The sequence below is a fragment of the Wolbachia endosymbiont (group A) of Icerya purchasi genome, from assembly GCF_947251635.1.
Lineage (GTDB): Bacteria > Pseudomonadota > Alphaproteobacteria > Rickettsiales > Anaplasmataceae > Wolbachia > Wolbachia pipientis.
Map to the genome: position 1 here is coordinate 922170 of NZ_OX366357.1, position 230686 is coordinate 1152855.

At 35.0% G+C, this 230686-nt stretch carries 194 protein-coding genes, 8 tRNA genes and 36 pseudogenes (2 of these 238 only partly in view); 138 read left to right on the top strand and 100 right to left on the bottom strand.

Features of this window, described 5'->3' with window-relative positions; all coding sequences use genetic code 11:
* The 6 genes from OPR17_RS04880 to OPR17_RS04905 form a co-directional block, all read left to right on the top strand.
* A protein-coding gene (locus tag OPR17_RS04880; RefSeq protein ID WP_265021349.1) for a hypothetical protein crosses the window boundary here: on the top strand, window positions 1-393 show its 3' portion. 93 nt of this gene lie to the left of the window's left edge; 393 of the gene's 486 nt are visible here — the last part of the coding sequence; the start codon falls outside the window, past its left edge; the stop codon is at window positions 391-393.
* A gap of 95 nt (window positions 394-488) precedes the next feature.
* The gene (gene argS / locus OPR17_RS04885; RefSeq protein WP_265021350.1) at window positions 489-2195 is read left to right on the top strand and encodes an arginine--tRNA ligase; all 1707 of its coding nucleotides are present in this window, start codon (window positions 489-491) and stop codon (window positions 2193-2195) included.
* 94 nt (window positions 2196-2289) lie between these two features.
* Window positions 2290-2514: a hypothetical protein gene (locus OPR17_RS04890; protein WP_010962565.1), complete on the top strand. Its 225-nt coding sequence runs from the start codon at window positions 2290-2292 to the stop codon at window positions 2512-2514.
* Window positions 2495-2794 carry a type II toxin-antitoxin system RelE family toxin gene (locus OPR17_RS04895; protein ID WP_010962566.1) on the top strand — a complete coding sequence of 100 codons (300 nt, stop codon included), beginning with the start codon at window positions 2495-2497 and terminating at the stop codon, window positions 2792-2794. The genes OPR17_RS04890 and OPR17_RS04895 overlap by 20 nt, the downstream gene beginning before the upstream one ends.
* Window positions 2795-2956: 162 nt before the next feature.
* Complete coding sequence (locus tag OPR17_RS04900) at window positions 2957-3244, top strand: ankyrin repeat domain-containing protein (protein WP_265021351.1); 288 nt, start codon at window positions 2957-2959, stop codon at window positions 3242-3244.
* A complete protein-coding gene (locus tag OPR17_RS04905; protein ID WP_265021352.1) occupies window positions 3241-3540 on the top strand; it encodes an ankyrin repeat domain-containing protein in 300 nt (99 codons plus the stop codon). The genes OPR17_RS04900 and OPR17_RS04905 overlap by 4 nt, the downstream gene beginning before the upstream one ends.
* Here the strand turns inward: OPR17_RS04905 and OPR17_RS04910 are convergent.
* Window positions 3529-3669: a hypothetical protein gene (locus OPR17_RS04910; protein WP_265021353.1), complete on the bottom strand. Its 141-nt coding sequence runs from the start codon at window positions 3667-3669 to the stop codon at window positions 3529-3531. The genes OPR17_RS04905 and OPR17_RS04910 overlap by 12 nt on opposite strands.
* Before the next feature lie 320 nt (window positions 3670-3989).
* Here OPR17_RS04910 and OPR17_RS04915 point away from each other — a divergent pair, with 320 nt between their 5' ends.
* Together OPR17_RS04915 and OPR17_RS04920 are read left to right on the top strand one after the other, a co-directional pair.
* Window positions 3990-4133: a hypothetical protein gene (locus OPR17_RS04915; protein ID WP_265021354.1), complete on the top strand. Its 144-nt coding sequence runs from the start codon at window positions 3990-3992 to the stop codon at window positions 4131-4133.
* Window positions 4096-4982, top strand: a pseudogene (locus OPR17_RS04920) (IS982 family transposase). The gene OPR17_RS04915 and the pseudogene OPR17_RS04920 overlap by 38 nt, the downstream one beginning before the upstream one ends.
* Here the strand turns inward: OPR17_RS04920 and OPR17_RS04925 are convergent.
* A pseudogene (locus OPR17_RS04925) lies at window positions 4973-5059 on the bottom strand (biotin transporter BioY); the annotation flags it as partial. The pseudogenes OPR17_RS04920 and OPR17_RS04925 overlap by 10 nt on opposite strands.
* Window positions 5060-5144: 85 nt before the next feature.
* Between OPR17_RS04925 and OPR17_RS04930 the strand changes: the two are divergent.
* Both OPR17_RS04930 and dapF read left to right on the top strand, forming a co-directional pair.
* Window positions 5145-5732: a nitroreductase family protein gene (locus tag OPR17_RS04930; protein ID WP_265021355.1), complete on the top strand. Its 588-nt coding sequence runs from the start codon at window positions 5145-5147 to the stop codon at window positions 5730-5732.
* Window positions 5713-6501, top strand: coding sequence for a diaminopimelate epimerase (gene dapF / locus OPR17_RS04935; protein WP_265021356.1), 789 nt, complete (start codon window positions 5713-5715; stop codon window positions 6499-6501). The genes OPR17_RS04930 and dapF overlap by 20 nt, the downstream gene beginning before the upstream one ends.
* Before the next feature lie 8 nt (window positions 6502-6509).
* Here dapF and sucD read toward each other — a convergent pair whose 3' ends face one another.
* The 10 genes and pseudogenes from sucD to wmk (OPR17_RS04985) form a co-directional block, all read right to left on the bottom strand.
* A complete protein-coding gene (gene sucD, locus OPR17_RS04940) occupies window positions 6510-7385 on the bottom strand; it encodes a succinate--CoA ligase subunit alpha (RefSeq protein ID WP_265021357.1) in 876 nt (291 codons plus the stop codon).
* Between the two features lie 3 nt (window positions 7386-7388).
* Entirely contained in the window at window positions 7389-8540 is a 1152-nt protein-coding gene (sucC, locus tag OPR17_RS04945) for an ADP-forming succinate--CoA ligase subunit beta (RefSeq protein ID WP_265021358.1), read from the bottom strand.
* 37 nt (window positions 8541-8577) lie between these two features.
* The gene (gene rpsU, locus OPR17_RS04950) at window positions 8578-8778 is read right to left on the bottom strand and encodes a 30S ribosomal protein S21 (protein ID WP_265021359.1); all 201 of its coding nucleotides are present in this window, start codon (window positions 8776-8778) and stop codon (window positions 8578-8580) included.
* A 199-nt stretch (window positions 8779-8977) separates the two neighbouring features.
* Window positions 8978-9051, bottom strand: a tRNA-Pro gene (locus OPR17_RS04955).
* A 209-nt stretch (window positions 9052-9260) separates the two neighbouring features.
* Window positions 9261-9947, bottom strand: coding sequence for a 16S rRNA (uracil(1498)-N(3))-methyltransferase (locus tag OPR17_RS04960; protein WP_265021360.1), 687 nt, complete (start codon window positions 9945-9947; stop codon window positions 9261-9263).
* Between the two features lie 28 nt (window positions 9948-9975).
* A tRNA-Glu gene (locus tag OPR17_RS04965) sits at window positions 9976-10047 on the bottom strand.
* A 298-nt stretch (window positions 10048-10345) separates the two neighbouring features.
* Window positions 10346-11221, bottom strand: a pseudogene (locus OPR17_RS04970) (IS982 family transposase).
* 356 nt (window positions 11222-11577) lie between these two features.
* Window positions 11578-12600: an IS110 family RNA-guided transposase gene (locus OPR17_RS04975; RefSeq protein ID WP_265021361.1), complete on the bottom strand. Its 1023-nt coding sequence runs from the start codon at window positions 12598-12600 to the stop codon at window positions 11578-11580.
* 382 nt (window positions 12601-12982) lie between these two features.
* Complete coding sequence (gene wmk / locus OPR17_RS04980) at window positions 12983-13960, bottom strand: WO male-killing family protein Wmk (RefSeq protein ID WP_265021362.1); 978 nt, start codon at window positions 13958-13960, stop codon at window positions 12983-12985.
* A 47-nt stretch (window positions 13961-14007) separates the two neighbouring features.
* Window positions 14008-14805, bottom strand: coding sequence for a WO male-killing family protein Wmk (gene wmk, locus OPR17_RS04985; protein ID WP_458694351.1), 798 nt, complete (start codon window positions 14803-14805; stop codon window positions 14008-14010).
* On the opposite strand from wmk (OPR17_RS04985), the pseudogene OPR17_RS04990 reads away from it, so the two are divergent.
* The 11 genes and pseudogenes from OPR17_RS04990 to OPR17_RS05045 all read left to right on the top strand — a co-directional run.
* Window positions 14769-14852 (top strand): annotated as a pseudogene (locus OPR17_RS04990) (hypothetical protein); the annotation flags it as partial. The gene wmk (OPR17_RS04985) and the pseudogene OPR17_RS04990 overlap by 37 nt on opposite strands.
* A 12-nt stretch (window positions 14853-14864) precedes the next feature.
* Window positions 14865-15332, top strand: a complete 468-nt coding sequence (locus OPR17_RS04995) for a transient-receptor-potential channel family protein (RefSeq protein WP_265022175.1) — start codon at window positions 14865-14867, stop codon at window positions 15330-15332.
* A gap of 121 nt (window positions 15333-15453) precedes the next feature.
* On the top strand, window positions 15454-16203 hold the full coding sequence (locus tag OPR17_RS05000) for an NTP transferase domain-containing protein (protein WP_265021364.1): 750 nt from the start codon (window positions 15454-15456) through the stop codon (window positions 16201-16203).
* 124 nt (window positions 16204-16327) lie between these two features.
* Window positions 16328-17281 carry an NAD-dependent epimerase/dehydratase family protein gene (locus OPR17_RS05005; RefSeq protein WP_265021365.1) on the top strand — a complete coding sequence of 318 codons (954 nt, stop codon included), beginning with the start codon at window positions 16328-16330 and terminating at the stop codon, window positions 17279-17281.
* Window positions 17238-19565, top strand: coding sequence for a glycosyltransferase (locus OPR17_RS05010; RefSeq protein WP_265021366.1), 2328 nt, complete (start codon window positions 17238-17240; stop codon window positions 19563-19565). Before OPR17_RS05005 ends, OPR17_RS05010 begins: the two co-directional genes overlap by 44 nt.
* Complete coding sequence (locus tag OPR17_RS05015) at window positions 19526-21202, top strand: WG repeat-containing protein (RefSeq protein WP_265021367.1); 1677 nt, start codon at window positions 19526-19528, stop codon at window positions 21200-21202. Before OPR17_RS05010 ends, OPR17_RS05015 begins: the two co-directional genes overlap by 40 nt.
* Window positions 21203-21206: 4 nt before the next feature.
* Window positions 21207-22196, top strand: a complete 990-nt coding sequence (locus tag OPR17_RS05020) for a phytanoyl-CoA dioxygenase family protein (RefSeq protein ID WP_320109879.1) — start codon at window positions 21207-21209, stop codon at window positions 22194-22196.
* A pseudogene (locus OPR17_RS05030) lies at window positions 22197-23972 on the top strand (ABC transporter ATP-binding protein).
* Window position 23973: 1 nt separating this feature from the next.
* Window positions 23974-25023, top strand: coding sequence for a threonine aldolase family protein (locus tag OPR17_RS05035; protein ID WP_265022176.1), 1050 nt, complete (start codon window positions 23974-23976; stop codon window positions 25021-25023).
* Window positions 25020-26063: a threonine aldolase family protein gene (locus tag OPR17_RS05040; protein ID WP_320109849.1), complete on the top strand. Its 1044-nt coding sequence runs from the start codon at window positions 25020-25022 to the stop codon at window positions 26061-26063. The genes OPR17_RS05035 and OPR17_RS05040 overlap by 4 nt, the downstream gene beginning before the upstream one ends.
* 140 nt (window positions 26064-26203) lie before the next feature.
* The gene (locus OPR17_RS05045) at window positions 26204-27349 is read left to right on the top strand and encodes an MFS transporter (protein ID WP_265021372.1); all 1146 of its coding nucleotides are present in this window, start codon (window positions 26204-26206) and stop codon (window positions 27347-27349) included.
* Window positions 27350-27367: 18 nt separating this feature from the next.
* Here the strand turns inward: OPR17_RS05045 and OPR17_RS05050 are convergent, their stop codons facing one another.
* Together OPR17_RS05050 and OPR17_RS05055 are read right to left on the bottom strand one after the other, a co-directional pair.
* Window positions 27368-28675 carry a UDP-glucose dehydrogenase family protein gene (locus OPR17_RS05050; protein WP_265021373.1) on the bottom strand — a complete coding sequence of 436 codons (1308 nt, stop codon included), beginning with the start codon at window positions 28673-28675 and terminating at the stop codon, window positions 27368-27370.
* Window positions 28676-28722: 47 nt separating this feature from the next.
* Window positions 28723-29621 (bottom strand): annotated as a pseudogene (locus OPR17_RS05055) (DMT family transporter).
* Between the two features lie 408 nt (window positions 29622-30029).
* On the opposite strand from OPR17_RS05055, the gene OPR17_RS05060 reads away from it, so the two are divergent.
* The 7 genes from OPR17_RS05060 (at window position 30030) to OPR17_RS05090 (ending at window position 39368) form a co-directional block, all read left to right on the top strand.
* Window positions 30030-31502 (top strand): hypothetical protein, encoded by a 1473-nt coding sequence (locus tag OPR17_RS05060; RefSeq protein ID WP_265021374.1) that lies wholly within the window; start codon window positions 30030-30032, stop codon window positions 31500-31502.
* A 163-nt stretch (window positions 31503-31665) separates the two neighbouring features.
* A complete protein-coding gene (locus tag OPR17_RS05065; RefSeq protein WP_265021375.1) occupies window positions 31666-32037 on the top strand; it encodes a hypothetical protein in 372 nt (123 codons plus the stop codon).
* Complete coding sequence (locus OPR17_RS05070; protein ID WP_265021376.1) at window positions 32031-33593, top strand: PD-(D/E)XK nuclease domain-containing protein; 1563 nt, start codon at window positions 32031-32033, stop codon at window positions 33591-33593. Before OPR17_RS05065 ends, OPR17_RS05070 begins: the two co-directional genes overlap by 7 nt.
* Before the next feature lie 417 nt (window positions 33594-34010).
* Window positions 34011-34214, top strand: coding sequence for a hypothetical protein (locus OPR17_RS05075; protein WP_265021377.1), 204 nt, complete (start codon window positions 34011-34013; stop codon window positions 34212-34214).
* Window positions 34215-34323: 109 nt separating this feature from the next.
* The gene (locus tag OPR17_RS05080) at window positions 34324-34566 is read left to right on the top strand and encodes a methylated-DNA--[protein]-cysteine S-methyltransferase (RefSeq protein WP_265021378.1); all 243 of its coding nucleotides are present in this window, start codon (window positions 34324-34326) and stop codon (window positions 34564-34566) included.
* A gap of 370 nt (window positions 34567-34936) precedes the next feature.
* Window positions 34937-36280 (top strand): alanine/glycine:cation symporter family protein, encoded by a 1344-nt coding sequence (locus OPR17_RS05085; RefSeq protein WP_265021379.1) that lies wholly within the window; start codon window positions 34937-34939, stop codon window positions 36278-36280.
* A 346-nt stretch (window positions 36281-36626) separates the two neighbouring features.
* The gene (locus tag OPR17_RS05090) at window positions 36627-39368 is read left to right on the top strand and encodes a hypothetical protein (protein ID WP_265021380.1); all 2742 of its coding nucleotides are present in this window, start codon (window positions 36627-36629) and stop codon (window positions 39366-39368) included.
* Between the two features lie 38 nt (window positions 39369-39406).
* Here the strand turns inward: OPR17_RS05090 and OPR17_RS05095 are convergent.
* Both OPR17_RS05095 and OPR17_RS05100 read right to left on the bottom strand, forming a co-directional pair.
* Window positions 39407-39645, bottom strand: a pseudogene (locus OPR17_RS05095) (IS256 family transposase); the annotation flags it as partial.
* On the bottom strand, window positions 39623-40525 hold the full coding sequence (locus tag OPR17_RS05100) for an IS982 family transposase (protein WP_265021381.1): 903 nt from the start codon (window positions 40523-40525) through the stop codon (window positions 39623-39625). The pseudogene OPR17_RS05095 and the gene OPR17_RS05100, both read right to left, overlap by 23 nt.
* A 73-nt stretch (window positions 40526-40598) precedes the next feature.
* On the opposite strand from OPR17_RS05100, the pseudogene OPR17_RS05105 reads away from it, so the two are divergent.
* A pseudogene (locus OPR17_RS05105) lies at window positions 40599-40799 on the top strand (transposase); the annotation flags it as partial.
* A 381-nt stretch (window positions 40800-41180) separates the two neighbouring features.
* Here the strand turns inward: OPR17_RS05105 and OPR17_RS05110 are convergent.
* On the bottom strand, window positions 41181-43835 hold the full coding sequence (locus tag OPR17_RS05110) for a PD-(D/E)XK nuclease family protein (protein ID WP_265021382.1): 2655 nt from the start codon (window positions 43833-43835) through the stop codon (window positions 41181-41183).
* A gap of 100 nt (window positions 43836-43935) precedes the next feature.
* Between OPR17_RS05110 and OPR17_RS05115 the strand changes: the two genes are divergently transcribed.
* Window positions 43936-47007, top strand: coding sequence for a phosphoribosylformylglycinamidine synthase subunit PurL (locus OPR17_RS05115; RefSeq protein WP_265021383.1), 3072 nt, complete (start codon window positions 43936-43938; stop codon window positions 47005-47007).
* 1221 nt (window positions 47008-48228) lie between these two features.
* On the opposite strand, the gene OPR17_RS05120 is transcribed toward OPR17_RS05115, so the two are convergent.
* The 3 genes from OPR17_RS05120 to rpmG form a co-directional block, all read right to left on the bottom strand.
* Window positions 48229-49131: a transposase gene (locus tag OPR17_RS05120; RefSeq protein ID WP_265021314.1), complete on the bottom strand. Its 903-nt coding sequence runs from the start codon at window positions 49129-49131 to the stop codon at window positions 48229-48231.
* Window positions 49132-49365: 234 nt separating this feature from the next.
* The gene (locus OPR17_RS05125) at window positions 49366-49641 is read right to left on the bottom strand and encodes a helix-turn-helix domain-containing protein (protein WP_213863160.1); all 276 of its coding nucleotides are present in this window, start codon (window positions 49639-49641) and stop codon (window positions 49366-49368) included.
* A 25-nt stretch (window positions 49642-49666) separates the two neighbouring features.
* Window positions 49667-49867, bottom strand: a complete 201-nt coding sequence (rpmG, locus tag OPR17_RS05130; RefSeq protein ID WP_015589280.1) for a 50S ribosomal protein L33 — start codon at window positions 49865-49867, stop codon at window positions 49667-49669.
* A gap of 149 nt (window positions 49868-50016) precedes the next feature.
* On the opposite strand from rpmG, the gene OPR17_RS05135 reads away from it, so the two are divergent.
* The 5 genes and pseudogenes from OPR17_RS05135 (at window position 50017) to OPR17_RS05155 (ending at window position 56884) form a co-directional block, all read left to right on the top strand.
* The gene (locus tag OPR17_RS05135; RefSeq protein WP_265021384.1) at window positions 50017-51789 is read left to right on the top strand and encodes an Rne/Rng family ribonuclease; all 1773 of its coding nucleotides are present in this window, start codon (window positions 50017-50019) and stop codon (window positions 51787-51789) included.
* A gap of 87 nt (window positions 51790-51876) precedes the next feature.
* Window positions 51877-53799 carry a molecular chaperone DnaK gene (dnaK, locus tag OPR17_RS05140; RefSeq protein ID WP_265021385.1) on the top strand — a complete coding sequence of 641 codons (1923 nt, stop codon included), beginning with the start codon at window positions 51877-51879 and terminating at the stop codon, window positions 53797-53799.
* A gap of 70 nt (window positions 53800-53869) precedes the next feature.
* Window positions 53870-54154, top strand: coding sequence for a BolA family protein (locus tag OPR17_RS05145; RefSeq protein ID WP_077188332.1), 285 nt, complete (start codon window positions 53870-53872; stop codon window positions 54152-54154).
* Window positions 54155-54161: 7 nt separating this feature from the next.
* Window positions 54162-55395, top strand: a pseudogene (gene metC / locus OPR17_RS05150) (cystathionine beta-lyase).
* Window positions 55370-56884, top strand: a complete 1515-nt coding sequence (locus OPR17_RS05155) for a Mur ligase family protein (RefSeq protein ID WP_265022177.1) — start codon at window positions 55370-55372, stop codon at window positions 56882-56884. Before metC ends, OPR17_RS05155 begins: the two are co-directional and overlap by 26 nt.
* Before the next feature lie 216 nt (window positions 56885-57100).
* Here the strand turns inward: OPR17_RS05155 and OPR17_RS05160 are convergent, their stop codons facing one another.
* The 3 genes from OPR17_RS05160 to uvrA all read right to left on the bottom strand — a co-directional run bounded on the left by OPR17_RS05160 (window position 57101) and on the right by uvrA (window position 61409).
* On the bottom strand, window positions 57101-57859 hold the full coding sequence (locus OPR17_RS05160; RefSeq protein ID WP_265021387.1) for a ComF family protein: 759 nt from the start codon (window positions 57857-57859) through the stop codon (window positions 57101-57103).
* A gap of 391 nt (window positions 57860-58250) precedes the next feature.
* On the bottom strand, window positions 58251-58559 hold the full coding sequence (locus tag OPR17_RS05165) for a hypothetical protein (RefSeq protein ID WP_265021388.1): 309 nt from the start codon (window positions 58557-58559) through the stop codon (window positions 58251-58253).
* A 54-nt stretch (window positions 58560-58613) separates the two neighbouring features.
* Window positions 58614-61409 (bottom strand): excinuclease ABC subunit UvrA, encoded by a 2796-nt coding sequence (gene uvrA / locus OPR17_RS05170; protein WP_265021389.1) that lies wholly within the window; start codon window positions 61407-61409, stop codon window positions 58614-58616.
* Window positions 61410-61637: 228 nt separating this feature from the next.
* On the opposite strand from uvrA, the gene OPR17_RS05175 reads away from it, so the two are divergent.
* The gene (locus OPR17_RS05175; protein ID WP_265021314.1) at window positions 61638-62540 is read left to right on the top strand and encodes a transposase; all 903 of its coding nucleotides are present in this window, start codon (window positions 61638-61640) and stop codon (window positions 62538-62540) included.
* Between the two features lie 496 nt (window positions 62541-63036).
* Here OPR17_RS05175 and OPR17_RS05180 read toward each other — a convergent pair whose 3' ends face one another.
* Window positions 63037-63918, bottom strand: coding sequence for a zinc ABC transporter substrate-binding protein (locus OPR17_RS05180; protein WP_265021390.1), 882 nt, complete (start codon window positions 63916-63918; stop codon window positions 63037-63039).
* Here OPR17_RS05180 and OPR17_RS05185 point away from each other — a divergent pair.
* Together OPR17_RS05185 and ubiB are read left to right on the top strand one after the other, a co-directional pair.
* Window positions 63910-64650 carry a metal ABC transporter ATP-binding protein gene (locus tag OPR17_RS05185; RefSeq protein ID WP_265021391.1) on the top strand — a complete coding sequence of 247 codons (741 nt, stop codon included), beginning with the start codon at window positions 63910-63912 and terminating at the stop codon, window positions 64648-64650. The two genes, OPR17_RS05180 and OPR17_RS05185, sit on opposite strands and share 9 nt — an antisense overlap.
* Window positions 64647-66077, top strand: coding sequence for a 2-polyprenylphenol 6-hydroxylase (gene ubiB / locus OPR17_RS05190; protein WP_265021392.1), 1431 nt, complete (start codon window positions 64647-64649; stop codon window positions 66075-66077). Before OPR17_RS05185 ends, ubiB begins: the two co-directional genes overlap by 4 nt.
* Window positions 66078-66395: 318 nt before the next feature.
* On the opposite strand, the gene OPR17_RS05195 is transcribed toward ubiB, so the two are convergent.
* From OPR17_RS05195 to OPR17_RS05230, 8 genes are all read right to left on the bottom strand, one after another.
* Window positions 66396-67295: an IS982 family transposase gene (locus tag OPR17_RS05195; RefSeq protein WP_265021393.1), complete on the bottom strand. Its 900-nt coding sequence runs from the start codon at window positions 67293-67295 to the stop codon at window positions 66396-66398.
* Window positions 67258-67431, bottom strand: coding sequence for a hypothetical protein (locus OPR17_RS05200; protein ID WP_265021394.1), 174 nt, complete (start codon window positions 67429-67431; stop codon window positions 67258-67260). Before OPR17_RS05200 ends, OPR17_RS05195 begins: the two co-directional genes overlap by 38 nt.
* 190 nt (window positions 67432-67621) lie before the next feature.
* Entirely contained in the window at window positions 67622-68896 is a 1275-nt protein-coding gene (locus tag OPR17_RS05205) for a Na+/H+ antiporter NhaC family protein (RefSeq protein WP_265021395.1), read from the bottom strand.
* Window positions 68897-69200: 304 nt separating this feature from the next.
* Entirely contained in the window at window positions 69201-71660 is a 2460-nt protein-coding gene (gene lon, locus OPR17_RS05210) for an endopeptidase La (RefSeq protein ID WP_265021396.1), read from the bottom strand.
* 15 nt (window positions 71661-71675) lie between these two features.
* On the bottom strand, window positions 71676-72953 hold the full coding sequence (gene clpX / locus OPR17_RS05215) for an ATP-dependent Clp protease ATP-binding subunit ClpX (protein ID WP_265021397.1): 1278 nt from the start codon (window positions 72951-72953) through the stop codon (window positions 71676-71678).
* Window positions 72953-73579 carry an ATP-dependent Clp endopeptidase proteolytic subunit ClpP gene (gene clpP, locus OPR17_RS05220; protein WP_265021398.1) on the bottom strand — a complete coding sequence of 209 codons (627 nt, stop codon included), beginning with the start codon at window positions 73577-73579 and terminating at the stop codon, window positions 72953-72955. Before clpP ends, clpX begins: the two co-directional genes overlap by 1 nt.
* Window positions 73580-73590: 11 nt before the next feature.
* Window positions 73591-74925 (bottom strand): trigger factor, encoded by a 1335-nt coding sequence (gene tig, locus OPR17_RS05225; protein ID WP_265021399.1) that lies wholly within the window; start codon window positions 74923-74925, stop codon window positions 73591-73593.
* 158 nt (window positions 74926-75083) lie between these two features.
* Window positions 75084-75165: transfer RNA gene (locus tag OPR17_RS05230), tRNA-Leu, on the bottom strand.
* Window positions 75166-75305: 140 nt separating this feature from the next.
* Here OPR17_RS05230 and OPR17_RS05235 point away from each other — a divergent pair.
* Together OPR17_RS05235 and gshB are read left to right on the top strand one after the other, a co-directional pair.
* Complete coding sequence (locus tag OPR17_RS05235) at window positions 75306-75902, top strand: BON domain-containing protein (protein WP_006279461.1); 597 nt, start codon at window positions 75306-75308, stop codon at window positions 75900-75902.
* A gap of 60 nt (window positions 75903-75962) precedes the next feature.
* Complete coding sequence (gene gshB / locus OPR17_RS05240) at window positions 75963-76892, top strand: glutathione synthase (RefSeq protein ID WP_265021400.1); 930 nt, start codon at window positions 75963-75965, stop codon at window positions 76890-76892.
* Here the strand turns inward: gshB and murG are convergent.
* Window positions 76877-77908 carry an undecaprenyldiphospho-muramoylpentapeptide beta-N-acetylglucosaminyltransferase gene (gene murG, locus OPR17_RS05245; protein ID WP_265021401.1) on the bottom strand — a complete coding sequence of 344 codons (1032 nt, stop codon included), beginning with the start codon at window positions 77906-77908 and terminating at the stop codon, window positions 76877-76879. The genes gshB and murG overlap by 16 nt on opposite strands.
* A gap of 69 nt (window positions 77909-77977) precedes the next feature.
* Between murG and OPR17_RS05250 the strand changes: the two genes are divergently transcribed.
* Window positions 77978-78367: a hypothetical protein gene (locus OPR17_RS05250; protein WP_265021402.1), complete on the top strand. Its 390-nt coding sequence runs from the start codon at window positions 77978-77980 to the stop codon at window positions 78365-78367.
* A gap of 5 nt (window positions 78368-78372) precedes the next feature.
* Here OPR17_RS05250 and lpdA read toward each other — a convergent pair whose 3' ends face one another.
* Both lpdA and OPR17_RS05260 read right to left on the bottom strand, forming a co-directional pair.
* Window positions 78373-79746, bottom strand: coding sequence for a dihydrolipoyl dehydrogenase (gene lpdA / locus OPR17_RS05255; protein WP_265021403.1), 1374 nt, complete (start codon window positions 79744-79746; stop codon window positions 78373-78375).
* Between the two features lie 75 nt (window positions 79747-79821).
* A pseudogene (locus tag OPR17_RS05260) lies at window positions 79822-80172 on the bottom strand (transposase); the annotation flags it as partial.
* Between OPR17_RS05260 and OPR17_RS05265 the strand changes: the two are divergent.
* The 7 genes and pseudogenes from OPR17_RS05265 (at window position 80154) to OPR17_RS05305 (ending at window position 88342) form a co-directional block, all read left to right on the top strand.
* On the top strand, window positions 80154-80294 hold the full coding sequence (locus tag OPR17_RS05265) for a hypothetical protein (RefSeq protein WP_265021404.1): 141 nt from the start codon (window positions 80154-80156) through the stop codon (window positions 80292-80294). The pseudogene OPR17_RS05260 and the gene OPR17_RS05265 overlap by 19 nt on opposite strands.
* Window positions 80257-81182: pseudogene (locus OPR17_RS05270) on the top strand (IS982 family transposase). Before OPR17_RS05265 ends, OPR17_RS05270 begins: the two are co-directional and overlap by 38 nt.
* Window positions 81151-81408, top strand: a complete 258-nt coding sequence (locus tag OPR17_RS05275; RefSeq protein ID WP_265021405.1) for a hypothetical protein — start codon at window positions 81151-81153, stop codon at window positions 81406-81408. Before OPR17_RS05270 ends, OPR17_RS05275 begins: the two are co-directional and overlap by 32 nt.
* A gap of 60 nt (window positions 81409-81468) precedes the next feature.
* Window positions 81469-83208: a single-stranded-DNA-specific exonuclease RecJ gene (recJ, locus tag OPR17_RS05280; protein WP_265021406.1), complete on the top strand. Its 1740-nt coding sequence runs from the start codon at window positions 81469-81471 to the stop codon at window positions 83206-83208.
* Between the two features lie 118 nt (window positions 83209-83326).
* Window positions 83327-84420 (top strand): annotated as a pseudogene (locus OPR17_RS07650) (IS3 family transposase).
* 171 nt (window positions 84421-84591) lie between these two features.
* Window positions 84592-87168, top strand: coding sequence for a DNA polymerase I (polA, locus tag OPR17_RS05300; protein ID WP_265021409.1), 2577 nt, complete (start codon window positions 84592-84594; stop codon window positions 87166-87168).
* A 49-nt stretch (window positions 87169-87217) separates the two neighbouring features.
* The gene (locus OPR17_RS05305) at window positions 87218-88342 is read left to right on the top strand and encodes a hypothetical protein (protein WP_406828476.1); all 1125 of its coding nucleotides are present in this window, start codon (window positions 87218-87220) and stop codon (window positions 88340-88342) included.
* Window positions 88343-88362: 20 nt separating this feature from the next.
* Here OPR17_RS05305 and OPR17_RS05310 read toward each other — a convergent pair whose 3' ends face one another.
* From OPR17_RS05310 to grxC, 7 genes are all read right to left on the bottom strand, one after another.
* On the bottom strand, window positions 88363-89142 hold the full coding sequence (locus OPR17_RS05310; protein ID WP_265021411.1) for an exodeoxyribonuclease III: 780 nt from the start codon (window positions 89140-89142) through the stop codon (window positions 88363-88365).
* Window positions 89142-89849, bottom strand: a complete 708-nt coding sequence (locus tag OPR17_RS05315; protein WP_182319620.1) for a uroporphyrinogen-III synthase — start codon at window positions 89847-89849, stop codon at window positions 89142-89144. The genes OPR17_RS05310 and OPR17_RS05315 overlap by 1 nt, the downstream gene beginning before the upstream one ends.
* A gap of 18 nt (window positions 89850-89867) precedes the next feature.
* Window positions 89868-90749, bottom strand: coding sequence for an IS982 family transposase (locus tag OPR17_RS05320; protein ID WP_265021320.1), 882 nt, complete (start codon window positions 90747-90749; stop codon window positions 89868-89870).
* Between the two features lie 229 nt (window positions 90750-90978).
* Window positions 90979-91917: a thioredoxin-disulfide reductase gene (gene trxB, locus OPR17_RS05325; protein WP_265021412.1), complete on the bottom strand. Its 939-nt coding sequence runs from the start codon at window positions 91915-91917 to the stop codon at window positions 90979-90981.
* Window positions 91904-92503, bottom strand: coding sequence for a peroxiredoxin (locus OPR17_RS05330; RefSeq protein WP_012673206.1), 600 nt, complete (start codon window positions 92501-92503; stop codon window positions 91904-91906). The genes trxB and OPR17_RS05330 overlap by 14 nt, the downstream gene beginning before the upstream one ends.
* Window positions 92504-93359: 856 nt before the next feature.
* Window positions 93360-94232 carry a hypothetical protein gene (locus tag OPR17_RS05335; protein WP_265021413.1) on the bottom strand — a complete coding sequence of 291 codons (873 nt, stop codon included), beginning with the start codon at window positions 94230-94232 and terminating at the stop codon, window positions 93360-93362.
* 115 nt (window positions 94233-94347) lie between these two features.
* A complete protein-coding gene (grxC, locus tag OPR17_RS05340; RefSeq protein WP_007550037.1) occupies window positions 94348-94686 on the bottom strand; it encodes a glutaredoxin 3 in 339 nt (112 codons plus the stop codon).
* 68 nt (window positions 94687-94754) lie between these two features.
* On the opposite strand from grxC, the gene ribF reads away from it, so the two are divergent.
* From ribF to OPR17_RS05360, 4 genes are read left to right on the top strand one after another with little or no spacing between them, the layout of a single operon-like run.
* Entirely contained in the window at window positions 94755-95687 is a 933-nt protein-coding gene (gene ribF / locus OPR17_RS05345; RefSeq protein WP_265021414.1) for a riboflavin biosynthesis protein RibF, read from the top strand.
* Window positions 95684-96160 (top strand): signal peptidase II, encoded by a 477-nt coding sequence (gene lspA / locus OPR17_RS05350; RefSeq protein WP_265021415.1) that lies wholly within the window; start codon window positions 95684-95686, stop codon window positions 96158-96160. The genes ribF and lspA overlap by 4 nt, the downstream gene beginning before the upstream one ends.
* A gap of 29 nt (window positions 96161-96189) precedes the next feature.
* Entirely contained in the window at window positions 96190-97530 is a 1341-nt protein-coding gene (locus OPR17_RS05355) for a M16 family metallopeptidase (RefSeq protein WP_265021416.1), read from the top strand.
* Complete coding sequence (locus OPR17_RS05360; RefSeq protein WP_265021417.1) at window positions 97517-98827, top strand: M16 family metallopeptidase; 1311 nt, start codon at window positions 97517-97519, stop codon at window positions 98825-98827. The genes OPR17_RS05355 and OPR17_RS05360 overlap by 14 nt, the downstream gene beginning before the upstream one ends.
* Window positions 98828-98829: 2 nt before the next feature.
* Here OPR17_RS05360 and purN read toward each other — a convergent pair whose 3' ends face one another.
* Window positions 98830-99396 (bottom strand): phosphoribosylglycinamide formyltransferase, encoded by a 567-nt coding sequence (purN, locus tag OPR17_RS05365; protein WP_265021418.1) that lies wholly within the window; start codon window positions 99394-99396, stop codon window positions 98830-98832.
* Window positions 99397-99694: 298 nt separating this feature from the next.
* Between purN and OPR17_RS05370 the strand changes: the two genes are divergently transcribed.
* The gene (locus OPR17_RS05370) at window positions 99695-100111 is read left to right on the top strand and encodes a hypothetical protein (protein WP_265021419.1); all 417 of its coding nucleotides are present in this window, start codon (window positions 99695-99697) and stop codon (window positions 100109-100111) included.
* Here the strand turns inward: OPR17_RS05370 and OPR17_RS05375 are convergent.
* Window positions 100104-100634 carry a Na+/H+ antiporter subunit E gene (locus tag OPR17_RS05375; protein ID WP_265021420.1) on the bottom strand — a complete coding sequence of 177 codons (531 nt, stop codon included), beginning with the start codon at window positions 100632-100634 and terminating at the stop codon, window positions 100104-100106. The genes OPR17_RS05370 and OPR17_RS05375 overlap by 8 nt on opposite strands.
* A gap of 68 nt (window positions 100635-100702) precedes the next feature.
* On the opposite strand from OPR17_RS05375, the gene OPR17_RS05380 reads away from it, so the two are divergent.
* The 10 genes from OPR17_RS05380 to dapA all read left to right on the top strand — a co-directional run bounded on the left by OPR17_RS05380 (window position 100703) and on the right by dapA (window position 110341).
* Window positions 100703-101686 (top strand): ankyrin repeat domain-containing protein, encoded by a 984-nt coding sequence (locus OPR17_RS05380; RefSeq protein WP_265021421.1) that lies wholly within the window; start codon window positions 100703-100705, stop codon window positions 101684-101686.
* Window positions 101687-101806: 120 nt separating this feature from the next.
* The gene (gene smpB / locus OPR17_RS05385) at window positions 101807-102256 is read left to right on the top strand and encodes an SsrA-binding protein SmpB (RefSeq protein ID WP_182319477.1); all 450 of its coding nucleotides are present in this window, start codon (window positions 101807-101809) and stop codon (window positions 102254-102256) included.
* A 6-nt stretch (window positions 102257-102262) separates the two neighbouring features.
* Entirely contained in the window at window positions 102263-103054 is a 792-nt protein-coding gene (gene lgt / locus OPR17_RS05390) for a prolipoprotein diacylglyceryl transferase (protein WP_265021422.1), read from the top strand.
* Between the two features lie 690 nt (window positions 103055-103744).
* Window positions 103745-105490 (top strand): type I secretion system permease/ATPase, encoded by a 1746-nt coding sequence (locus OPR17_RS05395; protein ID WP_265021423.1) that lies wholly within the window; start codon window positions 103745-103747, stop codon window positions 105488-105490.
* 360 nt (window positions 105491-105850) lie between these two features.
* Window positions 105851-107290, top strand: coding sequence for a hypothetical protein (locus tag OPR17_RS05400; protein WP_265021424.1), 1440 nt, complete (start codon window positions 105851-105853; stop codon window positions 107288-107290).
* A 4-nt stretch (window positions 107291-107294) separates the two neighbouring features.
* Window positions 107295-107903: a hypothetical protein gene (locus OPR17_RS05405; protein WP_265021425.1), complete on the top strand. Its 609-nt coding sequence runs from the start codon at window positions 107295-107297 to the stop codon at window positions 107901-107903.
* Window positions 107904-107907: 4 nt separating this feature from the next.
* Entirely contained in the window at window positions 107908-108723 is an 816-nt protein-coding gene (locus tag OPR17_RS05410; protein WP_065094808.1) for a hypothetical protein, read from the top strand.
* A 13-nt stretch (window positions 108724-108736) separates the two neighbouring features.
* A tRNA-Arg gene (locus OPR17_RS05415) sits at window positions 108737-108810 on the top strand.
* A gap of 67 nt (window positions 108811-108877) precedes the next feature.
* On the top strand, window positions 108878-109360 hold the full coding sequence (gene ssb / locus OPR17_RS05420; RefSeq protein WP_064125083.1) for a single-stranded DNA-binding protein: 483 nt from the start codon (window positions 108878-108880) through the stop codon (window positions 109358-109360).
* 9 nt (window positions 109361-109369) lie between these two features.
* On the top strand, window positions 109370-110341 hold the full coding sequence (gene dapA / locus OPR17_RS05425) for a 4-hydroxy-tetrahydrodipicolinate synthase (RefSeq protein WP_265021426.1): 972 nt from the start codon (window positions 109370-109372) through the stop codon (window positions 110339-110341).
* Between the two features lie 340 nt (window positions 110342-110681).
* On the opposite strand, the gene ligA is transcribed toward dapA, so the two are convergent.
* Window positions 110682-112679: an NAD-dependent DNA ligase LigA gene (gene ligA / locus OPR17_RS05430; RefSeq protein ID WP_265021427.1), complete on the bottom strand. Its 1998-nt coding sequence runs from the start codon at window positions 112677-112679 to the stop codon at window positions 110682-110684.
* 214 nt (window positions 112680-112893) lie between these two features.
* Between ligA and gltX the strand changes: the two genes are divergently transcribed.
* The 7 genes and pseudogenes from gltX (at window position 112894) to OPR17_RS05465 (ending at window position 120576) form a co-directional block, all read left to right on the top strand.
* On the top strand, window positions 112894-114216 hold the full coding sequence (gene gltX, locus OPR17_RS05435; protein ID WP_265021428.1) for a glutamate--tRNA ligase: 1323 nt from the start codon (window positions 112894-112896) through the stop codon (window positions 114214-114216).
* A 298-nt stretch (window positions 114217-114514) separates the two neighbouring features.
* A pseudogene (locus tag OPR17_RS05440) lies at window positions 114515-115361 on the top strand (IS982 family transposase); the annotation flags it as partial.
* Window positions 115362-116001: 640 nt separating this feature from the next.
* Window positions 116002-116307, top strand: coding sequence for an integration host factor subunit alpha (locus OPR17_RS05445; protein ID WP_265022178.1), 306 nt, complete (start codon window positions 116002-116004; stop codon window positions 116305-116307).
* On the top strand, window positions 116307-116633 hold the full coding sequence (locus tag OPR17_RS05450) for a MerR family transcriptional regulator (RefSeq protein ID WP_264703410.1): 327 nt from the start codon (window positions 116307-116309) through the stop codon (window positions 116631-116633). Before OPR17_RS05445 ends, OPR17_RS05450 begins: the two co-directional genes overlap by 1 nt.
* A 53-nt stretch (window positions 116634-116686) precedes the next feature.
* Window positions 116687-117283 (top strand): murein hydrolase activator EnvC family protein, encoded by a 597-nt coding sequence (locus OPR17_RS05455; RefSeq protein WP_265022179.1) that lies wholly within the window; start codon window positions 116687-116689, stop codon window positions 117281-117283.
* 12 nt (window positions 117284-117295) lie between these two features.
* Complete coding sequence (gene leuS, locus OPR17_RS05460) at window positions 117296-119812, top strand: leucine--tRNA ligase (protein ID WP_265021429.1); 2517 nt, start codon at window positions 117296-117298, stop codon at window positions 119810-119812.
* Window positions 119813-119940: 128 nt separating this feature from the next.
* On the top strand, window positions 119941-120576 hold the full coding sequence (locus tag OPR17_RS05465; RefSeq protein WP_265021430.1) for a hypothetical protein: 636 nt from the start codon (window positions 119941-119943) through the stop codon (window positions 120574-120576).
* Window positions 120577-120891: 315 nt separating this feature from the next.
* Here the strand turns inward: OPR17_RS05465 and OPR17_RS05470 are convergent.
* Both OPR17_RS05470 and OPR17_RS05475 read right to left on the bottom strand, forming a co-directional pair.
* A pseudogene (locus OPR17_RS05470) lies at window positions 120892-121755 on the bottom strand (IS982 family transposase); the annotation flags it as partial.
* On the bottom strand, window positions 121718-121867 hold the full coding sequence (locus OPR17_RS05475; protein ID WP_265021431.1) for a hypothetical protein: 150 nt from the start codon (window positions 121865-121867) through the stop codon (window positions 121718-121720). The gene OPR17_RS05475 and the pseudogene OPR17_RS05470, both read right to left, overlap by 38 nt.
* Between OPR17_RS05475 and OPR17_RS05480 the strand changes: the two genes are divergently transcribed.
* Window positions 121860-122456 (top strand): transposase, encoded by a 597-nt coding sequence (locus tag OPR17_RS05480; RefSeq protein WP_265021432.1) that lies wholly within the window; start codon window positions 121860-121862, stop codon window positions 122454-122456. The genes OPR17_RS05475 and OPR17_RS05480 overlap by 8 nt on opposite strands.
* A gap of 305 nt (window positions 122457-122761) precedes the next feature.
* On the opposite strand, the gene OPR17_RS05485 is transcribed toward OPR17_RS05480, so the two are convergent.
* The 8 genes from OPR17_RS05485 to rpsD form a co-directional block, all read right to left on the bottom strand.
* Complete coding sequence (locus OPR17_RS05485; protein ID WP_265021433.1) at window positions 122762-123880, bottom strand: FtsW/RodA/SpoVE family cell cycle protein; 1119 nt, start codon at window positions 123878-123880, stop codon at window positions 122762-122764.
* Window positions 123877-124593, bottom strand: coding sequence for a bifunctional demethylmenaquinone methyltransferase/2-methoxy-6-polyprenyl-1,4-benzoquinol methylase UbiE (gene ubiE / locus OPR17_RS05490; protein ID WP_265021434.1), 717 nt, complete (start codon window positions 124591-124593; stop codon window positions 123877-123879). The genes OPR17_RS05485 and ubiE overlap by 4 nt, the downstream gene beginning before the upstream one ends.
* Window positions 124594-124646: 53 nt before the next feature.
* Window positions 124647-125510 (bottom strand): lipoyl synthase, encoded by an 864-nt coding sequence (gene lipA / locus OPR17_RS05495; RefSeq protein ID WP_265021435.1) that lies wholly within the window; start codon window positions 125508-125510, stop codon window positions 124647-124649.
* Window positions 125503-125817 carry a 50S ribosomal protein L28 gene (gene rpmB, locus OPR17_RS05500; protein ID WP_265021436.1) on the bottom strand — a complete coding sequence of 105 codons (315 nt, stop codon included), beginning with the start codon at window positions 125815-125817 and terminating at the stop codon, window positions 125503-125505. Before rpmB ends, lipA begins: the two co-directional genes overlap by 8 nt.
* A gap of 37 nt (window positions 125818-125854) precedes the next feature.
* Window positions 125855-126196 carry a DUF721 domain-containing protein gene (locus OPR17_RS05505; RefSeq protein WP_265021437.1) on the bottom strand — a complete coding sequence of 114 codons (342 nt, stop codon included), beginning with the start codon at window positions 126194-126196 and terminating at the stop codon, window positions 125855-125857.
* 787 nt (window positions 126197-126983) lie between these two features.
* The gene (gene iscX / locus OPR17_RS05510; RefSeq protein ID WP_265021438.1) at window positions 126984-127184 is read right to left on the bottom strand and encodes a Fe-S cluster assembly protein IscX; all 201 of its coding nucleotides are present in this window, start codon (window positions 127182-127184) and stop codon (window positions 126984-126986) included.
* 30 nt (window positions 127185-127214) lie between these two features.
* Window positions 127215-127301 (bottom strand) — tRNA-Leu (locus OPR17_RS05515).
* A gap of 9 nt (window positions 127302-127310) precedes the next feature.
* Window positions 127311-127925 (bottom strand): 30S ribosomal protein S4, encoded by a 615-nt coding sequence (gene rpsD, locus OPR17_RS05520; protein ID WP_265021439.1) that lies wholly within the window; start codon window positions 127923-127925, stop codon window positions 127311-127313.
* Window positions 127926-128038: 113 nt separating this feature from the next.
* Between rpsD and OPR17_RS05525 the strand changes: the two genes are divergently transcribed.
* On the top strand, window positions 128039-130159 hold the full coding sequence (locus tag OPR17_RS05525; protein WP_265021440.1) for a transketolase family protein: 2121 nt from the start codon (window positions 128039-128041) through the stop codon (window positions 130157-130159).
* A gap of 66 nt (window positions 130160-130225) precedes the next feature.
* Window positions 130226-130375 carry a hypothetical protein gene (locus OPR17_RS05530; protein ID WP_265021441.1) on the top strand — a complete coding sequence of 50 codons (150 nt, stop codon included), beginning with the start codon at window positions 130226-130228 and terminating at the stop codon, window positions 130373-130375.
* A gap of 541 nt (window positions 130376-130916) precedes the next feature.
* Here OPR17_RS05530 and OPR17_RS05535 read toward each other — a convergent pair.
* Window positions 130917-131763, bottom strand: a pseudogene (locus OPR17_RS05535) (IS982 family transposase); the annotation flags it as partial.
* Window positions 131764-132037: 274 nt separating this feature from the next.
* On the opposite strand from OPR17_RS05535, the gene OPR17_RS05540 reads away from it, so the two are divergent.
* From OPR17_RS05540 to OPR17_RS05580, 9 genes and pseudogenes are all read left to right on the top strand, one after another.
* Window positions 132038-133024: a tyrosine recombinase gene (locus OPR17_RS05540; RefSeq protein WP_265021442.1), complete on the top strand. Its 987-nt coding sequence runs from the start codon at window positions 132038-132040 to the stop codon at window positions 133022-133024.
* Between the two features lie 55 nt (window positions 133025-133079).
* Window positions 133080-133805, top strand: coding sequence for a lysophospholipid acyltransferase family protein (locus OPR17_RS05545; RefSeq protein WP_320109850.1), 726 nt, complete (start codon window positions 133080-133082; stop codon window positions 133803-133805).
* A 51-nt stretch (window positions 133806-133856) separates the two neighbouring features.
* Window positions 133857-134126, top strand: coding sequence for a 30S ribosomal protein S20 (gene rpsT, locus OPR17_RS05550; protein ID WP_010081981.1), 270 nt, complete (start codon window positions 133857-133859; stop codon window positions 134124-134126).
* Between the two features lie 80 nt (window positions 134127-134206).
* Window positions 134207-135457 carry a citrate synthase gene (locus OPR17_RS05555; RefSeq protein WP_265021444.1) on the top strand — a complete coding sequence of 417 codons (1251 nt, stop codon included), beginning with the start codon at window positions 134207-134209 and terminating at the stop codon, window positions 135455-135457.
* 370 nt (window positions 135458-135827) lie between these two features.
* Window positions 135828-136755: pseudogene (locus OPR17_RS05560) on the top strand (IS982 family transposase).
* Between the two features lie 26 nt (window positions 136756-136781).
* Window positions 136782-136967, top strand: a complete 186-nt coding sequence (locus tag OPR17_RS05565) for a hypothetical protein (protein WP_265021445.1) — start codon at window positions 136782-136784, stop codon at window positions 136965-136967.
* Window positions 136968-137509: 542 nt separating this feature from the next.
* On the top strand, window positions 137510-138934 hold the full coding sequence (gene gatB, locus OPR17_RS05570; protein WP_265021446.1) for an Asp-tRNA(Asn)/Glu-tRNA(Gln) amidotransferase subunit GatB: 1425 nt from the start codon (window positions 137510-137512) through the stop codon (window positions 138932-138934).
* Window positions 138935-139138: 204 nt separating this feature from the next.
* Window positions 139139-140278: a hypothetical protein gene (locus tag OPR17_RS05575; protein WP_265021447.1), complete on the top strand. Its 1140-nt coding sequence runs from the start codon at window positions 139139-139141 to the stop codon at window positions 140276-140278.
* The gene (locus OPR17_RS05580; protein WP_265021448.1) at window positions 140241-141146 is read left to right on the top strand and encodes an IS982 family transposase; all 906 of its coding nucleotides are present in this window, start codon (window positions 140241-140243) and stop codon (window positions 141144-141146) included. The genes OPR17_RS05575 and OPR17_RS05580 overlap by 38 nt, the downstream gene beginning before the upstream one ends.
* Here OPR17_RS05580 and OPR17_RS05585 read toward each other — a convergent pair.
* Together OPR17_RS05585 and OPR17_RS05590 are read right to left on the bottom strand one after the other, a co-directional pair.
* Window positions 141106-141495, bottom strand: a pseudogene (locus OPR17_RS05585) (ParB N-terminal domain-containing protein); the annotation flags it as partial. The gene OPR17_RS05580 and the pseudogene OPR17_RS05585 overlap by 41 nt on opposite strands.
* A gap of 113 nt (window positions 141496-141608) precedes the next feature.
* Window positions 141609-142096 (bottom strand): annotated as a pseudogene (locus OPR17_RS05590) (crossover junction endodeoxyribonuclease RuvC).
* A 564-nt stretch (window positions 142097-142660) separates the two neighbouring features.
* On the opposite strand from OPR17_RS05590, the gene OPR17_RS05595 reads away from it, so the two are divergent.
* The 8 genes and pseudogenes from OPR17_RS05595 to OPR17_RS05645 form a co-directional block, all read left to right on the top strand.
* Entirely contained in the window at window positions 142661-143155 is a 495-nt protein-coding gene (locus OPR17_RS05595; protein ID WP_265022180.1) for a sigma-70 family RNA polymerase sigma factor, read from the top strand.
* 93 nt (window positions 143156-143248) lie between these two features.
* Window positions 143249-144054 (top strand): annotated as a pseudogene (locus OPR17_RS05600) (ATP-binding protein).
* A gap of 21 nt (window positions 144055-144075) precedes the next feature.
* Window positions 144076-144874, top strand: a pseudogene (locus OPR17_RS05605) (AAA family ATPase).
* A gap of 37 nt (window positions 144875-144911) precedes the next feature.
* The gene (locus OPR17_RS05615; RefSeq protein WP_265021451.1) at window positions 144912-145412 is read left to right on the top strand and encodes a hypothetical protein; all 501 of its coding nucleotides are present in this window, start codon (window positions 144912-144914) and stop codon (window positions 145410-145412) included.
* A gap of 200 nt (window positions 145413-145612) precedes the next feature.
* Entirely contained in the window at window positions 145613-146647 is a 1035-nt protein-coding gene (locus tag OPR17_RS05620) for an AAA family ATPase (RefSeq protein ID WP_265021452.1), read from the top strand.
* Window positions 146648-146664: 17 nt separating this feature from the next.
* The gene (locus tag OPR17_RS05625; RefSeq protein ID WP_265021453.1) at window positions 146665-148704 is read left to right on the top strand and encodes an AAA family ATPase; all 2040 of its coding nucleotides are present in this window, start codon (window positions 146665-146667) and stop codon (window positions 148702-148704) included.
* 83 nt (window positions 148705-148787) lie between these two features.
* Window positions 148788-149471: pseudogene (locus OPR17_RS07325) on the top strand (hypothetical protein).
* Between the two features lie 16 nt (window positions 149472-149487).
* Window positions 149488-150063: pseudogene (locus tag OPR17_RS05645) on the top strand (DUF4815 domain-containing protein); the annotation flags it as partial.
* A gap of 240 nt (window positions 150064-150303) precedes the next feature.
* Here the strand turns inward: OPR17_RS05645 and OPR17_RS05650 are convergent.
* On the bottom strand, window positions 150304-151326 hold the full coding sequence (locus OPR17_RS05650; protein WP_265021361.1) for an IS110 family RNA-guided transposase: 1023 nt from the start codon (window positions 151324-151326) through the stop codon (window positions 150304-150306).
* Between the two features lie 989 nt (window positions 151327-152315).
* On the opposite strand from OPR17_RS05650, the gene ruvA reads away from it, so the two are divergent.
* Window positions 152316-152897, top strand: a complete 582-nt coding sequence (gene ruvA / locus OPR17_RS05655) for a Holliday junction branch migration protein RuvA (protein WP_265021457.1) — start codon at window positions 152316-152318, stop codon at window positions 152895-152897.
* Window positions 152894-153874, top strand: a complete 981-nt coding sequence (ruvB, locus tag OPR17_RS05660) for a Holliday junction branch migration DNA helicase RuvB (protein WP_264722939.1) — start codon at window positions 152894-152896, stop codon at window positions 153872-153874. Before ruvA ends, ruvB begins: the two co-directional genes overlap by 4 nt.
* Before the next feature lie 298 nt (window positions 153875-154172).
* Here ruvB and OPR17_RS05665 read toward each other — a convergent pair.
* The 8 genes and pseudogenes from OPR17_RS05665 to OPR17_RS05705 form a co-directional block, all read right to left on the bottom strand.
* Window positions 154173-155036, bottom strand: a pseudogene (locus OPR17_RS05665) (IS982 family transposase); the annotation flags it as partial.
* A gap of 86 nt (window positions 155037-155122) precedes the next feature.
* Window positions 155123-155503, bottom strand: a pseudogene (locus OPR17_RS05670) (dihydrofolate reductase); the annotation flags it as partial.
* Window positions 155500-156777 (bottom strand): dihydropteroate synthase, encoded by a 1278-nt coding sequence (folP, locus tag OPR17_RS05675; protein ID WP_265021458.1) that lies wholly within the window; start codon window positions 156775-156777, stop codon window positions 155500-155502. The gene folP and the pseudogene OPR17_RS05670, both read right to left, overlap by 4 nt.
* Complete coding sequence (locus tag OPR17_RS05680; RefSeq protein WP_265021459.1) at window positions 156777-157175, bottom strand: dihydroneopterin aldolase; 399 nt, start codon at window positions 157173-157175, stop codon at window positions 156777-156779. Before OPR17_RS05680 ends, folP begins: the two co-directional genes overlap by 1 nt.
* A 39-nt stretch (window positions 157176-157214) precedes the next feature.
* Window positions 157215-157870: pseudogene (locus OPR17_RS05690) on the bottom strand (CADD family putative folate metabolism protein).
* Window positions 157871-157948: 78 nt separating this feature from the next.
* Window positions 157949-158025, bottom strand: a tRNA-Ile gene (locus tag OPR17_RS05695).
* Window positions 158026-158067: 42 nt separating this feature from the next.
* Window positions 158068-158391 carry a thioredoxin gene (gene trxA, locus OPR17_RS05700; protein ID WP_065095178.1) on the bottom strand — a complete coding sequence of 108 codons (324 nt, stop codon included), beginning with the start codon at window positions 158389-158391 and terminating at the stop codon, window positions 158068-158070.
* A gap of 124 nt (window positions 158392-158515) precedes the next feature.
* Window positions 158516-159136: a ribonuclease D gene (locus OPR17_RS05705; RefSeq protein WP_265021462.1), complete on the bottom strand. Its 621-nt coding sequence runs from the start codon at window positions 159134-159136 to the stop codon at window positions 158516-158518.
* 172 nt (window positions 159137-159308) lie between these two features.
* On the opposite strand from OPR17_RS05705, the gene OPR17_RS05710 reads away from it, so the two are divergent.
* The 3 genes from OPR17_RS05710 to OPR17_RS05720 all read left to right on the top strand — a co-directional run bounded on the left by OPR17_RS05710 (window position 159309) and on the right by OPR17_RS05720 (window position 160926).
* Window positions 159309-159381: transfer RNA gene (locus OPR17_RS05710), tRNA-Gly, on the top strand.
* Between the two features lie 539 nt (window positions 159382-159920).
* Entirely contained in the window at window positions 159921-160058 is a 138-nt protein-coding gene (locus tag OPR17_RS05715; protein ID WP_265021463.1) for a hypothetical protein, read from the top strand.
* Window positions 160021-160926, top strand: coding sequence for an IS982 family transposase (locus tag OPR17_RS05720; protein WP_265021464.1), 906 nt, complete (start codon window positions 160021-160023; stop codon window positions 160924-160926). The genes OPR17_RS05715 and OPR17_RS05720 overlap by 38 nt, the downstream gene beginning before the upstream one ends.
* Before the next feature lie 230 nt (window positions 160927-161156).
* Here the strand turns inward: OPR17_RS05720 and OPR17_RS05725 are convergent, their stop codons facing one another.
* The 3 genes and pseudogenes from OPR17_RS05725 to OPR17_RS05735 all read right to left on the bottom strand — a co-directional run bounded on the left by OPR17_RS05725 (window position 161157) and on the right by OPR17_RS05735 (window position 165417).
* Window positions 161157-162008, bottom strand: coding sequence for a ParB/RepB/Spo0J family partition protein (locus OPR17_RS05725; RefSeq protein WP_265021465.1), 852 nt, complete (start codon window positions 162006-162008; stop codon window positions 161157-161159).
* Window positions 162005-162846: pseudogene (locus tag OPR17_RS05730) on the bottom strand (ParA family protein). Before OPR17_RS05730 ends, OPR17_RS05725 begins: the two are co-directional and overlap by 4 nt.
* Window positions 162847-162936: 90 nt before the next feature.
* Window positions 162937-165417 (bottom strand): ATP-binding protein, encoded by a 2481-nt coding sequence (locus OPR17_RS05735; protein ID WP_265021466.1) that lies wholly within the window; start codon window positions 165415-165417, stop codon window positions 162937-162939.
* Window positions 165418-165577: 160 nt separating this feature from the next.
* Here OPR17_RS05735 and hemF point away from each other — a divergent pair, with 160 nt between their 5' ends.
* From hemF to OPR17_RS05775, 5 genes and pseudogenes are all read left to right on the top strand, one after another.
* Window positions 165578-166402 (top strand): oxygen-dependent coproporphyrinogen oxidase, encoded by an 825-nt coding sequence (hemF, locus tag OPR17_RS05740; protein ID WP_265021467.1) that lies wholly within the window; start codon window positions 165578-165580, stop codon window positions 166400-166402.
* An 81-nt stretch (window positions 166403-166483) separates the two neighbouring features.
* Complete coding sequence (locus OPR17_RS05745; RefSeq protein WP_265021468.1) at window positions 166484-167578, top strand: ankyrin repeat domain-containing protein; 1095 nt, start codon at window positions 166484-166486, stop codon at window positions 167576-167578.
* Window positions 167541-168387, top strand: a pseudogene (locus OPR17_RS05750) (IS982 family transposase); the annotation flags it as partial. The gene OPR17_RS05745 and the pseudogene OPR17_RS05750, both read left to right, overlap by 38 nt.
* Window positions 168388-168644: 257 nt before the next feature.
* A pseudogene (locus OPR17_RS07485) lies at window positions 168645-172029 on the top strand (peptidase M2).
* A 351-nt stretch (window positions 172030-172380) separates the two neighbouring features.
* Complete coding sequence (locus OPR17_RS05775) at window positions 172381-172992, top strand: hypothetical protein (RefSeq protein ID WP_265021472.1); 612 nt, start codon at window positions 172381-172383, stop codon at window positions 172990-172992.
* A gap of 233 nt (window positions 172993-173225) precedes the next feature.
* Here OPR17_RS05775 and OPR17_RS05780 read toward each other — a convergent pair whose 3' ends face one another.
* Complete coding sequence (locus tag OPR17_RS05780; RefSeq protein WP_265021320.1) at window positions 173226-174107, bottom strand: IS982 family transposase; 882 nt, start codon at window positions 174105-174107, stop codon at window positions 173226-173228.
* Between the two features lie 322 nt (window positions 174108-174429).
* A complete protein-coding gene (gene putA, locus OPR17_RS05785) occupies window positions 174430-177570 on the bottom strand; it encodes a bifunctional proline dehydrogenase/L-glutamate gamma-semialdehyde dehydrogenase PutA (protein WP_265021473.1) in 3141 nt (1046 codons plus the stop codon).
* Window positions 177571-178086: 516 nt separating this feature from the next.
* Here putA and OPR17_RS05790 point away from each other — a divergent pair.
* A complete protein-coding gene (locus OPR17_RS05790; RefSeq protein ID WP_265021474.1) occupies window positions 178087-179235 on the top strand; it encodes an MFS transporter in 1149 nt (382 codons plus the stop codon).
* A gap of 165 nt (window positions 179236-179400) precedes the next feature.
* On the opposite strand, the gene acnA is transcribed toward OPR17_RS05790, so the two are convergent.
* The 3 genes from acnA to secB are packed head-to-tail and all read right to left on the bottom strand — an operon-like array spanning window position 179401 to window position 182831.
* A complete protein-coding gene (gene acnA / locus OPR17_RS05795) occupies window positions 179401-181986 on the bottom strand; it encodes an aconitate hydratase AcnA (protein ID WP_265021475.1) in 2586 nt (861 codons plus the stop codon).
* Window positions 181983-182288, bottom strand: a complete 306-nt coding sequence (locus OPR17_RS05800; RefSeq protein WP_265021476.1) for a hypothetical protein — start codon at window positions 182286-182288, stop codon at window positions 181983-181985. The genes acnA and OPR17_RS05800 overlap by 4 nt, the downstream gene beginning before the upstream one ends.
* 39 nt (window positions 182289-182327) lie before the next feature.
* Window positions 182328-182831, bottom strand: coding sequence for a protein-export chaperone SecB (secB, locus tag OPR17_RS05805; RefSeq protein WP_006279761.1), 504 nt, complete (start codon window positions 182829-182831; stop codon window positions 182328-182330).
* Between the two features lie 164 nt (window positions 182832-182995).
* Between secB and OPR17_RS05810 the strand changes: the two genes are divergently transcribed.
* The 6 genes and pseudogenes from OPR17_RS05810 (at window position 182996) to OPR17_RS05835 (ending at window position 187160) form a co-directional block, all read left to right on the top strand.
* Window positions 182996-183646: a Tim44/TimA family putative adaptor protein gene (locus tag OPR17_RS05810; protein WP_265021477.1), complete on the top strand. Its 651-nt coding sequence runs from the start codon at window positions 182996-182998 to the stop codon at window positions 183644-183646.
* A 17-nt stretch (window positions 183647-183663) separates the two neighbouring features.
* Window positions 183664-184359, top strand: a complete 696-nt coding sequence (gene dnaQ / locus OPR17_RS05815; protein ID WP_265021478.1) for a DNA polymerase III subunit epsilon — start codon at window positions 183664-183666, stop codon at window positions 184357-184359.
* 44 nt (window positions 184360-184403) lie between these two features.
* Entirely contained in the window at window positions 184404-185012 is a 609-nt protein-coding gene (locus tag OPR17_RS05820; RefSeq protein WP_320109851.1) for an SCO family protein, read from the top strand.
* A gap of 720 nt (window positions 185013-185732) precedes the next feature.
* Window positions 185733-185933, top strand: coding sequence for a hypothetical protein (locus OPR17_RS05825; RefSeq protein WP_265021480.1), 201 nt, complete (start codon window positions 185733-185735; stop codon window positions 185931-185933).
* Window positions 185896-186779 (top strand): annotated as a pseudogene (locus tag OPR17_RS05830) (IS982 family transposase). The gene OPR17_RS05825 and the pseudogene OPR17_RS05830 overlap by 38 nt, the downstream one beginning before the upstream one ends.
* A gap of 54 nt (window positions 186780-186833) precedes the next feature.
* Entirely contained in the window at window positions 186834-187160 is a 327-nt protein-coding gene (locus OPR17_RS05835) for a PDDEXK family nuclease (protein ID WP_265022181.1), read from the top strand.
* A 423-nt stretch (window positions 187161-187583) separates the two neighbouring features.
* Here OPR17_RS05835 and pdxH read toward each other — a convergent pair whose 3' ends face one another.
* Genes pdxH through OPR17_RS05850 form a run of 3 tightly spaced genes read right to left on the bottom strand, consistent with a single transcriptional unit; the run spans window position 187584 to window position 189109 of the window.
* The gene (pdxH, locus tag OPR17_RS05840) at window positions 187584-188177 is read right to left on the bottom strand and encodes a pyridoxamine 5'-phosphate oxidase (RefSeq protein ID WP_406828700.1); all 594 of its coding nucleotides are present in this window, start codon (window positions 188175-188177) and stop codon (window positions 187584-187586) included.
* Between the two features lie 16 nt (window positions 188178-188193).
* On the bottom strand, window positions 188194-189000 hold the full coding sequence (gene mutM, locus OPR17_RS05845; RefSeq protein ID WP_265021482.1) for a bifunctional DNA-formamidopyrimidine glycosylase/DNA-(apurinic or apyrimidinic site) lyase: 807 nt from the start codon (window positions 188998-189000) through the stop codon (window positions 188194-188196).
* Window positions 188966-189109 (bottom strand): hypothetical protein, encoded by a 144-nt coding sequence (locus tag OPR17_RS05850; RefSeq protein ID WP_187296969.1) that lies wholly within the window; start codon window positions 189107-189109, stop codon window positions 188966-188968. The genes mutM and OPR17_RS05850 overlap by 35 nt, the downstream gene beginning before the upstream one ends.
* A gap of 19 nt (window positions 189110-189128) precedes the next feature.
* Here OPR17_RS05850 and OPR17_RS05855 point away from each other — a divergent pair.
* A tRNA-Thr gene (locus tag OPR17_RS05855) sits at window positions 189129-189201 on the top strand.
* A 46-nt stretch (window positions 189202-189247) separates the two neighbouring features.
* On the opposite strand, the gene OPR17_RS05860 is transcribed toward OPR17_RS05855, so the two are convergent.
* Together OPR17_RS05860 and OPR17_RS05865 are read right to left on the bottom strand one after the other, a co-directional pair.
* Window positions 189248-190774 (bottom strand): acyl-CoA carboxylase subunit beta, encoded by a 1527-nt coding sequence (locus OPR17_RS05860; protein WP_265021483.1) that lies wholly within the window; start codon window positions 190772-190774, stop codon window positions 189248-189250.
* 116 nt (window positions 190775-190890) lie between these two features.
* Window positions 190891-191433, bottom strand: a complete 543-nt coding sequence (locus OPR17_RS05865) for a hypothetical protein (RefSeq protein WP_265021484.1) — start codon at window positions 191431-191433, stop codon at window positions 190891-190893.
* 26 nt (window positions 191434-191459) lie between these two features.
* On the opposite strand from OPR17_RS05865, the gene OPR17_RS05870 reads away from it, so the two are divergent.
* Window positions 191460-192383, top strand: a complete 924-nt coding sequence (locus OPR17_RS05870; protein ID WP_265021485.1) for an IS982 family transposase — start codon at window positions 191460-191462, stop codon at window positions 192381-192383.
* 52 nt (window positions 192384-192435) lie between these two features.
* Here OPR17_RS05870 and alaS read toward each other — a convergent pair whose 3' ends face one another.
* Window positions 192436-195069 (bottom strand): alanine--tRNA ligase, encoded by a 2634-nt coding sequence (gene alaS / locus OPR17_RS05875; protein ID WP_265021486.1) that lies wholly within the window; start codon window positions 195067-195069, stop codon window positions 192436-192438.
* Between the two features lie 165 nt (window positions 195070-195234).
* On the opposite strand from alaS, the gene OPR17_RS05880 reads away from it, so the two are divergent.
* The 4 genes from OPR17_RS05880 (at window position 195235) to fmt (ending at window position 197281) form a co-directional block, all read left to right on the top strand.
* On the top strand, window positions 195235-195678 hold the full coding sequence (locus OPR17_RS05880; protein ID WP_010962890.1) for a PAS domain-containing protein: 444 nt from the start codon (window positions 195235-195237) through the stop codon (window positions 195676-195678).
* A 98-nt stretch (window positions 195679-195776) separates the two neighbouring features.
* Window positions 195777-195983, top strand: a complete 207-nt coding sequence (rpmI, locus tag OPR17_RS05885) for a 50S ribosomal protein L35 (RefSeq protein WP_007548610.1) — start codon at window positions 195777-195779, stop codon at window positions 195981-195983.
* A gap of 20 nt (window positions 195984-196003) precedes the next feature.
* Window positions 196004-196369, top strand: a complete 366-nt coding sequence (gene rplT / locus OPR17_RS05890) for a 50S ribosomal protein L20 (RefSeq protein ID WP_265021487.1) — start codon at window positions 196004-196006, stop codon at window positions 196367-196369.
* A gap of 12 nt (window positions 196370-196381) precedes the next feature.
* Window positions 196382-197281: a methionyl-tRNA formyltransferase gene (gene fmt, locus OPR17_RS05895; protein ID WP_265021488.1), complete on the top strand. Its 900-nt coding sequence runs from the start codon at window positions 196382-196384 to the stop codon at window positions 197279-197281.
* Window positions 197282-197368: 87 nt separating this feature from the next.
* On the opposite strand, the pseudogene OPR17_RS07490 reads toward fmt, so the two are convergent.
* A pseudogene (locus OPR17_RS07490) lies at window positions 197369-197524 on the bottom strand (WPE palindromic element domain-containing protein); the annotation flags it as partial.
* On the opposite strand from OPR17_RS07490, the gene OPR17_RS07655 reads away from it, so the two are divergent.
* From OPR17_RS07655 to OPR17_RS05965, 13 genes and pseudogenes are all read left to right on the top strand, one after another.
* Window positions 197475-197627 (top strand): hypothetical protein, encoded by a 153-nt coding sequence (locus tag OPR17_RS07655; RefSeq protein WP_265022195.1) that lies wholly within the window; start codon window positions 197475-197477, stop codon window positions 197625-197627. The pseudogene OPR17_RS07490 and the gene OPR17_RS07655 overlap by 50 nt on opposite strands.
* Before the next feature lie 30 nt (window positions 197628-197657).
* A complete protein-coding gene (gene purH, locus OPR17_RS05910) occupies window positions 197658-199169 on the top strand; it encodes a bifunctional phosphoribosylaminoimidazolecarboxamide formyltransferase/IMP cyclohydrolase (protein WP_265021489.1) in 1512 nt (503 codons plus the stop codon).
* Window positions 199170-199271: 102 nt separating this feature from the next.
* The gene (locus tag OPR17_RS05915) at window positions 199272-199412 is read left to right on the top strand and encodes a hypothetical protein (RefSeq protein WP_265021490.1); all 141 of its coding nucleotides are present in this window, start codon (window positions 199272-199274) and stop codon (window positions 199410-199412) included.
* A 66-nt stretch (window positions 199413-199478) separates the two neighbouring features.
* Window positions 199479-200342, top strand: a pseudogene (locus tag OPR17_RS05920) (IS982 family transposase); the annotation flags it as partial.
* A 108-nt stretch (window positions 200343-200450) separates the two neighbouring features.
* Window positions 200451-200825: a hypothetical protein gene (locus tag OPR17_RS05925; RefSeq protein ID WP_265022182.1), complete on the top strand. Its 375-nt coding sequence runs from the start codon at window positions 200451-200453 to the stop codon at window positions 200823-200825.
* 203 nt (window positions 200826-201028) lie between these two features.
* Entirely contained in the window at window positions 201029-201592 is a 564-nt protein-coding gene (locus tag OPR17_RS05930) for an ankyrin repeat domain-containing protein (protein ID WP_265021491.1), read from the top strand.
* A gap of 189 nt (window positions 201593-201781) precedes the next feature.
* Window positions 201782-202033 (top strand): hypothetical protein, encoded by a 252-nt coding sequence (locus OPR17_RS05935; protein WP_265021492.1) that lies wholly within the window; start codon window positions 201782-201784, stop codon window positions 202031-202033.
* Window positions 201942-202995: pseudogene (locus OPR17_RS05940) on the top strand (recombinase family protein). The gene OPR17_RS05935 and the pseudogene OPR17_RS05940 overlap by 92 nt, the downstream one beginning before the upstream one ends.
* Window positions 202996-203056: 61 nt before the next feature.
* The gene (locus OPR17_RS05945; RefSeq protein ID WP_265021494.1) at window positions 203057-203287 is read left to right on the top strand and encodes a hypothetical protein; all 231 of its coding nucleotides are present in this window, start codon (window positions 203057-203059) and stop codon (window positions 203285-203287) included.
* A gap of 19 nt (window positions 203288-203306) precedes the next feature.
* A complete protein-coding gene (locus OPR17_RS05950; RefSeq protein ID WP_265021495.1) occupies window positions 203307-203540 on the top strand; it encodes a hypothetical protein in 234 nt (77 codons plus the stop codon).
* Between the two features lie 223 nt (window positions 203541-203763).
* The gene (locus OPR17_RS05955) at window positions 203764-204864 is read left to right on the top strand and encodes a recombinase family protein (RefSeq protein ID WP_265021496.1); all 1101 of its coding nucleotides are present in this window, start codon (window positions 203764-203766) and stop codon (window positions 204862-204864) included.
* Window positions 204865-204866: 2 nt separating this feature from the next.
* Window positions 204867-205433, top strand: coding sequence for a hypothetical protein (locus OPR17_RS05960; RefSeq protein ID WP_265021497.1), 567 nt, complete (start codon window positions 204867-204869; stop codon window positions 205431-205433).
* Window positions 205381-206067, top strand: coding sequence for a hypothetical protein (locus OPR17_RS05965; protein WP_265021498.1), 687 nt, complete (start codon window positions 205381-205383; stop codon window positions 206065-206067). The genes OPR17_RS05960 and OPR17_RS05965 overlap by 53 nt, the downstream gene beginning before the upstream one ends.
* On the opposite strand, the gene OPR17_RS05970 is transcribed toward OPR17_RS05965, so the two are convergent.
* Window positions 206064-206906 carry an IS982 family transposase gene (locus tag OPR17_RS05970; protein WP_265021499.1) on the bottom strand — a complete coding sequence of 281 codons (843 nt, stop codon included), beginning with the start codon at window positions 206904-206906 and terminating at the stop codon, window positions 206064-206066. The two genes, OPR17_RS05965 and OPR17_RS05970, sit on opposite strands and share 4 nt — an antisense overlap.
* 690 nt (window positions 206907-207596) lie before the next feature.
* Between OPR17_RS05970 and fsa the strand changes: the two genes are divergently transcribed.
* Both fsa and OPR17_RS05980 read left to right on the top strand, forming a co-directional pair.
* Window positions 207597-208238: a fructose-6-phosphate aldolase gene (gene fsa, locus OPR17_RS05975; RefSeq protein ID WP_155968460.1), complete on the top strand. Its 642-nt coding sequence runs from the start codon at window positions 207597-207599 to the stop codon at window positions 208236-208238.
* A 337-nt stretch (window positions 208239-208575) separates the two neighbouring features.
* On the top strand, window positions 208576-209640 hold the full coding sequence (locus OPR17_RS05980; RefSeq protein ID WP_265021500.1) for an ankyrin repeat domain-containing protein: 1065 nt from the start codon (window positions 208576-208578) through the stop codon (window positions 209638-209640).
* On the opposite strand, the pseudogene OPR17_RS05985 reads toward OPR17_RS05980, so the two are convergent.
* The 3 genes and pseudogenes from OPR17_RS05985 to OPR17_RS07660 form a co-directional block, all read right to left on the bottom strand.
* Window positions 209581-210441: pseudogene (locus OPR17_RS05985) on the bottom strand (IS256 family transposase). The gene OPR17_RS05980 and the pseudogene OPR17_RS05985 overlap by 60 nt on opposite strands.
* 65 nt (window positions 210442-210506) lie before the next feature.
* Complete coding sequence (locus OPR17_RS05990; RefSeq protein ID WP_265021288.1) at window positions 210507-210803, bottom strand: transposase; 297 nt, start codon at window positions 210801-210803, stop codon at window positions 210507-210509.
* A gap of 73 nt (window positions 210804-210876) precedes the next feature.
* Window positions 210877-211888 (bottom strand): annotated as a pseudogene (locus OPR17_RS07660) (IS3 family transposase); the annotation flags it as partial.
* 136 nt (window positions 211889-212024) lie between these two features.
* Between OPR17_RS07660 and OPR17_RS06010 the strand changes: the two are divergent.
* Window positions 212025-212732 carry a pyridoxine 5'-phosphate synthase gene (locus OPR17_RS06010; RefSeq protein WP_265021501.1) on the top strand — a complete coding sequence of 236 codons (708 nt, stop codon included), beginning with the start codon at window positions 212025-212027 and terminating at the stop codon, window positions 212730-212732.
* On the opposite strand, the gene OPR17_RS06015 is transcribed toward OPR17_RS06010, so the two are convergent.
* From OPR17_RS06015 to rplM, 3 genes are all read right to left on the bottom strand, one after another.
* On the bottom strand, window positions 212725-213036 hold the full coding sequence (locus OPR17_RS06015) for an HU family DNA-binding protein (RefSeq protein WP_265021502.1): 312 nt from the start codon (window positions 213034-213036) through the stop codon (window positions 212725-212727). The genes OPR17_RS06010 and OPR17_RS06015 overlap by 8 nt on opposite strands.
* 145 nt (window positions 213037-213181) lie before the next feature.
* The gene (rpsI, locus tag OPR17_RS06020; RefSeq protein ID WP_265021503.1) at window positions 213182-213637 is read right to left on the bottom strand and encodes a 30S ribosomal protein S9; all 456 of its coding nucleotides are present in this window, start codon (window positions 213635-213637) and stop codon (window positions 213182-213184) included.
* 10 nt (window positions 213638-213647) lie between these two features.
* Window positions 213648-214106: a 50S ribosomal protein L13 gene (rplM, locus tag OPR17_RS06025; RefSeq protein ID WP_265022183.1), complete on the bottom strand. Its 459-nt coding sequence runs from the start codon at window positions 214104-214106 to the stop codon at window positions 213648-213650.
* A 129-nt stretch (window positions 214107-214235) separates the two neighbouring features.
* Here rplM and OPR17_RS06030 point away from each other — a divergent pair, with 129 nt between their 5' ends.
* From OPR17_RS06030 to OPR17_RS06055, 6 genes are all read left to right on the top strand, one after another.
* Window positions 214236-215459 carry a TolC family protein gene (locus OPR17_RS06030; protein ID WP_265021504.1) on the top strand — a complete coding sequence of 408 codons (1224 nt, stop codon included), beginning with the start codon at window positions 214236-214238 and terminating at the stop codon, window positions 215457-215459.
* A 19-nt stretch (window positions 215460-215478) separates the two neighbouring features.
* Window positions 215479-216054, top strand: coding sequence for a PopZ family protein (locus tag OPR17_RS06035; RefSeq protein WP_265021505.1), 576 nt, complete (start codon window positions 215479-215481; stop codon window positions 216052-216054).
* A gap of 76 nt (window positions 216055-216130) precedes the next feature.
* Window positions 216131-216709, top strand: a complete 579-nt coding sequence (locus OPR17_RS06040; RefSeq protein WP_265021506.1) for an RlmE family RNA methyltransferase — start codon at window positions 216131-216133, stop codon at window positions 216707-216709.
* Between the two features lie 659 nt (window positions 216710-217368).
* Complete coding sequence (locus OPR17_RS06045) at window positions 217369-217497, top strand: hypothetical protein (protein ID WP_265021507.1); 129 nt, start codon at window positions 217369-217371, stop codon at window positions 217495-217497.
* An 85-nt stretch (window positions 217498-217582) separates the two neighbouring features.
* Window positions 217583-219694 (top strand): ankyrin repeat domain-containing protein, encoded by a 2112-nt coding sequence (locus tag OPR17_RS06050; protein WP_265021508.1) that lies wholly within the window; start codon window positions 217583-217585, stop codon window positions 219692-219694.
* A gap of 136 nt (window positions 219695-219830) precedes the next feature.
* Window positions 219831-220730, top strand: coding sequence for an IS982 family transposase (locus tag OPR17_RS06055; RefSeq protein ID WP_265021509.1), 900 nt, complete (start codon window positions 219831-219833; stop codon window positions 220728-220730).
* 91 nt (window positions 220731-220821) lie between these two features.
* Here the strand turns inward: OPR17_RS06055 and OPR17_RS06060 are convergent, their stop codons facing one another.
* The 4 genes and pseudogenes from OPR17_RS06060 to OPR17_RS06075 form a co-directional block, all read right to left on the bottom strand.
* Window positions 220822-221187, bottom strand: a complete 366-nt coding sequence (locus tag OPR17_RS06060) for a group II intron maturase-specific domain-containing protein (RefSeq protein WP_265021510.1) — start codon at window positions 221185-221187, stop codon at window positions 220822-220824.
* Window positions 221188-221249: 62 nt separating this feature from the next.
* The gene (locus tag OPR17_RS06065) at window positions 221250-221822 is read right to left on the bottom strand and encodes a reverse transcriptase domain-containing protein (protein ID WP_265022184.1); all 573 of its coding nucleotides are present in this window, start codon (window positions 221820-221822) and stop codon (window positions 221250-221252) included.
* 240 nt (window positions 221823-222062) lie between these two features.
* Window positions 222063-222926, bottom strand: a pseudogene (locus OPR17_RS06070) (IS982 family transposase); the annotation flags it as partial.
* A complete protein-coding gene (locus OPR17_RS06075) occupies window positions 222889-223080 on the bottom strand; it encodes a hypothetical protein (RefSeq protein WP_265021511.1) in 192 nt (63 codons plus the stop codon). The pseudogene OPR17_RS06070 and the gene OPR17_RS06075, both read right to left, overlap by 38 nt.
* Here OPR17_RS06075 and OPR17_RS06080 point away from each other — a divergent pair.
* The 3 genes and pseudogenes from OPR17_RS06080 to OPR17_RS06090 form a co-directional block, all read left to right on the top strand.
* A pseudogene (locus tag OPR17_RS06080) lies at window positions 223079-223585 on the top strand (transposase); the annotation flags it as partial. The gene OPR17_RS06075 and the pseudogene OPR17_RS06080 sit on opposite strands and share 2 nt — an antisense overlap.
* A 440-nt stretch (window positions 223586-224025) precedes the next feature.
* Window positions 224026-224553 (top strand): c-type cytochrome, encoded by a 528-nt coding sequence (locus OPR17_RS06085; RefSeq protein ID WP_265021512.1) that lies wholly within the window; start codon window positions 224026-224028, stop codon window positions 224551-224553.
* 1 nt (window position 224554) lies between these two features.
* The gene (locus tag OPR17_RS06090) at window positions 224555-225316 is read left to right on the top strand and encodes an alpha/beta hydrolase (RefSeq protein WP_012673268.1); all 762 of its coding nucleotides are present in this window, start codon (window positions 224555-224557) and stop codon (window positions 225314-225316) included.
* Window positions 225317-225491: 175 nt separating this feature from the next.
* Here the strand turns inward: OPR17_RS06090 and trpS are convergent, their stop codons facing one another.
* The 7 genes from trpS to carB form a co-directional block, all read right to left on the bottom strand.
* A complete protein-coding gene (trpS, locus tag OPR17_RS06095) occupies window positions 225492-226490 on the bottom strand; it encodes a tryptophan--tRNA ligase (protein WP_265021513.1) in 999 nt (332 codons plus the stop codon).
* 17 nt (window positions 226491-226507) lie between these two features.
* Complete coding sequence (locus tag OPR17_RS06100; RefSeq protein ID WP_265021514.1) at window positions 226508-227077, bottom strand: nucleotide exchange factor GrpE; 570 nt, start codon at window positions 227075-227077, stop codon at window positions 226508-226510.
* A 61-nt stretch (window positions 227078-227138) separates the two neighbouring features.
* A complete protein-coding gene (locus tag OPR17_RS06105) occupies window positions 227139-228125 on the bottom strand; it encodes a polyprenyl synthetase family protein (RefSeq protein ID WP_265021515.1) in 987 nt (328 codons plus the stop codon).
* 10 nt (window positions 228126-228135) lie between these two features.
* Window positions 228136-228456, bottom strand: a complete 321-nt coding sequence (gene rpsP, locus OPR17_RS06110) for a 30S ribosomal protein S16 (RefSeq protein WP_006279266.1) — start codon at window positions 228454-228456, stop codon at window positions 228136-228138.
* 62 nt (window positions 228457-228518) lie between these two features.
* Entirely contained in the window at window positions 228519-229421 is a 903-nt protein-coding gene (locus tag OPR17_RS06115) for an IS982 family transposase (protein WP_265021516.1), read from the bottom strand.
* Window positions 229384-229557, bottom strand: coding sequence for a hypothetical protein (locus OPR17_RS06120; RefSeq protein ID WP_265021517.1), 174 nt, complete (start codon window positions 229555-229557; stop codon window positions 229384-229386). The genes OPR17_RS06115 and OPR17_RS06120 overlap by 38 nt, the downstream gene beginning before the upstream one ends.
* Window positions 229558-230469: 912 nt before the next feature.
* A protein-coding gene (gene carB, locus OPR17_RS06125; protein ID WP_265021518.1) for a carbamoyl-phosphate synthase large subunit crosses the window boundary here: on the bottom strand, window positions 230470-230686 show its end. It continues 3239 nt past the right edge of the window; only the last 217 of its 3456 coding nucleotides appear in the window; its start codon lies off the right edge, out of view; the stop codon is at window positions 230470-230472.

The window sequence follows — 230686 nt, forward strand, 5'->3', positions numbered from 1 at the left end:
AAAATTAATTTGTTCACAAAGTTGGATGATTGTAAAGTCAATAAGAGTAAGTTGATTTATGATAAATGTGGTAAAGATCTTAAGTGTAAGATTGATGATAAGACTATGAATGAACTAAAAGAAAATATTAAGAATGAACTGGAGAAAGGTCTTAAGTGTGAAATTGATGATAAGACTAAGAATGAACTGAAAGAAAATATTAAGAATGAACTAAAGAAAGATCTTAAGTGTGAGATTGATGATGAGACTAAGAATGAATTAGAAGAAAATATTAAGAATGAACTAAAGAAAGAGAAAGAGCCCGATGATGTTGAAGAGCTTGATGCTGGTAATGATGGTTACAGCGAAGGTATTGCTTTCTCTTACCATGGTTACGGCAACGACTTAATATAAACTCTGATCTAGGAAGATAAAATAGTTAAGATAAACCTTCAACTAGTCCCACTTATTCGCTATATTGTTGGAGGTTTTCATAGTTTTTCTAGTTGATGAACATTTTCAAGCAGGTTTCCTCTCTAATTTCCAGCAAATTAAACGAGTTGAAGCAAAGGGGTATTATAAATACAAATACAACAAACTTTATCGTAGAACCCCCAAGTAACAGAGCACATGGAGACATTTACACAAACGTTGCCATGGTGCTTGCAAAGCATGAAAAGAAGAATCCCATTGAAATTGCAGAGGTTTTAGCCAAAGAATTTGAACTTTTTGATGAAGTTGCAAAAGTGGAAATAGCAGGCCCTGGTTTCATCAACATGCACTTAAAAATAGAAGTGTGGCATGGAATTTTAAAACAAATAAATGAGCTAAAAACAGAGTTTGGCACCCTAGATATAGGAAACAATCAGGCGATCAATGTTGAGTTTGTATCCGCAAATCCAACCGGTCCACTGCATATTGGTCATGCAAGAGGGGCAGTATTTGGTGACGTTCTGGCAAATTTATTGAAAAAAGTTGGTTATAAAGTTACTAAGGAATACTATATTAATGATGCTGGAGCGCAGATAGATATACTAATAAAGTCAGTATATTTGCGGTATAAGGAAGCTCTGGGAGAAAAAATCAGTATAGAAAAAGGTTTATACCCAGGTGAATATTTAAAACCAATAGGGGAGGGGCTAGCTAAAAAATATGGCAAGGAATTTCTAAAAAAGCAAGATAATCAAATAATTAGGGAATATACTTTAAGTTTTATCTTAGAACTCATAAAGGAAGACATGAACTTGCTTGGAGTAAATCATGATGTTTTTACTTCAGAGTATGAGCTACAAAAAAGTGGCAAAATTGAAGAGAGTATAAAGATATTGTCTGACAAGGGTCTAGTGTATGAAGGGTACCTGGAGAAACCAAAAGGCAAAGAAAGCGAAAATTGGACTTCCAGAAAAGAGATGCTATTTCGCTCTACAAAATTTGGTGATGACGTTGACCGTGCATTGAAGAAAGAGGACGGCAGTTGGACTTATTTTGCCTCGGATATCGCTTACCATTTTGATAAGATATCGCGTGGTTTTAACAATATGATCGTAGAGCTTGGTAGTGACCACGGCGGTTATGTCAAAAGACTCAAAGCAGTCGTCTCTGCGCTCAGTGATGATCAAGCAAAAATAGAGGTAAAACTGCATAATATTGTGAATTTTTTCGAGAACGGCAAACCTGTTAAGATGTCCAAAAGATCAGGAAACTTCCTAACAGCAAGAGATGTAGTGGAAGAAGTTGGCAGGGACATAACTCGTTTTATAATGCTAACACGCAAGAATGATATGGTCTTGGACTTTGATTTTGCTAAAGTTAAAGAACAGTCAAAAGATAATCCTATTTTTTATGTGCAATATGCGCATGCTCGTGCTCATTCGTTAATGCGTAATGCTCCAAAAGAGCTCCCAACAGCAGATCCTTCACTTTTAAGGACAGGTGGGGAGCTCTTCCTCATAAAAACCTTAGCAAAGTGGCCAGATGTGGTAGAAATTGCAGCAAGGCTTTGTGAGCCACACAGAATTACTTTCTACTTACTTGAAGTTGCAGAAGCGTTTCACGTTTTGTGGGGGTATGGCAAGAGTGATTTAAACATGCGTTTCATACTGGAAGACAACTTAAACCTCACCGCTGCAAGAATGTTTCTCGTGCAGGCCTTAGCACACGTCATCGCTTCTGGACTTTCTATCTTCAATATAGAGCCTTTGGAAGAGATGAGTTGATTTTTTTATGCAAGATTGTTTTTTCAACGAATAGAGAAGTTGACAAAATTAAGTAAAAATGTTATAGTTTATAGTAGTATTTTCTGGTTAATATATGGCTCACAGTCAAAAAAAGCTCAATGTTAATGTAAGTTTTGACAGTAAATTGGCTCAGTATCTTACAGAAATGGCAGAGACTCAAAATAAAACTATTCCTGAAGTTTTAGTAGATTTAGTGGAAGAAGAGTTCGAAGAAGATGTAGAGCTATCCAAAATAGCTGACGATCGCCTCTCTGAAGGTGAAGAAGAAGTAGAGGATGATGAAAACATCTGGAAATAAAACTTACACTATAAAATTCTTAAAAAATGTTATTGAAAAAGAAATTCCAGCTCTTCCGGCAAAGATTAAATTAATGGTTCAGGAGGCCATAAAGAAACGCCTGACAGTTGATCCTTTTAATCTAGGAAAGCCTTTATGTCATAGCTTTAGAGGGCAATATAGGATAAGGGTTAGCAACTACCGTATAATTTACATCATAAATCATTCAGAACGTAAAGTGCTTATTACTGCAGTGGGGTATAGAAAAAACATTTACAAACACAGAAGATTACACAATTAAAAATATAAGAAAGATCTCACCGCTGTAACTCGTCCAAGCCTTAGCACACGTCATTGCTTCTGGACTTTCTATCTTTAATGTAGAGCCGTTAGAAGAAATGAGTTGATTTTTTTTTGTTACAATATGTAATGATCAAAATATTATTCAAAGTAGGGTAAAGTTATGACGATCAGTTTTAGGGAGTATTCAACTGTATTTACTGAAGTTGCGGAACAGACAGATTTAAATGGAAATAACATAATTAAAAGAATAAAAGGGCAGTTTAAATCACGCCAAAGTGACTATGAGGAGTGGCAAGCAGCCAATTTTCATGTGGACTTCTTATTTCAATCTATTCTTTGTCAAGGTAACGAAGAAGATAAACACACGTTATTACATTTAGCTGCTCACACAGGCCGTATCAAGATAATCAAAGCTCTAATAAACAAGGTGCAGATGTTAATGCAGTGAGTCAAAATCATAAAAATACTCCTTTGCATGTGGCTATTGGCGAGATAGATGTAATAAATGCTCTATTAGACAAGGGTGCAAAGGTTAATGCAGTGAATAAATTGGGAGATACTCCTTTGCATATAGCTGTTAAGGATGGCAATGTAAATTTAGTAAAGGCTCTATTAGATAAGGGTGCAAATTTTTTATTAAAGAATAAAGATGGCAAGACTCCAAAAGACTTAGCTATAGATGATAGAATAAAAAAGCTTCTGAAAGAATACATCAGCAACCCAAAAAGGTATTTACGCCGGTAGTGCAACCGCATTATTAGGCACTGCAGCAGTAGCACTTTTTGCAACCGGAACAGTTGCAATTGAGTTAATACCTATAGTGATAGCGGTAGCCACAGTCGCAATAGCAGCACTAGCAGTTGGTGGTATCACATATATGATGTTAAAACCTAGTACTGAAATGGATGAAGTGGAAGAAGAACAAGGCTTGGTAAATAAATGGGAAGTAAGGAGCCAACACTGGTCTCCATCCAAAAGGGTGTCATCCTAGTGCCCAGACTACTTGGATCCAGAAAAGTTTACTTGCTTACAAGCAAACTGATTTGGTGAGTATAAAAGTATAGCTAACGCAAGCTCTACGTCATACCGTCACGGTATCTTTAGATCCAGCTAACAAGCAGCAGGATACTTAACTGTCATACCGCGATTCATTCGCGGTATCTTTTAGCCGCTAACACGTAGCGGGATGACGATTGTCAGGCCAGCACCCTATAAACGCGAATTCTGGATTAAAGGAGAATAGAAAAGGCAGAAAACAGGGTAAACTCAGCAATTATAAAAAAATAGATGAGGTTACCCATGGAAGACATAACAAAACTGTTTTGTTTGGTCGATGATTTTTGCAGAGATATAGAGAAAATTTTGCAGGCAAACTACTGCCAAATGGTAAAAAACCCACAAGAACAACGGAAATTGAGCACTCTGAAATCATGACAATAATCCTGCTATATCAACAATCTCCGTGTAAAAATTTCAAAACTTTCTATCTACATTACCTAACGTTGCTCTACAAATCAGAGTTTCCAAAGTTGCCTTCATATACCAGGTTTGTTGCTCTAAAGCCTAGGGTTTTGTGGCATTTAGCAATGTTGTTGCATTGGCTTTGTGGACAGTCAGAAAACACTGGAATTTCATATATAGACACAACTCCCATTGCAGTTTGTCATGCAAAAAGAATATCCAAAAACAAAGTTTTTGCTGGAATTGCAAAATTAAGCAAGAGTACTTACGGCTGGTTTTTTGGTTTCAAATTACATATGGTAATCAATGAAAATGGTGAAATTCATGCACTTACGCTAACAAAAGGCAATGTTGATGATAGGATACCTGTGCCAAATTTGACGGAAAAATTAACCGGCCTTTTGTTTGGTGACAAAGGTTATATTGCAAAAGAGCTTTTTCAGAAGCTGTTTGACCGAGGTTTGAAACTTGTTACCAAGGTGAAAAAAGGTATGAAAAATACATTAATTTCGCTAAATGAGAAGATTTTACTGAGAAAAAGGTCTATCATTGAGACTGTTTTTGGTTACCTAAAAAATAGACTAGAAATTGAACACACTCGCCATAGATCCCCTGTTGATTTCTTGGTTCATATCTTTTCTACTCTCATCTCCTATTCCATCAAATCCAAAAAGCCTTCTATTTCCTATACTTCCTTCCTTAATCCAGAATTTGCGTTTATTTGAGCCATCAAGAATAAAAGTAAAACGCAAGACAATATTTCAGCCAGTGTTGATCTACTGCTAGATTGTGTTATAAACATACCTTCCCAATAAAAATAACTTATTGAATGTAATATATGTGTATAAGAGGTTTTGCAATTTAAATTTTGCTTATATTGTGCTACAATGAATTATTTATGCACTATTAAATTAAAAATGATGAGTAAACAAGATCTATTATCGTTGATGAAAGCAAGACACAGCGGACGTTCATACGATCCTACAAGAGCAATATCTCAGGAAGACATGGATATTTTAATGGAAGCTGTAAGGCTAACTCCCTCATGTTTTGGTGATGAACCCTGGAGATACGTAATATGCAACAAACAGAACAATCAAAGCGCATGGGAAAAGCTGCTAAATTGTCTTGATGAATCTAATCAAAAATGGGCAAAAGATGCACAAGTGTTAATCATATCTTTCAGTGCTAAAAATTTCCGCAAATCTGGTAAAGGAGAAAATCTTTGGGCTAATCACGACACTGGTGCAGCGAATTATGGACTTATGTTACAAGCTGCAGCTATGAACTTAATGGCCCATCAAATGGGTGGATTTGATAGAGATAAAATAGTAGAAAGATTCAACATATCCGATGATTTTAATGTAATGTCAGTGATAGCGGTTGGTTACGAAGAAGAGGGCGCTGAAACAAGTAAGAAAAAAAGGAGACCAATAGAAGAAATATTTTTTTATGATGAGTGGCCAAGGTCCTGAAAATTTTATCAAAATGCACGGCACTGGTAACAACTTCGTTATCATAGACTCACGTTCAACAAACAATTTAGACTGGAACCATAGACAAATTGCTGATCAAAGCAGTTGTGATCAAGTGATAATTATAACAATGTCTAATGCTGCAGACTGCTTTATGCATATCTATAATGCTGATGGTAGCAAAGCTGAAATGTGCGGAAATGCAGCACGTTGCGTTGGATATTTGCTAATGTCAAAAAAAGGTACTGAGTATATCACTATTGAGCTGGTAAACAAACGCATTTTAGAGTGTTTTAAAGTGGGTGATAAATCAATAAAGGTCAATATGGGTAAACCACTGCTTAAATGGCATGAAATTCCTCTTTCTTGTGAATGCGATCCCCTTTATCTACCTATAGAGCTTGAAATGCTGAAAGAGCCAGTTGCAGTAAATATTGGTAATCCTCACATAGTTTTTTTTGTTGATAACGTAAATGAAATACCATTGCAAAGTTTAGGACCAAAGCTGGAAAATCACGAATTATTTCCTCAGAAAATTAATATTAGTATTGCACAAGTTGAAAAGTCTGGAGAAATAGCTTTAAGAGTTTGGGAAAGAGGTACAGGCATTACTGCATCATGCGGTAGTGCAGCTTGTGCAACGCTTGTTGCATCCACACTACGTGGATATCTGGCTACCCAACAGACTTCAGTAAATTTACCAGGAGGAAAGTTATTAATCGAATGGGCAAATAACGTATTCATGACCGGTGATATAGGGTTTTTGTAACCCTAATTCTAGTGATGCATTACTTCCAAAACTTTTTTACCAATCACCGCAGGAGTCTCTGCAATTGTAATTCCAGCGCTTCGCATAACTTCTAGTTTTGCACCAGCACTTCCACCGCTGGAAGAGATGATTGCTCCAGCGTGTCCCATACGTCTTCCTGAAGGTGCCGTTTGGCCTGCTACAAAACCAATGATTGGCTTTTTAGTTTTTTCTGTTTTCACAAAATGTGATACATCTTCTTCTTCATTTCCACCTATTTCACCAATAACTACAATACCATGAGTATCGTTATCTTTTAAAAAGAGCTCCATACAGTCGACAAATGTCATACCATGAACTGGATCTCCCCCAATTCCGATACACGTGCATTGACCAAGACCAACAGCAGTTGTTTGTGCTACTGCTTCGTAAGTTAAAGTTCCAGAGCGAGACATAATTCCTATGTGTCCACGCTTATGAATATGGCCAGGCATAATTCCTATTTTGCATTCTTCAGGTGTAATAATTCCCGGACAGTTGGGACCAATCAATCGACTTTTTGAATCAACAAGCGCGCGCTTAACTTTCACCATATCAAGTATAGGAATGCCCTCTGTAATACAAACTATCAATTCTATTTTTGCATCTATTGCTTCAAGTATTGCAGCAGCAGCAAATTTAGCAGGTACATATATAACTGTAGCATTTGCACCGGTTTTTTCTTTGGCTTCTGCCACAGTATTAAAAACTGGTAAACTAAGGTGAGTGCTACCACCCTTTCCAGGAGTTACACCGCCAACCATTTTCGTCCCGTAGTCAATAGCTTGCTCTGAATGAAACGTACCTTGTGCACCAGTAAAACCCTGGCATATTAATCTTGTATCTTTATTTACTAAAACGGACATGCTTTATTTTACCTCTTTTACTATCTTTTGCGCAGCATCACCCAGTTCATCTGCAGCAATAATATTTAATCCTGACTCTTCTAAGATTTTTTTTCCTTCCTCAAAATTAGTACCTGATAACCTAACCACTAAAGGAACTTTAATACTCATTTCTTTTGCAGCCGCAACAATTCCACTTGCGATAATATCGCAACGCATTATACCACCAAATATATTAACCAAAATTCCTCTTACGTTGCTATCAGACAATATGATTTTAAATGCTTCAGTTACAGTTTCTTTACTCGCTCCACCACCAACATCCAAAAAGTTAGCAGGCTCTGCTCCGTAGTATTTTATTATATCCATTGTTGCCATAGCAAGACCTGCACCATTTACCATGCAACCAATACTGCCATCCATTTTGATGTAACTGAGCCCATACTTTGAAGCCTCTATCTCTTCTTTCACTTCTTCATCATAATCACGAAGTTCCATAATTTCTGGGTGACGATATAAAGCATTATCATCGAAATTAATTTTCGCATCGAGCGCAGTAAAATCTCCAGAATTTGTTTCAACCAGTGGATTAATTTCAATTTGGCTCGCGTCAGTTGCAATAAACGCATCATATATTTTCTTTGCAATGTTCGATATCTTTTCTATTTGTTCTGGACTCAAATGAAAACTGCTGCTTAACTTGCTGCTATCAAAACTTGTAGCAGAATCAATATCAAATTTCACAATTTTTGCAGGAGAATTTTTTGCCACTTCTTCGATGTCCATTCCACCTTCTGAGGAAAATATGAATATTGGCCTACTGAGCTTCGGGTCGATTACCAGGCTTAAATAATACTCTTTCTTAATGCTTGAGCCTTCTTCAACGTACACTTTTCTTACTTGCTGCCCGCTTGGACCTGTTTGATGAGTAACTAAAGTCATACCAATCATGTCCTTTACAAACTGTTGAGCTTCTTCAGCTGACTTTGCTAGCTTTACGCCACCGGCTTTACCCCTACCACCTGCATGAATTTGAGCTTTAACTACAAACACTTCAGATTTTAATTGACTTACTTGAGTCTTTACTTCTTCCGCGGATGTAGCAACAAAACCTTTTGGCACTGGGACATTAAATTTATGCAAAACTTCTTTCGCTTGATATTCGTGAATATTCATAAAATAACCAATGATAAACTATTAACTTGAGTACAAACTACCAACCATAACGCTGCCTTCTGCACTCTTGTTGGTATCTCTTTTTTTTAGCTTCAGCTTTCTTTTTAGCTCTTTTTTCTGATTTTTTTTCATGATATTGTTTTTTCATTTTCAACCCTCTTCCTTCCTTTTGAGTTGTTTTTTTCAATACTGGAAGAGCTCTGTCTACATCACCATAATGGACTGATACTTCTATCAAACTCTATACCTCCTTCGGTAATCATTTCAAAATCTATTTATAAATTAGAAAATTAACATTGTCAATTATTTTATAAACTTGAGCGTTAAAATGTAACATGCCATAATTTATATAGTAAATAATGTCATTCCAGTGTCAGCTACTTGCTTACTGATGGAGATTGCTCTTATGTTACAGCGTTCTTACAATTATACTAACATCGGGGCGGAGAGATTTGAACTCCCGACCCTTTGGTCCCAAACCAAATGCGCTACCAGGCTGCGCTACGCCCCGACTTCTTTATTCAGAGTATCAATAACTCAGGCAAAATGCAAGGTTCATTTGTTTACTTTAGAAAAAATATAATATGAGATTTAATATTATATTAGAATATGTTTTTTATTAGCTCCTCTTTAACAACAGACTGCTTCGTAGAAAGTCTACAGAGTTTTTGTGCGCGCAACACTGAACCAGATTTCTTTATCTTAGCCATATTTAAAAATCTAGCTACACCAATTGGTGAAAGTGAGTGCAGCAACCACAGCGGTATCGACCCTTAAAATTCTTTTTCCTAGACTCAATTTTTGACAAAACTTATCGGCAAGATCAAGTTCATAAGATGAAAAACCACCTTCAGGGCCAACAATAATAGCAACATTTTTCTTACCTTTCAGCACTTTATCAGCTTTACCTGTTTCATCACATAAAACAAAATTTTTACTCTGGGAATCAGGTAACTCACAAAAGTTAATAGGAGGCAAAATCTCTGGTATACTTATCCTACCGGATTGTTCCGCAGCTTCGATTGCCTGTAATTTTGCTCTACTTAGGTTAATATTTTTTACCACTGTACGTTCCGTTGAAATAAATTGAATGCAGGTTACTCCCATTTCAGTTGCCTGTCTTACTATGTTGTTCAAAGCAGCACTTTTTACCATGGCACAATACAGGTATAAATTTTCCTCATATTGCTGTTGTTTAGTGCATTCTTTGGGTGTAACTTCTGTCAATTTACGCGGTATATTAACTACTTCTCCTAACCATTCTCCATCTTTTCCATTAAAAAGAGAGAGATTATCATACTTCTTAAGCTGCATTACATTGCAAATATAGTGACTTTGTTGTGGATTAAGTGCTAAACTCACGCCTTGTGATAAAGCTTCTTCAACATAGAGCCTAATTTTTCCCATTCAAAACTTTAATTATATTCTACTTGAGTGACTCTTACGGGATTTGAACCCGTGTTACCACCGTGAAAGGGTGGTGTCCTAACCACTAGACGAAAGAGTCAACTTGAATCTAACTAGGTTATATCGATTACATATATAAAGTCAATTCAATTATTTTGAATCACATAATTAGAGGGATATATCAGTAATCTTATATCGACAGCCTCCTATTACTCCATGCTCAATACTCACTGAACCCATCTCAGATTTAGGAGCTAATTCTAATTGTTGTTCAACTTTTGTATCGGAATCATAGCCAGAATCGTAGCCAGAATCTCTACGCTCATATTTCTGCCTTATTTCTTCTACACTAAAGCCAGCCTTGGTCTTAATTTTTTGATCATTAGTCTGTTGCTGACTTATCGACTTATTAACGCAAATTCTGGATTAAGGAAGGAAGTATAGGAAATAGAAGGCTTTTTGGATTTGATGGAATAGGAGATGAGAGTAGAAAAGATATGAACCAAGAAATCAACAGGGGATCTATGGCGAGTGTGTTCAATTTCTAGTCTATTTTTTAGGTAACATAGACCTTTTTCTCAGTAAAATCTTCTCATTTAGCGAAATTAATGTATTTTTCATACCTTTTTTCACCTTGGTAACAAGTTTCAAACCTCGGTCAAACAGCTTCTGAAAAAGCTCTTTTGCAATATAACCTTTGTCACCAAACAAAAGGCCGGTTAATTTTTCCGTCAAATTTGGCACAGGTATCCTATCATCAACATTGCCTTTTGTTAGCGTAAGTGCATGAATTTCACCATTTTCATTGATTACCATATGTAATTTGAAACCAAAAAACCAGCCGTAAGTACTCTTGCTTAATTTTGCAATTCCAGCAAAAACTTTGTTTTTGGATATTCTTTTTGCATGACAAACTGCAATGGGAGTTGTGTCTATATATGAAATTCCAGTGTTTTCTGACTGTCCACAAAGCCAATGCAACAACATTGCTAAATGCCACAAAACCCTAGGCTTTAGAGCAACAAACCTGGTATATGAAGGCAACTTTGGAAACTCTGATTTGTAGAGCAACGTTAGGTAATGTAGATAGAAAGTTTTGAAATTTTTACACGGAGATTGTTGATATAGCAGGATTATTGTCATGATTTCAGAGTGCTCAATTTCCGTTGTTCTTGTGGGTTTTTTACCATTTGGCAGTAGTTTGCCTGCAAAATTTTCTCTATATCTCTGCAAAAATCATCGACCAAACAAAACAGTTTTGTTATATCTTCCATGGGTAACCTCATCTATTTTTTTATAACTGCTGAGTTTACCCTGTTTTCTGCCTTTTCTATTCTCCTTTAATCCAGAATTCGCGTTAGTACCAAACCTTCTATACTAACGGCAAGAGATACCGTCTCGCCAGTCAACAAGAAAATTATAAAAATTGAATCTTAAGCTGCATTGTAAAATCAAAAAGTACTTCCAACTGTGTAGCGGTATAGTTAATGTATATATTGATAAGTAAATTTCTGTTGTTTTGTATGTATAAAACTAATTTACTTATCAATATATACACTAACCAACTACATTCAATAAATTTGTATAAGATAATATTTTACATAAGATAAAATGGAAGCATTTTTTGATTTTAAAGCACTAAACCTTCAGTCAACATCCTAGCTCTGTAGTTCTTGATATGATTTGGATCAAAAGCACTTTTGGATGTCAGAATACCGAAAATGATATGGAGTAACTTACGCATTGCAGCACCAACGATGGCCATATTATGCTTACCCTTTTCCTTTAATCTTTGGCAAAAACTCATAATGATAGGATTGTGATTCTTAGCTACTATGGCAGGAAAGAACAGAGCCTTGCGTAGTGTTCGTGAACCTGATTTACTTAATCTGGGCTTGGCATGTACAGATGAACCTGACGTTATATTTTGTGATATAGTTCCTGCATATGCTGCCAATTGCCTGGCATTTATAAAATCCTTTATGTCAGGAATTTCCGCTAAAATAGCTATTGCTGATTCCTCTCCTATTCCTGGAATAGTCAGTAGAAGTTGAAAATTTTCCAACAACTCTTTGTGTTGCTTTAATAATTCACGTATGGAGTTTTTTATTGTTTCTATTTTTTGCTCTATGTTCATTGCAAGGTCTTCCCAAGCATTTGCAACTTCTTTAGGCAGTCTCTCTTTTTTTTCTAAGTGGTTATTTACTAATGTCAATTCATCTTTTAACGCAGCCGAGCAACGATAAAGATGTTTTAATTTTTTCTTTTCGGGAGAAGGTGGTGCCCAGCGAGTTGGTTCCTGCCTTTGGCAATAATCTGCAATAATTTCTGCATCGGTCTGATCATTCTTTTGTCGTACAAGCTTACTCCTCGCATAAGATTTTATGCAATAAGGATTTACAACACTAACAAAATATCCAGCATTGTGAAGAAATTCAGCCAAAGCTTCACCATAACAACCAGTAGCTTCCATACAGGCTTTTACTTCTTCTACATTATGTTTTTGTAGAAAGTCCTGCAAACCTTGAAACCCAGAATCCTCGTTTTTAAAATTCCTTTTCCTAGTTTCACGTTTTCCTTTTTTGCTTATGAATGAAAGAAAAACATCAAAGCGATCTTTTGATATGTCTATTCCTAAAAAGTTGTTGATCATATATAACCCCATACGTTACCATTAAAAATGAAAAGTAAGGCTTACCTTGTGAATACAGAATTAGAACCATTTAGGTTTTTCTACGATACCGTCCAGCCTATACTTTTGAGAAGGGAACTCTTATCTCTTGCACAGATTTTATATCTAAGCCAAATGCTAGAGTTTTTCCCTTCTCCATCTAATGCTTAAGCTTAAAACATTAAATGCTTTTTACAAGATACAAGCCAAATGAAATGATAGAGGACAACCAGAAATTAATAGATAAACTTTGCGATTTCATATCTTAATTTATACCAAGCAAAATTCAACTGAGCCAAAAAAGTTGGTTAGCAAATTCTACTGGTTAAATCATTAACTAACTTTACTTATATCTTAAACACATTCAATTTTCACACTCATCAGCAGTTAGGCCACTTGCTCGCACAATAATATCAATAGCAATACCTGCCTTAACTAGATCTTTTGCAATCTTTATTTTCTCTGCTTTTTTAACTTTTTCCTTGCCGCTTTTCATATCTTCAGATAGAGATTTAACTAACGCATCTAATGATTCTTGTTCTCTGTACTCGTCTATTAAACTCAATAGCCTATTTTCTTCTTTGCTTTCTCTTGTTTTAGGCAGCAGAACTTTAATATTCACTGATAATCCTTCTGCTATTTGATATAATTTGTCAAATGATATGGCAGTGTATCCTATTTCATACTCGTATATTTCCTTGAGTGTTAAACCAACTTTGTTTGCTAAATCTTTCTGAGTATACCTTTTTATCAATCTCCATTCTCTTATTCTTTGCCCTACTCTGTAGTATATAGAATCAGTGCAGACTTCTTTCTCTGTATTATCATACTCGTAAATAGATAAGCCGGTTGCTTGGGAAATTATGTCAACTGAAACTCCTTCTTGCACTAGATTCTTTGCTACTTCTATTTTCGCTTCTTCTTGGCTAATTTTCTCGCTAATATATACGAACCTTACTAATGGATACAGCTTCTTGCGTAACTCCTGATCCTTAATTTCTCTATGTATTTTTGTTAGATAGACTATTTCTTTATCCTCATCTTCATACCAACTGTTTTCTCTTAGTACTGTTGGTCCTGGAAGTAGATCTATAACATTAACTGACAATGCTCCTGCTATTATATACGATTCTTTGATTGTAATAACCTTGCACCCTAGTTCAAAGTTATGTATTTCCTTATGTGTTAAACCAATTTTTCTTGCTAATTTTGCCTGAGTATACCCTTGTACTATCCTACAACCTTCTATTTTTTTCCCTAGCTCGTAGCTTACTGAGCCAATATGCTCTGAATTATCATAGATAAATCCTCTAAAAGCTGTTTTTCCTACAGAAGCAAACATATATTCTATCACAAAAAAAATCCACTATTGGCTAAGTTTTTATGAAATCACAAAAATTTCTCAATCATATAATTTGATAAGCCTGTCGTTTGCAAGATAATATCAACAGAAATTCCTTCTTTCACTAAATTCCTTGCAACTTCAATCTTCTTTTCCTCTCTGACCTTTTCTCTACAAACATGTATACCTTCAAATAAAGACTTGATTAGCATATCGCGTAATTCCCGACTCTCAATCTTTTTGTATTCTTCTATCAAGTTTGATAGCTTTTCTTCCGCTTCACTATCCTCATCTGATTCGGGAAGTAGATCTATGATACTGATTGATAATACCTTTGCTATTTCATCTAACATTTCAAGTGAGACAGCAGCTCGCCCTTGTTCATATTCGTATATTCCTTGATTTGTTATGCCAACTTTATTCGCTAAATCTTTTTGTGTATATCCTCGTATCAATCTCCACTCTTTTATCCTTTGCCCTACTTTGTATGGAACCGGAATTTTGTTCTCCTCATACTCACCAATAGATAAGTTAGTTGTTCGAGAGATAACATGAGCAGAAACTCCTACTTTCATCAAACCCCTTGCTACTTCTATTTTTACCGCTTTTCTGCTTCTTTCCTCGCTCAAACGAATAAATTTGGTTAATAAATAAAATATCTCACGTAATTCTTTATCCTTATACCCCTTTACTAAATTTAATATTTCTTCATCTTCAAAATATCTTTTTTCATTTGGTAGTGTCTCTCCACAAACTAGACCTTTAACATTTACTGATAATGCTTCTGCTATGGCATATAACTTCTTAATTGGAATTTTACGGTTCCCTTTCTCATATTGCAGTATTACCCAGTACTTTATTACACACTGCTGCTTCCAAAGGTCATAAAGAAATTATTGAAGCTTTGTTACAACGTGTAAGCCACAATAAATTGAGTGATTTTATTAATGCTAAAACAATAGTTAAAGGCACTGCATCGTTGCATGTTGCTACTGAAAATAGCTTTTTTGAAGCTGTAAAGTCTTTGTTGAAACATGGTGCAATTTATAACATCAAGAATAAGGAAGGTAAAATACCACTTGATCTTTCTCGAGACCAGAATATTACTAACCTATTGAAATTAGTAGAAGAGCTGTTTGAGAATGCAAAAAATGGTAATGTTGAAATTATCAGTAAGCTGAAAGCAATAAAACCTGATGAGCGCATAGCTGTAACAAATGCTCGTAATGATCAAGACAAGTCATTAGTCCAGGTTGCAGTAATCAATAAACACTCAAACCTTGCGAGTAGATTATTAGAAATATTAAAAAGTCCAGATCAGAGTTTACAAGATGTCAGCGTAGAAAATCGAGTAAAGAGTTTAAAGTTATAGCTCTCTTAAATGAAACTCTAATGAGGGTGCCAAGATCTAGAAAATATACAAAAATTACAGTGGGCTTTACATCTTACTAATTATGAATTAACTTACTACCTAATCAATTCCTGAGTTATGTATGAGTAACATTTTGATAATATTAGCAGCAGGAAAGAGCAGTAGAATGAATTCTGAATATTCAAAAGCGTTGCACCAAGTGGGAAATCTTACTCTTTTAGAACATATAATTTCTAATGCAAAATCGCTGAGTCTAAAAAGCTTATCAATTGTTGTTAACAACTCCCTTCTAAAAGATTTAGAAAACTTTGATACCCTAAAAAGTATAATCGATCAATACAATATAAAACTAATAATGCAAGAAGATATTACAGGTACTGGCACTGCAGTTAAAATTGCTCTAGAAAATCTGGAGGAGTTATCTGATCAAGACATAGTTTTAATACAGTATGGAGACACTCCTTTTATATCTAGCGATACAGTTATGAAAATGACTGATTGTTTAAAGTATAATAATTTAGTTCTTCTTGGATTCAATAGTCAAGATGAACAATATGGAAGATTAGTAATTGATAATTACGGAAATGTTCAAAAAATCCTAAAAAATGGAGATAAAATGCTTCTTGCAAACTCTGGAATAATGGCTTTATATGCTAAAGATCTCTTTACCTTAGTAAAAGAAATAAAATTTAATAATTCGACTAATGAATATTGTCTTAATGATATAGTGCCCATTGCAGCAACCAATAACTTGAGTGTAGGTTATGTAGTTTCTGATGAAAGAGAAGCAATGGGAGTAAATAATAAAGAGGATTTGATTAAAGCCGAACACTATTTTCAAGAAAGAAGGCAGCCAACTTTTATTTCATAACTACATTTTTTTATTCATTAATTTAAGTTGACATTTGTTTTATACTGGTTTTATAATACCTTTTGATTCTTACTTGTAAGATAATTGGTACGACAAATTTTCCTAATTGTAGTAGAGGGTATACATGGGGATATTAATAACAGGTGCTGCAGGTTTGATAGGGTCGACCTTGGTGAAAAAGTTAGAAAACCAAGGTCATGAAGTAATAAGCTGCGATATTAGGTTTCGCGATAATCCACTCAGTTTTTTTTTAGAAGATGTAGTACCACTACTTGCTAAGTGTACAGGAATTATTCATCTGGCTGCAATTTCTCGAGTTATACATGGTGAACTTTATCCTCAACTGTGTCAAAAAATTAATGTTGATGGTACAATGCAGTTTTTAGGGTTATGTAATTCACTTCCAAATAAACCGTGGTTTATATATGCAAGTAGTAGGGAAGTCTATGGAGAGCAGAAGGAACTGCCGGTTACAGAATCTGCTAGTATCAATCCAATAAATAATTATGCCAAAGGTAAAGCATTTATTGAGAAGCAAATAACAAGTTTAAAAGATTTTAATGTAGCAATATTACGCTTTTCAAATGTATACGGTGGTTTACTAGATCATAACAGTAGAGTAATTCCCGCACTCTGTATTAATGCATTAAGAGGTGATCCAATTAAAATAGAAGGTAAAGAATGCGTTTTTGATTTTACCTACTTGGATGATGTTATAGAGGGTATATGCTTAACTGTTAAATATTTACAAAGTGAAAAATCTTCTCTTCCTGCTATTCATCTTACTACTAATAGCCCATGTACTTTAGAAAACTTAGCAAAAACAATATTAAAAGTCACAAAAAGTGATTCTAGAATTGATTTTTATCCTCCAAGAAATTTTGATGTAACTAAGTTCCATGGTGATTTTACTAGGGCTAAAGAGCTGCTTGGTTGGTCTCCAAAGCATTCATTAGAAGTAGGATTAAGCAATTTTATAAAAAGTCTACAAAACAATATACAAGAGTATCCTAACAATATAGATATGGTAATATATGAAAATATTAAAAGTTATTCATGGTTACCCTCCTTATTATAGTGCTGGTTCAGAGGTTTACAGCCAAACTCTTGCTCATGAACTAGCAAATAACAATGAGGTACAAGTATTTACTAGGTATGAAAATAGCTTTTTACCTGATTTTTATTACACTACAGTCCTAGATCGTAGTGATTCTCGAATCTTACTGCATTTAATTAATATACCCACAGCTAAATATCGTTACAAATTTATCAATGAAGAAGTAGATATACAATTTAAAAGAGTAATAGATAACTTTCAGCCAGATCTTATACATTTTGGTCATCTTAATCATCTATCAATTACTTTACCAGAAATTGCTTTTAAAGAAAATATACCTACAATTTTTACGCTACATGACTTTTGGTTAATGTGTCCAAGAGGAAGGTTTATTCAACGCAATTCTGAAGATTTGTTACGGCTTTGTGATGGACAAAAGGATCAAAAATGTGCAACTCAATGTTACAAGGGATATTTTACAGGAGATAAAGAATTCCTGAATTTAGACATAAATTATTGGGAACAATGGGTTGCAACTAGAATGAAGCACACAAGGAAAATAATAGACTATATAGATTACTTTATTTCCCCATCGAAATTCTTGATGGATAAATTTACTCAGGATTTTAATGTTCCGATAAACAAAATTTCTTATCTTGATTATGGTTTTGATCTCAATCGTCTTAAGAATAGAAATAGAGCACAAGAAAAAGAGTTTATTTTCGGTTATATTGGTACTCATACTCCCGAAAAAGGTGTTGATCTATTATTGAAAGCTTTTTCTCACTTATCATCTAAAGTAAAACTTAGAATTTGGGGAGCAGCAAGAGAAGAAACTAAAGCTTTAAAAGCGATTGCCAATCAGTTTTCACCTGTTGTTAAAGAAAGAATAGAGTGGATGGGAAGTTATGATAATAAGAATATAGTTACTGACGTATTTAATAAAGTTGATGCAATAGTCGTTCCTTCAATTTGGGGTGAAAATTCACCGTTAGTAATACATGAAGCACAGCAACTTAGAATACCAGTTATAACAGCCGATTATGGTGGCATGGCAGAATATGTAAGAGATGGACTATTGTTTAAGCACAGAGATGCAAGTAGTTTATCAGAAAAAATGCAAGTCCTATCTACAAATCAGGAGTTATACAATAAACTTACCCAAAAAGGCTATCCTTATACTGAAAATGGAAATATACCTTCTATAAGTGAGCATACTGAAAAACTTAACAAGATTTACCGTAATGCTATTAAAAAGAAAGGCAAGTCAGTAGCTTTGAAACCTGGTCCTTGGAGAATTACTTTTGATACTAATCCAGATTACTGCAATTTTGCTTGTATAATGTGTGAATGTTTTTCACCATACAGCAAAGTTAAAGAAGAAAAGAAAGCTAAAGGAATAAAACCTAAGATACTGTCGATAGAAACTATCAGAAAAGTAATTAAGGAAGCAGCTGGCACACCTTTAAGGGAAATCATTCCTTCTACTATGGGTGAACCTTTAATGTACAAAAGCTTTGATGAAATAATCAATTTGTGCCATGAGTTCAGCCTTAAGCTTAACCTCACAACCAATGGTTCTTTTCCTATTAAAGGAGCTAGAAAATGGGCTGAACTATTGGTACCAATTTTATCTGATGTTAAGATTTCCTGGAATGGGGCAACTAAAGAAACTCATGAAAGAATCATGAAAGGTTCAAAATGGGAAGTAGTGACAGAAAACTTAAAAACTTTCCTTGAAGTTAGAGATAAATACTTTAGCGATACAGGTGAAAGGTGTACCGTTACTTTACAATTAACATTTTTGGAAAGTAATTTACATGAACTCTATGACATAGTTAAGATGGCCATAAAAAACGGCATAGATAGAGTTAAAGGACATCATCTTTGGGCACATTTTGAGGAAATTAAGGATCTATCTATGAGAAGAGATGAGTTAGCAATTAGTAGATGGAACACGGAGGTGAGAAGGTTATACGAACTTAGAGATAATATGCTATTGCCAAATGGTAAAAAGATAAAATTAGAAAATTTCACAATCCTTTCTCAAGAAGGTATTAAGGATTTGGCTCCAGGTGGTCAATGCCCATTTTTAGGTAAAGAAGCATGGATAAACAATGAAGGAAAGTTTAGTCCTTGCTGTGCTCCAGATGAACTCCGTAAGACATTAGGAAATTTTGGTAATGTTAATGAGGTTAAACTCGAGGAAATATGGCAGAGTAGTGAGTACCTAAGCTTACAAAAGAATTATTTAAATTACAAATTATGCAAAACATGCAACATGAGAAAACCTTTGATCAATTAATCAAAGATAATCTTAAATCTATTAAAATTTCACCGTGTGAGAGTTTTCACGAATTACTAGGAAATCCTTTGTATGAAAGTAGGTTTATAAAGGTTGGTAAATTTCATGAGCCCGGTCTTGCACCGGTTTATGATCAGACAGGTGCTTATCATATCAATGTGAGAGGAGAAGCAGTTTATCATCATAGATTTCTAAAAACTTTTGGATTCTACTTTAATAGAGCGGCCGTAGAAGATGATACAGGGTGTTACCATATTGATTCATCTGGATGTAGAGTATACAAACAGTCGTATCAATGGATTGGAAATTATCAGGAAGATGCTTGTGTAGTTAGAAGACATGATAAATGTTTTCATATTAATTTAAATGGCAACAGGATTTATCAGGAGGAATATGATTATGTTGGAGATTTTAAGGATGGTATCGCTGTAGTCTATAAGGATGGCAAAGCTACACATATTAATCATCATGGAAAGTTAGTACATAATAAATGGTATAAAAAACTTAATGTTTTTCATAAAGGGTATTCTATTGCAGAAGATCAACATGGTTGGTTTCATATAGATATTAATGGTGATCCTGTTTACCAGCAGAGATTTAAAATGGTAGAAGCATTCTATAATGGGATGGCAAAAGTTGAAACTTTTGAAGGTGTGTTAGGACAAATCGATATTACCGGAAATGTAAAGTTTAATATTTTTGATTTAGGTAAAGAATCTCAAGTGCATAGGATTTCTGCAGAACTTTCAGCCTTTTGGAAAACGTACCTAACAAACGTTGCTATTGAACTTGATTTGTTAAATATTTTACCTGCAACTATGCCGGTTTTATCTAAAAAGTTAAACATTATCGTACCAAATCTAGAAAGGCTGTTAAGGGCGTTATGGGAAATAGGGTTTATTGATTACGATAAGGACAAGGACTTATGGCAACTATCATCAAAAGGTAAGTGCTTTAAGGAAATACCGTTTTTGTCTAAAGCTGCAACAATGTGGGTGAGAGTTGCAGCTGAAAAGAATTGGTTAAAGATTGCCGATATACTAAAACAGAAGTCAATCTCTTCATTTGAATCTTTTAAGGAAAGAGAAGCATCAGAAGATAAGAAAATAGCGTTTTACCAAGCATTGCTAGGATATTCTAGGTTTGATACTAAAGAGTTTAATTCTAGAATTAATATAGATGATGCTAAGAATATATTGCTATTTGGTGTACATTCTTTATTTCTTGCTTATTCTGGTATACACAATAAAGGTTCCATAGGCCTATATAACGAACATAAAGTGCCAAGACAGTTAGTAGAAAATTTAAAAGTCAAACTTATAACTCAGAAAGAACTATCAGCTACAAATTATGAATTAGGTGTCTTTTGCCGCTTTCTGCAGCATTATGATGATGATAAAGTATTATCTTATTTAAAATTGGTCAAAGGAATATCTCGTATTTTATTGATAGAAACTATTTTAGATTACCGCTCTCCAACTGGAGGCTCTGTAGATATTAATGTAATGGTTGAAACAGGAGGTAAACTAAGAACATTAAGCGATTGGGAACAAATACTCAAACAAGTAAAAGGATTCAAAATTTTTGCTGTTGTGCCTTTAACAGATTACTTATCAGTCATTGATGTCAGGTATTAATCATATGGAAATACTACAAGAAAATGGTTTTTTTATTATCAAAAATCTGGTTCCTTTAAAGCTAATAACTCAGTCTTTAAGTGATATAACAAATAAGATATCAGAGCTATCCCAAGAACTAAGTGTTTCAACTTCTGACTACTTAAACTGTACCGGCAGATGGGGCACGTCATCTCAAGTAACTAGAATTATCTCTCAAGCATTAGATGAAATTATTAAAAATTACCTTGAAAAGTCACTTCAGTGTCAGATACTGCAGAAAAAATCAAATGTTATATGTAAAACTGCTGATTTAATAGATGCAGTTCCCTTCCATCAAGACATCTCCTATAGTTTCAATGATCCTTACCACTTTTCTGTTTGGTTAGCTTTGAATAATGTAAGTGAAACTTCAGGTGCACTGCAAATTATAGAAAACAGTCATAAATGGGAAATACAGCCTTTAGTTGATTTTTGGTACCCATATTTTTTTGATCAGTACTCAAATAATCGGGAAAATTACAAAATTAAGTCACTACCTATTTCAGCAGGAGATGCGATAGTTTTTGATTCACGGTTATGGCATGGTAGTGATAAGAATACAGATGCTAAAGATAGATTTGCTTATGTAACAAGGTGGATTGTAAAAGATCAAGATCTTCCCTATGTGCCAAAACCTCAGCCTTCAGTTTTTGGTATACTCAATTGTGGTGAGTTAACAGAATCTATACTGAGAGAATGCTTGTCATTATTTTGCTACCAGGAAAATATAAAAGTAAAAAACATGGAAGAACTTATCAAGAGCTGGTTAGCCTTTATTACAGACACAACTACAAATATTTCTGAGATCGACACTACTGAGGCTAAGCGAGATTTATATAAGCTACTTATTCTGAATCAAGCATCAGCACTACATGATGCTGGAGACATCTCAGGAAAAATATACAAAAATTTATGGTTTTCACTACTTGTATTTCTCAATAAAAAAGTCAACGTAGTGGAGCTAGCATTGTAAATGAACAGAAGTAGAGTTGATAGCTTCAAATGTGTATTGATGTTCATCCTGAATATAGTATCTAAATTCAAACTTAATGTACTTATAATGTCTTTAGTTGCCCTGGTGGTAGCTGTTGATTTGTCTTTTAGAAAGTATTTAGTAAAAAATATTCTAGATACAGCTGTAAAATATCAGGAAGGTAATGTAATTGAAAATCTTTTATTACCTGTAAGCGCTTATCTTGGTATGGCATTACTTATCACTACTGCTTTTAGATTCTATGGCTATTTTGTTGACATTCGAATGTTTACCTTAATGCGTCAAAAAATAGCTGATATGTCTTTTTGTAGGCTACTCCAATAAGACCATTCCTATTATCAGAACAATTTATCCGGAAGTTTAGTACATAAGGCCAGTAACTTAATGGATAGTGTGATAGAGTTAATAAGATTGCTTATAGATTGTTTTTTCGGTTACAGCATAGCATTAGTCTTAGCTATTTATACCTTATCATTAGTAAACATAAAATTTGCAATCGCTACATTCACTTGGGTAAGCATTTTTATTTTAGTATCGATTTTCAGCTTTCGTGTACTTACTGAACTAGCTGATAATTACTCTAAACAAAATTCACAAGTAATAGCTAGTATAGCAGATAGTATTTTAAATGTTATATCAGTAAGGCTATTTTCTCAGCAAGCACATGAGAGACACAAATTTTTTCAAATATGCAAGAAAAGAACTATTGCAGAGAGAAAATTACAATGGGCATACTTTTGTCTTTGGTTTATATATGGCTATTCATTTGATGTACTCCAAGCAGTAAACTTGTACTTTTTAATTTATGATTATCAATTGAACAAAATTGCAATAGGAGATATTGCTCTTGTACTTGGAATTAATATATCGATTATAGAGTTTCTTAACCATCTAACTAGGAATCTTACCCAATTTTCTACTCATTTCGGCAAAGTTTCAGATGCATTGCCAATCTTGACTACTGTACCAGAAATTCAAGATAAGAAAAATGCTAAAGAATTAAATTTATTAAGTGGAAGAATAACGTTTAATAATGTTTCTTTTTCTTATGAAGGTCAGGAGCCATTATTTCAAGATTTCTCAGTTACCATTAATCCTTGCGAAAAGGTAGGTCTAGTTGGTTATTCTGGAGGTGGTAAATCTACTTTTATAAACTTAATTCTAAGGCTATTTGATGTTAAAAAAGGTAATATACAGATTGATAATCAAATAGTATCAGAAGTTACACAGAGTTCTTTGAGGCAACAAATATCTGTAATACCTCAAGACCCATTGTTATTTCATGATACTATTTTAGCAAACATCATATATGGTAAACTTCAATCTACTATAGAAGAAATAATGAGAGCTGCAAAGCTGGCTGGTATTCACGATTTTATTATGACTCTACCAGATCAATATGGAACTACAGTTGGAGAAAAAGGCATCAAGCTATCTGGAGGAGAAAGACAAAGGATAATAATAGCAAGGGCATTTTTAAAAAACGCTCCAATATTATTTCTTGATGAACCAACTAGTCAGTTAGATTCTATAACAGAAAAAACAATTCAAATGAGTTTATTTAAACTGATGCAAAATAAAACTACGATTACTATAGCACACCGTATTTCCACACTTTTACACATGGACCGAATTCTAGTATTTAACAAAGGAAAAATTGTCCAAGATGGTAAACATGCTGAACTAGTTTCTAAACACGGTCTTTATAAAGAACTTTGGAATGCTCAAATTGGTTGTTTGAATGGCAAAAAATAAGATGGAAAAAATTATCGATCTGAGAAGTGACACTACAACTCTGCAGAGCTCCAACGTTATACATGCAATAAGTAATGCAACTGTTGGAGATTTTGCTTATGGTGAAGACAAAAGCTGTAATGACTTATCAGAATATTGCAAACAATTATTCAAAGTAGAAGAAGCATTATTTGTAACCAGCGGTATGCTTGCAAATAGATTAGCCATTGCCAGTCAAACAAGTCCTGGTGATGAACTAATAACTCATTATAGTTATCACGTTAATTTTTTCGATAGCGCAGGCAATGCAAAAGTAAATAATATCGTATTTAATTGTATTAGAAATAATAGCGGAATCTTAGATGTTGATGAAGTAGAATATGCTATTAATTCTAAGCCGAGGTATAAAATTTTTGCTCAGGTGAGTCTTATTTCTATAGAAAATAGTATAAATGGGTTTAATGGTAAAATTTATCCTTTTGAAAAACAAGTCGAGTTATATCACTTTTTAAAAGCTCACAATATAAATCTTCATTTAGACGGTGCAAGAATATTTAATGCCCATATCGAAACAAATATTGCTTTAGCAGATTATGCTAAATATGTGGATACAATGAGCTTTTCTTTTACTAAAGGACTTGGCGCTCCTTTTGGTTCAATGCTTATGGGTAAAAGAGAGATAATTGAAAGGGCTAAAAAGCTACAGGTTTGGCTAGGTAGTGGTTATCATCAGATAGGGTATTGTGCTAATGCAGCAAAGTATGTACTACAGAACAATATTTCTAGGCTTAAAGAAGACAATAAACTCGCCAAACTGTTTGCAGACAAGATTAAGGAAATTCCACACATAAAACTGGTACTACCTTATCCAGAAACTAATATAGTAAGCTTTAGTATAAAAGCACTAAATGTAACTAATGAGGTTTTCTTGAGTAAGTGCCAAGCTTGTGGTTTATTGCTTTTTCCTTGGCTAGAGTCTCATATAAGAGCAGTTACCCACCTTGGCACAAAGGAAACAGACATCATGAAAGCTGCTGAAATTATGAAGGAGGTTGTGTTAAATTTAATATGAGAATAAAAATAGATTTCTTTAGCGATTCAAACACTGACCCTTCAGCTAAAATGAGGGAAGCAATGGCTAAAGCAAAAGTTGGAAACGAAGCTGCATGTGAAGATCCAACTGTGAACGAATTAGTGGCAACCGCATGTAAAATATTAGGTAAACCTGCAGGAATCTTTTTGATTTCAGGAACGATGTCCAATGTAATTGCTTATAAAGTACACATTCAAAGACCTGGTGATTACTTGCTGCTTGATGAAACTTCACATCCTCTCATAGTACAATCTGGCTTGATCGCAGCCCAGGCACATGCCACTCCTTTGCCCATCAAAGGTACAAGAGGAATATTTACTGGAGAACAAATTGTTGAGTTTATTACTCGTCCTAGTTTAAGAAATATTCCGAGAGTTGGGCTTGTTTCTATCGAACAAACGACAAATTTTGGTGGTGGAGCTGTGTGGCCTTTAGAATATATTCAAGAGATCTCAAGTCTCTGCAAAGAGAATGACGTATTCACTCATTTAGATGGAGCAAGACTGTTCAACGCTTGTGCTTATACTAAAATATCTCCAAAAGAGTATGCAAGTTATTTTGATTCGGTATTTATTGATTTTAGTAAAGGATTAGGTGCTCCAATGGGCGCAATATTGCTTGGAAGTGAAGAGTTTATTGAAAAAGCTTGGTACTATAAGTTTCAAATTGGCGGAGGTATGCACCAAGCTGGCATTATTTCAGCTGCATGTTTATATGCTTTACATAATAATATAAATTCTTTAGAAGAAGATCATAAAAAAATGCAGCACCTTATAGAAGGCTTAGGCTCTATAGATCAAGTTATAATTGATATCAACCTATACAAAACTAATATAGCGTATTTCTCATTACGTAATAATTGTATATCTACTCAAGAGTTAATAAACGTACTAGTTACAAATTATGGAATTAGAATGGCTAACATCAAAGGTAAAATCAGAGCTATAACACATAGAGATATAAGCTATGAAGATATTAATACTACTGTATCTGCTATAAGAAAGATACTAAGTAAGTAATTTTCTGCACTAATTGTTTGCAAACTTCTTGTCAAACAATATTATACCAATATAGTATTATGCTAGCATCTGCATAGAGCTATTTGGGAATAGGTGTGAACTTTGTCTTCTTTCAATATTTACTATTCTTCTGTGGATATATGCTGCTTTATTTATCAAGACAAAGTATACCAATTGCTCTACCACTGTTAATAGATACTTACCATATAAAATTAAGCTATTTTTTTGCCTGCTTTTCTTTTTTTTATGGAGTATCAAAATTCGTTAATGGAATAGTCATGGACTCCAAAAATAATCCACTATTTATGTTTGGGCTATGCAATATTGCAACTGGATTATTAACCATTGGCATAACTTTATCATATAATAATCTAACTTTATTACTGTTAACATTAATATTATTAGCTTGGATGCAAGGGTTAGGTTGGCCAGCCATTACCAAGTTTATGGTTATAAACTCTAGCATCTCTTCAATTGCATCATCATGGGGAGTCATGAGTGCATCTCAGCAACTTGGTTCTTGTGTTACTTTGATTATATTACCAAGCATAATTAAAATTTATGATGCAAAAAGTGCATTTTTGTACTCTGGTCTCTTATGCTTACTTTTTGGAACTTATATAATATTAAAAGCATATTACAAAGAAAGTGCCAACTTTACTACCTATTATAAGGTGCAGAAATCTCAGATAGGTATCAAAGTGAAAAGTTCTATATGGTTTCTATGTTGTGCTACTTTTTGTGCTTATATTATAAAAATGGGAATCTTCTTTTGGTTTCCTATAATTTTAAAGGATAAGTTACAAATTTCTCTTGTGCAATCCTCACTAATAACAGGCGTATATGATTTAGGTGGAATCCTTGGAACTCTAATCACAGGAAGAATTAGTGATATGTACTTCTTTCAAAATAGAAGCTTGCTGGCATCACTTTATATGTTGGGTATAGCACTCACTTTTATTGCAATGAACTTTGGTCAAAATATAATTCTTATGAACCTTGGTGCAATCTTATCAGGATTTTTTATATTTGGAGTACAAGTACTGACAGGTGTTATAGCTGTAGAAATTGCTTCACAAAATAATGTATGTGCAATTGTAAGCTTAACAGGATTATTTGGGTATATTGCAAGTTCAATATTTTCATGCGTGCTCTTAGGAGTACTTGTTAAGCACTGTGGTAACAGTATTATGTTTTCATTTTTTTCCATTTGCTCTGTTGTTGCACTCGTTTGCTTTTCCATACTATCAAGCAAAGATCTTAAAAAACTAAGTAAAGCGGTGTAAAAAAAAATTTCTCAACAGTTAAACTTTGTAGATAGATTTTTTACCCAAGGAATAAACATGGTAACCATATCTTAGCAATAGCTCGCTATCTAATAAATTACGGAAATCAAAAACATTAGGTGCGGCCATAATACTCTTTAAACTTGCAAAATCTTGATTTTTAAATTCTTTCCACTCCGTTAACAATAACAAGGCTTCCGCGTCCCTTGCAGCCCCTATAGCATTGTCCACGTATTCTATATCCTTTAGAACTTGCCTAGCATTATCCATCCCCATTGGGTCATATGCAGTGATTTTAGCCTTATTATTCACTAACAATTGTGCAATATCTATAGCTGGGCTATTTCTGACATCATCAGTACCAGACTTAAAAGTTAGCCCCCATATCGCTATTTTTTTATTTTGGACTCCATTTAATAAATATTCTACCTTTTTAGCAATGTTTGTTATATGATTATAGTTAGATTCCTTAACTGAATTTAAAATTTGTAGCTTGACATTATGATCTTCAGCAAGCCTTATTAAGGCCGATAAATCTTTAGGAAAACATGATCCTCCAAATCCTGGACCAGCTTTGAGAAATTCCTTACCTATTCTATGGTCCATTCCCATACTGTTAGCTAAAAGGTCAATGTCTGCTCCTAATAGCTCACATAAACCTGCCATCTCATTGATAAAAGCAACCTTTGTTGCTAGAAAAGCATTAGAAGCATATTTAATCATTTCAGCAGTAACTGTATCAGTGACTATTAACGGAATATTCTTATCTATAAATGATCTATATATAACTTCTAGTTTTGCCCTAGCTAGCTTAGTTTTTACTCCTATTATTATCCTATCTGGGTATAAAAAATCTGATACTGCATAGCCTTGCTTGAGAAACTCTGGATTAACCCCCAAATCAAAGTTATAGCCCTTATTAGATAAATAATTATATATATTTTCTGCAGTACCAGGAGGAACAGTTGACTTTATCACTATTAAGCAATCTTGATTAACTCTGTCAGAAACTTCACTTACTGCATTATATACATTCTTTAAATTTGCATTTCCTAGAGAGTCTGATGGAGTATCTACAGTTACAAATACTACTTCTGTATTGGGATTTATTTGAGAATACGAATCGAAAAATCTTATCCTTTGTGACTTTATATTATTCTCTAAATAATCTGCTAATCCAGCTTCATATAGAGGAACTTTCCCTGATTTCAAAAGTTCAATCTTCTCAGTATTTATGTCAATGCAATCAACTTTATGGCCCTGCTCCGATAACATTGTACCAGATACTAAGCCTACATACCCTACCCCTATAATAGTTATGTGCATTTTATTATCACCTTAAAAATATAGCTTAGCATCTAAAATAAATACCATTAACAATTATAAACTTTTGTTGTTACATTATTTTGCTTAATTGCCTTACCTTCCGAATAAATTATAAATAAGGTTGAAGGTATTAATATCAAAGTACCATATAAAGCACTTTTATCAGGTAATTCATTAAATATAACGTATGTTACTATTGTAGAAATTATTAGCTCTATGTATCTATAAGGTGCAAGTGCAGTAGCATCAGTAAGAGTAAAAGCTTTTAACATAAAGAGCAAAATTAGATTTGAATTAATTCCCAAAATCAGCAGTAATACTAATTCCAACAAGGAAGGCACATGCCAACAAAATAACAAAGGTGGAGTAGAAAAAATAGTTGTTGTTAGAGCTGAATAAAATAACATACTTATTACTGACTCTTTTATTACAAGTTTCTTATTAAGTATGTCTAATATAGCAAAGATCAATGCAGATACAATGAAAATAAGATTTTAGGATTAAAGTCTTCACTATGAGCTTTGGTAGTAATAGAAATACCAACAAAGCCAATAACAGTTACTATCCATCTTTGCCAAATTATATTTTCGTTTAGTAAAGGTATTGCAAGAAGTATAACAAATAATGGTATAGAAAAACTTATAATCGTTGCAGTTACTATGGGGAAAACAGTCAACCCGTAAGTCCATAAGGTCATTCCACAAAACAACAATCCACCCCTGGTTATTTGAGTAGATATTTGACTTGTTTTAAAAGTTTCTATTCCATAGTAAAACATAAAAGGTACAAGGGTAATAGTGGTAAACAGAAAGCGGAAAAAAATTATTTCAAAACTCTGAAGATGTAAACTTAGATATTTTGATATAGTATCATTAGCTACACTACTAAATAAGCTAAGTATAAACCAGATAACCCCAAACAAATAAGCTCTCAGTCTATAATCCATAAAGCTTCTGATTTAATAGATACGATGTACTCATATAATTTTACTACAAAACTAATAATATAAAAGTTTTCTGATGTATGGTCCCAGAATGTGATCGTGAGGGTTAATTATAAATAATTCGGGAAATTTCGTCTCTTTAGACATATTAAGAGCTATGTAACGAACGTTTATATTTGTGAGTAATAGTAAGGCTCAAGGTAAGGAAAATGCTAGTGAGGTAAAGTAGAATAACGTTGATTTGATAATTTAAGCTCATTCCCTCTTGCTACATCTCTCTTTAATATCTCCTCTTTTGCAGCAAGTCTATACTTACTGCTTAAATTTAGGTGCACACTAATTTTTCGATTTATATATTATTCTAATGCTTGTATAATACCTTCATTGAATATTTGATTTTGAGGTAATTAGATGCCGAAAAGTAAAACTAAACGTGGAACGGAAGATTTGAAGGGTAATGCAGGCCCAAGCAAAAGATCTCGTCTCAGTTCTGATCCTAAAAAAAATAAAGAGATTATCTCTAGCAAAGTAATAAGTAAGCTGAAGGATGTTGTTAAAGGTGATAGAACTTCAGCTATTGAGGAATGGGTCAAGGCTCACCCTGTAACAGTAGAGGGTCTAACCGTTGAGCAATCGGACCTCTTATGTAATGCGTTTCGTGATGAATCTTGTTGGTCAGGTGCGACACTAGATGTTGCTAAATTTGTAGGAGAATTAGCTAAATCAGGTGTGTTGAATCCATTTGCTATATATAAAATAGCATGTATTGAGTGTGTAGAGAGTGAAATTAAGCAATTATTTGACAAGGCGTTAGAGTCTTTTAGATCTGACTTATCTCATAAAGGCGCATGTGAGGAAGATAGGAATTTAGCTTGCAGTGATGAGCTTGCAAGAGTTGAATTGTTAAGTTCCATGGGAAGACGTGATCCTGTTTTCAATTTCTGGATTGATCAAGAATCAGGTAACCTTAGAGAAAATATAGACGCAGAAGATGGATTTAATAAGGCTGTAGATTTCAAGTGGAGTAAGGGAGTGGAACACTTCTATAATCGCCTGTGTTCTGAAGAAAAATTAGTGAAAGAAGGGCGAGAAAAATTGCTAGTTTCTGCTATTGCAAAATTATCTCCATTGCAATCTAGCTATAAACTTGCTGCTACCTTAAATTCCATTCTAGGTAAAGTCATAAGCGCAAAAGTAGATCATAAGTCACTACTCGGGCTACCGAATAAGAAAGATAGGGGTGTGATCTATCGTCCTCTTAGTTGCTTAGTAGAGCACGATTTTCTTTACACAACTAAGTATGTTATCCAGTACTTGAGCGAGGGATGTTCAAGATCTGAAGTAGAGAAAATGCTTTCACCTAGAGGATATGCACATCTTCTCTCATCGCTTTCATTTGTTGTAGTTTCTAAAGATTATGACTTGGATAACAGGAATGAAGCAAGGTCAGCTATTAGCAGTCTTTGGGAATCTAGTGTATTTAACCAAAATAAAATAAATGTTGTCGATCCTTTTAAAGATAGGATTACTTTTGTTGCAATGGAAAATGCAATTTCAAATTTGATTGTAGATCAGGAGAACAGTAAGGATACTCAAAGTGCTGGCGATGGTGAAAAAGTTGATTTGGTCTTGAGCATTTTAAAGCTTGCTAAAGATTGTTGTTCAGACAAAAGCTTTGAATCATTAAAAAAGAGGATAGCAAATAGTTTAGACAAAACAAGGGATTCTAAGATAATAGGTGCAACTAGCTCCTCTAATTTAATAGAAGAGTTGTGCAAATCGGCAAAAAGCTTGAGTTTATCCTCTGCTAGTTCTGAAGGTCCTCAATCTACGTTAGTGGGTACTAGTGCTAGTATTTCTCCTGCTGCAGTCGTTAACAAATAGGAGTGTTTATGCATGGTAATGGTGAAGATCATGAATTAGTTAGAGATTTATTAATTGGAAATTGTACTGAATTCAGTAGGAAGTTTGGGATTTTTTAAACAATTGTCCATCTTTTTTGCATTCTGCCAATAAGCACGGCTTTTTTCCTGCATTCTTCTTTGGCATGTTTGCTACTGCACATGATTCTAGTATTGCAGATCCAAATGATGAAAGAATTTATTTTCGTTTTGACGGTTGTGGAAATCTGAAAGTTGCAGTTCTTACTAATGAAGAAGATAGAAGAATAGTAAGGTGTTATATTATTGCTGATAATGAGAACAGCCCTGGATCAAGGTTTAGCGAAGAAGAGAAGCGGTGGGTAGCAGAGAATCAGCTACAAAACTTACAGGATCTAGAATGGGAAGAGTATAAAATATTTCGGTTTGGAGAAGAATGTAGGTTTATTCATGAAATAGATAGATTTCCTCAACGTGATGAACCTGGAGCTCCAATTTTCATGAAATTAACCCAGTTAGAGAACAAGGTGAATTGTTAGACCTGATGAATGAGTTGGCAAATGATGATGCAGGAGAAGTGCGTACTAATGTTAAAAGAATTTTGGAATATGTTATTGATATCCATGATGAACATGAAGATAGCTTAGTGTTTCGTGCAGAGTCTGATTACCACGGTTTTCCGTGTGGTTTTTTAGTAAATTTTAGATACCGAGCTGTGGCTGATTTCTACCCAGAGCTACTTATAGGAAAAGGTTATGCAGATGTTGTTTTGCTTGTTCGTGGTGTTGATCAGGCAAATGATTCGGTTCCAATTATAATTGAGTTGAAGGTTGGTGATGAGGAAGGGTTAGAGCAAGCTAAAGATTATGCTAAAAGTTGTTCTGTGTCGTCTTTGCCTATTCATACCTCATCACCAAGTGCTGTTTGTGTAGCGTTAAATTTTCAATTGCGTGGAGGTGCAGGTCTCCGAACTTCTGTGCACCCCTTTTCAGAAGGTGGTCTTTCCTTAATACCTGGTTTACTACATCCTCATGGAAATGGAGTTAGGGGAAATGTAATACGTTTTTTACAACCCATAGCCTCAGAGTTCACTCAATCAGCTCATTGTGACACTTTTTCCTGCATGTCATCGTTTGCCTTTGGAAATGTTTTATCTACAAGGAGGGACTTAGAAGCAGATAATGGGCGAGAAGTAAGGGTTACCAAGTATCTATTTAACCACTCTGAGGAAGAGAAAATGAAACGTATAAGTGGTAGGGGAGATGCAGCAAACATTGTAAGGCATGCGTTAACTTTAGCTCTGTTTGTGTCAAATATTGGGTTTGTTGTTCTTCACATTTTTCGTTATTTAAGGTCGCAGACTTTACCAGATAAAGCATTAGACCTGTCATTATTACCTCAAGCAGAAGATAATGCTAAGGTGCGTGAAGTACTTTGTGAGATAAATGTCCAGAGTCATCTGCAAGTGCTTTCTGCAAAGAAATTCGAATCACTACGTGCTTACTCACGTTCTCATAGAGAAGATTATTTTGAGGGTAGGTTCTCAGAACAAATTGGTAATGTTAGGAACTTACATCAATTTGCAGATCAATTGATGAGTGCTGAGCCTAATTTTGGTAATGATGGTAATGTGAATGGTGAGTACAGGGCTAGGTATGAAGTTTTATTTAATGAGATTTCTCGTCTGTTGTCTCCGTTATTAAATGGAAACCGTCTACTCGTGAACAATGAAGCTAAATTTCAGGCTTTGTTGCGTGGGATATTTCAAAGTTGCGATAATCCTGCCAAGGTAATTATTGAGTTCCAGCTACAGAGAGGAAGGAAAATAGACCTAGTATTATCAAAATCTGCGGAAAATGATGATACTCATCCAATTGGAATAGAGTTGAAGTATGCTAACACCGCAGAACAAGTTGAGCGAAAAATGGTGGAAGCAAATCGACAGTTAAGTGAATACGAATTTTGTGGAGGATGTAAGCGTATTACTGGGGGAGATGCGATGGTTTTGTTATACGCTATATTAAATGCTGTAGGACAAGAGCAGAATCTGATATTGATTGGTGGGCTTCGTAGAGCATCTGGGTTTTCTAGATGACTTGTAACTAATAAATGTACCAAAGATAAGGTTGTTTATGGGTAAAATTATGCATTAAGCTAGAGTGCGTTTGAGTAAGGTTGGAGAGAAAGTAAGGTCTTTTAGCAAGAAAATTTGATTTATGTTTTCTTAAGCTCAAGTTCAACTTAGAAAGTTTGTATAATTTTTTGTCAGAGTTTTTTTTATTCTCTTTTTACTGTAGGTTCACTCTACTTTGTCTTCTGTATTTTTAAGCAGATTAATTATTAACTCATTAGAGTATATTACTAAAAATCTAAACAATATAGTTATTTCTAGCTCTCAAAATCAAGAGACGTGAGAAGTTTTTTCTTTGGGATCCATTGTTATCGCATAGCATTTGAACTCTTTATTTTAGTATAAATCAATTTAAACTATATCAGTACTCATTTCTTAAGTATGGCTAAATATCAGATTATAACACCTAGAGAAAATAAAGAATCTATCGATGTTTTATACGGGTACCACTCTACTATCTTTGGAAAAGTGCTTATTGGAGTGACTGCACAAAGCATCTGTCATATTTCTTTTTGCGACACCAAAACTTCAGCTATTGAGGTAATTAAAAAAAGAATGGCCACAAGCCTGCTTAAAAGAGGATAGGCTCACAACAGAGAAAATTGTACACAATATCTTTGACACACAACTTCCTGAGAAGCCATTCTCTTTACTTGTTAGAGGAACAGATTTTCAAATTAAAGTTTGGCAAGCATTGATTTCAATCCCAACAGGTACAACGATAAGCTATGCCAATATTGCTCACATTATTAGCAAACCAAAAGCTATACGTGCTACTGCAAATGCAATTGCAAATAATCCGATTTCTCTCCTCATACCTTGCCATCGTGTTATTTGTAAATCTGGAAAAATTCATAAGTACCGCTGGGGAGTAGAGCGTAAAAAGGCTATTCTTGATTATGAATTTACCTTTACAAGACATAATATCAATCAATAAACTAATCTTTCCGTAGGAGAGTTTATTGATTAAGTTATAGTAGCTTAAAGAGAATATTTCCCTTTTTTAGGATATAGAGATTTTCTGGAAATTGTCTTCTTGAATTCCATGGTATTTTGTTTAACATTGACGCATGAGTCTGGAATCTCGTTTACTTTTTTGTTCACTATATGAGGAACTTGAGCCTACAAGTATAATGGTTTCACATAAAAAATTTAGATACAAGTGTCACGCACTGGGATGACAAGAAGAGGGCTACTTGGATGACAGAAAGGAGTGCTTGGATGACAGAAACGAAGTTATACATAGAAAATAGGTTAGGTATTTTCAGTTTTTGTTGTATACTTAAATAAAGATCTCACTTTTACAGATGGATACAGTAAAGTTTGTTTTATTACTGCCAACAATATTACTCATGCTAATTGCTGGTGTTTACCTATCGGTTAAACTAAAATGGCTACAGATATTTAGATTACCATACGCCTTTTCACTCCTTGGAGCTAAAAAAGGAGAAAATAAATTTTCTTCTATAGCCGCTCTGTTTACAATTTTAGGGGGAAATTTAGGAGTAGGAAATATTTCAGGAACTGCTGTTGCTCTAAAAACCGGAGGACCGGGCTCTATTTTATGGATGGCAATAATTATTGTTATCACTTCTGTGATAAAATATGTCACTTGTTATCTAAGTATAAAAACTAGAAAGGAAAAGAACGAACGGTTTATAGGTGGCCCTGTAGCCTACATGACTGATGCGTTTAACTCTAGAAAGGCCACAATTGTCTTTCTAGTGATCATGATGATGGTTTCAATAACAGTTGGTAACCTTGTTCAGGTAAATTCTCTATCAATACCACTTAATATGATAGATGTACCTGTAGTTGTTGGTGGCATTGTAATGGCCATAATATTTTTTGTTGTTGCAACTCTCAGCTTAAAAAAAATTAAAATTTTTATATCGGCTATGATACCGATAATGACGGTAAGTTACCTCATACTTTGCGGTATCATATTATTTAAATTTAGTGAAAATATCCTTCCTTCTCTAAAGTTAATAACAAGCAATTTTTTGACAGCTAGTAGCTTTAACTCTGGTTTATCTTTAGGTTTAATTTTAGAAATGTTGACTATTATTCAAGTCGGAACTTTGCGAGGTATTTTTGCAACAGATATAGGGCTTGGCCTTGAAGGAATCGTACATTCTTCAATTGTTCCTAAGAAAAATAATAATAAATTTATTATTGAGCAGAGTCTAATTACGATAATATCGCCTTTTATAGTTGCGTCTATAGTGTTTATTACAACAATGGTACTGCTTGTCACAGATTCTTGGGTCACTGATTTAGAGAGCACTAACATGTGCATATTTGCTTTTAGAAAGGCAATGAATTGGCCTTATATTGACTATTTAATTATGGCCATAATGTTTTGTTTTGCTTTTACTACTATTTTTACTTGGTTTTTTTGCTCAAAACAGACAATACGCTATGTGTCTATGGATAATAAATACACTAAAATCTGGATTGTAATTTTTACCATGATCATTCCGCTTGGTGCGATAGGTAAAGTCCGGTTGCTATGGGATATTGCTGATATCTCGATTGCTGCTTTGTTGTTTATCAACATACTCGCTATACTCAAGCTAACCTCTCAAGATCCAGAAGTGTTTACTATGAGTAGCAGATATTTGAAGTTGCAAAAACAGAGCTATAGCTAAAGCAATTTAGGCTATGCAGCTGTTGTGATATAAGAGTGATTTCCGCCAAGAAGGATGTCATCCCAGTGCCCAGACACTGGGATCCAGGAATCTTGATTGGCACTAAGTTAGTGAGCATAAAAGTAGCTAATCTTATGTTAAAACACAACATTTTTGATGGGGTTCGTGAAAGGCTGGATTCCAGACTGGAATGACAACTTAAATCGTTTGATGTTACCATAAAATAGCTTGTGTCATCACATTAGTAACACAACCTTCCTTAATAAAAATTCAACCAATGCTTGTGATAATTATATTAGCTAGTATTAGCTAGAACTAAAGGCAGAGGGTTATTAGTGAGGGGTATATGAACACTAACGATACACAACAAGAACACATTTATAATGAGCGCATTCAAGAAATTTTTCCTTTATTTGATAAAATAAAAAAGGAAGACGACCCAATTTATAATGCTAGAGTTGATTTTAACACAGTAAAGTTTTTAACAAAACACGCCAACTGGAATTGGGACGAAGAAGAAAACAAAGATAAAGCATATGGAGTTATTCTTCAGAAATGCGACAAGACAAAGAAAGCTGGACAAGAGCTTGAAAGTGAAGTTAAAGAAAGGTTGAAAGAGTATGTTGATGATGTTGCAGGAGTTTCAATATACGGTAATCACGCAAGTATTACGCTGGGAGATAACAAAAAAGAGTTTAAAATCAGCGAATTTTTAAATAGTGATTTTTGTGAGAAGAATGAAATCTCGGGATTTTCAACATTGCATAGTGATGGAAAGAGCGGAATGCATGGTTTTGTTGCCGAGGAAGAAGGGAAAAAAATAAGACATTATGTCGTAACTGATGGTTCATATGAAATGACTTTAAAGTGGTATGCGGAGGGGAAGGAATGTAAGATCAAAATTAAGATTGATGCTAACGGTGTAGACCTTGTTAAAGGTGATGATTTTTCTCTAGAACGGTTAGAAGTAAACAGAGATGTAAAAATAGGTGGTTTATTCTTGCATGAAATACAATTCAGGGAGAAAGGACAAGGAAAAGCGAATGAGATGCAACATAATAAAGACAGTAACGAGCTATCATCTGAAACTACAACAAGAATTGATGTTAATAGAGGTGTTAGCGTTCAAGCTACTGATATAACTCAAAAAAAAGAAGACCACCATTCACATTTTGGACTACAATCTAACAGCAGAAGGCAGTCTTACGATAGCGGAATTGGAAAAGATTTTGACGATAAAATTAATTCTCAGGAGGCTAAAGAAAAGCGTGAGCTTAGACAAGCAGCACGAGAAGCAAATTCGGGAGGTCAAGTTTATAACCTACAATCGCTTTTTGAGGAGAATCCTCAGAACAAAAAAACTCCTCCGCCACTTCCACCTAGAACTAGTTCACTACCACCTGAAAAAGGTGTTTTCGATGAGCAAGGGGGAGCCAAATCTGGAAGCCAAAAACCAGATGATTTGCGCGAAAATGAGCAAACACCTAATAATCAGCAAAAAGGTGCAACTTCTGATTCTTCAGATAGTTCTACTTTCACCAAGTCTGTAAGCCAAGATAATAGGCAAGAAGATGAACGGTATGACAATCCTACATTTGGACATGCTGTACCTGGAAGCCAAAAACCAGATAGAAGTGAGCAAATACCTAATAATCAGCAACAACCTGAAATCCCGCAACAAGAAGGAAAGAGTGAACAGGAGCCTAAAGGAGGGAAGTTAAATTACAAAAAAGGTGAATTGTCTAGTGAACCTGAAGCTGACGGAAAAAGTGAATTAAGCTCTAACACAGCTGATGTAGCACAAAAAAGATTCTTAGAGGACGTTTTAGAAAAAATAAAAGAAGACAAACCAATATACAAATGGTTAAAGGGTAAAATTGAAGGTAAAGAAGATAATCAAAATCTGGATGCACTAGAGGGAAAACTATCTAAAAAATATGGTAAAGGTAATATTATAGAAAAAAGAGAGAACGATGACGGCAAACCTCTATCTCCAGTTAGCACTGAGAGAAATAAGGAGAGTTTGATAGATGTTGAACAAGGTAGTGACACTCGATCACAGAAAAGCTCTCGCAGGAGTGGACAGGAGCCTGAAGAAGAAAGGTTAAATTACCAAAACGTACGTGAAGCATTAGGAAGTTGGAAGGAAAAACGGCTAAAGAAATACGGAATTAACGAAGATGTTAAAGAGACTAGTTTTAATACACCAGAGAAAATTCAGTCTGAATTGCAAAAAGACGATTTAGCAGATGTAAAAACAGTAGAAGGTCCAACTGTTAGTGTCTCTGCTTCAATACCAAATAGTATAAGTGATTCAGGCTATATATCTCCAACTAATGGTGATAGTAAATCTCAAACAGATTTAAAACAGGTAGGAAGGAAATTAGAAGAACATATTAATCTAACTCCATTTGAAGAACTTAAAAATACATTAGGTCAAGAAAATCTCGGGTTAAAACCGTCTGATCAGAGTCAGATTAGCGAAGAAACTAAAAAACGCTTGAGAGAAGTTGGGTTGCTAAAAGACAGCTCAACAGATGTAAAAACAAACGATTCGGGCTATTCATCTCCAACTCATGCCAATCATGAACAATCTCAAGTAAATCCTGAACAGTTAAAGAAGAGCTTAGAAAACATTGAACCAAAAGAAATCGGAGATACGAGTGAGTTAAAAGGAGCATTGGGAAACCCGGATAAAGGGTTAAGAGAACCGGCACAACAGGCTACTAAAGAAAATATTCCTAAAGATTCATTCTCAGAAAACATTTTAGAAAAGATAGGAGAAGGTAAACAATATGACCCTATACGTAAGTGGTTAGAAAAAACAGTGGCAGAACGAGAAAATAATGACACTAATCCAACTGTAGATAAAAATAGCGAACTATATAAATTACTAGAGAAAGATGAAGCACAACTGAAAGCTGGAGTAATAGAAGAAGAAAGAGGAGATACTTTAACAGAACACACTGATGGTTATGATCGCAATAGAATTGCATTAGCTAACAGAAATAAAAGACCACTAGATTGGGCTAAACAGGTTGCTGAGTCACAACAAAAAAAAGATACTAATAAAGGTATTTCAATATAAATTGGGGAATGTTCAAAAAAGTGTGTCAAACCGCATTTTTAGTTCAACTCAATTTTCAATCTATTAGGAAAGAAAATGTCGAGCTTAGACATAGTTAATGCCCAATTAGGCAAAGCCATAGTCCATTTTTGCTCTACCTTTTTATAGCACAATACACCTGTTTATACAAGCTGGTAAATGAGCCCTTAGTTTTAGTAAATTTTCTAATCTGTCTATGCAGTCCCTCAATAGGATTGGTAGTATAAATTAGCCTTCTAACTGGACCAGAATACTTGAAACGCGAATTCTGGATTAAGGAAGGAAGTATAGGAAATAGAAGGCTTTTTGGATTTGATGGAATAGGAGATGAGAGTAGAAAAGATATGAACCAAGAAATCAACAGGGGATCTATGGCGAGTGTGTTCAATTTCTAGTCTATTTTTTAGGTAACCAAAAACAGTCTCAATGATAGACCTTTTTCTCAGTAAAATCTTCTCATTTAGCGAAATTAATGTATTTTTCATACCTTTTTTCACCTTGGTAACAAGTTTCAAACCTCGGTCAAACAGCTTCTGAAAAAGCTCTTTTGCAATATAACCTTTGTCACCAAACAAAAGGCCGGTTAATTTTTCCGTCAAATTTGGCACAGGTATCCTATCATCAACATTGCCTTTTGTTAGCGTAAGTGCATGAATTTCACCATTTTCATTGATTACCATATGTAATTTGAAACCAAAAAACCAGCCGTAAGTACTCTTGCTTAATTTTGCAATTCCAGCAAAAACTTTGTTTTTGGATATTCTTTTTGCATGACAAACTGCAATGGGAGTTGTGTCTATATATGAAATTCCAGTGTTTTCTGACTGTCCACAAAGCCAATGCAACAACATTGCTAAATGCCACAAAACCCTAGGCTTTAGAGCAACAAACCTGGTATATGAAGGCAACTTTGGAAACTCTGATTTGTAGAGCAACGTTAGGTAATGTAGATAGAAAGTTTTGAAATTTTTACACGGAGATTGTTGATATAGCAGGATTATTGTCATGATTTCAGAGTGCTCAATTTCCGTTGTTCTTGTGGGTTTTTTACCATTTGGCAGTAGTTTGCCTGCAAAATTTTTCTCTATATCTCTGCAAAAATCATCGACCAAACAAAACAGTTTTGTTATGTCTTCCATGGGTAACCTCATCTATTTTTTTATAATTGCTGAGTTTACCCTGTTTTCTGCCTTTTCTATTCTCCTTTAATCCAGAATTCGCGTGAGAAAAAGGTCTATCATTGAGACTGTTTTTGGTTACCTAAAAAATAGACTAGAAATTGAACACACTCGCCATAGATCCCCTGTTGATTTCTTGGTTCATATCTTTTCTACTCTCATCTCCTATTCCATCAAATCCAAAAAGCCTTCTATTTCCTATACTTCCTTCCTTAATCCAGAATTCGCGTTATGACGTAGGACTGCTGTCATTCCAGTGCTCCTTTTTTTGTCATCCCAGTCTGGGATCTATTTTGCATGTAACTCCAATTGTGTTTTGGCATAAAACGCGACGCGTATTAGACTTGTTTGCAAGCAAAGCTTGCTAGATCCGAGTGTCACGCACTGGGATGACAAGAAGAGGGCACTGGGATCCAGGAATTTTATTAAGTTGGTAAGCATAAAAGTAGCCGTTTTATGTTAAAATACAACATTTTGATGATTATGAAAAGGCTGGATTCCAGTGTCTGGGCACTGGAATGACACCATCATAAAGTGAATCTGGATCCAAGTAGTCTGAGCACTGGGATGACACCATTATAGAGTGAACCAGTGTCAGCTACTTACATGACACCATTTACAACCACTCTCCTACCCTTTCTAGCTGTTTATAGCTGTTAAATCTCAGGAATTTATCAAAATATGGAGAGGCAATAAAGGGTGTGGAATTACTTAAATAATTAGATAAAAAACCAGGCAGATCATTTTTTAATTCTTGCATTTTGTATCTATAATTTTGTATAGAAATAACTTTTATTTTATCATAATCAAGTTTCCAATAAGCAAGTTCTGAGACTTCTCTTTTTGTTATATGTTCTACCGCTAAGGCTTGTAAAATTAATTGCGGAAAAAATCCCGACATCACTTCTTCATTGGAAGGTGGTGAACCAAGTTTATAGTCTATAATTACTACTTGCCCACTTGGTAGATACTCAACTCTATCACATCTTGCTATCAGTGAAATTTCTTGTGGCCTATTTGTCATCCAAGCAGTTTCATACTGATCACAAGAACCAGTGTCACGCGCTGGAATATGAAATATCGGACAGGTAAAACTCTTTTCTAGCTCAATATGGTTGCTTCGAGTCTCATCAAATTCGATAAAAGATTGAATTATCTTTTGTAGTCTTACCCACCACATATTTGAAAAATTAAACTGACTAGTCGAAAATGCTTCTCGTGCAATGCTCATCAGCGACTTTTTGTTGCGTGAATATCTTGCAAGAATGTTGTGTACCATAGTGCCAAATTCCAATATCGATGGCTTAAAATTCAAGTCTCTTAATTGTTTAAGGCCCAGTATATATTCAACGTAAAATGAATAAGGATTACGAATTAGCTTTTCTATTGCACTGCAAGACATCACCTGCATTTTTTCTTTTCTAACTTCGGTTTGAGGTTTTGGCATAGGCTGAGTACATGGAACAGTACATTCAGGCGTATTTAATATCCTTAGCCAATCACGATACGGCTGCTTCCCCTCCTTGAGCAGAATTTCCAAACGCTGCAATAGAATTGGTTTTCTATGGCTTAGCGATCTTGTAATATAAACCTTACTTGCACAAAACAAATTGTGTAAAGTATAAAAAAAATACCCCTGCTCTTCTTGCACGGAAGGAAGATTAAATTTTTCTCTCGTAAATGCATTCAAAAGCGGACTTTGAAAGCTTGGCGCTTCATTAAATCCAGCAAGTATTACAACTTTGTTGTGATATAAGCTGAATTTATTCAAGTCACTTGCTACAGAGAAAAACTCTTTCTCTAAAAATAAGGTCAGAATTTGGCTATATAACTCTAAGGAGCATTTAATTCCTACACCCTCACATGCATTTGAGAAATTACAGGTAAAATTACCTATTTCACTATTTAGCTCTGAAAAATTTATACCAGATAATATATTAATACACTGCAAATGAGTTGCTACCACATCGAAAATAGAGCAATTTATAGAACGAAGTAAAGGATTAAATATAACCTCTAACTTACTGATAATAAGTAATATATCTTCTTTGTATTTTAGCTTTTTATGGGCATTGATAGCATTTATAATATCGCTCAGGCCATTTGTACTAAAGTTGCGTAATACCTCTATTTCAAATTCAGATAAAATCCGAGTGTACTCTTCTTGAGTGTAACCAAAAGTCACTAGCCTATGCTTAAGGAGCGAAAGTAATGACACACTGCTCCAATTTGAGGTCAAAACTTCGATACTATAAAGCAGAAGCGTTATATAAGGGTAATTTTCCGGCATGGCACTGTGTTGCCTTGATAAACATGCTATACGAGTTGCAAGTAATTTATCAAAGACGACCAAAGAAACATTTTCATAACCTTCATTTTCTATAATTAATGATGTCACTTGTGCTTCTTCCTCTCTGGAATCACAAGTGATGACTTCAATATTGCCAACATGTCCACTACTAACTTTGCTTAGATCGGCAGTTGTATCAAAGACATAGTCAGTTATTTCATTCTCTATAGTGTTCAAGCAGCTAACATCCCTTCTATCCACTTTTAAATAATCGAGCAGATCTTTCAGACAATATTGATAGTGTTTTTTATCAAGCAATTTCCAGTCTTTCTCTTTAATTTTCAAATTCAGGTTAGGCAAAATTATTTTTCCAAATGGCAGATCATATATAGCCTTAATTAACGACTTATCCTTTCCAATTCCAACAAAGATTATATGTTGGTCTTTTTGTAAAGAGGTTATCATATTGTTTATGTAATCACTCTTATGTTCTAATATATCCACTACTCCTAAATCTTTTAAAATTTCACTCCATGTTTCAATAAGTAAATTTATGAAACTTTCTATTTTTTTTGAATGTTCATCAAACTCTGCCATTTGGGTATACTGAATTTTATCAAGCAATGATGGCAGGCTATAAGCTAAATCAATTGGAAAATTATCATTATTTTTTCTATTCCACTCCAATATGAATTGAATGAGTAGCAGCGTCCTTTTTGTTGGCTTGATAACTTTGACTCTATCAAGATTTAATATTAAATCCTCCTCATCGATGTTCTCTAGCGAAACTATCTCTGGCAAAATTATGCATTTTTTAGCGTTATAATTCTTGAATGCACTCAGCAGCGCTATCACATCCCTCTTGCAAGGAAGTATGATCTTTACTTCAGGGATTTTTTCTCTTTCATATTCAGAAAATATATGCTGAACCAGCACATCGAAAAGGGATTCATCCACATTAACGGTAAAAACTCTTCCCACTAACAGTAACAATTAATACAATACTTTTATTGTATAGAAATTATTCAAAATATAAACGTGCTTATATGCTATTATATATTAAAATCTTTTATAACATTACATGACAAACATCAGAATAGAAGTTTTAAATAAATGTGAGCAAGTTGGCTGCAGATGGTTAGTCAACGTTTACTCGATTTATATACACAAAGAATTACCACCAAAATTATATGAAGAAATTTGTGGGCTATTTTATAATAAAGTCATACAAGACTGCCGTTATTATTCCTACAACGAAAACCTTGAAGAAATTCAATATGACTTCATAGAACCACAAGCAAAGTGGGGCTTGGAAATAAGCTTTTTACCTGGCATGACCGATAATGTAGGCAACACAGCGAAACAAATTGTTAGAGAATATTTAATAAACAAAGGCTATATCGACCAGTCTGTCATCCCAGCCCCTTCTTTTGTCATCCCAGTGCTTGACACTGGGATCCAGAAAGAGAAAACGCAGATTCCAGCGTCACGCGCTGGAATGACACCAATTGAGATTAAGGCAAGAAGTTCAAAATTGATTTTGGGTAAAGGAAGCATGCCAACCGAAGATTATATAAAGCAAGAATTCAACCCTATCACTGAGTATTGCACACTTATCTATAAAGAAAATAATAACTATAGCTGGAAATATTATGGTAAATATAAGTCATTAAATACCCACTCCGGTGTCATTCCAGCGCGTGACCAGGAAAAAAAAGAATGGATTCCAGTGTCAAGCACTGGGATGACAGAAGAGAGCACTGGAGTGATATCAAGTAGTAATGGAGCTAAATCTGTTGATTTAAATGTAAGTGACCAAGAACTTGAGAAAATCAGCAGAGATGGAATCGATGGTAATGGCACTTTAGGGCTCTCTCTGGCAGCAATGAAAGCTATAAAGGATTACTTTAAAAAACTTAATAGAAATCCATATGATATTGAACTTGAGTCCCTAGCACAAACTTGGTCTGAACATTGTAAGCACAATATCTTTTGCTCTCCCATTGATGAAATAAAAGATGGCCTATACGCACATTATATTAAGCGTGCAACGCGTGAGATAAATTCTGACATATGCGTGTCAGTTTTCTCCGACAATGCCGGAGGAATAATTTTTAATGACGATTACTTAATCGTAGATAAAGTTGAAACTCACAATAGCCCTTCAGCTCTTGATCCATTTGGTGGAGCAATGACCGGAGTGCTTGGAGTTAATCGTGATATAGTGGGTTTCGGGAAAGGCGCAGAGCCTATAATGAATACCTATTACTTTTGCTTTGCCAAAGAAGCAAAAGGCAAATTTTATAGGGATAAAGAGCGCACTGATGAGATCTTACCGCCAAAATATATAATGAAAGAAGTGATTCACGGTGTTAATGTTGCTGGTAATTGCTCTGGTATTCCAACACAACTTGGATCGGTATATTTTGATGATAGATTTTGTGGAAAGCCGTTAGTCTTTGTTGGCAGTGTCGGAATTATTCCGCGCAGTATAAATAATGTACCTTCATACATCAAAGGGCCTAAAAACAGCGATAAAATCGTAATTATTGGTGGAAGAGTTGGAAGGGACGGAATTCACGGTGCAACGTTTTCCTCAGAGGCTTTGTCGGGAAACAGCCCTTCAACAATTGTGCAAATTGGTGACCCTATAACACAAAAAAAATTATCCAATGCCGCCTTGGAAGCAAGAGATCTTGGTCTTTATAATGCAATAACGGATAACGGAGCAGGCGGTCTATCATCGTCTATTGGTGAAATGGGAAAAGATGGATTTGAAGTTGATTTGAGCAGGGTTCTCCTTAAAAACGATGGTATGGCTCCGTGGGAAATATGGATATCAGAATCACAAGAGAGAATGACCTTAGCAGTGCCAGAAGAAAATCTCCCTATGTTTAAGCAAATCATGAAAAAACATGATGTGGAGGTTTGTGTGATTGGAGAGTTTAACGAAAGTGGTAAAGCTGTTGTTAAATGTCCTAAAGGGAAAGTAATAATGGATATCGGAACTGAATTTCTGCATGATGGTAATCCTAAAATGCATTTACAGACAAAGCCGTGGACTGGAGAGTGGATTCCAGTGTCAGCTACTTGCATGACATCAAGCCAAGAAGTCGAACTAAAAGAAATGCTGAGCAGACCAAACATATGCAGCAAAGAGTTCATAGTGGTGCAATATGATCATGAAGTTCAAGGGTCATCAGTGCTAAAACCATTGCAGGGCAAGGGAAGAGTGTGCAGCGAAGCTATTGTTTCAAGGCCAATCCTTTCTTCAAATAAAGGTGTTGTGAAATCACAGGGGTTTGGCTCAAGTTATGGAGAAATTGACACTTACCATATGGCAGCATGTGCGATTGACACTGCCATACGCAACTACGTAGCTGCAGGAGGAAATATAAATCATCTAGCGTTGCTCGACAATTTTTGTTGGTGTGATGCTTATAATCCAGAAAGGTTGTGGCAACTAAAGAGAGCTACAGAGGCTTGTTACGACTTTGCAACTGCATTTAAAACACCATTCATATCCGGAAAAGATAGTATGTTTAACGACTTTAAGGGATATGATGAAAATGGCGAGAAAGTGATGATATCTGCACCACCTTCATTATTCATCTCAGCAATTGGAATTATAGAAGATATTGAAAATGCGGTATCGCTTGATGTAAAAATGCCAGGAGACTTAATATACGTGCTTGGAGAAACACTTGATGAACTTGGTAGATCTGAATATCAGTTATATAGTGGAATAGGTAATAACAACGTACCAAAAGTTGATGCAAAGAGCGCTAGGAAGTTGTATGAGCGTTACAACCAGGCAATAAAAGATGGCATAATTGCCTCTGCAATTGCACCAAACTTAGGCGGATTAGTTATTGCTCTGGCAAAATCGCTAATTGCAGGAGATCTCGGTGCTGAAATCGATCTTTCACTAGTGCCAATAGGAAAAATACAAAATACAGACATAATAAACAAGATAATAATGTTTTCTGAATCGCAAAGTAGAATTTTGGTTACTATTGCACCACACAATCAGAAGAGGTTTGAAGAATTGTTTGAAGGTGCAGTTTATTCATGTATTGGCAAAGTAACAGAGAAAAAGGTGCTAAACATAAAGGATGTTTTAAAAGTAGATCTGAAAGATGTGGCATGCTAATATAAAATATTTTTCTTATTATGCTAAATAACTCTTTTACTATATGTAATGTTTATTTAGAATGAATGTATGTTATTAATTTTGGGTAGGTAATTATGTCTATTTTATCGATACTCCTGTTTATCAGTCTTTCTTTACTCAACACTTCAAATAAATTGATGATATGTGCTGCCTTATTTGTGGGAGCTGCTTTAGTTGTAAATTCAATAGTTGAATTTTATGGCAAAAGTAAAGCTACGTACAGTTTAATAGTGTGTACAGTGCTATGTTGTGTTTTTAAATTGCAAAGTTTTAGTTTGATGATATTGATTTCATATACTGCAATTTTAGTCTCTCTTCTCTCAAGCATAATTATTTTTGAAAAATTGAAGTCCAAGTTGAATTTTCATATGGCAAATTTCATTACTTTAATTATAGCATCAGTGGTTGATAGTGCCGTTGTATGTGTTGGATTACTATACAAATTTTCTGCATGCCTATCAATATATACTAGAGACTTAATTTTTAAGTTTTCTTATGCGTCAGTATTGAGCATCTGTTTGTTTGTAGGAATGTATTTATTTTGCTTGGCAAACAAGAAGTATTTTAAGATTTCCACATAACCTGTTTTCTGATATAGCTAAACTGACTTTGGGTCCTAGGGGTGTATTTGGTGCGTAACAACAGTTTAGAATTTATAGGTAGCCTAAACCCACAACTGTACAAACATTATGATTTGAGCCTATCATGGGGGTGTCATTCCAGTCTGGAATCCAGAAACTTTGCTTATAACTGAGCTGATGAGCTAAAGGTAGTTGTCTTACGCTAAAACAAACGTTTTTAATTAAGTTGCATAGAACCAGTGTTGGGCACTGGCCCACTGGTGGGAATTGCTCCTAAACTACAACGTTCGTACAGCTATGTGCTTGACACTGGGATGACATCATAGGGGTGCTGGGCATAAGTGTTGAAAGTATCAAAAATAACGTGATATGAGATGATCAACGGCATGTAAATTACCTCCCGACAGTAAAACAATCGAACGTATAAAAGAGTCATTTAGATCCAATGTGAATTGCAGTAATGCTATTTTGAACCCATGTAGATTATTTTTGATTTTATAAACAAGAAATAACAAAGCCGTAATAATAATCATGTAAATATACACCTTCATGCCATTCATAGTATGGCTTAAAAAGTGCTTATATCCAAGATTTTGCTTTATAAATTTAAAGAACACTTCTATATCCATCTGCGCCTATATAGCTCTGTTACTTCATAAGCTGGCATTTCAAACAAGTTTGTCAAAAACCATATTTCATCTCCAATTTTATTTCTGATTTTTATTAGCCGTAGATCATGCTTTTCTGCCACTTTACCTCGTGCACGATAAAGATTAACTATTATATCTTCTAAAATCTCTGATCCATCCGATTTTTGTTCTCTTATAACTTTGTTCCTGCTTATAACATCATGTTTTCTTCCTACTTTAACTCTTGTGATAAATTTGTACTCCTTTTCATCAAATTCGGCAAAAGTTCCAACTTTTCTGATTCCTCTATCAAATAATAAAATATCCTCTTTTTCAACTTTAGCTTCATTAATTGCTCTCACTAATGCCATATCTTCACTACTTTCTTCTTGTCCTTTACAAAATCTTATACTTGTCGGCAATTGATCCTTTAATCCTACACTCACTTTAACTTGACTGTCGTTACTTTTACCGCCTATTTTTAGCCCATCTTTTATGAGATATCCCGATAAATTTATGATCGTCGAATCAAACTTATGTAAGTTATTTGATGTTTTTTGGGGTAATAGCTTTTTAATCTTGCTCATCAAATCAATATATACTCCCTTAAAATATTCTGGATTTATAACTTTTAACCTTTTTGACAAATCACTGTATGTTACTGTACTTTTATCGCTATTCTTATCCATTATACACCTGTCTATTACCATTTCTAGCGCTCTTAGGCTTGTTTTTTGCCCCATTAATATTAACTTCATTAGACCTTTAAATATAATCTTGCCCAACAATTTAGTATTACATTTATCTACTTCACTTAATTTTCCTAGCCTTTCTAAATCCTCATCTTTTATTAAATTTAGTACTCTTTCTATTTGATCCATTATTGCCTCCATTTTCTTGCAATAATAGTTCTTTATGTCTTTTTTGTGTTACTTTCAACACTTATGGGGTGCTGGCCTACTTAACCGTCATCCCACTACTTGTTAGCGGGATCTAGAGATACCGCGAATGAATCGCGGTATGACGGGCATGACGATAAGGTTTATACCTTGTCATCCCAGTGCTTGACACCGGGATTGATTTATCTTGTCTACCTTATTTTGCCACTCCGCTGAACGGATACCATATTATGCAGGTTTAGAATTATGCTTTATTCTTACGTTTATGTCTTGGCCCAATACAATCAATAAGTTAAGCAAGTATTCTAAGGAGAACCCTTCGATTTTTGACCTATTGATTTGAGATACTTTAGGTTGATCAATCTTTAGAGCGTTTGCTGCTTTTTTCTGTGTTGTGTACTTCTTACTTATTAATTGTGCAATGATCTTTATTAATTTCAGTTTTGTATCTTTTACATCTCCCAACTCTACTATTATAGGATAACTTAATTGTAAATTTTGCATAATAATAAAATCCCTTATAAAAAAATTACTTTAGTTTTTCTTCTTTAAATAACACATGCCTTCTGACTACAGGGTCATACTTCCTAAACTCCAGTTTTTTGGTGAGCTTTTTTGGATTACGCTTTTTTACATAAAAATAACCTGTTGATTTTTCTTCACCAGTTTTTGTTGTCTTGATTGCAGTGCTAACTAACTTAACGAGCAAAGAAGCATTTTTTTTCGCCATACTTATAATGATATAATAAATTCTATGCGAGTTTATTACGCAAAACACTAAAAGTCAACCGAATAATGCAGATCGTAAAATTCTTGACAATCAACAGTGCATTAAGTAGCATGAAGTTAACTTCAGAATGAAAAGCAAACGGTAAATAAGTGGCAAATAATGGTAAAAGGTTATTATTGATAGAAAATTCCACCTGTTCTAATGAGGTAAGAGTTGCCTTGTCAGTTAATAATAAGGTTGTAGAATTTGAACAAGAATTTAAGGAAAAAAAACAATTAAGAGGTAATATATACGTTGCTTATATAAAGCGTATAGAGCCTTCTTTGCAAGCCGTATTTATCGAATATGGAAAAAATAAGCAAGGTTTTTTGTCTTTTTCCGAGATATCTCTAGATTACTTCAATATTCCAGAAAAAGAAAAGGAAACTATCTTTGAGAGCTACTCAAATGACGATTACACAGAAAAAGGGAACGATACCATAGCAAATGTCTCTTCAGATTCTGCAGCTAGTAAGAATGTCAACGAATCAGGTAGTGGTTTTGTAAGAGAGGTACCTTTATATAAAAAATACAAATTACAAGATGTTATTTCAGTAAATCAAAAAGTATTGGTTCAGCTAACTAAAGAGGAACGAGGCAATAAAGGAGCTTCATTTACAACATACATAACTTTAGTGGGTAGATACTGTGTTTTCATGCCAAATTCCATGAGTAAAGGTGGAGTGTCTCGCAGAATTGAAGATGCTAATGTCAGAAAGCAGTTAAAGGATATACTAAATTTAATAAACTTGCCAAAAAGATCAGGTTTAATAGTAAGAACTGTTGGTTCAGGAAAAAGTAAGAAAGAAATTGAGCAAGATTACAATTACTTATCCTCATTATGGCAGAGCATTCAAAAAAATGCCTTCTCTGTAAATGCTCCATCATTAATTTACAACGAAGCAGATGTAATTATGAGATCTGTTCGTGATTTTTGTAGCGATGGTATAGAAGTTATAGTGTCTGGAAAGGAAGCTTTTGAAGCAGTTAAGCAATATGCTAATAATGCACTAAAAGGTAGTAAGTTGCGCTATAGATTGTATAGAGGTTATGTTCCGATCTTTACTTACTACGGGATCGAAGATCAGATTTCTGAGTTATATAGCAATAGAGTAGAGTTGCCATCTGGTGGGTCTTTGATAATCACTTTAACTGAGGCGTTTGTTTCAATAGACGTAAATTCAGGAAAGATGACAGGAGAAGATAGTATAGAAGAAACAGCTTATAGAACCAACATGGAAGCAGTACCTGAAATATCAAGACAGGTGAATCTTAGAGGCCTATCAGGATTAATAGTAGTCGATTTTATTGATATGTTGAAATATCAGTATTGCAGAGCTGTTGAGTCTGCTATAAGGCAAGCGTTTAAAGATGATAAAGCTAAGGTTCAATTTAGCTACATAAATGACTTTGGTTTAATGGTATTTTCAAGACAAAGAATTAAACCAAACATACAAGAAATTAATACTACAGAGTGTTTACACTGCAAAGGTACTGGAAGAGTAAAATCAAACGAAGTAATTGTTGCATCGATACTAAGGGACTTACAACATATTGCTAATAAGAATCGAAATAACTCTTTTGATTTAGTAGCGCGCAGTGCAGTTATAGCGCACATTTTTAATAACAAACGCAATACAGTTTCTACAATCGAAAAAGAGTTTAATATTACATTGAACGTTAGTATTGATAACAGTTTAGATGTAAATACATTTGTTTTAAAACAAGGAGATGATGTTAATTTAAACGATTATAAGCCATTGCAGAACTCTGGATACCAAATTGGGGATAGCAGCAATGAAGAAGCTGATAATTCAAATAAACTACGAGGCAATTTTTGGTTGACTAAGTGGCTTTCGCGCCTTTTAAGTTCTAATAACTAACTAGAAATCCTAAGTTGGGCTTGTAATTAATGAGTCCTATACTTATATATTCTTATATCAGATAATATTTACAATGGGGTACTCATTATGGGAAGAGCAATAGGTATAGATCTCGGAACAACAAATTCTTGTGTTGCAATAATGCAGGGCAAAGACACAAAGGTAATAGAGAATAAAGAAGGAGCAAGAACTACTCCGTCTATAGTCGCATTCACTTCGTCAGGAGAAAAATTGATTGGTGCTCCAGCAAAAAGGCAAGCAACCACCAATGCAAGTAATACCTTTTTTGCTACTAAGAGATTAATAGGCCGTCAATACGGTGATTCTGAAATGAAAAATCTAAACGTGCCGTATAAAGTGTTTGCAGCAAAAAATGGTGATGCATGGGTTAAAACCACTGATAATAAAGAATACTCTCCTAGTCAAATTGGTGCATTTATATTACAAAACATGAAAGAAGCAGCAGAAGCTTATCTTGGAGAGGAAGTAAAAGATGCTGTGATAACAGTGCCAGCATACTTCAACGACTCTCAACGTCAAGCAACAAAAGATGCAGGAAAAATCGCCGGATTAAATGTACTCAGAATAGTAAATGAACCGACTGCCGCAGCGCTTGCTTATGGTCTTGATAAAAAACATGGACACACAATAGTGGTGTATGATCTTGGTGGTGGTACATTTGATGTTTCAATACTTGAAATAGGTGAAGGGGTTTTTGAAGTAAAGGCTACAAATGGTGACACTCATCTTGGAGGTGAAGACTTTGATAATGGAGTAATGAGTTATTTACTAGATAAATTCAAGAAAAGTAATGGCATTGATTTGAAAAATGATCCAATGGCTATGCAAAGAATCAAAGAAGCTGCTGAAAAAGCGAAAATTGAATTATCAAGTGCAATGGAAACGGAAATAAATCTACCGTTTATTACAGCTGATGCAAGTGGTCCAAAACACTTAAATATGAAATTAACGAGAGCAAAACTTGAAAGCTTAGTGAATGATTTAATCGAAAGAACTATGGCTCCTTGTAAAAAAGCTCTTGAGGATGCTGGTTTATCTGCTAGTCAAATTGGCGAAGTGGTTCTTGTTGGTGGCATGACTCGTATGCCAAAAGTCATAGAGAAAGTTAAAGAATTCTTTAGCAAAGATCCACATAGAGGAGTTAACCCTGATGAAGTTGTAGCAATTGGAGCTGCAATACAGGCGGGGATCATTCAAGGTGATGTAAGAGATGTGTTACTACTTGATGTGACCCCACTTTCTCTTGGTATTGAAACTCTAGGAGGATTATTCACTCCACTTATTGAGCGTAATACTACAATTCCTACTAAAAAATCTCAGGTGTTTTCAACTGCAGAAGATAACCAAACAGCTGTTACAATTAAGGTGCATCAGGGTGAAAGAAAACTGGCAGTTGATAATAAGCTACTCGGTCAGTTTACTTTGGAAGGGATACCTCCTGCTCCGCGCGGAAGGCCACAAATTGAAGTGACATTTGATATAGATGCAAATGGAATAGCACACGTTTCTGCAAAAGATAAAGCTACTGGAAAAGAGCAAAAAATACGCATTCAATCTTCAGGTGGTTTATCTGATGATGAAATAAATCGCATGGTAAAAGAAGCTGAAGAAAAAGCACAAGAAGATGAAAAGCGCAAAAAGTTTATTGAAGTGAAGAATCAAGCGGATAGCTTAGTCCATTCTACAGAAAAGTCTCTGACAGAGTATGGTGATAAAGTTTCACCAGAAGATAGATCTCCTATTGAAAATGCAGTTAACGAATTAAAAGAAGTTAGTAAATCTGATAACATTGATGACGCTGATTCAATACAGCAGAAAGTCACTAATCTTTCTCAATTATCTATGAAACTTGGAGAAGCTATGTATCAAACATCTCAACAAAATAGTGCTGAAAATGGCTTTTCATCAGAAGGAAATCCAAATGATAAAGAGGAAAAAGTAGTAGATTCTGATTATCAAGACATAGATAATAAAGAAGAGAATAAGTAATTGCGATTGTCATCCAAGTAGCTGATACTGGGATGACAAGATGAGCATATTGTTGCTTAAAGAAACCATTATGGATATTATTAAAACAATAGAAGAAAAGATACGCGATTCGATAGATGTAATTGATATCAACATTATCGATGAATCAGCAAAGCATGCTGATCATTATTTTGCTTCATCTTCAACATTACCTTCGCACATTAAATTAATATTAATATCTGACGGCTTTATTGGAATGAGCGTTCTAAAAAGACACAAGTTGATTTATGAGTTATTGAAGGGTGAGATAGAGCTAATACATGCAATTTCTCTTCACTTGTACACGCAAGATGAGTACAATTTAAAAAATAAATAATAAAAATGTGAAGGAAGAGTCTATATTAGTTAAAGCAGGAAGAAAATTTAATGACTATAAAGGTTCCATGAACCCGCCAGTTTATCATTCTTCTACCATATTATTTCCTACTTACAAGGACTACTTAAATGCAGCAAATGGAGAAAGTATATACGATGTAATCAACGATGGTGTTGCAAGGGATTATAGCTACAGTAATGTTGGTACTCCTACTGTTCATTATCTTTCAAATGCACTGGCTGAAATTGAAGGGAGTGGACAAGCGCTTATTTATCCTTCCGGACTATTTGCACTTACTTTTGCTATTCTAACTTTCGCTAAAGCAGGCTCGCACGTTTTAATTCAAGATAATAGTTATTATAGGCTTAGGAGGTTTGCAGAAAATGAGCTACCAAAAAGAGGAACAGAAGTAACTTTTTATGATCCAACACAGGATATAACTGATTTAATTCAGAGTAATACTTCATTGATAATGATCGAGACTCCTGGTTCTGTAACGTTTGAGATTTCAAATATAGAGCATATAGTAAAAGTTGCTAAGGAACATAAAATTGTGACCGTTTGTGACAATTCATGGGCCACTCCTTTGTTATTTAAGCCGCTTGATCATGGAGTTGATGTTGCACTATATGCGGTGACAAAGTATCTAGCCGGTCACTCAGATTTAGTGATGGGAGCTATGGTTGCTGAAGGTGAAACTTTTAAATTGCTTTATGAGAGCCATAAAAATTATGGGGTAACCATTCAATCGCACGACTGCTATCTTGCACATAGGGGACTAAGAACACTGCACACACGTATGAAAAGGCACCAAAATACAGCAATGGAAGTGGCAAAGTGGCTAGAAAAACATTTAAAAATCAAAAAAGTTTTGTACCCAGCACTTCCCTCCCATCCTCAACACGAATTATGGAAAAGTTACTTCAAAGGAGCAAGTAGCGTATTCAGTATAATACTGGATAGAGAATATTCATGTGAAGAACTAAGCTGCATGGTTGATCATATGAAAATTTTTAGTATTGGTGCTTCTTGGGGAGGGTGCGACAGTTTGATATTACCAATAGATCGTAGATCTATGTCAAGATCTGTAATGAATTCAGATTATGGTGGAAGTTTCATGCGGATATTTTGTGGACTAGAAGATTCTGAGGATTTGATCTCTGATTTAAATGCTGCACTAGCAAGACTGCCATGTTTGAATATCAAAGCTGGCAGATGAAACTGAGAGAATTACTGCATAACATTATTGATGTTAACTTTGATATTGAAATCAAGGGCGTTACATGTAATCCCAAGAGAGTCAAGGAAGGTTATCTTTTCGTTTGTATGTCTGATTACCTTTCGGTGTCATTCCAGCGCGTGACGCTGGAATCTAGAAAACCAGCATGTATCCAGATTTTTCCTATTGGATCCCAGCATCACGCACACGACTGTGTAGACGTTGTGATACAAGGAACCAAGAAAGATGTCATCCCAGTGCTTGACTACTTGGATCCAGAAAATTTAATTGTAAATGAACACACTAAGCAATTGTATAATAAAAACTGGATTCCAGTGTCACGCACTGGAATGACAGATACTTCGAGCTTTGCAGTGCTTGAACACCCAAACCCTCAAGAAATATACAGCGAAATAGTCAGCAGGTTTTATCAATTCAAACAGCCCAAATATGTTGCTGCTGTAACTGGTACAAATGGTAAAACTTCAGTAGTAGAATTTTGCCGCCAGATCTGGCAAAACTCTGGCTATAATGCTGCGTCTATTGGAACACTTGGAACATGCATCAATAATGGCAGACAAGGTAATAGCAACAGCCTTACCACTCCAGGTGCAGAAGACCTTTACGCAACATTGCGTGGTATAAGTGTAGAACACTTAGTGTTGGAATCATCAAGTCATGGGATTGATCAATACAGAATCCATGGATTAAAGTTGAGTGCTGCAGCTTTTACTAATTTCTCGCAAGATCATTTAGATTACCATAAAAATCTTGGTGAATATTTAGAAACTAAAAAAAGGCTGTTTTACGAGGTATTACCAGAAGGAAAAACAGCGATTTTAAATTCGGATATAGATGAATACGGCGCATTGCTTAAAATAGCTGAAAAACGCAGCAATAAAGTTGTGACTTATGGAAAAAAAGGCTCTGATATTACTTTATTAGAGCAAACATCAACCCCTAATGGTCAACATCTTACAGTAAAAATTGATAACCAAATTTACAATACATTTTTCCCAGTTTTAGGAAAATTTCAAGCATATAATCTGCTATGTGCAATTGGTATATCTGGATTAAATTACAGAGAAATATGCGTAGAAAAACTCGTTTCTCCACCAGGAAGAATGGAAAAAGTGAAACCTTTTGCATTTGTGGATTACGCACACACTCCAAGTGCGCTTAAACAAGCCCTATTATCTTTAAAATGGCACTTCAATAAAAAAATAATTCTAGTTTTTGGTTGTGGTGGAAATCGTGATCAAACGAAACGTTCAGAAATGGGCAAAATAGCACAAATGTATGCAGATAAAGTAATAATTACAGATGATAATCCGCGTGATGAAGATCCGGCAAAAATTCGCCACGATATTTTGCTACATTGCCCTGATGCACTGGAGATAGGAGGTAGGAGAGAAGCTATAGAGAAAGGCGTAGATATTGCCTATAACGAGGGTATGATTCTGCTAGTTGCAGGAAAGGGAAATGAGAAATTTCAAATTATAGGCAACTAAACTTTTGAATTTAGTGATGTTGAAGTTATTAAAAATCACGTTTTAACCTGCTGATTTTCGCAATGGGCTTACCTCCGCTAATGTGCGAATATTGAAGCAAAAGTGATGTCATCCCAGTGCTTGACACTGGGATGACACCCTCCTTGGCAAACAATGTTCGTACAGCTATGTGCGTGACGCTGGCGTTGGAATCTAGAAAAAAATAGATCCAAGTAGTCAAGCTACTTGGATGACACTGACTGCTAATTTTTTTATGCAAGAGGTCCAATCATTTACCGTTCTTGCAAGTGATAGCACTCTCACTTCTTTTGCACCGGAGTTTAAAATTTCCTGAGAGCAAGATCTTACAGTTGCTCCGGTTGTTACCACATCATCAACTAATATCACGATTTTATTTTTGATAATTTTCTTGTTGCTTGTTTTAAAAGCCTTCTTTAAGTTTTTTTCACGCTGTTTAAGTGAAAGACCAGCTTGAGGCGCAGTATGGCGAAGGCGTTTTATTGCAAATGGCGTATAGGATAAATTGGACAACTTACTCAATTCTTTTGCAAGCAGTGCTGCTTGATTATATTTACGTTTAAACAAGCGCATTTTATGTAACGGTATAGGAATTATGACCTCTGCGTTCTGAAATGTGTCCTGATTAGCTTGGTGTATCCACTTTGCATAGATTTTTACGTAATTCAAATTATCAAAAAATTTGAAATTTATAATCATGTTTCTACTATGTTGATCATAAGCAAAAACTGATCTTAATACTTTAAACGGTGGAGGATTGATGATGCACTTACCACACGTATAAATATTGTCTGAGATTACTACGCCACAAACATTGCAGTAATGCTTAGTTAGAAAATTGATTTTTTTGTTGCATTCACTACACAGATTAAGATTTTCATCAATGATACATTCGCAACTTACGCATACGCTTGGAAATATGAGATTTGTAGCTTTTTTTAGTAAGAGAAGGTTCACAACTCATTAAATATATTATAAAATAATTTATATAGTATAGCTAAAGTAACTTAAGCTTACACTCTTTCACTTTTTATTCCATTTCAATATAGTTCATGCTGCTGAAAAGCAGAACTTATAACTCAGTTTGTGGTATACCATTGACTGAAGTAGTCTTTGAATTATCCTTAGATAAAAATTGATGTTTTTCTGGCTTCTGTACTTCACTCAACTTACTTTGCACTTTGTCACAAGCCCACGCAAGTGGCGTTATGATTGACGCGGCAGTCCAAATGATAGCAGCGCAAGCATAACTTACATCTTATCAAATACTCTAGCTACTGCACTAGCACAATCTTGCCCCATTTCTAAAAATATGTTTGAATAATTAACGAATGATTTTGTATCCGTTTTAAAACAATAGTCCCCTGTTATTTTTGACAATAACTTGACTGGAAAGTATGACAAACATGCCACTATCAAAGATAAAGGTTGCAATGTGGCCCACGTATTCACATTTATCATTATCTTGATAATACTTGTTATAATCGTCTTTACTCTCAACTTCACAAATTACATCTTTTACAGGCCCTAATACATTATCAACATAATGCACAGATTTATAGAAACTATCTTCTGGAACTAGTGTGTAATTTTTTGCTCTCTTAGCAGGTACGATTCCATATTCAACGTACCTTCTAAAGTATCGATATACTGACATTACCCTCTCCAAATCATAAATATGCAACATAGTCAATAATGATTAAGAAATAGTTTATAATAAATATGTTTTAAGATACCTGCCTGTAACACTTTCTGGAATTTTCACCACTTCTTCTGGAGTTCCAGTAGCAATCACTTCTCCGCCTTTTATTCCGCCCTCTGGTCCGATGTCTATTATATAATCTGCAGTTTTTATAACGTGCAAATTGTGCTCGATAACTATAACAGTGTTTCCCAGATCGACTAATCTATGGAGTATTTTTAGTAAGTTATTTATATCTTCAAAGTGTAATCCAGTTGTTGGCTCATCAAGAATATACAATGTTCTTCCGGTAAATCGTTTTGATAGCTCCTTGGACAGCTTTATTCGTTGTGCTTCACCCCCAGACAACGTTGTTGACGACTGTCCGAGTTTTATATAGCCAAGCCCCACTTCCTGCAAAGAAATCAACTTTTCTTTTACCATTGGAAGGTTTTCAAAAAAATCACAAGCTTGATCTATCGTCATATCAAGGACATCAGAGATTGATTTTTCTTTATAAGTAACTTCCAATGTTTCCCGATTATACCTTCGCCCTTTACATTGCTCACACTTCACATAAACGTCCGGTAGAAAATGCATCTCTATCTTTAAGTGCCCATCACCTTTACAAGCCTCACACCTTCCCCCTCTGGTATTGAATGAAAACCGGCCTATATTATATCCCCTTGCTTTTGACTCCGAAAGACCTGCAAACCAATTTCTTATATGAGTGAACATACCAACATATGTTGCTGGATTTGATGCTGGAGTTCTACCAATTGGCGACTGATCAACTTCTATAATTTTATCTACGTATTCAAGACCTTCTATCTTATCGCATTGACCATACCTTGCAGACGAATGATGTATCTTATGTGCTGAATATTTATATAACGTTTCTATGACTAAACTTGATTTTCCCCCTCCTGATATTCCAGTAACACAAATAAGATTCCCTATAGGAAATTTAACGTTCACATTTTTTAAGTTATTTTCACATGCATTTATTACTTTTATGAACTGAGTTGCTTGCTTTCTTCTCCTTGGAATTAAAATTTTTTTCTCTCCACTCAAATATTGCCCTGTTATGCTCTCTGAATTTCTTTGCACCTGGTCTGGTGTTCCTTCTGCAACAGCTTTTCCACCATTTACGCCAGCTCCAGGACCAATATCAATCGCATAATCAGCAGCCATTATTGTATCTTCATCATGCTCAACAACGATTACAGTGTTACCCATGTCTCTCAAGTTTTTCAGTGTAGCAATTAACCGATCATTATCGCATTGATGAAGGCCGATCGAGGGTTCATCAAGCACATACAGCACTCCTGTTAAACCAGAGCCAATTTGCGAAGCAAGTCTGATCCTCTGGCTCTCACCGCCAGAGAGAGTGCTAGATTCTCGATCGAGCGTTAGGTAATTCAACCCTACATTCTTTAAAAATGCTAGTCTCTTGATTATTTCATTTAATATTTTACTTGAGATTTGCTTCTGTTGTTCTGTGAGCTTGTCTGGCAAATTTTCAAACCATTTAAGGGATTTATCGATGCTGAGCCCTGATATTTCACCTATATGTTTGCTATCAATTTTTACTGTAAGCGCTTCTTTTTTCAATCTATAGCCAGTACATTCTCTGCAGTGAGTGACAGAGCAACATCGCTCAACAAGTGTTTCATCATAATCCATCTGGTTCTCCAAGATACTGATCAAACCTTGAAATTTATTAGAGCCAAAGAGTATCATATCTTTTACTTCTTGATCTATGTTCTTCCACGGAATATCAAGGTTAAATTTGTAGTTTTCAGCCAGTGATAGAATTGCACTTTTTAGAAATCCATAACCTGTGTGCACTTGACGGAACATTGATCCCACTGGCTTTAAAGCACCCTCAGATATTGAAAGAGTTTCATCCGGTACTATTAGCTTTATATCAACACTTAGTTTTTTACCAAGCCCATTACACGAACCACATGCACCGTAAGGGCTGTTAAAAGAAAATAATCTTGGTTCTATTTCCTCAAGAGTGAAACCAGACTCGGGGCATGCAAAATTCTCTGAAAAAGTCAGAATTTGACCATTTTTATACTCGGAATTATGGTTGTCAGGTAGGTTTGCTATTTCTACATACATTAGACCATTACCAAGTTTTAGTGCGGATTCTATACTACTTGGCAGTCGATTTCCTATATCGCCCAATATTGATATTCTATCTGCAACCACAAAAACGTCGTGTTTCTTGTTCTTATCGAGTTTAGGCAAGTCATCTACATTGTACACTTCACCATCTATTTTGAACCTTACGTAACCTTGTCTTTTAATTTCCAATATCTCTTTAAGATGTTCTCCCTTTCTACCACGCACAACAGGGGCAAGTATATATATCTTAGTTTCTAAAGGTAACGCAATTATAGTATCTGCAATTTGAGACACCGTTTGTTTTGTTATTGGTAATCCAGTTGCAGGTGAATAAGGAACTCCTATTCGTGCATATACTAAGCGCAAGTAATCGTAAATTTCGGTAACAGTTCCAACTGTTGACCTTGGATTTTTTGAGATCGATTTCTGGTTGATAGATATTGCAGGAGAGAGACCTGTAATCGACTCAACATCTGGTTTATCCTGAATGTTGAGAAATTGACGCGCGTAAGCTGACAGGCTTTCAACGTACCGGCGTTGGCCTTCTGCATAAATCGTATCAAATGCGAGGCTAGACTTGCCAGAACCACTTAGCCCAGTTATAACAACTAGCTTATTTTTCGGTATATTGACGTCTACACCTTGCAGATTATGTTCCCTTGCGCCCTTAACTCTGATAAAATCGTCCATATTATACCATATAGCGTATTAACCATTATAGCCTCAAAATACGTGAATTTATAGTGATATATTGATTTTTTCAACTGTCACGGAAAATTAGGCAGCGTTTGATAAATCGTCATTCCGCTACTTGTTAGCGGCTGAGATACCGCGACGGTATGACGGTTAAGTAGGCCAGCACCCCATAAGTGTTGAAAGTAACACAAAAAAGACATAAAGAACTATTATTGCAAGAAAATGGAGGCAATAATGGATCAAATAGAAAGAGTACTAAATTTAATAAAAGATGAGGATTTAGAAAGGCTAGGAAAATTAAGTGAAGTAGATAAATGTAATACTAAATTGTTGGGCAAGATTATATTTAAAGGTCTAATGAAGTTAATATTAATGGGGCAAAAAACAAGCCTAAGAGCGCTAGAAATGGTAATAGACAGGTGTATAATGGATAAGAATAGCGATAAAAGTACAGTAACATACAGTGATTTGTCAAAAAGGTTAAAAGTTATAAATCCAGAATATTTTAAGGGAGTATATATTGATTTGATGAGCAAGATTAAAAAGCTATTACCCCAAAAAACATCAAATAACTTACATAAGTTTGATTCGACGATCATAAATTTATCGGGATATCTCATAAAAGATGGGCTAAAAATAGGCGGTAAAAGTAACGACAGTCAAGTTAAAGTGAGTGTAGGATTAAAGGATCAATTGCCGACAAGTATAAGATTTTGTAAAGGACAAGAAGAAAGTAGTGAAGATATGGCATTAGTGAGAGCAATTAATGAAGCTAAAGTTGAAAAAGAGGATATTTTATTATTTGATAGAGGAATCAGAAAAGTTGGAACTTTTGCCGAATTTGATGAAAAGGAGTACAAATTTATCACAAGAGTTAAAGTAGGAAGAAAACATGATGTTATAAGCAGGAACAAAGTTATAAGAGAACAAAAATCGGATGGATCAGAGATTTTAGAAGATATAATAGTTAATCTTTATCGTGCACGAGGTAAAGTGGCAGAAAAGCATGATCTACGGCTAATAAAAATCAGAAATAAAATTGGAGATGAAATATGGTTTTTGACAAACTTGTTTGAAATGCCAGCTTATGAAGTAACAGAGCTATATAGGCGCAGATGGATATAGAAGTGTTCTTTAAATTTATAAAGCAAAATCTTGGATATAAGCACTTTTTAAGCCATACTATGAATGGCATGAAGGTGTATATTTACATGATTATTATTACGGCTTTGTTATTTCTTGTTTATAAAATCAAAAATAATCTACATGGGTTCAAAATAGCATTACTGCAATTCACATTGGATCTAAATGACTCTTTTATACGTTCGATTGTTTTACTGTCGGGAGGTAATTTACATGCCGTTGATCATCTCATATCACGTTATTTTTGATACTTTCAACACTTATGCCCAGCACCCCTACAATGTCATCCCAGTGCTTGACACTGGGATCCAGGAAGTTTATTAAGTTAGCAAGCATAAAAGTAGCCGTTTTATGTTAAAATACAACGTTTTGATAATTATGAAAAAGCTGGATTCCAGACTGGAATGACACCATTTGTTGTAAACTCACTTCTTCTTGATTTGCAGAACAATAAAACAGTAAGCTAAAAGGGAACTTATTACTCAACAAAACAAGACTTAAAATTTTGTGCAATGCTATTGATTATAGCTAGATATGCATCTTTTCCAGGCTCTATGTCTGATCCAATAGGATCAAGAACTACCATTTTTGCGTCATTAGAAAGGGCGTTAGGCTTTATGCTATCTTCCTGTGAATGAGCAAATATACATTTAACGTTTTCTTCCTTCATTATCTTTTTTAGCTTCATTAAACTCTTCATACCTATGTAAGAATCCTCTTCTAGAGAAAGAATGGCACTTGGGTGATTTAAACCAAAATATTTTTCAAAATATTGATAAGCATCGTGAGTGACGATATATTTTTGATTTTTAAAATCATTCAGTTCTTTCATGATTTCTTTTACTTCTCGGTCTATTTTTTTTATAGCTTTTGTTGCATTAGAGTTGTATCGATGGGAATTTTCTTTATCTATGTTAGACAATGTTGCACTTACAGAAAGTATCATGCTCTTTGCATTTTCGGGACTCAGCCAAATGTGTAAATCTTTTTCATCTTTAATGTGAGTAATTTTTCTAGAAAATGAATGTGGCCGAGTAGGAAGTAGGTTGATTGCCTTTGACAATTGCACTAGTTCTTTATTATTTTTGGCGAAAATTTGAACAAACGTCTCTAAGTTATCGTCAACATAAAATATAACGTCACTTGATTCTAAATTACTCGCATCAGATGGCTTTAATATATAATTATGCGCAGATGTTGCATAGCCAAGCAATTCCGGTTCTAAAATCCCTTCTGTAATAGAAGCTACAAGTGAGTGGATAGGTTTGATTGTAGCTACAACTTTTAAATTGGATGAAAAGGCGATATTATAGTATAGTGTAAATGAAAGTAATAGAAAAAAAGTCAGTAAATGTCTCATATAAACGTTGAGAAGAAGTTAAATTTTGTCAATAAATTGAATAATGTCAATAATCGTGTTCTAAAAATAGAAAATCTTGCTCTCACATATGATGGTAAAAGAATCCTTGACAATATCAATATGTTCATAGAAAGAGGAGACATAATTACAATACTTGGTCCAAATGGTGGAGGTAAAACCTCTTTAGTGAAAGCAATTGCTGGCATAAATAAAAGCTGTACCGGTAATATCGTATTTGCTGACAACATAAAAATTGGCTATATGCCGCAAAATTTTAGTATTAGTAATTTGATGCCAATAACAGTTGAATATTTTCTTTTAAATAGCTCCTTGAAAAGACTAAAGAAAAATCAATCCATTATTACAGAAACGATAGAGTTGGCTGGTATCGGTAACATTTTGAAAAATCAAGTATTAGAAATTTCTGCAGGGCAAACACAATTATTACTGCTTGCACGTTGTTTAATTGCAGAGCCTGACTTGATCATTCTAGATGAGCCAGTTAGTGCAATGGATATTAATGCACGGGCTAAGTTCTATGATATTATAAGCAAAATAGCAAAAAACCGATTAGTGTCGATTCTTATGACTTCTCATGATCTTAACTCTGCTCTACCATGCTCAGATTACATAATTTGTATAAATAATACTGTCTACTGCCAAGGTAAGCCTGGTGAGATTATGAAGGATAAAACCCTAAATGAAATATTTAGCAGTTACGCAGCGAAATGATTCAAAATATTTTGCGTCTTCTGCACATAACTACAGTGCTGACGCGTTACAATATATTACCTTATTTACTTCCACCATCAAAGAAATCAATAAATAAGATACAAGGCCATAAACTAAAGCGTGCTCTTGAAAAATTAGGTCCGGTGTTCATTAAGTTTGGGCAGTCTATCTCATCACGTACTGATGTTTTAAATGAGGATATAACAAATAACTTGTTATTGATATGTGATAGATTGCCATCGTTTTCACATAAAATAGCAGTTAAAACTATAGAAAGTGAGTTTAATTGTAAATTGAGCGACATTTTTTCAAGCTTTTCTGAAAAGCCAATTGCAGCAGCATCGATTTCTCAGGTGCATAGAGCGGTTACAACTGAGGGTAAAGAAGTTGCTGTGAAGGTTTTAAGGCCAAATATTGAGAAAACATTCTCAAGGGATATAAAGATGCTTTCTTGGCTTGCGGAAATTGCAGAAAAATTTAGCGAACAATCAAAAAGGCTGAAGCCGATTGAATTAGTCAAAACTTTTGCTGAAATTTGCCGATTAGAGTTAGATCTACGTTTTGAAGCTGCTCACTCTTCGGAACTAAAGGAAAACACAAAAAATGACAGAGGTTTTTACGTACCTGAAGTAGATTGGAATAGAACTTCGAAAAAGGTTTTAACATTAGAATGGATAGAAGCAACGCCAATATACGAAATTGAAAAACTGAATAATCATAAGCAAATAGCTATCAACCTTATAGAATCGTTTTGTAATCAGGTATACAGGGATTGTTTTTTTCATGCTGATATGCATCCTGGAAATCTAATGGTTGATAGTAATAACAATATTATTGCCCTGGATTGTGGAATCATGGGTAGAATAGATCGTGAGACATGCTATTACGTTATAGAGATACTCAAAGGCTTTTTAAATCGGGATTATGATCACGTTGCAAAAATGCATTTTAGGGCTGGTTATGTTTCATCACAGCATAGAAATTTTGTCACAGCTTGCAGGGCAATAGGTGAACCCATTATTGGGCAGCCTATACAGAAGATTTCATTTGCTAGTTTACTTGCTCAGCTATTAAAAATAACTGGTGATTTTGATATGAAAGTTCAAACACAATTGTTATTGCTGCAGAAAACTATGATTTTACTGGAAGGGACATGTAGAAAGATCTACTCAGAAATCAATATGTGGAAAGTAGTTGAAGCGTGGATAAGCAGTCAACATGAAAATAAAATAGGGTATAGGGAAAAAATTAGAAGTTCTTATCCCATAAAAACAATCCAAGGAATATTTAGCCTTATAGAAAAATTGAACCTAATAGCTGATAAAAAATTAGAAAACATCCAAATTAAAAATAAATCAAATGGAAAAGTCTATTTTTTGCTGTGGTCTGTAATTATAATTCTAATTGTTAAATTTTTAATTTCTTAAACTGTGGGAAAAAACTGCGTCAAATCCAATTTTTATTCAACTTAATTTTTAATCTGCAGGAGCCGAGTTGAGAATGTCCAATTTTCCACTTTCTTTATGTATCTGTTCAGCAGAGTGGCAAAATAAGGTAGACGAGAAAAGACAACTATAGGAACAAATGGGTGTCATGCCAGTGCGTGACACTGGCCTCTTGTTTCAATGTTAAACAAAACACCATAGAATTCAAAAAGACAATTCCTAGAAAATTTCTACATCCAAAAAAGGCATAAGTTATGTTAATGCTGTTTGAATGAGATGATATAAAGATAAGCCAAATTTTTACAAAGAAAACATTTCAAACGCAAATTCTGGATTAAGGAAGGAAGTATAGGAAATAGAAGGCTTTTTGGATTTGATGGAATAGGAGATGAGAGTAGAAAAGATATGAACCAAGAAATCAACAGGGGATCTATGGCGAGTGTGTTCAATTTCTAGTCTATTTTTTAGGTAACCAAAAACAGTCTCAATGATAGACCTTTTTCTCAGTAAAATCTTCTCATTTAGCGAAATTAATGTATTTTTCATACCTTTTTTCACCTTGGTAACAAGTTTCAAACCTCGGTCAAACAGCTTCTGAAAAAGCTCTTTTGCAATATAACCTTTGTCACCAAACAAAAGGCCGGTTAATTTTTCCGTCAAATTTGGCACAGGTATCCTATCATCAACATTGCCTTTTGTTAGCGTAAGTGCATGAATTTCACCATTTTCATTGATTACCATATGTAATTTGAAACCAAAAAACCAGCCGTAAGTACTCTTGCTTAATTTTGCAATTCCAGCAAAAACTTTGTTTTTGGATATTCTTTTTGCATGACAAACTGCAATGGGAGTTGTGTCTATATATGAAATTCCAGTGTTTTCTGACTGTCCACAAAGCCAATGCAACAACATTGCTAAATGCCACAAAACCCTAGGCTTTAGAGCAACAAACCTGGTATATGAAGGCAACTTTGGAAACTCTGATTTGTAGAGCAACGTTAGGTAATGTAGATAGAAAGTTTTGAAATTTTTACACGGAGATTGTTGATATAGCAGGATTATTGTCATGATTTCAGAGTGCTCAATTTCCGTTGTTCTTGTGGGTTTTTTACCATTTGGCAGTAGTTTGCCTGCAAAATTTTTCTCTATATCTCTGCAAAAATCATCGACCAAACAAAACAGTTTTGTTATGTCTTCCATGGGTAACCTCATCTATTTTTTTATAATTGCTGAGTTTACCCTGTTTTCTGCCTTTTCTATTCTCCTTTAATCCAGAATTCGCGTTATTAGTATTTTGTAGGTTTATGATAAAGAGCAGAGATATTATAGAGCACATCCACACCAAAATTGACAAATTTACGTGTATCACCAGCGCATTATCAAAAATATATTGTGCAAAAGGAACAAGAGAGGAGATAAAAGGCAATCGTAGAAAAATAACAATTATCGACAACAATCCAGAGCAAGCAAGGGCACATACTGCTAAGAATATCCATCTTTTACAAAGTGAAGTATTGTCTTGTATGTTAAGCACAATCTTTTTTCTCAATTTTGTTCAATACAATATATAACACTGCAATAATACCTAAAACATAGCAATAGTATACGTGTGGTACGACTGCCAAAGGTGAAACTCCAGCAATAGTGCTAGCCAAAAGCAATTGAGCGCCATACGGTATTAATCCCTGAAATACACAAGAAAATATGCTTAGCCATGCTGCACTATAGTGAGGCGGTATTTCATATTTCTTAGCAATATCTCTAGCAATTTCACCACTAAAAATTATAGCGATGGTATTATTTGCAAGTAAAATATCAAATATACTGACTATTTTTGCAATAAATAACTGCGCTGTTTTTTGTCCACCACGTTGTATCATAACCCAAGATGAAAGTTTATCTGCAAACTCCTTAGAATTTTTACCTACCAGTCCTGAAAGCCCGCCAACCATCAATGACAGTAGCATAATTTCATGCATACTCATAAACCCCTTAGTGATGTTTTGGCTTAAAAACAATAAACCATAATTGTTGTTATTTATAAATCCAATGATTCCAGCAAAAGTTACGCTTAAAACCAATGCCGTAAATACATTGATTCCAAAGTTTGCAAGCAATATAAGTATGATGTAAGGAGTCACAAGCAATAAAGAGTACTCCTTAACTGCAATAGCAGCACTATTGTTTGAGCTATAAAATAATATAATTATTGTGAATATAGAAGCAATTAGTGCCACTTTTGCATTCAGTTTTAATTTTTTCTTTATATCAGCCTTTTGAGACATCACAGATGCAATTGTAGTATCAGAGATAATAGATAAATTGTCACCAAACATTGCTCCTCCTACAACGGTTGCCACTCCTAAGGAAGGAGAAATCCCAGCTTGTGTCAGTTCAACTGTAATAGGAGCAATTGTTGCAATGGTGCCCATTGATGTACCAATAGCAGTGGAGATGAAAGCTGCTACAAAAAATAATCCTATGAGTAAAAATCGTGTTGATATAAATGAAAGAGCCAAATTAACTGTGGCATCAGCACTACCGATTGCTTTAGTTACTTCACTGAATGCACCTGCAAGTAAAAAAATTATGCACATAGTGATAATATTACGATCTCTTACCCCATCTAGAAAGGCATACATTTTTTCTTCAGTATTGCCCTTGTATAAAACCCAACCCAGAGCTATGGCAGGAACAATGGCTACCAGTGGAGATAACTGATAAAAAGCATTTGACACGCCAAGAATAGTAAAATATATACCACTTCCTACAAAAAGAAATAAGAACAGTAAAATAGGCAAAAAATTTGCAAGATAAAACGTACCTCAGCTCTGATAAACGCAAATCAACTATGATATAATTTATATTATTATAAACCACAGTTAGCACCTTGACCAATGTTTTTCTAGAAAGCAATCTACCAGAAAAGGTTTTCATGAAAAGGACTATTATAATATATCATCCACTTGAATAAAACTGGGAGATAGAATAAGTAAAAAATATGAATGACATAACAACAAAGCAGGTTATATCCTTATGGAATGCACAAATTGGTGGATTTTTGCCGGATAAAAGAGAAATGGAGATTGATAATATTTTTTTAATCTAATGCTTCAATGTTTCCGACATAGGAAAAGTATCATCTTTACTTTCTATAGAGGAAGGCACACTATTTTGATTATCATCACCATCAATTGGAGTAGTAGGGTGCATTAAAGCAACTTTCATAACTTCATCAATATTCTTAGCAAAAACTACGTTGATCCCCTCTTTGATGCTTGCCGGAATCTCTTGCATATCTTTCTCATTTTCACTTGGTATAATCACAGTTTTGATTGATCCTCTGAGCGCTGCAAGCAATTTTTCTCTTAAGCCCCCAATAGCTAAAACTCTACCACGCAATGTCACTTCGCCTGTCATAGCAACATTTTTGTTAACTGGTATATTCGTCATAAGAGAAACAATAGACGTACATACCGCGCCGCCAGCAGAAGGGCCATCTTTTGGTACCGCACCCTCAGGTACATGCAAATGTATATCATTATTTTGGAATTTTTCGGGCTTTATACCAAAAAACAAACAATTTGATCGAATATAACTATACGCAGCTTTTATAGATTCTTGCATAACCTCTCCAAGCTTTCCTGTGTATTTTATTTCTCCCTTGCCCGGAATTAGGACTGATTCTATCATCAAAATATCACCACCTGTTTCAGTATAGGCGAGCCCAGTTACTATTCCTACTAAACTCTCATTTTCCGCAATGCCAAAGGTATATTTACGTACCCCTAAATAATCTTGTAAATTGTCAACTCCTACGGATATTTTCTTATTTTTATCGGTCAATATTTCTTTAACTGCCTTTCTCATGAGCTTTGCAAGCTCCCTTTCCATACTCCGCACACCACTTTCACGTGTATATAAACGTATCAACTCGTATAACGCCTCATTAGTTATGTCCCATTCCTTCTGATACAAACCATGCTCCTTCTTTAACTTCGGAATAAGGTGGTGTGTAGCAATACTGATTTTTTCATTTTCAGTATACCCGGACAATTGTATAATTTCCATCCTATCACGCAAAGGATGTGGTAAATTTAAGCTGTTTGCCGTAGCTACAAACATTACACTTGAAAGATCAAACTCAACTTCCAAGTAATGATCCGTAAAGTGTTTATTGTGCTCAGTATCTAAAACCTCAAGTAATGCAGATGCAGGATCGCCACGCGAATCAGAACCCATCTTATCTATTTCATCAAGCAGAAAAAGCGGGTTGCATGAATTAACTTTTTTCATGTGTTGAATGATTTTACCAGGCATTGAGCCAATATAAGTTTTCCTATGCCCTCGTATCTCAGACTCATCACGCACACCACCAAGAGCTATGCGAACAAAATCTCTTCCTACTGCTCTTGCCATAGACTTAGCTAAAGAAGTTTTACCAACACCTGGCGGTCCAACTAAGCAAAGTATAGGACCTTTTATCTCTTTTACTCTTTTTAATACCGCTAAAAATTCTATTATTCTATCTTTTACTTTCTCTATGCCATAATGATTTTCATCTAAGATTTTTTTAGCTGCATTTAAGTTAATTTTTGCATCTTTGTACTTTCCCCACGGCAAATCAAGTAACCAATGCAAGTAACTAGATATAACTGTAGCCTCAGGAGAAATGGGATTCATTTTCTTGTATCTCTTCAAATCAGTTATAGCTTTCTCTCTTGCTTCCTGAGAAAGCTTTGTTTCATTTATCTTTTTTTTAAATTCATTGAGTATATTCCCTTCATCACCATTCTCAAATTCACCTAATTCTTTCTGTATAGCTTTCAATTGCTCGTTAAGGTAGTAAACTTTCTGAGTGCTTTCAACTTGCGATTTAATTGTCTTATATAAACGGTTTTGTGCGTTCAAAATACTCATTTCTCTCTCAATAAAAGCAAAAGCTTTTTTTAAACGCTCTTCTGGGTCATAAGCCTCAAGTATACTTTGTTTATCTGATACTTTTATATTTAAATGTGAAGCTACCGTGTCTACAAGTTGATCAACTTCTTTGATTTGATCAATGGAGTTAATGGCAACCTCGGGCTGATTTTTCTTGTTTAGCTTACACCAGCTATCGAACGCGTCTACAACAGACCGCCTTAAAGCCTCTAAATCAATATTGCCTTCATCTTCTTCATATTCATAATGACTGTCTAACTCTACCCTGGCTTGTAATAAAGTATGAGAGCTAATATATTCTACAACCCTTCCCCTTCTTATCCCCCGGATTATAACTTTTACTGCATTGTCAGGTAATTTTATTAACGGTTGTACAATGCTTGCTAACACACCTACTTCATAAAGATCTTCAGGCTCTGGATTATCAACAGAGCCATCTTTCTGTGCTACAAGAAAAATCTCATTTTGGTGATTACTACTACTTATTGCATACTCTAGTGCATTAACAGATTTTTCTCTGCCTATGAATAAAGGCACCATTATATTTGGAAAAATTACTACATCTCTTAAAGGTAATACTGACAATGCAGCAAAACCAGAGCTCACAGTACATTCAATGTTCACAATATATGCCTCAAATTAATCATTAACCGTTATAACATTGCCATTATTATTATGATTAACCGTTGCTTTTCCTAACTCTACCATTTTCTTAGTGATTACTATAGTGCTACCTTCAAAGCCTCCATTTCCGGCTGTATACATAATGTCAAGCAAAAGTGACTCTAAAATAGCACGTAACATTCTTGCGCCTGTTTTATAGCTTATAGCCTTTTTAGCAATAGCTGATATCGCTTCATCTGAAAACTCAAGGTTTACTTTGCTAAACGCAAGCAATGCTTTGTATTGTTTTATTAGCGCATTTCTTGGTTCTGTCAAAACATGTATTAAATCTTCATGATCCAGCTCATCTAAAACAGCAGTTATTGGAACCCGCCCTACAAATTCGGGTATTAAACCGAATTTGATTAAATCTTCAGGTTGAACATCATGTAAAGCATTTTTTTTCTTTTGCTCTTTAGACTGACTTATATCTGCTCCAAAGCCAACTGACGTTCCCTTTTTTCTCGCTTCAATAATTTTATTGAGGCCTTCAAAAGCTCCTCCACAAATAAACAGTATATTACTAGTATCTACTTGTATAAACTCTTGTTGTGGGTGTTTTCGCCCTCCTTGTGGGGGAACATAAGCAACTGTACCCTCCATAATCTTAAGCAGAGCTTGCTGGACCCCTTCACCTGAAACGTCACGGGTTATTGAAGTGCTTTCAGATTTTCTTGTGATCTTGTCTATTTCATCTATAAACACTATACCACGCTGTGCTTTTGCAATGTCATAATTTGCAGCTTGTAATAAACGCGACAACACGCTTTCTACATCATCACCCACATAACCTGCCTCAGTTAAAGTTGTCGCATCAGCCATAGCAAATGGCACATCTGAAACTTTAGCAAGTGTTTTGGCTAGCAAAGTCTTACCAGAACCAGTGGGACCAATAAGCATTATATTTGACTTCTCGATTTCAATATCACTTATAGCATGAAATTGTACCATGGATTGACAATGGTTATACATAGCTACAGATAAAACGTGTTGCGCGTGTTCTTGACCTACAACATGCTTGCTGAGAAAGTTTTTTATATCCTCAGGTTTCTTTAGTAATAGCTTCATATCAGATATACGATCTGAATTAAAAGATCTATCTTTCTTTTGACTTATTGCTTTATGGGATAATTCTATGCACTCATTACAAATAAACACCTTTAAACCATCCGAAGAGTTAGTAATCAATTTATCTACTTCATCTTGCGCCTTGTTGCAAAAAGAACAGTAGTGTAAATCATTATTGTTATCCATTAAACCACCTTTTGTTTAACTTTAATATTTTCAATTTCAATATCTGTACGCTCAGCTATCACCCTGTCAATTAAGCCAATTTTCCTTGCTTCTTCAGGATCCATGAATTTATCTCTTTCCATCATTCCTTCAATTTTCTTCAGTGAATTTCCAGTATGTTTTTCATAAATTTGATTTAGTTTTTTCTTAACCCGCAAAATTTCATTAGCATGTATTTCTATATCAGTTGCTTGACCATGATAACCACCAGATGGCTGATGTATCATAATTCTTGAATGAGGTAGAGAGTAGCGCTTACCTTTTGTACCAGCTGCAAGCAATAAAGAACCCATAGACGCAGCTTGACCTATACATAAAGTTGAAACGTCTGGGTTTATATACTGCATTGTATCGTAGATCGACAAACCAGCAGTTACAACACCACCTGGTGAGTTGATGTACATACAAATGTCTTTATCGGGATTTTCCGATTCTAAAAATAAAAGCTGTGCTACTATTACACTGGCCATATTGTCTTCAATAGGACCTGTTACAAAAATTATTCTTTCTTTCACTAGTCTTGAATATATGTCATAAGCGCGCTCACCGCGACTAGTTTGTTCAACTACAATTGGTATAAGAGTCATACCTTTTCCTATTAAATATTATCAAATAATTCCTTTGATTCTTTCACAGAAACAATCTGCTCTTCTTTACTAACTTTTTCTATTATATAATCTGTCACTTTATACTCAAGCGCTTGCCCTCTAACTAATTCTTGAAATTGTTTATTTGATTCAAAATGCTTAAGTACTCTGTCAAATTGCACATCTTTACTGACATATTGATTTACAATAACACTCAAAACATCATTTTGAGTTAATGATATTTTATGTTCTGCACTAAATTTCATAAATAACATAGCAAGCTTTACACGTTTTTCAGCTTCTTTACGAGAATCATTTTGAGCACCCAATTCTCCTTCCATTCTTTGTTGCTCCTGTTTTACTATGTCTGTGGGTAAATCAAAACTATAATTAGCATCCAAATAATCAAACAGCTCCTTTTTAATTAAGAGATTTCTCATTTCGGTGCACTGATCACCAATCATTTTTTTTGCATGATTTATTAGCAAAGAATAATCTTTAAACCCAATACTCTTAGCTATTTCATCATCATTTTCAAAATCTTTGGCAATTTGAATCTCATTAACTCGCACAGAAAAATCAGCTTCCTGTCCTGCAAGGGAAATGGCTTGGTAATTTTCAGGAAATTTCAACTTAAAGTTCTTTGTTTCTCCCTTTTTCATACCAGTTAATTGATCTTCAAAACCATTAATAAATGTGCCAGACCCTAAATTAACGGCAAAATTTTTGCTACTTCCACCTTGAAAGAGCTTATTCCTAATCCGCCCTTCAAAATCAATTATCAATTTATCCCCATCTTTCGCTTGATAAGAAGCATCATCAACAGAGGCGAAATTGGGGAACTTTGTTTTAATAGAATCAATAAATTCTTTTATATCTTCCTCTTCAATCTTTGCTTCAATTTTCTTTAAGTTTATTTTGTCAAGATCTATCATCGGTACTTCAGGCATCGACTCAAAAGATAGCTTGTATACAAAATTGCCCTCCTCATTTTCTTTGCCCAGATCTGGTAATGATATAACATCAACCTTAGGATAAATGTGAGACTTGACTTCAATTTTTTTCATCAAATCACTTGAGCAATAATTAATTGTATTATTTATCACATATTCCAAAGCTTCGTTTTTATAATTTGCAACAACAAGGTCATAGGGCATCTTTCCAGCCCTAAACCCAGGTGATTTTGCATTTTCTGCTATCTCTTGCAACCTGGAATTTACCTTTTGTTTTATATAATCACTACCAACTGTGATTTCATACTCATACTTTAGTTTATCTATACTAAGCTCTTTGTAGGTATATACGCTACTTACTTCGACTGTATTTTGAGGTATATTATTAGACATCATAATTCATTTATTAACATTTTAATTCATATCTTAATAGAGTCATTTTACCAGAATTTAAGTTAAACACAATCCTTAAGAACAGGTTTTTATACAAACAAAAGTGTATTTAGTGATTATAAATTTTCCCTTAAAACCTAAGTTACATGACTTTAAAGTGCGGATAGAGGGACTTGAACCCCCACGAGCAAGCTCACCAGGACCTAAACCTGGCACGTCTACCAATTCCGCCATATCCGCAAGAAATTTTCAGTACCCTATTATAGGTATTCCATTAAAAATATTCAAGGTTTAAAGTCTTACTTAATTTATGGTATTTACACAATCAAAAAAGCTTATTAACATTTCTTAATGAAAGCTCTAAACCCTGAAAATCAATAATGAGATTAATAACAAGCTTCTTACTCGCAATTTTTTTGATTACACAAAGTGGTTGCACAACCCTTATAATAGGTGGTGTGGTGGCTACAGCGACAGCAACAGCAATAACAATGCAGGACAAATCCTTGGGAAATATCATTGATGATACGACTATGGTCATCAGAATTAATAAGGGGCTCTTAAAACATGGGCTATTTTCATCCATAAAGGTTAAAGTAAGTGAAGGAAGAGTATTGCTCATTGGAAGTGTTGACACTCCTGAAAAACAACTTACAGCAGAAAAAATAGCTTGGCAGCAAAAAGAAATTAAAGAAGTGATAAATGAAATAAGAGTAATACCAATTCAAATGGCTTCCATGCTAGACACCACTGTAGATGGCATGATAACAGCGGAAATAAGAACAAGACTCCTGGGAAAAAGAAATATTAAGTCAATTAATTATAGCGTTAATACGGTTGATAGAGTTGTTTATTTGATGGGTATAGCCCAAAATAAAGCGGAATTAAAAGCTGTAATAGCAATTGCAAGAAAAGTAAAGGGAGTAAAACAAGTTGTAAGTTATGTACGATATAGGTACAGTAAGTTACGCCATTAGGCAAAAATCGCTTTCAAATTATAACATTTGTACAATTGTGACAATAGGTAGAGAACATAAATGAAAGTTGCCTTTCAGATGGATGAAAATATAAATTTTGAAACTGACACTACATTCGTGCTAATAAAGGAAGCACAAAGGAGGAAGCACGAAGTTTTTGTCTATGCTCCTAACAATTTAGCACTAAAGCTAAACCATCCAATTGCTCTGGCTCAGAAAGTCAGCGTTGATGATTTTAGTTTTATCTCTAAAGAGGATGTAGCAATCAACTTGAATGAAATGGACATCATATTTATCAGACAGGATCCACCCTTTGATATGCGTTATATTACAACAACATATATCTTAGAAAAAACCAGCGCATTGGTAATTAACAATCCAACAGAAATAAGAAATTGTCCTGAAAAATTGATAACTTCATTATTTCCAGAGCTAATTCCGCCAACTTTGATTACTGAAAATATATCAATGATTAGAGATTTCTACTACAACTATCAAGATATTATTCTGAAGCCATTGTATAGTTATGGAGGAAACGATGTGATAAGAATACAAGATGAGAATAGTATTCATGTAGTAGTGGATCTCATGATAGCAAAATACGAATGCCCTGTGATTGCACAATCATTTTGTAAAAACATAGATAAAGATAAAAGAATATTGCTACTTTATGGCCAACCAATTGGTGTAATGAAACGAATTCCAAAAATCAGTGGAGAGATCAGAACAAACATGCGACTTGGAGCAAGTTTTGAGCCCGCTCAAATGAACGATAGAAACAATGAAATATGTAACAAAATTGGTCCTGAATTAAAGAAAAGAGGGCTAATATTTGTTGGCATTGATATTATAGATGACTTCCTGCTCGAAATTAACACAACTTCACCCACGGGAGTAGTTCATATCAATAAATTGTATAATATATCGCTAGAAAAGGATCTTTGGGACGTGTTTGAAGAAAAAGCAAGCAGCCATCAACTAAACCTGTGAACAATCACCTTAACAAACTCAGTAGTCCCATTCTTTATCCCTGTTTTTTCTGTACTATTGTTCATATCACGCAATTTTTGAGAATTATTTAATAGATCAAATAGTACCTCTGTTAGATTTTTTTTTGCTTCACTATTCTGCTCAACTATTATAGCTGCTCTCGAGTCTTCAATATATTTTGCGTTATAAAATTGGTGATTATCTTTTGAGTAAGGGTAAGGAATATATATAGCAGAACGCCTAGCAAGAGTGATCTCTGCTATTGAAGTTGCTCCTGCTCTGCTAATTACCAAGTGAGCATTGGCCAGTCTATTCTCCATATCATCAAAAAATTCACTCAATTCACAATGGATCTTTTCACTTTTGTATAGACTCTTGACCTTGTTTACATTTTTCTTCGTACATTGCTGCGTCACTCTAATTTTCTTTTTCATTTTAATAGGTAAATCACAAATTACGCTGCTTACTACATCATCAAAAAAATTTGCACCTTGGCTGCCTGCTATGACCAATATATTTAGGATTTTCTCAGTGCTAGAATGGCTCTGTGCTTTTATATCAACAAAATTTCCTGTAAAAATACATTTATTGCCCTCTGCATATTTAGTCTCCGGAAAGCTGGTTGCAATTAATTTTGCACTCTTGAAAAAGAATCTATTTACTCTCCCTAAAACTGTGTTTTGTTCATGTAAAATTATAGGTATAGAAAGAACTCTTGCTGCAAGAAGAGTTGGAAAAGAAGCATAGCTACCAAAACCAATGACCGATTTTGGTTTTAATTTTCTTACTTGATACAGTGCTAACATAGAGCTGTATATCAAGAAAAGGAAAAACTTAAATTTGTTGCTGCTTGGTCTACGTAATGGTAAGGTGTAGCTTTCTATGTCGGTATTTTTATTTGTTTTTTTATCAGTGAATAATATGCAATTGTATCCTTGTGTCTTTAGTGCTTTTGCTAAAGCTATGGCCGGAAAGATATGCCCACCTGTGCCACCTGTTGCTAAAATAATATCCATCTGTAAATAATAAATCCTAGATTGTTAACTGTTATTTAACAATTTGCACGTAGAATTTTATTAAGCCTTATGATAGTTGAGTTAAAAATGCCTAAAAGTAATAGTAAAAAAGAACCTAATGAGAAAAATAAACCTCAAGAACAAAGAGAAGGCAGAAGCGGAGGTTTTTTAGAACTGCTAAAAAATATAATAAAAATTCTTTTCAATTCGGTCGTTGACCTACCTGAGCACAAGCAGCATAATAAAATGAAAAGCACTAATCTACAACAAGGTTTGGATACTAAAGGAAAAGGCCCAGAAGATCTTCATCCAAAGGCAAAGCTTGAAGTCAAAGAAGCAGCTAAGGGATTGAAAGAAGAGTTACAGAATTCTGATGCTGGTAATCAATCTATTGAAATTAAAGTGCCTAATCAAACTACTACCCAAGACATTGACAACTCTAAAACGATGGAACGTTAGTTCAACTATTTAACATCTGCAGCAAGCACTGATTCATGTATCATCTCTGAAATGGTTGGATGAGGAAAAATCGTAGATTTTATGTCGAAGTCTGTTCCTTCTAGTTGCTTTGCAAGAGCAAAATTGCTAATTAACTCCGTTACTTCTGCACCTATCATGTGGCCACCCAGAATTTCTCCGGTTTTTTTATCTATAATCGTTTTCACTAACCCTTCAGTTTCACTGAGTGCAACAGACTTACCATTAAAGTTAGAGTGAAATTTTCCTATTTTTATATCATACCCACCTTTTATTGCCTGTTCCTCAGTGAGGCCGATGCTCGCTATTTGTGGATGAGAATAAGTGCAATTTGGTATGCATTCTTTTTTTAACGCATGAGCATTTTTACCAGCAATCTTTTCAATGCAGATCACGGCTTCATGGCTCGCTTTATGTGCTAAACATGGTGGGCCAGCTACATCACCTATTGCATACACATTTGATTCACTAGTTTCATACCATTCATTCGTTTCAATAAAGCCAGAAAGGCTTAATTTAATTTTTGTATTTTCTAAACCTATATTTTCAATATTTGCTTGAATTCCAACCGCAACAATCACCCTCTCAAATTCTTTGCTCTCACCACTACTTAGTAGCACTTGAGCAGAGTCTTTACTTTTAGTAAGAGCTTTTACGCTACTGCTTGTATATATTTCTATCCCCTGTTTTGTGAATATTTCTTGTGCTAAATCTGAAATATCCTTATCCTCCAGCGGCAAAATAGTGCTCTTTATCTCTATGATTGTTACATCAACCCCCAAAGTACTATAAAAACTTGCAAATTCTATTCCAATTGCACCAGACCCTATAATTAGTAGCGATTTTGGTAATCTCTCTGGAGTCATAGCGTGCTGCGCATTCCATATTAAATCTCCATCTGCCTCTATTCCAGGCAGATTCCGTGCCCTCACGCCTGTTGCTAAAATGATATGCTTGGAAACAATTTCTTGTTCTTCCTTATCGCTAACGACTTTTATAGTACTATTGCCTGCAAGTTTACCAAAACCTTGATGAACTTTGATATTATTTTTTTTCATCAAATATGCAACACCACTTGACAATTTATCAACAACGTTTCTTGAATATTTCACTATTGATTGTATATCAAAACTCGCTTCCTTTACTTCTATACCAAACTCTTTTGATCTTTTTATTAGCCTATAAACCTCAGATGCTCTAAGCAGTGATTTTGTTGGTATACATCCCCAATTTAAGCATATACCGCCTAAATTTTTTTCTTTTTCCACAATTGCAGTTTTAAACCCAAGCTGTGCCGCCCTAATTGCCGCTATATAACCACCAGGACCGCTACCTATAACCGTAATATCATACTCATTCATCAGTTTTCTTCGTATTCAAAAAGATTATATATAACAGATGGAACCCATACAATCAATGGTCTGTCATCTACCGTCTTAAGAGTCAAGATAAAAGTTGTTATTTTTTATCATGGCATTTAAACAAACGATAATTTTTCTCATGACAGCAACTAATGCAACCTTAGCAGCTTTGCCAGAATCAACCAAACGCTGATAAAACGCTTTCATTTTTCTGTTGTGGCGCATAGCAACAAGAGCTGACATGTATAGTGCTTTCCTTGCATAAAACCTGCCTCCTTTGATTTGAGCTTTGCCAACTTTTCTTCCACTTTCACTAGTTTTAGGTGCAACTCCAACCAAGCATGCAATTTCTCTATTCTCTAATCTACCAAGCTCAGGCACCTCTGTCAGTAGAACGCTCGCCGTCTTTGATCCAATACCTTTATAACGCGAATTCTGGATTAAAGGAGAATAGAAAAGGCAGAAAACAGGGTAAACTCAGCAGTTATAAAAAAATAGATGAGGTTACCCATGGAAGATATAACAAAACTGTTTTGTTTGGTCGATGATTTTTGCAGAGATATAGAGAAAATTTTGCAGGCAAACTACTGCCAAATGGTAAAAAACCCACAAGAACAACGGAAATTGAGCACTCTGAAATCATGACAATAATCCTGCTATATCAACAATCTCCGTGTAAAAATTTCAAAACTTTCTATCTACATTACCTAACGTTGCTCTACAAATCAGAGTTTCCAAAGTTGCCTTCATATACCAGGTTTGTTGCTCTAAAGCCTAGGGTTTTGTGGCATTTAGCAATGTTGTTGCATTGGCTTTGTGGACAGTCAGAAAACACTGGAATTTCATATATAGACACAACTCCCATTGCAGTTTGTCATGCAAAAAGAATATCCAAAAACAAAGTTTTTGCTGGAATTGCAAAATTAAGCAAGAGTACTTACGGCTGGTTTTTTGGTTTCAAATTACATATGGTAATCAATGAAAATGGTGAAATTCATGCACTTACGCTAACAAAAGGCAATGTTGATGATAGGATACCTGTGCCAAATTTGACGGAAAAATTAACCGGCCTTTTGTTTGGTGACAAAGGTTATATTGCAAAAGAGCTTTTTCAGAAGCTGTTTGACCGAGGTTTGAAACTTGTTACCAAGGTGAAAAAAGGTATGAAAAATACATTAATTTCGCTAAATGAGAAGATTTTACTGAGAAAAAGGTCTATCATTGAGACTGTTTTTGGTTACCTAAAAAATAGACTAGAAATTGAACACACTCGCCATAGATCCCCTGTTGATTTCTTGGTTCATATCTTTTCTACTCTCATCTCCTATTCCATCAAATCCAAAAAGCCTTCTATTTCCTATACTTCCTTCCTTAATCCAGAATTCGCGTTTATGGGGCACTGGGATGACACCATTCTTTTTCCTGGATCCAAATAGTCAAGGCACTGGAATGACAGAAAAAGGAGGCACTGGAATGACAGAAAAAGGAGGCACTGGAACGACAAAGTGGAGTGTCTGCTTCTGTCATCCTATGATAGCTAAAAAGACCTGGTCACGCGCTGGAATGACACCGAAGGGGCTACTGCCCTCTTGGATGGAGACCAGTGTCAGCTACTTAGATGATACCTTTTTTCTACTTAGTTTAGGTTATGCAGAAGTCTAATACAATTATAGAACAAGCTTAAAAATTCTGGTAAAGTAGTTTTATTTACAAAGAAAGAATATGCTACTTGAAATTGAAAAGCGCAGCATAACAAATGCATTGTGGAAGTTGCAAGAAGCAGATCAAAGGCAAATCTTAACTCTTACACAGAGATTTGAGTTACCAGAAATATTAGCAAGAATATTGGTTACTCGTGGTGTTAACATAGAAAATGCAAGCGACTTCTTATATCCACTAATCAGATCGCTATTACCAGATCCCTTTCACCTTCTTGATATGGATAAAGCTGTTTCTCGTATAATACGGGCAATAAAAAATGATGAAAACCTTGCAATATTTGGTGACTATGATGTTGATGGTGCAACGTCGTCAGCATTGATTAACAGGTACCTGAGAGCAATCGATGTACACTCTATAATCTACATTCCAGATCGTGTTGATGAGGGCTATGGATTAAACACAGATGCTTTATTACAACTTAAAAAGAATGGAATTGATTTATGTATTTCCGTTGATTGTGGTACGCTTGCATATCAACCAATAGAAGATGCAAAGGCTTTTGGTCTTGATATTATAGTTGTTGACCATCACCTTGGTACGGAAAAATTACCAAGCGCCGTAGCAGTTGTGAATCCAAATCGCCTTGATGAGAGCTCTCCTTATAATAACCTAGCAGCAGTTGGAGTGTCATTCCTGCTAATTGTTGCTCTTAATAAAAGCCTACGTGAGCAAGGATTTTTTACCAACAAAAAAGAACCAGATTTATTTGATCTATTGGATTTGGTTGCCCTGGGAACTGTCTGTGATGTTATGCAGATCACAGGCCTCAATAGAGCACTTGTCTCACAAGGATTAAAAGTTATGTCAACAAGAAAAAACGTTGGCTTGCGTGTTTTATTTGATGCTTTGGGAATCCTTGAAAAACCAAGTGTTTCTCAATTAGGGTTTAGTATTGGGCCATGCATAAATGCTGGAGGAAGAATTGGAGAAGCATCGCTTGGTGCAAGGTTGCTTTCCACCGATGATGATGAAGAGGCACATTCAATCGCGCTAAAATTAATAGATTTGAATAATGCAAGAAAAGTGTTAGAAAATGAGGCTCTCTTGGAAGCTACAGCACAAGCGGAAAAGTCTGCCCAATCAGGTGCGAATTTTATAATGATAAGTGGCAATTGGCACCAGGGAGTAATTGGTATAATTGCATCAAGGCTAAAGGAGCAGTTTCACTTGCCAACAGTAGTGATATCTTTAAATAATGGAATAGGAAAAGCAAGCTGTAGATCAATTTTGGGAGTTGATATCGGTGCTGCAGTCCTTTCCGCAAAGTTTATAAATTTGATTATTGAAGGTGGTGGCCATAGTATGGCGGCAGGATTTTCAATTAAAGAAGACAAAATAAATGATTTGCATGATTTTTTTACTGAAAGATTTTCAAATTCTATAAATGAGAAAACTTTAAAAGCTGATAGTATAGTAACTGCTAAAGCAATAAACTTGTCTTTATGGAATCAATTGCAACGCTTAGGACCATTTGGAGTTGGAAATCCTGAACCAAGGTTTATCATTCAGGGAGCAAAGATAAGAAAGCCTGAAGTTATAGGAGTTGACCATATAAAATGTTTTATTGCTGATGATAATGTTATGGTAAGAGCTATTGCATTTCGTTCTGCAAATACTCATCTTGGCTCTGCTATCATGCAGGGTAATGTTAAAGCTATTTTGGGTAAAATCTCTATGAATTACTGGAATGGCAATGAATTTGTACAATTTTTAATAGAAGATGTATTGACCATTAGTTGAGTGTATCTGTTCAGCAGAGTGGCAAAATAGGTAGACAAGATAAACTGACCTTACCCAGAAAAAGTGGAGAGAAAGAAAAGAGTTTTTTTGGGTAAAATAAAATTTTGGAGGATTAGAAATGGTAAGAGAATATACAGCAGAATTCAAATTGGAAGCTGTTAAACTGGCAAATGAACAAAGAAAGGCAGGTCAAACAATTACAAAAACAGCAAAGGATTTGGGAATAAAGGGTGGTTTATTAGGAAAATGGATAAAGAAACACAACGAAAAAAGTCGGCAGCAGAAGCATTTCCAGGTAGAGGTAACATGGCTCCTTACGACAAAGAGAGGTTTGATTTACAAAGAGAGTTAGCAAGAGTAACAAGGGAAAGAGACATTTAAAAAAAAGCCCTGGCCAGTCAAAAAGAGTAAAATATTTTTTTATATAGTAACTGCTATAAAGTACAGGAATTATGTAGGATTTTCTGCTAGTGGCTACTATAAGTGGACCACAAGGAAAATAAGCAGTAGAGAATCAGCAAATAAAGAGCTACTCGCAGCTATTCAAAAAATATATCAAGTTTCTAAATGTAGATATGGAGCTCCTAAAATTCATGCTGAATTGAAGGCTTTGGGTAAAAGTTGCAATTTAAAAACGGTGCAAAGTATTATGCAGAAAAATGACATCAGGGCTATACTGAGAAGAAAGTTTAAAATTAAAAAACAACAAACAGATAATAGAGCTGTAGCTCCCAATATACTAGATCAAAACTTTATTGTTGATCAACCAAATAAAGTATGGGATTACTTACATCAAAACCAAGGAGGGATGGCTATATTTGGCAGCAATAATTCTCACGTATGGTAGTTAATGAGTAGTGCAATAAATAAACAATTGGTTATGAACTCTTTATTAATGGCCATTAATAGGCGTAAACCTGTTAAAAATCTACTGCTGCACAGTGACCAAGGTTCACAATATACTGCGCAAGGGTATCAATATCTCTTAGCTGTAAACAATATAGATGAGTAACAAAGGCTGTTGTTACGACAATTCTGTTGCAGAAAGCTTCTTTAGCTCATTGAAAAGAGAAATACTTATTGATACTTCACAACACTCTGCTCAACAAACTAGAACTGCAATATTTGAATACTTAGAAATTTTTTATAACAAACAACGTCACTATTAACTATTGCATTCCAGAACAATTTGATGCATCATTCTTTTTGTAAAAAACATTCCAAACTTTCTCTCCACTTTTTCTGGGTAAGGTCATATGTGTACATCCCCATCATGAATGCTATTTTCGGTAAAATCTCTTACAACGCTCAAAAGCAGAAAAACAAAAACTTGATTTTCTCAGCTAAATAGTGGACCATCAAAAGCACGCATAAATATCTACAATGAAAGAAAAAACTTTCACAATCATCGATGGCTATGGTTTTCTTTTCAGAGCTTACTATGTACTACCTCACTTAATTACCACAACAGGAATGCCAATAGGTGGTGTATATGGCTTTCTGAATATGATTCTTAAGTACATTGCCCATTCGGACTACTTAATTATAGCACTTGATGCAGGGAAAAAGAATTTTAGGCACAATTTATATTCTGAATACAAAGCAAACAGAGTAACGCCTCCTGAGGATCTCACTTCACAGTTTGCAATATTGAGAGAAGCGGTAGAAGCTTTTAACTTCAGCTATGAAGAAATTGAAGGTTATGAAGCAGATGACATAATCGCAACACTAGCTGCAAAATACGCCAACCACCAAGACTTTAAAGTGGTAGTCGTTTCATCAGATAAAGATTTGTTTCAACTCTTGAACCACAATGTTTTAATATTCGACCCCATTAAAAATATATACATAGATGAAAAACGAGTAGTAGAAAAATTTGGTGTAAACTCACACAAGCTTCTTGATTTATTTTCTCTAACTGGTGATGCATCTGATAACATTCCAGGCGTTCCAGGAATAGGCCCAAAAACTGCCACTAAATTATTAGATGAATTTGATTCATTGAATAATATTATAGAGAACATTGATAACATCGAGCAAACGAGGATTCGTAATATTCTTACCGAACATAAGGAAAAAGCACTAATTTCAAGAGAACTTTTATCACTATGCGAAAAAGTAGACCTTCAACATGATATTGCAAAATATGAAGTCCATTCTCCAAACATGGAGAAATTGTTATCCTTTTTAAAGAAGTATGAATTCAATTCCTTGATAGGGAAAGTGGAAAAGCTTTTTTCCTATAGTGGGTCTAGCACAGAAGAAAAAATAGAGTATAGTAGTGAAGAGTTAGAGAAATTTTTAGAGCACTGTAGATATGAAGGCAAAATTGCAATTCATTACCACCTTGAAAACAATGTATTAAGTCTATCTTATAGCGAAAGTAATATTTTTTATATAGAGCAAGACAGCATACAAGATGCACTCATTATAATTAACTTAACTTTGCTCTCAAATGGAGTGCTTAAAATAATACATAACATTAAAGAAATCAGGAAAATCTTCCCTACAGTAGAGAAGATGCTAGATTCAGTTGATGATTTGATGATAATGTCGTATAGCTTGGATACAGGAAAACACGATCACAGTATTCCAAACATAGTTGCGCATAATTTGAGTGAAAATGCAGAAATTTTCTCGGCAAAAACTTTAATAGCAATTCATGAAAAGCTAAAGCAAAGGTTATTTCAGGAAAAATTGTTCACAATTTACGAGCGCTTCGATAAGCCACTTATGAAAGTAATATTTGATATGGAGAAAAATGGGATATTACTGAACATACAAAAATTACAGGAGCTGTCCGATAAATTTCAGCAGGTAATTGCCGTGCTTGAAGATGAGATATATAATTTGGTAGGAGAAAGATTTAATATTGCTTCGCCAAAACAATTAAGTGATGTTTTATTCAACAAAATGGGGCTTAATAAAAAGAAAAGGTCAAAAAAATCTGGATCGTATAGCACCAATTATGAAGTTCTAGAGGCACTCGAAGAAGAAGGGGTAGAAATCGCAAGTAAAATCTTAAATTGGCGACATTTAAGTAAATTAAAAGGCACCTACACTGATGCATTAATAAAGCAAGTTGATTCACTTGATGGTAGAATACACACAAGCTTTTCAACGACTGCAACTGCAACTGGAAGGCTGAGCTCCAGCAATCCTAATTTACAGAATATTCCTATCAGAAGCGAAGAGGGAAATCTTATCAGACAAGCATTTATTGCGCCAAAAGGGCATAAGATAATTTCTGCTGACTATTCGCAAATAGAATTAAGACTCCTGGCACACGTTGCAAACGTTGCAGCATTTAAAGAAGCTTTTGCAAACGGACAAGATATTCATGAGATCACCGCAAGGCAAGTTTTTGGAGTGCAAGAAATAGATGAGCAATTAAGACGCAAAGCAAAATCCATCAATTTTGGAATTATATATGGCATTAGCCCATTTGGTCTTGCAAAGCGGCTTGGAATTACCATTGCGGAAGCTGCTGAATACATTAATTACTATTTTTCCTGTTACCCAGAAATAAAGGCCTATATGGAAAAAGCAGTGTCTATCGCAAGATTGCATGGTTATGTAGAAACTTTGTTTGGCAGGAGATGCTTTGTAAGAGACATAAACAATACAATTCCTTATATAAGACAATTTGCAGAAAGGGCAGCAATAAACGCACCACTGCAAGGAACCGCTGCTGATATAATAAAACGTGCGACAATTCAGCTTTTTGACCAATTGAAAGTAGGTAAAATAATCCTCCAGGTTCACGATGAACTACTGGTTGAAGTAGAGGACGAAAAGGTACAAGAAACAGCAAAACTTATGAAAGATATAATGGAAAATGCAATAGAAATTTCTGTACCACTTGAAGTAGAAATAAAAGTTGGCGACAACTGGGGTCTAAATTCCCTTAATTATGACTTAAACATCGTGAATTCTAGGAGTATAAATCATTTGAACTAATACGGAAAATATGTTAGAATAGAACATAGCAAATGCAAATAGGTCAGCCATGACAGGCCCACAAGTAAAAAGTTCAAAACCTCCAAAGTTACCTACTCAGGTAACTAACAAAGATGAGAAAGTTTTTAAATTTGAAAAAGAGAAACATCAGTTAATCTATCGTACTTTCCTAGATATTTTTAAAAATCCAGAAAAACTAGAAGAGCAAACGAAACAGGAAATAGAAAAGAAGAAACAGAAATTGAAAGAAAAACAAAAATTACAGAGTGATCTGAAGTCATTAAAGGAACGGTTACCTCGATTACAGGATGAAAATGAAAAGAAAATTTTTACTTTTATATCAAAAAATCATGAAGGTATATTCAAGAATATTAATCAAGAAGATATAAAGTTACTAAGTGAAGAAAATTTTCTTCAGTTTTTAGTTTCCGTATCTAAAAAAATTAAAAAAGAAAATTTAGCTAATGAAGAGAATTTAGAAAATGGTAAAATAAAGCAAGTAGTAAATGATTGCATAGCTGATATACGTAAAACAGAAGCTAAAGATTCACTAATAAAGCTTCTCGGGTGGCCGTTTGGAATAAAGGTAGATCCTAAAAATATTTCCAGCTCTTTTATGAATGGGGTAAAAGAAAAAATACCATTCTTAGGTAAAGATGAAAAAGAAGAGGATGAACCACCACTCAGTGATGAAGAGATGGTAACAACGTTCTTACGTAAGATCTTTCTTCCTATTCTTTTTTCCATTGCTTCAATATCAATTTTTGGTCCTACTACACTTGCGGTAGTTGTTGCTGCTATTGGTGCAATATTTGCTATAAAAGGAGGAGTGGGAGTTCTTTTTTCAAATAACAAAAAAGGTACTTTGTATGACCCTAACTCACAAGATAAAAATGATACAGAAAAGAGAGAAAAACTGAATGGAAAAATTCTCGAGGGCATTGATGATATTTTAAAAACCCCAGTTACAGAAGTTGAGAAAGGCACCTCTGTTTCTGAACAAATTTCCCAAGGAAAAGAAAAGAGTGAACAACAGCCTGTTCCTGAGCAAATTTCCCAGGTAGGAAACGAAAAAAGTGAGCAGCACGATCAATCTTGGACAGGAAAGGAAAACAAACGAAGGGAAAAACCACAGAGCAGCAAAGGTAAGACTACTCAGGTTTGCCAAAAGTGAATTGTGTAAGAGATCTGCTATTATTCTATAGCACATACAACAGGAGTATGGTCAGACGGATTTTCTAGCTTACGCAATCTATCATCTATGTAGCATATTTCCAATTTATCTACAGCTTGTGGTGATAACAGCATATAATCTATTCGCATTCCTTGATTATTTCTGAGTGAATTGCCTTGATAATGCCACCAAGTGAATTGTTGCAAGTTTGGGTGAGATATTCTAAACGCATCTTTAAACCCAAGATTCAAGATCGCTCTTAATTTCTCACGTTCTCTTATATGAAAGCACACTTGGCCATTCAATAAGTTTGAATCAAAGACATCAATTTCATCAGGTGCAACATTATAATCGCCAGCTATAATAGTTAACTCTTCATTCTTTAACAAAGTGCTCATCCTTTCATATAGATTATCAAAAAACTTGAGTTTATATTCAAATGCTTGAGAGTCCGGGCTTTGACCGTTTGGAACGTATACACTTCCCACCCTTACCTTCTGATTATTGTGCTTTATTATGCACTCTATATAACGCGCTTCTTGATAACCTTCTACGATATCAATCTTAAACTTCTCCAGTATCGGATATTTAGATAAAACACAAACGCCATTTCTTGCAACTTGTCCATAGACAGCACATTCATATCCCAGCTTCTCTATCTCTGCATAAGGAAATTGCTCTTCCATACATTTTATCTCTTGCAGCAAAATTATATCTATCTGACTATCAACTATAAAACTACAAAGTTGGTTAACTCTTTTACGTATGGAGTTTACATTCCAAGTTGCAATCTTTAGCATCAACAATCCTTATTAATTATATCAATTAAACTCTCTCCAGTAGGCAACCTCGATGTTATAATTTTTTTCCATTTGATTAACTTTAAACTATCAGCAATGTTTTTACTCATGGTATATGCAACTGCATTATTCATCACATGAGATAGCCCACTTTTTAGAACTAATGAACAAAATATCCTTGCTGTCTGTGAGGAAAAAAAAGCAACACTATCAATTTTACCATCCAATAGTAAATTTTTACACCTATTAGTTAGATTCCTTTTTATAATTGTTTTATAGAGTACAACTTCTCTTACGTTAAAATCTTCTTCAGATAATCTCTTTTTTAGGTCACATGATACTTCTTGTCCCCTTATATACAAGAACTTTATTGCGTTTGAATAATGAGCTTTTATGAATGATATCAGACCATCAACGTTGCTGTCTGCTGAGATTATATCAGAAAATCCCAAATTTTTTGCAGCCTGCATGGTTGAATTACCAACTGTAATAATCGGAAAGTCATCCTCTTTGCATATTTGACTAAAAGCCTTTACACTGTTTTTACTTGTAGATATCACAACGTCAAATTCGTACGCAGATATATCAGGATTTAAGTACTTTATTGTGAATACTGGTTCTATAAAAACTTTGTATCCATACTTTCTCAATATATTTCTTGTATTGAACGAGTCCAATAAAGGCCTTGTTAATAAAATAGACTTCATTCTGATTTATTTCACTACTTACGCAAATTCTGGATTAAGGAAGGAAGTATAGGAAATAGAAGGCTTTTTGGATTTGATGGAATAGGAGATGAGAGTAGAAAAGATATGAACCAAGAAATCAACAGGGGATCTATGGCGAGTGTGTTCAATTTCTAGTCTATTTTTTAGGTAACCAAAAACAGTCTCAATGATAGACCTTTTTCTCAGTAAAATCTTCTCATTTAGCGAAATTAATGTATTTTTCATACCTTTTTTCACCTTGGTAACAAGTTTCAAACCTCGGTCAAACAGCTTCTGAAAAAGCTCTTTTGCAATATAACCTTTGTCACCAAACAAAAGGCCGGTTAATTTTTCCGTCAAATTTGGCACAGGTATCCTATCATCAACATTGCCTTTTGTTAGCGTAAGTGCATGAATTTCACCATTTTCATTGATTACCATATGTAATTTGAAACCAAAAAACCAGCCGTAAGTACTCTTGCTTAATTTTGCAATTCCAGCAAAAACTTTGTTTTTGGATATTCTTTTTGCATGACAAACTGCAATGGGAGTTGTGTCTATATATGAAATTCCAGTGTTTTCTGACTGTCCACAAAGCCAATGCAACAACATTGCTAAATGCCACAAAACCCTAGGCTTTAGAGCAACAAACCTGGTATATGAAGGCAACTTTGGAAACTCTGATTTGTAGAGCAACGTTAGGTAGTGTAGATAGAAAGTTTTGAAATTTTTACACGGAGATTGTTGATATAGCAGGATTATTGTCATGATTTCAGAGTGCTCAATTTCCGTTGTTCTTGTGGGTTTTTTACCATTTGGCAGTAGTTTGCCTGCAAAATTTTTCTCTATATCTCTGCAAAAATCATCGACCAAACAAAACAGTTTTGTTATATCTTCCATGGGTAACCTCATCTATTTTTTTATAATTGCTGAGTTTACCCTGTTTTCTGCCTTTTCTATTCTCCTTTAATCCAGAATTCGCGTATCTAGAGTTCTCTGATATCTGTAACCATTAGTATTTGTCCTATTCTCTCCATAAAGCATATTAAACCCATCTAATAATTTACTAACATAATTATGTAAAAGAAAAGGAAAATTGCAAGCAATTTATCTAAAATCCTAGAATTAACTACGACTCCAAAAACTTTTCTGCATCAAGCGCAGCCATGCATCCTGTTCCTGCTGCAACTACTGCCTGACGATATACCTTATCTTGAACATCACCTGCAGCAAATACTCCTGCTTTACTAGTTAAAGTTGTTCCAGGTTTTGTAATGATGTAACCCTGTTCATCCATTTCAACAAAGCCTTTAAAAACACCCGTATTTGGTGCGTGTCCGATTGCAATAAACACTCCATCCACTTTTAATTCTTGAGCTTCCGTTGATTTAACTATAATACCAGTAACCTTTTTCGGATTTTCTTCTCCAAGAATCTGCTCTACGGTATGGTTCCACATTACTTTTATTTTATCATTTTTAAAGAGCCTATCTTGCATTACTTTTTCCGCTCTCAATTTATCACGCCTGTGTATTAATATCACTTCTTTGGCAAATCGAGTTAAAAATATCGCCTCTTCAACAGCAGTGTTTCCACCACCAACCACAGCTACAACTTTATTCCTAAAAAATGCACCATCACAAGTTGCACAAGCTGAAACTCCGTAACCTTGAAATTCCTTTTCACTCTCCAAACCAAGCCATTTTGCTTGCGCACCAGATGCAATTATAATTGCATCTGAATAGTAGTCATTAGTATTACCAGAAGATCTAAATCTATACTCATTAAAATCCTCAAGTTGTTCAACGCTTTTTATCTCATCATCTATTATTTTTGCTCCAACCTTTTGTGCATGCAACCTCATTTGCTCCATTAGTTCTGGACCCTGTATTGAAACAAAACCAGGATAGTTTTCAACATCTGTAGTAATTGTAAGCTGACCACCAGGCTGCATTCCCGTTATTACAATCGGCTCTAAGTTTGCACGTGCTGCATATATAGCGGCAGCATAACCCGCTGCCCCAGATCCAATAATAAGAACTTTTGTACTAAATTTATAATTCTTCACTGTATGAGTTTAGATAATCAGCTACTCCTTCATCGCTTGCCTGCATTGCTGGCTTACCTTTCTTCCACCCTGCTGGACATACTTCACCATGCTCCTCATTATGTTTAATTGCATCAACGATTCTAACGAATTCATCGATATTACGCCCTAAAGGCAAATCATTTATCGATTGATGACGTACAATAAATTTATCATCAATAACGAAAGTTGCTCTCAGCGCAATTGAGTCATCATATAAGACCCCATAGTCTCTTGAAATAGACTTTTTGATATCAGACACTAAAGTGTAGCTAATCTCTCCAATACCACCATCATTAACTGGAGTGTTTCGCCATTTATAATGTGAAAATTTTGAATCTACACTTATTCCTATCACTTCAACACCACGCTTTGCAAACTCATTTATTCTATTATTGAGCGATATCAATTCAGTTGGGCAAACAAAAGTAAAATCAAGTGGATAGAAAAAAAGGACAGCATACTTATTTTTTATGCGCTTACTCAGACAGAAATCATCAACAATTTCTCCGTCAGAGAGAACAGATGAAGCAGTAAAATCGATAGCAGATTTTGTTACAAGATTCATAATTAACCTATTCTTTTAAAATAACTTCAATTTTACATCTTGATAAACTTATATGCAAGTTTTCTTTGGTTTTAGTCCTATAAAAACTTCCTAAAATAGCTCTTCTTTTTTACCGATAAGATACAATCCAGGTTGGAATACTGAGTTGGTGAGTATAAAATTCTACGTCATGCCACCGCGAACCGTCATACCGCGATTCATTCGCGGTATCTAGAGATCCCGCTAACAAGTAGCGGGATGACGGTTGTCGTTTAGCTATAAATGTTAAAAAATTTACCAAACGAAAAAAAGGCAAAAGAAGCCCCGTGGTTGGCTAATTACTTACATTATACTTTCAAGTATGGCGTTTTTTTATTCTAAACGTTTAATAACCGCGATTCAGTTGCTTTTAAGCCGCAACTAATCTAAATTATAAACATTAAGAAATTTACCAAACAGAAAAAAAGGCAAAAGAAACCCTAGGGTAGCTAGTTATTCACTATCCATTTTTTAAGTTGGCGTTTTTTTATGTTTTAAATGCTTTATAAGCGCATTTTAGCTTATATTAGGTAAAAACCTAGAATTTTATAAAGACATAAGGTGCACATAGTGCAAAAAATTAAACATGGGACGCCAGATACGTGAGTTTTTTGTCATTTGATCTGTACAGAGAAGATAAATAAATAGCTTCAGTTTCATGATAAGGGGGCTAGCGGAGTTTGTCAAGGAAGTTTTTCGTTTCTATAGCTACTTGAATAACGGCTACAATGTTCATACAGCTATGTACATAGCGCTGGAACCCAAAAAAAGAACCAAGTAGCCTTGGCTACTTGGATGACAAAAGGTAATACAAGAAATCTATTGGCTCTCGTATATCTTAGTGAAACTTAACAAGTTTATCTATAGTTTTAGCGATGATTCTTGGAGTATCCGGAGAAACTGCTGAGCTCAGCCTATTTAACCGCTCTATAGCGAACTCGCTATTCTCATTTGCTATGAAATCACATAAAATATTTTCTATATCCTTAGTAACACTTTCATGCTTTCTCAGAGGATGATTATGTGGATACCTACTGATGGTTTTGATACTGGAATACTCAACAAAAGCTTGATCCTTAAAAGCAAGTTGTCTCAATTTCTCTTTGAATTTTCCTTCTTCCTCTTTTGCTAAAAGGCGAGACTTTATCAGTGATTTTATAATCAAATTTATAGCTTGATGTATTTCAGAATGCACTATAACTTTAATGGTATTTTCTTCTACTATACAATCATAAATATTTTTTTCGCTCTGTAACGACTCTATTAATTTCTTGCTACTTTGTGAATTCAATTCCAAATTCTCCTCACTCATAGGAGTTATTATGAAGGTGTTCTTACTCACTCTGATGTTAAATTGTGGAGAGCCTTCAGAAAAGGAAAATGCTACATCCTTAAATTCAAGTGCATGATTGTATGCAGCAAAAAGGGTGTGTGCTATAACACTGCTGGGCACCTTCATTCCATGTTTACTCAGGTGGTTCAATACATTTTCAACCTCATGATATGTAAAGTCTGTATCTTTTAGCAATTCAACAACTTCTATGCCGTTGTGTTGTTTATACTCTATTCTCACTTCTTCTGTAAAAAGTGTTTTAGCTGCTATATGTTTATCAAGCACTGTGAAAATCTTGATGAAATTCTCTAAATCTTGTTTGTTAACTAATTCGATACTAATTAAGTTTCTGCTAATAATTGAAATATTTTTTGTCATTTTTTCCCACTAAAAAAACTCACTGAATGAATTGTATTTTTAATTCATTAAGAATTGTTTAAAGTGAGCATACTAGTTTTCATTTACGTATTACACGACAAAACAAGATAAAAAGTTACATAAAATCATCATGTGGTATAACACACTCTCCACATTCATCATTGCTGTTTGTGTAGGTTGTGACATCAGTGTGATTGTCATTATTATTTAGCATATCATCCAACTTTCCTTCTTTTTCAAGATCCATCAATTTGTCACACCCCCCAATGTGCTTATCGTTGATAAAAATCTGTGGAACTGTTCTAACGTTATACTTTGATTTTATGTCGTTAAATAGATCTGAGTTTTTGAGCACATCAATTTCTTCATACTTCACACCTTTTTTATCTAGTAAATCCTTTGCCCTTATGCAGTATGGACAGCCCTTCTTTACATATATCACAACATTTTTCACAATTTATCTCCGTAGCTTACTAAAATATAGTTATTATATATAAGAAACATGTAAAAACATCAAATTGTATGAAAATTATTTATAATTGTGAGCAAGGGATAGAAAATAATATAGCACTAACCTTCGGAAATTTCGATGGCATTCATTTAGGACACGAGTTTGCAATTTCTACTCTAAAGAAGGTAGCACAAGAAAGAGGATTACCCTCTGCAGTTTTAACTTTTGAGCCTCACCCATCAACTGTTTTATTTGGTAGAAACAATTTTAGGTTAATAGACCAAGAACAAAAAAAGGAACTAATCAGCAGCTATGGTATAGATTACTTATATATTATTAATTTTAGTAGAGGTTTTTCTGAGATTAGCTGCGATGACTTTATCAGTGAGATTTTAATAGATAAATATGGCGCTAAACACATAATTGTCGGAAAAAATTGCACTTTTGGTTATAAACGATTGGGTAATATATTAACTCTAGAGAAATATTCTGAAACATATGGATACTCTTTGACTAAGTTAGAGCCATTAATAATTGACGGCAAAATTTGCTCTTCTTCTTCAATAAGGGAGTATGTACAAAGGGGCGAAATAGAAATTGCTAATAAATTGCTCGGCAGGCCTTATCAAGCTTCTGGTGTTGTGACAAAAGGTGCATGTAGAGGTAGAGAAATAGGATTTCCAACCATAAATATTCCTATAGAAGATTGCATGATAAAACCTAAGTTTGGCACATATTACGCTAGAGTGACTTTTTCTGATAGTAATCCAAATTGGTTATATGGAGTAGTCAATATTGGTATGAGACCTACATTTAAGGATCTGAAAAAGCCTATAATAGAAATGCACATATTCGATTTTGATGAAGACGTATATAGTCATAAAGTCAATATACAACTTTTAAAATTCATAAGGTCAGAAAAAAAATTCCATAGTATTGAGGAGTTAACAAAACAGATAAATTATGATATACTTAAAGTTTATAGGTTAAAGGCAAATTTATGAAAAAGTTATGCTTAGTTGTTATATTAATTATAGTATTGATTGACCAAACGAGCAAATTGTACATAAACTCATTGATTGATGAAGGAGAATCAATTGAGATCGCTAGTTTTATAAAACTAGTTGAAGTTTGGAATTTAGGTATTAGTTTTGGAATGTGTAGCGCTTTACCACATGGCGGTTTCTTTTTTTCAGCATTTTCAATACTAATAATTGGTATACTTGCATATTTGATATACAAGTCTGACGATCAGTCAACTTACCTTGGTTTTTCTCTGATGATTGGTGGAGCAATCGGAAACGTAGTTGATAGGATCTATTGGGGAGCTGTATATGATTTCATATATTTTCATATTGATGATTGGTATTGGCCAGCCTTTAATTTAGCAGATTTATCTATAGTTTGTGGAATGTTTACATTGTTATATAAGTGGTATATATACGATATGCTTATTTCTAAACAAAATGAGGAATAAAATAATTGTTTTTATATTAGGTCGAAATAATGCTTCATAAGTTTTTTAGTTTTCTTATACTACCTGTACTTTTTTTTACTTACCCAATTTCTTCGAATGCTTTAAACATAGAGCACAACATAAAATATACTAAACTCAGTAACGGACTAGATGTTTATGTTGTTTCTAATCATCGGATTCCAGCCGTTTTACATGCAGTAATATACAAAGTTGGGGGAATGGATGATCCAATCGGCAAAGCAGGATTGGCTCACTACTTTGAACATTTAATGTTTGAAACTACAGGAAAGTTCACAGATATAGAAGCCACTATGAGTAGCATTGGGGCTCAATTTAACGCGTTTACCACTAAAGAATATACCTGTTATTATGAGTTGGTTCCCAAAAAAGATTTACCACTTACAATGGAAGTTGAAGCAGATAGAATGGGAAACTTTAATGTTACTCAAGACAAAATAGATAGAGAAAAAAACATTGTACTGGAAGAAAGAAAAATGAGATTTGATAACCAACCTCATAACTTGTTGTGGGAAGAAATGGATAGTGCATTTTACCGTAATGGCTATGGTAGATCTGTTATTGGCTGGGAGAGCGATATCAAAACTTACAATCAGGATGACATAGTGAGGTTTCACGATAGTTATTATCACCCTGGTAATGCAATATTGCTGATTGTGGGTGATGTGGAGTTTGATGAAGTAGTGAAATTAGCAGAAGAAAAATATGGCGAAATTAAAGCTAAGCCTGTAATGAGAAATTACCCAAATCAGGATCCAGTGCATAATGCAGGTCTATCGGTGACCTTAGAGAGCACTGAAGTAAAAGAACCAGTTTTATATTTTCGTTATCGTGTTCCCTTATTTGAGCACATAAATGAAGCTTCTGCTGCTCATTTAGCGGTTGACATTTTAGGTGGCGGCAAGTCCAGCAAGTTATACAAAGATTTAGTTCTAGACAAAGACGTAGCGGTGTCTGTATTTGCTGAGTATGACAGCTTAACTTTTAGTGATGGCTACATTAATATTCAGGTCATTCCAAAAAGTGGCGTTAATTTAGATATTGTTGAAAGAGAGTTAGATAATGCTATTAATAACTTCATGTCTAAAGGAATAACGGATGAGGAGTTGCAAAGCTCAAAATATAGGTATAAGGCAGCACAATTTGATAATCTATCTAGCTTAGACAATATAGCATTTTTCTATGGCTCACGCTTAGCACTTGGTATTCCACTTGATGAAATAGATATTACGTACAGCAAAGTAAATGATGTTAATCTAGAGGATGTAAATAATAAAATCCGTGTTATTTTTTCTGCTAATAAGTTAATTGGCCGTTTATTACCAAAAGGAGATGATAATGAGAATAAGTAAATTTGTACTTCTATTTTTTTTCTGCCTAAGCTTTAATTTACAAGCAAGTGGTAACTTAAATATAGAGGAGATCACCACCAGTAAAGGGTTTAAGTTTCTATTTGTTGAAAACTGTGATTTACCAAAAGTTTCACTAAATATATCGTTTAAAGATGCAGGTTATGCATATGAAAATGTAGAAAAACAAGGGCTTGCTTGGTTTACTTCTCTTATAGTTCAAGAAGGGGCAGGGAAAAATGATGCCAAAGATTTTGCGAAAAAGCTTGAAGATAAAGGGATTAGTCTACGTTTTAGTGCTGGTTTAGAAACGTTTGGAGTTTCGTTGGATACTCTGTCTGAGAATTTAGAAGAAGGTGTTTCACTACTTAGCGACGCTATAACGCGTCCTAAAGTTGACTCTGAAGGGTTGAATAGAGTTTTCGAAAAAGCCAAAGTTGATTTTAATAATCTTGAAAAAAATCCTTTTTTTGTTGCTGGAAAAGAATTGGAAACGTTGTTATTTAAAAAGCATCCTTACTCAAAAAGTGAATATGGAACTCTTGATACTATAACAAATATTACTAGAGACGATGTTTTAACATACATAAAGCGTAATTTTGCTAAAGATAACATAATTATCAGTGTTGCTGGTTGTGCAAAAAAAGAAGAAATTATTACGCTATTAGATAAATATTTATCTAAATTGCCATCAAAAAGATCGAAAGTTAGAAAAATACCTGTAAAAAATGATTTTGGCCCTGCAGAGAATAAAAACATTTTTATGGATATACCACAAAGTGTGATACTTTTTGCTCAAAAAGGTATAGCTTATGAAGATCTTAATTATTATAACGCTAGTGTCTTGATTAATGCACTTGGTGGCATGGGATTGAATTCAATATTAATGAAAGAACTGAGGCAAAACTTGGGTATTACTTATGGTGTTTATGCAAGTATTATTCCCAATAAACATGGGAACGTTATAGCTGGAAGTATTAATACTGATAGTGCTACTGCCAGTCAATCAATATCAGCAATAAAAGATACGCTGAGCAAGGTTCGAAAAGAAGGAATTGATGAGCAGTTGTTTCGGGATACAAAAATTAGTATGGTAAATTCCTATGTTTTCTCTATGTTTAACAATAACAGCATAGTTGCAAAACTAAATGATATTCAGACAAACAGCCGCGATATTAACCATATGAATGATTTTGTAAGCTATATTAATGATGTTAAATTGGAAGAAGTGAACAAGTTAGCAAGTTCTTTACTGGATCCTGAAAATTTATTTTTTGTTGAAGTTGGGAGAAACACTTAAGGTCAATAATTAATATTTTCTGCTATTGATCTTACTGCTTCTACATAACACTTATGCTCCTCAGCTAGAATGCGTTCTGAGAGGCTTTGAATATCATCAGCTAGTAACACTGGCACAGCAACTTGAGCAATTATGGCTCCAGCATCAACTTCAGGAGTGACATAATGTACAGTACAACCTGTAATTTTTACACCTGCTTTTAGAGCTTGCTCTTGAGCGTTTAGGCCTTTAAAAGACGGAAGTAAAGAGGGATGAATATTTATAACCTTGTTATGCCATTTACTCAGAAAATCAGCTTTGAGAATTCTCATAAATCCTGCAAGGCAAATTAAATCAACCTTCTGTTGAACAAGTATTTTGTGAATTTTATCAGCATCAAGCGGTTTATCTTTAACAATAAACGCTGAGATTCCTGCTTGCTCTGCTATTTTCAGACCAGCAGCTTCGCTATTATTTGTGATAACACATGCAACTTCTGCGGAAAAATTCTGATCTTGACATGCTTCTATTAAGGCCTGCATATTCGACCCCCTACCTGAAATTAGTATTCCGAGCTTTATCTTTTTCATTGTAGCACAGTTAATTTAAAATTTAGTTAATACTAACAAAATAGCTCAAAAGGAAAACGTATTTTATATCAAAGAAGGCAGACTAAACTCTTTATATAAGTTGGCCTCTAATTTTGGGTTTTGTTGGACAACACAAAAATAACGCCCATGCACCAGCTTACACTAGCTTTAATGTTTAGATATTGTACTATTTTTGTACAATATACTACTATAAGTATATATTTTTGTAATCGCGTTATTATTTATTTAACAAAGTATTAGTATAATTTATTACACTGAATTAAATGGAGAAATTTCAATGAGTAAATTACCGAACAATGCAAAAATAGGTAAATCTCAGGTTACTCAGTGGAAGGTAATAAAAAATTGTGAATATGCTGATAATTGCTTGTCAAAAATAGTAACTTTATACGTTATTAGAATAACTCAGCTATCAGATTTTTATACGAGTGACGAACCTGAAATTAACACTGTTTTAGCAAGAATAAGCGTGACAAGTGAAAATGTATTTTTAAACAAGGCTACTACTATTGAAGTTATGGAAGGTATTTTTCCGTATAAATTCAACAGCAAGAAGAGAAATAACATATTAAGGTTAGAAGATTTGTATAACTATTTATGTTCTATTGTTAACAATAGCCTTCCAAAAGAAATGCTTGAAAGTCTTGTAAGGGAATATAAGGATGCTGTTAGCTTATTTAAAGCAATTACTTAGTTGAACGTAATATTTTTAAGATTTTACTTTCTATTTCAGAAATGCCACTTTCAAGATCTTTATCTATCAAATACATGGTAGAGAAATATGTTTTCTGCTTACTTTCAACATTGATAGTTAAAGTTCCGGGAGTGATTGTGACTGAATTGGCAAATAACGCAATGCTTTCATCATTATGCCCTTTGCATTTTCTTAGGATAATGATTGGCTCAAGCTTAGATTTGAGTTGTAGCACCTTTTTTGTTACATAAACACTTGATAAAATGATTTGGTACATTAACCATGGTATATAACTTACTAACTTATAAAACGACAGTCTACTCGTACCATTTAAAATCTGGCTAAGAGCTCTTTCAGCGTTTATCAACCTTCTAAAGATAAACAATGTGAATATAGAGGAAAACACTCCACAAAAAATAAAAAACGGCTCAAAATAACCAGACAATACAGTCCATAGAACAAATAAAGTCATAAACGACAGAGAAAAAAACTTGATTTCCTTCCTAAAGTTGAGGTTTTTCATAGTCTGTAATATAACTTAAATGACTCTTTAAGGAAAGATAATAACGAATATTTAGGTTCTTGACTTCTATGTTAAAAGATATAACAATTAGGTTATGTATTTTGAGTGAGGAAGTTATGGAATATGACAAATTTATGGAAATATTAAAAAAAATAAATGACCTTTCAGATTTGAGCAAGGACAATATAGTTGAAAAAATAAAAGCTAAGTTACAAGAAGAAGATCCAGATTTATGTCAAGAGTGGGAAAAGAGTAAACCTGACAACGATAGTGGGTCTGGCATAAATTACATATTTACTATATCTCGTGGTCAAAATTCTCAGGAAGTCAAATTGTTACATCTTGCTTCTTATTGGAACTGTGCAAATGTAGCAAAAGCTCTGATTGAAAAAGGGGCAGATATTAATGCAGAACATGATAATAAAATTACTCCTTTACATTTTGCTGTTGAAAAGAACCACGAAAATGTAGTAAACACTCTAATTGGAAAAGGAGCAGAGGTTAATGCAAACAATGGTGATAGACGTACTCCTTTACATCTTGCTGCTGAAAATGGCAAAATAAAAGTGGTGGAAGTTCTGCTACACACTGAAGCAGACCCTTCATTAAAAGATGTTGATGGAAAAACGCCAAGAGACCTCACTAAAGATCAAGGTATAATTCAGCTTTTAGAGGAAGCGGAAAAAAAGCAAACGTTAAAAAATGAGAATAAAAAAACGCCAAAGGATCTTACTGAAAATAAAGATGTAATGCAGCTTCCAGAGAAAAAGGAAGAAAAACAAATTGGAAAAAATGCAATTATGAAAGAAAAAGAACAGTCTGCAAAAAATGCAATTGTAAAAGGTGTTGTTGTGTGTTTTGTAACTGCAGTGATAGTTGGTGTTGCACTTGCATTTGCTACTGCCCTATCTGTACCAGCAATAATTGGGCTAGCTGCAGGATCTGCGCTCATAGTTGGTGCTGGTCAATATATAATGTCAAAGCCTAAAACTAAAATGAAAGAAGTAAAGCAGGAACTTGTGTCTAGAGAGACAGAAAAAGCACTTACTTGATTTTTGTTATCCTGTTGCTATCAGACTAGCCTGGCACCTTATATTTATTGGGATAACTGTTTTATTATCAATTAAGTCAAAAACTCTGTAATATATTGAAGCTTAAAGATCTCTTTAGATATGGAAGTTATTGCAGAAAATAGGAAAGCAAGGTTTGAATATTTCATTTTAGAAGAATTTGAAGCGGGTATGGTCTTATTAAGCAGTGAAGTTAAATCGCTAAGAGAAAGAAAAGTAAATATTTCCGACGCCTACGTTGTTGAAAAGAATAGCGAAGTATGGCTGCACAATATGCATATTGCAGAATATAAAGCTGCGAACCGAAAAAATCATAAACCAAAAAGGGAACGTAAATTACTCTTGCATAAAAAGGAGATAAATAAACTAATTGGTCAAATCAAGACTGCTGGGATAACTGTTGTGCCGCTTTCGGTCTATTTTAACGATAAAGGATTGGCAAAAACTAAAATTGCCATTGTAAAAGGAAAAAAACTCTACGATAAGAGAGCAACTATAAAACAGAGAGAGTGGGATCGTGAAAAAAGTAGATTGTCTAAAAATAATTTATAGCAAAATATGTCTTTAAATCCAGTAATTTTCAGCATCGGTCCTGTTTCTATATATTGGTATTCTTTAGCATATGTTTTAGGTATAGTGTTTGCATATTGGTATTTACATAAGCTAGATGACCAAAAAATATTTACTAAGAATTTTTACGATTCGTTATTAACAGCCACTATTGTAGGTATTATCCTTGGAGGTAGACTTGGCTACGTATTGATATATGATCCAGTTCTTTATATAAGCAACCCTATCGAGATATTGAAGACCTGGGAAGGAGGGATGTCATTTCATGGCGGTGCTATAGGAGTTTTGCTTGCAGTAATAATCTCCTGCAGAAGACATAACATTCCTATATTTTATGCACTGGACCTAGTTTCTTGCGGAGTTTCCATAGGTTTATTTTTAGGTCGCATAGGCAATTTTATAAACGGAGAGTTATTTGGCAGAGTTACAACTATGCCATGGGGTATGGTATTTCCAGAGAGTGGTGATAATTTGCTGCGTCATCCAAGCCAGCTTTATGAGGCACTTTTTGAAGGACTGCTACTTTTTGCAGTTGCAAATTCACTGTTTTTCTTAACTAGAATAAGACTGTATCACGGTGCGTTAACTGGTATTGCAGTTATGTGGTATGGAATAGCACGTTTTTTCGTTGAGTTTTTTCGCGAACCAGACTATCAAATTGGCTATTTGTGGCTTGATTTAACTATGGGGCAGTTGCTTTCTATACCTATGGTTTTGCTAGGAATGCTTGTATATCTAGGCGCATTAAATTTAAAATTTAATACGAAATCTGTCACATAGAGAAAAGGTGAGTTCAATAGAAAAATGTAGCCAGAAGCCCCACATTATGCACAATTGTACGAATTTTCTGCGTTGCAGTAGAATGAATCGGTGGGCTTTGTTGCATCGCTAGCTATGATGGATTAAAGATAAAAAAGGTGGAGAATATCAGTAGCTTATTATTCTGGTATTTACAACAAGAACGGTCAGTGAATACCTAAATTTGAGTAAAAGAAATTTCACTATCACTCACTAATCCGGCTAAAATTCAAGAATTTCAATGCTTTAGCTATTTTCAATAGAATTAAATTTATTAATATAAATAACAAATTACTATTCTTAAATTTGATCAGATTGATTGCAAAAAAACAAGATTTTCAATAAGTTGCTTATAATCCTAATTATAGTTAGCCTTTCATAAGTAGCGATGCAACAAAGCCATCCCAGTGTCAGCTACTTTCATGACACCATTTGCTGTGCAGTTTACCTTCAAAAATGAATGTTCGTACAGCTATAGAATGAATCGCGGTATGACGTAGCTTCGCTATAGGCAACGAAGGAAATATCAACTATACTTCTTTTTACCATTGTTTATATTTCCTATTCACATATATTAATATTTTACTCACTTAAAGTAAGCTAACTACCGTTATTAATATTTTTGTAATAAAAATTGTATATGGTGCATGTAATCAAATTAAGAGGAAGATTGTGGAAATTACGCCATCAATAAAAAAAGAATTGAAGCAAAGTACTCTATATATTTGCCTAGAAAAATGCAAAAGTGCATTTTGGTTTATCTTTTGGTTTAGTGCGGGAATCAATTTATTAATGTTATTCCTACCACTTTATACCTCTCAAGTGCTTGATCGGGTGATATCGAGCGAAAGTGTATCAACACTAACTATGCTGACAATTATCACTTTATCTGCATTTGCATGTTCTGCAATGCTTGAAACTTGTCGATATTTAGCCATGGCGAAAATAGGTGATTGGATCGATAAAACTGCAACACCAGATTTGATAGTAAGGTCAATTAGATTAACATCAGTGCAGAGCTCAACTTCAAGTGGTGAAGCAATACGAGATCTCGGAGTGATAAAAAATTTCATTACAGGAAATGGCATATTCTCACTGTTTGATACTCCATGGTCGTTAATTTACCTTGTTGTGATTTTCATGATACATACCTCCACGGGGTTCATAGCTATTACTGGAATCATCATATTAGTCTCTATGGCAATATGGAATGAACTTGCCACTAAACGAATATTACAAGAAACCAACGAAGAAACTATACGGAATATCAATGCTATAGATGTTGCAACAAGAAATGCAGAAGTGGTTGAAGCTATGGGCATGTCAGAATTCATAGTCTCTGATTGGTGTAAACGAAATGATCAGAACCGAGCAATGCAAATTAAAGCACAAAATCGCTCTAATGTAATTACTGGAATCACTAAATTTTTGCGCTCAACTCTGCAAATATCAGTGATTGGAACAGGTGCATTACTTGCAACCACAGCTCATAAGACTGCCGGTAGCATCATCGCTGCTTCAATTTTAATGGGTAGAGTATTAGCACCATTTGATGCTGCGGTTCATACTTGGAAGTTTTTAAATCATGCTAGAATGTCATATGGAAGGCTACAAAGACTTATATTAACATCGCCAAAAAGAGAGCAAACGATGGCTCTACCAGAACCTGAAGGAAAATTGGAATTTGATAGAGTATTTTTTACTCCTTATGGAAGCAATAAGCCGACAGTAAAAGGAATATCATTTGTAATAGAACCAGGGGACGTAGTTGGTGTGATTGGTGCAAGTGCTTCTGGTAAATCCACTATCGCAAAATTAACTGTTGGTGTATGGAAGCCAATATCTGGTGTAGTTAGACTAGATGGCGCTGATGTATATACTTGGAATCGAGAAAATTTTGGTAATTATGTTGGCTACTTACCTCAGGATATTGAGTTATTTAACACTAGTGTCAAAGCTAATATTGCTCGCATGAGGCCAGATCCAAATCCTGAAGAAATAATCAAAGCAGCAAAAATTGCAGGGATACATGAACTAATACTAAGCTTACCAAATGGATATGATACAACAATAGGAGGTCCTGGAGGGGTAACGCTCTCTGGCGGCCAAAAACAGCTTCTTGGACTTGCCAGAGCTTTTTACGGTCACACAAAACTTTTAGTACTTGATGAACCAAACGCTAACTTAGATAGCAATGGAGAGGCATGCTTAATTAATGCAATTGGCATTGCAAGAAAACAAAATACTACTACTGTTATCATCACTCACAAGCTACCGTTATTGTCCGTAGTTGATAAGGTGATCCTCATGTCAGATGGTGTCATTTACGCTATGGGACCAAAAGATGAGATTTTGAGCAAATTAGTTGCTCCATCATCAAGTACCACAGAAGATGAGCGCTCTTCAGCAAACGGTTAGTTTACTTACAATAAATTCTGTATCTGAAATAACAACTGTTCCAGAAAAATATATATTTCTTTACCATTAGAAATAATATTACAAGAATAGTAAATCGATTAATAACTCTTATTAATTAAAGTCAATCGGCAGATATAGCTAAAGTGGGTTAGGTTTACCTACAATTTGAAAAACAACAAACTCTTCTTAATGAATTTTCTTAATTTGTTATCTAAATAACTTAATATTAGTGGTAATTTTATAAAAAATTATAATATAAATAATGTTGCTGCGAAAATTTATAACAATATTTCCCTCTAACGTTTAATGAATTTCAATAAATTGCCTTTTTAATTCTAGATAAGTATATGCTTTGTTAATATGTTTAGTTCAAAATCCAAAAGTAAGTTTATGCTTTCTATTGGAGAAGAAGGCATAATGTTACTATATTTTAAAAATAATACTTTAAATAAAAGGTATTTTGTTAAGGGCAAAAACGATAAAGCAGTTTCCGATTTAATTTCATGTCTTTCGTCAGATAAAAAAGCACCTTTATACCTGGTGCTTAATCATGCAGATCAAAATTACTCGCTACAGTTTATTACAAGGGCAAACAAGATTAGTGCCTATCTATCAGCAAAAACAAAGATGGAGCATTTTTCTCGTAATAATGACATAAGTTCAGTTTTTTTGGTTGAGAAGCCAAACAAATTCAATCAAAACTGGTGCTATCTTCTTGTTTCATCAGAAGCAAAGCATTTAGTAGAATATTGGTTGAATGTGTTTATTGAGATAGGCTCCAACTTTAAGGGAATATTAATGTTTCCTATAGAAATAAGTAATATAACAAAAAAGATTCTACATAAAGATCCTAATAATTGGAAAATTATAGTTGCAGCAACTAAAACGGGAGGCTATAGACAAGTGGTTCTTAAAGAGAATAAAATGGTATTTACGCGTTTAACATCATTTACTAATGATAATTTACCAGGAATTATCTCTGGTGGAATATATCAGGAAGTGCAAGATACTATTCGATCCTTAACTAAGTTTGGGTTTGAAAAAAATAACCCTATCGACCTTTTTATCATAGTGTCAGAAGATATTAAAGCTAGTTTATCAGTCATAAATTTTTCAGAGAACAGTGTGAACATATTAACTCCATATGAGTTAGGCAAACTATTAGGAGCAGAACTAGCTATAAGTGAAAAAGATAACTTTTGCGATACCATAATTTTGTTTCATAGCTTTAAGAATAAATTAGCAGCTATTTTTAATACAAAGGAAACTAAAGAATTTTATCTATTCAATTACCTTTATTTAAACTCTCCTCGAATTTTTCTATACTTCGCCCTGGTTTTAGTTATAATAAATACCCTTTGTTTGCTAAATTTGTATTCAAATTTCAATGTCGCTGATAATTTATCAGCAAAGCAGAACACCTTAAATAACCAATTAACAAAACTTAGCCAAAGCTATAATGTAAAAAAAATAGATGAAATTTATGATTTTATTAATATCAATAATATTTTATCAAAAATAGAATACTCTCCTCTTACACAAGTTAAGTATGTAGAAAAGTTAAAAATACCAGGTATAGAGCTTCGATCATTTGAATGGAATTATAATGAGGCAAAAAGTTATATTACCACAACTTTAAAGTTTAATTTTCAATCCGGTAAAAATATTTCTCATCAATACGAGAAACTACGAAAAAATTTAAACGATAATTTTCGTACCTATGACATTAATATTTCTAGCTTACCTGCTGCTAAAGAGCAAAATCTATCTATTGATGTTGAAATAGGAGAGGCAATGTAGATTAATGACTATCTCTCAATTAAAAAGAAAAGCTACAATTCAGTTTATATCGTATTTGTTATTATCTGTTGGATTAATAGGGTTATTAACATATGTTGTTATCTATAACGAAAAGATTTATAATAAAAACCAAATTGCGATTGATAAAATACGTTCTATTAATTTACAGATTACTGGAATTCAAAAAAAGGAAGTTGTTCTAAATAAAAACCTAGATTTATGGAAAAAAATTTCTTCTTCAAATTTACACAGTAGCAGATACATTGCAAATTTAAATTTCGAGCTTAGCAAGTTATATAAAAAGTACTATATATTAGAACCTGAAATATCAATTTCTATACCCGAAGAAGTTGAGCTCCACAACAAAAGTGAACGCACAAAAGTAATAAAAAGTGAAGTGGTCCTAAATTTAAGCTCAATCAGCGATAAGCATATTTTTTTATTTCTACAGTCTATTCCAAATCTGCCCGGTTATGTTATGATCAAATCTCTTATTTTAAATAAGCAGAGAAATATTGATGCTGCAACTATGAATCAGATTTTGAATGGTAATATGATAGAGATAGTGAGAGCTAATATAGTCTTTGATTGGTATGCTATATTAAGTAGATAAGGTGATGAACATAAAGCTGTTTTTTATTTTTACGCTACTCATTTCCAATGTTAATGCATATTGCAGTTGTGAAGATATCATAGAAAGCATAGAAATTTGTAAGGAGTATTCTTGCCGACAATATATTGGCAATGAAGATTTTATTGAGCATAAAATATTAGGATTAAATAGTGGAAATTTATGCGTATATATAGAAAAACAAGGTAATGATGAAATGGTTTGTCATCATTCTCAGTATGGAATGATGATAGAAAAAAGATATTTTGAAAGTATTCTTAAAGTTGGCAATCAAGAAATCGACGATTTTATTGATATAGCAAATTTGCGTGCAAAAGAGTGTTTCTTTATCAACAATCAAAAACTAAGCTATACAGATCGGGACGATATAATAAGAGAAGCAGTGGAAAGTGACTTTGACGTTTTGTCACAATATAGTAACGTAAAAAGCATTTTTTTTGATGAAGAGCCAGTTAATAGAATGGTCAATGAAATGGAAAAGTTCAATTTACGATCTTCAAGAGCTGTAAAAGAGGAGGTATCAGATAATTTCAACTGTAAGGTAGTGAGTTTAGACTCAATTTTATATCTTTCTCCCGATACATGGAAAATATGGGTAAATGGAAAACTGTTTATAAATACTAAGGATTTAAAAGTGCACTCAGTCACTGAAAATTATGTAACTTTTGTATGGACCGTAGATCAAAAAGCAATAAAAAAGCATGCGAATGATTCTCAAAATGTATATTTTGGATATGGGAGTATTATGTTTACGCTTTATCCAAAACAAAAATTTGACTTGGATGGCTTATCTATTAAATAACTTAAATATATATGCGCTTGTAGCTCAGTTGGATAGAGCGTTGCCCTCCGGAGGCAAAGGCCGTGGGTTCGAATCCCTCCAAGCGCACTTTTAATTAAATTTGACAATAGTACTTTCATATAAGATAATAAAGGGATTTATTTAGAACATAATTATGTCTGGTGGTACCATAAACAAAGTCATACTAGTTGGTAATTTAGGAAAAGATCCTGAAATTAGGACTACACAAAATGGAAAAGAAATGGCAAGTTTTTCAATAGCCACATCTGAAAGTTGGACTGACAAACTTTCCGGTATGCGCTCTGAAAAGACAGAGTGGCATAATATCGTAATTTTTAGTGAAGGATTAGTAAAAATCGTCAAAGATTTTGCACGTAAAGGCAGTAAAGTTTATGTTGAAGGTTCTTTGAGAACTAGAAAATGGACTGACCAAAACGGTAGTGAAAGATACACAACAGAGGTGGTTCTATATAATTTTAATAGCGCTCTTACTCTCTTGGATTCACGAAATAGTGCGCCAAATCCTGATTACAAGCCAAGTGAATACAAACAAGGTGAAACAGAACAAAAAGATAAACACGAAAGTTTTGACAACGATATAAAAGATGAACTACTCGACGATGAAATACCATTTTAACAATTTAAATTGAAATCTACATTTTTATGGACTGCTTGTGTTACTCCTTTTAATTGCAATGGGGATAGCATAGATTATAGCAGTTTGCAGCGTTTACTGACAATGCAAGTTAAAGCTGAAAATGGCGTAGTGTTGCTAGGTAGCACAGGTGAGAGCCTATCGCTTACTGATTCTGAAAAGCGTACATTAGTTGAATTCGTATGTAAGCTAAAATTAAATACGAAAATTATAATTGGCGTACCAGGAGTGAATCTATATCAGACTCTTGAATGGCTTGATTTTTGCAAGGGTATGCCTATTCACGGCTATCTAATGACAACTCCCATTTATGCAAAGCCCGGAATTATGGGGCAGACTTTATGGTTTGAAAAGCTACTTAAAAAAGCACATGTGCCGGCTATGTTTTACAATATTCCATCGAGAGCAGGAGTGAGTCTTCACGCTGAAACTGTACGCAACTTATCCAGTCACGAAAAATTTTGGGCTATCAAAGATTCAAGTGGCACTGTTGATACTTTAACTCAGTATAAGAAAGTTGCACCAAATATCGAGGTCTTTTGCGGAGATGATAATATGACATCTGATATGGCCGCTTATGGTGCGGCTGGCCTGGTTTCCGTTGCTGCCAATGTTTGGCCACGCATAGCGCATGAATACGTTAAGCAATGTCTGAACGACGAACTCTCTTCACTGTCATTCCAGCGCGTGACGCTGGAATCCAGAAGGAAACCTGTTCAAATGACAGGAAATGACATGAAAAGTTCAACAGATATCTGGCAACAGGCTTGCGAAGCGTTATTTACTGCCAGCAACCCAATACCTACTAAAGCACTTTTGCATGATATTGGTCTTATAGAACATCAAACTGTCCGCCTACCGCTCAGCACAGAAGACTTGCCGTCTGTTGATGAGATAAAAAAAGCAACCGAAATAATTCTAAATTTGGAGAAAGTTAATCATTGTTGTCATCCTATGGCTTGACCCACAACTGTACGAACACTGCAATATGGTACGATATCACATATAGCTAACCCAAGAAAGGTTTTTCTACGTCATACCGCGATTTATTCGCGGTATCTCGGCATAGATTCCGCTAACTAGTAGCGGAATGACGAATTTGTCGTTTTTCAAATTGTCGGTAAATCTAAGTCAGTTTAGCTATAGTAAACGATGTCATGAAAGTAGCTTGACACTGGTTCCTTTATGACGGTGTCATCCCAGTGCTTGAATTCCAGTGTCAGCTACTTGCATGACACCATTTGTTGTAAACTCACTTTTACTCTATGGTCTTGCCGCTATCCTGAACGGATACATCCAAGTATCATTTGAACACTCCCAAACTTATCACTTTATGCCACTGGTCTTCATCTAAAATTTCTACACCTAATTCCACTGCCTTTTTATATTTGGATCCTGGTTTTTCTCCTGCAATTAGGTAGTCAGTTTTAGCAGAAAGATGTGAGCTGACCTTTGCTCCCAGAGTTTTGGCTCTTACTTTTGCCTCCCCTCTACTCATGGCAAGTAGCTTACCAGTAAACACTATAATTTTATTATTTAAAACAGAGTCACTAGAGTTGGAGCTCGCAGGAAGAATTTGAAGACAAGCAGTAAGATCATTTAACATTTTGATGTTATGTTCCTTAGAAAAAAATGATTCCAAAGATTCAGCCACTTTTTTTCCTATGCCGTCTATACTGACTAGCTCAGTATTATCTGATGACAGTTCAATCATCGAATTATACCAATTATCATAAGAAACATAATAATCTGCAAGCAATTCTGCTGCAACTTGGCCAATAAATCTAATACCTAAAGAAAATATAAACCTATCTAGAGTTATTACCCTTCTGCTTTGTATAGAATTTAACAAATTAGCTATTGATTTCTTGCCCCAACCAGACTGTTCTTCCAGATTAAATTCATCCAATTTTTCTTCTAAAGTAAAAATATCATGGATTTGTTTTATCAGACCAAGGTCGTAAAAAAACTCTATCTGCTTATCACCAAGGCCAACAATGTCAAATGCATCTTTCGATACAAAATGCTTTAGTTTTTCTATTATTTGAGCTTTACAGGCAAATTCCTCAGGACATCTTACTGCCGCCTCTCCCTCAACCTGACGTACTTTACTACCACATTCAGGGCATACTTCAGGAAATACAAATTCAGGTGTATTTGGAAGACGAGAATCTCTGCTTACTTCAATGATCTGGGGAATTACATCTCCTGCCCTTTTGATTGTTACAATATCTCCCTCTCTTATGTCTTTACGTTTTATCTCATCTTGGTTATGCAGACTTGCTCTACTAACTAGCACCCCACCAATATTGACTGGCGCTAAATCTGCAACTGGAGTTAAAACTCCTGTTCTACCCACCTGTATAAATATCTTATTTAACTTTGTTTTTGCATAAACCGCAGAAAACTTGTATGCAAGTGCTGAGCGCGGTGCTTTGTGAGTATTCCCTAGACGATTTTGTAGTACCAAATCATTTACTTTATAGACTATTCCATCAATATCATAATCCAAGTTATAGCGACAATTATAAATCTCGTTATAGAACTTCAGCATTCCATCCAAACTACTCGTTAAGGACTGATGCTCATTTACGCAAAAACCAAGTGCCTCAAGCTTATTTAGTATTTCACTTTGACTTTTCTCTGTTCCACCAATCAAAGAATAAGCAAAATATCTAAGTGGTCTACTTGCTGTAATGTTTGCATCCAATTGCTTCAGAGAACCAGCAGCTGCATTTCGAGGATTGGCAAATTCATCGTTTTCATTTAACTTTAAAAAGTCGCTGTTACTGATGTATATTTCACCTCTTACTTCTAGTCTTCCTTGCACACCTTGCAAAAACTTAGGAAAGCCTTTTATTGTTGCAACATTGTGAGTGACATCTTCTCCTACAAAACCGTCGCCTCGAGTTGCAGCTTTAACAAATCTTCCATCCTCATAAATTGCAGAAAACGACAACCCATCAATTTTTGGCTCACATAATATCTCTATTTTGTCCTCAATTAAAAACCTCTTTATTTTAGACAAAAATTTCTCTACACCTTGTTCATCATAAGCATTCTCAAGGGAAAGCATAGGTTCTTGATGTTCCACCTTAGAAAACCTCTCATCAGGTGAAGCACCAACACTATCTTGTGTTGCATAAGCTTCTGGAAGTTGTGCCTCTATTTCAGCTAACTTTTTCTTCAGTTCATCATATTCAGCATCACTTATTTCTGGCTTATTTTTTTGGTGATACAAAACATTATGATAATTTATTTGATCTTGCAGTTTTTCTCTCATCTTTTTTAAGTTAGTCATGATACCAATATAATGCTACATTAGCCTTTGTCGTCAAGTTGTGAATTTTCTTGAATTTATCATATGGTCTTAATCCATCAAATATCAAAGGTGCCACAATGCTATAGCCATACTTATTCTTCTCTTGCTCAATTGTATTAGCAGATCTCACTTGCTTTAGCCATATGTTTATATAAAATTAAAATAAATTAGAGTAAACAATATTGCTATTTAAATGCTAACAAGATTCGCTCCAAGCCCAACTGGCTACCTCCACGTAGGAAACGTACGAACTGCTTTGGTTTGTTGGATGTACACACGCAATCAAAATGGAAAATTTTTACTCCGTTTTGATGATACTGACCTTCAGCGTTCAGATGTCAAATATATAAATAATATCATAGAAGACCTAAAATGGATTGGCATAGATTGGGATGCAAGTTTCAAGCAATCAGAGCGCTTTGAGCGTTACAATGAGGTGTTTTTGCAGTTAATAAAAGAAGGGCATATTTATGCATGCTATGAAACAAGAGAAGAGTTAGACATTAAACGAAAATTGCAGTTAAAACAAGGACTTCCCCCGGTATATGACAGAAGCGCATTACTTCTAACTGAGCAAGAGAAAATTCGTTATGAGCAAGAAGGACGAAGACCACATTTTAGATTTAAATTGGATAGAAATGAAGTTGTAAAATGGAATGATGAAGTTAAAGGTGAAATAAATATTGCAACCAGTAGCGTCAGCGACCCTGTGGTAAAAAGAGAAGATGGAATTTACACATACATGTTACCTTCTGCTATCGATGATGTTGACTTTAATGTAACTCATATTGTACGCGGGGAAGATCATGTAACTAATACCGCAGTTCAGATCCAAATGATTAAAGCATTAAAAGCGAAAATCCCTACATTTGCTCACCTTTCTCTACTACATTTTGGTGATAGCAAGATATCGAAACGGAAAGGCGGGCTGGATATCAAGTCCATAAGAGAAGATGAAATTGAACCAATGGCGCTAACTAGCTATTTAGTGAAGCTCGGAACATCTGATCCGATAGAAGCTTATGTTGACATACAGTCTTTAATTGACTCATTTGACATTAAAAAATTTAGCTCAGCATCTGTACAATTCAGCTTGAGTGAAATATATAAGCTAAATAGCAAAGTTCTGCAACAAATGCCATTTGAAATGGTGCAAGACCGTTTAAATCAAATTGGAGTGGACTCCTCAGAGTTTTGGTATTTTATAAGGAACAATATAGAAAGGTTTTCTGAGGTGGCCAAGTGGTGGAAAATATGCAAATCTGATATAGAGCCTGTGATTCTTGATAAGGAGCTTATAAAAATTGCGTTCAATGCATTGCCCCAAGGTGATTGTAATGAAAACACGTTGTCAGAATGGGTCAAAACTATTCGACAAACAGTGGATATAAAGGCAAAAAACCTATTTACGCAGTTGCGTTCAGCTTTAACAGGAACAGAAACAGGACCAGAGCTCGCTAAACTATTAATTTTTATCGGCAAAGAAAATATCATTGCAAGGTTAAAAGAAAAGTGAAAACTAAAGAATTATAGCTAATGCAATCCCTACGTCATACCGCGATTCATTCGCGGTATCCCTTAGCCGCTAACAAGCAGCGGGATGACGATTGTCATGGTGTCACTCCAGCACCCCTATGATGTCATCCAAGTAGCCGACACTGGTTTCCATCCAAGACGGTGTCATTCCAGTGCTTGACACTGGAATCCAGACTTTAATTGTTATACTTGTAACGCGAATTCTGGATTAAAGGAGAATAGAAAAGGCAGAAAACAGGGTAAACTCAGCAATTATAAAAAAATAGATGAGGTTACCCATGGAAGATATAACAAAACTGTTTTGTTTGGTCGATGATTTTTGCAGAGATATAGAGAAAAATTTTGCAGGCAAACTACTGCCAAATGGTAAAAAACCCACAAGAACAACGGAAATTGAGCACTCTGAAATCATGACAATAATCCTGCTATATCAACAATCTCCGTGTAAAAATTTCAAAACTTTCTATCTACATTACCTAACGTTGCTCTACAAATCAGAGTTTCCAAAGTTGCCTTCATATACCAGGTTTGTTGCTCTAAAGCCTAGGGTTTTGTGGCATTTAGCAATGTTGTTGCATTGGCTTTGTGGACAGTCAGAAAACACTGGAATTTCATATATAGACACAACTCCCATTGCAGTTTGTCATGCAAAAAGAATATCCAAAAACAAAGTTTTTGCTGGAATTGCAAAATTAAGCAAGAGTACTTACGGCTGGTTTTTTGGTTTCAAATTACATATGGTAATCAATGAAAATGGTGAAATTCATGCACTTACGCTAACAAAAGACAATGTTGATGATAGGATACCTGTGCCAAATTTGACGGAAAAATTAACCGGCCTTTTGTTTGGTGACAAAGGTTATATTGCAAAAGAGCTTTTTCAGAAGCTGTTTGACCGAGGTTTGAAACTTGTTACCAAGGTGAAAAAAGGTATGAAAAATACATTAATTTCGCTAAATGAGAAGATTTTACTGAGAAAAAGGTCTATGTTACCTAAAAAATAGACTAGAAATTGAACACACTCGCCATAGATCCCCTGTTGATTTCTTGGTTCATATCTTTTCTACTCTCATCTCCTATTCCATCAAATCCAAAAAGCCTTCTATTTCCTATACTTCCTTCCTTAATCCAGAATTCGCGTTAACAGTGCTAAAATTAAGAGATATCTGGATAACTTCAGTGGTAGGTGCTATTACTTTTGGAACATTTTTAGCACTTAATACCTTGTGGGCTCCAAGGTTACTGAGCAATTCAGAACTCGATGCAATGGAGTCAGGTGTAGCAACTGCAATACTATGGCTTGGTCTTGCAGTTGGTGCTCCAATTGCAGATCGAATCTCAATCCTATTTAAAAATAGAAGGCATGTAATTTCTGCTTTTGCTTTATTGCAAGGCGCCTCAATTATTATTTTACTATGCAGCCATTTAACAGTCCACGTTGTGTACTTTTGTATGTTAATGTTCGGGTTTTTTGCGGGAGGACATATGCTTAATTTTACTGTTGGCAGCGAGATTGTGAAACGAAAATATATTAGTACATCATCATCCATTATCAATGGGTTTATGTTTGTTGTCAGCGGAATTGTAGTGTCAATGTTAGCACTTTTTACAGATCATAAAATGGCGCTTTTTGCGATATTTGCAATGTTGGCAGTTGCTAGTATTTTAAATTATGCTACAAAAGAGACATACCCTAAAAAATAAAGTAGCTGAACCTTAAGTCAGTTGCTATATTGTGTTTACATATTGCAATACTTACTCAATTATGGATCATGTTATAACAAAAGACACAGCAGTAACTAAGGCAACAATAGCTGAAAATATAAACCAAGAAATAGGATTATCAAAGGAAGACTCTGCTTCGATAATAGATGATATATTGGACGAAATAAAGACGAGCTTGGCAAAGGATGGAATAGTGAAAATATCGTCATTTGGAACATTCTTGGTCAAAAAAAAGAAGGAAAGGCCAGGAAATATACCAAATACATCGGAGAAAGTGATGATTCAGGCAAGAAATTCAGTTTCTTTTAGGCCTTCAAAAATTATAAAAAAATCAATCAATAATTAATGAACAAGGAAAAATTATTTTATACGATTGGGGAAGTAGCTGAAGAGCTACATTTGGAACAGCATGTTTTGAGATTTTGGGAAGGTCAATTTCATCAAATTAAGCCTACAAAGCGTAAAGGAAGAAGGCTATATGATCGTAAGTGTATAGAGGCCATAAAGAAAGTAAAATACATGCTATATGATAAAGGATATACAATAAAAGGAGTGCAAAAAGAATTTGGTAATGATATAAAAGTCACAAAGAATTTGTTGCAAGAACTTACCGATTTAAGAGACTATTTAACTAGTAGAATAAATAACGAGGAAAGTAATAAGCAGACGTGAAACACTACGTCTCGCTAAAGTTTTGGAGTTTTGTGAAAATCGATATATCTAAAATGTGGCATACAGCCTCATTTCTTATGTTATTAGCAATATTAATAGGCTGTGGCCTGCAAAAACCTGCACCTGTGCTGCTTAAAGGCGAAGAATTTTACGGAAAAAGAGATCTGGAATATACAAGAGAGTACCATTTAATTAGGGAGCCTTCAGTGCAAAAAGAAAGTAGAAAAGCCATCATAAATAGGATATACAGAGATAACAATAATGCACAAGACATGGAGGTAAATTGTAAATTTGTAATACCAGTTAAAGGTTCAGCTACCTCTTCTGATGAAACGTGTAAGGATGGCATAAAAATTGCTGCTCAAAATGGAACGAATGTAGTTGCCTCTGCACCCGGCAAAGTGATATATGTAGGCAAAGGGTTGAGATGGTATGGAAATTTAATTATAGTGGAACACAAAGATAATTACATGACTGTGTACTCCTATTTAAAAAGCATACATGTTGAAATTGGTGATAAAGTAAAGCAAGGTCAAGTAATTGGATCTGCAGGTAAATCGAGCACACAAGATAAAGATCCGCAGATGTGTTTCACAATACGACATAACGGCCAAGCGGTTGATCCTTTGGCGCACACAAACTGTGATTAAATTTGGATTTATATGAAATATGATTTTAAAAATGTTGAAAAATTTTATCAAAATAAATGGGATTTGTCTGTAAGCAAGAGTAGTAAACAAGAGAAATGTTACGTATTGGAGATGTTTCCATATCCATCTGGTAAAATTCATATGGGGCACTTACGTAACTATGCAATAGGGGATGTGATAGCGCGTTACAAGAGAGCTCGTGGATTTGAGGTTTTGCATCCAATTGGCTGGGATGCGTTTGGATTACCAGCTGAGAATGCAGCAAGGGATAACAATATTAGCCCCGAAACATGGACAAAAGAGAATATAGATAATATGCGTACACAGTTGAAATCTATAGGTCTTTCTTATAATTGGGAGCGTGAACTCTCCACATGTGAGCCTGATTATTACAAACACGAACAAAAATTTTTCCTGGATTTTTTAAAGCATGGGCTTGCCTATCGAAAAGAATCATGGGTTAACTGGGATCCAGTGGACCAAACAGTGCTTGCAAATGAACAGGTGGTTGATGGAAAAGGATGGCGATCAGGTGCAGTTGTTGAAAAACGTAAGTTGTCCCAATGGTTTTTAAAGATTACTGATTTCGTTGAAGATTTACTCAAGTGCCTGCAAAGTTTGAAAAATTGGCCAGAAAAAGTCAAAACAATGCAGGAGCGTTGGATAGGAAAATCTGAAGGAGCAACTATAGAGTTTGAAGTAGTTGGCCTGAATAAGAAATTAAAAGTTTTTACAACTTATCCTCATACTTTGTTTGGGGCTTCTTTTTGTGCAGTGGCAGCAGAGCATCCTATTGTGCAGGATTTAAAGAATGGTTCTTCTGTTGTCATCCCAGTGCTTGACACTGGGATCCAAGAAATAAAATCGAAAAGAGAGAACGATGAAAAAATAGGAGTTTACACCGGATTAAACGTCAAACATCCATTTCTTGATAAGGAATTGCCGCTTTACATAGCGAATTTTGTGTTGATGGAATATGGGGAAGGCGCGATTTTTGGTTGCCCTGCACATGATCAGCGTGACTTTGAATTTGCACAGAAATATAATTTGCCGATAATTCCTGTTATTTCTTCAGCCCACTTGGGTGTCATTCCAGCGCGTGACCATAATTCTTACAATGGATCCCAGTGTCAAGCTACTCAGATGACAAAGGAGGCGTATACTGGAGACGGGACAATGTTTAACTCCGAATTCTTAAACGGATTAATGGTTAGTGAAGCAAAGGAAGCCATAGTTAAAAAATTTGAAGAAAAAAAAATAGGCAAAAAAACAATAAACTATCGTTTGCACGATTGGGGAGTTTCAAGGCAGCGTTATTGGGGATGCCCTATACCTATCATATATTGCAAAGACTGTGGAACTGTTCCAGTGCCAGAAAAAGACCTTCCTGTAGTTCTACCAATAGATGTAGAATTTACAAGTGGTGGCAATCCGCTGGATAATCACCCAACTTGGAAATTTGTTGATTGTCCAAAGTGCGGAAAGCAAGCAGAACGTGAAACTGATACGTTTGACACCTTTTTTGAATCCTCTTGGTATTTTGCTGCATTCTGTAGTGAAGATAAATTGATAGACAAAGATGCATGTAATCGTTTTATGCCTGTTGATTATTATATAGGTGGGATAGAGCATGCAATTCTGCATTTGCTTTACTCACGATTTTTCTGCCGTGCTTTAACCAAATGTGGCTATTTTGATATTAAAGAGCCTTTCTCTGCTTTAATCACTCAAGGAATGGTCTGCCATGCAACTTATAAAGACGAAAATGGTAAGTGGCTATTTCCCGAAGAAGCAAAAGAGTTGATTGCACAAGGAGCTAAGGTTCAAATTGGAAAAGTCGAGAAAATGAGCAAGTCGAAAAAGAACACAGTTGATCCAAATTTTATCATAGAAAAGTATGGTGCTGATACTGCTCGCTTGTTTGTGTTGTCCGACACTCCTCCGGAGAAAGATATGGAATGGTCCGATGATGGCGTGGAAGGTTGTTCTCGTTATGTAAATAAATTGTGGCGTATGGTCATGCAGCTAAGACCTGTAAATATACACTATGATAATGAAAGTGTTACGGGTGGACTTCTAGAGTACAGAAAAAAAATTCATAAACTCTTACACGGACTTACAGATGACTTGGAAAACTGCAGATTAAACTGTGTAGTGGCAAAATTTCGTGAGATGACGAATTTAATAGCTGAAATAGACGTAAAAACTGGAAAATCTCTTATTGATGAAGGTATATGTATATTAATCAGAGTAATCGAACCATTCATACCACATCTAGCTGAAAGCCTATGGCAAGGAATAGGAGGTCAACCTTGGCCAAAAGCTGATGAATCATTATTAGTTGACGATACGGTAACTATAGCAGTGCAAATCAATGGAAAATTACGTACAACAATCAAGGTGGCAATTAACTTACCTCAAGAAGAATTGAAGAAAATAGCGATAGACTCTGTGTCCAGTAAGATCGATCAAAGCAAAGTTCGCACTGTATATGCTGTACCAAATAAGATAGTAAATATAGTTATATAAAAGACCTGAGTAGTACGTTTTATATAATCTGATTTTATGGCTATACTTTTTTTGACATGTAGTTATATCTTTTTTAATATAAAGGATATATACTTATGCATTATATATTTTTTTGTATGAGGAGTTATATGAAAATAAAGAGATTGTGCGTTTTGGCTGTGTTGCTTACTTCATCTCTAGCAGGTGCAGCTAGTAATAGTGCAAGTAAGTCAGAAGATAAGTACTATGCAGGTTTAAACTTTGGTGCTGGTTGGGGTGGTGGCTTTAAAATGAAACCTGGTGTTGTTCTTGGTTACCATTATGACCAAAACTCTAAATTTGAACTTGAGGTTCTCAGTAATATTAAGTCATTAAAGAGCATAGGAGCTAGCTTATTGGCAAACTACCGCTTCTATCCTGACCTTGATATTGATCCCGTTAAACTATATGTCAGCGGAGGTTTAGGAGGATATCTCCAAATAACACCTTTTGGCTTTGGTGTTAGTGATACAGTTGATGGTGATGGCAATAGTTCACAAGAAGAAAAAGAAAAGGAAGAAGAAACACAAGGTGCTCCAGAATCAGGTGGTGAAGCTGCTGGTTCATCTGTAGTAGATAAAATACTGAGTTCTATTTCCTATAAACTAAAGTTAGGTGTTGATTATGAAATTACTCCACAGATAGTTGGTGCAGTTGGTGTTACTGCAGGCGGGCAACTGAGTGGTATAAAAGAATTGCAAATACCAGATGCAACTCTGGAGGTAGGAATACGTTATAATTTTTAATGCTGCTACTTAGTTCATAAAGGTAGAGACAATGTTGAGGATGAAATAAACAGCATTAAAAAAATCCGGAAATATATGAGATACTTTTCGAATACGGTTTTGAACGCTAACTATAGATTATAAAAATAACAAGAAAAAGGGTAAACATACTGTAATTGCTGTTGAATGATGGAGTCCATTATTTTAGCACGAAGTAACGAATTCAGTAGAATAAGTTCTTCAAAAATAATTTAAACTTTTATTAGTAGGAGCAGTCTCATGGAATATTATAGCGATCTCACTAAAAGAAACTTTTATAAACGCGAATTCTGGATTAAGGAAGGAAGTATAGGAAATAGAAGGCTTTTTGGATTTGATGGAATAGGAGATGAGAGTAGAAAAGATATGAACCAAGAAATCAACAGGGGATCTATGGCGAGTGTGTTCAATTTCTAGTCTATTTTTTAGGTAACCAAAAACAGTCTCAATGATAGACCTTTTTCTCAGTAAAATCTTCTCATTTAGCGAAATTAATGTATTTTTCATACCTTTTTTCACCTTGGTAACAAGTTTCAAACCTCGGTCAAACAGCTTCTGAAAAAGCTCTTTTGCAATATAACCTTTGTCACCAAACAAAAGGCCGGTTAATTTTTCCGTCAAATTTGGCACAGGTATCCTATCATCAACATTGCCTTTTGTTAGCGTAAGTGCATGAATTTCACCATTTTCATTGATTACCATATGTAATTTGAAACCAAAAAACCAGCCGTAAGTACTCTTGCTTAATTTTGCAATTCCAGCAAAAACTTTGTTTTTGGATATTCTTTTTGCATGACAAACTGCAATGGGAGTTGTGTCTATATATGAAATTCCAGTGTTTTCTGACTGTCCACAAAGCCAATGCAACAACATTGCTAAATGCCACAAAACCCTAGGCTTTAGAGCAACAAACCTGGTATATGAAGGCAACTTTGGAAACTCTGATTTGTAGAGCAACGTTAGGTAATGTAGATAGAAAGTTTTGAAATTTTTACACGGAGATTGTTGATATAGCAGGATTATTGTCATGATTTCAGAGTGCTCAATTTCCGTTGTTCTTGTGGGTTTTTTACCATTTGGCAGTAGTTTGCCTGCAAAATTTTTCTCTATATCTCTGCAAAAATCATCGACCAAACAAAACAGTTTTGTTATATCTTCCATGGGTAACCTCATCTATTTTTTTATAATTGCTGAGTTTACCCTGTTTTCTGCCTTTTCTATTCTCCTTTAATCCAGAATATTTTAAGGGAGTATATATTGATTTGATGAGCAAGATTAAAAAGCTATTACCCCAAAAAACATCAAATAACTTACATAAGTTTGATTCGACGATCATAAATTTATCGGGATATCTCATAAAAGATGGGCTAAAAATAGGCGGTAAAAGTAACGACAGTCAAGTTAAAGTGAGTGTAGGATTAAAGGATCAATTGCCGACAAGTATAAGATTTTGTAAAGGACAAGAAGAAAGTAGTGAAGATATGGCATTAGTGAGAGCAATTAATGAAGCTAAAGTTGAAAAAGAGGATATTTTATTATTTGATAGAGGAATCAGAAAAGTTGGAACTTTTGCCGAATTTGATGAAAAGGAGTACAAATTTATCACAAGAGTTAAAGTAGGAAGAAAACATGATGTTATAAGCAGGAACAAAGTTATAAGAGAACAAAAATCGGATGGATCAGAGATTTTAGAAGATATAATAGTTAATCTTTATCGTGCACGAGGTAAAGTGGCAGAAAAGCATGATCTACGGCTAATAAAAATCAGAAATAAAATTGGAGATGAAATATGGTTTTTGACAAACTTGTTTGAAATGCCAGCTTATGAAGTAACAGAGCTATATAGGCGCAGATGGATATAGAAGTGTTCTTTAAATTTATAAAGCAAAATCTTGGATATAAGCACTTTTTAAGCCATACTATGAATGGCATGAAGGTGTATATTTACATGATTATTATTACGGCTTTGTTATTTCTTGTTTATAAAATCAAAAATAATCTACATGGGTTCAAAATAGCATTACTGCAATTCACATTGGATCTAAATGACTCTTTTATACGTTCGATTGTTTTACTGTCGGGAGGTAATTTACATGCCGTTGATCATCTCATATCACGTTATTTTTGATACTTTCAACACTTATGGGGAAAGGGGAAAGGTATGGCATTAGTCTACAGCATGTCTTCCAAGCATAACACGCTCACGAAACTTTAATGCGATAGCTTGGTTTCTACTGAAAGACAGCATTATGCCAAGTGCGATGCTCGAAGATAAAAGAGAAGAACCACCATAGCTAAGTAACGGCAGGGTTATGCCGGTGGTTGGAAAAACACTCAATGTTACCCCTATGTTTATTATGAATTGTGTGATGAATTGAATTGAGATACCGAGAATCACCAACAGATTAAATAATTCATTTTCCCTGTATGCAATGTAAAGCAAGCGGGCGGAAATGATACCAAATAACATCAATGTGGCTAAGCACGTAATCAAACCAAATTCTTCTGCTAAAACAGAAAACACAAAATCTGTATGACAATCAGGAAGAGAGGCTTTTACGCTACCTTCACCAGGTCCAACTCCAGTTAATTGACCTCTTTTGAATGCTTCTAATGATTTTGTGACTTGAAAGTTATCGCGCTGCGTAAAAAAGACAAAATTGTAAATCCTTTGCTTTATATGTGGGAGGCATAAGTAAGCTATTGTAGTTCCAGTTGTGGCCATTCCTATTATGCATAGAAAGTATAAAAATGGTATACATGCAATAAACATTTGACCAATAAAAGAATATGTTAAAAGCATGGACATACTGAAATCAGGTTGCAAAAGTAACAACACAAAAACTAACAGAAATATTATGATTGATATGCGCATTTTAAACCTCATTTCGCTGGCCAAGATACTAGCTATAACAACAGAAAAAAATGGCCTTACGAACTCAGATGGTTGAACAGAAATTTTGACAATATGTAACCATCGTTTCGCACCTTTTACCTCTATACCAAGTATTATCGCAATTGCTACTAGAATAGTAAATAAAATGAAACCTGCGAACGAGAGGTTAAGTATAGTTCTTGTGTTGAGAAAAGAAAATGTCACCAAGGTAATTAGTGACAGGACTATATAAATTGTATGGCGCCGTATAAAATAATCCTGTGGTAGAGGAAGACGCTGCGCAATTACAGGGCTTGCTGAATAAACAAGAATGAAGCTTATAGTGAGCAAAAAAAACACTGGAAGGATGAGATAATAATCCAGCGTTCTATACCAGAGTTTAATATTCATTTTGTTCCAATGTGTAATGCCACTATTCCATAGCTCATATTATAAAACTCAACATTCTTAAAGCCTACCTCTTCAATTTCCATTTTAAAATCAGCCTGAGTTGGAAACTCTCTAATGCTCTTCACTAAATATTCATAAGAACTCTTGTCTTTAGCAACTATGCTGCCAATTTTAGGAATTACTTTAAATGAATATAAGTCATAAAGTTTGGTAAATATCTCATTTTGATAGTGCATAGGGGCAAATTCTAAGCAGATAAATTTCCCATGTGGTTTTAGTACTCTGTATGCCTCATTTAAAGCCTTCTTGCGGTCAGAAACATTTCGAATGCCAAAAGCTATTGTGCAATAATCAAATTCGGAGTCTTCAAATGGTAAACTTTCTGCACTTGCACATACCCAATCAAAATTAATTTGGTTTGAATTTATAGCTTTATCACGTCCTCTGCTTAGCATATTTTGATTTATATCGCACACTGTAACCTTAGCACTTGGCTCTTTTCTTACTATTCTTATTGCTATATCTCCAGTTCCTCCAGCAACATCTAAAACCTTAGAGTTTTTTGTAAAATGCACACTATTTACCATTTTATCTTTCCACAATCTGTGCATTCCGAGGCTCATTATATCATTCATGGTGTCGTAGCGACTTGCCACGGAATCGAATACCTCTTTAACTAATTGTGATTTCTTCTCGATTTTTATAGTATACATTACGTAAAAACTCCTTTATAATTAGTAAAAATTAATTTGAATTAACACAAATGTCAACGATAAGCCTTAAGCCTGTTAAAATCTTCTTCAGCGTGGTATGATGACCGAGTTAGTGGGCTTGATGCAACCACTAAGAAACCTTTGGAGTAAGCAATGTATTTATAATGCTCAAACTCTTCTGGGGTAACATACCTATCAAGTTTTGCATGTTTTGGAGTTGGTTGTAGATATTGACCAATTGTAATAAAATCAACCTCAGCACTGCGCAAATCGTCCATAACCTGAAGTATTTCCTCTTTTGTTTCTCCAAGACCAACCATAAGCCCCGACTTTGTGAAAACTTTAGGATTAATCTGCTTTACCATCTTCAGCAAATATAGTGAATGAAAATAGCGAGCTCGTGGTCTTATTTTTGCATACAATCTCGGCACTGTTTCAATATTGTGGTTATAGACATCAGGTGATGCAACAGCAATTGCTTCAAATGCTCCTTTCTTATTTAAAAAATCAGGAGTTAAAATCTCTATTGTTGTTTCTGAAGTTATCTTTCTAATTTCTTCTATGCACTGTATAAACTGATTTGCGCCACCATCTGGTAAATCATCACGATCAACAGAAGTAATAACAACATGCTTCAAGTTCAACTTTTTTATCGCTTTTGCTGAATTTTCTGGCTCATGAGGGTCTAACTTATCAGGAATGCCAGTTGCAACGTTGCAAAATGCACAAGCACGAGTGCAAACAGAACCGAGAATCATCACAGTAGCGTGACGTTTATTCCAACATTCACCAATATTTGGACATGCAGCTTCTTCACATACCGTATGTAAGTTATGCAGTTTAACGATGTTTAAGGTTTCATTGAATACTTCACCGGTCGGAGCTTTTGCTCTGAGCCATGGAGGCTTACTATGCATCTGAAAGGGCTAACTCTACCTCTTGCTTTACTAAAACTTTTTTCAACCTTCTTTTTATCTTCTGTGCTTTCTCACTTAGTTTAATCGTTCTTGTGTTGAGCAAAAAAGCATCCAAATCACCTTTGTAATCTATAGTTCTCAAAGTTCTTGTTGCCACACGAAATCTAAACTTTTTATTCAATATATCACTTGTCAACGTAACCTTATGTAAATTTAAAAGAAAGGTACGCTTTGTTTTACGATTCGAATGTGATACCTTATTACCAAAAGATTTTTTTCTATTTGTTAATTCACAAACTCTACTCACTTCAATATACCAAATTATTCTATGTACTTAGATTACCTTATATAGTCAAATAGTCAATACTCTCTTGCTTAATTTTTATACCATATACTGCTTTATAACCAAAAAATATCGTAATTTTTTCTATTATAAGAGAAATCATATGCTGAATTTCCAATGCTTTACTGCCATTTGTTACTACCAGATGCAACACACCCGAATTTATATTCTGTGCATATGAGATCTTTTTCGGTTTTGTACACTCTGCTATTTCTTTCCCTACTATATTTCGCCAGTTTAAAATCAGACGTATTTCATTTTTACTAATCTTATTTTTCATGCATTTTAATGCATAGTTTTCAATTATAGACTTTATTTTTTTTGGAACGCTGTGTTTGAGCATTTTTCTGTTTTGTTTCTAGTATAACTAAATAAGTAAGGTTTACCACTACATTGGATTTCTTAAAGCCCTGTCATTCCAGTGCGTACTGCACAAACATTGTAATTTGAGTCCACCAGGGAGGATGTCATCCCAGTGCTCAGACACATAGCTGTACGAACATTCATTTTTGAAGGTAAATTGCACAGCAAATGGTGTCATTCCAGTCTGGAATCCAGAAATTTTGCTTATAACTGAGCTGATGAGCTAAAGGTAGTTGTCTTACGCTAAAATAAACGTTTTTAATTAAGTTGAATAGAAGCTGGATCTCAGAGTGTCTGGGCACTGGGATGACACCCCACTGGTGGGAATTGCTCCCAAACTACAACGTTCGTACAGTTGTGTGCTCAGACACTGGGATCCAGAAAAATTGATTGTGCACTATACAACATTTTCGATCAAAAGCTGGATGCCAGTGTCAAGCACTGGCATGACACCATTTGCTGTGTTTAACAAAAATAAATGTTCGTACAGCTATGTGTCTGAGCACTGGGATGACAACCTTCTAACTGCTTTACAAACCTCTAGCCTCACACCATAAAAGCAGTATTTTTATGTAAAATTTATCTCAACGTAGCACTTGTCAAGTAAGTCGTTCCATTCAAAAATTTTTGTTTTGCCTCATAATTAACCTTATAGCTGTTTTAATTGTAATTGGTTAAATTATTATTAACTTGCCAGGCTAGATCCAAAAAATAGCATAATCAATATGCAAATTGTAATAGAAATCACGTTTGCGTATGGTTTATTGCTATGCGGTTAATCTTTCCTCAATCCAAGCTGCTTGAATAGCTTCGAGTATTTTTTCGTTACAGCGTTTTTCATCATCATCAAATTCCTCTAAACTCAAGACCTTTTTTTTAAGCTCAGTGAATCTGACATTAATTATATTCTCATCTGGAAATTTTTCCTCCAGAGCTTCTACAATATCTTCTATATCAAGCCATTGCATACTTTTTTGTATTTGTCTGCTAAGTTAAATTGGTGCCCATGGGGAGACTTGAACTCCCAAGGTCGCAAAACCCACGGATTTTAAGTCCGCTGCGTCTACCGATTCCGCCACACGGGCTTTTTTTATCTATCTAGAGTAAAACTCTACTACTAAATTGACTTCCATGTCTGCTGAATAAGGAACCTCAGAATATTGAGGTGACCTCAAATACTTCACTGAATGCTCTTTACTATCTGCTTCTAAATAATCCGGAGCCTTGCGCTCTTGTTTTTGTTCAGCCTCTACTACTACAGGGATTTTTGCTGCCCTTTCTCTTATTTTTATTATATCACCTGGCTTCACTCGATAACTCGATATGTTAACCACCTTATCATTAACTGTAACGTGCTTATGAGATATGAGCTGCTTTGCTGAGTAAATTGTTGGAACAAGACCAGAGTGGTATAAAACAGAACTTAATCTCGATTCTAAGATACCGATAAAATTATCAGCCATATAACCCTTTCTGTTATAAGCATCTAAAAATGTACGTCTGAGCTGCTTACTTGAAATCGCATAGTAAAACTTAAATTTCTTATGCGCAGCAAACTGCTTACCAAAGTCGGATAACTTCTTGAATCCAAGAATACCATGTTGACCTGGAGGGTATTTCCTTTTGTTTACTGGGTCTTTAGCTCTACTCCATAAATTTACACCAAGTCTACGGCTAATCCTATACTTTCTAGTGATAACAGTTGTCATATAAAAACTCTCACGATTTAACTTTAGATTATTAAGGATTTTAGCACTCAGTGTCAACTTGTTTTTGCTGATATAATCTTTTATACTTCATTTTTAAGTTTTTCTATTAACACATGAATCATTCACATTTAAAATCTATGGCAAACGCCATCCGTTTTTTATCAATTGATGCAGTACAAAAAGCAAACTCTGGACACCCAGGTATGTCACTTGGCATGGCAGATGTTGCAACTGTTTTGTTTGCTAAATATCTGAATCATAATCCTGATGATTCTAAATGGTTCAATAGAGATCGCTTTGTTTTATCAAACGGTCATGGGTCAATGTTACTATACTCAATATTATATTTGACAGGTTATATTAGCATAGATGAGCTAAAAAACTTCAGGCAAATGGGATCCAAGACCCCAGGTCATCCAGAGTTCGGCTTGACTTCCGGGGTAGAGGCAACAACAGGCCCGCTCGGTCAGGGGTTTGCCGCTGCTGTTGGCATGGCACTTGCTGAATCAATCCTTAAAAAGCAATTCAGAATCAATCACTACACTTACGTGATGCTAGGGGATGGCTGTCTTATGGAAGGAATAAGCCATGAGGTAGCATCACTTGCTGGGCATCTTAAATTGAATAAGCTCATAGCTCTTTTTGATGATAATGATATCTCTATAGATGGCGCTACTTGCCTTTCCTGCTCTGATGATGTAGAGAAACGCTTCTTAGCGTATGGATGGAATGTTGACAAAATTGATGGCCATGATTTTGATGCCATATCCCTTGCAATAGAGCAAGCAAAAAAGTCTGATAAACCTACAATGATCTGCTGCAAAACTATTATCGGAAAATTTTCAAGCCGTGCTGGCACATCCTCTGCTCACAGTGGTGCTTTTTCGGAGGAAGACATAAAACAGATGAGAGAGAAATTAAACTGGAATTATGAACCATTCCATGTACCAGAAGATGTGAAAAATGCCTGGAAGAAAACTGTTGAGAGAGCAAAACAAAACTACACGATGTCATTCCAGCGCGTGACGCTGGAATCCAGGAAAGAAGAAAAAGAATGGATCCCAGTGTCAAGCACTGGGATGACAGGGTATCATGCAGAACTTCAAAGGCGACTAGATGAGCGTCTGCCAGATAACAGCAATTCGGTGTCATTCCAGTGCTTGACACTGGAATCCAGTGAAAATAAAGAACTTCAAAGACGGTTAGATAAACGTCTACCAGACAATATCGATAATGTTTTGGCTAACTTGAAGAAACAAATACACGAGACAATGCCAAACGAAGCTACTCGATCTTCTTTCGGCAGAGTAATGGAACTTTTAACTGAGTCTATGCCAGAATTAATCGGCGGTTCTGCTGATCTTACTGGGTCAAATTGCACTAAATATAAGCACATGCAGGTAATAAATAGCAATAATTATAGTGGCTCTTATGTCCACTATGGAGTGAGAGAGCACGCTATGGCAGCATGTATGAATGGTATGGCACTTCACGGCGCGATTCTTCCTTATGGCGGCACTTTTTTGGTATTTTCCGACTATTGTCGTCCTGCTATACGTCTTTCAGCTCTGATGAAGCAGCAGGTTATGTATGTCATGACTCACGACTCAATTGGAGTGGGAGAAGATGGTCCAACTCATCAGCCAATAGAGCATTTAGCCTCTTTGCGTGCTATACCAAATCTATATGTTTTTAGGCCAGCCGATGCAGTTGAAACTCTGGAGTGTGTTAGCATTGCACTCGAAAAGAAAGAATCTCCAGCACTGTTTGCGCTCTCAAGGCAAAACGTAAGTTACATGCGCAAGTTCTACTCTGATATCGATCAATCTGCTAATTTATCGAAGTTTGGTGCATATATTTTGTGTGAATGTTCAAAAGAATTAAAAGTGACGATATTTGCTACGGGGTCCGAGGTTGAAATTGCAGTTGAAGCAAGGGAGAAATTGCAGGAAAAAGGCATAGGTACAAGGGTTGTTTCTATGCCATGCTGGAGGCTTTTCGACGAGCAAAGCGGTGAATATAAAGCGGCGATATTAAATAATGACAGCATTAAAGTTGCAATTGAAGCCGGAAGTGAAATGGGTTGGCATAAATACATAGGTTCAAACGGTATATTTATTGGCATGAAAAGCTTCGGAGAATCAGCACCTTATAAAACACTTTATGAGCATTTTAATATCAACGCTGATCATGTGGTAAAATGTGTGTGTGAGAAACTGGTTTACATTCAGTAGACTTCTTGCATAACCATATGAAAGCCCACTCTTCTTTGTCATTCCAGCGCGTGACGTTATCCAATGATGTCATTCCAGTGCTTGACACTGGGATCCAGTTTTCTTTACAAATTCACCAAAAGTGTTTCATTCTATAACGCAAAACCCATACTCACCAAACCCAATGCATTACTTGCAATTAAGTTTCCTGGATCCCAGTGTCAAGCACTGGGATGACACCTTTTCCGGTAGAAGATCACTATCAAATCACATTGCTCTGGTCATTATGATCACCATTATTTTGTTCAACTGATTGATCGACCCTAGGTGAAGAAGAATCATCATAAGGTTGTGTGTCAGACTTTTCTTCGTCAGACCCAAACAACCATGAAAAAAAACCACCAAAAAATGATGCAACTAATGAAAAAGGCTTCATAAGTATACTAAACAAACTACCAAAAAAAGAGCTCGGCTGTTCTTCTGTTTGTGCAGGTTCTGTGGAAGCAACAGGCTGTGCACTTCCGGTTGTTACATCAGTTCCTTTTTCTCCATTGATGTCTTGCTCTCTCTGTGATTGATTTGAATCTTCCTCCTCTTCTTCTTCTTGAACCCCTTCACTATCCTTCAATGATTCATCCACTGGATTAATATCAGGTTTTTCTGCGGTTTTTAATAGAGTTTTTATTCCGTCATCCTCGGCTAAATCGAAAGGAGTTTTTCCATCTTTATTTTTTTTATTAACATCCGCTCCTGCTTCTATTAACGCAAATTCTGGATTAAGGAAGGAAGTATAGGAAATAGAAGGCTTTTTGGATTTGATGGAATAGGAGATGAGAGTAGAAAAGATATGAACCAAGAAATCAACAGGGGATCTATGGCGAGTGTGTTCAATTTCTAGTCTATTTTTTAGGTAACATAGACCTTTTTCTCAGTAAAATCTTCTCATTTAGCGAAATTAATGTATTTTTCATACCTTTTTTCACCTTGGTAACAAGTTTCAAACCTCGGTCAAACAGCTTCTGAAAAAGCTCTTTTGCAATATAACCTTTGTCACCAAACAAAAGGCCGGTTAATTTTTCCGTCAAATTTGGCACAGGTATCCTATCATCAACATTGCCTTTTGTTAGCGTAAGTGCATGAATTTCACCATTTTCATTGATTACCATATGTAATTTGAAACCAAAAAACCAGCCGTAAGTACTCTTGCTTAATTTTGCAATTCCAGCAAAAACTTTGTTTTTGGATATTCTTTTTGCATGACAAACTGCAATGGGAGTTGTGTCTATATATGAAATTCCAGTGTTTTCTGACTGTCCACAAAGCCAATGCAACAACATTGCTAAATGCCACAAAACCCTAGGCTTTAGAGCAACAAACCTGGTATATGAAGGCAACTTTGGAAACTCTGATTTGTAGAGCAACGTTAGGTAATGTAGATAGAAAGTTTTGAAATTTTTACACGGAGATTGTTGATATAGCAGGATTATTGTCATGATTTCAGAGTGCTCAATTTCCGTTGTTCTTGTGGGTTTTTTACCATTTGGCAGTAGTTTGCCTGCAAAATTTTTCTCTATATCTCTGCAAAAATCATCGACCAAACAAAACAGTTTTGTTATATCTTCCATGGGTAACCTCATCTATTTTTTTATAATTGCTGAGTTTACCCTGTTTTCTGCCTTTTCTATTCTCCTTTAATCCAGAATTCGCGTTATAAGGTGTTTTTTATAGATTTAACGTTATAACTTAACTATGATAAGAGTAAGATTAAATTTAAGAAAAAGGTTAAAGCAAAAGTTTGTGATGTTCACTCTATTGATAAATGCTTTATTTGTCTCATAAGAAACACAGGAAACACTTCTAATCAAATTATAGCCAAAGAAATAAATATAGGAGCTGATAATGAAAAATAAACAGTCGCAAAATAAAAAAGAAAATCTTTACATAACATATTACATAGATGCTTTAGCTTCAGAGAGGTCCGCTACACAAAATACTCTGGAAAGTTATCGTTCGGATTTACACCAGTTTGAAGAATTTTTATTGGAAAGCGGCACTACCTTGGTTGGTGTAAACAAAACCAATATTAAAGATTATGTGAAATCTTTATGTACACAAAAAAAATATAAAAGTAGCTCTATATCAAGAAAAATATCCGCTATGAAAAATTTTTACAAGTGTCTATTTAATGACGGAATAATAGATTTTAATCCAGCGCCGGCTAATGATGCTGAATTAAAGAATCCAAAAGTTTCTCGTCCTTTGCCTAAGTATTTAAGTGTCGAAGAAATATTTTTGCTAATGGACACAGTGAGAAAATCAGCAAGCGAATCGAATAAAGAGATAAGCAGTAAAAGGCTATGTGCGATTTTAGATATCCTTTACTCTTCTGGAATGCGTGTTTCTGAACTAATTAGTATGAAATTATGTGAAGTGTCGCATTTAATAAACAGTAATAACAAAGAATGCTATATAATAATAAAAGGAAAAAGTGGTAGAGAGAGGCAAATTCTTTTTAATGAACAAGCATTGCAGAGCCTTAGAAATTATTTATCAGTTCGTGACAATCTGCTCTCTAACAGAAAGGAGTCTGATTGGCTATTCCCAGGTGATAAACCTAATAAACCAATTACAAGGCAGAGGGTCGGTCAATTAATGAAGGAGTTAGCAAGAAAATGCAATATTGATGAAAATAAAATCTCTCCACACGTGATTAGGCATTCTTTTGCTACCCATCTACTAAATAGCGGAGCAAATATTGTGTTGATACAGAAAGTTCTTGGCCATACTAACCTTTCTACAACACAAATATATACTCATATTGCTAACGAAAAGTTAAAGGACAAATTAGCTGATTCGCATCCTATTACTCAGATGATCAATAATTAAATTTATTGTTTTTAATTTGTAATAAAGTTAAATTTAAATAAATTTATGTGAGTTTGTGATTTCAAGTTTATTGTTTAATTTCTTTCTTATATTATGGGAAGTATTCTATACTTTAATTACTCTCCCTGTAATTCTCTTCCCTGTGCGTATAATGACTATTTTCCTCGTCTGTTCGGTGAGAGTTGTATTATTCATGCTGCGTTTATTATGTGGCATTAAATATGAAGTGAGGGGAATAGAAAACATTCCTAAGCAACCTTTTATAATTGCATCAAAACACCAATCTCCATTTGAAACATTTATTTTTATACTACTATTTAGAGAAGCGGTTTTTATTTTAAAACGTGAATTGAAATGGATCCCATTCATTGGTTTGCATCTCATGGCGCTCAGAATGATTTTTATTAACCGCTCAGATGGTATCAGTTCTATGCGTCATATCATTAAATTAGCAAAAATGCGTATAAAAGAAAATAGAGGCATAATAATATTTCCTGAAGGTACAAGAACAACTATAAACCAAAATATAAAATATCAACCAGGTATTGCTGCTTTATATAGCATATTATCTGTTCCTGTGTTACCGGTTGCTTTAAACACTGGTTTATTTTGGCCAAAAAGCATACTTTCTCTGAGAAAGAATCCCGGAAAGGCAGTAATAGAAATATTGCCTCCAATACATCCTGGATTAAACAAAAATGAATTCTTGCAAAGTTTAGAAAAAATTATTGAAGAGAGAAGTAGTAAATTAACCACAGAAAAAACTGATATTGCAAATTAACAAAAAAGCTTTATAATTAAAAGAAAAGTACAGTATTTTAGGTATTAATATATGGCAAATCATAAGAGTGCTAAAAAAATGATAAAGGTAATAGCAAAGCGCACTTTAATAAATAAGATGCGGAAAAGTAAAACTCGCACTGCTATTAGAAATTTGGTTGATATAATCAAGTCTGGCGACAAAGAAAATGTTGTTTTGGCATTTCGGAATGCTGAATCTAATTTACACAAGTGTGTGAATAAAGGTGTTATTCATAGAAATACTGCTGCGCGTAAAATAAGTCGCTTAAATGCAAAAGTAAAAGCATTGATGACCGCTTAATACGGTTAATGTAAAGTTAACTGTATTAATATATACTCCTCAGTTTGTATATTCTGTATAAAATTTAAGTAGCTTAAGTGATGGATAAAAAAGTGCTATTAGAACTAAGTAATGGATTAAAAATCGAGCTACCTGTATTAAGCGGAACAACAGGTCCTGATGTGCTAAATATCAAGGATTTATATAAGACAACAGGATTATTCACTTACGATCCAGGGTTTGTTTCCACAGCTTCATGTTCTTCTTCGATTACATTTATTGATGGAGATGAAGGACTACTTAAATATAGGGGACATGATATAGCTGATTTGGCAGAGAATAATAGTTTTACTGCTGTGATTTATTTATTACTCTATGGTGAACTACCCAGTTCAGAGCAACACAAAAAATTTCTTCTCAAAATACAAGAATCATCCAAAGTATCAGAGCAAGTTACAAATGTAATTAAAGCATTTCCAAAAACTGCTCACCCTATGTCAATCTTAGTTGCATGTTTTGCAAGTTTGTCAGCATCTTACTATGAAAAGCATGGCAACAATGTCAATGGTGAAGATCTAGACTTTGGAATTTCTGCAATAGCGCAAGTTCCTGCAATTGTTGCAATGATTTATAGGCATATCAACAATCAGGAATTCATAAATGCTAACAATGAATTAAGTTACAGTGAAAATTTCTTAAAGATGATATTTGGCGATGCTGTTGATAATGATAAAAGCGCCCTTTTTGCAAAAGCTTTGGATAAAATATTTACTCTCCATGCTGATCATGAACAGAATGCTTCTACGGCGGCTGTCAGACTGGTAGGATCGGCTGGTTCTAATCTGTTTGCAAGCCTCTCTGCAGGGGTTGCTACACTTTGGGGACCAGCACATGGTGGAGCTAATGAGGCAGTTATAAATATGCTAAAAGAGATAGAGCAAAGTGGAGATATAGATAAATTCATCGAAAAAGCTAAAGATGATAAAGATCCATTTAAATTGATGGGATTTGGACATCGTGTTTATAAAAATTATGATCCGCGCGCGCGCATATTAAAAGACGCTTGCCATGAGGTTCTAAGTAAAATAGAACAAAACAATGAACTGCTCAAGATTGCAAAAAAACTTGAAGAAATAGCTTTAAAGGATGAATATTTTATCGTGCGTAAGTTATATCCAAATGTTGATTTTTACTCAGGTATAATAATGAATGCTATCGATATCCCTTCAAGTATGTTCACGCCTATTTTTGCACTTGCAAGAACCACTGGTTGGGTTACTCAGTGGTATGAAATGATAAATGATAAAGAAACTAAGATCTGTAGACCAAGGCAACTCTATTTTGGTAAATAAATTTATTTTCACTTCATTAGACTTCTTGCATAACCCAAACTAAGTAGAAAAAAGGTGTCATCCGAGTAGCTGACACTGGTTCCTTTGCGACGGAAGTGTCCAGAGGTGTCATTCCAGTCTGGAATCCAGAAAAAAGGATAGTGTCATTCCGTATCCGTTCAGCCAATGGCGTCAACTTAAGAACTTTCATTAGCAAACTCTCCTAAAGACATGATGGCGTTTAGGCTTATCTACTTTATTGCGGCTGTCCCGGTCGGATTTTAACTTTAGCGCGTATACTTAAAAAACGCGAATTCTGGATTAAAGGAGAATAGAAAAGGCAGAAAACAGGGTAAACTCAGCAATTATAAAAAAATAGATGAGGTTACCCATGGAAGATATAACAAAACTGTTTTGTTTGGTCGATGATTTTTGCAGAGATATAGAGAAAAATTTTGCAGGCAAACTACTGCCAAATGGTAAAAAACCCACAAGAACAACGGAAATTGAGCACTCTGAAATCATGACAATAATCCTGCTATATCAACAATCTCCGTGTAAAAATTTCAAAACTTTCTATCTACATTACCTAACGTTGCTCTACAAATCAGAGTTTCCAAAGTTGCCTTCATATACCAGGTTTGTTGCTCTAAAGCCTAGGGTTTTGTGGCATTTAGCAATGTTGTTGCATTGGCTTTGTGGACAGTCAGAAAACACTGGAATCTCATATATAGACACAACTCCCATTGCAGTTTGTCATGCAAAAAGAATATCCAAAAACAAAGTTTTTGCTGGAATTGCAAAATTAAGCAAGAGTACTTACGGCTGGTTTTTTGGTTTCAAATTACATATGGTAATCAATGAAAATGGTGAAATTCATGCACTTACGCTAACAAAAGGCAATGTTGATGATAGGATACCTGTGCCAAATTTGACGGAAAAATTAACCGGCCTTTTGTTTGGTGACAAAGGTTATATTGCAAAAGAGCTTTTTCAGAAGCTGTTTGACCGAGGTTTGAAACTTGTTACCAAGGTGAAAAAAGGTATGAAAAATACATTAATTTCGCTAAATGAGAAGATTTTACTGAGAAAAAGGTCTATGTTACCTAAAAAATAGACTAGAAATTGAACACACTCGCCATAGATCCCCTGTTGATTTCTTGGTTCATATCTTTTCTACTCTCATCTCCTATTCCATCAAATCCAAAAAGCCTTCTATTTCCTATACTTCCTTCCTTAATCCAGAATTTGCGTTTATGGTGCAACCTCCCCTGTCATCCCAGTGCGTGACACTGGGATCTCATTTCGTAACTTCATAGTATAAATTATTTCAAATTGTATCTATTTGCAAATATATAAATATAGTAATTTTGATAAAAAATTAGATCCCAGTGTCACGCACTGGGATGACAAGAAGAGGGCTACTCGGATGACAAAAAAAGGAGCACTGGCCTACCTAGTAGAGATCGCTTTTGTAATTGCAGTATTCGTGCAATCTTTAGCTACAAACATTAAGAAATTTACCAAGTGAAAAAAAGGCAAAAGAAGCCCCGTGGTTGGCTAATTACTTACATTATACTTTCAAGTATGGCGTTTTTTTATTCTAAACACTTAATAACCGCGATTCAGTTGCTTTTAAATCGCAACTAATCTAAATTAGAAACGTTAAAAAATTTACTGAACAGAAAAAAAAGGCAAAAGAAACCCTAGGGTAGCTAGTTATTCACTATCCATTTTTTAAGTTGGCGTTTTTTTATGTTTTAAACGCTTTATAAGCGCGTTTCAGCTTATGTAGGTAGAAGTTTGATAAAGACATAAGGTGCACATAGTGCAAAAAATTAAACATGAGACGCCAGATACGTGAGTTTTTTTGTCATTTAATCTGTACAGAGAAGATAAATAAATAGCTTCAGTACTTATGATAAGGGGGCTAGCGGAGCTTGTCAAGTAATTTTTTCGTTTAATTTTTCGTCCTGTTTCTACGGGTTGCATACCACTTAGCTAACATGAGTTTTGTTTTGACTTTTTGTGCTAATTTTGCAGAATATTAAGATTATCATTTAAATAAAATACATGACGAAAGAGGATTGGGAAGCGGTAATTGGGCTTGAGGTACACGCTCAAGTTTCTTCTAATACGAAGCTATTTTCTAGCTCATCAACGGAGTTTGGTGCTGAGCATAACACTCAAGTTTCTCTAGTTGATGCGGCAATGCCAGGTACGCTGCCAATACTAAATTATTACTGCATAGAGCAAGCAATACGCACCGGTCTTGCACTTTCTGCAGAAATTAATAAGTGTTCTTACTTTGATCGGAAAAATTATTTTTATCCTGATTTACCACAAGGTTACCAGATAACTCAGTTTTTTGAGCCAATAGTTAAAAACGGTAGAGTATTTATCAACGACAATGAAAAAGAAATAAGAATTGCGAGAATTCATTTAGAGCAAGATGCAGGAAAGAGCGTTCATGAGGAAAGCAAAACTTATGTAGATTTAAATCGTGCAGGGGTTGCTTTAATGGAAATTGTTTCAGAACCAGATCTCCGTTCATCTGCGGAAGCTGCAGAATGCATGAAAAAATTGAGGCAGATTTTGCGTTACATTGGTTCGTGTGATGGTGATATGGAAAAGGGATCACTTCGTTGTGATGCAAATGTTTCTGTCTGCCTAAAAGGCAGTAGCACATTTGGCACTCGTTGTGAGATAAAAAATCTGAACTCGATACGTTATATTGTGCAAGCTATAGACTATGAAATACAAAGACAAATTGAAATTTTAGAAGGTGGGGAAGAAATAAGTCAAGATACCTTATTGTTTGACGTTGCTTCGGGAAAAACAAAAGTGATGCGAAACAAAGAAGATGCAAGCGACTATAGATACTTCCCTGAGCCTGATTTATTACCTGTTGAGGTAAGCCAGGAGAAAATTGATTTAATTCAATCATCTTTGCCTGAGTTGCCAGAGCAGAAAAAGCAGCGATACATTGAAAAATTAGGTATCAACGAATACGATGCAAACGTCATTACTTCCGATAAGGCGATTGCTGATTACTTTGAGGAATTGATAAAAAAACATGATTCAAAGCTCGCGGTCACCTGGTTAACTGTAGAGCTTTTCGGTCGTTTAAATAAAGCAAATATTGATATTGTGAGCTCCCCAATCAAAGCAAATGCTTTGTCCGAACTCTTAGATTTTATCGTTGATGGAACAATCTCTGCTAAACTTGGTAAACAAGTTTTTGATATTATGTTTGAAACTGGCAAACCTGCATCTCTCATCATAGAAGAGCAGGACCTAAAGCAAATAACCGATAGAGGTCAAATATCAGAAGTTATCGACACAATCATCAATAGCAACCAAGATAAAGTTCAAGAATACAAAAGCGGTAAAACAAAATTATATGGTTTCTTTGTTGGTGAAGTCATGAAATTCACCAAGGGAAAAGCCAGCCCTGATGTTGTGAATTCAATTTTGAGTGAGAGATTAAGTAATTAGTCACATTTTTTTATTTACATAACAGCACATCTCGTAGATATTCCAAGGTCTTTGTTACGATATCTGTATATTATGACATATAACTTTTTTACCATTTGTTGGTACTATTTTTAAAATTATGTGAGGTTGAGGATGCCTGAAACTTATCCTGCTTGGGGAAGAAAGCGGTCTCTTCATGGTGATATCTACCAACTAAAGTGGGTAATGCTGCTTCTCAAACGTGCAGTAGATGTTGGATATTCTTTCCGTTTAGCTACAGAAATGGAATCAGCTACGGGTTTTGATGATATTGTTTTTCAGGATAGGAAAAATGAAAAAATAGTACATAGGTTTATACAAAACAAACACAAGCAAAATGAATGCGAAAAAATCGGTGTAGGTAAATTGCTTTCAAAAAATAAAAGTGGTGAATTTAGCGTTCCAAAATATTTTGTTTCCTATCTAAAGATTAAAATTAATCCAGATTTTGCAGATGGTGACCTAAAGGACTTTACTATCTGTACTAATATCGGTTTCGATCTAGCTCAAAGTACAACACAAAATACAATAAAAAAGTTGAAAGCAAAAACTTCGGGACCAAACAAGGGAATAGAAATTGCAGTTGAAGTAATAAGCACTAGTGATATTTTTTTTAAATACGGCGGTACGAGATACAAGTTCTCTTGTACTCACGATAACATGATTTCAATAGTGCAACCGGCATTTAAGAGTGCTGTAAAAGAAGCAATAGAAGAATTGGAAAAGGAGATAAAAGAACTTCAAGGTAAATCAGATCAAAACTCAAAAAGAAAATTGGAAAGAAATCAGGTATGGCAACGTGAGTTTGAGCGAATGACAAATGAAGGCAAGTTAGAAGAGAATATAAGGGAATTTTTTGATAAATTAGTATTTGCAGTAAATCAACCTAACGAGATAAAACTAGCGGAAATCATTGAGAATGAGTTAGGCAAAGAATTTAATAATATCGATAAAAAGAACGTTTATGGTCGCTTTCTGGTAGAAGTTCTGGATTGGATGAAAGCAAGAGAGGGAAAGTTTCTATCACATGAAGAAATAAATGAGTTTTTTGAAAAAATAAGAGAGGAAATTTTAGGAGCGGTATGGTTTGATGTAAGAGGTCCAGTCAGACTATTTACAGGAAGAGATGAGGAATTGGGAATGCTACATGATTCGCTACAACGCAATCCCAAAGGTGCTGTAATTTCATACATAACGTCTATTAACGCGAATTCTGGATTAAAGGAGAATAGAAAAGGCAGAAAACAGGGTAAACTCAGCAATTATAAAAAAATAGATGAGGTTACCCATGGAAGATATAACAAAACTGTTTTGTTTGGTCGATGATTTTTGCAGAGATATAGAGAAAAATTTTGCAGGCAAACTACTGCCAAATGGTAAAAAACCCACAAGAACAACGGAAATTGAGCACTCTGAAATCATGACAATAATCCTGCTATATCAACAATCTCCGTGTAAAAATTTCAAAACTTTCTATCTACATTACCTAACGTTGCTCTACAAATCAGAGTTTCCAAAGTTGCCTTCATATACCAGGTTTGTTGCTCTAAAGCCTAGGGTTTTGTGGCATTTAGCAATGTTGTTGCATTGGCTTTGTGGACAGTCAGAAAACACTGGAATTTCATATATAGACACAACTCCCATTGCAGTTTGTCATGCAAAAAGAATATCCAAAAACAAAGTTTTTGCTGGAATTGCAAAATTAAGCAAGAGTACTTACGGCTGGTTTTTTGGTTTCAAATTACATATGGTAATCAATGAAAATGGTGAAATTCATGCACTTACGCTAACAAAAGGCAATGTTGATGATAGGATACCTGTGCCAAATTTGACGGAAAAATTAACCGGCCTTTTGTTTGGTGACAAAGGTTATATTGCAAAAGAGCTTTTTCAGAAGCTGTTTGACCGAGGTTTGAAACTTGTTACCAAGGTGAAAAAAGGTATGAAAAATACATTAATTTCGCTAAATGAGAAGATTTTACTGAGAAAAAGGTCTATCATTGAGACTGTTTTTGGTTACCTAAAAAATAGACTAGAAATTGAACACACTCGCCATAGATCCCCTGTTGATTTCTTGGTTCATATCTTTTCTACTCTCATCTCCTATTCCATCAAATCCAAAAAGCCTTCTATTTCCTATACTTCCTTCCTTAATCCAGAATTCGCGTTTCTAGCTCAAATCCAGTCATTTTAAGATCAAACTGTAAATCTTCTAATTCTTGAATTTCCACTTTCAAAAGCTCATCGTCCCACTTTGCCCAGTTAGCTGATTGATTTGCCAGTAACCGAAAAGCTTTGGTTTCTGGTTCATTTAGATTATCACTTAAGACCACTGGAATACTTTCCATACCAAGTTTTCTTGCTGCTTTAAGTCTTAAATGACCATCAACCACAGTTCCATCGCTTTTTGCAACTATTGGTATACGAAAGCCAAATTCCCGAATAGAAGCACACATTCTGTTGACTACATCGTCATTTTTACGTGGATTACGCTCATATTCGACTAGATTTCGAGTAGGATAGTAGTGGATTGCTAAATTCATATAATTTAAATCCTTAATAATTAAAAAGTTAATATTCAAAATATCTCTGACGCTAAAGAAGGCCTGGGGTCAGCACCACCAAACCCGCCAGTATGGCCGAAAGGACCCACTTTTTATCGATTTCTCAGTTTATTAATATTTTTACTAAGGTCCATAACATAGAACATCAAAGCTAAAGCATCTGCTTGATTATCATCTCTAGGTGAAAAACTTTTTTTTCACGTATCGCTTCAATAACTTCACTCTTACTTGCATTACCTTTGCCTGCTATAAAGCGTTTTATAGTTTTAACATTAACACCTTGGTAGGGAATACTGTTCTCCTCACACCAGGCAGAGAGAACGGCAAGAAAACCGCCGTAGCAATGCGCTGCATCAGTTCCTAAGTGTCTTCTTACTTCCTCAAAATACACTGCAGAAATGTCTTTCAAAGAATTGAGCCAATTACGAAAATTCAAGAAGCACATACCACCTCCACTGAAACGACTACCATGAAAACTTTTGCTTCCACTTTCAATTACTCCATCTGTTAGAATTGCCCAGCCGGTTTGCTTGCCGAGATCTAGCGTTAAGATTGACGTACAAAAACTCCTTTGTGTAATTAAAGTTCAATGCCCTGTATAATATATATGTACGATGACTCGCAAATTCGTCCGCAATTTTGAAAAAAAAATTAAAAAAAATTCATATCCTGCCATTTGAGTTTTTTTCATCTTTACTTATCTTAATAACTATTTTACATAACTTATATTACGCCAATATTTATATTATTATATTATCATATATTATATTTTACCTGTATTTAAATATATATATAATATATACAAGACTTCAGTAATCCGTAAGTCCTCTTTACTGGCCGATTTCAGCCACTTAACTTTAGAAATGACTTTTAGGAATAGAACATAAAAAAGACAATATTATCAATAATTTAACGATTACTGCTTTCTGAAATACTAATTAGTAATTCAGAAATTAGGTATGAAATTGGTAGTTTTTTACCTATGAAAAAGTAGCTTCCGTAGTGTATCAAAACGTTTAAATCTTATTTTAATTTTTAAATATTTTATTCTTTTGGATAAAAAAATTATTACTACTTTTTTATAATAAATTAGTCATACAAAGTCTTGGTAAAAATCTCTATTCATGAAACTTTTGGAGTTTTTATGAAGAATTCTTATCAAGGAATCGATTCTACAATTGTTAAACATGTGAGATTTCAAGCTTCGCGCCTTAAATCCAAAAGCTGTTTTATTAACGAAAGTCTCGAAGATATAGAACAAGAGCTTTTTTGTCAGGTTTGGCAATATCTTAACCAGCACGATGAGAAAAGGAGTAGTTTTAGTACTTTTGTTGCTAGATTATCTAATTATTGTGCTCGCAATATGTTACGCAATCAGTTGTGTCTAAAACGTAATATAACTTTTGATGATATAAACGACGATATTCCAGATCATAGGAACTCGGAAATCGAAGCGATAATTCGCACTGATATAAATAATATAATTTCAACTTTGTCTGAAAAAGATAGTAATTTATGTCAATTGCTTAAGGTATTTACTATTACTGAAGTTTCTGTAATAACCAAAATACCAAAGACAACTATCTATCGCACACTAGAACGAATACGCGATAAATTCTCAGTTTCAGAGAAATTATAAGCTCTCGATTATATTTGCTCAAAATTTTTTTTTGCAAATTGCGGACGAATTGCCTAGGTTATCGTACATATATATTTAGGTACTGGGAGAAAAATGAAAATAATGAACAGCAATGAACGGCTAAAAGTTCAAACAGGTATAAAAATGGTCATCTTTGGTCCTTATGGTATAGGTAAAACTAGTCTCTTAAAGACCATAAATGAACCAACACTTTGTCTTGATTTTGAGGCAGGTTTACTTGCTGTTCAAGATTGGCAAGGGGATTCTGTAAGATTCGTACTTGGAATGAGGCAAGAGATATTGCATGTCTCATAGGTGGTCCTAATCCTGCGTTAAAATCTGACTCAGCATATAGCCAAAGACACTATGAACATGTATCCAATAAATACAAAGAGCTTTCTTCAGAGTTTCTCAAGTATCGATGTATTTTTATCGATAGTATTACAGTAGCCTCGCGTTTATGTCTATTATGGGCACGGATGCAACCTGAAGCTTTTTCTGAAAGATCAGGAAAACAAGACATGAGAGCTGCTTACGGGTTACTTGCTCAAGAGATGATGGCTTGGCTCAATCAGTTTCAACATATTCCAAATAAAGACATCATTACAGTTGGAACTCTTGGACAATACCTCGATGATTTCAATCGCTCAACTTGGCTACCTCAATGTGAAGGAGCTAAAACTGCAAGTGAAATTCCTGGGATAGTTGACGAAGTAATCAGTATGGTTGGAATCAAGAAAGATGATGGTACAGAGGTTCGTTCATTTGTCTGTCAGACGATTAATTCTTGGGGATATCCTGCTAAAGATCGAAGTGGTTGCCTTAATATGGTTGAAGAGCCGCATCTGGGTAAATTACTTGCGAAAATTAAAGCCAAAACTTTGGCTCCCATTGTTTAATTAAAAATTGGAGAAATTATTATGGAACAAAGCTTTTTCAATATCGGTCAAAAAATTCCCTTTTTCAGTGTGAAAGAATACTTGAATGATCAATCGCCAATACCAGAAGATATAATTTCACCAAGGATTTTAACAAAAAGAGGTCTATTGGTGCTGGGTGGCCCACCTAAAATCGGCAAAAGTGACTTTTTGATCTCTTGGCTTGTTTACATGGCTGCTGGTAGATCATTTCTCGGTATGACACCAAGTAGACCTTTGAAAATCTTCTACATGCAAACTGAAATTGAGTATGAATATATGAAAGAACGGTTGCAACAACTTCAACTGGATAACGAACTTTTGAATGTAGCTGCCAATAACTTAATTATCACGCCAAGAGTGCAATTATCATTTAGTAGTGAAGAAATAGATGAAATTAAAAATGTTGTTAAAGAGCGTTTCAAACCTGATATTATTGCGATTGATCCTCTTCGTAACATTTTTAACTCAAGTGAATATGGTAATGAAAATGACAACAGCGCTATGCTATTCTTTTTGCAAAAAACGCTTGAAAGACTGAGGAACATTATTAATCCAGATGCAGGTATAATCCTCACCCACCACACAAAAAAAACTGTCCAAAAAGATGCTGGAAGAAGATCCATTTCAAGGCCTAAGTGGTGCTGGATCTTTACGTGGATTTTATAGTACTGGTATGGTGATGTTTGCTCATGATGAAGAAAGCAGTGCACGCCAGATAGTATTTGAGCTTCGCAATGGTGAACGCGTGCAAAATAAACTTGTCGATAAGATAAATGGTCATTGGCAGCTAATAGAATAGCTAATTTTCACTTTAAAGTCAACTTATAGGAGAGTGTATGCTACAAGATTTTTTAACTGATTTTAATAACGCGAAACTGCAGAGCAGTTTAATACCGAAAGGTACAATAGTCAAGGTAAAAATGGCAATAAAGCCTGGAGGTTATGAAAATTGGTTCACTAAAAACTACACTACTGGCAGTATCTATTTAAATGTAGAATTTACCGTCACTGAAGGCCCATATGCAAAACGCAAGATTTTTCAGATTATAGGTATCAAAAATGGCAAAGCAGAAGGTGAAGAAGACATCTGGGGAGAATCTGGACGTTCTATGCTGCGTAGTATTTTGGAATCATCCAGAAATATTCATGCAAATGACACTTCAGAGAAAGCAGTTACTGCTAGAAAAATCAACTCTATAGCTGATTTCAACGATTTAGAGTTTACAGCAAAAGTAGGCGTTGAAACTAATAATACGTACGGAGATAAGAATAGGATTACTACAGTTATTACTCCAGAATTACAAAAAAGTTTTCAAGATGATTGGTTGCCATTTTGAAGTATGACGAAGGAAAGTTGTGGGCTGCTGTTATTACTAGAGCTATTCAGGATGCAGTAGGAAAAAACCCTAAACTTTAAAAAGAGGCTTATCAATGGATTCGCTCACGATCTTTTGAAACTGTTTGTGAGCTGGCTAATCTTGACTTTAAACGTCTAAAAAATATGTTGAACAAATTTGGAATAAACAAGGAGAATTTTATGGATTTTTCATCTAAAAATGTTTTAAAAATAAAATCATTATTAATTAATAATATCAAAGATTGTTTATCTTATTTGTTACCTGAAGGCAAATCTTACCAAGATAAATTCTATATTGGCAGTAGAAATGGAAATAAGATAATAGTTGAAATGGAAGGAGAAAATGCAGGAAATTGGTACAACCTGATCGAAGAAAAGAAAGGAAATATAATAGACCTTTGGACTTTAGTTAAAGGTAATATAGATTCTGCTGAAACATGGTTGAACAGTAAAGATGAAAGAAGTTCCATATTACAAGAAAAACAAAACGAAGGAAAAGCATTTTCTGTAAACCATTACTTAAATGACAAATCACCAATGCCACAAGATATAATAGGCCCAAGAATTTTGACACCAGGTGGTCTTTTGGTCATAGGTGGTACTCCAAAGATTGGCAAAAGTCATTTTCTTCTTTCTCTATTAGTACATCTGGCAGCAGGAAGATCATTTCTTGGCATGAAGCCTACAAGACCGCTAAAAATATTCTATCTACAAAACGAAATGGAATATGACTATATTAGAGAACGTATACAACAACTCAATAAACTTCCTCATTTAGCAACAGAAAACTTAGTTGTGACGAACAAGATGAATTTAACCTTAAATGAAGAAGGTATAGAGAAAATAAAAGATATGATAGCTGAAAAGTTTGATTTAGTTGTGATTGATTCTCCTTATAATTCCGTTAACCATGGTCTGCAGCATGCAATAGAAAAACTACGTTCCAAGATTAACCCTATGGCTGGAATAATCATCACAAATCACACCAAAAAAGTATCTATCTCTACATTGGAAAAGAATCCATTTCAAGCTCTCGTTGGTGCTAACGCTTTAAGAAGTTTTTATACATCTGGAATATTAATATTTCAACCCAATAAACGTACAAATATCTTACAAGTAGTATATGAACTTAGAAACGGTAGATCTATACCAACAAAATTCATCAATAAGATTAATGGATGTTGGAAAACTGCTAACGTTATAGCTAGAACATAAAAATTCTTCAGGTAGGTATGGATATTTATTGTTCACAAAGAAATGGACATTATAAATTATTAGGGAAGAAAGAACAGTTAAGAACTCAACTCCTATCAAATATAAGGTCATGTCTTTCTTATTTACTGCCAAGAGGAACTTTTCGTGGTGATAAGTTCTATGTAGGTGATCTACAAGGCAATAAAGGACAAAGTATGATAGTGGAGTTAACTGGCAGTAAAGACGGATTATGGCATGATTTTTCTACCGAAGAAGGAGGAGATATTTTTGATCTTTGGGCTGCTGTTACTGGAAAAAATCAATTTACTGACACGATAGAAGATATTGCTAAGTGGATTGGTTATTCGGAAAAAAATAACACTCTAGGTCAACCAACGGCATCATGGAACTATTACGATGAAAGTGATCAAGTGATTGCTACAGTTTATCGTTATAACACTGATTCAGGAAAAAGATATCTTCCTTTTGATGTAAAAAGGTCTAGTTTTACTCCACCACAGATCAGGCCTTTATATAATATTTCAGGTATTATGAAATCTGATAAGGTGATTTTAGTTGAAGGCGAAAAGTGTGCAGATGCTCTAATAGAACAAGGTATGACTGCCACAACTGCAATGTTAGGAGCAAATGCACCAATAGAGAAAACAGACTGGTCACCACTTAAGGGTAAGCATGTTATTATTTGGCCAGACAATGATGAACCAGGCAAACAATATGCTGAGAAAGTTGTGAAAAAGCTTACTTTTCTTGGTGTTTTATCACTTACTCTTCTTGAAATACCGGAGAATAAACCAAAGGGATGGGATGCAGCAGAAGCAAATATAGACATTTCTGAATTCATTGAAAGTAACTCGAGAAAAGTAATTGTTAAGCAATTGCTTAATATTCAAGAATGGAGCGTAGAACGTTTTATAGGTCCAGTACCAGAGCAAAAGTTTCTTGTTGAAGGGTTATTTCCTTTAGGAGTGACATCTATTCTAGCTGCAATGGGAGATACTGGTAAAGGTATGCTTCTGCTTGATTTAGCACTGAAAGTTGCGAGTAGAAAAGATCAGCCATGTGGTTTTGGTCCTTTAGTTACTGAACATGGATCTGTGGTAATTTTCTCAGCAGAAGATGATATGAGTGAAATACATCGCCGTTTAGAGCGTCTTGACTCACAATGCGAGAGATTAAAATATAAGGATAGGCTCTTTATTGTACCATTACCAAATGTTAGTGGATCACTTACAATCATAAAGAGTGTTTCAGGTAAAGTTATAGAGACTTCTCCTGAATTTGAATCGATAACAAAACAACTTAATAAAATAAAAGACTTAAAATTAATCGTATTTGATCCACTTGCATCATTTGTGCATGCTGATTTAAATACTGACCCATCCGTAGGCGATTATTTGATGTCTTTATTATCTGATTTAGCAGGCAGCACTGGAGCATCAATAATTACTGCCCATCATATGAGAAAGCCAAAAAGTGAAAAACCTATATCGACTATTGAGCAAGCACGTGATGCCATTAGAGGTACATCTGCTCTTGTTAATGGTGTGAGGTGTTCATACGCTTTTTGGTCTGTGGAAGATGCAGCTAAACCGACAATTTTTAAATCAATAGGAGAATCTGTAAGACAGAACGCATTATTTTATGGAGCAATTGTTAAAGCAAACGGTTTGGCTGATCGCACTTTACGCACTTATTTAAGAAATGAAGAAACAGGATTGTTAGAGGACATAACTGAAAGATTAAGAATAAAAAATATGAACGAAAAAGATTCAAAGCAGCATCTTATAACTGCAATTACACGAGCAGCAATTTCTGGACATCCATTTACCCATACAGGAAGTACAGGAGTGTATAAACAGCGGCATAGACTACCTGAGGAGTTTCACAGTATAGGAAGAGATAGAATGGAGCGTATAGTTCAAGAGCTGTTACAAACACGGAAGCTGGTTAAGGGAATGGCTACTGGTTTAAAAGAAGATAAATGGCTTGACATTCCTAGCGGACCATTTGCTCGCGGCGTTGGAAAGTTTAGCTGTGGAGCTGAGCTATTCTCCTAAAAAATTTTTCTGATATAAAAAAATATTTTGATTTTTGCGGACGAATTTTGAACTCACCGTACATATATAATATAGGGGGAAAAATGTCAATACTCACACAATCGGGTCGAGCAGCAATAGCAGCAAGCATAAAAGAGCAAGTTATACATCTTGCCTGGGGAACAGGTGATGCAGGCTGGGAAAGCAATAATAAAGTAGAAATTTTTCACCATTGATGGCAAAATAAAACTTGATCATCAACCTGTTAAAGATGTGAAGGTTGTTACAGGGCAAACAGTTTATCAGCCAAGTGTTGACTATACAGTTGATAGCAGTACTGGTGTGATTAAAAAAGTAAAAAACAGCTCTATTGCAGAAAATACTGCAGTGAAGTTGGAATATACTCAAACCACCCCACCAGAGCCTATTACGTCTGAAAACTGCTCAATGAACTTGGCAGACGCACTGCAGACGAAGTGCTATTCTGCACAGGTGATGAAAACGGTGAACTTATAACTCCATCTGGAAGGTTTAGGCCCTCAAATGTACCAACCAATAATTTATACCTTAAATTTACTTTCGATTTTACGGACGCAGCAAATCAAGTTATACGGGAATTAGGGGTTATGGTTGGTACTAAAGTAAAAGAAGGATTACCTACAGGACAGAGATATTTTGAGCCAAAAGACGTGGAAAATCCTGGAATTTTGTTAGTACTTGAGCACACAGTACCACTAATCAGAACAGCAGCCACTCGTGAAACTTTTTCCTTTGTTGTAACTTTTTGAATTTTTCTAGCATTAAATGACTTTAAACGCCTATTATAACCGCTTTAATCCTGATAAAGAATACGAAAAAAGTTTGTTCCTGGCAGGAAGAGGTCTACAATCAGCAGAATTAAACGAGACTCAGGAGTATGCTCTTTCTAAGCTTAAAGGCATAGGTGATGCAATATTTCGTGATGGCGATGTTATAACAGGAAGCAATTGTATTATAGATGCAGAAACTGGTAAAGTTACACTTGAAGGAGGAAAAATCTATCTGCGTGGAGCGGTTAGAAAAGTAGAAGCAAAAGAATTTACTATTCCACTGAGTACCACAATTCGTATCGGTGTTTATTACGTAGAATCTACGATTACAGAACTTGAGGATGAAAATCTTCGTGATCCTGCAGTTGGTACAAGAAACTATCAGGAAGTAGGAGCTGCAAGGCTTAAAGTTTCCACCATTTGGGGATACCGAGTAGAAGGTGTTACTGTTAACTCTACAAATGGCGAATTTTACCCAATTTACAATATTGAAAATGGAGTATTGATAGAACATTCACCACCACCACAAGCAAATATAGTAACTACTGCTCTTGCTCGTTATGACAAAGAGATACCGTCTCGCCAGTCAACAAGAAAATTATAAAAATTGAATCTTAAGCTGCATTGTAAAATCAAAAAGTACTTCCAACTGTGTAGCGGTATAGTTAATGTATATATTGATAAGTAAATTTCTGTTGTTTTGTATGTATAAAACTAATTTACTTATCAATATATACACTAACCAACTACATTCAATAAATTTGTATAAGATAATATTTTACATAAGATAAAATGGAAGCATTTTTTGATTTTAAAGCACTAAACCTTCAGTCAACATCCTAGCTCTGTAGTTCTTGATATGATTTGGATCAAAAGCACTTTTGGATGTCAGAATACCGAAAATGATATGGAGTAACTTACGCATTGCAGCACCAACGATGGCCATATTATGCTTACCCTTTTCCTTTAATCTTTGGCAAAAACTCATAATGATAGGATTGTGATTCTTAGCTACTATGGCAGGAAAGAACAGAGCCTTGCGTAGTGTTCGTGAACCTGATTTACTTAATCTGGGCTTGGCATGTACAGATGAACCTGACGTTATATTTTGTGATATAGTTCCTGCATATGCTGCCAATTGCCTGGCATTTATAAAATCCTTTATGTCAGGAATTTCCGCTAAAATAGCTATTGCTGATTCCTCTCCTATTCCTGGAATAGTCAGTAGAAGTTGAAAATTTTCCAACAACTCTTTGTGTTGCTTTAATAATTCACGTATGGAGTTTTTTATTGTTTCTATTTTTTGCTCTATGTTCATTGCAAGGTCTTCCCAAGCATTTGCAACTTCTTTAGGCAGTCTCTCTTTTTTTTCTAAGTGGTTATTTACTAATGTCAATTCATCTTTTAACGCAGCCGAGCAACGATAAAGATGTTTTAATTTTTTCTTTTCGGGAGAAGGTGGTGCCCAGCGAGTTGGTTCCTGCCTTTGGCAATAATCTGCAATAATTTCTGCATCGGTCTGATCATTCTTTTGTCGTACAAGCTTACTCCTCGCATAAGATTTTATGCAATAAGGATTTACAACACTAACAAAATATCCAGCATTGTGAAGAAATTCAGCCAAAGCTTCACCATAACAACCAGTAGCTTCCATACAGGCTTTTACTTCTTCTACATTATGTTTTTGTAGAAAGTCCTGCAAACCTTGAAACCCAGAATCCTCGTTTTTAAAATTCCTTTTCCTAGTTTCACGTTTTCCTTTTTTGCTTATGAATGAAAGAAAAACATCAAAGCGATCTTTTGATATGTCTATTCCTAAAAAGTTGTTGATCATATATAACCCCATACGTTACCATTAAAAATGAAAAGTAAGGCTTACCTTGTGAATACAGAATTAGAACCATTTAGGTTTTTCTACGATACCGTCCAGCCTATACTTTTGAGAAGGGAACTCTTATCTCTTGCACAGATTTTATATCTAAGCCAAATGCTAGAGTTTTTCCCTTCTCCATCTAATGCTTAAGCTTAAAACATTAAATGCTTTTTACAAGATACAAGCTAATTTCAATAATTACTCGTTCCAGTAAACATTATCCTGAGATTTTTGAAGAACTAGAGGATAAAGAATATGAGCAATTTATTCAAAGTGAACTTTCAAAATCCGAGAATTATGTATAAAACAACCGGAAAGATGGTGAGATCAGGTAATCTATGGCTAAGACGTCATACCGCCGCGGTATCTCTTAGCATAGATCCCGCTAACGAGTAGCGGGATGACGATTGTCGGTGAACCTAAGTTACTTTAGCTATAAATATTTAAGAAATTTACCAAATGAAAAAAAAGGCAAAAGAAGCCCCGGTTACTATCTATTTTCAGTATTGGCGTTCTTTAAAGTCTTAAACACTGCAATTTAGCTGCTTTTAAATGCAACTCACCTTAGTTTAAATGTTTAAGAAATTTACTAAGCAGAAAAAAAGGCAAAAGAAACCCCGTGTTAGCTAGTTGTCACTCTCTAACCCTGCAAATCGGCGTTCTATACTGTCTTAAACGCTTTATAAGCGCGTTTTAGCTTATATAGCTAGAAATGTTGTGAAGACATAAGGTACACATAGTGCAAAAAATTAAACATGAGACGCCAAATACCTTGAGTTTTTTTGTCATTTAATCTGTACAGAGAAGATAAATAAATAGCTTCAGTTTCATGATAAGGGGGCTGTTAAGGCTTGTCAAGTGGTTTTTTAGCCACGTTTCCCTGTTATAATGTTTGTTTGCTTGACCTAAGATCCAGGAGTATTTAAACTGAACCCTATATAGTACTAAAAATGATAGGAAATCTAAGCGGAATAGTTGATGAAGTGTGCAGCGATCACATAATCCTGAACGTGAATGATGTTGGCTATATAGTGCACCTTTCAGCCAAAACTTTAAGTGCTTGTGCAATTGGAAGTAGAATCAAATTACTTATCGAAACCTATGCAAATAACAGAGAAAACACTACTCAGCTATATGGTTTCATAAGCAAAGAAGAACAGCAGTGCTTGAGGTTGCTAGTTAAAGTAAGCGGTGTTAGCTATAAAACTGCAATGTCAATTTTGAGTAAATTAACTCCAGAACAGCTATTTTTGGCAATTATGAATGAAGATAAAGTAACACTCAAGATGAGTGGACTTGGCTTGAAACTCATAAATCGAATCATCACTGAATTGAGTGGCAAAGTAAGTAAACTAGAAATAAATAACAATAACTTTAATCCAATTAATGAAGATGCCCTTTCAGCATTGATCAATCTTGGGTATGAAAAAATGAAAGCTTATGATACGATAAAAAAAATACAAGACGAATCGTCAAACCTGGACACTAAGGACATTATTCGCATGGCGCTTAAGGAGCTCTTAACATTATGAAATCAATATCGTGCGGTAAAGAATATACTGAAGATGTGCGCAATATTAACATCAGGCCTGAGCAACTTGATGATTTTGTCGGGCAAAAAGACTTAATACAAAATTTAAAAGTGTTTATAAACGCTGCACAGACGAGAACTGAAGCTTTAGATCACGTCTTATTGTACGGTCCTCCAGGGCTTGGCAAAACAACTTTAGCACAAATTGTTTCTAAAGAATTAAGAGTTAGCTTTCGCGCAACTTCTGGTCCTTTACTTAGTAAAGCTGGGGACTTGGCTGCAGTGCTTACCACTTTAAATGCAAAAGATGTTCTATTTATCGACGAAATCCATAGATTAAATCGCAGCATCGAAGAAGTTTTATATACTGCTATGGAAGATTTTTGCTTGGACATATTAGTAGGTGAAGGTCCATCTACTCGCACTTTAAGGATAGATCTACCACCATTTACGCTAATTGGAGCAACTACACGGCTTGGATTACTTTCTGCGCCACTCAGAGATCGTTTTGGCATTCCTTTGCATCTTGAGTTTTATTCTTTTGAGGAGCTAGTCGATATTATAAAAAGAGGCGCAAGAGTTCTTTCTGCTGAAATTGAAGAGGGTGCTGCACGGGAAATTGCCTGCCGTGCGCGCGGTACTCCAAGAATTGCTTTGAGGTTACTCAGAAGGATAAGGGATTTTGTTGAAGTGAAAGATGATAAAAAAATCACTTATGAAGTCGCTGATTCTGTATTGCTAAAATTGGGTGTAGATAAAATGGGACTCAATAAACTTGATGTGCATTATCTAAGATTTTTATTCAACACCTCAGGACCTGTTGGAATTGACACTATATCTATTGCGCTATCTGAGGATGTTGGCAATATTGAAGAAACAGTAGAACCTTATTTAATCAAAATTAGTTTTGTAAAGCGCACACCAAGAGGACGCGTTCTAACCGACCAAGCAAAGGAGTATTTGAGCTTTCAACATTAAACATCATAATTTATATTGACTAATTGGCATGACATCTATATGTTAACATTTATATATTAAGAATAATGGAGGCATATATGTTAACTAATAGCACTGAAACTGTATCTTTGATTGGAACTTCTTCTAATCTAAATATCAGTCCTTCTGATAATAATCCAATTTCGGATACTAAAAATGTACCTAAATCAACACTGGATGAGAATGTACCTAAATACGTCACTCTTAATAATGAAGAAAAATGAAATGAATTCTTTGTAATGCAGAACAACACTTCTACTACTAACGCAAATTCTGGATTAAGGAAGGAAGTATAGGAAATAGAAGGCTTTTTGGATTTGATGGAATAGGAGATGAGAGTAGAAAAGATATGAACCAAGAAATCAACAGGGGATCTATGGCGAGTGTGTTCAATTTCTAGTCTATTTTTTAGGTAACCAAAAACAGTCTCAATGATAGACCTTTTTCTCAGTAAAATCTTCTCATTTAGCGAAATTAATGTATTTTTCATACCTTTTTTCACCTTGGTAACAAGTTTCAAACCTCGGTCAAACAGCTTCTGAAAAAGCTCTTTTGCAATATAACCTTTGTCACCAAACAAAAGGCCGGTTAATTTTTCCGTCAAATTTGGCACAGGTATCCTATCATCAACATTGCCTTTTGTTAGCGTAAGTGCATGAATTTCACCATTTTCATTGATTACCATATGTAATTTGAAACCAAAAAACCAGCCGTAAGTACTCTTGCTTAATTTTGCAATTCCAGCAAAAACTTTGTTTTTGGATATTCTTTTTGCATGACAAACTGCAATGGGAGTTGTGTCTATATATGAAATTCCAGTGTTTTCTGACTGTCCACAAAGCCAATGCAACAACATTGCTAAATGCCACAAAACCCTAGGCTTTAGAGCAACAAACCTGGTATATGAAGGCAACTTTGGAAACTCTGATTTGTAGAGCAACGTTAGGTAATGTAGATAGAAAGTTTTGAAATTTTTACACGGAGATTGTTGATATAGCAGGATTATTGTCATGATTTCAGAGTGCTCAATTTCCGTTGTTCTTGTGGGTTTTTTACCATTTGGCAGTAGTTTGCCTGCAAAATTTTTCTCTATATCTCTGCAAAAATCATCGACCAAACAAAACAGTTTTGTTATATCTTCCATGGGTAACCTCATCTATTTTTTTATAATTGCTGAGTTTACCCTGTTTTCTGCCTTTTCTATTCTCCTTTAATCCAGAATTCGCGTTAATAGGGTTTGTGAATTTCTGTTACGATAAACTCTGAAATTAGATCATACTCCAAAAAAAGGTGCGCTATTTGTGCTCCACCAATCATGAAGACTTTAGAACTACTTTGGATTGACAAAAACTCTTGCATAGAAGAAATAATAGTGCATTTTACTCCTCTGTTAAAACAAGAATTTAATTTGTCACGAGAAAAAACAACAGGGATACGATCCTTCAATATGTTTTGGGGTATTATCTCAAACGTTTTTCTTCCCATAACAATAACTTGTTTGTCAGTCACCTGACGAAAATGATCTAACTCACTTGGATAATGCCAGGGCAATCCATTATTTATTCCAATTACCCCCTTGGAATCAACAGCCATAATTCCGATAACTATCATCCCTGTAAAGCAGCTTGAGCTACAAAAAATCGCATGTGATCACGCACATTATGCACTCGAAGGAAATCAACCTTGTTGTGCAATGCAGATGATAAAGCAATTGTTTCTAAATCTCCTTTAAAGACAGGTTCTGTAGAAAAAGAAGGAATAAATGACTTTCTAGAATGACCAACCAGAACTTTGCAGCCAAAACTTTGCAATGCTTCTATATTGCGTAAAATCCAGATATTCTGATATAGAGATTTGCCAAAACCAATACCAGGATCAATAATGATCGAGCTTTGATCAAAACCTAGAGCTAGTAATCTATTAATGTTCCTTTCTGCCCAATTATTTATGGTATCAATTGGATCAATGTCACTTAGGATAATGTTGTCACTATATGGTGGTATGGAGAGTGAATGCATAATAACGATACTACATCCACTGCTAGCAATCGCTTTTAAGGTATTATCATCTAGATCTCCCTTCTGATCGTTTACCCAGGCAATGTTGTAGTGCTCCAAAACATTCAAAATAACATCTGGCCAGAAACTATCAATGCTGACTTTAATGTCACCAACTTTCATATATTGATTAAGGTCATCAAGCACTGGTTTTAAGCGTGCATATTCTGCTTTTGGAGTTTGTATTGAAGAGCCAGGTCTTGTTGATTGAGCACCATCAACTATGCTTGCACCATCTGATAACAGCCGCAGTGCCTGCTTGGTTGCTTGATCTGCATCATAATAAAGACCACCATCTGAAAATGAATCAGGAGTAATATTGACAATACCTACAAGCTCTGGTGAAAGCGTAAAACTCCTTAAAAAGCAATCCTTAATGTTAGGGTTAACAGTACCAAACGTTTTGTTAACTACTGCCATAGGGTTCAGCATTGTCATCAAGTGAAGCAAAAATGGTCTGTTTATCAATTCTGGGTGAGGAATCTTAAGGTAGGATGTATCAAGTGTCAGGTTATCCCATAACAAAATATCCAAATCAATAATGCGAGGTGCCCATTTTTCATAGACCTGCGGGCGGCCAATGTCACATTCAATTTGTTTAAGGCCCTTTAACAGCTCTTCGGGAGAAGAAGAACAACTTCCATACACAACCATATTTAGAAATGGCTTGTCCCATTCAGGTGGAGCATCATTTGGTAAAATAGCCTTAGTCTCCAGAACAATTGAAGATTTTAAATTTTTAAAATAGCGCTCCTTTAGTAACTGAGCAGCCTTTTGTAAATGGGAAAAGCGATTCCCCATATTTGAGCCAATAGAAATATAGATCATTAGTTATCTTCCTGTTCTTGCAGTGCATTACAATAGGTGAAAAAGACGCCTCCATGTACATTAGGAACGGGTGGTGCAACTTTGTGAGTAGTTACTCTTACAGAAGAAATAATATGCTTTTTTTGCAGCAAAAGATCATTAATGATCCTGTATATATCATGAGTTAAATGTTCGATTAAATTAAATTGCTTGCTCTGAACAAGAGACTGAATATTTTGTACTATCTCTAGATAGCAGACGGTATCTTCAAGCCGGTCAGTCATAAGCCCTAACGGAGGAGATTTAAAAATAAAATCAACATCAATACTAACTAATTGGGAATGAGACTTCTCTTCTGCACTGCACCCTAAGTGAACCCAAAACCGTAAGTCAGATATAAGAAGATTACATGTAGACATTGCATTCCAACATCACTGAGTTTAAGCTACTTACAACTACTAACACACGCTAGCATTCATCATTCCATCAAGAAAACCCCACAAGAGCCTTGCTCCCTTTTGAGCACCCTGCATAACTTTATCTTGCTCTTTTTCATCTAGATCTTCAATAAGATTTGCACATTCCTCAGAATGCCACTCATCAGCATGCATATGGACCGTAAAAAATTGAAGAGAACGCTCATCACTTATTGAATAGTGTTTTTTTAAACCTTCAATTTTAGACTTAGAAACCTCTGGAGTTTGACGTTCATAAGCGTACAAGGCTCCAAGACCTGCTGCAAAACCTGATCGTACAATATCAAAGTAACCTCAACTAATTCTTGTGTCTCCTTAACTTGTGCATCTTCAAGAAGATCAGATCGTGTTATTCCAAGTCCTTCAGCAAAACGCTTCCATAACTCTGGATGATTTTCATCACCTTGTTCTTCTTCTATCAAATTACCAAGCAAAACCTGTCGCATTTTTAGATCTGGGCACAAAAAATGTATACCACTGATATAACGAGGAAACGCAGCAACATGATGATAATATTCTTTAGCATAGGTTTGTAAAGCTTGCAAGCTTAAGCTTCCTGTATTCCATGATTGGTAGAATGGATGATTTAGTAAGTGCAATTCATCTAACTTGTTATTTAGAGACTTAGTAAATTCCATCATTTCCCCCATTACATTAATATATAGTTCATATACTATAGTTTTCTTATTGTTACGATCATGCTAAGATCAACACAATGGTGGGATTGGTAGGACTCGAACCTACGGCCAATTCGTTATGAGCGAACTGCTCTAACCGACTGAGCTACAATCCCTTTTATCAATATTTATAATACACACAAAAGCAAATTTGTCTATTAGCTTATTTCACTATCAACCCAACTTAGCAGATCATTTGTTGCACCAATTTTGCGTGCAATTTCCTTACCATCTTGAAATATAATCAAAGTAGGTATAGATTGAACCCCATACTTACTTGGCACTTCAGTTTCTCCATCTATATCGAATTTGCAGATCTTAATCTTGCCTTTTCTGTCTTTAGCCAATTGTTCGATACGTGGCATTAGACTTTTACATGGACCACACCATTCTGCCCAAAAGTCTATCAGAACAAACCCTTTATAGTCAGTGACTTCAGATTTGAAATTTTGATCATTTACCGATGTAATATCATCACTCATAAAATACCTAAATTTTTGTAAAATATAGCGTATCTATTAGCAGTTAATCAACTAAATTCTTACCGCAGAGCCTGAAAAATTGCCCCAAAGTGTTTTGCACAAGCAAAAAACTTCTCATAAACTATTACATCTGGTGGTTAAAGATATCCACGTTTTCCCACCCCATTAAATCCAACTCAATACGAGTAGGAAGAAATTCAAAACACTTTTGGGCCAATTCTTTTCTACTTTCACGTTCCAACATTAAATCTAGCTTTTCCTTTATCTTATGGAGATACAAAACATCAGATGCAGCATAACTTTTTTGTTTGTCTGTCAAATTTTCATTTCCCCAATCAGAAGATTGCTGTTGCTTATTTAGTTTGGTATCAAGCAGCTCTAAGCATAACTCTTTTAAGCTATGATTATCTGTGTAAGTGCGAACTAAACGTGAAGCTATTTTTGTGCAATAGCACGGAAGTGCCCAAGTTTCCAAGTAATAACGTATTATGCTTACATCAAATCGCGCGAAGTGAAATATTTTAGTTATATTTTTATCCTCTAATATTTTTCTCAAATTTGGCGCTGTATAATCGTTCTTGAGTTGAACTAAGTGAGCGTTGCCATCATTAAAAGAGAGCTGCACAAGGCATAATCTATCTCTGCTATGAAGTAGCCCCATTGCCTCGGTATCAACAGCTATAGACCTTACATCATCTGGTATTGAACTAGCTGGCAAGTCGTCTTTATATAAAAATATTCCCATAAAGCTTTGTGGAATAATTAAAAACTTATGATAATCAAAAATGAGCCTTAAGTATACGAAAAGATCATAGAAGGAACCACGCAAATTTATGGGCTCTCACATTTTTTATGTACACGGGGTTTACAAATCGCTGTATATGCCTATAATTAAGTAAATTTAGGTTAATTTAATTGCGGGAGTAGCTCAGTTGGTAGAGCGCAACCTTGCCAAGGTTGAGGTCGAGGGTTCGAACCCCTTCTCCCGCTCTTTACTTTCAAAATCATTTCGTCAAAACTTGCTTGACACCCTTCGCCAGTCCCCTTATCATGAAACTGAAGCTATTTATTTATCTTCGCAATCTGTGCAGGTTAATGACAAAAAACTTAGGGTATTTGGCGTCTCATGTTTAATTTTTCGCACTACGTGCATCGCATGTCTTTAAAAATTTTTAGGTTTTTACCTATATAAGCCGAAACGCTCTTACAAAGCGTTTAAGACAGCAAAAAACGTCAAATTGACAAGGGAGAATTTGAATGCTAGCTACTACGGGGTTTCTTTGCCTTTTTTCCTGCTTAGTAAATTTCTTAAACACTTGCGGTGTAGGTTAGTTGCAAGTTAAAAGCAGCTAAATCGCTCTTAATCAAGCGTTTTAGAATAAAAAAACGCCGATATTTTAGCACATAGTAAATAGCCAACCACCACGGAGCTTTTTTTGCCTTTTTTTCACTTGGTAAATTTCTTAAACATTTGTAGCTAAACGACAACCGTCATCCCGCTGCTTGTTAGCGGCTAAGGGATACCGCGAATGAATCGCGGTATGAACGCGAATTCTGGATTAAAGGAGAATAGAAAAGGCAGAAAACAGGGTAAACTCAGCAGTTATAAAAAAATAGATGAGGTTACCCATGGAAGATATAACAAAACTGTTTTGTTTGGTCGATGATTTTTGCAGAGATATAGAGAAAAATTTTGCAGGCAAACTACTGCCAAATGGTAAAAAACCCACAAGAACAACGGAAATTGAGCACTCTGAAATCATGACAATAATCCTGCTATATCAACAATCTCCGTGTAAAAATTTCAAAACTTTCTATCTACATTACCTAACGTTGCTCTACAAATCAGAGTTTCCAAAGTTGCCTTCATATACCAGGTTTGTTGCTCTAAAGCCTAGGGTTTTGTGGCATTTAGCAATGTTGTTGCATTGGCTTTGTGGACAGTCAGAAAACACTGGAATTTCATATATAGACACAACTCCCATTGCAGTTTGTCATGCAAAAAGAATATCCAAAAACAAAGTTTTTGCTGGAATTGCAAAATTAAGCAAGAGTACTTACGGCTGGTTTTTTGGTTTCAAATTACATATGGTAATCAATGAAAATGGTGAAATTCATGCACTTACGCTAACAAAAGGCAATGTTGATGATAGGATACCTGTGCCAAATTTGACGGAAAAATTAACCGGCCTTTTGTTTGGTGACAAAGGTTATATTGCAAAAGAGCTTTTTCAGAAGCTGTTTGACCGAGGTTTGAAACTTGTTACCAAGGTGAAAAAAGGTATGAAAAATACATTAATTTCGCTAAATGAGAAGATTTTACTGAGAAAAAGGTCTATCATTGAGACTGTTTTTGGTTACCTAAAAAATAGACTAGAAATTGAACACACTCGCCATAGATCCCCTGTTGATTTCTTGGTTCATATCTTTTCTACTCTCATCTCCTATTCCATCAAATCCAAAAAGCCTTCTATTTCCTATACTTCCTTCCTTAATCCAGAATTTGCGTTTATAGGGTGTCATCCCAGTGCATGACACTGGGATGACACCATTCTTTTTCCTGGATCCAAGTAGTCAGGGCACTGGGATGACAGCTACCCTGACAATCGTCATCCCGCTGCTTGTTAGCGGATAACGCGGCGGTATGACGTAGAAGTTATACTTTTATGCTTACCAACTTAATAAAATTCCTGGATTCCAGTGTCAGCTACTTTCATGACACCAACAGTTGATATTGGTTTGTTGCTTTGCTAGCCAACTACTAGCTATGCCTCAAGTTTCCTATTCAAAATTTTCAATATCAAATCCAATTCATTTGGATTATCATACCGTATCATAACTTTACCCTTAGAATTGTTGTCATTAATTTTGATCTTTAAACCAAGTTGAGAAGATATAGCGCCTTCTATTACTGTCATATCTTGATTTCTAGTACATCTCTGCTCTTTTTGATTGTTGTTTTGATGTAGGTCCTTTATCAGTTTTTCAGTTTGTCTAACGCTTAAGCCCTGAGAAACTATTTTTTCTGCAATACTTTCCGCATTTTCAACATTAATCAACGCTCTTGCATGACCCATAGACAATTTTTTCTCATTGATCATTGTTTTCACCCTATCAGGGAGCAACAACATCCGAATCATATTGGTTATGTGGCTGCGGCTTTTGCCTATAGCTGAAGCTAATTCCTCATGTGTATAGAAAAACTCATCTATCAGTTTTCTGTAAGCTTCACCTTCCTCTATTGGATTAATATCTTGCCTTTGTATGTTTTCAATAATGGATACTTCCAAGCATTCCTTGTCGCTCAGATCTTTTATGATAACCGGTGCACTATCAAGATTTGCAATCTTGCTTGCTCGCCAACGACGTTCTCCAGCTATTATTTCATAACCATCATCATTTGAATCTTTGCGTACCACGATAGGCTGTATAATGCCACTTTTCTTTATCGAATTTGCAAGTTCTCTTAATGACTCCTCGTCAAAATGTTTCCTCGGTTGAAATTTGCTTGGGTGCAGTAATGAAATAGGCAAATGCTCTTGTCGATCTTCTTTATTATCATAATTATCGCCTATGAGGCCGGCAAGACCTCTGCCTAGGCGTCTATCATCCTTCATACTACGCCCTCGCTTACTAGTTTCTTCTCCTTACAACTGCTCGCGTGCTTTTTTAAAATTTCCCTTGCCAAACTTATATATGCTTGTGCACCAGGACACTTAAGATCATACACAATAGCGGGTTTTCCATGAGAAGGCGCTTCTGATAACCGTACGTTACGTGGAATAACAGTCTCATACAATGGGATGATAGTTTTGTATACTTTATCATTTAAATACTGGCAAATATCGTTTTTAATCTGTTCACTGAGTTTGTTGCGCCTGTCATACATTGTTAACACTATCCCTTCTATTGCCAAAAAAGGGTTTAGGTTATTTCTTTTTATCAGCTCTACAGTTTTAACTAAATGGCTTAATCCCTCCAAAGCAAAAAATTCACACTGAAGAGGGACAATAATAGAATTAGCAGCAGTCAAAGCATTTATGGTTAGAAGCCCAAGTGATGGAGGCAATCGATGATTATATACTCATAATTATCGCGTATCTTCTCTAATGCGCTTTTTAGCACAAATTTTCCTCGCTCAAGTTGCGATAATTCAATTTCTGCAGCTGATAAATCAACTACTGACGAAATTAGTGATAAATTTGGAATTTCCTTTATATTGAAAATTGCCGATTCTATCAATTTATTTTCGCTGCTTAGTAGTATTTTGTATATATTTTTTTCTTCCCTACTACGATAAGAAATCCCGAGCCCGGTGCTAGCATTTCCTTGAGGATCAAGATCTACCAATAAAGTGCTTTTTCCCACAGCAGCAAAGGCTGTCGATAAATTTATACTAGTTGTGGTTTTGCCAACTCCACCCTTTTGATTTACTATTGCAATAATCTTGCTCACGCCTTTTATCTTATGTATAAAATAATTCTATTGTATATATGCAAGAAACTTTTGCATTAGAAAATTTTTTTGTTGTTAACCACACTAAAATTAGACTGTCTTTTTTGCTTTGTGTAACACACTTTGAACCTTGTTTCCTAATTCATTCAGAGTGAATGGTTTTGGCAAAAAGTGAAAATCTTCTATATTGATGTCATCACTCTTTAAAAAAGCATCTTCTGCATACCCAGAAATAAAAATAACGTTGATATTTGGCCTATGGATCAATGCTTCTTTAACTATTTCTGGGCCGCTCACCTCTGGCATGATTACATCAGTGATTATAAGATCTATGTGTTGACTTTTTTTACTGATTATTTCTAGCGCCTCGCCGCCTATGCTTGCTTCTATTACATCAAATCCTTTCCTTTTTAGTGCTTTAGCAATGAATTCCCTTACTGAATCTTCATCTTCAATCAATAAAATTATACCATTACCTTTAATTTCACTTACTACCGGTCTTTCTATTTCTTCACTATCTTCCTCTCTCAGATTTTCATCTGATATGTAAACCATGGGCAAAAATATGCTAAATTTAGTTCCATGATTTACTTTGCTAGCAACATAGATGTATCCTTCAGTTTGTTTAATAATGCCATATACAGTAGAGAGGCCAAGACCTGTACCAGAGGTAATATCTTTGGTAGAAAAAAATGGGTCAAATACCTTTCCAATTGTATCACTTGTCATTCCACATCCAGTATCAATTACTTCAATCACAACATAATTTCCATGTTCGATCGTTTCCTTGTCTGGAGAAAACATATCCTGAGATGTAGAATTTAATGAGTCAATCTTTTGATTAAAGGTTCGTATAGTTAATTCCCCGCCCTTTTCCATAGCAGCACTAGCATTGACTGCTAAGTTAAGTATAACTTGCTCTAATTGTCCTTGATCAGCCCTAACAGCACCCAAGTCTCTACCATAATAAATGTTAAATTTTATATTTTCACCTATTAATCTTTTTATCATTTCATAAAGATTAGCTATAGTTCTATTTACATCAATAATTTTTGGCTGCAAGGTCTGTCTTCTTGAAAAAGCAAGCAATTGTCTTACTAAATTTGATCCACGCTTTGCATTTTGCTGTATCTGTATTATATCTCCAAAAGATGGATCACCAGCTGAATGCTGGAGTAAAAGCAAATCGCAAAATCCTATTATCCCAGTCAATATATTGTTGAAATCATGCGCAATACCACCTGCTAACTGCCCTATAGCTTGCATCTTTTGATAATGCTCAAGCTTTATCTCTAGGTTTTTGTGTTCAGTATTGTCAATAAAATAACAAAGTATGAAGATCATTTTATTATGAAGAAACTTATTGAAATATATTTTTATGTTATTACCGCCGTTGAGCTGTACATCAAAAGACGCATTATTTATTCTATTACTCGAAAAATATTCACGTATTTTCACATGATAACTATCCAATATCAACGTAAAGATTGAATTATTATCTGACCCTGCAAGCTTTATTAGTGCCGTATTTTTCTTTACAAAGTTGCCGTTTATGTCACATTGTGCAATAGCAATTGATGAATTTGCAAAACAAGGGTGTAATTGATAATCAACAATATTTGATTCGGTTGGTGTTATAAAGCCATATATATAGCTATGGTTGTATTTATCACAAAATATAGCAGTGCTCATATAAGCCTTGAATGGAATACCACTTATAGTAAAAAACAAAATTTCATTATCGGTTGTTGTATTGTTATATTTAGATTGAGATACAAAATCACTGATTGAGCTACCTTTTTCCAGTTTTTTCAGTTCAAATATGTCTAAAAATCTTTTATTTACAGATAAAATCACCCCTTTGGCATTTGCAATGTAAGTTCCTATACTGTGTTTTTCTATTAACTCTTCATATATCTGCTCCTTGTTTATCTGTGTTGCTTTTAACACAAAATACCCATCTGGCCTTGCTATTGGCACTAATGATAAATTTAAAATCTTATTACTATTTATAGCAATTTGGGGATTATCTGGTATCGGCTCAAAGAGCAAAAGAAAGTTAGATACTCTATTCTTCTTGTTTAAGGAAATGCATACCTGTACAGAAGAGTTATTTTTTAGTGCATGATAGAGTACTTTTTTGTCTGCTTCTGAAACATCTCCTATTTCAAGAATCTTGTCTAACGTAATGTCATCATCTATATGATCTTTAAACCTTTCGTAGAACCTTGCATCAGCATAAATAACACCCTCATCTTTATGTAAAATAAGGCAAAATTCTGTATTATGATTTAGTGCATTTGCAAATATTGCATTTTGAAATTCTATAGTATTAAGTAGGTATCTGTAGCGTTTTACATTATATATCATAAAGAGAGTTGTTAGAATGCTAACTAATAAATTAATCTCTATATTAATATGCTGACTATATATATCAAAAAAGTAGAGTATCGATATTGCTACTGGAGGTAAGAGCATAATAACTGCCATCACAACAATTGACATTCCATAATTTCTTAGTATGAAATCAACCCTGTTCTCTTTTTTGTTATCTATGTATCTTTTATTCATTATTGTTACTTGGCATTGTTGTACATACGAAAATGTTCTATTATATTGATTTAATTATTATAGATTTATTAACGTCTTTGATAGATAATTATCATCCAAATCTAATTAAGTTCCTTAAATATCAGATATAACAATGTTAATAAGCTAGCAAGAGGATATTATGGAAAAACAAAAAACACAAGCATTTAAATGGTTCTGTGCACTAAGAGATAAGATTATAGAATCTTTCTTATTAATTGAAAAACAATCATCCGCAGAGCCAAAGATCGAAAAGAGAAAGTGGGATCGCCCAGGTGGTGGAGGTGGTGAATCTACAATTATTTTTGGTAATGTTTTTGAAAAAGTTGGAGTAAACGTTTCAAAAGTACACGGAAAATTTGCAGATTCAGCCATTAATGAGATTCCTGGTGCAAGTGAAAGTAACGGAGAGTTTTGGGCAAGCGGTATATCTTTAGTGTCTCATATGCAATCGCCCCTTATCCCTGCAGCACATATGAACACAAGGCTGATATATACTTCAAAACAATGGTTTGGTGGAGGAATGGATTTTACGCCGATATATAGAAATGAAGAAGATTGCAAGTATATTCATGAATCAATCAAAATGACATGTGATAGATTTGATACCGGATATTATCCAAAATTTAAAGAGCAATGTGACAATTATTTTTTCTTACAACACAGAAAAGAGCCACGTGGCATTGGTGGTATTTTCTATGATAATCTGAGTTCTGGCAACTGGGAAAACGATTTTGAGTTCACAAAAGCAGTAGGTGAAGCCTTTTTGGAAATTTATTTGCACATCATACGTAAACATATACAAAAATCTTGGACAAAAGAACAACGAGAAAATCAATTAATAAAACGTGGCAGATATGTAGAATTCAATCTGTTATACGATCGTGGCACAAGGTTTGGTTTAATGACTGACGGCAATCCAGATGCAATTATGATGTCAATGCCACCACTTGTTAAGTGGTTATAGAGAGCTGCTATTAGTAGAAAATAAATCATCATAGTTTAAAATTGTACCATGATAGTGAGCTTTTATATAGGGGGTATAATCATGGGCATAATAGATAATTTTTTAATTAAATCTGTCAAAAACAATAACATAAAAAATGTTAAATTTGCTCTAAGTCTCTACGATATACTAAATAGTTTTAGAAAATTCTTTTCAAAAACTATGTCTTTCAAGAATACAGGATCATTTGATATAAATAATAATCAAGCTTTAAATCAGGCTTTAGGACGTACTACAGATCACAAAATAATGGAATTGCTGATTAATCGTGGAGCTGATATCCACTCAATAGATGAGAATGGAAAGAATGTTATAATTCGTGTTATTGAGAGTTTAGCAGAATCAAAAAATCTAAAATTGGATAGTGAGAAAAACTTACCAGCAGAGATAATTCTTCACCCCACAGTTTCCTTTTTACTAGGAAAAGGCGCAGAGTATTATTCTACAGATGATTTGAGTGTTGAAGCTATACAACAAAAACCTCCTAGAACCTCTGAATATGAGCCAATAACTATGTACGCTGAGGTGAACAACAATGTAATACCACCTCAAAAACCTTCTAGAACTTTTGAGTATAAGCCAAAGAGCACTAATTATGATGCTTTGCCTTCAAAAGAGCCAATTTACGCTGAGGTGTATGATGCTAAGGTTAGTAACTCATTAGGGGAGAATGGTTATTTGAGTGTATCAGAAGAATCTATTTACGCTGAAATATATGATTCACATAAAAAATCCACTGAAAATTTATCATTGGAAGATAGTGGTTATTTGAGTATATCAGAAGAACCTATCTATGAAACTATAGATAATTTTTCAGAACAAAAAAAGCCTACTAGCCTAAAACAGAAAGAGCCAGAACAATCGTCAGAACCTATTTATGCTAGGGTAGATTTGTCCAAGAAAAGAGCAGAAAGAAAAGCAAAAGACATAAAAGCTAATTCTGGAACTTGCCATGGGTTAGTGCAAGATAAAGTGAATGATTGGCAAGTGAAGCTAAATGAGCTAAGTGCTAATAACGCGAATTCTGGATTAAAGGAGAATAGAAAAGGCAGAAAACAGGGTAAACTCAGCAGTTATAAAAAAATAGATGAGGTTACCCATGGAAGATATAACAAAACTGTTTTGTTTGGTCGATGATTTTTGCAGAGATATAGAGAAAAATTTTGCAGGCAAACTACTGCCAAATGGTAAAAAACCCACAAGAACAACGGAAATTGAGCACTCTGAAATCATGACAATAATCCTGCTATATCAACAATCTCCGTGTAAAAATTTCAAAACTTTCTATCTACATTACCTAACGTTGCTCTACAAATCAGAGTTTCCAAAGTTGCCTTCATATACCAGGTTTGTTGCTCTAAAGCCTAGGGTTTTGTGGCATTTAGCAATGTTGTTGCATTGGCTTTGTGGACAGTCAGAAAACACTGGAATTTCATATATAGACACAACTCCCATTGCAGTTTGTCATGCAAAAAGAATATCCAAAAACAAAGTTTTTGCTGGAATTGCAAAATTAAGCAAGAGTACTTACGGCTGGTTTTTTGGTTTCAAATTACATATGGTAATCAATGAAAATGGTGAAATTCATGCACTTACGCTAACAAAAGACAATGTTGATGATAGGATACCTGTGCCAAATTTGACGGAAAAATTAACCGGCCTTTTGTTTGGTGACAAAGGTTATATTGCAAAAGAGCTTTTTCAGAAGCTGTTTGACCGAGGTTTGAAACTTGTTACCAAGGTGAAAAAAGGTATGAAAAATACATTAATTTCGCTAAATGAGAAGATTTTACTGAGAAAAAGGTCTATGTTACCTAAAAAATAGACTAGAAATTGAACACACTCGCCATAGATCCCCTGTTGATTTCTTGGTTCATATCTTTTCTACTCTCATCTCCTATTCCATCAAATCCAAAAAGCCTTCTATTTCCTATACTTCCTTCCTTAATCCAGAATTCGCGTTTAGTATAGTGCTTCAGTGGAATGGAAGTCAATACACCACTTTGCTTTTGTCCTTGTCCAATGTGATTCCGGAATATAGCTGTATAGAACTTCAGCTATACCCTATATTTTACATATCAAATTAATTACTTATATTTTTTCACTAAGATATAAATTGCATCAACATGAAAATTCACGCTTTTTTAGTAGAGATCACCTTATGCTTGATATTTGAAGAGTTAATAAATTATAGGTTAGAATCATGGCAATCAATCAACAAATAAATAAAAATATAACTAAAGAAGAATACTTCAACAATAACGGCAAGGGGTTTAATTCACCACATGTTATAGAAGTTGAAGATTTAAATATTAAAGTAGAAGTTTATTCTCACAATTTAAGAGCAAGTAAAGTTGCTAACATTGAAAGTGAGATAAGAGAAACAGCTACTAATTTTAAAGATGCATTTAAGTTGGAGCCTGGCAGTTCAGAACAAACATTTAAAATTTACATGTTTGATGACAAGGATGATTACACTCACCTTGGCGGAAGCGAGCGTTTCAGTTCTTACCTTGGAGACGAAGGTGGTAAATGTTACTACAAAGGGAAAGCTGACGTTTTTGCTGAAATGTACGTCTACCAGCAAGGTGGCGTTCATAACCTTCAGCATGAATTTGCACATGGTTTAACTTACTTGGCTACAGGAGGCAAATCTTTACCTACAGTATTAATGGAAGGAATTGCAGACTACTTTGAGCATCATTCAGATCATAAATTCAATTCTCAAGGATCAAGTATCGACAAAACTGAAGCTGCAAATTTGGATTTAGATAAAATTTTAAGTTTAGAATACTCAAAGGACAGCGAAGCAAATAGCTTGGTTTATAAAACAGGTCATGCGTTGATAATGTACTTACAGGAAAAGACCCTAGTTTACTAAGAGACTACCTAGATGCTTTACGTCAAGGTGACTCACATAAGTCAGAAAGTTTCTTGAAAGGCATAAAAGGGCATGATGTTGACTTCAAAAGTTGGCTTGCTGAGAATGATACAGAAACTGCAATGGAACACCTTAACGCTTTGCAAGTTATAAAAGGAGATTTTATAGCAACTGGTCAAGAAATAGTGGGTGGAGAAATTAAAAATGTATCCTACTATAAAGCAAATATAGAAAAAATAGATGGAGAAAACGTTGGAAGTTTTTCTCCTGTAGAACACGTTGCGTTTTATGATGTTGCTCGTGCTATAAATAGAGCAACAAATGATACACTTGATATATCAAAGGAATATCATTTCCTTAAGGTAGTAAAAACTTCCGATGGACAGGATAAACTAACTTACTCTGACCAACAAGGTAATGAATATCAAAACAGTCAAGAGTATAAAATGCAAGCTTTGAGGATGCTATCAAAGTATGATGAAAGTTTAGAGAAAACCTATAATGAGGGATTAAAAAATCTGGATGAGCAGAAGCAAATGGAATATCCAAGATAAGTAGAGAATATCGCGAAGGAAAGATTTCTTACAAAGAATATTTAGACAAACATCACTCAATTCCTTCTAAATATCAGGAATTAAAAAGTACCTTACTTGATAAAACCATAAACACTGGCTTAGAACAAGTAAAAGCGACTAAGAACATCGATGTAGAAAAGATGTTAGAAGAGATGATCAATATCGATTCAAACTTGATAAGAGGTACAAATCATATTGATCTACAAGAAGGTAAGATTCTTCCTATGCAAGCTCATGGTCAAGGAGATATGGGTGCACTGTCTATATATGACGGAAATACAAAGCTTGGAGAGTTATTGAGCGAATCAGGATTTTTTAAGCAAGTTGAAGGCCAAACTAAAGAAACTTTCATTTTTGAGGATATATTGCACAACTTAAATACCCAATATGATGGTGGTGCTTACATGGCAGTTACAAAAGAAAATGGTCATTATAAAGCTTCCCTAATAGATGGCAGAACAGTTGAACGTGATGAATACTTTGATGAGGCGCATTTACATGAAAATGAATTGTTGCATCCTAGCACTGGACACATCCAAAAAGATTTAGATTCTCTGCTCCTTAGAGGTACCAAAATTTTGAATCATCAGGATTCAGAGCATGCCCAATATTCTGATGAGCAAAAGGCAAATGGAGTAATTGTAGAAAAAGGAAAACTACTGGATAATAAGGGAACCGACAGGACAGACGACGATGTACACGAAGCGGTTGTAAAACAAGGAGGCGAAAATTTACATACATTCAAAAATATGGGCTTTTATATTACCGAAAAAGGTGATCTATTTATTCATGACCATGGAGCAAACGTAAGGTTTCAACTACCACAAAGTATTACTCATCTAAAATTAGTGGAAAAAGAAGGAACATATAAGCTTGTTCCGGTGACGAAAGATGGAAATGAACATCCAATAGGTATGCCAAATATATCAGATGAATATAGATACATAGATCCAATATTTGCACATGAATATGAAAAGAGAGATTATTCCCATAAACATGTAAATGTGGGCCTTATAAACTTAGAGAAATATGGCTCTGGCAAACTTTTTGCTATAAAGTACGACCCAAATGATTATCACATACAAAGAAACTCCAGCAGTGAAATAGTTAGAATAAAAGATCAAACATATTTCACTAAAGTAAAATTGTTTGATGGTGATGAAGAAATTGGAATGTTGTCTAATAACTTTCACAATTTCAAAGGGAAAATATTCTTTTCTGCTGACTACAACTACAGTTATAACGATTTCCTAGCATCTGTTTCTCCTCAAGTTGAAATTGAAGATATGGGAAATGGAAGTAAAAAAATAACTTTTGATCAAGGCAGTGGCGATATCGGTGATACTAATAGAGGCTACACGGACTATCAGAGAATATTTACAAAAGAGAAACAAACCGAAAGTCAAAAGGGGCAAGTAAGTGAAACTAAGACAGAAGTTCATAGTACTACTAATGTTGTTGCACAAGCTGCTGAAGAGAAAACTGCATCAAACGACAATAGTGAAATGCAGTCTGATCAGCCACAAATTCCAACAAGGGCAAAAAGGTCAGCTTCAGTGGAGGAGAAAGAGCAGGAACAGGTAGTATTAAAAGACACAATTCTCAAAATAGAAAAGAGCTACGAGCAGGACTCAGAAGGGAAGCATAAGGCAAATGTAACGATAAATTATAATGATGTGAAAGCCTTGTATGATAGAGCGGAAGGAGCAGAAAAGCAATCTGTGTTAGATTTTTGGAACAAACTGCACACATCAGATTATAAGGTTGGTGCTTTGCCGGAAGACAAATACTATTTTGAAAAAGGCAAATTCGTAATCCACGATAGTGATACGAAAAAGCTTATAGTGTTACCTGAAGATAAGGTGTCCATCAAGATAATGAAGGATGGTGATAGTTATAGTTTAGCTATATCAAGTGATAATGGCAAAGTAATAAGCAGCATTAGTAAAATAGATAATCCAAATTACGAATTGCTGTCAGATTCAAGTCATTTCAATTTAGGGGAGCAAAATAATATTGTATTATCAGATCAACATCACGAATATAATCTTTATCTAGAGAATGGTTTTGTGAAAATGTTCGATTGCACAAGCGATCACATTTATCACGACCACAACTCGGCCTATATCTAATACATACAAGGAGGGCAGTGCCCTCTTCTTGTCATTCCAGTGTCAAGCACTGCCGTCTTGGATGGAAACCAGCGTCACGCCCTGGAATGACAGGGTTTGTCATCCGAGTAGCCCCTTCGGTGTCATCCCAGTGCCCAGACACTGGGATCCAGAAAACTTAACTTTAAATAAGTGGCTGCATAATAAAGGCTGGATTCCAGACTGGAATGACATCATCTGCTACACACTTGAATGACAAGAGAAGAATTCTGAAACAACAAGTTTCAAGGAAATCTTATGTAAAATCTAGCATTAACAAAAATTATACTATTTTCATGCATGCTATGGTTTTTGTAATTAATGAAGTGTGATATGCCAGCTAGTTTAAAATTTGAAAGTGCTGCAGGAACAGCAGCAGCAACTCTGACAGAAGTCAAACTTGTAACTTTGACAGATAATACGGGTAATGAATATACTTTGGATATAACCACAAATGATCTCAAAGTGGGATATACACCAAATGGTGGTCAAATAACAGAGCACAAAATAACTGGTCTATCAACAGCTCTGGGAAGTTTACTTAGTACAAAAGATAATAATGAATCAGTTCTAGTAGATACATTAGGAAACTTTCTTGATAGCCCAGATAAAGCAAAGTATGATGGTCAAAATAACCAAACAGTAAAGGAGTTCTTAGTAGGTAAAGGGCTAAAAGGAGATAAAGGGGATACTGGTCCTAAAGGAGCAGATGGTAAAGATGGAGCTCAAGGGCTAAAAGGAGATAAAGGGGATACTGGTCTTAAAGGAGCAGATGGAACAAGTCCATCAGCTGCTGAAATAGCTGCTGAGAAAGCCTTACAAGAGTATGTAACAAAGATAAGCATAGAAAGTCCAGAATTTAAAAGAGCTGTGCAAGAGGAAATGTCACAACCATCCTTTGACATTCCAACAAGTGATGATGCTGCACTTAATTGGACTTGGTAATCCAGCGCTAGATCCAAGTAGTCACGCTACTTGGATGACGTCATACGGTCCTCGGATGACGGAAAAAGGACTCGGATAACACCCTACAATGTCATTCCAGCGCGTGACGCTGGAATCCAGCCTTTTCATAATCATTAAAATGTTGTATTTTAACATAAAACGGCTACTTTTATGCTTACCAACTTAATAAAATTCCTGGATCCCAGTGTCTGGGCACTGGGATGACACCCTACTTACGCAAATTCTGGATTAAGGAAGGAAGTATAGGAAATAGAAGGCTTTTTGGATTTGATGGAATAGGAGATGAGAGTAGAAAAGATATGAACCAAGAAATCAACAGGGGATCTATGGCGAGTGTGTTCAATTTCTAGTCTATTTTTTAGGTAACCAAAAACAGTCTCAATGATAGACCTTTTTCTCAGTAAAATCTTCTCATTTAGCGAAATTAATGTATTTTTCATACCTTTTTTCACCTTGGTAACAAGTTTCAAACCTCGGTCAAACAGCTTCTGAAAAAGCTCTTTTGCAATATAACCTTTGTCACCAAACAAAAGGCCGGTTAATTTTTCCGTCAAATTTGGCACAGGTATCCTATCATCAACATTGCCTTTTGTTAGCGTAAGTGCATGAATTTCACCATTTTCATTGATTACCATATGTAATTTGAAACCAAAAAACCAGCCGTAAGTACTCTTGCTTAATTTTGCAATTCCAGCAAAAACTTTGTTTTTGGATATTCTTTTTGCATGACAAACTGCAATGGGAGTTGTGTCTATATATGAAATTCCAGTGTTTTCTGACTGTCCACAAAGCCAATGCAACAACATTGCTAAATGCCACAAAACCCTAGGCTTTAGAGCAACAAACCTGGTATATGAAGGCAACTTTGGAAACTCTGATTTGTAGAGCAACGTTAGGTAATGTAGATAGAAAGTTTTGAAATTTTTACACGGAGATTGTTGATATAGCAGGATTATTGTCATGATTTCAGAGTGCTCAATTTCCGTTGTTCTTGTGGGTTTTTTACCATTTGGCAGTAGTTTGCCTGCAAAATTTTTCTCTATATCTCTGCAAAAATCATCGACCAAACAAAACAGTTTTGTTATGTCTTCCATGGGTAACCTCATCTATTTTTTTATAATTGCTGAGTTTACCCTGTTTTCTGCCTTTTCTATTCTCCTTTAATCCAGAATTCGCGTTTTTTAAGTATACGCGCTAAAGTTAAAATCCGACCGGGACAGCCGCAATAAAGTAGATAAGCCTAAACGCCATCATGTCTTTAGGAGAGTTTACTAATGAAAGTTCTTAAGTTGACGCCATTGGCTGAACGGATACGATTTATTTCAGTGCATGAGCTGGTCCTTTTCGGATTTTAGCGCTGTGTACATAACTGCACGAACGTCTAGTTTAGGGGTAAGAAAAATTAGGGCCTGCAAATTAATCCAAACACATAAGTGTGGTGTTACCACCGAATGCTGTAGTGTTAACACTTACAACTTTTTCTGTAGAAAAACGCTGTAAATAATGAGGACCACCAGCTTTTGGCCCAGTGCCAGATAGTCCTCTACCACCAAATGGTTGTATTCCAACTGCTGCACCTATCTGGTTACGGTTGATGTAAACATTTCCAACTGATATTTTTTTGCTTATTAAATCGATCTGATTTTGTATACGGCTCTGCAAAGAAAATGTAAGCCCATATCCTGTATTGTTTATATCACTTATAACTTCATTTAATTGTGACTTGTTAAAACGTATGATATGTAAAATAGGACCAAATACTTCTTGCTTTAATTGCGAAATTTTTTGTATCTCATAAATATATGGAGGAAAGAAATAACCATTATGAGAATTTGTATCCATGGGTACTTTAAATAACAGATTTGAATCTCCGTCCTCTGACATTTTTTGCGTATGTTGAGTTAGCATATCGATAGATGCTTTGTCAATTATTGGACCAATATCAGTACTAAGTTGTATTGGGTCACCAATCTTGAGTTCTTGCGCTGCACCGCATATCATTTTTATCTGCTTCTCTGCTATGTCCTCTTGAATAAACAGCACTCTAAGTGCAGAACAGCGTTGGCCGGCGCTGTGAAACGCAGAAAGTACAACATCCATAGCCACTTGCTCTAAAAGAGCAGAGCTATCAACTATCATAGCATTGAGCCCTCCTGTTTCAGCAATAAGTGGTACGATAGGACCATCCCTATTTGCAAGCATTTTATTGATTATTTGAGCAGTTTGTGTTGAGCCAGTAAAAGCTACTCCGGCAATTCTATTGTCTGGAACTAATATTTTGCCTAAATATCCACCATCCCCAGGAATGAGGTGTAACACATTTTTTGGTATCCCAGCTTCGTGTAGTATCTTAACAGCTTCATAGGCAATAATCGGCGTTTGCTCTGCCGGTTTTGCCAGCACTGCATTACCTGCTGCAAGTGCAGCTGAAACCTGCCCAATGAAGATAGCAAGTGGAAAATTCCACGGTGATATACACAGGAAAACTCCCCTACCTTCAAAAAAGATGAAGTTATCTTCACCTGTTGGACCTGGCAATTTTTTCCAGTCGCTCAGTTCATTTTTTGCTATCGTTGCGTAGTAACGTAAGAAATCCACTGCCTCTCTTACTTCTGCTATTGCATCGGATAAAATTTTTCCTGCTTCCACAATCAGAATGTAAATTAACTCCTTCATCCTTTCCTCAAGCAAATCTGCAGCTTTTTCGAGGTATTTAGCGTGCTCTACTGCTGAAACATTCTGCCATTCAGTAAAAGCATTATGTGCTATTTCAAGAGCGTTTAAAGCTTGAACACTTGTTGTATTTGACACTTCTCCAATTACATTTTCTAAATGTGCAGGATTCACCACTTCAGTAAATTTGGCATCATCAAAAAGTGACTGTCCGTCAATTATTGGCCCAATTTGCCATTTTTTTTCACTAAAGCTCTTTATATCATCTGCAAATTGTGAGACTATCACCGAGTCACTAATATCCATTCCCAAAGAATTTTTTCTTTCTGGTCCCAAAATATCTTGTGGTAATGGAATGCCTGGATGAGATTCATAATTGAAACTTATAGCTTTTTCCAGTGGATCTGAAATTAACTCATCAATTTTAATGTTAGAATCATTTATTTGATTAACAAACGAACTATTAGCTCCATTTTCAAGAAGGCGTCTTATAAGATAAGGCAACAAGTCACTATGTTTACCAACTGGTGCGTAGACACGACAGCTAACATTTGTTGCAAGCTCTGACATTGCATAATCATATAAGTCTTTTGCCATGTCATGTAAACGTTGAAATTCAAATCCAGGATGATTTTTATCAGCAAGCTCCATGATAGAAGCAAAAGTATAGGCGTTATGAGTTCCAAAGCATGGGTAAAAGCTGTTTGGTTTACTCAAAAGTTTCTGTGCGCACGCGAGGTAAGATACGTCAGTATAGCTTTTTCTTGTAAATACTGAGTAATCATTTAATCCCAATTCTTGCGTACGCTTGATTTCTGAATCCCAATATGCACCTTTTACAAGTCTGACCATAATTTTATGATTTGATCGAATAGCAACATCCTCTACAAAGTCAAGAACAGACAAAGCACGTTTTTGATATGCTTGTACAGCCAAGCCGAGCCCTTCCCACTCAGAAAGTGATTCATCAAGCCGTAATTGTTCAAACAAGATTAAGGAAATTTCAAGCCTTTCTGTTTCTTCTGCATCTATGCATAATGAAATGTTGTATTTTTTTGCTTCATGACAAAGCTCTAGCAGTTTAGCTCTCAACTCTTCAGCTATATTATCGAATTGACCAAATTCATAACGTGGATGTAACGCAGACAATTTGATTGAAATTCCATGCGATTTAAAACAATCATTTATTTCAGTGGATTCACCTATAGCCTTTATTGAGTACATGTATGAATTAAAATACTCTTCTGCATCTTCAGCTGTGTGAGCAGCTTCGCCAAGCATATCAAAAGAGTATAAAAACTTACTATTGTCATCTAGTTTTGCATACCTTAAAGCTTCTTCTATGGTTTCTCCAACAACAAAATGATTACCAAGCATAGACATTGCTTGTTTTACTGCTTTGCGAATGATCGGTTCTCCTAAATTCTTAAGTAACTTAGAAATTGCGTAATAGAACTTCGAATCGCCTTCATTATCTCTCAATATACTGCTACCTATCATCAAGCTCCATGTGGAAGCATTGACAAATAACGAAGAAGAGTGCCCTAAATATTTATTCCATTCCTGATTGGCAATTTTATCTTTGATTATTTCGTCTATTGTATAATCATCTGGTATTCTAAGTAGCGATTCAGTAAGGCACATCAATGCTATTCCTTCATCATTGGAAAGCGAGTATTGCTGCATAAAGGAATCTACAATACTTAATTTATTGTGTTTGATTTTTTCAATAACTTGTTTTGCAATATTATAAATTCTACTTTTTGAATCGGCTGAAAGCTCTGCTTTTTCTACAAGATAACGTATATAACTCTTTTCATCAGTACGATAAAATCCTTGTAAACGTTTTCTCAATTCGTTAGGTTCTTGTATAGAGGTAATCATAATTATCTATAAAACACCCTTGCTATATGTAAGGTAAAATTATATCATAACTTCGCGTAGAATAAATTATTATTTATAAAAGGCTAGGGAAAATCCAAACATGAGCCGCAAGTGCAGTTTTGTGAGCCTTCTTTCGCTCTTCAATCTTTCTTGAAATTCCTGCCTTTCTGATAAAAATTTCCATACACGATATACGAAAATAAAGTTGTTGACTTTAGGGTAAAACTTAGTAGCATAAAATAAGAATTATATTTATAACTTAAAGTTTGTTGCGTTCGATGTACTACAAGCATTCTAATTTTATTATTACTTCTCTCATACTCATCGGCTAAAGCCGATACACATCTTCATAATTATTTTCATTGTTAAAATTTTTAAATAATCAATAAAGTGAGGTTCTTATGCTTGCTCTTAAACACAAATGTTTGCCATTTTTTATGTAGTTTTTTTCCATTATCTTTTTTTGCATATCAGTTTATCTTACGTCTTTGGCCTGGACTAATGATGCATCAGATCATGGATCAGTTTGCTATAGATGCTAGCCATTTTGGAATACTTGCAGCATTTTATTATTATGGTTATTCAGGAATGCAAATACCAGTTGCAATTTTACTAGATAGATTTGGTGCACGATATATTGTTTTTATGTCTGCTATGTTTTGTGGTATTGCTACTCTAATGTTTACATATACAGATAATTTCTACTTAGCAGCATTAAGTAGATTTTTGATAGGGGCATGCTCTGCAACTGGATTTTTAGGTGTTTCTAAAGTAGTTTCAGAATGGTTTCCTAAAGATCAATATACAAGGATGATAGGTTTTTCATTCACCTTGGGACTTATGGGTGCAATTTATGGAGGCAAACCTATAGGTTTATTAATAGAAAATCATGAATGGCAAAGTGTTGCCTTAACACTTGGGGTAGTATCAATAATAATTGGCTTTATAGTATACCTTGCTTTGCGTTCACCACAAAACACAAAAGTTATTGCTTCAGACGAGCAATGTAAAATGGGTAATTTGAAATCTATTCTTACTTCTCGACTGATCTGGTATTTGGCCCTTTCTAATTTTCTGATGGTAGGCTCATTGGAAGGATTTGCTGATGTTTGGGGAGTTGCATATTTAACGACCGCTTATAACTTAAACAAAGGTGATGCAGCAGGTATTATATCATTTATATTTTTCGGTATGCTTTTTGGTGGACCATTATTAGCTTTGGTCAGCAGAAAATTGGGTAACTATACTGTTATTGCAATGTGTGGACTTGGTATGGCATTGGCTTTTACATTATTATTAATGAGCAAAACATATAACACACTTGCACTATCCTGTCTCTTTTTCTTTGTAGGGATTACGTGCTGTTACCAAGTTATGGTGTTTGCTGTAAGTAGCGAATTAGTAGCAACAAAGAATTTAGGAATCGCTGTAGCATTTTTAAACAGTATAAATATGTTAGGTGGTTCATTTTTTCACACCGTGATAGGCAAAATCCTAGACTTATCTTGGTCTGGAACTTTAAGTGAAGATGGGGTTAAGTTGTATGATCTTTATGCTTATCAATATGCTCTTAGTACCATTCCAATTTGTGCTTGTTTAGGTAGTATAATAGTTTTGGTTATAAGTATGAAAGCAAAAAAAACTAACCAACAAATAGTTGGTTAGTTTTTTATACTCATCTCTGCAGAAATAAAGACAGTAACCTGACAGCAGAGAAGGATTTCAAATAAAAAAATAACGATTAAAAAATTATCAACACGAAATTGCGTGTTTACTTAAAACTTACAGACAATAAACTTTCAATACTGCTATACTCTTACTGCAATAACTTTAAAAGGATTGTACAAGTATGTAGCTTAACACTCCACCATCCATCAAGTATTTAACCTCAGTTGCAGTTTGTACACAGCATTTGAGTTGAATTGATTGTTCAGAACTATCCTTTCTTTTGATGATACATTCTAAATTTCCGCTTGGCACTATTTCACCTTTTATGCTTATTATCTCACTACCATCAAATATCTTTCTGGTTATTCCATTTTGGAATATAAGTGGAAGAACACCCATACCGACTAAGTTAGACCTATGTATACGCTCAAAGCTTTCTGCAATTACAACTTTAATCCCCAACAATAAAGTACCTTTTGCTGCCCAATCCCTACTTGAACCTGTGCCATACTCCTTTCCTGCCACAATGATGAGAGGAACATTACTTTCTTTGTAGCGCATTGCTGCATCAAAAATCGACATAGTTTCTTGAGAAGGAATATATTTTGTATAGCCGCCTTCGATGCTTACCATTTCATTTTTTATTCTAATGTTAGCAAAAGTCCCACGCATCATTACATTGTGGTTACCACGACGAGACCCATACGAATTAAAGTCCTGTGGCTCAATTCCAAGATTTTTTAAATATATACCTGCAGGACTACTTGAGGCAATATTTCCAGCAGGGGAAATGTGATCAGTGGTTACGCTATCGCCAAACATTGCCAATATTTGTGCACCTTTTATATCGATTTTATTATTTTTAGGTGATAAATTATCAAAATAGGGCGGATCTTGTATGTAAGTGCTGTTTGCATCCCAATTATAGATTTCACTTTTTTCACACTTTATCTTTTGCCAATGTATATCACCAGAAAAAACATCCTTATACTTTTGTATAAACATCTCACGTGTTACCACATTTTTAACACAATCTTCGATTTCATTGTTTGTTGGCCATATATCCTTGAGGTATACGTCACTTCCATTCTTATCTTTGCATATAGGATCTTTTGTCAGGTCAATTCGTACAGTGCCTGCAAGTGCATAAACAACAACAAGCGGCGGAGATGCCAAGTAATTATCTTTGACTAACGGATGAATTCTTCCTTCAAAGTTACGATTACCAGATAAAACTGCAGCAACAGTTAAATTTTTGTTTTTAATGCCATCTTCTATATCTTTATTAAGTGGACCAGAATTCCCAATGCAAGTTGTGCAACCATATCCAACTAGATTAAAACCCAAAGCATTTAGATCTACCTGCAATCCAGACTTTTCTAAATATTCTGTTACAACTTGTGACCCTGGAGCAAGAGAAGTTTTAACCCAAGGCTTTGATTTTAATCCAAGTTTAATTGCATTACGAGCTACAAGACCTGCAGCAATCATCACACTTGGATTTGAGGTATTAGTGCAGCTTGTTATTGCTGCAATAACTACACTTCCATCTTGGAGTTTATCGTTTTCCTTTGACTCATTAACTGAAAATGATTTAGAAAAAGACTCTGCCACTTGTGAAAGAAAAACTTTATCTTGTGGTCTTTTGGGACCAGCCATTACTGGTTCCACGCTCGATAAATCAAGTTCTAGTGCGTCAAAAAATGCTAACTCATTATTGCCACGCCACAATCCTTGCTCTTTCGCATAAGCCTCAACTAGCTTTTCTGACCTTCCGGTTAAGCTTAAATAATCTAGCGTTTTCTGATCAATTGGAAAAAATCCACAAGTTGCGCCATACTCCGGGGCCATGTTTGCTATAGTGGCTCTATCTGCCAAAGATAAATAATCTAAACCATCACCATAAAATTCTACAAACTTACCAACAACGCCTTTTGTTCTTAGGATATTGGTAACCGTCAGCACTAAATCAGTTGCAGTTACTCCTTCCGGCAGTCTGCCAGTTAATTTAAATCCAACTACTTCTGGAATCACCATACTAATTGGTTGACCAAGCATCACGGACTCGGCTTCTATGCCTCCAACACCCCAACCAAGGACTGATAATCCGTTAATCATTGTAGTATGACTGTCAGTACCAACTAAAGTGTCAGGATATATGACTCCATCATCATTACACACAACTTGCGCTAAATACTCAAGGTTTACTTGGTGGCAAATCCCTGTGCCAGGCGGCACTACTCTAAAATTTGTGAAGGACGATTCCCCCCACTTTAAAAATTGATATCTCTCCAAATTTCTTTTTACTTCTAGCTCAACATTCTTACTGAATGCGGAAACACTTCCATAACTATCTACTTGAACAGAATGGTCGATCACAAGATCAACGGGCACAGACGGATTTATGCTACTTGGATCACCTCCATTTTTCTTGACATAACTCCGCATTGAAGCTAAATCAACAACAGCAGGAACCCCTGTAAAATCTTGCATCAACACCCTTGCTGGTTTATAGCTAATTTCGTGATTAGTGTGTTTATTAACGCAGCCTGCTAGTACTCTTATATCATCCAGCCTTACGTTTACTCCATCTTCATTGCGCAATAAATTTTCAAGCAGCACCTTAAGTGAGCAGGGCAATTTAGTCACATCTATTCCTAAAAATTCACTAGCACTACTTAGGCTAAAATAGTTGTATGACTTCCCGTCAATGTTTAAAGTCGTTTTTGCGTTTAAAGAATTATTCATCCTGTGTAACCATTTTTAAGTAAAAAATCAACTAATGATGTCATTCCAGTGCGTGACACTGGAATCCAGCCTATTTCATCATAGACATTGTTTTTGACATATGTTCCTAGGATCCCCTGCAAATTGTATGACTTGCAAACACTTCTATACCTGGATCCCAGTGTCACGCACTGGGATGACAAGAATAATTTGCACCTGGATGACAAGGATGAAGTACATTTGGATGACAACTGAATATATAGATCACATTCAAAATTATTACGCATATTCTTCCGTATTTCAGACATTTCTTCTTTTGCCAACTAAGTAGTACAGCTATTTTTTAGCTATACTACAATATATTAGTTAAAATTGGAATTACTACCGTTACTTTTTTGTTGTTGACCTTGCTGCTCATACATAGTTTCAAAATCTATAGGATCTAGCATCAGTGGGGGAAATCCACCACTACTTGTAACTCTTGCAATTATTTCTCTTGCAAAAGGGAAAAGAAAAGTAGGTCCGCCAATAAACAAAGCTTGTCTTACCTCTTCCTCACTCAACTCTTTTAAATTTTCTATTGAAAAAATGCCACAATATTTCGTCTCACAAATGAAAGCTACGCCATCTTTTATGCCTTCATCTTTTACCGTTGCTTTGACTTCTATATGCAAAGTAATTTCATGGAAAGATTTTTCTTCATTCACTTCTTCTTTGTTTTTCGTCCCTTCTAATTTTGCTGAATTGATATTAACCATTACATTAATATCTGGAGCTTTGCTAGAAGAAAGGAATGGCGAATTCGGATTCTCAAACGATAGATCTTTAACATATTGACCGTGAATTCTCATTTTTTGTTGTGGCATTTCTTACGTCTCCTTTAATTAAGTTGAGATATTTAATACTTTCTTATATAATATATTCATTTACAAACGAATAGCAAACCTGATTATAAGTTGATATGAAAAACATATTTTCATTAATAATTAATAATGTTCGGATACTTTATATGCCAAGGAGTTAAGTTACTATGATAGAGCTTGTAATATATGCTTTATTAGCGGCGTTCATTTTTTCACGTTTGTATAATTCTTTAGGAAGGTCAGCCAACCTCAACCTAAAAAACCTAACTAGTGTATTGGATGTAAGCCGAAGTAGAGAAGATGTAGTAGAAAACTTTGAGGGTTACATTGATAGCAACAACAAAAGTTCAATAAAAGTTACTTATGAACAAATATTACAAAAAAACAAGAACTTCTCCATTTCCCACTTTATAGAAGGTTCAAGCATAGCTTTTGAATTAATAATAAAGTATTTCAATCAAGGAAATCTGTCCCAGTTAAAATCTCTCTTGGATAAAGATTTATACAACAACTTCGTAGAGAAGATTAAACATCGTAAAGAGGTGCACGAGTCTATAATTGTTTCTGTCGTTTCACAAAAGATTTTAGAAATAAAGCTAGTAAAAAATGTAGTGTTTATTGCAGTATATTTCCTTTCAGAGCAAATTAACTTTATTAAAGATAGCTCAGAAAATATAATATCAGGTAGTACATCCACCATTAATAAAGTTGAGGATGTATGGCAATTCAAAAAAAATGTTAATTCATCAGACCCAAGCTGGTTGCTTGTTTCTATTCACTATAAAAAGACAAGTAACGATAAGACAAATGATAAGTAAGATGAGTTTTATTTGAAATGGAAAGCAAGCTACGCGAAATAGTACTTGACACTGAAACGACAGGTCTTGACACTGAATCTGGTCATCGAATTATTGAAATAGGGTGTGTGGAATTAATTAACCGCATTCCAACAGGTAAAGTATTCCATCGGTACCTTAACCCAGAAAGAGATATACCTTATCACTCGTTTAAGATTCACGGTGTTAGTGAAGAATTTTTAGAAGATAAACCATTATTTTCAGATGTTGCACTTGAATTTCTTGACTTTATATCTAATGATATTTTGGTAATCCACAACGCTGAATTCGATGTTAAGTTCCTTAACATGGAGTTAAGCAAGCTGAATGCTGGGTTAATTTCCTCAGATAGAGTGCTAGATACATTACCTCTTGCGAGGAAAAAATTCGCAGGATCACCTGCTTCTTTGAATGCATTATGTAAGCGTTTTGATATATCGCTAGAGAATAGAGAATTGCACGGAGCACTAATTGATGCTCAATTGCTTGCAAAGGTATATGTTGAACTTACAGGAGGGTTACAAACCTTTCTGTTTGATAATGAATGCAATCAGGACAGTAACTCTACATTCGTTCAGCATAAAGTGCGTAATCTAACTCCCAGAGAACATTCACCAAATAGTGAAGAAATTGATGAACATAAGAAACTGTTAGACAAAATTAACAATACACTTTGGAATAAATATATTGAATAGATCAACCAACAAAGATACAATTTAATTTTACTGAGAGCACCCTAATGGTAAGGTTTATAAGATTGTTATCTAATATGCTAGTAGCATTAGCAGTCGTTTTTTTAGGTTATTGTTATTTCACTAAAAAAGGCATATTTGCCCCAGCAGCGATTCACAACGCAGAAGTTAAGATAGGTGGGGATTTTTCTTTGATTAACCAAGACGAGCAGATAGTACGCAGTAGTGATTTTAAAGATAAATACATGATGATTTTCTTTGGGTTTTCCTCATGCAAAAGAATTTGCCCTATGAACCTTGGGATAATTTCAGAAACACTTGCAAGGTTAGATGAGAAAACTAACAACAAGCTACAAACATTTTTTATCACAGTTGATCCTGAGCGCGACAGCACGGAAAGACTTAAAGAATTTCAGCAACAATTTAACCACAGAATACAAATGTTAACTGGTGAAAGAGAAAAAATAGACGAAGTAATTGCAAAGTATAAAGTATATGCTAGCAAAGTTGGTGGAGAAGAAGAAATCAACCATTCTTCAATAATGTACCTTATTGGCCCTGGAGGAAAATATGTTACACACTTTGCAGCTGATTTAAATTCAGACGAAAGTCAATCTGATAAGATTTTGGCTGAGATAAGAAAATACGTAAACTGAATTATAGATTTTTCTGTTAATTAGTCGAGCATGCAACTGCATGAGCATTATGATTTGAGAGCAATCTCCATGGGAAGACACACACAACTGTACGAACGTTGTAGTTTGGGAGCAATTCCCACTAGTGGGGTGTCATCCCAGTGCCCAGACACTGGGATGCTTTGTTGCATCGCTACTTATGAAAGGCTAACTATAGTTAGGATTATAAGCAACCTATTGAAAATCTTGTTTTTTTGCAATCAATCTGATCAAATTTAAGAATAGTAACTTGTTATTTATATTAATAAATTTAATTCTATTGAAAATAGCTAAAGCATTGAAATTCTTGAATTTTAGCCGGATTGGTAAATGGTAGTGAAATTTCTTTTACTCAAATTTAGGTATTCATTGACTGTTCTTGTTATAAATACCAGAATAATAAGCTACTGATATTCCCTATCTTTTTTATCTTTAATCCATCATAGCTAGCGATGCAACAAAGCCCACTGGGATCCAGTTTCTATGCAACTTAATTAAAAACGTTTGTTTTAGCGTAAGACAACTACCTTTAGCTCATCAGCTCAGTTATAAGCAAAATTTCTGGATTCCAGTGTCAAGCACTGGAATGACATCATCTGTTGTGCAATTTACCTTCAAAAATGAATGTTCGTACAGTTAGTGCGACCCGAAAGTCGTGATTTTGTGATGGTTAAATTCCATTTTCCCTAGACATCGGGGGTAATGTATGTCTCACATTTTAGAGAGTGGCAACCTCTAGGATGCAAGCATGAGATAAAAGCAGGTAACACTAAACCTTATAACGCGAATTCTGGATTAAAGGAGAATAGAAAAGGCAGAAAACAGGGTAAACTCAGCAATTATAAAAAAATAGATGAGGTTACCCATGGAAGATATAACAAAACTGTTTTGTTTGGTCGATGATTTTTGCAGAGATATAGAGAAAATTTTGCAGGCAAACTACTGCCAAATGGTAAAAAACCCACAAGAACAACGGAAATTGAGCACTCTGAAATCATGACAATAATCCTGCTATATCAACAATCTCCGTGTAAAAATTTCAAAACTTTCTATCTACATTACCTAACGTTGCTCTACAAATCAGAGTTTCCAAAGTTGCCTTCATATACCAGGTTTGTTGCTCTAAAGCCTAGGGTTTTGTGGCATTTAGCAATGTTGTTGCATTGGCTTTGTGGACAGTCAGAAAACACTGGAATTTCATATATAGACACAACTCCCATTGCAGTTTGTCATGCAAAAAGAATATCCAAAAACAAAGTTTTTGCTGGAATTGCAAAATTAAGCAAGAGTACTTACGGCTGGTTTTTTGGTTTCAAATTACATATGGTAATCAATGAAAATGGTGAAATTCATGCACTTACGCTAACAAAAGGCAATGTTGATGATAGGATACCTGTGCCAAATTTGACGGAAAAATTAACCGGCCTTTTGTTTGGTGACAAAGGTTATATTGCAAAAGAGCTTTTTCAGAAGCTGTTTGACCGAGGTTTGAAACTTGTTACCAAGGTGAAAAAAGGTATGAAAAATACATTAATTTCGCTAAATGAGAAGATTTTACTGAGAAAAAGGTCTATCATTGAGACTGTTTTTGGTTACCTAAAAAATAGACTAGAAATTGAACACACTCGCCATAGATCCCCTGTTGATTTCTTGGTTCATATCTTTTCTACTCTCATCTCCTATTCCATCAAATCCAAAAAGCCTTCTATTTCCTATACTTCCTTCCTTAATCCAGAATTCGCGTTATAAGTCTTATTACTAACTGGACTCACTATTCTTCCAGCACGCGAGGGAAATGATGCCATTGATGAGTATGGTAATGAATATAAGCTTAAATTAGTAAATGCTCTTCTTACAAAAAGCTTTTCTACTCATCATCATATGAATCCGACAATAATTGCAAAATACCGAAAGGTGGATTGGGTATTTGCTATTTATGAAGGAATAGAGCTAAAAGAAATATATAAATTAACGCCGCAAGACCTTGAACCATATTATATTACATGGGAAAAGAAATGGCATGATACTGGTAGTAAAGACATCAATAATCCCAAAATTCCTTTAAAATACGTCAGAGATAAAGGTAAGCTCCTTTATCATTGTGATGAAAGAGTATGTGACCGCCACTAACTTCCTCCATCCCAGGTTGATTTTAAATTGTCCGGAATGCTGTATTATTTAAAATCCTAACATTTAACTCTTTTTTTGATAAACTTGTTTATTTGCTGTTTATTAAAATTTTCACTTCAAAATTTAACCTCACCAAAAGTATAAGAAGCCTGTCTAATGAAAAATTTGCAGTCCTTGACCTTCTATAGCTAACCCAAGAAAGGTTTCCCTATGTCATACCGCCGCGGTATCTCAGCATAGATTCCGCTAACAAGTAGCGGAATGACGAATTTGTTGTTTTTCAAATTATCGGTAAATCTAAGTCACTTTAGCTATAAAATTATAAGTTATTGATATTTTTGCTCTTTTTTATCCTTAATCCAGAATTCGGATTAGTAGGGTGTCATCCAATTCTCAATGGTAAATTAAGAAGGATCTGCGTAGCTAGGGATATAATTGTTCCACTTTCCAATCGCTTCCCTCAACAAGGGTGTATCTAAATCTAATATGCTTCCTATATTCACCTTCTTGCCAAAATTCAATTACTTTTGGGATTACGCAAAATCCCACCCAAAAATCAGGACGAGAAACTTGTGTATTGTGAAATTCTTTTTCCTTCAATTTTATAGCTTGCTCAAAATCCTGCCAATCTTTCAGAATGCTCGATTGTTTTGAGCACCATGCACTAATTTGACTACCCAGCGCTCGAGAAGAGAAGTATTTGTCAGTTCTTTCATCGTTTAGAAGTTTAACCTCTCCTTCAATTCGCACTTGCCTAGCAAATTCTATCCAATGAAACACTAACGCAGCTTTGGGGTTCTCAGTCAATTCTTTCCCTTTTTTACTGTTTACGTTAGTGAAAAACACAAAACCTTCTTTGCTATATTCCTTTAGTAATACCACTCTTGCAGATGGAATACAGTCTTTGCTACAAGTTGCTAGCGTCATTGCAGTTGGTTGTTCACACGGAGAATTAAGTACTGCTTTGCACCACTTTGAAAACAAATCAAATGGATCTTTTTCAAGTGAAAATATCATATCAAAAAATAAAATCTTAATTCTGGCACGCATTGCAAAAATAAGTGCTACGGCCATTTTGTCGTATAAGTGTTATGATATTGTTGCAGATCTTGCAAGGTTTTTGAACTTTACCATATACGTAAAAGTTATTTTGAAAGTATCCAGCAGATCCAGATGGCTGTGCATAATCTTTCAGTGTTGAACCGCCTGCAGCAATTGCATCACTCAGAGTATTTTTTATTTCAGCAGCAAGTTTTTCGCACTCTCTATAGGTCAAGTCTTTTGCTGACCTGAGTGGTGATATGCGGGCTCTAAACAAACTTTCAGAAGCATATATATTGCCTACGCCAACTATTAATTTATTATCCATTAATGCTGATTTGATATTCACTTTTTTGTTTTTCAGTAACTCCTGTAAATAGTCTCCACTGAATTCATCCGTGAGGGGCTCTATTCCGAAACCGTCAAAAAAATTTATTTCTTGTTCTTTGCTTAAAATAATAACTAGTCCAAATCTTCTTGGATCATTAAAGATTATTGAAGTATTATCGAAAAATAAAAATACCACGTGATCGTGCTTATTCTGCACTTGAGCATATATAAGCTTTCCGCTCATGCCAAGATGTATGATGACAGCCATACTATCATCTGTATTCCAGATTATATACTTACCTCTACGCTTGATATCGTTTATAACTTTGCCCTTTAGCAAATCATCAATATTTTTTGTTATTGGTACACGTAAATTCCAATTATTGACTGTAACATTGCTAATTTGCTTGTTTTTGATTTTATCAAGCAAAAAGTTAGAGATTACTTCCACTTCCGGTAGTTCTGGCATCTTGTCTACTCTGTTGCTGTTTTTTTCTTTTTACAATATTTTGCTTTAAAGCTTTTGCCAATCTTTTTCTCTCTTCTTCTTTTTCCTTATTCCTTTTTGTGTTATTCATTATCATAATATATAAACTTGCCGTTGTAGCTCAGGTGGTAGAGTACGTCATTGGTAATGACGAGGTCCCAAGTTCGAATCTTGGTAACGGCACACTCTTACAATATCGCATAACTTGCAAGCAAGGCTTAAAAGAAAGTTACAAAGGAAGATTATCATGCTTTTTCCATATCCTTTCTACTTTCTTGTTTTTGAGTAGCTCTAATGCTTTGTGAAAGTGATGCCTTGTTTTACTTGGCACTATAATGTCATCAATGTATCCATGTGATGCAGCAAAAAATGGATTAGCAAATTTCTCTTTATATTCTTTGATTAATGTTTGCTGGTCTTTTTCATGCCTAAATATAATTTCAACTGCACTTTCAGGGCCCATTACAGCTATTTCAGCAGTTGGCCAAGCATAATTTATGTCACCTTTTAGATGCTTTGAATTCATAACAATGTACGCACCACCATACGCTTTTCTGGTGATCAAACTAATTTTCGGCACGGTTGCTTCAGCGTAAGCGTAAAGCAGTTTCGCTCCGTGTTGTATTATATTATTGTATTCTTGATTTGCACCTGGCAGAAATCCTGGAACATCAATAAGTGTGATGATAGGAATGTTAAATGCGTCACAAAACCTCACAAACCTTGCAGCTTTTCTTGAAGAATCAATATCCAAACATCCTGCAAGGTGCATAGGTTGATTTGCGACAATACCAACAGCGTTTTCTCCAATCCTACTAAAACCAATTATAATATTACGAGCAAAATCAGGTTTTAGTTCAAAGAATTTCTTCTCATCGCACACCTTTTCAATAAGTTCATACATATCATAAGGAGTATTAGGATTGCTAGGAATCAGAGTATTTAAAGATTCATCAATATCATCAACTGAATCACAGGTTGATTTAGGTTTCGGTGATTCTTGATTATTTGCTGGTAAGAAAGTAAAGAATTCACGCATTTTTAGCAGCATTTCAACATCATTATTGAATGCAAAATCCGCTACTCCTGTTTTGCTTGTATGAATTTTTGCTCCACCAAGGTCTTCGAAACTTACATCTTCGTAGGTAACCTTTTTTACTACATCTGGTCCGGTTATAAACATATATGAACTGTTTTTCACCATGAAAGTAAAGTCAGTTAATGCTGGGGAATAAACTGCACCACCAGCACATGGCCCCATGATTAAAGAGATTTGTGGTATAACACCCGATGCATTTACGTTTCTTTGAAAAATTTCTCCATAACCAGCAAGAGAATTTACTCCCTCCTGAATTCTGGCTCCACCAGAGTCATTTAGCCCAATGACAGGAACTCTAGCATTAATTGCCATATCCATAATTTTGCATATTTTTTTTGCATGTGACGCACCAAGTGATCCACCAAAGACAGTAAAATCTTGCGAGTAAACGAAAACTTTTCTGCCATAAATAGTGCCATGACCAATCACTACTCCATCACCTAAAAAATTAGCATTTTGCATGCCAAAATCAGCTACGTGATGCTTCACGAATTTATCGTATTCCTCAAACGAACCTTCATCGAGTAATACACTGAGCCTTTCTCTAGCAGTTAATTTCCCTTTTTCATGTTGTTTATTGATTCTGTTAGAACCGCCTCCTTTTTCAGCTTCTAGTGCTTTGGTTTTTAGATTTTCTAGTATTTCAAAGTCTTGCATACAATAAAGTAGTTTTCAAATTAGTTGTAGACTTTATTAAGTTTACAAACTCTACTACTATACACATACACTATTGCATGTGGCAATAGTGTATGTGTATAACAATTATTAAAACTTTAACCTTGACGTTGGTGATTAAAATGAGAACACTTTGACATACTAACTTCTTCCAGAACACTAGATGGCTCACTTTGTTTTCCGTTTTTCTCTTCGACAAAACTTTTAGCAGCTTCAACAACCTTGCTTATACGTGGTTCTTTTTCTAGCTCTTTTAGGTACTTTGAGAAGATTTCACAACTTTTATCATCCATATGTACTATTATTTTGCAAAAGCTTGAGGCATTTTCTGGTTTGTCAGCCTTTTTAGAAGATAGAGTCATTACAATCTTTTCACTGTTGCTTATTGGAAAAGTCATCTGTAACCTGCCCTTTATATCATGATATTTTCCATCTTGTATTCGTATTACATCATCTCCTTCCCCGATCTTTAATACTCCATCTAAACTTTGAAATCCTGGATTACTCAGGAATTTTGCAGGAGTCACAATGCTTGCTTCTGGACACTGTATACAATAAAGTTTATTATCTCTTTCTACTAGAAACGCGAATTCTGGATTAAAGGAGAATAGAAAAGGCAGAAAACAGGGTAAACTCAGCAATTATAAAAAAATAGATGAGGTTACCCATGGAAGATATAACAAAACTGTTTTGTTTGGTCGATGATTTTTGCAGAGATATAGAGAAAAATTTTGCAGGCAAACTACTGCCAAATGGTAAAAAACCCACAAGAACAACGGAAATTGAGCACTCTGAAATCATGACAATAATCCTGCTATATCAACAATCTCCGTGTAAAAATTTCAAAACTTTCTATCTACATTACCTAACGTTGCTCTACAAATCAGAGTTTCCAAAGTTGCCTTCATATAGCAGGTTTGTTGCTCTAAAGCCTAGGGTTTTGTGGCATTTAGCAATGTTGTTGCATTGGCTTTGTGGACAGTCAGAAAACACTGGAATTTCATATATAGACACAACTCCCATTGCAGTTTGTCATGCAAAAAGAATATCCAAAAACAAAGTTTTTGCTGGAATTGCAAAATTAAGCAAGAGTACTTACGGCTGGTTTTTTGGTTTCAAATTACATATGGTAATCAATGAAAATGGTGAAATTCATGCACTTACGCTAACAAAAGGCAATGTTGATGATAGGATACCTGTGCCAAATTTGACGGAAAAATTAACCGGCCTTTTGTTTGGTGACAAAGGTTATATTGCAAAAGAGCTTTTTCAGAAGCTGTTTGACCGAGGTTTGAAACTTGTTACCAAGGTGAAAAAAGGTATGAAAAATACATTAATTTCGCTAAATGAGAAGATTTTACTGAGAAAAAGGTCTATCATTGAGACTGTTTTTGGTTACCTAAAAAATAGACTAGAAATTGAACACACTCGCCATAGATCCCCTGTTGATTTCTTGGTTCATATCTTTTCTACTCTCATCTCCTATTCCATCAAATCCAAAAAGCCTTCTATTTCCTATACTTCCTTCCTTAATCCAGAATTCGCGTTTATGGGGTGCTGGCCTGATAACCGTCATCCCACTACTTGTTAGCGGGATCTAGAGATACCGCGAATGAATCGCGGTATGATGGTGTAGACGATGGTTAAGTATCCCGCTGCTTGTTAGCGCCGCGGCGGTATGACGGTTCGTGGTGGTATGACGTAGAGTGCTTAGAAGCTGTTATTTTGCTATAAATGGCTGTAATGGCATCATCTATTTTATTGCTATCACAGCCTGTTTGTGCAAGTTCAGCATTTCCACCACAGTTCTTTTCAACTGCTATTGATATTAGTTCTTTTGCGCTAATCTTATTGATTAAGTCTTTACTTACTTTAATAATCAAGACTGTTTTATCTTTTTCTGTTGCCGTGAAAGCTATTACCGTTTTTGGTTTTTGTTGCTGCAAAACAAACTCTCTTATTACATTTGCTGGAATATCAGTGAAAGTGTGGCTTATAAAATTTATTCCATTTATTTCGGTGCTTTTTATATTCTCTGCACTCACAAGCTTTTTATATAGGTTTTTTATTTTGGTTTCGGATTTTTTGTGTTCTTGACTTAAAATACTTAATCTGCTTGTTATTTCACTCACTGGCGCTTTTACGAATTCTGCAACTTTTTTTAAGTTAATTTCATTATCACGTACATAATTGATTGCTTCCTGACCAGTTAAAGCTTCAATTCTCCTCACTCCAAAAGCAACAGAACTCTCTGTTACTATCTTAAACAAACCAATTTCTCCAGTATGTTCAACGTGTGTGCCACCACACAGTTCCCTTGAATCTCCAATCTTCACTACTCTTACTTGGTTGCCATATTTTTCACCGAATAACGCCATAGCTCCTTCGTCTATTGCCTGATTCATGCTCTGAATTTTTGTAGACGTAGAAAGGTTTTCTCTGATTAGAGAGTTTACCATATCTTCTACTAAGAATAGCTGATCCTGAGTAACTTGAGTGTTATGACTAAAGTCAAATCGTAACTTATCCGGTGCAACTAGGGAACCTTTTTGAGTGACATGATCACCTAGAATTTTTCTGAGTGTAAAGTGCAGAAGATGTGTAGCTGAATGATTTCTCCTTAAGGTTTGCCTTCTTTCCTTATCTATGCTTGCTGTAACTGTGTCACCTTTACACATTGAGCCAGATTTAACTATGCATCTGTGCAAATATAGGTCATTAACCTTATTGGTATTCTCGACTATAATAATACTTCTACCAGGTTTGATCAGACTGCCAGTATCTCCCACCTGTCCACCTGACTCGCCATAAAAAGGTGTTTTATCAAGTATAATGGTTATCTTTTCTCCCTCCTTTGTAGAATCAATTACTTCATTTTTGGAGGAAACTATAGCTAGTATTTTCGCATCACTTACTTCATTGAACTCATAACCAACAAATTTTGTTTTGCCAAATTTATTGATCAAATCAAACCATACTTGCTCAACAGATTTTTCACCAGATCCAGCCCATTTAGCACGTGCTCTCTCTTTTTGTTCTCCCATTGCATCATCAAAACCCTTCTGGTCAAAATTTATTTTTTTCTCTTTTAAAATATCAAGTGTAATATCCAAAGGAAATCCGTAGGTGTCATATAGCTTAAACGCTGATTCTCCAGGCAAAGTATCGCCCGATTTTAAATCTGTAGTGAATTTCTCCAGGAGATTGATACCTTTCATCAAAGTGTCTTTAAAGTTTTCTTCCTCTGATTTTAACGTCGTTTCTATTAAGCTTTTAGCTCTGACTAATTCAGCTCCCATATAAGCCGAACTCGTGCTATCTATCAACACTGGAAAAATACGATGGAGTAGGGAATCATTATATCCAAGCAGGTGAATATAACGTGTGGCTCTCCTAATTAATCTGCGTAATACGTAATTCCTGCCCTCATTTCCAGGAAGCACTCCTTCTGCGATGAGAAATGCAGCCACGCGAAGATGATCTGCTATGATCTTATGCGCTATTTTATTTTCCGTTCTTCCACAGTACTCTTGTGATTTACTTATCAGAGCAGAAAATAGATCAATATCATAGTTATCATGGACGTTTTGCATAACAGCCGCTATTCTTTCAAGGCCCATTCCAGTATCGATGCATTTTTTTGGCAATTTGTGTAAATTACCTTCTTCATCTTTGTTAAATTCCATGAATACCAGATTCCAGATTTCAACAATTCTATCGCCCTCTTGTAAATTAGGACTCCCATGGTCATAAAAAATTTCAGAACATGGACCGCACGGACCAGTGTTTCCCATACTCCAAAAGTTATCATCCGTTGTAATTCTTATGATTTTATCACTTGAAAAGCCACTTATCTTACGCCAAATCTCGTATGCCTCATCATCAGTATGGTAGACGGTTATGGATAGTCTGTTTTTATCAAGAGATAACTCTTTAGTGATAAATTCCCACGCAAATTCTATCGCAGTTTCCTTAAAGTAATCACCGAAGCTAAAATTTCCGAGCATTTCAAAAAATGTGTGATGCCGAGTTGTATAGCCAACATTTTCCAGATCATTGTGTTTACCGCCTGCTCTTAGGCACTTTTGACTTGAGACAGCACGTTTCATTTCAGTTTTTTGAGCACCAGTAAAAATATTTTTAAACTGCACCATACCAGCATTTGTGAACATGAGCGTTGGGTCATGTTCTGGAATCAAAGGAGAAGAAGAAACCTGCTCGTGGTCATTATTTACAAAAAATTTTATAAATCTTTCTCTGATTTCGTTTAGCTTCATCGTTTTTATTGAGGTTATCTATAAATAATAAGTTGTAATGGAAATAAAATCAATACCACTCTCTAGATCTCAGAACTTCTAGTGACATGCACCTTGTGGTAAGAAAAAATCAATATATTCACGATAAATTTACCTCATATCTGTGTTTTATATGTGGAAATTGGAATGGAAATTTATGTAGGCAAAGAAAAAAGAATAGCAAATGTGGTGACTCAACACTGGAATGACATAAAAGGATCAGACAGAGATTGGCCAGAAAGGCATGAAATAGACACTGCAGAAATAATGGAATCATGGCAGCATTGTTTTGTCATTGAAGTCAAGGATCAAGGTTATATTTGTGAAAATGCAGGAGAAAAGGCTGTTGAATTCTATGGTTTTGAGAAAAAGACGCGCATTGATAATAAGTATGCAATTGATGCACCATTTTTGCGACTATATAAAATAGATGCAGTTATTGATAAACTTGATACTGTAATAGAGAGTAAATGCCCGATCAATGAAGAGGAAGAAAGTGAAAGTGTTAAAATGAGGCAAGTATTGTTGCCACTTGGGAATAAAGAAGGTATAACACACATATTGGGCGTAATTACTTTTAAACTCCTTTAATATACAATTTTAATTTGATTCTTTAATAAAATTATTTATACTAATGCTTAATTACTATTAAAGAACTCAATAGTAGTGCTTGTAAATTTATTTGGAATATGAAGAAAATAAAATTAAAAACCAAATCTTCTGTGAAAAAGCGCTTTCACCTTACAGCTAAGGGTAAAGTTATTTCTACTCAGTCAGGCAAAAGGCATGGCATGGTAAAGAGAAGTAAATCTAATATTCGTAATCAGCGCGGTACAACGATTCTTGGTAAATCTGACTCGCGTATAGTTAAGCTTCATATGCCTTACGGTATTTAACAAAATGGAGGTAAAATAAAATGGCTCGGGTAAAACGTGGAGTCACTACTCACGCTCGTCATAAAAAAATATTGAAACTGGCAAAGGGTTATAGAGGGCGCGCAAAAAGTTGTTATAGAATTGCATTACAAAGAGTTGAAAAAGCACTGCAATATGCTTATAGAGACAGAAGAACCCGTAAACGTGATTTCCGTAGCTTATGGATAATACGTATTAATGCAGCAGCAAGAGAGCATGGGCTTACTTATGGTAGGTTTATGCATGGTCTTACACTTGCCGGCATTGATTTAAATAGAAAAATTCTTGCTGAGATGGTAGTTAATTATAAGGATGATTTTGCCAAATTAGTAGAAACTGTAAGTGGTAAATTAGCGGAGAATTCTTAAAGCAAAAACACCATGAGAATTATTTTCATGGGATCACCAGGATTTGCTGTTAATTCTCTGAGCTTGTTACTGAAATCAAAGAGCGAAGTGGTGGCAGTATACACCAAGGCTCCAAAACCTTCGGGGCGTGGACAGAAGCCAATGAAATCTCCAGTACATGTTATCGCTGAAGAAAGTAACATAGAGGTATGTACTCCTATCTCTCTAAAGTTCTCGGCAGAGCAAGAAAAATTTAGAAATTTCAAGCCAGATGTTGCGGTTGTTGCCGCGTATGGATTGATACTTCCAAGAGAAATTTTGAATATTCCAAAATATGGTTGTATTAATATTCATCCTTCATTACTACCAAGGTGGCGTGGTGCAGCCCCGATACAGCACACAATTTTAGCAGGAGATCAAGAAATCGGGGTTAGCATTATGCAATTGGATGAAGGATTAGATTCCGGCCCTATTTTAAAACAGGAAAAATTTCTTATCGAAAAGAACGATAATTACAAGACATTGCATGATAAATTATCTAAGCTAGGCAGTGATTTACTGCTGAAAGTGCTAAACGAAATTGAAAAACAGCTTCCCTTAAAACAGAACGATAACGATGCATGTTACGCTGACAAAGTGGAAGACTATAAAATTTATGCAAGTGATGCCTGTGAAGTTGCTTATAGAAAGGTTAAAGCGTTTTACCCAAAAGCGTTTATCAAGATAGAGAATAAACGTATCAGGATACTTGATGCTGACTTTGAAGCTTTCGCTTCAGAACAAGGTGAGATTGTTAACGATAATATGCACATAAGTTTAAAAGGTGGCATTTTAATTCCTAAAGTTGTACAAATGGAAGGAAGAAATCCTTGTAGTATTGAAGATTTTATTCGTGGTTTGAAATCAAGCATGGTAAAAAAATTTATAGAATAGACTGCTTTGAAGGAAAGGTTAGGAGGGCTAAAGCAACTTCTACAATTTGGTATTCCGCTGCTTGTTAGCGGAATCTACAACAAGATACCGCGTTTTAGTGTACGAACATTGCAATTTGCAGGTAATTTGAGTAGTAGATGGTGTCATTCCAGTGCTTGACACTGGAATCCAGTTTCTATTGTACAGCCACCTGGTGTGCTCATTTAAAGTGAAGTTTTCTGGATCCCAGTGTCTGGGCACTGGAATGACATCTTTCTTGGTCTCTTGTATCACAATGTTCGTACAGTTGTGGATACCGTGGCGGTATGACGTAGTAGCTATATATAGACAAATTCCTTTTTCTTAGATATAATTTTAAAAAACCTTCCATATAAAAATGAAAATAAAAAGAGCTTTAATATCAGTATACGATAAAACGAATATAATTGATCTTGCATCGTTTTTAATGCAGCAACAAATAGAAATTCTTTCAACGGGAAATACTTATAAAACGCTATCTAGTGCAGGAATAAAAACACAAGAGGTCTCAGATTACACACAATTTCCAGAGATACTGGGTGGTAGAGTAAAAACTTTACACCCTAAAATTCATGGAGGAATACTTTGCAATAGAGAAAAACACAAAACGGAAATACAAAATCTAGGTATTGAGCCAATAGACCTGCTTATAACTAACCTATACCCATTTTGGGAGACAGTAAGTAGCGGCTCAAATGAAGAGCAAATTATAGAACAAATTGATATCGGCGGAGTGGCGTTAATTAGAGCTGCAGCAAAAAATTTTCATTTTACTCCAGTCATTTCTAGCATTCAAGACTATGAAGCACTAAAAGCTGAGATGATAAAAAATAACAATGAAACAACATTGGAATATAGAAAACATTTAGCAACAAAAGCATTTGCTCTCACTGCACACTACGATTCTAATATTCACAGTTGGTTTTTATCCCAGAGTAAAAATAATGAGTTGCCAGAGTTTTTCGCACTATATGGGCATAAAGCACAAGAATTAAGGTATGGTGAAAACCCTCATCAAAAAGCTGCATTTTATAGCAATCAATTCACCAAATATCCGCTGGAAAAAATACATGGAAAAGAGTTGAGTTATAATAATATAGTAGATATAGAGTCCGCACTTAACATAACTTCTGAATTCGAAGAGCCTGCAGCAGTGATAATAAAGCACAATAACCCATGTGGCGCTGCTGTTAGTAATAATGCTTTGGAGGCATATGAAAAGGCTCTATCATGTGATGAAGTAAGCAGTTTTGGTGGCATAGTTGCCTTAAATCGGGAGATAGATTTAAAGCTAGCAGAAAAATTAAACGAGATATTTTTGGAAGTAGTGATAGCACCATCGGTAAACAATGAGGCACTAAAAATTTTACAAAGAAAGAAAAATTTAAGAGTGATTATTCATAAATCTTTCCAACAAAATGTGAAATACCAAATTAAAAATGTTGTTGGTGGGTTTTTGGTGCAAGAAAATAATGACCACACAATAAAAGCAGAACAAGTAACAAAGTGCACTACAACAGAAAAAGAAAAGGAAGATCTTATTTTTGCCTGGAAAATATGTAAACATGTGAAATCCAACGCAATAGTTATAGCAAAAGATGGTTGTGCTATTGGCATCGGCGCAGGGCAAACAAGCAGAATAGATAGTGTGAACATTGCAGTGAAAAAAGCAGGTGAAAAATGTAAAGGTGCAGTGCTTGCTTCAGATGCATTTTTTCCATTCCCAGATAGCATAGTAGAAAGTGCAAAACATGGAATTACAGCTATAATTCAGCCCGGCGGCTCGCTGAAAGATCAAGATGTGATAAAAGCTGCAAATGAAAATAAAATTGCTATGTTTTTCACTGGCGTTCGCAGTTTTTTCCATTAGGCTTTGTGTCTTATCGTCATACCGCCGCGGTATCTCTAGATCCCGCTAACACGTAGCGGGATGACGGTTGTCAGCCAAGTAGCCCCCTATGATGTCATCCCAGTGCTTGACACTGGGATCCAGGTTACTCACAAGCAAACTAGCATAGAAAGTGGTTACAACGTTTCCGATGAGATTGCAGAAAGGCTGGATCCCAGTGTCAAGCACTGGGATGACACCCTCCTAACGCGAATTCTGGATTAAAGGAGAATAGAAAAGGCAGAAAACAGGGTAAACTCAGCAGTTATAAAAAAATAGATGAGGTTACCCATGGAAGATATAACAAAACTGTTTTGTTTGGTCGATGATTTTTGCAGAGATATAGAGAAAAATTTTGCAGGCAAACTACTGCCAAATGGTAAAAAACCCACAAGAACAACGGAAATTGAGCACTCTGAAATCATGACAATAATCCTGCTATATCAACAATCTCCGTGTAAAAATTTCAAAACTTTCTATCTACATTACCTAACGTTGCTCTACAAATCAGAGTTTCCAAAGTTGCCTTCATATACCAGGTTTGTTGCTCTAAAGCCTAGGGTTTTGTGGCATTTAGCAATGTTGTTGCATTGGCTTTGTGGACAGTCAGAAAACACTGGAATTTCATATATAGACACAACTCCCATTGCAGTTTGTCATGCAAAAAGAATATCCAAAAACAAAGTTTTTGCTGGAATTGCAAAATTAAGCAAGAGTACTTACGGCTGGTTTTTTGGTTTCAAATTACATATGGTAATCAATGAAAATGGTGAAATTCATGCACTTACGCTAACAAAAGGCAATGTTGATGATAGGATACCTGTGCCAAATTTGACGGAAAAATTAACCGGCCTTTTGTTTGGTGACAAAGGTTATATTGCAAAAGAGCTTTTTCAGAAGCTGTTTGACCGAGGTTTGAAACTTGTTACCAAGGTGAAAAAAGGTATGAAAAATACATTAATTTCGCTAAATGAGAAGATTTTACTGAGAAAAAGGTCTATCATTGAGACTGTTTTTGGTTACCTAAAAAATAGACTAGAAATTGAACACACTCGCCATAGATCCCCTGTTGATTTCTTGGTTCATATCTTTTCTACTCTCATCTCCTATTCCATCAAATCCAAAAAGCCTTCTATTTCCTATACTTCCTTCCTTAATCCAGAATTTGCGTTGATAGAGAACGTAAAAGTGCTGATGGAAGAAGGAGCCGAAGTCAATGCTACTGAAGGAATAAGCAAATATACGCCACTGCATCTCGCGTGTATGGTATGGGCAGAAAGGATAATAAAAGAGCTGGTAAAGGGAGGAGCTGCCGTTAATCAGCCGGATAAATTTGGTAATGCGCCGATGTATTGGCTAATGGACAATGAAAAGAATAAAGAGGCAAGAAAATTCCTGGAAAAACAAGGTGGTGTAGTAAGAGATAGACCAGAGATATGCGATGAAGTAGTGGAATCAGTTGGAGAAATGGTAGATGTATGGAGTAGAAAATTTTTACCGAAGTTAAAAGAGAAGGTAGTAAGTTTAGAAGAAATCAGAAAAAGAGATGAGTCGCTAATAATAGAAGATTTTAACAAAGTAATAAGCAGGGTGGTGGGCAAGATGAACACTATGATAAAAGAACTTGATGAAAGGTAAGGCAGGTCTGCTATTATTTAATAGATTAAATATATAGATTTACATCTTAATATATCACATTAATATGCGAAAAAGATGTGTATATTTTGTAAAAAAAAACTTGCTTTTGATGGTAAAATAGGCATAGCTAGAATAGTGGTAGGTAAACAAAAAAAATTTACCAAGCACTAAAATTTTGTGGTTTTTATAGTGGGGTAACTAAAATGTTCAATTTAAATAAAAGACTGGAAAAATTAAAGGGGAATTCATTTAGAAAAATAGATGAGAGAGGAGAAGATGGCAACACTATGTTGCATTTAGCAGCATACCTTTCTGATGAAAAAGTAATAAAGTTACTAATAGAAAAAGGAGCAGAAATAAATATAGAAAATAATAACGGAGATAGACCATTACACCTAGCAGCATTCTATGGAAAGGTAGAAAATGTAAAAGTACTGGTAGAAGGAGGAGCAAATGTAAATGCTATAGACGATGGAGGATATACGGCATTACATAGTGCGAGCTTAATGAGTTGTGAAAAGACAGTAAGGGAGTTAATAAAAGCGGGGTCAAATGTTAATACTGGGAACTACATAGGAAGAACGCCATTGCATAGTGCGGTATTTATGAGGGAAATAGGGAACGTGAGAGCAATATTAGAAGCGGGAGGTAATGTAAATGCGAGAGATCATAAAGGATATACACCAATAGATCTGGCATATATGGCAAAGACTAAGGAGATAATAAGAGAGTTAGTGGCGAAGCAGAAGGTTATGGAAGAAAAGTGAGAAAAGGAAGGAAAGAGAGAAAACCGTTGAGGGAAAAGGGACGATTATTTGGAAGAGAGCTTAATAGATGAAAGATAGCGCTATGTGTTTCCAAAATTGTGCATAAAAGTAAAACAAAGGTTAACAGTTGCGTCTTTTTCGCAAGAGTAATGGATTTATGGAAAAAGGGAGTAGTAAGGCTCCTGAACTATGAAAACATTTACAGGAGAAACTATGAGAAAAAGAACGTTAACTGTGATCTGTCGATATGAGCCTGATGAGTTAGCAGATAAACGCTTATCGGATGTATACGGGCAACTGATAGAGAGATTAATAAAGAGAAAAAAAGAAAATAGAGAGAAAGAAACAAATGAAAGTAGTGAGTTTATATGCGAGAGTATCATCAGAAAAGCAAGCACAGAAGGGAACAATAGAGAGTCAAATAGCGGAGTTGGAGCGTAGAATTAGTGAAGATGAGGACAAGTTACTAAATGAGTATAGATTCATAGACAATGGGTATAGTGGATCAGATTTAGAGCGTCCTGGTTTAGATAGGTTACGCGATAAAGTAGGAAAAGGAGAAATTGATAAAATTTATATTCATTCACCAGATAGGTTATCACGAAAAACTGTATATCAAATGATCTTGCTCGACGAATTTGAAAAAGCAGGAGTAGAGGTAATCTTTTTAAACTATAAAACGGATAAAAGTCCGGAGTCAAACTTACTATTGCAAATGCAGGGAGCAGTAGCGGAGTATGAACGAGCGAAGATGATGGAAAGGTATCGGCGGGGAAAACTCCATGCGGCAAGAAGAGGCAGTGTCAGTGTAATAGGCAAAGCATCTTATGGTTATCGATACATAAAGAAGGGCACAATAGGTGAAGAAGGGAAACTTGAAATTAATGAAGAGGAAGCAAAAGTAGTGAGAGAATTGTTCATGTGGGTAGGGAAAGAAAGAATAAGAACTATAGAGGTAATATGTAGACTAAAAGAAAGGTCAATAAGGACACAAACAGGAGAAGAGAGGTGGAACAGAAGCACCATCAGTCAGATATTAAAATCCTGTATACAAAGGGCAAGCAGTGTATGGCAGGACTAAGGTAGGCCAAGTAAAACCAGAAATAAGGCCACAACGGAATGCTGGTAGGCAGAAAAGTTGTTCTAGGTACTCCCAAGATAAAGAGAATTGGATTTATATTGCAGTACCAAGAATAGTTGATGAAGAATTGTTTAATGCAGTACAAGAGCAACTGGCTGAAAATAGAAAAAGAGTGAAAAGACAGGAAAGGAAAGTAGCGTACCTGCTACAAGGTTTAACTGTGTGTCAACGCTGTAGATATGCTTATTGCGGTGCATCTACTATAAATAGGGGGGGGAACCTACTATCATTCTTATTATTGTTGTACTGCTCCAAGTTATAAGGAAGCATGAGGCAACAGACCGGTGCAAGCAGATGCATTAGAAACAATTATATGAAAAAAAGTGAAAGGTATATTGAAGAAACCAGAAAGGTTGATAAATGAATATCAACGGCACCAGCTAGGAAGTAAAGAGTTGCTATTGGAGGAAGGTCTTGAGAGGGAAGAAAGCAAATTAAAACGAGGTATTTCTGGGCTGATTGATAGTTATGCAAGAGGGTATATAAATCAAGAGGAATTCGAGTTAAGAATCAAAGGAATGAAACAGCGATTAAAAGAAAAGGATAAAAGATAAGAAAGAGGTACAGGAAGAGTTGACTAATATAATAGGTAACATAAAGGAGTTTTATTCTGGGATAAAATTAGAGCTAGATCAATTGGATTGGTTAGATAAACGTAGTGTAATAAGGAAGTTAATTGAGAGAATAGAGATTAACGTTGATAATATAACTATAGTATTTCGAATAAAAGAATTTGTTACCAAAAATAAACAAAATCAAGATATACAAGCTATCAGAGAAAGAATTGCACGACCAGAAAGCGAGTAAGGTGAAGCAATTTATGATAGAAATAGGCGAGGTCAATAAAAAAGAATTGATATAGTAGACGGGGAAAACAAAAGGTGAATTTGTAGGAAAAATTGTAAGAGAGAATGAGAATAGGTAGTTTTGCACAGAAGAGCTACTAACTGTAAGAACAACAAACTGTAAAAAGCTGTTATGAGTTTAGTGTGAGAAGTTAAAGGGGGAAAGAAAGGTGCAAATGAAAGTAGTGAGCTTATATGCAAGGGTTTCATCGAAGAGGCAAGTACAAGAAGGAACAATAGAAAGTCAAGTAGCTGAGTTGGAGCGTAGAATTAATGAGGATAAGCAAGAGCTACTAAATGAGCATAAATTCATAGATAATGGGTATAGTGGATCAAAATTAGAGCGTCCTGGTTTAGATGAATTAAGAGATAAAGTAGCAGAAGGAAAAATTGATAAAGTGTATATTCACTCACCAGATAGGTTATCACGTAATTACGTACATCAGATGATATTGCTGGAAGAATTTCAAAAAGCAGGAGCAGAGGTGATCTTTTTAAACCATCAGGTTGGTAATAGTCCAGAATCTAATTTACTACTACAAATGCAAGGAGCAATAGCAGAGTATGAACGAGCAAAGATTATGGAGAGGAATCGCCGAGGAAGACTGCATGCGGCAAGAAAAGGCTGTATAAGTGTAATGGCTGTAGCGCCTTATGGTTATCGATACATAAAGAGTGGCACAACAGGTGAAGAAAGGAGATTTGAAATTAATGAAGAAGAGGCGAGAATAGTAAAAAAACTGTTCATGTGGATAGGTGAAAAAAGAGTAAGCATTAATGAAACAATACGTAGGCTAAAAGAAAGGTCGGTAAAGACACAAAAAGGAAGAGAGATGTGGAACCGAAGCACCATCCAGCAGATATTAAAAAATCCTGCGTATAAAGGGCAAGCAGCATTTGGTAAAACAAAGTCAAATCCAGCAAAACCAAGAATAAGACCACAAAGAAATGCTGGCAGCCAGCAAAAGCGTTCTCTTACTTATCCAAGCAAAGAGAATTGGATTTACATTCCAATACCAAGGATAGTAGATGAGGCATTATTTAATGCAGTGGAAGAACAACTGGCTGAAAATAGAGAAAGAGCGAGGATACAGAAAAGAAAAGCAGCGTACCTGCTACAAGGTTTAATCGTGTGTCAACACTGTAGATATGCCTATTGCGGTGTGCGTGGTGGGAGTAAAAAAAAGGAGGGATTAACTACTATTATCGTTGTAGCACCATATATGCTTTTAGCAGTAGTGTTAGGGGAATATGTAACAGTAAACCGGTCCATGCAGATGTATTAGAGATGGCTATATGGGAAAAAGTAAGAAGCATATTGAATGAGCCGGAAGGGATGATGAATGAATACCAACAAAGACTGGAGGGAAGGAGAGAGTCACCATTGGAGCAAGATCTTGGGAGGCAAGAAAGCAAATTAAAACGAGGCATTTCAAGGCTGATTGATAGTTATACTAACGAGTACATAAATCAAGAGGAATTTGAGTCAAGAATCACAGAAATGAAAGGACACTTAAAAGAAGTGGAAGAGGAAAAAGAAAGGATGAAAGATCAGAAAGAGACACAGCAAGAGTTTGCAATGATCATAAGCAGCATAAAGAAGTTTTCTTCCGGAATCGAGTCAGAGATCGATCAATATGATTGGTTAGAAAAGCGTAGTGTAATAAGGAAATTAGTTAAGAGGATAGAGGTTAACGTTGATGATATAACTATAGTATTTCGAATAAAGGAATTTGTTGCTCAGAGCAAGCAAAATCAAAATGTGCAACATTGTCCTAGGGTTCCTGAAACTCAGGTTACAAATGGCCGTTGTCGGATGGATTGTTACAATGTTCGCAGAGATGTTTGGAGTTGAGTTGGCGGCTGCGGTAGAGGCATCTACAGAAAAAGAAGATAAAAAAGCAGAAAAAACATCATTAAAGGAAGAAGCAATTAAAGAAGTTCGTAAAGACGTAGAAATCAAGGTAGATGAAAGAGAAAAACCTAAAGTGCCAGTTTCCCTTTTTGACGTTTCACCCGGATTTGTAAGGCCAGTCCCTCTGAGCAAACCAGAACTTGATCTTTTACCGGGATCTATAAAAATTCCTACGGACCTTTCATATAAACAAGTTATAAATAATGAGGATAGTAAGGTACAAAAACCAAAAGCGAACGAAGAGAAAAAAGCGGAACAGTCGAGGGAAGAGGTGTGTCCACAGAAAGTTCCGGAGCAACCTGGGAAAAAGGCGCCAGTGATTTTTGGAAAGACAGGGTTATCTGGTAAAAGAAATCAATGTGAAAAATTGCAGAATTTAAATAATGGTACCATCGGGAAAGAGATGCCAACAGTAGGGTCAACTGATAAGCAAAAGGGTAGTAATACTGGCAAAGAAACAATTGATATAGATAAAATTTACGGTAAATTTCTTGCTGAGCAGAATCAAATTTCACCAGAATCAGAACTTAATTCTATAAATGTTCAGCCTAAAGGAACGCGAATTCTGGATTAAGGCTTTTTGGATTTGATGGAATAGGAGATGAGAGTAGAAAAGATATGAACCAAGAAATCAACAGGGGATCTATGGCGAGTGTGTTCAATTTCTAGTCTATTTTTTAGGTAACCAAAAACAGTCTCAATGATAGACCTTTTTCTCAGTAAAATCTTCTCATTTAGCGAAATTAATGTATTTTTCATACCTTTTTTCACCTTGGTAACAAGTTTCAAACCTCGGTCAAACAGCTTCTGAAAAAGCTCTTTTGCAATATAACCTTTGTCACCAAACAAAAGGCCGGTTAATTTTTCCGTCAAATTTGGCACAGGTATCCTATCATCAACATTGCCTTTTGTTAGCGTAAGTGCATGAATTTCACCATTTTCATTGATTACCATATGTAATTTGAAACCAAAAAACCAGCCGTAAGTACTCTTGCTTAATTTTGCAATTCCAGCAAAAACTTTGTTTTTGGATATTCTTTTTGCATGACAAACTGCAATGGGAGTTGTGTCTATATATGAAATTCCAGTGTTTTCTGACTGTCCACAAAGCCAATGCAACAACATTGCTAAATGCCACAAAACCCTAGGCTTTAGAGCAACAAACCTGGTATATGAAGGCAACTTTGGAAACTCTGATTTGTAGAGCAACGTTAGGTAATGTAGATAGAAAGTTTTGAAATTTTTACACGGAGATTGTTGATATAGCAGGATTATTGTCATGATTTCAGAGTGCTCAATTTCCGTTGTTCTTGTGGGTTTTTTACCATTTGGCAGTAGTTTGCCTGCAAAATTTTTCTCTATATCTCTGCAAAAATCATCGACCAAACAAAACAGTTTTGTTATATCTTCCATGGGTAACCTCATCTATTTTTTTATAATTGCTGAGTTTACCCTGTTTTCTGCCTTTTCTATTCTCCTTTAATCCAGAATTCGCGTTTATAGTACAGATGAAGAGAATTGGATTTATATACCAGTGCCGAAAATAGTTGACAAAGATTGTGTATACTTATTACAATTGTTTGGGTACCAGAAGTTTTTACGGCAACAAAGTATGCACTAACTATAAGTAAGGAAGACTTTAAGCAGGCAATAAAAAAAATGAAGGAACGTTTAAAAGAGATTAAAGGAGAGAAGAAAAAGGTAAAAGGGAACACGGCAGAAAATGAATCTTATTACAAATAGCATAAAGGGCTTTTATTCTAGTGTTAAATCGGACCTAGATTGGCAAGCCAAACGTAGTCTTATTAGGACATTAGTAAAAGAAGTCAACATTGATCTTGATAAAGTAGATGTAGTATTTAAGATCAAAGAACTTGAAAACCCCGCCCAGAATGGACAAAATCAAAAGATGGTACATTGTCTAAGGGGTCTGGGCACTGGGATGACATCTTTTTTCTTGGTACAAATTACTCTTATGTCTCAATATTTGTACAGTTGTGTTATCTGCTGTTTGATGTTTACAACGCAGAAAGTTCATACGGTTGTAAGTCAAGCGGTAGGATGACAAGATTTTGCAAGGGTATTTTTTTATAGGAGATTAATATGGAAATTTTTCTTGATAGCGTTGATTTAAATGAAATTAAAGAACTAAAGGAGTTCATTGACGGCATAACAACTAATCCTTCTTTAATAGCAAAGTCCGGGCGCAAAGATAAATACGAGGATTTAGTGCGTGAAATATGCTCTATTATAAAAGGGCCTGTTAGTGTTGAAGTTGTTGCAGATAGCCATGAAGAGATGATCACAGAAGGTCTGAATTTAGCAAAAATTGCTGATAATGTTGTGATCAAATTACCTCTTATACATGAAGGATTAATTTCTTGTAAAAAGTTATGGACAGAGCATAAAATACCTGTTAACATCACATTATGTTTTTCTCCTGGACAAGCACTGCTTGCCGCTAAGGTCGGTGCTTGTTTTATTTCCCCCTTTGTTGGTCGCCTTGATGATATAAGCTATGATGGCTTATCGCTAATAGAAGATATATGTACTATATATTCTAATTACGGTTTTGATACTAAAGTTCTTGTTGCATCAGTGAGAAGCCCAGCGCATGTAATAGAAGCTGCAAGGCTTGGTGCTGATTCAATTACTGTGCCAGCAAAAGTACTTAGACAATTAATTAATCACCCACTTACTGACCAAGGGCTAGCAATATTTGAAAAAGACTGGGGTGTAAAATAATAAACGGTTACAAATGAACATAAAAATTGGCGTATCCGTTCAGGCAATGGCGTCAACTTAAGAGCCTTCATTAGCAAACTCTCCTAAAGACATGATGGCGTTTGCTACCTTATTGCGGCTGCCCTGGTCGAATTTTAACTTTATAGCTAACCCAAGAAAGGTTTCCCTACATCATACCGCCGAGGCGCTAACGAGTAGCGGAATGACGAGTTTGTTGTTTTTCAAATTGTAGGTAAACCTAAAGCTATAGAAAAAAAGAAGAACCAGTTTCTTAGTTCTTCATTGACATAATCCACTTCATATGCCTTAATAAAGTTTTATAGCTTGGTAGGAAATAGTGGGATCAGAATTTGAAGAAATGCTAAAGGAAATATTACAAGAAATTAATGATCAAGGCTTCAATAAAGATAATATAATTGATAAAATTAAGGATAAGCTGCAGGAAAAGGACCCACGCGTATACAACGGGTGGAAAGATAACAAGTTTGATATAGATCACCTGTTTTCACCAGATATCATGTTGCGTATGATAGCTAAAGATACAAAATTAACAGGGTTCTTTATAGAACATGAAAGGACTCTTTTATATGTTGCTGCTGAACATGGGCACATACAAATAGTAGAAAATCTATTAGACAATGGAGCGAAAACCGGTATAAAAAATGGATATTGCAAAGAAGCTCCTTTACATGTTGCTGCTAAACATGGACACATACGAATAGTAGAAATTTTGTCAAAAAAAGAAGCAGATATCGATCTGAAAAATAGGTATGGGGAAACTCCTCTACATTATGCAGCTAAGTATGGACATACACAGGTATTAGAAAATCTATTGGGAAGAAGCACTAATGTTAATGTGCAAAGTGAAGTTGGAAGAACTCCTTTACATGATGCTGCTAAGCATGGTCGTATAGAGGTAGTAAAACATCTTATAGAAAAAGAGGCAGATGTTAATGTGCAAAGTAAAGTTGGAAGAACTCCTTTACATAATGCTGCTAAGCATGGACACACACAAGTAGTAGAAGTTTTACTAAAAAAAGGAGCAGATGTTAATATACAAGATCGAGGAGGAAGAACTCCTTTACACTACGCTGTTCAGCGTGGATACCCAAAGCTAGCAAAACTTCTACTAAATGATGGTGCAGATCCATCATTTATTCATAGATCTAAAGCTATAACAGCAGGAGTTGCTGTGGGTATATTAGCTGCCATTGTTACTCCATTAGCACTCGTTTACGCTACTGCATTACCTGCACTAGCAATAATTGGAATTACTGTAGCATCTGCACTGATAGTTGGTGGAATTTCGGGAATGTTCAAAAAAGTGTGTCAAACCGCATTTTTAGTTCAACTCAATTTTCAATCTATCAGGAAAGAAAATATCAAGTTGAGAGATAGTTAATGCCCAATCAGATATAGGCATCGTCCACTTTTCCTCTACCTTTTTTATAGCACAATATACCTGTTTGTACAAGGCATTTGTACTAGTAAATGAGCCCTTAGTTTTAGTGAATTTTCTAATCTGTCTATGCAACCCCTCAATAGGATTGGTAGTATAAATTAGCCTCCTGATTGGGCCAGAATACTTAAAATAGCCGGATCCAATTATTCTGCCACGATTTTACAACCAATGGGTACTTTTCTCCCCATTTTTCTTCTAGCTCAAGTAAGTAATTCTCGGCAATTTCTCTGCTTGCAGCACGATATATTTTTTCAGATCATTCATGAAAACTTTCACATCTTTGCTTGATACATATTTCAGTGAATTCCTTATCTGATGCACTATACATAGCTGTACTTCTGCTTTAGGAAACGCACTATTTATAGCTGCAGGAAAGCTTTTTAGCCCATCTACACATGCAATCAGAATATCTTCTACTCCTCTTTCTTTGAGGTCATTTAGCACTCCCAACCAAAAGTTAGCTCCTTCACTTTCAGCAAAATAAAAGCCCAAGACTTCTTTTCTGCCATTTTGGTCTATGCCCAATATATTGTACATACATTTACTTACGCAATGTCCATCCTCTTTGACCTTAAAGAACATCCCATCCATAAATACTATCGGGTATACTGATTGCAGTGGACGACTACGCCATTCATTTATTATAGGCAGTAATTTGTCGGTAATACTTGATATCTCTGCAACCGATATTTTGTGATCATAAATTTCCTCAACGTGTGACGCTATATCTCTATAGCTCATACCACTGGCAAATGTGCTCAAAATCTTCGTTTCAAGCTCTGGTTTGTTTGCCTTTTTTTGACTATTTACGGCTCAAAACTTCCTTCCCTATCTCTTGGCGTCAAAAGCTCAAATGAACCTGCACTTGTCCGTAAAGTCTTTCCATTTCTCCCATTTCTTCGATTATTTTCTTCGCTTTCAGCCAACAAGTGGTTTTCTATTTCACCTTCCAAACTTGCCTCCAGCAGCTTTTTTATAAATGGTGTTAATGCTCCGTCCCTTCCTGTCAACGGTCTTCCTTCTCGTATAGACGACAGGATATTTGTTTCCAACTCTTTATAATCTACCAATCCGGTAGTTCTGTTTACTACTTTCTGACTCATTGTCAAACCTCCATTTTTTTATATCAATTTATTACTTTTTTTCGGTTTGACACACTTTTTTGAACATTCCCTATTCAAATATTGCAGTTCTAGTTTGTTGAGCAGAGTGTTGTGAAGTATCAATAAGTATTTCTCTTTTCAATGAGCTAAAGAAGCTTTCTGCAACAGAATTGTCGTAACAACAGCCTTTGTTACTCATCTATATTGTTTACAGCTAAGAGATATTGATACCCTTGCGCAGTATATTGTGAACCTTGGTCACTGTGCAGCAGTAGATTTTTAACAGGTTTACGCCTATTAATGGCCATTAATAAAGAGTTCATAACCAATTGTTTATTTATTGCACTACTCATTAACTACCATACGTGAGAATTATTGCTGCCAAATATAGCCATCCCTCCTTGGTTTTGATGTAAGTAATCCCATACTTTATTTGGTTGATCAACAATAAAGTTTTGATCTAGTATATTGGGAGCTACAGCTCTATTATCTGTTTGTTGTTTTTTAATTTTAAACTTTCTTCTCAGTATAGCCCTGATGTCATTTTTCTGCATAATACTTTGCACCGTTTTTAAATTGCAACTTTTACCCAAAGCCTTCAATTCAGCATGAATTTTAGGAGCTCCATATCTACATTTAGAAACTTGATATATTTTTTGAATAGCTGCGAGTAGCTCTTTATTTGCTGATTCTCTACTGCTTATTTTCCTTGTGGTCCACTTATAGTAGCCACTAGCAGAAAATCCTACATAATTCCTGTACTTTATAGCAGTTACTATATAAAAAAATATTTTACTCTTTTTGACTGGCCAGGGCTTTTTTTTAAATGTCTCTTTCCCTTGTTACTCTTGCTAACTCTCTTTGTAAATCAAACCTCTCTTTGTCGTAAGGAGCCATGTTACCTCTACCTGGAAATGCTTCTGCTGCCGACTTTTTTCGTTGTGTTTCTTTATCCATTTTCCTAATAAACCACCCTTTATTCCCAAATCCTTTGCTGTTTTTGTAATTGTTTGACCTGCCTTTCTTTGTTCATTTGCCAGTTTAACAGCTTCCAATTTGAATTCTGCTGTATATTCTCTTACCATTTCTAATCCTCCAAAATTTTATTTTACCCAAAAAAACTCTTTTCTTTCTCTCCACTTTTTCTGGGTAAGGTCAAACAATGACTATGCAAAAAACCTAATAACATGTATAATCTATAAATAATTTCTGAGGTAGATTGTGAAACTAGGTGTTAATATCGATCACGTTGCAACCCTCCGTAACGCACGCGGAACTTCTTATCCAGATCCATTGAAAGCAGCAGAAATAGCCATTGACGCTGGAGCAGACTTTATTACTGTACACTTACGAGAAGATAGAAGGCATATTAGAGATGAAGACGTATTTAACCTAAAAAAAAGCATTAGCACTGAGCTAAATCTTGAAATTGCAGCCACGGAAGAAATGCTTGAAATAGCAAAAAAGGTAAAACCCTATTCGATTAGTATAGTACCAGAAAAAAGAGAAGAATTAACAACCGAAGGTGGCCTGGATATCGTGAATATGCACAGTAAACTTTCTAGTATAATAGAGGAAATGCATAGCTCTAGCATAAAAGTCTCACTGTTTATCGATCCAAATATTGATCAACTAAAATATCTTGAAAAGCTAGGGACAAAACCTGACATAATAGAAATTCACATAGGGGATTACTGTGATAATCCATCAGAAAAAAAGTTACAGTTAATTACTAATGCTGCAGAGTACGTCAATAAATTAGGAATAGAATGCCATGCAGGACATGGCATAACTTATGAACACGCTAAGAAGATGACAAGAATACCTCACATCTCAGCTCTTAACATAGGCCACTATTTAATTAGCGAAGCTGTATTTTACGGCTTACACAGCGTAGTAAAAACAATGAAAATGACAATGTCTAACTAACTGCTGCTTTTTCCTTCTCATTTAAAATACTTAAAAGAGTTTGGCTTGCTTTAAATTTTACCCTTGTCTTTTTAGGAACAGTCATGATCTCACCACTTTGGGGGTTACGACATTGTTTTTCCTGACTGATAGCAGTAGAAAATGTTCCTATTCCATGCAAACGTATTTCACCTTTCCCATGCAGCTCATTCTTCATTATTTTAATAAACGCATCATGAATCTTGCTCAAATCAGATTTTGTTATATCTATATTCTGACTAGAACAATCTTCCTTTAATTGTTTTATTATATCTTCTTTACTCATAAATTACCTTAATATTGAAAAATCACATAAATAGCATATTATGTTGACACCGATAGTCAACTAAATTCATTACAAAAATAGAGGATATCATACACTTTTGCAAATATTTGTATAATACTTACAAAAAAACACCCCTATAAAATAACTATCTCTTAGAAAATTGACACTTTTTCCGAGCTTTATGTTGACCATATTTCTTACGTTCAACAACACGTGAATCTCTAGTTAAGAACTCACCATTACGTAGTATAGAATGCAAATCTTGGCTTACACTACTTAAAGCTCTGCTTATTCCATGAGCTAGAGCACCTGCTTGACCAGATAGCCCTCCACCTTTTACAGTTGCAAATACATCGTATTTATCCAATGTGGAAGTTGCAACAAATGGCATTTTTACTATTTGGCACACTGACTCTCTTTTAAAATAAGAAATTAGATCGCCTTTTTTGTTAACACTAAATTTTCCACTCCCCGGCTTTATCCATACTCTTGCTACAGATTCTTTTCTTCGGCCTGTAGCATATAAACGACCAAGCGAATCAACTGCTGATTTAATTGTCTTTTCTGACCAATTATTGTTATTTATTGTAGAACTCTTCATTTTTACTCCATTACTTTTTATTTTTACGATTCAAAGAGGCAAAATCTATCTTTTCAGGTTGCTGTCCTTGGTGCTTATGCTCTGAACCAGAATAAACATACAAATTTTCAAAGCGTCTACGTGCCATAGGCCCATCATCAAGCATCCTTTTCACTGCCATTTCTATTACACGCTCAGGAAATTTACCATTTAAAATATTATCTGGAGTAGTTTTCTTCAAACCACCAGAATAACCTGTATGCTTATAGTAAATTTTATCTTTAAGCTTCTTCCCAGTAAAATGCACCTTTTCTGCGTTGATAACAATTATATTATCGCCACAATCCATATGAGGTGTATACTCAGGTTTATGCTTTCCACGTAATAGTGTCGCTACAAATGCTGCGAGCCTTCCTACTACTAATCCTTCTGCATCTATGACAAACCACTTTTTATTGATTTGTTTCTCTTTTAAGAAAAAAGTCTTCATTATTTGATCCAACAATAGTAAGCTATGATATACTTAATTTCTAAATAGTGTCAACAATATTAGTTATTGATTATTAAAGTAATTTATGTTAGTAATTAAGCTGCGCAACCAATATGCATAGGAAATAGAATGTTTCGATTGATTATCACACTTGCGATCATTTTTAGTACTATAAGTTGCTATGCAACCGATGTGGGAGAAGTGATAAGCAAAGCCATCAAAAATAGCTCAAAAATAAAGTCTCAATTTTACCAATATAAAAGCGCAGAAAAATACTATAAATCCTCTGGGTTAGCTGGATTTTTACCTGACATTAGTTTGCAGTACAATTTTGATAGTAATTTTAATCTTGATACATCTGAAAAAAAACTTACATTGCGCCAGAAATTAATCGATGGCGGCGGCACCTTTGCCACATTCAGTCGATCAAGTCATCTTCTCAAAGCAGAAAAAATGCGGTTTCAGCAATCAAAACAAGAGCTTGCACTTAATGCTGTGAAAGCATATGTTAGTGTTTTACAAAAGACAGAAATATTAAAGCTCAGAGAACATAAAGAACGCGTTTCTTTGGAACATTTGTCAGCTATGAAAAAACGCTTTTCCCTTGGAGAGGTAACCAATGCTGAAGTTTTGTTAGCAAAAGCAAAATTCTCGTCTTCTATATCCGAAAGAGTTGATGCTGAAGGTAAATTAAAGTTGGCAAATATTGCTTATTATCATTTGATTGGCGAAGATGCTGATGACCTTTCTGAAGCTAATGATAAACTACCTTCTGTTCCAGAGCTAAATGAATGTTTACAATTAGCAAAAACCAATAATTTATCTCTAAAAGCAGCGGTTTATCAAAAAAGAGCAGCCGGAATGGAAGTGATCGCTGAAAGCTCCAAGTGGCTTCCTTCTTTAAATCTAAGCGCAAGCAAAAATTTTGGGGAGGATGGTATGAAAGTAGACAAACTATTAGAAAATGTTCATGTAGCTTTTACTCTTGATGTTCCAATCTTTAAAAGAAGAGTTAATGCTTTTGGTGTCAGTAAAGCTAAAATGGATGCAAAAAAATCTACCTACGATTATTATGAAACGGTAAAAAAGATAGAACAAGACGTTGTAAATGCTTGGAATAATGTGCTGACAGCAAAGGCCATTATCAAAGCAAGTCAAGAAGCGGAAAAAGCAGCATCTCTAGCATTGGAAGGAGTTGAGCAAGAAGTAAACTTAAATTTAAAGAGTACATCTGACCTTTTGGACACTGAAGATGCATTATTTAAAGCACGTTCAGACTTAGTTGAAGCAAAAAGCAATTATGTGATTAGTGTTTACAACTTGCTTTTTATGATAAATAGTATAAACCTCTAAATTTAATGGTATTAGCACTATGTATGATGAACAAGGTAATCAATCTGTAAAAGATATCCTAGAAGATATAAAAAAAGCTATATCGGGTAAAAACGCAAGTAACGATAAAGCAGAAATAAAGGATGAAAATGATGATGTGCTATACCTTGAGGAAGAGTATCCAGAAGAAATAGAAGAAGATGGCAAAAAAGAAAATAATGAAAAAGAGGACATTGATAATGATGACCAAAGTGAGGAAATGGCTTGCAACAATAACCAATTTAATGGCCATAGCTACAATTCAGAAGAAAAAAAAGATATTTATTTGTACGATAATATCCAAATGAGTAATAACAAAGCGAGTAATAGCGGCTTACAAGCGCAAAATAACGATCATCTAATTTTAAAAGAGAATATGGAAGAGATCAAAGCGTTGCTTGGAAAAATGCAAAACGAATTGCAGCATAAACAACAAAAAAAAGCGAACCTTACTGTTGAAGAATTAGTTACATCTCTTTTAAAACCTCAGCTCTCAGAATGGTTGAATAAATATCTACATGCACTGGTAAAAGAAGTAGTTGAAAAAGAGCTTAAAGATATAATCAATAATAAGTAGGGTATTAGCAATAAAAACTAGAGTAAAGACGGCTAGAGGCAGAAAACTATCTTCAACAAGGTGGCTACATCGTCATTTGAATGATCAGTATGTGCAAAAAACTAGCAAGGATGGTTATAGGTCACGCTCAGCATATAAGCTGGTAGAAATGGATAACAAATTTAAATTATTCCAAGAAGGGCAAAAAATTATTGATCTTGGTGCTTCTCCTGGTGGATGGTCACAAGTTGCATCTCAGAAAGGTGCAAATGTAGTTGCTCTTGACATGAAACCAATGAACGCAATTAATGGAGTAGAGTTTATACAATGTGATATTATCAATGAGTTTGAAATTTTAAGAGAAAAATTCAAGGATCAAAAATTTGATGTAATTTTATCTGACATGGCGCCCGAATCTTGTGGTTTAAAATCGTTGGATCATATCAGAATTATGCTTTTATGTGAAGCAGCGCTCAATTTTGCAAAGCATTTCTTGAGCCATGGTGGCATGTTTGTAGTAAAAATTTTCCAAGGAGAATCTGATAAAGATTTTTGTAACGAGCTAAAAAAAATGTTTAAAACAGTAAAATACTTTAAACCAAAGTCAAGTAGATCTGAATCTACAGAAATGTATTTGGTAAGTTTAGGCTTTATTGGCAGCAGACTTTCTATATAATATTAACCCAGGTAGCCCACAGAAACGAAAAAAACTTCCTTGACAAACTCCGCCAGCCCCCTTATCATGAAACTGAAGCTATTTATTTATCTTCGCAATCTGTGCAGGTTAATGACAAAAAACTTAGGGTATTTGGCGTCTCATGTTTAATTTTTCGCACTACGTGCATCGCATGTCTTTAAAAATTTTTAGGTTTTTACCTATATAAGCCGAAACGCGCTTACAAAGCGTTTAAGACAGCAAAAAACGTCAAATTGACAAGGGAGAATTTGAATACTAGCTACCCTAGGGTTTCTTTGCCTTTTTTCCTGCTTGGTAAATTTCTTAAACACTTGCGGTGTAGGTTAGTTGCAAGTTAAAAGCAGCTAAATCGCTCTTAATCAAGCGTTTTAGAATAAAAAAATGCCGATATTTTAGTACATAGTGAATAGCTAACCACCACGGGGCTTCTTTTGCCTTTTTTTTATTTGGTAAATTTCTTAATGTTTGTGGCTAAAAGAGCCCAAGAGAGGTCAGTGCCCCTGTGATGTCATCCCAGTGCTTGACACTGGGATCTAGCCTTTATTATGCAGTCACTTGGTTGAAATTAAGTCTTCTGGATCCCAGTGTCAGCTACTTTCATGATATCATCATAAAGTAAACCAGTGTCAGCTACTCGGATGACAAAAAAAAGGAGCACTGGGATGACAAGAAGAGGGCACTGGAATGACAAGAAAGGGGCTACTTGGATAACAGGAGAGGGAGGCTACTTGAATGGCAACGAATTGGAAGAAAATGTTTATGACTAATTTTTAGATCAAACATGGAATTTCGACAAACTTAACTTTTTTGTGAGACTGTTCAGCAATAATAAATAAATTGAGAGGAAAGGTTATGGCAATAAAAAAGGAAAAGTTTTTTGAAATAATAAATGAGGTAAGCAAAAGTGAAGGTTTAAATGAGAATAATTTACTTGAAAGAATAGGGAGTAAGCTAAAAGATGCAGACTCAAAAGTATATAGCACTTGTAACAATTTGAAGATAGATAAGATATTCAGTATATTAGATTCAGACAAAATTGTAAATTATATGTTGGTACATCTTGCTGTGGAATGTAACAGTGTACCAATAGTAAAACTCCTACTAGCAAAGGAAGCAAAAGTTAATGAACCAATATATGAACTTGATGGAGCTAAGTCTCAATTAACTGCTTTGCACATTGCTGCTTTGCATGGTCATCAAGAGATAGCTCAGCTTTTATTGAACAATAACGCAAATCCTTCACTAAAAGATAGTCAAGGCCAAACTCCAAGGGATGTTGTTGGCAATGTAGAAGGTAAAAAGGCTATAATAAAAACGTTAGAGGAAGGAGAACAACGCTATGCTGAGGCAAGAGCTGCGAGAAGACAACCTTATAGACAAGGCACTTTACTGCAGTCTAATAATAAAACTCCAGGAAATTCAGCTGTGGGCGGAAATAGGATAACTGCTGCAGTGCAAGCATGGAATGCAAGAGATCAGAAAGAGAACAACGGAACTACACCAAACAGCAGAGAAATCTATGTACAAGATGAGGATGAACAGACTTCTTCAAACTCAATCACTAATGAAAACAATATAAACAAAGTAGATGATACATTAGAAAGAGAACAGGCTATAAGAGAAAGAGATGCTATGTTGCAAAAGTTGCGAGAGGCAGAGCAACGACTTGCCAATAATCAGAAGCGCATAGAACAAGATTACTTGCACGATCAACATCTAGAGCAGTATACTATACATAATGGTGAACAGACCTTTTTAAATAAAAGTAGTAGTGACGACAGTGGAATATGTTTTGATGGAGATAGATCTGAAGCTTTAGGCCAATCTATATTAGAAAATGGAGAAGACATTGATGCACAAGATAAAGATGGCGTGACCCCTTTACATTGGGCTGTTGAAGATAACAATAAAGAATTAGCAAAACTTTTGATAAAACATGGAGCAGATGTTGATGCACGAAATAGAGATAAACATACCCCTTTACATTATGCTGCTGTGCATGGTTATGTAGAGATTGCAAAGTATCTAATAGATAATGGAGCAAATGTTAATGCACAAGATCAAGATGAACATATCCCTTTATACTTTGCTGTTACAAATGACAATAAAGAATTAGCAAAACTTTTGATAAAATATGGAGCAGATCGCTCATTGATAAAGGATGAAGGCCTAATAGATAGACTAAATAGTATGTGTGGTCAGCTATCTGAGGCCGTACCTAGTACTTCTTCCCATTCCGAAACATACAATGCAACGGAAACTCCAGAAGAAGCAGAAAGGGTTAAAAAACGTAAAGTTAAGTCAAAAGAATTACGTGCTCAATTAAAGAATGAACAGAAAGAAAATGAATCACTAAAACAACAAATACAAGATCTAGAAAGTGAAAAAGCAACGCTTAATAGTGAATTAGAAAAAACAAAAACTAAAAAAAACGAAGTACCATTAGAAAAAGCGCAAAAGGAACTAACAGAATTGAGAAATTGTGTCACTGAACATGAGACTAAATTGGAAGTACTGGAGAAACTCAATGAAGAGAATGAATCACTAAAACAAAAAATAAAAAGTCTGGAGAATGAAAACACACCACTTGATGGTGAACTGGGCAAAACTAAAACAAATGAAGTGTCACTAGAAAAAGTAGGAAAAAGACAATTTTCCCCAAAAGTTGCCTATGCGAGCCTTGCAGCTATGTTAGCAGTAGGTGCTGCTCTTAGTATTGCTTCCGGATTGTCTGCTCTATTAATAGTTGCAGCTTCTGTGGTATCTGCACTGATAGCTGGTGGCGTTACATACACAATATCAAAACCCATCGCTGAACCAAAACCTACCACTGAATTGAAAGAAGTGGATATAGGTTCAGCACAACGTGGTGTTTGTAAAACTTGGCACCTACATCTGTACGAACATTGCAGTTTGCAGGTGGCAGATGCAAGTAGCTGCACTGGAATCCCAAAAAAAGGATGATGTCATTCCAGTGCTTGACACTGGAATCCAGACTTTAATTGTTATACTTGTAACGCGAATTCTGGATTAAAGGAGAATAGAAAAGGCAGAAAACAGGGTAAACTCAGCAATTATAAAAAAATAGATGAGGTTACCCATGGAAGATATAACAAAACTGTTTTGTTTGGTCGATGATTTTTGCAGAGATATAGAGAAAAATTTTGCAGGCAAACTACTGCCAAATGGTAAAAAACCCACAAGAACAACGGAAATTGAGCACTCTGAAATCATGACAATAATCCTGCTATATCAACAATCTCCGTGTAAAAATTTCAAAACTTTCTATCTACATTACCTAACGTTGCTCTACAAATCAGAGTTTCCAAAGTTGCCTTCATATACCAGGTTTGTTGCTCTAAAGCCTAGGGTTTTGTGGCATTTAGCAATGTTGTTGCATTGGCTTTGTGGACAGTCAGAAAACACTGGAATTTCATATATAGACACAACTCCCATTGCAGTTTGTCATGCAAAAAGAATATCCAAAAACAAAGTTTTTGCTGGAATTGCAAAATTAAGCAAGAGTACTTACGGCTGGTTTTTTGGTTTCAAATTACATATGGTAATCAATGAAAATGGTGAAATTCATGCACTTACGCTAACAAAAGGCAATGTTGATGATAGGATACCTGTGCCAAATTTGACGGAAAAATTAACCGGCCTTTTGTTTGGTGACAAAGGTTATATTGCAAAAGAGCTTTTTCAGAAGCTGTTTGACCGAGGTTTGAAACTTGTTACCAAGGTGAAAAAAGGTATGAAAAATACATTAATTTCGCTAAATGAGAAGATTTTACTGAGAAAAAGGTCTATCATTGAGACTGTTTTTGGTTACCTAAAAAATAGACTAGAAATTGAACACACTCGCCATAGATCCCCTGTTGATTTCTTGGTTCATATCTTTTCTACTCTCATCTCCTATTCCATCAAATCCAAAAAGCCTTCTATTTCCTATACTTCCTTCCTTAATCCAGAATTCGCGTTAGGAGGGTTTGGTGGCTGATCCATCACTTTCGTGGTGGGCCTCAATCCAGTTTCCCATATTCACGTTTCCAGTTCCCGCCTCGTCAAACGCAGCATGCGATTTTCCCGCACTACGCTTTCCTAGTAGATTCTTTACCAAAGTTTATAACATATTGTACTGGTGACACTTTCGGGATATAGTACCTTATTCTATAGTCTTTATATAGACCTAGTTTCTCGTATATCCATCCCCTACTCCATCTCTTCCAGTCAAATCCTTTTCTTGCTTTTCTGGCTCTCATTAAGTTGCGTCTTATTTTCATCTCTACCCATTGTTTTACATAATTGAAGCTTCGACTTGAGTTTCCTATCCTAAAGTAGTTTGTCCACCCTCTCAGTATTGGGTTAATGATTTGTATCACTTTCCTTATTGGCTGTGATTTATGGCAACGAAATACTTCCTTCAATTTTTGAAGTAAGCTTGTCCTTGCTTTCATCTTTGGTGTTGTCTGTACTTTCCACTTTCCTTGTTTTGTAATTTTCTCTCGAAAATCAAATCCTAGGAAGTGAATGTTTCCCCCTTCTTTAGGTTGACGACTTTTGTCTTTTCTTGACTTACTTCTACTTCTAGTTTTGCTAATTCTTCTTGTAACCTTTTGTGCACTGATTTCTCAAGCCATTCCCATTTCTGGTGTCCATCTATCAGTATCACTAAATCATCTGCCCACCTGGCGTATTCTATATGTCGGTATTTCCCCTCTTTAGTCACCTCTTTAGCCTTTTCTAGCATTTTATCTACCTCATTCAGGTATATATTGCTTAGTAAAGGCGAGATCGGCGACCCTTGTGCTATTCCTCGTTTTCCTCCTACTTTAAGGATTAGCTTGATCAAGTGCATGATTTCTTTATCATTTATCCTTCTGGCAATTTTCTCCATAAGAATATGATGTCGCACGTTATCAAAATAGGATTTCAGATCTACGTCAATACATTTTGTGTTGCCTTTGATTGCTGCTTTCTCTACTCTGTTTATTGCTTCATGCGCTTTTTTCTTAGGTCTGTACCCATATGATCCGTCCTGAAAGTCAGATTCAAATATTGGTTCAATTATTAGCTTTAGTGCACTTTGCACTATTCTATCCCGGATGCAGGGTATGTTCAACGTTCTGAGTTTCTCCCCAACTTTTGGTATTTCCTTTCTCCGGTTCCTATTTTGGCTATAGGTTTTGGTTATTAGTTCGTGTCTTATTTGCTGAAGATACTTTTCTAAGCCTTCTGCCTCTATCGATTTGAATGTTACCCCATCAATTCCTGGTGCCCCATTACTTTTCTTTGTTAGCTTATATGCTTCTTCTAACGCGAATTCTGGATTAAGGAAGGAAGTATAGGAAATAGAAGGCTTTTTGGATTTGATGGAATAGGAGATGAGAGTAGAAAAGATATGAACCAAGAAATCAACAGGGGATCTATGGCGAGTGTGTTCAATTTCTAGTCTATTTTTTAGGTAACCAAAAACAGTCTCAATGATAGACCTTTTTCTCAGTAAAATCTTCTCATTTAGCGAAATTAATGTATTTTTCATACCTTTTTTCACCTTGGTAACAAGTTTCAAACCTCGGTCAAACAGCTTCTGAAAAAGCTCTTTTGCAATATAACCTTTGTCACCAAACAAAAGGCCGGTTAATTTTTCCGTCAAATTTGGCACAGGTATCCTATCATCAACATTGTCTTTTGTTAGCGTAAGTGCATGAATTTCACCATTTTCATTGATTACCATATGTAATTTGAAACCAAAAAACCAGCCGTAAGTACTCTTGCTTAATTTTGCAATTCCAGCAAAAACTTTGTTTTTGGATATTCTTTTTGCATGACAAACTGCAATGGGAGTTGTGTCTATATATGAAATTCCAGTGTTTTCTGACTGTCCACAAAGCCAATGCAACAACATTGCTAAATGCCACAAAACCCTAGGCTTTAGAGCAACAAACCTGGTATATGAAGGCAACTTTGGAAACTCTGATTTGTAGAGCAACGTTAGGTAATGTAGATAGAAAGTTTTGAAATTTTTACACGGAGATTGTTGATATAGCAGGATTATTGTCATGATTTCAGAGTGCTCAATTTCCGTTGTTCTTGTGGGTTTTTTACCATTTGGCAGTAGTTTGCCTGCAAAATTTTTCTCTATATCTCTGCAAAAATCATCGACCAAACAAAACAGTTTTGTTATATCTTCCATGGGTAACCTCATCTATTTTTTTATAATTGCTGAGTTTACCCTGTTTTCTGCCTTTTCTATTCTCCTTTAATCCAGAATTCGCGTATCTAGTGTTGAGGTTACCATATGTGCTCAGCGTAAGATAAAACAAGAAAATAGTGGAATAACGCTTCAAAGTGGTACTGCCATCTGGTGAAATTGAAGTGTTAGCTACATCATTAATGGATGAACAAAAGTTTCAAACTGGAGGATTTAAGGAGTTATATTTTTTACGCTGGGGAGTTGAGACATTTTTTGCAAAACTCAAAGGAAGACTAAGTCTAGAAAATTTTACAGGAAAAAGTGTTGAGTCTGTTAAACAGGATTTTTGGTCAGCTATCTTTATTAGCAACCTAGAAAGTGTTATGACAGAAGATGTAGAAGAAGCGTTGAATATGGACTTAACCGATGATAAGCTTAAGAGGAGCATTAACAAATCTGTCTCATTTAACGCGATCAAAAACTTGGCTTTCGACATTTTTGCTACGGAATCAGATACTTACTGCATTATGGATCAATTATCAAAGCTATTTTTGATGAACACTTTGGCGGTAAGAAAGGGAAGGAAAGTTGATCGTCATAAGGTACCTTATCTTCGTTCGTTCAATTACCAAAAAAGGGTTAGAAAACACATATTTTGACTAGAGGTAGTATTCATATCTTCTGATAATAACTGGGTAGCTTATTGCTATAGCTCCTGTAAAATGACTTCTAAACAAACTATTTCTTAAGTAATTTACACTTCAGAGTTTATCTGCTTTAAAGTTTACTCTATTCTGTTTCAGCATTTGTCATAAATCCTTAATTATTTCTGACTTTTTAGTTCAGTTTTTAACCATTCTTTCCTTAACTTAATGGCAGTGAACCTCGTCATCCCGCTACTTGTTAGCGGGATCCCTTGTTAGCGGCTGAGATACCGCGAATGAATCGCGGTATGACGGTTCGCGGCGGTATGGACGTAGGAAAACCTTTCTTGGGTCAGCTATAGAGACTCTCATCTTTAGCGAGCTTCAAGGTAATTGGTTGCTATTTGCGAAAATATTCGCATAATTTAAGTAACATTACTTAATAAAAATTAACTATGGAGCTTAATAAGATTGCAGCATCGATTTTACTTTCTGGGCTAATCATTATGATAGTTAGTAATGTAGTTGATATGCTTTACAGTCCAGAAGAATATAAGATTGAACACCAAACGATAGTAGCTGCTGGCAGCAATGAGTTTCAGCAAAAAATCGAGCAAGTGGCGCTTGATATTGGAGCGCTCATGCAGAATGCTAGCTTTGAGAAAGGTAAATCAGCAGCAAAAAAATGTATAGCCTGCCATAGTTTTGAGAAAGGTGGAATGAATAAAGTAGGACCAAACTTATGGAACATAGTTGGAAATAAAAAGGCCCATCTTGGTAACTCATTCAATTACTCAAAAGCAATGCTTGAAAGAGGTGGAAAATGGGGGTATGAAGAGCTATTTGCCTTTTTAAAGAACCCAAAAGCCTATATAAAAGGTACACGTATGGCATTTGCAGGTATTTCCAATCCACAAGAAATTGCAGATCTAGTTAGTTATTTGCATCAATTGAGTGATAGCCCGGTTGCTTTGCCAAAGTAGTATGGATTATTGTAAATTGTTTGATGGAAATAATGGTCACATAGCATATCGAAAGCTACAAGGAAAGAAAGCTTCTGTAGTTTTTTTCGGTGGATTTGCATCCAATATGGATGGAACTAAAGCAACTGCTATTTACAAATTTTGCCAAGAAAATGACGTAGCACTTGTGCTATTTGATTATTTTGGTCACGGTCATTCAAGTGGTAATTTTATTGATTACACGATAAGTGATTGGCAAAAAAATTGTGCTAAAGTAATGAGTGAATTAACTAGCGATAAACAAATAATTATAGGTTCAAGTATGGGAGGATGGCTGATGTTGCTCACTGCCCTTCAATTTCCAGAAAAAATTGCAGCACTAATTGGTATATCGTCTGCTCCCGATTTTACTGAAGATTTGATATTCAAGCAATTGTCAGGCAAGCAAAAAGAAGAACTAGATTCTAAAGGTGTAATAGATTTTACTTCAGAGCATTGTACATACAAAATAACTAAAAATTTGATCGAAGATGGCAGAAAGAACCTTCTTTTAAACAAAAAGACAATAGATATAAACTGTCCTGTGCGCTTGCTGCATAGCATTAATGATAAAGATGTTCCTTATCAAACTTCATTGAATTTAGCTGAAAAAATTAAGTCAACCGATGTTGAAGTACACTTAATAAAATCAGCAGAGCACAATATGTCTGACAATCATTCACTGGAAGTTTTATTTAAGACCATTAGAGAATTTTGTAACCAGACTGCATTCTGTGATTTTTAGCAAAACACGATTTTTCATTTGAGCTTTCTTCAACTTAAAATAAATACAGAAAATTGCTGCCTATAGCTAAACTGACTTAGATTTACCGACAATTTGAAAAACCGTCATCCCGCTACGTGTTAGCGGCTGAGATACCGCGGCGGTATGACGGTTCGCACCATCACACTTTGGAACCTTACAGATATTGAGCAAATCCAATAATATCCTTGATTTCTTTTATATTATGGGTTGCAATTTCTGCTGCTTTCTTTGTGCCTTTTTTTAATATTTCATGTAAATGGAATTGGTCTTTTAAAAGATCATTCATTTTCTCACGTATGGGTGATATAACACTGATAATTAAATCAGCTAACTCTTTTTTGAAGTGCTTCATGTCATGTTTGTTCACTTCTTCACATACTTTTTCCGCATTTACATTACTAAGCACTGAATAAATGTTTATCAAATTGCTTATTTCTGGTCGGCACTTTAAAGTAGCAAAGCCTAGAATTGAATCTGTTTTTGCTTTTTCTATTTTTTTGACAATTAAGTCATCCGTATCATCAAGGTTAATGCACGAATGTTCTGAAGGATCAGATTTACTCATCTTGCTTGTGCCATCCCTTAAGCTCATTATCCTTGATGTGCAATCCAAAGTTAAGATTTCAGGTACGATGAAATAATCCAGCTTATAATGATTGTTAAAAGCTGATGCAATATCACGTGCAAGCTCCAAATGCTGTTTTTGATCATCACCAACAGGAACGTATTTAGTTTGATACAACAATATATCTGCAGCCATAAGTACTGGATAACTATATAATCCAAGAGAGGCTTTTTGTTTATCGCTGCCAGCTTTATCTTTAAATTGAGTCATGCGATTAAGCCAACCAATTGGTGTATAGCATCCAAGCATCCAGCCCAGTTCTGCATGACCACTAACTGTGGACTGACTAAAAATAATGGACTTTTCTGGATCTATTCCGCATGCAATATAAGCTGCTGCTGTTTTGAAAATATTACTTTTTAATTCACTTGCGGGAAGCTTATTTGCTGTGATTGCGTGTAGGTCGACAATACAAAAAAGAGATTTGTATTTATCCTGTAAGTCTATCCACTGTTTGATTGCACCAAGATAATTACCTAAATGTAGTACGCCACTTGGCTGGATACCTGAAAAGACAATACTTGTCATTATACATTTACCTCATGCTAATTGCTTCCACAATCAGCAGATTTCTTAGAAAGAATAACCATTGCAGGACGGAGCAACCTATTTTTGATAGTATAACCAGTTTGTAGCACTTCTACAATGGTGCCAGGCTTTTTTTCATTGTCTTCTCTTTCCACAACAGCTTGGTGTAAATTACTATCAAAAAGCTCACCAAGTGGATCTACTTCCTCTATTCCATGTTTTTTTAGATCATTTGTAATTTTTTGATAAGCTACTTTAATCCCCTCGTGAACAGGATCACCGTCTTTCAAAATTTCCATTACTCTTTTTAAATTGTCGCACGAGTCGATCATATCACGTGCAAGTTCTGTGACTGCGTAGTCACTTGCATCGCTAATTTGCTTTTGCATTATACGTTTGACGTTTTCATTATCTGCAACAGCACGGCGTAAATGATCTTCAAGCTGAACTGCACGTTCTTTTAATGTATTGAGATCTTCATTTAAATCATCAGTTTGCTTATGGTTATCACTTTGTTGGTCGTCACCTTTCTGCATACTTACCATATCAGCAAACTTCTTCTTTTTCTCCTTACTGCTATCTGACATATCATTACCCTTAAGAATCTAATAAATATATAACAATTAATCTGAAAATATCAAGTGCCAGCTACATTCGTCTTTCTATGCTCGCATTTAAAAAGTTAATTAAAGTAGTTTTATAAAAAGAATCAGAAAAAGTACTAATATCATTTTGTGCCATATTAATGTAGTGTCTAGCTTTTTCCATAGAAAGCTGAATGGCATTATGGTGATTAATATAGTGTAATGCTTGGTCAAAATTGTGTCTAGCTGAAGAAAAGCATTTTTCCCAGAATTTTTGCTCTGCTGGACTGCCCTTTTCGTATGCTATAATAGCAGGTAAGGTGACTTTACCTTCGAAAAAGTCTTTTCCGACTTGCTTTCCAGAAGTGCCTTGATTAGCAGTATAATCGAGCATATCATCAACTATTTGAAATGCCATACCAAAATTAAAACCAAAATTCTTTAGCCTCTCTGTTTCGTCATTTGTTGCACCAGATACTGTTGATGCAGCTTCACAGCATGCAGAAAATAAAGATGCTGTCTTTTCTCCAATGATATCAAAATAATTTTCCCTGACTGTGTGGGGGTCAAAGCGTGCTGTCATCTGCTTTATTTCACCCTTCACAAGTAAATGCGATGCTTTAGATAAAATAGAGAGAATATTTAAATTTCCACACTCTATAAGCCATCTAAATGCTAGAGTCAACAATAGATCACCAACTAAAATGCTTGATTTATTTCCCCAAATCTTATTCGCTGTTTTAACTCCATGGCGTGCCTCACTTTCATCGAGCACATCATCATGAAGTAAAGTAGCATTATGTATAAACTCTACCGATGCAGCAACGTTGATCCTATTCTCCCCAGAATAGTTTAGCATTTTACATATAATAAAAACTAGTTTAGGCCTTATTTTTTTTCCACCTGACCTAACAAGATGAGATATAATATCAGTAGCAAGCTTAGCATCTTCATCATTGACATTTTTGAAGATAAAGTCATTCATAGCTGACAAATCAGAAGATACAATATCGTCTAATTTATCGCTGTTTGTTAAATCAGTATTTAGCATTTTAAGAGACTTATGCCTCTTGCCCTTGTGCTTTCTCGTTCTCTACTTTCTTCTTTTCTGTTTTCTTTGGTTCTGTTTCTAAAGTTACTATGCCTTTTTTGATAAACCACAGTACTCTTTCAGTTGCCTGCGCGCCTACACTTAGCCAATGTTTTAATCTATCAGCTTTCACCACAACACGATTTTTATTGTCTTTTGGTAACATTGGATCATATTGTCCTATTTTCTCAATAAAACGCCCATCTCTTGGTGCTCGTGAATCAGCTACAACTATCCTATAAAAAGGGCGTTTCTTTGCGCCAAACCTCGCCAACCTTATTTTAACTGCCATGTTAACCTTTATTCATATATTAGCCACAATTTTATACAATGAGCCGTTTTAAGTCAAATGAATTATACAACTTTTGCACCTTCTAACGCGAATTCTGGATTAAGGAAGGAAGTATAGGAAATAGAAGGCTTTTTGGATTTGATGGAATAGGAGATGAGAGTAGAAAAGATATGAACCAAGAAATCAACAGGGGATCTATGGCGAGTGTGTTCAATTTCTAGTCTATTTTTTAGGTAACCAAAAACAGTCTCAATGATAGACCTTTTTCTCAGTAAAATCTTCTCATTTAGCGAAATTAATGTATTTTTCATACCTTTTTTCACCTTGGTAACAAGTTTCAAACCTCGGTCAAACAGCTTCTGAAAAAGCTCTTTTGCAATATAACCTTTGTCACCAAACAAAAGGCCGGTTAATTTTTCCGTCAAATTTGGCACAGGTATCCTATCATCAACATTGCCTTTTGTTAGCGTAAGTGCATGAATTTCACCATTTTCATTGATTACCATATGTAATTTGAAACCAAAAAACCAGCCGTAAGTACTCTTGCTTAATTTTGCAATTCCAGCAAAAACTTTGTTTTTGGATATTCTTTTTGCATGACAAACTGCAATGGGAGTTGTGTCTATATATGAAATTCCAGTGTTTTCTGACTGTCCACAAAGCCAATGCAACAACATTGCTAAATGCCACAAAACCCTAGGCTTTAGAGCAACAAACCTGGTATATGAAGGCAACTTTGGAAACTCTGATTTGTAGAGCAACGTTAGGTAATGTAGATAGAAAGTTTTGAAATTTTTACACGGAGATTGTTGATATAGCAGGATTATTGTCATGATTTCAGAGTGCTCAATTTCCGTTGTTCTTGTGGGTTTTTTACCATTTGGCAGTAGTTTGCCTGCAAAATTTTTCTCTATATCTCTGCAAAAATCATCGACCAAACAAAACAGTTTTGTTATATCTTCCATGGGTAACCTCATCTATTTTTTTATAATTGCTGAGTTTACCCTGTTTTCTGCCTTTTCTATTCTCCTTTAATCCAGAATTCGCGTTTATAGTGTCTCCATCTTGCAGACGTGAACATAGATTCCCCAGAATCGCCATTCCGGTTCTGTCTTCGCTTTGGTATATATCTTTCTTCTCAGGTCTTGTAATTTTGTTGGCATTTTTATCATTTTTACCTTTACCTCCCTTTTGTTAAAAGAATTCCTACTAGTAGGGTGCCTTTACTCCGTGAGAGTTACCTCATTTCTTCGCTACTACACACCCGTCCGCCACCCTCTCATCTTCAGTTCATTTCCTGTTTTCCAGTTATAGAACCTACCGCTCCAAGGTATTTCTCCTTGGGATGAGGAGGGCTTCTCCAATTGCTTTGTATGTCCTTATTATCATGCTATCACTATCACCCCGCCGAAGTAGATCAGTTGTATCAGTCATTTTTTTTAACTGTCTATGCTGCCTTCACCAGCTCGTGGTTGGCTCGGCCTTCAGTACGGCTATTTCAAGGCCACCTATGTGTTTGCTTTCGCTACAGCCTGATAACTCGCCATTATCCTACGATAACGTTGTCGGTAGGCTTCAACATTTTGGTTTCCCTCCACATTGCTACCCTAGCTACAGAACTCCGACTCTTATCCTGGTGGGGTCTGTCTCCCACTGAACATACTTGCCTTATCTGGAGACACTACGAGCCTAAAAGCTCAATCAGTTGTTCGGAACTTTCAGTATAATAAACCAGAGAAGAGAACCTTGCTGAACAACGATTCTTATAATCAAGGGGCGTGACGGTTCCTCTTCTCTGTGTGTCTTTAATATCACTACTTTGATATTTATAAAGACTTGTTCTTAACATATAAGGGAAGTGTCCTCTAGGTAAGATTGTGGAGTATTCGTTGTAGCATTTGGCTGTTCAATTACGCTAGTTGATTCTTTAGGTATACTATTTCCTTCAAAATTTCCATCTTTTTATTATGTTCTCTTTAGCATTTTGAGAGTGAATTATTCTAGTTTTGATATTTAAACGTTTTGTATCTGCTGTAATGATTTCACTTCCAATTTGCTATTCTTTACATATTGAATTGCAAGCACTAACGCTTTACTCCCAGAAGCTGTGGTACTGTAAGCTATATTTTGCAAAATAGCAGTTCTCCTGATATCTTTGCTATCTGAGACTGATTTCACACCTTTTGAAGTATTGATCACTAGATTTATTTTTCCATCTTTGAGCATATCA

What these genes read in the sequence shown, in the direction of transcription:
- uvrA (WP_265021389.1), bottom strand. Translation starts at nt 61,409, where the DNA reads ATGGACGATTTTATCAGAGTTAAGGGCGCAAGGGAACATAATCTGCAA.
- sucC (WP_265021358.1), bottom strand. Translation starts at nt 8,540, where the DNA reads ATGAATATTCACGAATATCAAGCGAAAGAAGTTTTGCATAAATTTAAT.
- mutM (WP_265021482.1), bottom strand. Translation starts at nt 189,000, where the DNA reads ATGCCAGAACTACCGGAAGTGGAAGTAATCTCTAACTTTTTGCTTGAT.
- dapF (WP_265021356.1), top strand. Translation starts at nt 5,713, where the DNA reads ATGAGTGGCCAAGGTCCTGAAAATTTTATCAAAATGCACGGCACTGGT.
- tig (WP_265021399.1), bottom strand. Translation starts at nt 74,925, where the DNA reads ATGTCTAATAATATACCTCAAAATACAGTCGAAGTAAGTAGCGTATAT.
- OPR17_RS05005 (WP_265021365.1), top strand. Translation starts at nt 16,328, where the DNA reads ATGGGGATATTAATAACAGGTGCTGCAGGTTTGATAGGGTCGACCTTG.
- lgt (WP_265021422.1), top strand. Translation starts at nt 102,263, where the DNA reads ATGTCTTTAAATCCAGTAATTTTCAGCATCGGTCCTGTTTCTATATAT.
- OPR17_RS04895 (WP_010962566.1), top strand. Translation starts at nt 2,495, where the DNA reads ATGAAAACATCTGGAAATAAAACTTACACTATAAAATTCTTAAAAAAT.
- OPR17_RS05185 (WP_265021391.1), top strand. Translation starts at nt 63,910, where the DNA reads ATGTCTCATATAAACGTTGAGAAGAAGTTAAATTTTGTCAATAAATTG.
- OPR17_RS05525 (WP_265021440.1), top strand. Translation starts at nt 128,039, where the DNA reads ATGAATCATTCACATTTAAAATCTATGGCAAACGCCATCCGTTTTTTA.
- OPR17_RS05400 (WP_265021424.1), top strand. Translation starts at nt 105,851, where the DNA reads ATGTTTAGTTCAAAATCCAAAAGTAAGTTTATGCTTTCTATTGGAGAA.
- OPR17_RS05870 (WP_265021485.1), top strand. Translation starts at nt 191,460, where the DNA reads ATGGAAGATATAACAAAACTGTTTTGTTTGGTCGATGATTTTTGCAGA.
- OPR17_RS05375 (WP_265021420.1), bottom strand. Translation starts at nt 100,634, where the DNA reads ATGAAAAACCTCAACTTTAGGAAGGAAATCAAGTTTTTTTCTCTGTCG.
- OPR17_RS06090 (WP_012673268.1), top strand. Translation starts at nt 224,555, where the DNA reads ATGGATTATTGTAAATTGTTTGATGGAAATAATGGTCACATAGCATAT.
- lipA (WP_265021435.1), bottom strand. Translation starts at nt 125,510, where the DNA reads ATGCATAGTAAGCCTCCATGGCTCAGAGCAAAAGCTCCGACCGGTGAA.
- ruvB (WP_264722939.1), top strand. Translation starts at nt 152,894, where the DNA reads ATGAAATCAATATCGTGCGGTAAAGAATATACTGAAGATGTGCGCAAT.
- OPR17_RS05380 (WP_265021421.1), top strand. Translation starts at nt 100,703, where the DNA reads ATGTTAAAAGATATAACAATTAGGTTATGTATTTTGAGTGAGGAAGTT.
- gshB (WP_265021400.1), top strand. Translation starts at nt 75,963, where the DNA reads ATGAAAGTTGCCTTTCAGATGGATGAAAATATAAATTTTGAAACTGAC.
- ssb (WP_064125083.1), top strand. Translation starts at nt 108,878, where the DNA reads ATGTCTGGTGGTACCATAAACAAAGTCATACTAGTTGGTAATTTAGGA.
- OPR17_RS05850 (WP_187296969.1), bottom strand. Translation starts at nt 189,109, where the DNA reads ATGAATAACACAAAAAGGAATAAGGAAAAAGAAGAAGAGAGAAAAAGA.
- OPR17_RS05735 (WP_265021466.1), bottom strand. Translation starts at nt 165,417, where the DNA reads ATGAATAAAAGATACATAGATAACAAAAAAGAGAACAGGGTTGATTTC.
- OPR17_RS05555 (WP_265021444.1), top strand. Translation starts at nt 134,207, where the DNA reads ATGGATAAAAAAGTGCTATTAGAACTAAGTAATGGATTAAAAATCGAG.
- OPR17_RS05925 (WP_265022182.1), top strand. Translation starts at nt 200,451, where the DNA reads ATGGTATGGGCAGAAAGGATAATAAAAGAGCTGGTAAAGGGAGGAGCT.
- OPR17_RS06035 (WP_265021505.1), top strand. Translation starts at nt 215,479, where the DNA reads ATGTATGATGAACAAGGTAATCAATCTGTAAAAGATATCCTAGAAGAT.
- OPR17_RS05175 (WP_265021314.1), top strand. Translation starts at nt 61,638, where the DNA reads ATGGAGGCAATAATGGATCAAATAGAAAGAGTACTAAATTTAATAAAA.
- OPR17_RS06045 (WP_265021507.1), top strand. Translation starts at nt 217,369, where the DNA reads ATGACAAAAAAAAGGAGCACTGGGATGACAAGAAGAGGGCACTGGAAT.
- OPR17_RS05020 (WP_320109879.1), top strand. Translation starts at nt 21,207, where the DNA reads ATGGAAATACTACAAGAAAATGGTTTTTTTATTATCAAAAATCTGGTT.
- OPR17_RS05620 (WP_265021452.1), top strand. Translation starts at nt 145,613, where the DNA reads ATGGATTTTTCATCTAAAAATGTTTTAAAAATAAAATCATTATTAATT.
- OPR17_RS05410 (WP_065094808.1), top strand. Translation starts at nt 107,908, where the DNA reads ATGAACATAAAGCTGTTTTTTATTTTTACGCTACTCATTTCCAATGTT.
- OPR17_RS04930 (WP_265021355.1), top strand. Translation starts at nt 5,145, where the DNA reads ATGAATTATTTATGCACTATTAAATTAAAAATGATGAGTAAACAAGAT.
- OPR17_RS05050 (WP_265021373.1), bottom strand. Translation starts at nt 28,675, where the DNA reads ATGCACATAACTATTATAGGGGTAGGGTATGTAGGCTTAGTATCTGGT.
- OPR17_RS05305 (WP_406828476.1), top strand. Translation starts at nt 87,218, where the DNA reads ATGACAGGCCCACAAGTAAAAAGTTCAAAACCTCCAAAGTTACCTACT.
- OPR17_RS05485 (WP_265021433.1), bottom strand. Translation starts at nt 123,880, where the DNA reads ATGAATATTAAACTCTGGTATAGAACGCTGGATTATTATCTCATCCTT.
- gltX (WP_265021428.1), top strand. Translation starts at nt 112,894, where the DNA reads ATGCTAACAAGATTCGCTCCAAGCCCAACTGGCTACCTCCACGTAGGA.
- OPR17_RS05930 (WP_265021491.1), top strand. Translation starts at nt 201,029, where the DNA reads ATGTTCAATTTAAATAAAAGACTGGAAAAATTAAAGGGGAATTCATTT.
- OPR17_RS06120 (WP_265021517.1), bottom strand. Translation starts at nt 229,557, where the DNA reads ATGGCGATTCTGGGGAATCTATGTTCACGTCTGCAAGATGGAGACACT.
- OPR17_RS05010 (WP_265021366.1), top strand. Translation starts at nt 17,238, where the DNA reads ATGAAAATATTAAAAGTTATTCATGGTTACCCTCCTTATTATAGTGCT.
- ligA (WP_265021427.1), bottom strand. Translation starts at nt 112,679, where the DNA reads ATGACTAACTTAAAAAAGATGAGAGAAAAACTGCAAGATCAAATAAAT.
- OPR17_RS04975 (WP_265021361.1), bottom strand. Translation starts at nt 12,600, where the DNA reads ATGATCAACAACTTTTTAGGAATAGACATATCAAAAGATCGCTTTGAT.
- OPR17_RS05775 (WP_265021472.1), top strand. Translation starts at nt 172,381, where the DNA reads ATGCCAGCTAGTTTAAAATTTGAAAGTGCTGCAGGAACAGCAGCAGCA.
- clpX (WP_265021397.1), bottom strand. Translation starts at nt 72,953, where the DNA reads ATGGATAACAATAATGATTTACACTACTGTTCTTTTTGCAACAAGGCG.
- OPR17_RS05455 (WP_265022179.1), top strand. Translation starts at nt 116,687, where the DNA reads ATGTGGCATACAGCCTCATTTCTTATGTTATTAGCAATATTAATAGGC.
- OPR17_RS05355 (WP_265021416.1), top strand. Translation starts at nt 96,190, where the DNA reads ATGCTTCATAAGTTTTTTAGTTTTCTTATACTACCTGTACTTTTTTTT.
- OPR17_RS05810 (WP_265021477.1), top strand. Translation starts at nt 182,996, where the DNA reads ATGATAGAGCTTGTAATATATGCTTTATTAGCGGCGTTCATTTTTTCA.
- fmt (WP_265021488.1), top strand. Translation starts at nt 196,382, where the DNA reads ATGAGAATTATTTTCATGGGATCACCAGGATTTGCTGTTAATTCTCTG.
- polA (WP_265021409.1), top strand. Translation starts at nt 84,592, where the DNA reads ATGAAAGAAAAAACTTTCACAATCATCGATGGCTATGGTTTTCTTTTC.
- rplT (WP_265021487.1), top strand. Translation starts at nt 196,004, where the DNA reads ATGGCTCGGGTAAAACGTGGAGTCACTACTCACGCTCGTCATAAAAAA.
- OPR17_RS05715 (WP_265021463.1), top strand. Translation starts at nt 159,921, where the DNA reads ATGAATCGCGGTATGAACGCGAATTCTGGATTAAAGGAGAATAGAAAA.
- OPR17_RS05360 (WP_265021417.1), top strand. Translation starts at nt 97,517, where the DNA reads ATGAGAATAAGTAAATTTGTACTTCTATTTTTTTTCTGCCTAAGCTTT.
- OPR17_RS05650 (WP_265021361.1), bottom strand. Translation starts at nt 151,326, where the DNA reads ATGATCAACAACTTTTTAGGAATAGACATATCAAAAGATCGCTTTGAT.
- rpsD (WP_265021439.1), bottom strand. Translation starts at nt 127,925, where the DNA reads ATGACAACTGTTATCACTAGAAAGTATAGGATTAGCCGTAGACTTGGT.
- secB (WP_006279761.1), bottom strand. Translation starts at nt 182,831, where the DNA reads ATGCCACAACAAAAAATGAGAATTCACGGTCAATATGTTAAAGATCTA.
- hemF (WP_265021467.1), top strand. Translation starts at nt 165,578, where the DNA reads ATGGAAAAACAAAAAACACAAGCATTTAAATGGTTCTGTGCACTAAGA.
- OPR17_RS04900 (WP_265021351.1), top strand. Translation starts at nt 2,957, where the DNA reads ATGACGATCAGTTTTAGGGAGTATTCAACTGTATTTACTGAAGTTGCG.
- OPR17_RS05155 (WP_265022177.1), top strand. Translation starts at nt 55,370, where the DNA reads ATGAAACTGAGAGAATTACTGCATAACATTATTGATGTTAACTTTGAT.
- OPR17_RS05075 (WP_265021377.1), top strand. Translation starts at nt 34,011, where the DNA reads ATGGCTAAATATCAGATTATAACACCTAGAGAAAATAAAGAATCTATC.
- OPR17_RS05725 (WP_265021465.1), bottom strand. Translation starts at nt 162,008, where the DNA reads ATGAAGGATGATAGACGCCTAGGCAGAGGTCTTGCCGGCCTCATAGGC.
- OPR17_RS05465 (WP_265021430.1), top strand. Translation starts at nt 119,941, where the DNA reads ATGAAAATAAAGAGATTGTGCGTTTTGGCTGTGTTGCTTACTTCATCT.
- OPR17_RS06015 (WP_265021502.1), bottom strand. Translation starts at nt 213,036, where the DNA reads ATGAGTAAAGAAGATATAATAAAACAATTAAAGGAAGATTGTTCTAGT.
- leuS (WP_265021429.1), top strand. Translation starts at nt 117,296, where the DNA reads ATGAAATATGATTTTAAAAATGTTGAAAAATTTTATCAAAATAAATGG.
- OPR17_RS05310 (WP_265021411.1), bottom strand. Translation starts at nt 89,142, where the DNA reads ATGCTAAAGATTGCAACTTGGAATGTAAACTCCATACGTAAAAGAGTT.
- rpmI (WP_007548610.1), top strand. Translation starts at nt 195,777, where the DNA reads ATGAAGAAAATAAAATTAAAAACCAAATCTTCTGTGAAAAAGCGCTTT.
- OPR17_RS05405 (WP_265021425.1), top strand. Translation starts at nt 107,295, where the DNA reads ATGACTATCTCTCAATTAAAAAGAAAAGCTACAATTCAGTTTATATCG.
- pdxH (WP_406828700.1), bottom strand. Translation starts at nt 188,177, where the DNA reads ATGATATTTTCACTTGAAAAAGATCCATTTGATTTGTTTTCAAAGTGG.
- smpB (WP_182319477.1), top strand. Translation starts at nt 101,807, where the DNA reads ATGGAAGTTATTGCAGAAAATAGGAAAGCAAGGTTTGAATATTTCATT.
- OPR17_RS05250 (WP_265021402.1), top strand. Translation starts at nt 77,978, where the DNA reads ATGATAGTTGAGTTAAAAATGCCTAAAAGTAATAGTAAAAAAGAACCT.
- dnaQ (WP_265021478.1), top strand. Translation starts at nt 183,664, where the DNA reads ATGGAAAGCAAGCTACGCGAAATAGTACTTGACACTGAAACGACAGGT.
- folP (WP_265021458.1), bottom strand. Translation starts at nt 156,777, where the DNA reads ATGATCTATATTTCTATTGGCTCAAATATGGGGAATCGCTTTTCCCAT.
- OPR17_RS05315 (WP_182319620.1), bottom strand. Translation starts at nt 89,849, where the DNA reads ATGAAGTCTATTTTATTAACAAGGCCTTTATTGGACTCGTTCAATACA.
- purH (WP_265021489.1), top strand. Translation starts at nt 197,658, where the DNA reads ATGAAAATAAAAAGAGCTTTAATATCAGTATACGATAAAACGAATATA.
- OPR17_RS05085 (WP_265021379.1), top strand. Translation starts at nt 34,937, where the DNA reads ATGGATACAGTAAAGTTTGTTTTATTACTGCCAACAATATTACTCATG.
- OPR17_RS06105 (WP_265021515.1), bottom strand. Translation starts at nt 228,125, where the DNA reads ATGCTAAATACTGATTTAACAAACAGCGATAAATTAGACGATATTGTA.
- OPR17_RS05960 (WP_265021497.1), top strand. Translation starts at nt 204,867, where the DNA reads ATGGCTATATGGGAAAAAGTAAGAAGCATATTGAATGAGCCGGAAGGG.
- OPR17_RS05035 (WP_265022176.1), top strand. Translation starts at nt 23,974, where the DNA reads ATGGAAAAAATTATCGATCTGAGAAGTGACACTACAACTCTGCAGAGC.
- OPR17_RS05935 (WP_265021492.1), top strand. Translation starts at nt 201,782, where the DNA reads ATGAAAACATTTACAGGAGAAACTATGAGAAAAAGAACGTTAACTGTG.
- OPR17_RS05790 (WP_265021474.1), top strand. Translation starts at nt 178,087, where the DNA reads ATGGATCAGTTTGCTATAGATGCTAGCCATTTTGGAATACTTGCAGCA.
- OPR17_RS06060 (WP_265021510.1), bottom strand. Translation starts at nt 221,187, where the DNA reads ATGAAAGCAAGGACAAGCTTACTTCAAAAATTGAAGGAAGTATTTCGT.
- argS (WP_265021350.1), top strand. Translation starts at nt 489, where the DNA reads ATGAACATTTTCAAGCAGGTTTCCTCTCTAATTTCCAGCAAATTAAAC.
- OPR17_RS05450 (WP_264703410.1), top strand. Translation starts at nt 116,307, where the DNA reads ATGAACAAGGAAAAATTATTTTATACGATTGGGGAAGTAGCTGAAGAG.
- OPR17_RS05115 (WP_265021383.1), top strand. Translation starts at nt 43,936, where the DNA reads ATGACAAACATCAGAATAGAAGTTTTAAATAAATGTGAGCAAGTTGGC.
- OPR17_RS05680 (WP_265021459.1), bottom strand. Translation starts at nt 157,175, where the DNA reads ATGTCTACATGTAATCTTCTTATATCTGACTTACGGTTTTGGGTTCAC.
- OPR17_RS05480 (WP_265021432.1), top strand. Translation starts at nt 121,860, where the DNA reads ATGAGCAAGATTAAAAAGCTATTACCCCAAAAAACATCAAATAACTTA.
- ribF (WP_265021414.1), top strand. Translation starts at nt 94,755, where the DNA reads ATGAAAATTATTTATAATTGTGAGCAAGGGATAGAAAATAATATAGCA.
- OPR17_RS05275 (WP_265021405.1), top strand. Translation starts at nt 81,151, where the DNA reads ATGACACCATTCTTTTTCCTGGATCCAAATAGTCAAGGCACTGGAATG.
- OPR17_RS05370 (WP_265021419.1), top strand. Translation starts at nt 99,695, where the DNA reads ATGAGTAAATTACCGAACAATGCAAAAATAGGTAAATCTCAGGTTACT.
- OPR17_RS05060 (WP_265021374.1), top strand. Translation starts at nt 30,030, where the DNA reads ATGCCGAAAAGTAAAACTAAACGTGGAACGGAAGATTTGAAGGGTAAT.
- acnA (WP_265021475.1), bottom strand. Translation starts at nt 181,986, where the DNA reads ATGAATAATTCTTTAAACGCAAAAACGACTTTAAACATTGACGGGAAG.
- putA (WP_265021473.1), bottom strand. Translation starts at nt 177,570, where the DNA reads ATGATTACCTCTATACAAGAACCTAACGAATTGAGAAAACGTTTACAA.
- sucD (WP_265021357.1), bottom strand. Translation starts at nt 7,385, where the DNA reads ATGTCCGTTTTAGTAAATAAAGATACAAGATTAATATGCCAGGGTTTT.
- rpsP (WP_006279266.1), bottom strand. Translation starts at nt 228,456, where the DNA reads ATGGCAGTTAAAATAAGGTTGGCGAGGTTTGGCGCAAAGAAACGCCCT.
- rpsT (WP_010081981.1), top strand. Translation starts at nt 133,857, where the DNA reads ATGGCAAATCATAAGAGTGCTAAAAAAATGATAAAGGTAATAGCAAAG.
- OPR17_RS06115 (WP_265021516.1), bottom strand. Translation starts at nt 229,421, where the DNA reads ATGGAAGATATAACAAAACTGTTTTGTTTGGTCGATGATTTTTGCAGA.
- purN (WP_265021418.1), bottom strand. Translation starts at nt 99,396, where the DNA reads ATGAAAAAGATAAAGCTCGGAATACTAATTTCAGGTAGGGGGTCGAAT.
- OPR17_RS05705 (WP_265021462.1), bottom strand. Translation starts at nt 159,136, where the DNA reads ATGGGAATATTTTTATATAAAGACGACTTGCCAGCTAGTTCAATACCA.
- rpsI (WP_265021503.1), bottom strand. Translation starts at nt 213,637, where the DNA reads ATGAAGAGTTCTACAATAAATAACAATAATTGGTCAGAAAAGACAATT.
- OPR17_RS06100 (WP_265021514.1), bottom strand. Translation starts at nt 227,077, where the DNA reads ATGTCAGATAGCAGTAAGGAGAAAAAGAAGAAGTTTGCTGATATGGTA.
- OPR17_RS05320 (WP_265021320.1), bottom strand. Translation starts at nt 90,749, where the DNA reads ATGGAAGATATAACAAAACTGTTTTGTTTGGTCGATGATTTTTGCAGA.
- gatB (WP_265021446.1), top strand. Translation starts at nt 137,510, where the DNA reads ATGACGAAAGAGGATTGGGAAGCGGTAATTGGGCTTGAGGTACACGCT.
- OPR17_RS05040 (WP_320109849.1), top strand. Translation starts at nt 25,020, where the DNA reads ATGAGAATAAAAATAGATTTCTTTAGCGATTCAAACACTGACCCTTCA.
- OPR17_RS05540 (WP_265021442.1), top strand. Translation starts at nt 132,038, where the DNA reads ATGAAAAATAAACAGTCGCAAAATAAAAAAGAAAATCTTTACATAACA.
- lspA (WP_265021415.1), top strand. Translation starts at nt 95,684, where the DNA reads ATGAAAAAGTTATGCTTAGTTGTTATATTAATTATAGTATTGATTGAC.
- OPR17_RS05335 (WP_265021413.1), bottom strand. Translation starts at nt 94,232, where the DNA reads ATGACAAAAAATATTTCAATTATTAGCAGAAACTTAATTAGTATCGAA.
- OPR17_RS05125 (WP_213863160.1), bottom strand. Translation starts at nt 49,641, where the DNA reads ATGCAAAATTTACAATTAAGTTATCCTATAATAGTAGAGTTGGGAGAT.
- iscX (WP_265021438.1), bottom strand. Translation starts at nt 127,184, where the DNA reads ATGCAATGGCTTGATATAGAAGATATTGTAGAAGCTCTGGAGGAAAAA.
- alaS (WP_265021486.1), bottom strand. Translation starts at nt 195,069, where the DNA reads ATGAAGCTAAACGAAATCAGAGAAAGATTTATAAAATTTTTTGTAAAT.
- OPR17_RS05745 (WP_265021468.1), top strand. Translation starts at nt 166,484, where the DNA reads ATGGGCATAATAGATAATTTTTTAATTAAATCTGTCAAAAACAATAAC.
- OPR17_RS05595 (WP_265022180.1), top strand. Translation starts at nt 142,661, where the DNA reads ATGAAGAATTCTTATCAAGGAATCGATTCTACAATTGTTAAACATGTG.
- OPR17_RS05575 (WP_265021447.1), top strand. Translation starts at nt 139,139, where the DNA reads ATGCTGCTTCTCAAACGTGCAGTAGATGTTGGATATTCTTTCCGTTTA.
- dnaK (WP_265021385.1), top strand. Translation starts at nt 51,877, where the DNA reads ATGGGAAGAGCAATAGGTATAGATCTCGGAACAACAAATTCTTGTGTT.
- rplM (WP_265022183.1), bottom strand. Translation starts at nt 214,106, where the DNA reads ATGAAGACTTTTTTCTTAAAAGAGAAACAAATCAATAAAAAGTGGTTT.
- OPR17_RS05195 (WP_265021393.1), bottom strand. Translation starts at nt 67,295, where the DNA reads ATGGAAGACATAACAAAACTGTTTTGTTTGGTCGATGATTTTTGCAGA.
- OPR17_RS05015 (WP_265021367.1), top strand. Translation starts at nt 19,526, where the DNA reads ATGCAAAACATGCAACATGAGAAAACCTTTGATCAATTAATCAAAGAT.
- trxA (WP_065095178.1), bottom strand. Translation starts at nt 158,391, where the DNA reads ATGAGTGATGATATTACATCGGTAAATGATCAAAATTTCAAATCTGAA.
- OPR17_RS05000 (WP_265021364.1), top strand. Translation starts at nt 15,454, where the DNA reads ATGAGTAACATTTTGATAATATTAGCAGCAGGAAAGAGCAGTAGAATG.
- lpdA (WP_265021403.1), bottom strand. Translation starts at nt 79,746, where the DNA reads ATGAATGAGTATGATATTACGGTTATAGGTAGCGGTCCTGGTGGTTAT.
- OPR17_RS05505 (WP_265021437.1), bottom strand. Translation starts at nt 126,196, where the DNA reads ATGCTCAAACACAGCGTTCCAAAAAAAATAAAGTCTATAATTGAAAAC.
- OPR17_RS05090 (WP_265021380.1), top strand. Translation starts at nt 36,627, where the DNA reads ATGAACACTAACGATACACAACAAGAACACATTTATAATGAGCGCATT.
- OPR17_RS05200 (WP_265021394.1), bottom strand. Translation starts at nt 67,431, where the DNA reads ATGTGCTCTATAATATCTCTGCTCTTTATCATAAACCTACAAAATACT.
- OPR17_RS05235 (WP_006279461.1), top strand. Translation starts at nt 75,306, where the DNA reads ATGAGATTAATAACAAGCTTCTTACTCGCAATTTTTTTGATTACACAA.
- ubiB (WP_265021392.1), top strand. Translation starts at nt 64,647, where the DNA reads ATGATTCAAAATATTTTGCGTCTTCTGCACATAACTACAGTGCTGACG.
- recJ (WP_265021406.1), top strand. Translation starts at nt 81,469, where the DNA reads ATGCTACTTGAAATTGAAAAGCGCAGCATAACAAATGCATTGTGGAAG.
- OPR17_RS05625 (WP_265021453.1), top strand. Translation starts at nt 146,665, where the DNA reads ATGGATATTTATTGTTCACAAAGAAATGGACATTATAAATTATTAGGG.
- OPR17_RS05720 (WP_265021464.1), top strand. Translation starts at nt 160,021, where the DNA reads ATGGAAGATATAACAAAACTGTTTTGTTTGGTCGATGATTTTTGCAGA.
- OPR17_RS05615 (WP_265021451.1), top strand. Translation starts at nt 144,912, where the DNA reads ATGCTACAAGATTTTTTAACTGATTTTAATAACGCGAAACTGCAGAGC.
- OPR17_RS05100 (WP_265021381.1), bottom strand. Translation starts at nt 40,525, where the DNA reads ATGGAAGACATAACAAAACTGTTTTGTTTGGTCGATGATTTTTGCAGA.
- OPR17_RS05860 (WP_265021483.1), bottom strand. Translation starts at nt 190,774, where the DNA reads ATGCAAGACTTTGAAATACTAGAAAATCTAAAAACCAAAGCACTAGAA.
- OPR17_RS05825 (WP_265021480.1), top strand. Translation starts at nt 185,733, where the DNA reads ATGTATGTCTCACATTTTAGAGAGTGGCAACCTCTAGGATGCAAGCAT.
- trpS (WP_265021513.1), bottom strand. Translation starts at nt 226,490, where the DNA reads ATGACAAGTATTGTCTTTTCAGGTATCCAGCCAAGTGGCGTACTACAT.
- OPR17_RS05445 (WP_265022178.1), top strand. Translation starts at nt 116,002, where the DNA reads ATGGATCATGTTATAACAAAAGACACAGCAGTAACTAAGGCAACAATA.
- fsa (WP_155968460.1), top strand. Translation starts at nt 207,597, where the DNA reads ATGGAAATTTTTCTTGATAGCGTTGATTTAAATGAAATTAAAGAACTA.
- OPR17_RS05065 (WP_265021375.1), top strand. Translation starts at nt 31,666, where the DNA reads ATGTTTGCTACTGCACATGATTCTAGTATTGCAGATCCAAATGATGAA.
- OPR17_RS06050 (WP_265021508.1), top strand. Translation starts at nt 217,583, where the DNA reads ATGGCAATAAAAAAGGAAAAGTTTTTTGAAATAATAAATGAGGTAAGC.
- OPR17_RS06085 (WP_265021512.1), top strand. Translation starts at nt 224,026, where the DNA reads ATGGAGCTTAATAAGATTGCAGCATCGATTTTACTTTCTGGGCTAATC.
- OPR17_RS05965 (WP_265021498.1), top strand. Translation starts at nt 205,381, where the DNA reads ATGGCCGTTGTCGGATGGATTGTTACAATGTTCGCAGAGATGTTTGGA.
- OPR17_RS06030 (WP_265021504.1), top strand. Translation starts at nt 214,236, where the DNA reads ATGTTTCGATTGATTATCACACTTGCGATCATTTTTAGTACTATAAGT.
- ubiE (WP_265021434.1), bottom strand. Translation starts at nt 124,593, where the DNA reads ATGTATACTATAAAAATCGAGAAGAAATCACAATTAGTTAAAGAGGTA.
- OPR17_RS05330 (WP_012673206.1), bottom strand. Translation starts at nt 92,503, where the DNA reads ATGAATCTTGTAACAAAATCTGCTATCGATTTTACTGCTTCATCTGTT.
- murG (WP_265021401.1), bottom strand. Translation starts at nt 77,908, where the DNA reads ATGGATATTATTTTAGCAACAGGTGGCACAGGTGGGCATATCTTTCCG.
- OPR17_RS04890 (WP_010962565.1), top strand. Translation starts at nt 2,290, where the DNA reads ATGGCTCACAGTCAAAAAAAGCTCAATGTTAATGTAAGTTTTGACAGT.
- OPR17_RS05120 (WP_265021314.1), bottom strand. Translation starts at nt 49,131, where the DNA reads ATGGAGGCAATAATGGATCAAATAGAAAGAGTACTAAATTTAATAAAA.
- OPR17_RS05820 (WP_320109851.1), top strand. Translation starts at nt 184,404, where the DNA reads ATGGTAAGGTTTATAAGATTGTTATCTAATATGCTAGTAGCATTAGCA.
- clpP (WP_265021398.1), bottom strand. Translation starts at nt 73,579, where the DNA reads ATGACTCTTATACCAATTGTAGTTGAACAAACTAGTCGCGGTGAGCGC.
- wmk (WP_265021362.1), bottom strand. Translation starts at nt 13,960, where the DNA reads ATGTTTGCTTCTGTAGGAAAAACAGCTTTTAGAGGATTTATCTATGAT.
- OPR17_RS05145 (WP_077188332.1), top strand. Translation starts at nt 53,870, where the DNA reads ATGGATATTATTAAAACAATAGAAGAAAAGATACGCGATTCGATAGAT.
- OPR17_RS05530 (WP_265021441.1), top strand. Translation starts at nt 130,226, where the DNA reads ATGTCATTCCAGTGCTTGACACTGGGATCCAGTTTTCTTTACAAATTC.
- OPR17_RS05045 (WP_265021372.1), top strand. Translation starts at nt 26,204, where the DNA reads ATGCTGCTTTATTTATCAAGACAAAGTATACCAATTGCTCTACCACTG.
- ruvA (WP_265021457.1), top strand. Translation starts at nt 152,316, where the DNA reads ATGATAGGAAATCTAAGCGGAATAGTTGATGAAGTGTGCAGCGATCAC.
- OPR17_RS05970 (WP_265021499.1), bottom strand. Translation starts at nt 206,906, where the DNA reads ATGGAAGATATAACAAAACTGTTTTGTTTGGTCGATGATTTTTGCAGA.
- rpmG (WP_015589280.1), bottom strand. Translation starts at nt 49,867, where the DNA reads ATGGCGAAAAAAAATGCTTCTTTGCTCGTTAAGTTAGTTAGCACTGCA.
- OPR17_RS05580 (WP_265021448.1), top strand. Translation starts at nt 140,241, where the DNA reads ATGGAAGATATAACAAAACTGTTTTGTTTGGTCGATGATTTTTGCAGA.
- OPR17_RS04960 (WP_265021360.1), bottom strand. Translation starts at nt 9,947, where the DNA reads ATGGGAAAAATTAGGCTCTATGTTGAAGAAGCTTTATCACAAGGCGTG.
- OPR17_RS05990 (WP_265021288.1), bottom strand. Translation starts at nt 210,803, where the DNA reads ATGAGTCAGAAAGTAGTAAACAGAACTACCGGATTGGTAGATTATAAA.
- OPR17_RS05880 (WP_010962890.1), top strand. Translation starts at nt 195,235, where the DNA reads ATGGAAATTTATGTAGGCAAAGAAAAAAGAATAGCAAATGTGGTGACT.
- OPR17_RS05780 (WP_265021320.1), bottom strand. Translation starts at nt 174,107, where the DNA reads ATGGAAGACATAACAAAACTGTTTTGTTTGGTCGATGATTTTTGCAGA.
- OPR17_RS06055 (WP_265021509.1), top strand. Translation starts at nt 219,831, where the DNA reads ATGGAAGATATAACAAAACTGTTTTGTTTGGTCGATGATTTTTGCAGA.
- OPR17_RS05165 (WP_265021388.1), bottom strand. Translation starts at nt 58,559, where the DNA reads ATGTCAGTATATCGATACTTTAGAAGGTACGTTGAATATGGAATCGTA.
- OPR17_RS05180 (WP_265021390.1), bottom strand. Translation starts at nt 63,918, where the DNA reads ATGAGACATTTACTGACTTTTTTTCTATTACTTTCATTTACACTATAC.